This window comes from Rhodoferax sp. AJA081-3, assembly GCF_017798165.1.
Classification (GTDB): Bacteria; Pseudomonadota; Gammaproteobacteria; order Burkholderiales; family Burkholderiaceae_C; genus Allorhodoferax.
The window spans coordinates 1,377,460-1,608,145 of the sequence record NZ_CP059068.1; the positions used below are offsets into that span (position 1 = coordinate 1,377,460).

203 protein-coding genes (2 of these 203 running past the window's edge) are annotated in these 230,686 nt (G+C 60.0%); 114 read left to right on the forward strand and 89 right to left on the reverse strand.

The genetic code is table 11. The features are described 5' to 3' along the window. From HZ993_RS06415 to HZ993_RS06440, 6 genes are all read left to right on the forward strand, one after another. Positions 1-191, forward strand: the 3' end of a protein-coding gene (locus tag HZ993_RS06415) for an efflux transporter outer membrane subunit (RefSeq protein WP_245213848.1). It extends 1,234 nt beyond the left edge of the window; the window shows 191 of its 1,425 coding nt (coding positions 1,235-1,425); its start codon lies off the left edge, out of view; it ends in the stop codon at positions 189-191. Between the two features lie 55 nt (positions 192-246). Beyond that, positions 247-1,467, forward strand: coding sequence for an efflux RND transporter periplasmic adaptor subunit (locus HZ993_RS06420; RefSeq protein WP_209396419.1), 1,221 nt, complete (start codon positions 247-249; stop codon positions 1,465-1,467). 12 nt (positions 1,468-1,479) lie between these two features. Beyond that, entirely contained in the window at positions 1,480-4,587 is a 3,108-nt protein-coding gene (locus tag HZ993_RS06425) for an efflux RND transporter permease subunit (protein WP_209396420.1), read from the forward strand. Positions 4,588-4,782: 195 nt separating this feature from the next. After that, positions 4,783-5,355 carry a hypothetical protein gene (locus HZ993_RS06430; protein ID WP_209396421.1) on the forward strand — a complete coding sequence of 191 codons (573 nt, stop codon included), beginning with the start codon at positions 4,783-4,785 and terminating at the stop codon, positions 5,353-5,355. 207 nt (positions 5,356-5,562) lie between these two features. Continuing rightward, entirely contained in the window at positions 5,563-6,018 is a 456-nt protein-coding gene (locus HZ993_RS06435) for a fasciclin domain-containing protein (RefSeq protein WP_209396422.1), read from the forward strand. A gap of 27 nt (positions 6,019-6,045) precedes the next feature. Beyond that, positions 6,046-6,666 (forward strand): chalcone isomerase family protein, encoded by a 621-nt coding sequence (locus HZ993_RS06440; protein ID WP_209396423.1) that lies wholly within the window; start codon positions 6,046-6,048, stop codon positions 6,664-6,666. Here the strand turns inward: HZ993_RS06440 and HZ993_RS06445 are convergent. Then, a complete protein-coding gene (locus tag HZ993_RS06445; RefSeq protein ID WP_209396424.1) occupies positions 6,663-7,055 on the reverse strand; it encodes a carboxymuconolactone decarboxylase family protein in 393 nt (130 codons plus the stop codon). The genes HZ993_RS06440 and HZ993_RS06445 overlap by 4 nt on opposite strands. 123 nt (positions 7,056-7,178) lie before the next feature. Between HZ993_RS06445 and HZ993_RS06450 the strand changes: the two genes are divergently transcribed. The 4 genes from HZ993_RS06450 to HZ993_RS06465 all read left to right on the forward strand — a co-directional run bounded on the left by HZ993_RS06450 (position 7,179) and on the right by HZ993_RS06465 (position 14,219). Next, positions 7,179-11,012 carry a PAS domain S-box protein gene (locus HZ993_RS06450; RefSeq protein ID WP_209396425.1) on the forward strand — a complete coding sequence of 1,278 codons (3,834 nt, stop codon included), beginning with the start codon at positions 7,179-7,181 and terminating at the stop codon, positions 11,010-11,012. Between the two features lie 49 nt (positions 11,013-11,061). After that, positions 11,062-13,128: a S9 family peptidase gene (locus HZ993_RS06455; protein ID WP_209396426.1), complete on the forward strand. Its 2,067-nt coding sequence runs from the start codon at positions 11,062-11,064 to the stop codon at positions 13,126-13,128. A 249-nt stretch (positions 13,129-13,377) separates the two neighbouring features. After that, the gene (locus tag HZ993_RS06460; RefSeq protein WP_209396427.1) at positions 13,378-13,650 is read left to right on the forward strand and encodes a hypothetical protein; all 273 of its coding nucleotides are present in this window, start codon (positions 13,378-13,380) and stop codon (positions 13,648-13,650) included. 101 nt (positions 13,651-13,751) lie between these two features. After that, on the forward strand, positions 13,752-14,219 hold the full coding sequence (locus HZ993_RS06465; RefSeq protein ID WP_209396428.1) for a GNAT family N-acetyltransferase: 468 nt from the start codon (positions 13,752-13,754) through the stop codon (positions 14,217-14,219). A 24-nt stretch (positions 14,220-14,243) separates the two neighbouring features. Here the strand turns inward: HZ993_RS06465 and HZ993_RS06470 are convergent, their stop codons facing one another. The 4 genes from HZ993_RS06470 to katG form a co-directional block, all read right to left on the reverse strand. Then, positions 14,244-15,059, reverse strand: a complete 816-nt coding sequence (locus HZ993_RS06470; RefSeq protein ID WP_209396429.1) for an EAL domain-containing protein — start codon at positions 15,057-15,059, stop codon at positions 14,244-14,246. An 84-nt stretch (positions 15,060-15,143) separates the two neighbouring features. After that, entirely contained in the window at positions 15,144-17,177 is a 2,034-nt protein-coding gene (locus HZ993_RS06475) for an ATP-binding protein (RefSeq protein ID WP_209396430.1), read from the reverse strand. A 9-nt stretch (positions 17,178-17,186) separates the two neighbouring features. Continuing rightward, positions 17,187-18,011 carry an ABC transporter substrate-binding protein gene (locus tag HZ993_RS06480; protein ID WP_209396431.1) on the reverse strand — a complete coding sequence of 275 codons (825 nt, stop codon included), beginning with the start codon at positions 18,009-18,011 and terminating at the stop codon, positions 17,187-17,189. Positions 18,012-18,147: 136 nt separating this feature from the next. Then, positions 18,148-20,328 carry a catalase/peroxidase HPI gene (gene katG / locus HZ993_RS06485; protein WP_209396432.1) on the reverse strand — a complete coding sequence of 727 codons (2,181 nt, stop codon included), beginning with the start codon at positions 20,326-20,328 and terminating at the stop codon, positions 18,148-18,150. 104 nt (positions 20,329-20,432) lie between these two features. Between katG and HZ993_RS06490 the strand changes: the two genes are divergently transcribed. The 4 genes from HZ993_RS06490 (at position 20,433) to HZ993_RS06505 (ending at position 26,621) form a co-directional block, all read left to right on the forward strand. Continuing rightward, the gene (locus tag HZ993_RS06490; protein ID WP_209396433.1) at positions 20,433-21,011 is read left to right on the forward strand and encodes a peroxidase-related enzyme; all 579 of its coding nucleotides are present in this window, start codon (positions 20,433-20,435) and stop codon (positions 21,009-21,011) included. Positions 21,012-21,170: 159 nt separating this feature from the next. Further along, the gene (gene dnaG, locus HZ993_RS06495; RefSeq protein ID WP_209396434.1) at positions 21,171-23,186 is read left to right on the forward strand and encodes a DNA primase; all 2,016 of its coding nucleotides are present in this window, start codon (positions 21,171-21,173) and stop codon (positions 23,184-23,186) included. Positions 23,187-23,479: 293 nt separating this feature from the next. Further along, complete coding sequence (gene rpoD, locus HZ993_RS06500) at positions 23,480-25,783, forward strand: RNA polymerase sigma factor RpoD (RefSeq protein WP_209396435.1); 2,304 nt, start codon at positions 23,480-23,482, stop codon at positions 25,781-25,783. A gap of 4 nt (positions 25,784-25,787) precedes the next feature. Beyond that, positions 25,788-26,621 carry a shikimate dehydrogenase gene (locus tag HZ993_RS06505; RefSeq protein ID WP_245213849.1) on the forward strand — a complete coding sequence of 278 codons (834 nt, stop codon included), beginning with the start codon at positions 25,788-25,790 and terminating at the stop codon, positions 26,619-26,621. Here the strand turns inward: HZ993_RS06505 and HZ993_RS06510 are convergent. Next, complete coding sequence (locus HZ993_RS06510) at positions 26,618-26,899, reverse strand: late competence development ComFB family protein (protein WP_209396436.1); 282 nt, start codon at positions 26,897-26,899, stop codon at positions 26,618-26,620. The genes HZ993_RS06505 and HZ993_RS06510 overlap by 4 nt on opposite strands. Before the next feature lie 228 nt (positions 26,900-27,127). On the opposite strand from HZ993_RS06510, the gene HZ993_RS06515 reads away from it, so the two are divergent. From HZ993_RS06515 to HZ993_RS06540, 6 genes are all read left to right on the forward strand, one after another. Then, positions 27,128-27,439 carry a helix-turn-helix domain-containing protein gene (locus tag HZ993_RS06515; protein WP_209396437.1) on the forward strand — a complete coding sequence of 104 codons (312 nt, stop codon included), beginning with the start codon at positions 27,128-27,130 and terminating at the stop codon, positions 27,437-27,439. Between the two features lie 166 nt (positions 27,440-27,605). Continuing rightward, positions 27,606-27,959, forward strand: a complete 354-nt coding sequence (locus HZ993_RS06520) for an FKBP-type peptidyl-prolyl cis-trans isomerase (protein ID WP_209396438.1) — start codon at positions 27,606-27,608, stop codon at positions 27,957-27,959. A 122-nt stretch (positions 27,960-28,081) separates the two neighbouring features. After that, a complete protein-coding gene (gene grpE, locus HZ993_RS06525) occupies positions 28,082-28,645 on the forward strand; it encodes a nucleotide exchange factor GrpE (RefSeq protein WP_209396439.1) in 564 nt (187 codons plus the stop codon). Between the two features lie 128 nt (positions 28,646-28,773). After that, positions 28,774-30,741 (forward strand): molecular chaperone DnaK, encoded by a 1,968-nt coding sequence (gene dnaK / locus HZ993_RS06530; protein ID WP_209396440.1) that lies wholly within the window; start codon positions 28,774-28,776, stop codon positions 30,739-30,741. A 125-nt stretch (positions 30,742-30,866) separates the two neighbouring features. Beyond that, positions 30,867-32,006, forward strand: a complete 1,140-nt coding sequence (gene dnaJ / locus HZ993_RS06535) for a molecular chaperone DnaJ (protein ID WP_209396441.1) — start codon at positions 30,867-30,869, stop codon at positions 32,004-32,006. A gap of 116 nt (positions 32,007-32,122) precedes the next feature. Further along, positions 32,123-33,487, forward strand: a complete 1,365-nt coding sequence (locus HZ993_RS06540) for an MBL fold metallo-hydrolase RNA specificity domain-containing protein (protein WP_209396442.1) — start codon at positions 32,123-32,125, stop codon at positions 33,485-33,487. 6 nt (positions 33,488-33,493) lie between these two features. On the opposite strand, the gene HZ993_RS06545 is transcribed toward HZ993_RS06540, so the two are convergent. Then, on the reverse strand, positions 33,494-34,657 hold the full coding sequence (locus tag HZ993_RS06545; RefSeq protein WP_209396443.1) for a branched-chain amino acid ABC transporter substrate-binding protein: 1,164 nt from the start codon (positions 34,655-34,657) through the stop codon (positions 33,494-33,496). Between the two features lie 234 nt (positions 34,658-34,891). Here HZ993_RS06545 and HZ993_RS06550 point away from each other — a divergent pair, with 234 nt between their 5' ends. The 3 genes from HZ993_RS06550 (at position 34,892) to leuA (ending at position 38,536) form a co-directional block, all read left to right on the forward strand. Next, positions 34,892-35,863: a rhodanese-related sulfurtransferase gene (locus HZ993_RS06550; protein WP_209396444.1), complete on the forward strand. Its 972-nt coding sequence runs from the start codon at positions 34,892-34,894 to the stop codon at positions 35,861-35,863. Next, positions 35,863-36,537 (forward strand): glutathione S-transferase, encoded by a 675-nt coding sequence (locus tag HZ993_RS06555; protein ID WP_209396445.1) that lies wholly within the window; start codon positions 35,863-35,865, stop codon positions 36,535-36,537. The genes HZ993_RS06550 and HZ993_RS06555 overlap by 1 nt, the downstream gene beginning before the upstream one ends. 307 nt (positions 36,538-36,844) lie before the next feature. Then, entirely contained in the window at positions 36,845-38,536 is a 1,692-nt protein-coding gene (leuA, locus tag HZ993_RS06560; RefSeq protein WP_209396446.1) for a 2-isopropylmalate synthase, read from the forward strand. 47 nt (positions 38,537-38,583) lie between these two features. Here leuA and HZ993_RS06565 read toward each other — a convergent pair whose 3' ends face one another. Further along, a complete protein-coding gene (locus HZ993_RS06565) occupies positions 38,584-39,789 on the reverse strand; it encodes an EAL and HDOD domain-containing protein (protein WP_209396447.1) in 1,206 nt (401 codons plus the stop codon). Positions 39,790-39,792: 3 nt separating this feature from the next. After that, on the reverse strand, positions 39,793-39,933 hold the full coding sequence (locus tag HZ993_RS06570) for a hypothetical protein (protein WP_209396448.1): 141 nt from the start codon (positions 39,931-39,933) through the stop codon (positions 39,793-39,795). 83 nt (positions 39,934-40,016) lie between these two features. Between HZ993_RS06570 and HZ993_RS06575 the strand changes: the two genes are divergently transcribed. The 3 genes from HZ993_RS06575 to HZ993_RS06585 all read left to right on the forward strand — a co-directional run bounded on the left by HZ993_RS06575 (position 40,017) and on the right by HZ993_RS06585 (position 44,329). Continuing rightward, the gene (locus HZ993_RS06575; protein ID WP_209396449.1) at positions 40,017-40,607 is read left to right on the forward strand and encodes an SIS domain-containing protein; all 591 of its coding nucleotides are present in this window, start codon (positions 40,017-40,019) and stop codon (positions 40,605-40,607) included. Between the two features lie 7 nt (positions 40,608-40,614). Then, positions 40,615-41,496 (forward strand): hypothetical protein, encoded by an 882-nt coding sequence (locus HZ993_RS06580; RefSeq protein ID WP_209396450.1) that lies wholly within the window; start codon positions 40,615-40,617, stop codon positions 41,494-41,496. Between the two features lie 61 nt (positions 41,497-41,557). Next, positions 41,558-44,329, forward strand: a complete 2,772-nt coding sequence (locus HZ993_RS06585) for a zinc-dependent metalloprotease (protein WP_209396451.1) — start codon at positions 41,558-41,560, stop codon at positions 44,327-44,329. Positions 44,330-44,337: 8 nt separating this feature from the next. Here the strand turns inward: HZ993_RS06585 and HZ993_RS06590 are convergent, their stop codons facing one another. The 7 genes from HZ993_RS06590 to HZ993_RS06620 all read right to left on the reverse strand — a co-directional run bounded on the left by HZ993_RS06590 (position 44,338) and on the right by HZ993_RS06620 (position 52,115). Then, positions 44,338-44,943, reverse strand: a complete 606-nt coding sequence (locus HZ993_RS06590; RefSeq protein WP_209396452.1) for a DedA family protein — start codon at positions 44,941-44,943, stop codon at positions 44,338-44,340. A gap of 121 nt (positions 44,944-45,064) precedes the next feature. Beyond that, positions 45,065-46,018, reverse strand: a complete 954-nt coding sequence (locus tag HZ993_RS06595) for a nitronate monooxygenase family protein (protein ID WP_209396453.1) — start codon at positions 46,016-46,018, stop codon at positions 45,065-45,067. Between the two features lie 100 nt (positions 46,019-46,118). Next, positions 46,119-47,909, reverse strand: coding sequence for an acyl-CoA dehydrogenase (locus HZ993_RS06600; RefSeq protein WP_209396454.1), 1,791 nt, complete (start codon positions 47,907-47,909; stop codon positions 46,119-46,121). A 79-nt stretch (positions 47,910-47,988) separates the two neighbouring features. Beyond that, entirely contained in the window at positions 47,989-48,921 is a 933-nt protein-coding gene (locus HZ993_RS06605; RefSeq protein ID WP_209396455.1) for an electron transfer flavoprotein subunit alpha/FixB family protein, read from the reverse strand. 11 nt (positions 48,922-48,932) lie between these two features. Continuing rightward, positions 48,933-49,682: an electron transfer flavoprotein subunit beta/FixA family protein gene (locus tag HZ993_RS06610; protein ID WP_209396456.1), complete on the reverse strand. Its 750-nt coding sequence runs from the start codon at positions 49,680-49,682 to the stop codon at positions 48,933-48,935. Between the two features lie 199 nt (positions 49,683-49,881). Next, positions 49,882-51,153, reverse strand: coding sequence for a mechanosensitive ion channel family protein (locus HZ993_RS06615; protein ID WP_209396457.1), 1,272 nt, complete (start codon positions 51,151-51,153; stop codon positions 49,882-49,884). A gap of 8 nt (positions 51,154-51,161) precedes the next feature. Next, on the reverse strand, positions 51,162-52,115 hold the full coding sequence (locus HZ993_RS06620) for a histone deacetylase family protein (RefSeq protein ID WP_209398310.1): 954 nt from the start codon (positions 52,113-52,115) through the stop codon (positions 51,162-51,164). 41 nt (positions 52,116-52,156) lie between these two features. On the opposite strand from HZ993_RS06620, the gene HZ993_RS06625 reads away from it, so the two are divergent. From HZ993_RS06625 to HZ993_RS06645, 5 genes are read left to right on the forward strand one after another with little or no spacing between them, the layout of a single operon-like run. Further along, on the forward strand, positions 52,157-53,077 hold the full coding sequence (locus tag HZ993_RS06625) for a MoxR family ATPase (RefSeq protein WP_209396458.1): 921 nt from the start codon (positions 52,157-52,159) through the stop codon (positions 53,075-53,077). Continuing rightward, positions 53,077-54,099 (forward strand): DUF58 domain-containing protein, encoded by a 1,023-nt coding sequence (locus HZ993_RS06630; RefSeq protein WP_209396459.1) that lies wholly within the window; start codon positions 53,077-53,079, stop codon positions 54,097-54,099. The genes HZ993_RS06625 and HZ993_RS06630 overlap by 1 nt, the downstream gene beginning before the upstream one ends. Beyond that, a complete protein-coding gene (locus HZ993_RS06635) occupies positions 54,099-56,132 on the forward strand; it encodes a DUF3488 and transglutaminase-like domain-containing protein (RefSeq protein WP_209396460.1) in 2,034 nt (677 codons plus the stop codon). Before HZ993_RS06630 ends, HZ993_RS06635 begins: the two co-directional genes overlap by 1 nt. Continuing rightward, positions 56,129-57,310, forward strand: coding sequence for a lytic murein transglycosylase B (gene mltB / locus HZ993_RS06640; RefSeq protein ID WP_371816970.1), 1,182 nt, complete (start codon positions 56,129-56,131; stop codon positions 57,308-57,310). The genes HZ993_RS06635 and mltB overlap by 4 nt, the downstream gene beginning before the upstream one ends. 3 nt (positions 57,311-57,313) lie before the next feature. Beyond that, positions 57,314-58,726, forward strand: coding sequence for an SPOR domain-containing protein (locus HZ993_RS06645; protein WP_209396461.1), 1,413 nt, complete (start codon positions 57,314-57,316; stop codon positions 58,724-58,726). A gap of 35 nt (positions 58,727-58,761) precedes the next feature. Here HZ993_RS06645 and HZ993_RS06650 read toward each other — a convergent pair whose 3' ends face one another. The 5 genes from HZ993_RS06650 to HZ993_RS06670 form a co-directional block, all read right to left on the reverse strand. After that, the gene (locus tag HZ993_RS06650) at positions 58,762-59,640 is read right to left on the reverse strand and encodes a YihY/virulence factor BrkB family protein (protein ID WP_209396462.1); all 879 of its coding nucleotides are present in this window, start codon (positions 59,638-59,640) and stop codon (positions 58,762-58,764) included. Positions 59,641-59,715: 75 nt separating this feature from the next. Continuing rightward, positions 59,716-60,624, reverse strand: a complete 909-nt coding sequence (locus HZ993_RS06655) for an HDOD domain-containing protein (protein ID WP_209396463.1) — start codon at positions 60,622-60,624, stop codon at positions 59,716-59,718. An 84-nt stretch (positions 60,625-60,708) separates the two neighbouring features. Then, the gene (locus HZ993_RS06660) at positions 60,709-61,668 is read right to left on the reverse strand and encodes an alpha-E domain-containing protein (RefSeq protein ID WP_209396464.1); all 960 of its coding nucleotides are present in this window, start codon (positions 61,666-61,668) and stop codon (positions 60,709-60,711) included. A gap of 18 nt (positions 61,669-61,686) precedes the next feature. After that, entirely contained in the window at positions 61,687-63,189 is a 1,503-nt protein-coding gene (locus HZ993_RS06665) for a circularly permuted type 2 ATP-grasp protein (protein WP_209396465.1), read from the reverse strand. Positions 63,190-63,285: 96 nt separating this feature from the next. Beyond that, on the reverse strand, positions 63,286-65,814 hold the full coding sequence (locus HZ993_RS06670) for a DNA internalization-related competence protein ComEC/Rec2 (protein WP_245213850.1): 2,529 nt from the start codon (positions 65,812-65,814) through the stop codon (positions 63,286-63,288). Between the two features lie 98 nt (positions 65,815-65,912). Between HZ993_RS06670 and HZ993_RS06675 the strand changes: the two genes are divergently transcribed. The 4 genes from HZ993_RS06675 (at position 65,913) to HZ993_RS24950 (ending at position 71,388) form a co-directional block, all read left to right on the forward strand. Then, positions 65,913-69,530: a DUF2126 domain-containing protein gene (locus HZ993_RS06675; protein WP_209396466.1), complete on the forward strand. Its 3,618-nt coding sequence runs from the start codon at positions 65,913-65,915 to the stop codon at positions 69,528-69,530. A 523-nt stretch (positions 69,531-70,053) separates the two neighbouring features. Continuing rightward, entirely contained in the window at positions 70,054-70,584 is a 531-nt protein-coding gene (locus HZ993_RS06680; RefSeq protein ID WP_209396467.1) for a hypothetical protein, read from the forward strand. Between the two features lie 35 nt (positions 70,585-70,619). Beyond that, positions 70,620-70,901 carry a hypothetical protein gene (locus HZ993_RS06685; RefSeq protein ID WP_209396468.1) on the forward strand — a complete coding sequence of 94 codons (282 nt, stop codon included), beginning with the start codon at positions 70,620-70,622 and terminating at the stop codon, positions 70,899-70,901. 112 nt (positions 70,902-71,013) lie between these two features. Then, positions 71,014-71,388: a DUF4440 domain-containing protein gene (locus tag HZ993_RS24950; RefSeq protein ID WP_209396469.1), complete on the forward strand. Its 375-nt coding sequence runs from the start codon at positions 71,014-71,016 to the stop codon at positions 71,386-71,388. A gap of 7 nt (positions 71,389-71,395) precedes the next feature. Here the strand turns inward: HZ993_RS24950 and HZ993_RS06695 are convergent, their stop codons facing one another. After that, positions 71,396-71,749, reverse strand: coding sequence for a hypothetical protein (locus HZ993_RS06695; protein WP_209396470.1), 354 nt, complete (start codon positions 71,747-71,749; stop codon positions 71,396-71,398). 10 nt (positions 71,750-71,759) lie between these two features. Continuing rightward, positions 71,760-72,245, reverse strand: a complete 486-nt coding sequence (bamE, locus tag HZ993_RS06700) for an outer membrane protein assembly factor BamE (protein ID WP_209398313.1) — start codon at positions 72,243-72,245, stop codon at positions 71,760-71,762. Between the two features lie 152 nt (positions 72,246-72,397). Here bamE and HZ993_RS06705 point away from each other — a divergent pair, with 152 nt between their 5' ends. Then, positions 72,398-73,132 (forward strand): mobilization protein, encoded by a 735-nt coding sequence (locus tag HZ993_RS06705; RefSeq protein WP_209396471.1) that lies wholly within the window; start codon positions 72,398-72,400, stop codon positions 73,130-73,132. A gap of 9 nt (positions 73,133-73,141) precedes the next feature. Here the strand turns inward: HZ993_RS06705 and HZ993_RS06710 are convergent, their stop codons facing one another. Next, positions 73,142-74,026, reverse strand: a complete 885-nt coding sequence (locus HZ993_RS06710) for a transglutaminase family protein (protein WP_209396472.1) — start codon at positions 74,024-74,026, stop codon at positions 73,142-73,144. A gap of 105 nt (positions 74,027-74,131) precedes the next feature. On the opposite strand from HZ993_RS06710, the gene HZ993_RS06715 reads away from it, so the two are divergent. The 5 genes from HZ993_RS06715 to HZ993_RS06735 all read left to right on the forward strand — a co-directional run bounded on the left by HZ993_RS06715 (position 74,132) and on the right by HZ993_RS06735 (position 80,628). Beyond that, positions 74,132-74,350 carry a hypothetical protein gene (locus HZ993_RS06715; protein WP_209396473.1) on the forward strand — a complete coding sequence of 73 codons (219 nt, stop codon included), beginning with the start codon at positions 74,132-74,134 and terminating at the stop codon, positions 74,348-74,350. Between the two features lie 79 nt (positions 74,351-74,429). Continuing rightward, positions 74,430-77,102: a circularly permuted type 2 ATP-grasp protein gene (locus HZ993_RS06720; RefSeq protein WP_209396474.1), complete on the forward strand. Its 2,673-nt coding sequence runs from the start codon at positions 74,430-74,432 to the stop codon at positions 77,100-77,102. A 17-nt stretch (positions 77,103-77,119) separates the two neighbouring features. Next, positions 77,120-78,097 (forward strand): transglutaminase family protein, encoded by a 978-nt coding sequence (locus tag HZ993_RS06725; RefSeq protein ID WP_209396475.1) that lies wholly within the window; start codon positions 77,120-77,122, stop codon positions 78,095-78,097. Between the two features lie 95 nt (positions 78,098-78,192). Next, the gene (locus HZ993_RS06730) at positions 78,193-78,648 is read left to right on the forward strand and encodes a RidA family protein (protein ID WP_209396476.1); all 456 of its coding nucleotides are present in this window, start codon (positions 78,193-78,195) and stop codon (positions 78,646-78,648) included. 93 nt (positions 78,649-78,741) lie between these two features. Next, the gene (locus HZ993_RS06735) at positions 78,742-80,628 is read left to right on the forward strand and encodes a diguanylate cyclase (RefSeq protein ID WP_209396477.1); all 1,887 of its coding nucleotides are present in this window, start codon (positions 78,742-78,744) and stop codon (positions 80,626-80,628) included. Positions 80,629-80,648: 20 nt separating this feature from the next. Here the strand turns inward: HZ993_RS06735 and HZ993_RS24845 are convergent, their stop codons facing one another. From HZ993_RS24845 to HZ993_RS06765, 6 genes are all read right to left on the reverse strand, one after another. After that, on the reverse strand, positions 80,649-82,223 hold the full coding sequence (locus tag HZ993_RS24845) for a methyl-accepting chemotaxis protein (RefSeq protein WP_209396478.1): 1,575 nt from the start codon (positions 82,221-82,223) through the stop codon (positions 80,649-80,651). Positions 82,224-82,330: 107 nt separating this feature from the next. Beyond that, complete coding sequence (folK, locus tag HZ993_RS06745; protein WP_209396479.1) at positions 82,331-82,798, reverse strand: 2-amino-4-hydroxy-6-hydroxymethyldihydropteridine diphosphokinase; 468 nt, start codon at positions 82,796-82,798, stop codon at positions 82,331-82,333. A gap of 11 nt (positions 82,799-82,809) precedes the next feature. Further along, positions 82,810-84,426, reverse strand: a complete 1,617-nt coding sequence (pcnB, locus tag HZ993_RS06750; RefSeq protein ID WP_209396480.1) for a polynucleotide adenylyltransferase PcnB — start codon at positions 84,424-84,426, stop codon at positions 82,810-82,812. A 67-nt stretch (positions 84,427-84,493) separates the two neighbouring features. Then, positions 84,494-85,171, reverse strand: a complete 678-nt coding sequence (locus HZ993_RS06755) for an HAD family phosphatase (protein WP_209396481.1) — start codon at positions 85,169-85,171, stop codon at positions 84,494-84,496. Then, positions 85,171-85,863 (reverse strand): DnaA regulatory inactivator Hda, encoded by a 693-nt coding sequence (gene hda / locus HZ993_RS06760; RefSeq protein WP_209398314.1) that lies wholly within the window; start codon positions 85,861-85,863, stop codon positions 85,171-85,173. The genes HZ993_RS06755 and hda overlap by 1 nt, the downstream gene beginning before the upstream one ends. A 15-nt stretch (positions 85,864-85,878) precedes the next feature. Then, positions 85,879-86,961, reverse strand: a complete 1,083-nt coding sequence (locus HZ993_RS06765; protein ID WP_209396482.1) for an AI-2E family transporter — start codon at positions 86,959-86,961, stop codon at positions 85,879-85,881. 132 nt (positions 86,962-87,093) lie between these two features. Between HZ993_RS06765 and purM the strand changes: the two genes are divergently transcribed. The 6 genes from purM to HZ993_RS06795 all read left to right on the forward strand — a co-directional run bounded on the left by purM (position 87,094) and on the right by HZ993_RS06795 (position 91,838). After that, complete coding sequence (gene purM, locus HZ993_RS06770) at positions 87,094-88,137, forward strand: phosphoribosylformylglycinamidine cyclo-ligase (RefSeq protein ID WP_209396483.1); 1,044 nt, start codon at positions 87,094-87,096, stop codon at positions 88,135-88,137. 141 nt (positions 88,138-88,278) lie between these two features. Further along, positions 88,279-89,055, forward strand: a complete 777-nt coding sequence (locus tag HZ993_RS06775) for a ParA family protein (protein WP_209396484.1) — start codon at positions 88,279-88,281, stop codon at positions 89,053-89,055. A 125-nt stretch (positions 89,056-89,180) separates the two neighbouring features. Beyond that, complete coding sequence (locus HZ993_RS06780; protein ID WP_209396485.1) at positions 89,181-89,738, forward strand: isochorismatase family protein; 558 nt, start codon at positions 89,181-89,183, stop codon at positions 89,736-89,738. 7 nt (positions 89,739-89,745) lie between these two features. Further along, complete coding sequence (locus HZ993_RS06785; protein ID WP_209396486.1) at positions 89,746-90,735, forward strand: GlxA family transcriptional regulator; 990 nt, start codon at positions 89,746-89,748, stop codon at positions 90,733-90,735. Positions 90,736-90,873: 138 nt separating this feature from the next. Beyond that, the gene (locus tag HZ993_RS06790) at positions 90,874-91,044 is read left to right on the forward strand and encodes a hypothetical protein (protein ID WP_209396487.1); all 171 of its coding nucleotides are present in this window, start codon (positions 90,874-90,876) and stop codon (positions 91,042-91,044) included. 20 nt (positions 91,045-91,064) lie between these two features. Then, entirely contained in the window at positions 91,065-91,838 is a 774-nt protein-coding gene (locus tag HZ993_RS06795) for a head GIN domain-containing protein (protein ID WP_209396488.1), read from the forward strand. Positions 91,839-91,859: 21 nt separating this feature from the next. Here the strand turns inward: HZ993_RS06795 and HZ993_RS06800 are convergent, their stop codons facing one another. The 4 genes from HZ993_RS06800 to murJ form a co-directional block, all read right to left on the reverse strand. Continuing rightward, positions 91,860-93,164 (reverse strand): alpha/beta fold hydrolase, encoded by a 1,305-nt coding sequence (locus HZ993_RS06800; protein ID WP_209396489.1) that lies wholly within the window; start codon positions 93,162-93,164, stop codon positions 91,860-91,862. A 1-nt stretch (position 93,165) separates the two neighbouring features. After that, positions 93,166-95,154: a M3 family metallopeptidase gene (locus tag HZ993_RS06805; RefSeq protein WP_209396490.1), complete on the reverse strand. Its 1,989-nt coding sequence runs from the start codon at positions 95,152-95,154 to the stop codon at positions 93,166-93,168. Between the two features lie 128 nt (positions 95,155-95,282). Continuing rightward, a complete protein-coding gene (locus HZ993_RS06810; RefSeq protein ID WP_209396491.1) occupies positions 95,283-96,128 on the reverse strand; it encodes a SirB1 family protein in 846 nt (281 codons plus the stop codon). 20 nt (positions 96,129-96,148) lie between these two features. Continuing rightward, positions 96,149-97,708, reverse strand: a complete 1,560-nt coding sequence (murJ, locus tag HZ993_RS06815) for a murein biosynthesis integral membrane protein MurJ (protein WP_209396492.1) — start codon at positions 97,706-97,708, stop codon at positions 96,149-96,151. A gap of 140 nt (positions 97,709-97,848) precedes the next feature. Here murJ and rpsT point away from each other — a divergent pair, with 140 nt between their 5' ends. The 3 genes from rpsT to HZ993_RS06830 all read left to right on the forward strand — a co-directional run bounded on the left by rpsT (position 97,849) and on the right by HZ993_RS06830 (position 99,980). Continuing rightward, entirely contained in the window at positions 97,849-98,151 is a 303-nt protein-coding gene (gene rpsT, locus HZ993_RS06820) for a 30S ribosomal protein S20 (RefSeq protein WP_209396493.1), read from the forward strand. 195 nt (positions 98,152-98,346) lie between these two features. Further along, positions 98,347-98,925, forward strand: coding sequence for a thermonuclease family protein (locus tag HZ993_RS06825; RefSeq protein ID WP_209396494.1), 579 nt, complete (start codon positions 98,347-98,349; stop codon positions 98,923-98,925). Then, positions 98,922-99,980 carry a TrkA family potassium uptake protein gene (locus HZ993_RS06830; protein ID WP_209396495.1) on the forward strand — a complete coding sequence of 353 codons (1,059 nt, stop codon included), beginning with the start codon at positions 98,922-98,924 and terminating at the stop codon, positions 99,978-99,980. The genes HZ993_RS06825 and HZ993_RS06830 overlap by 4 nt, the downstream gene beginning before the upstream one ends. 30 nt (positions 99,981-100,010) lie before the next feature. Here HZ993_RS06830 and HZ993_RS06835 read toward each other — a convergent pair whose 3' ends face one another. Then, positions 100,011-100,316 (reverse strand): DUF3579 domain-containing protein, encoded by a 306-nt coding sequence (locus HZ993_RS06835; RefSeq protein ID WP_209396496.1) that lies wholly within the window; start codon positions 100,314-100,316, stop codon positions 100,011-100,013. Between the two features lie 259 nt (positions 100,317-100,575). Between HZ993_RS06835 and HZ993_RS06840 the strand changes: the two genes are divergently transcribed. Further along, positions 100,576-101,787 carry an aspartate aminotransferase family protein gene (locus tag HZ993_RS06840; RefSeq protein WP_209396497.1) on the forward strand — a complete coding sequence of 404 codons (1,212 nt, stop codon included), beginning with the start codon at positions 100,576-100,578 and terminating at the stop codon, positions 101,785-101,787. Between the two features lie 5 nt (positions 101,788-101,792). Continuing rightward, positions 101,793-102,764 (forward strand): ornithine carbamoyltransferase, encoded by a 972-nt coding sequence (gene argF / locus HZ993_RS06845; RefSeq protein WP_209396498.1) that lies wholly within the window; start codon positions 101,793-101,795, stop codon positions 102,762-102,764. 4 nt (positions 102,765-102,768) lie between these two features. Here the strand turns inward: argF and HZ993_RS06850 are convergent, their stop codons facing one another. After that, on the reverse strand, positions 102,769-103,743 hold the full coding sequence (locus HZ993_RS06850) for a tripartite tricarboxylate transporter substrate binding protein (RefSeq protein WP_209396499.1): 975 nt from the start codon (positions 103,741-103,743) through the stop codon (positions 102,769-102,771). 17 nt (positions 103,744-103,760) lie between these two features. Beyond that, on the reverse strand, positions 103,761-104,948 hold the full coding sequence (locus tag HZ993_RS06855) for an FAD-dependent monooxygenase (protein WP_209396500.1): 1,188 nt from the start codon (positions 104,946-104,948) through the stop codon (positions 103,761-103,763). 484 nt (positions 104,949-105,432) lie between these two features. Here HZ993_RS06855 and HZ993_RS06860 point away from each other — a divergent pair, with 484 nt between their 5' ends. The 4 genes from HZ993_RS06860 to HZ993_RS06875 all read left to right on the forward strand — a co-directional run bounded on the left by HZ993_RS06860 (position 105,433) and on the right by HZ993_RS06875 (position 108,317). Then, entirely contained in the window at positions 105,433-106,233 is an 801-nt protein-coding gene (locus HZ993_RS06860; RefSeq protein WP_209396501.1) for a DUF2007 domain-containing protein, read from the forward strand. A gap of 151 nt (positions 106,234-106,384) precedes the next feature. Next, positions 106,385-106,849 carry a pyridoxamine 5'-phosphate oxidase family protein gene (locus tag HZ993_RS06865; RefSeq protein ID WP_209396502.1) on the forward strand — a complete coding sequence of 155 codons (465 nt, stop codon included), beginning with the start codon at positions 106,385-106,387 and terminating at the stop codon, positions 106,847-106,849. Beyond that, positions 106,846-107,499: a hypothetical protein gene (locus tag HZ993_RS06870; RefSeq protein WP_209396503.1), complete on the forward strand. Its 654-nt coding sequence runs from the start codon at positions 106,846-106,848 to the stop codon at positions 107,497-107,499. Before HZ993_RS06865 ends, HZ993_RS06870 begins: the two co-directional genes overlap by 4 nt. Before the next feature lie 134 nt (positions 107,500-107,633). Next, entirely contained in the window at positions 107,634-108,317 is a 684-nt protein-coding gene (locus HZ993_RS06875; protein WP_209396504.1) for a hypothetical protein, read from the forward strand. Positions 108,318-108,322: 5 nt separating this feature from the next. Here HZ993_RS06875 and HZ993_RS06880 read toward each other — a convergent pair whose 3' ends face one another. Then, a complete protein-coding gene (locus HZ993_RS06880) occupies positions 108,323-109,027 on the reverse strand; it encodes a Crp/Fnr family transcriptional regulator (protein ID WP_209396505.1) in 705 nt (234 codons plus the stop codon). Between the two features lie 129 nt (positions 109,028-109,156). On the opposite strand from HZ993_RS06880, the gene HZ993_RS06885 reads away from it, so the two are divergent. From HZ993_RS06885 to HZ993_RS06900, 4 genes are all read left to right on the forward strand, one after another. Beyond that, positions 109,157-109,690, forward strand: a complete 534-nt coding sequence (locus tag HZ993_RS06885; RefSeq protein WP_209396506.1) for a DUF962 domain-containing protein — start codon at positions 109,157-109,159, stop codon at positions 109,688-109,690. Next, positions 109,687-110,550, forward strand: a complete 864-nt coding sequence (locus HZ993_RS06890; RefSeq protein ID WP_245213851.1) for a bile acid:sodium symporter family protein — start codon at positions 109,687-109,689, stop codon at positions 110,548-110,550. The genes HZ993_RS06885 and HZ993_RS06890 overlap by 4 nt, the downstream gene beginning before the upstream one ends. 79 nt (positions 110,551-110,629) lie before the next feature. Continuing rightward, the gene (locus HZ993_RS06895) at positions 110,630-112,870 is read left to right on the forward strand and encodes a molybdopterin-dependent oxidoreductase (protein ID WP_209396507.1); all 2,241 of its coding nucleotides are present in this window, start codon (positions 110,630-110,632) and stop codon (positions 112,868-112,870) included. Positions 112,871-113,563: 693 nt separating this feature from the next. Further along, the gene (locus HZ993_RS06900; protein ID WP_209396508.1) at positions 113,564-114,733 is read left to right on the forward strand and encodes a glycine-rich domain-containing protein; all 1,170 of its coding nucleotides are present in this window, start codon (positions 113,564-113,566) and stop codon (positions 114,731-114,733) included. Positions 114,734-114,894: 161 nt separating this feature from the next. Here HZ993_RS06900 and HZ993_RS06905 read toward each other — a convergent pair whose 3' ends face one another. Next, positions 114,895-115,302: a type II toxin-antitoxin system HigA family antitoxin gene (locus HZ993_RS06905; protein ID WP_209396509.1), complete on the reverse strand. Its 408-nt coding sequence runs from the start codon at positions 115,300-115,302 to the stop codon at positions 114,895-114,897. A gap of 276 nt (positions 115,303-115,578) precedes the next feature. Between HZ993_RS06905 and HZ993_RS06910 the strand changes: the two genes are divergently transcribed. Both HZ993_RS06910 and HZ993_RS06915 read left to right on the forward strand, forming a co-directional pair. Further along, positions 115,579-115,785: a type II toxin-antitoxin system VapB family antitoxin gene (locus tag HZ993_RS06910; RefSeq protein ID WP_209396510.1), complete on the forward strand. Its 207-nt coding sequence runs from the start codon at positions 115,579-115,581 to the stop codon at positions 115,783-115,785. Continuing rightward, on the forward strand, positions 115,782-116,165 hold the full coding sequence (locus tag HZ993_RS06915) for a type II toxin-antitoxin system VapC family toxin (protein WP_209396511.1): 384 nt from the start codon (positions 115,782-115,784) through the stop codon (positions 116,163-116,165). The genes HZ993_RS06910 and HZ993_RS06915 overlap by 4 nt, the downstream gene beginning before the upstream one ends. Here the strand turns inward: HZ993_RS06915 and HZ993_RS06920 are convergent. After that, a complete protein-coding gene (locus HZ993_RS06920; RefSeq protein ID WP_209396512.1) occupies positions 116,146-116,787 on the reverse strand; it encodes a TetR family transcriptional regulator in 642 nt (213 codons plus the stop codon). The two genes, HZ993_RS06915 and HZ993_RS06920, sit on opposite strands and share 20 nt — an antisense overlap. 172 nt (positions 116,788-116,959) lie before the next feature. Here HZ993_RS06920 and HZ993_RS06925 point away from each other — a divergent pair, with 172 nt between their 5' ends. The 7 genes from HZ993_RS06925 to HZ993_RS06955 all read left to right on the forward strand — a co-directional run bounded on the left by HZ993_RS06925 (position 116,960) and on the right by HZ993_RS06955 (position 127,537). Beyond that, positions 116,960-118,237, forward strand: a complete 1,278-nt coding sequence (locus HZ993_RS06925; protein ID WP_209396513.1) for an efflux RND transporter periplasmic adaptor subunit — start codon at positions 116,960-116,962, stop codon at positions 118,235-118,237. A 12-nt stretch (positions 118,238-118,249) separates the two neighbouring features. Further along, entirely contained in the window at positions 118,250-121,405 is a 3,156-nt protein-coding gene (locus HZ993_RS06930) for an efflux RND transporter permease subunit (protein ID WP_209396514.1), read from the forward strand. Beyond that, complete coding sequence (locus HZ993_RS06935) at positions 121,398-122,780, forward strand: efflux transporter outer membrane subunit (RefSeq protein WP_209396515.1); 1,383 nt, start codon at positions 121,398-121,400, stop codon at positions 122,778-122,780. The genes HZ993_RS06930 and HZ993_RS06935 overlap by 8 nt, the downstream gene beginning before the upstream one ends. A 107-nt stretch (positions 122,781-122,887) precedes the next feature. Further along, a complete protein-coding gene (locus tag HZ993_RS06940; RefSeq protein ID WP_209396516.1) occupies positions 122,888-123,109 on the forward strand; it encodes a hypothetical protein in 222 nt (73 codons plus the stop codon). A gap of 413 nt (positions 123,110-123,522) precedes the next feature. Next, positions 123,523-124,902, forward strand: a complete 1,380-nt coding sequence (locus HZ993_RS06945; protein ID WP_209396517.1) for a GGDEF domain-containing protein — start codon at positions 123,523-123,525, stop codon at positions 124,900-124,902. A gap of 26 nt (positions 124,903-124,928) precedes the next feature. Further along, positions 124,929-126,710, forward strand: coding sequence for a GGDEF domain-containing protein (locus HZ993_RS06950; RefSeq protein ID WP_209396518.1), 1,782 nt, complete (start codon positions 124,929-124,931; stop codon positions 126,708-126,710). Next, entirely contained in the window at positions 126,707-127,537 is an 831-nt protein-coding gene (locus tag HZ993_RS06955) for an SAM-dependent methyltransferase (RefSeq protein ID WP_209396519.1), read from the forward strand. Before HZ993_RS06950 ends, HZ993_RS06955 begins: the two co-directional genes overlap by 4 nt. 33 nt (positions 127,538-127,570) lie before the next feature. Here the strand turns inward: HZ993_RS06955 and HZ993_RS06960 are convergent, their stop codons facing one another. Beyond that, the gene (locus HZ993_RS06960) at positions 127,571-128,059 is read right to left on the reverse strand and encodes a hypothetical protein (RefSeq protein WP_209396520.1); all 489 of its coding nucleotides are present in this window, start codon (positions 128,057-128,059) and stop codon (positions 127,571-127,573) included. Between the two features lie 180 nt (positions 128,060-128,239). Here HZ993_RS06960 and HZ993_RS06965 point away from each other — a divergent pair, with 180 nt between their 5' ends. From HZ993_RS06965 to HZ993_RS06975, 3 genes are all read left to right on the forward strand, one after another. Then, entirely contained in the window at positions 128,240-128,461 is a 222-nt protein-coding gene (locus HZ993_RS06965) for a hypothetical protein (protein ID WP_209396521.1), read from the forward strand. 389 nt (positions 128,462-128,850) lie between these two features. Further along, positions 128,851-130,227 (forward strand): GGDEF domain-containing protein, encoded by a 1,377-nt coding sequence (locus HZ993_RS06970; RefSeq protein ID WP_209396522.1) that lies wholly within the window; start codon positions 128,851-128,853, stop codon positions 130,225-130,227. 2 nt (positions 130,228-130,229) lie between these two features. Then, the gene (locus HZ993_RS06975; protein WP_209396523.1) at positions 130,230-131,051 is read left to right on the forward strand and encodes an SAM-dependent methyltransferase; all 822 of its coding nucleotides are present in this window, start codon (positions 130,230-130,232) and stop codon (positions 131,049-131,051) included. Between the two features lie 49 nt (positions 131,052-131,100). On the opposite strand, the gene HZ993_RS06980 is transcribed toward HZ993_RS06975, so the two are convergent. After that, positions 131,101-131,754, reverse strand: coding sequence for a methyltransferase (locus tag HZ993_RS06980; protein WP_209396524.1), 654 nt, complete (start codon positions 131,752-131,754; stop codon positions 131,101-131,103). Between the two features lie 190 nt (positions 131,755-131,944). On the opposite strand from HZ993_RS06980, the gene HZ993_RS06985 reads away from it, so the two are divergent. The 5 genes from HZ993_RS06985 (at position 131,945) to HZ993_RS07005 (ending at position 137,490) form a co-directional block, all read left to right on the forward strand. Then, a complete protein-coding gene (locus tag HZ993_RS06985; protein ID WP_209396525.1) occupies positions 131,945-132,655 on the forward strand; it encodes an HAD family hydrolase in 711 nt (236 codons plus the stop codon). 76 nt (positions 132,656-132,731) lie between these two features. Further along, a complete protein-coding gene (locus tag HZ993_RS06990) occupies positions 132,732-133,388 on the forward strand; it encodes a response regulator (protein ID WP_209396526.1) in 657 nt (218 codons plus the stop codon). After that, positions 133,385-134,758, forward strand: a complete 1,374-nt coding sequence (locus HZ993_RS06995) for a HAMP domain-containing sensor histidine kinase (RefSeq protein WP_209396527.1) — start codon at positions 133,385-133,387, stop codon at positions 134,756-134,758. The genes HZ993_RS06990 and HZ993_RS06995 overlap by 4 nt, the downstream gene beginning before the upstream one ends. A 119-nt stretch (positions 134,759-134,877) precedes the next feature. Beyond that, positions 134,878-136,455, forward strand: coding sequence for a hypothetical protein (locus HZ993_RS07000; RefSeq protein WP_209396528.1), 1,578 nt, complete (start codon positions 134,878-134,880; stop codon positions 136,453-136,455). 33 nt (positions 136,456-136,488) lie between these two features. Further along, positions 136,489-137,490 (forward strand): hypothetical protein, encoded by a 1,002-nt coding sequence (locus HZ993_RS07005; RefSeq protein ID WP_209396529.1) that lies wholly within the window; start codon positions 136,489-136,491, stop codon positions 137,488-137,490. Between the two features lie 91 nt (positions 137,491-137,581). On the opposite strand, the gene parC is transcribed toward HZ993_RS07005, so the two are convergent. From parC to HZ993_RS07020, 3 genes are read right to left on the reverse strand one after another with little or no spacing between them, the layout of a single operon-like run. Then, positions 137,582-139,969: a DNA topoisomerase IV subunit A gene (gene parC, locus HZ993_RS07010; RefSeq protein ID WP_209396530.1), complete on the reverse strand. Its 2,388-nt coding sequence runs from the start codon at positions 139,967-139,969 to the stop codon at positions 137,582-137,584. Positions 139,970-139,978: 9 nt separating this feature from the next. After that, entirely contained in the window at positions 139,979-140,878 is a 900-nt protein-coding gene (locus HZ993_RS07015) for a lytic transglycosylase domain-containing protein (RefSeq protein ID WP_209396531.1), read from the reverse strand. Then, positions 140,878-142,848: a DNA topoisomerase IV subunit B gene (locus HZ993_RS07020; protein WP_209396532.1), complete on the reverse strand. Its 1,971-nt coding sequence runs from the start codon at positions 142,846-142,848 to the stop codon at positions 140,878-140,880. Before HZ993_RS07020 ends, HZ993_RS07015 begins: the two co-directional genes overlap by 1 nt. Positions 142,849-142,964: 116 nt before the next feature. Here HZ993_RS07020 and HZ993_RS07025 point away from each other — a divergent pair, with 116 nt between their 5' ends. From HZ993_RS07025 to bamC, 5 genes are read left to right on the forward strand one after another with little or no spacing between them, the layout of a single operon-like run. Beyond that, complete coding sequence (locus tag HZ993_RS07025) at positions 142,965-144,191, forward strand: MFS transporter (RefSeq protein ID WP_209396533.1); 1,227 nt, start codon at positions 142,965-142,967, stop codon at positions 144,189-144,191. Beyond that, positions 144,188-144,313, forward strand: a complete 126-nt coding sequence (locus HZ993_RS24745; RefSeq protein ID WP_256440972.1) for a hypothetical protein — start codon at positions 144,188-144,190, stop codon at positions 144,311-144,313. Before HZ993_RS07025 ends, HZ993_RS24745 begins: the two co-directional genes overlap by 4 nt. After that, positions 144,310-144,861, forward strand: coding sequence for a bifunctional 2-polyprenyl-6-hydroxyphenol methylase/3-demethylubiquinol 3-O-methyltransferase UbiG (locus HZ993_RS07030; protein ID WP_245213852.1), 552 nt, complete (start codon positions 144,310-144,312; stop codon positions 144,859-144,861). Before HZ993_RS24745 ends, HZ993_RS07030 begins: the two co-directional genes overlap by 4 nt. A gap of 33 nt (positions 144,862-144,894) precedes the next feature. After that, positions 144,895-145,791 carry a 4-hydroxy-tetrahydrodipicolinate synthase gene (dapA, locus tag HZ993_RS07035; RefSeq protein ID WP_209396534.1) on the forward strand — a complete coding sequence of 299 codons (897 nt, stop codon included), beginning with the start codon at positions 144,895-144,897 and terminating at the stop codon, positions 145,789-145,791. 26 nt (positions 145,792-145,817) lie between these two features. After that, positions 145,818-146,930 carry an outer membrane protein assembly factor BamC gene (bamC, locus tag HZ993_RS07040; protein WP_245213853.1) on the forward strand — a complete coding sequence of 371 codons (1,113 nt, stop codon included), beginning with the start codon at positions 145,818-145,820 and terminating at the stop codon, positions 146,928-146,930. 466 nt (positions 146,931-147,396) lie between these two features. Here the strand turns inward: bamC and HZ993_RS07045 are convergent, their stop codons facing one another. Together HZ993_RS07045 and HZ993_RS07050 are read right to left on the reverse strand one after the other, a co-directional pair. Then, positions 147,397-147,912, reverse strand: coding sequence for a hypothetical protein (locus tag HZ993_RS07045; protein WP_209396536.1), 516 nt, complete (start codon positions 147,910-147,912; stop codon positions 147,397-147,399). Further along, on the reverse strand, positions 147,899-149,032 hold the full coding sequence (locus tag HZ993_RS07050; RefSeq protein ID WP_209396537.1) for a cupin domain-containing protein: 1,134 nt from the start codon (positions 149,030-149,032) through the stop codon (positions 147,899-147,901). Before HZ993_RS07050 ends, HZ993_RS07045 begins: the two co-directional genes overlap by 14 nt. Before the next feature lie 16 nt (positions 149,033-149,048). On the opposite strand from HZ993_RS07050, the gene HZ993_RS07055 reads away from it, so the two are divergent. Continuing rightward, a complete protein-coding gene (locus HZ993_RS07055) occupies positions 149,049-149,588 on the forward strand; it encodes a peptidylprolyl isomerase (RefSeq protein WP_209396538.1) in 540 nt (179 codons plus the stop codon). Positions 149,589-149,670: 82 nt separating this feature from the next. On the opposite strand, the gene dut is transcribed toward HZ993_RS07055, so the two are convergent. Further along, positions 149,671-150,117: a dUTP diphosphatase gene (dut, locus tag HZ993_RS07060; RefSeq protein WP_209396539.1), complete on the reverse strand. Its 447-nt coding sequence runs from the start codon at positions 150,115-150,117 to the stop codon at positions 149,671-149,673. 3 nt (positions 150,118-150,120) lie between these two features. Continuing rightward, complete coding sequence (gene coaBC / locus HZ993_RS07065) at positions 150,121-151,347, reverse strand: bifunctional phosphopantothenoylcysteine decarboxylase/phosphopantothenate--cysteine ligase CoaBC (RefSeq protein ID WP_209396540.1); 1,227 nt, start codon at positions 151,345-151,347, stop codon at positions 150,121-150,123. Positions 151,348-151,524: 177 nt separating this feature from the next. Here coaBC and HZ993_RS07070 point away from each other — a divergent pair, with 177 nt between their 5' ends. The 5 genes from HZ993_RS07070 to HZ993_RS07090 all read left to right on the forward strand — a co-directional run bounded on the left by HZ993_RS07070 (position 151,525) and on the right by HZ993_RS07090 (position 156,192). Next, positions 151,525-153,192: a CTP synthase gene (locus HZ993_RS07070; protein ID WP_209396541.1), complete on the forward strand. Its 1,668-nt coding sequence runs from the start codon at positions 151,525-151,527 to the stop codon at positions 153,190-153,192. Position 153,193: 1 nt separating this feature from the next. Continuing rightward, positions 153,194-154,051: a 3-deoxy-8-phosphooctulonate synthase gene (gene kdsA / locus HZ993_RS07075; RefSeq protein ID WP_209396542.1), complete on the forward strand. Its 858-nt coding sequence runs from the start codon at positions 153,194-153,196 to the stop codon at positions 154,049-154,051. Positions 154,052-154,156: 105 nt separating this feature from the next. Next, the gene (gene eno / locus HZ993_RS07080; RefSeq protein WP_209396543.1) at positions 154,157-155,440 is read left to right on the forward strand and encodes a phosphopyruvate hydratase; all 1,284 of its coding nucleotides are present in this window, start codon (positions 154,157-154,159) and stop codon (positions 155,438-155,440) included. A gap of 24 nt (positions 155,441-155,464) precedes the next feature. Further along, complete coding sequence (locus tag HZ993_RS07085; RefSeq protein WP_209396544.1) at positions 155,465-155,740, forward strand: septum formation initiator family protein; 276 nt, start codon at positions 155,465-155,467, stop codon at positions 155,738-155,740. Continuing rightward, positions 155,737-156,192: a hypothetical protein gene (locus tag HZ993_RS07090; protein ID WP_209396545.1), complete on the forward strand. Its 456-nt coding sequence runs from the start codon at positions 155,737-155,739 to the stop codon at positions 156,190-156,192. Before HZ993_RS07085 ends, HZ993_RS07090 begins: the two co-directional genes overlap by 4 nt. Here HZ993_RS07090 and HZ993_RS07095 read toward each other — a convergent pair. Together HZ993_RS07095 and HZ993_RS07100 are read right to left on the reverse strand one after the other, a co-directional pair. Further along, positions 156,178-157,170 carry an Hsp33 family molecular chaperone HslO gene (locus HZ993_RS07095; RefSeq protein ID WP_209396546.1) on the reverse strand — a complete coding sequence of 331 codons (993 nt, stop codon included), beginning with the start codon at positions 157,168-157,170 and terminating at the stop codon, positions 156,178-156,180. The two genes, HZ993_RS07090 and HZ993_RS07095, sit on opposite strands and share 15 nt — an antisense overlap. Positions 157,171-157,187: 17 nt before the next feature. Continuing rightward, positions 157,188-157,712 carry a gamma carbonic anhydrase family protein gene (locus HZ993_RS07100; RefSeq protein WP_209396547.1) on the reverse strand — a complete coding sequence of 175 codons (525 nt, stop codon included), beginning with the start codon at positions 157,710-157,712 and terminating at the stop codon, positions 157,188-157,190. A 49-nt stretch (positions 157,713-157,761) separates the two neighbouring features. Between HZ993_RS07100 and HZ993_RS07105 the strand changes: the two genes are divergently transcribed. From HZ993_RS07105 to HZ993_RS07120, 4 genes are all read left to right on the forward strand, one after another. Then, complete coding sequence (locus HZ993_RS07105; protein WP_209396548.1) at positions 157,762-158,568, forward strand: ferritin-like domain-containing protein; 807 nt, start codon at positions 157,762-157,764, stop codon at positions 158,566-158,568. 187 nt (positions 158,569-158,755) lie between these two features. Continuing rightward, a complete protein-coding gene (locus tag HZ993_RS07110) occupies positions 158,756-161,350 on the forward strand; it encodes an EAL domain-containing protein (protein ID WP_209396549.1) in 2,595 nt (864 codons plus the stop codon). A 21-nt stretch (positions 161,351-161,371) separates the two neighbouring features. Next, positions 161,372-162,625: an EAL and HDOD domain-containing protein gene (locus HZ993_RS07115; RefSeq protein WP_209396550.1), complete on the forward strand. Its 1,254-nt coding sequence runs from the start codon at positions 161,372-161,374 to the stop codon at positions 162,623-162,625. A gap of 247 nt (positions 162,626-162,872) precedes the next feature. Further along, complete coding sequence (locus tag HZ993_RS07120; RefSeq protein ID WP_209396551.1) at positions 162,873-163,235, forward strand: ribonuclease E inhibitor RraB; 363 nt, start codon at positions 162,873-162,875, stop codon at positions 163,233-163,235. Positions 163,236-163,773: 538 nt separating this feature from the next. Here HZ993_RS07120 and HZ993_RS07125 read toward each other — a convergent pair. Beyond that, positions 163,774-165,051 carry an IS256 family transposase gene (locus HZ993_RS07125; protein ID WP_209395225.1) on the reverse strand — a complete coding sequence of 426 codons (1,278 nt, stop codon included), beginning with the start codon at positions 165,049-165,051 and terminating at the stop codon, positions 163,774-163,776. A 167-nt stretch (positions 165,052-165,218) separates the two neighbouring features. On the opposite strand from HZ993_RS07125, the gene HZ993_RS07130 reads away from it, so the two are divergent. Together HZ993_RS07130 and HZ993_RS07135 are read left to right on the forward strand one after the other, a co-directional pair. Beyond that, positions 165,219-165,650, forward strand: coding sequence for an ankyrin repeat domain-containing protein (locus HZ993_RS07130; protein WP_209396552.1), 432 nt, complete (start codon positions 165,219-165,221; stop codon positions 165,648-165,650). Positions 165,651-165,697: 47 nt separating this feature from the next. Beyond that, positions 165,698-166,156 carry a hypothetical protein gene (locus tag HZ993_RS07135; RefSeq protein ID WP_209396553.1) on the forward strand — a complete coding sequence of 153 codons (459 nt, stop codon included), beginning with the start codon at positions 165,698-165,700 and terminating at the stop codon, positions 166,154-166,156. 323 nt (positions 166,157-166,479) lie between these two features. On the opposite strand, the gene xerD is transcribed toward HZ993_RS07135, so the two are convergent. Both xerD and HZ993_RS07145 read right to left on the reverse strand, forming a co-directional pair. After that, entirely contained in the window at positions 166,480-167,403 is a 924-nt protein-coding gene (xerD, locus tag HZ993_RS07140; protein WP_209396554.1) for a site-specific tyrosine recombinase XerD, read from the reverse strand. Next, positions 167,400-168,377: a tripartite tricarboxylate transporter substrate binding protein BugE gene (locus HZ993_RS07145; protein WP_209396555.1), complete on the reverse strand. Its 978-nt coding sequence runs from the start codon at positions 168,375-168,377 to the stop codon at positions 167,400-167,402. Before HZ993_RS07145 ends, xerD begins: the two co-directional genes overlap by 4 nt. Before the next feature lie 104 nt (positions 168,378-168,481). Here HZ993_RS07145 and HZ993_RS07150 point away from each other — a divergent pair, with 104 nt between their 5' ends. Beyond that, the gene (locus HZ993_RS07150) at positions 168,482-169,387 is read left to right on the forward strand and encodes an AEC family transporter (RefSeq protein WP_209396556.1); all 906 of its coding nucleotides are present in this window, start codon (positions 168,482-168,484) and stop codon (positions 169,385-169,387) included. 79 nt (positions 169,388-169,466) lie between these two features. Here HZ993_RS07150 and HZ993_RS07155 read toward each other — a convergent pair whose 3' ends face one another. Beyond that, positions 169,467-171,218, reverse strand: coding sequence for an MFS transporter (locus HZ993_RS07155; protein ID WP_209396557.1), 1,752 nt, complete (start codon positions 171,216-171,218; stop codon positions 169,467-169,469). A gap of 98 nt (positions 171,219-171,316) precedes the next feature. Beyond that, entirely contained in the window at positions 171,317-172,351 is a 1,035-nt protein-coding gene (queG, locus tag HZ993_RS07160) for a tRNA epoxyqueuosine(34) reductase QueG (protein WP_209398317.1), read from the reverse strand. Positions 172,352-172,378: 27 nt separating this feature from the next. Here queG and tsaE point away from each other — a divergent pair, with 27 nt between their 5' ends. Both tsaE and HZ993_RS07170 read left to right on the forward strand, forming a co-directional pair. Beyond that, a complete protein-coding gene (gene tsaE / locus HZ993_RS07165; RefSeq protein ID WP_209396558.1) occupies positions 172,379-172,885 on the forward strand; it encodes a tRNA (adenosine(37)-N6)-threonylcarbamoyltransferase complex ATPase subunit type 1 TsaE in 507 nt (168 codons plus the stop codon). Positions 172,886-172,887: 2 nt separating this feature from the next. After that, on the forward strand, positions 172,888-174,321 hold the full coding sequence (locus HZ993_RS07170) for an N-acetylmuramoyl-L-alanine amidase (RefSeq protein ID WP_209398319.1): 1,434 nt from the start codon (positions 172,888-172,890) through the stop codon (positions 174,319-174,321). Here HZ993_RS07170 and HZ993_RS07175 read toward each other — a convergent pair. The 6 genes from HZ993_RS07175 to HZ993_RS07195 form a co-directional block, all read right to left on the reverse strand. Next, positions 174,318-174,962, reverse strand: a complete 645-nt coding sequence (locus tag HZ993_RS07175; RefSeq protein ID WP_209396559.1) for a DedA family protein — start codon at positions 174,960-174,962, stop codon at positions 174,318-174,320. The two genes, HZ993_RS07170 and HZ993_RS07175, sit on opposite strands and share 4 nt — an antisense overlap. Positions 174,963-175,037: 75 nt before the next feature. Continuing rightward, positions 175,038-175,967 carry a cyanophycinase gene (locus HZ993_RS07180; RefSeq protein WP_209396560.1) on the reverse strand — a complete coding sequence of 310 codons (930 nt, stop codon included), beginning with the start codon at positions 175,965-175,967 and terminating at the stop codon, positions 175,038-175,040. 27 nt (positions 175,968-175,994) lie between these two features. Continuing rightward, the gene (locus HZ993_RS24955; RefSeq protein ID WP_371816971.1) at positions 175,995-176,234 is read right to left on the reverse strand and encodes a PepSY domain-containing protein; all 240 of its coding nucleotides are present in this window, start codon (positions 176,232-176,234) and stop codon (positions 175,995-175,997) included. A gap of 483 nt (positions 176,235-176,717) precedes the next feature. Then, positions 176,718-177,068, reverse strand: a complete 351-nt coding sequence (locus tag HZ993_RS07185) for a hypothetical protein (protein WP_209396561.1) — start codon at positions 177,066-177,068, stop codon at positions 176,718-176,720. A gap of 300 nt (positions 177,069-177,368) precedes the next feature. Beyond that, positions 177,369-178,235 (reverse strand): DUF5677 domain-containing protein, encoded by an 867-nt coding sequence (locus tag HZ993_RS07190; RefSeq protein ID WP_209396562.1) that lies wholly within the window; start codon positions 178,233-178,235, stop codon positions 177,369-177,371. Between the two features lie 401 nt (positions 178,236-178,636). Further along, the gene (locus HZ993_RS07195; protein ID WP_209396563.1) at positions 178,637-179,881 is read right to left on the reverse strand and encodes an integrase arm-type DNA-binding domain-containing protein; all 1,245 of its coding nucleotides are present in this window, start codon (positions 179,879-179,881) and stop codon (positions 178,637-178,639) included. A gap of 599 nt (positions 179,882-180,480) precedes the next feature. On the opposite strand from HZ993_RS07195, the gene HZ993_RS07200 reads away from it, so the two are divergent. From HZ993_RS07200 to HZ993_RS07235, 8 genes are all read left to right on the forward strand, one after another. Further along, the gene (locus tag HZ993_RS07200; RefSeq protein WP_209396564.1) at positions 180,481-181,548 is read left to right on the forward strand and encodes an XRE family transcriptional regulator; all 1,068 of its coding nucleotides are present in this window, start codon (positions 180,481-180,483) and stop codon (positions 181,546-181,548) included. After that, positions 181,529-182,041: a PIN domain-containing protein gene (locus tag HZ993_RS07205; protein WP_209396565.1), complete on the forward strand. Its 513-nt coding sequence runs from the start codon at positions 181,529-181,531 to the stop codon at positions 182,039-182,041. The genes HZ993_RS07200 and HZ993_RS07205 overlap by 20 nt, the downstream gene beginning before the upstream one ends. A gap of 421 nt (positions 182,042-182,462) precedes the next feature. After that, positions 182,463-182,666, forward strand: a complete 204-nt coding sequence (locus HZ993_RS07210; RefSeq protein ID WP_209396566.1) for a hypothetical protein — start codon at positions 182,463-182,465, stop codon at positions 182,664-182,666. Between the two features lie 231 nt (positions 182,667-182,897). After that, positions 182,898-183,359, forward strand: coding sequence for a hypothetical protein (locus HZ993_RS07215; protein ID WP_209396567.1), 462 nt, complete (start codon positions 182,898-182,900; stop codon positions 183,357-183,359). 61 nt (positions 183,360-183,420) lie between these two features. Continuing rightward, complete coding sequence (locus HZ993_RS07220) at positions 183,421-184,986, forward strand: recombinase family protein (RefSeq protein ID WP_245213854.1); 1,566 nt, start codon at positions 183,421-183,423, stop codon at positions 184,984-184,986. Further along, on the forward strand, positions 184,983-185,879 hold the full coding sequence (locus tag HZ993_RS07225) for a ParB/RepB/Spo0J family partition protein (protein ID WP_209396568.1): 897 nt from the start codon (positions 184,983-184,985) through the stop codon (positions 185,877-185,879). Before HZ993_RS07220 ends, HZ993_RS07225 begins: the two co-directional genes overlap by 4 nt. 1 nt (position 185,880) lies before the next feature. Continuing rightward, on the forward strand, positions 185,881-186,762 hold the full coding sequence (locus HZ993_RS07230; protein WP_209396569.1) for a plasmid partitioning protein RepB C-terminal domain-containing protein: 882 nt from the start codon (positions 185,881-185,883) through the stop codon (positions 186,760-186,762). A 4-nt stretch (positions 186,763-186,766) separates the two neighbouring features. Further along, on the forward strand, positions 186,767-188,167 hold the full coding sequence (locus tag HZ993_RS07235) for a DUF3987 domain-containing protein (protein ID WP_209396570.1): 1,401 nt from the start codon (positions 186,767-186,769) through the stop codon (positions 188,165-188,167). A 169-nt stretch (positions 188,168-188,336) separates the two neighbouring features. Here the strand turns inward: HZ993_RS07235 and HZ993_RS07240 are convergent, their stop codons facing one another. Genes HZ993_RS07240 through HZ993_RS07255 form a run of 4 tightly spaced genes read right to left on the reverse strand, consistent with a single transcriptional unit; the run spans position 188,337 to position 194,746 of the window. Next, positions 188,337-189,143: a hypothetical protein gene (locus tag HZ993_RS07240; protein WP_209396571.1), complete on the reverse strand. Its 807-nt coding sequence runs from the start codon at positions 189,141-189,143 to the stop codon at positions 188,337-188,339. Then, positions 189,140-190,384, reverse strand: a complete 1,245-nt coding sequence (locus HZ993_RS07245; RefSeq protein WP_209396572.1) for a hypothetical protein — start codon at positions 190,382-190,384, stop codon at positions 189,140-189,142. The genes HZ993_RS07240 and HZ993_RS07245 overlap by 4 nt, the downstream gene beginning before the upstream one ends. Beyond that, complete coding sequence (locus tag HZ993_RS07250) at positions 190,381-191,049, reverse strand: hypothetical protein (protein WP_209396573.1); 669 nt, start codon at positions 191,047-191,049, stop codon at positions 190,381-190,383. The genes HZ993_RS07245 and HZ993_RS07250 overlap by 4 nt, the downstream gene beginning before the upstream one ends. Further along, positions 191,036-194,746: an ATP-binding protein gene (locus HZ993_RS07255; RefSeq protein WP_209396574.1), complete on the reverse strand. Its 3,711-nt coding sequence runs from the start codon at positions 194,744-194,746 to the stop codon at positions 191,036-191,038. The genes HZ993_RS07250 and HZ993_RS07255 overlap by 14 nt, the downstream gene beginning before the upstream one ends. Positions 194,747-194,964: 218 nt before the next feature. On the opposite strand from HZ993_RS07255, the gene HZ993_RS07260 reads away from it, so the two are divergent. The 8 genes from HZ993_RS07260 to HZ993_RS07295 are packed head-to-tail and all read left to right on the forward strand — an operon-like array spanning position 194,965 to position 208,318. Next, positions 194,965-195,876, forward strand: coding sequence for a YafY family protein (locus HZ993_RS07260; protein ID WP_209398323.1), 912 nt, complete (start codon positions 194,965-194,967; stop codon positions 195,874-195,876). A gap of 46 nt (positions 195,877-195,922) precedes the next feature. Next, positions 195,923-198,664: a class I SAM-dependent DNA methyltransferase gene (locus tag HZ993_RS07265; RefSeq protein WP_245213855.1), complete on the forward strand. Its 2,742-nt coding sequence runs from the start codon at positions 195,923-195,925 to the stop codon at positions 198,662-198,664. After that, entirely contained in the window at positions 198,657-199,967 is a 1,311-nt protein-coding gene (locus tag HZ993_RS07270) for a restriction endonuclease subunit S (RefSeq protein WP_209396575.1), read from the forward strand. The genes HZ993_RS07265 and HZ993_RS07270 overlap by 8 nt, the downstream gene beginning before the upstream one ends. Further along, the gene (locus HZ993_RS07275; protein WP_245213856.1) at positions 199,918-203,319 is read left to right on the forward strand and encodes a type I restriction endonuclease subunit R; all 3,402 of its coding nucleotides are present in this window, start codon (positions 199,918-199,920) and stop codon (positions 203,317-203,319) included. Before HZ993_RS07270 ends, HZ993_RS07275 begins: the two co-directional genes overlap by 50 nt. After that, positions 203,316-204,011 carry a M48 family metallopeptidase gene (locus HZ993_RS07280; RefSeq protein ID WP_209396576.1) on the forward strand — a complete coding sequence of 232 codons (696 nt, stop codon included), beginning with the start codon at positions 203,316-203,318 and terminating at the stop codon, positions 204,009-204,011. Before HZ993_RS07275 ends, HZ993_RS07280 begins: the two co-directional genes overlap by 4 nt. A 4-nt stretch (positions 204,012-204,015) precedes the next feature. Next, entirely contained in the window at positions 204,016-206,010 is a 1,995-nt protein-coding gene (locus tag HZ993_RS07285; protein ID WP_209396577.1) for an McrB family protein, read from the forward strand. Beyond that, positions 206,007-207,344 (forward strand): McrC family protein, encoded by a 1,338-nt coding sequence (locus HZ993_RS07290; RefSeq protein ID WP_209396578.1) that lies wholly within the window; start codon positions 206,007-206,009, stop codon positions 207,342-207,344. The genes HZ993_RS07285 and HZ993_RS07290 overlap by 4 nt, the downstream gene beginning before the upstream one ends. A 26-nt stretch (positions 207,345-207,370) precedes the next feature. Beyond that, entirely contained in the window at positions 207,371-208,318 is a 948-nt protein-coding gene (locus HZ993_RS07295; protein WP_209396579.1) for a COG2958 family protein, read from the forward strand. 6 nt (positions 208,319-208,324) lie between these two features. Here HZ993_RS07295 and HZ993_RS07300 read toward each other — a convergent pair whose 3' ends face one another. From HZ993_RS07300 to HZ993_RS07385, 18 genes are all read right to left on the reverse strand, one after another. Beyond that, positions 208,325-208,615: a hypothetical protein gene (locus HZ993_RS07300; protein WP_209396580.1), complete on the reverse strand. Its 291-nt coding sequence runs from the start codon at positions 208,613-208,615 to the stop codon at positions 208,325-208,327. Positions 208,616-208,694: 79 nt separating this feature from the next. Next, on the reverse strand, positions 208,695-209,162 hold the full coding sequence (locus HZ993_RS07305; RefSeq protein WP_209396581.1) for a lysozyme: 468 nt from the start codon (positions 209,160-209,162) through the stop codon (positions 208,695-208,697). Then, positions 209,159-209,635, reverse strand: a complete 477-nt coding sequence (locus HZ993_RS07310; RefSeq protein WP_209396582.1) for a hypothetical protein — start codon at positions 209,633-209,635, stop codon at positions 209,159-209,161. Before HZ993_RS07310 ends, HZ993_RS07305 begins: the two co-directional genes overlap by 4 nt. Next, complete coding sequence (locus HZ993_RS07315; protein WP_209396583.1) at positions 209,632-209,925, reverse strand: DUF6127 family protein; 294 nt, start codon at positions 209,923-209,925, stop codon at positions 209,632-209,634. The genes HZ993_RS07310 and HZ993_RS07315 overlap by 4 nt, the downstream gene beginning before the upstream one ends. An 86-nt stretch (positions 209,926-210,011) precedes the next feature. Continuing rightward, positions 210,012-210,233 carry a hypothetical protein gene (locus HZ993_RS07320; protein WP_209396584.1) on the reverse strand — a complete coding sequence of 74 codons (222 nt, stop codon included), beginning with the start codon at positions 210,231-210,233 and terminating at the stop codon, positions 210,012-210,014. Beyond that, positions 210,226-212,118 (reverse strand): hypothetical protein, encoded by a 1,893-nt coding sequence (locus HZ993_RS07325; protein WP_209396585.1) that lies wholly within the window; start codon positions 212,116-212,118, stop codon positions 210,226-210,228. The genes HZ993_RS07320 and HZ993_RS07325 overlap by 8 nt, the downstream gene beginning before the upstream one ends. Positions 212,119-212,135: 17 nt before the next feature. Then, complete coding sequence (locus tag HZ993_RS07330) at positions 212,136-212,531, reverse strand: hypothetical protein (RefSeq protein WP_209396586.1); 396 nt, start codon at positions 212,529-212,531, stop codon at positions 212,136-212,138. Continuing rightward, on the reverse strand, positions 212,528-213,595 hold the full coding sequence (locus HZ993_RS07335; RefSeq protein ID WP_209396587.1) for a hypothetical protein: 1,068 nt from the start codon (positions 213,593-213,595) through the stop codon (positions 212,528-212,530). The genes HZ993_RS07330 and HZ993_RS07335 overlap by 4 nt, the downstream gene beginning before the upstream one ends. Before the next feature lie 3 nt (positions 213,596-213,598). After that, a complete protein-coding gene (locus HZ993_RS07340) occupies positions 213,599-214,867 on the reverse strand; it encodes a hypothetical protein (RefSeq protein WP_209396588.1) in 1,269 nt (422 codons plus the stop codon). 37 nt (positions 214,868-214,904) lie between these two features. Further along, entirely contained in the window at positions 214,905-218,468 is a 3,564-nt protein-coding gene (locus HZ993_RS07345; RefSeq protein ID WP_209396589.1) for a hypothetical protein, read from the reverse strand. 19 nt (positions 218,469-218,487) lie between these two features. Continuing rightward, on the reverse strand, positions 218,488-218,931 hold the full coding sequence (locus HZ993_RS07350) for a hypothetical protein (protein ID WP_245213857.1): 444 nt from the start codon (positions 218,929-218,931) through the stop codon (positions 218,488-218,490). A gap of 24 nt (positions 218,932-218,955) precedes the next feature. Beyond that, entirely contained in the window at positions 218,956-222,972 is a 4,017-nt protein-coding gene (locus HZ993_RS07355) for a tape measure protein (protein WP_209396590.1), read from the reverse strand. A gap of 35 nt (positions 222,973-223,007) precedes the next feature. Further along, positions 223,008-223,652, reverse strand: coding sequence for a DUF6441 family protein (locus HZ993_RS07360; protein WP_209396591.1), 645 nt, complete (start codon positions 223,650-223,652; stop codon positions 223,008-223,010). A gap of 5 nt (positions 223,653-223,657) precedes the next feature. Further along, positions 223,658-223,813 carry a hypothetical protein gene (locus HZ993_RS07365; RefSeq protein ID WP_245213858.1) on the reverse strand — a complete coding sequence of 52 codons (156 nt, stop codon included), beginning with the start codon at positions 223,811-223,813 and terminating at the stop codon, positions 223,658-223,660. A 41-nt stretch (positions 223,814-223,854) separates the two neighbouring features. Continuing rightward, the gene (locus tag HZ993_RS07370; RefSeq protein ID WP_209396592.1) at positions 223,855-224,271 is read right to left on the reverse strand and encodes a hypothetical protein; all 417 of its coding nucleotides are present in this window, start codon (positions 224,269-224,271) and stop codon (positions 223,855-223,857) included. A gap of 20 nt (positions 224,272-224,291) precedes the next feature. After that, positions 224,292-225,044 (reverse strand): hypothetical protein, encoded by a 753-nt coding sequence (locus HZ993_RS07375; RefSeq protein ID WP_209396593.1) that lies wholly within the window; start codon positions 225,042-225,044, stop codon positions 224,292-224,294. Further along, positions 225,041-225,256, reverse strand: coding sequence for a hypothetical protein (locus tag HZ993_RS07380; RefSeq protein ID WP_209396594.1), 216 nt, complete (start codon positions 225,254-225,256; stop codon positions 225,041-225,043). The genes HZ993_RS07375 and HZ993_RS07380 overlap by 4 nt, the downstream gene beginning before the upstream one ends. 3 nt (positions 225,257-225,259) lie before the next feature. Beyond that, the gene (locus HZ993_RS07385; protein WP_245213859.1) at positions 225,260-225,703 is read right to left on the reverse strand and encodes a hypothetical protein; all 444 of its coding nucleotides are present in this window, start codon (positions 225,701-225,703) and stop codon (positions 225,260-225,262) included. A gap of 59 nt (positions 225,704-225,762) precedes the next feature. Here HZ993_RS07385 and HZ993_RS07390 point away from each other — a divergent pair, with 59 nt between their 5' ends. Continuing rightward, positions 225,763-226,398: a plasmid pRiA4b ORF-3 family protein gene (locus HZ993_RS07390; RefSeq protein WP_209396595.1), complete on the forward strand. Its 636-nt coding sequence runs from the start codon at positions 225,763-225,765 to the stop codon at positions 226,396-226,398. A 21-nt stretch (positions 226,399-226,419) separates the two neighbouring features. On the opposite strand, the gene HZ993_RS07395 is transcribed toward HZ993_RS07390, so the two are convergent. The 5 genes from HZ993_RS07395 to HZ993_RS07415 all read right to left on the reverse strand — a co-directional run. Then, positions 226,420-226,623 carry a hypothetical protein gene (locus HZ993_RS07395; protein WP_245213860.1) on the reverse strand — a complete coding sequence of 68 codons (204 nt, stop codon included), beginning with the start codon at positions 226,621-226,623 and terminating at the stop codon, positions 226,420-226,422. A gap of 92 nt (positions 226,624-226,715) precedes the next feature. After that, positions 226,716-227,720 (reverse strand): major capsid protein, encoded by a 1,005-nt coding sequence (locus tag HZ993_RS07400; RefSeq protein ID WP_209396597.1) that lies wholly within the window; start codon positions 227,718-227,720, stop codon positions 226,716-226,718. Positions 227,721-227,756: 36 nt separating this feature from the next. Beyond that, entirely contained in the window at positions 227,757-228,137 is a 381-nt protein-coding gene (locus HZ993_RS07405; RefSeq protein WP_209396598.1) for a head decoration protein, read from the reverse strand. A gap of 18 nt (positions 228,138-228,155) precedes the next feature. Next, positions 228,156-229,553 carry a S49 family peptidase gene (locus HZ993_RS24330; protein ID WP_245213861.1) on the reverse strand — a complete coding sequence of 466 codons (1,398 nt, stop codon included), beginning with the start codon at positions 229,551-229,553 and terminating at the stop codon, positions 228,156-228,158. A 2-nt stretch (positions 229,554-229,555) separates the two neighbouring features. Beyond that, positions 229,556-230,686, reverse strand: partial view of a phage portal protein gene (locus tag HZ993_RS07415; protein ID WP_209396599.1) — the 3' portion only. 378 nt of this gene lie beyond the right edge of the window; 1,131 of the gene's 1,509 nt are visible here — the last part of the coding sequence; its start codon lies off the right edge, out of view; its stop codon occupies positions 229,556-229,558.

Here is a 230,686-nt window from a genome sequence, read left to right on the forward strand (position 1 = left end):
CCACCCAGTCCCGCTTTGGCCAGGGCCTGGCCAGTCTGGTGGAGCTAGAAGACGCACGCCGCAATGCGCTGGCCTCTGAGTCGGCCCAGCTGGCCCTGGCCCTGGAGCGCAACCGCGCCTGGGTGGCGCTGTACCGCGCACTGGGCGGCGGCTTTGAGCCCGATATGGCCAGCAAGAGCGCAGCCAAGTAAACCAGGCCCCACCCAAACCCCTTTTCTTCATTTATTGATGCGACGCGACCACACCATGAACCTCCAAGCAACAACCTCCACCCTGGCCCAACAACTGGGCGTCAAACCCCTGACCCTGGGCCTGATCGCCGCCAGCGTGATCACCCTCGCCGCCCTGGGCCTGTTTGCCTCCGGCAGCCATGCCGCAGACGCCACCAAACCCGGCGCGGCCAAACCCGCGCTGACCGTGTCGCTCACCCAGCCCAAGAGCAGCATGCTGACCATCAAGCTGGCGGCCAACGGCAGTGTGGCCGCCTGGCAGGAAGCCAGCGTGGGCGCCGAGGCCAATGGCCTGCGTGTGGCCGAGTTACACGCCAACATCGGTGACAAGGTCAAACGCGGCCAGCTGCTGGCCAGTTTTGCCGCCGAGAGTGTGCAGGCCGACGTAGCCCTGGCCCGCGCCGCCGTGGCCGAGGCCCAGGCCAACGCCGCCGAGGCCGCAGCCAACGCCGACCGTGCCCGTGCCGTACAAGGCAGCGGCGCCATCAGCGCACAGCAGGTCAACCAGTACCTCACACAAGAACAAACCGGCAAGGCCCGTGTGGCATCGGCCCAGGCCCAACTGGATGCGCAACTGCTGCGCCTAAAGAACACGCAACTATTGGCGCCCGATAGCGGCATCATTTCCGCCCGCAATGCGTCGGTCGGCTCTGTGGTCGGCGCGGGCACCGAAATGTTCAAGCTGATCCGCCAAGGCCGCCTGGAATGGCGGGGTGAAGTCACCTCCAACGAGATTGGCCGCATCTCCCCTGGCACCGTGGTACTGGTGACCGCACCTGGTGGTGCACAGGTCAAAGGCAAGGTGCGCACCTTGGCGCCCACCGTGGACGCCGCCACCCGCAACGGCCTGGTCTATGTGGACCTGCAAGCCGCCGAGAAAGGTGTGGCCAACAGCTTCAAACCTGGCATGTATGCCCGCGGTGAATTTGAACTGGGCAGCTCCGGCGCGCTGACCGTGCCACAAACCGCCGTGGTGGTGCGGGACGGCTTCAGTTATGTGTCCCGCGTGGGTGCCGACAACCGCGTCAGCCAGCTCAAGGTGCAAACCGGCCGTGTGGTGGGTGACCAGGTGGAGATCCAGAGCGGCGTCAAGGCCGAAGACAAGCTGGTCGCCAGCGGCGGCGGCTTCTTGAGCGAGGGTGACCTGGTACGGGTGGTAGATGCCGCCAAGCCAGGTGCTTCTACATCAAATACGGCTCCAGCCCCCGTGTTACCTGCCTCTGCAGCTAGCAAATAAGGAGCAACTGTTATGAATGTATCTGCTTGGTCCATTAAAAACCCCATACCGGCGGTCATGCTGTTTGTGCTGCTGACGCTGGCGGGCCTCATGTCCTTCAGCGCCATGAAGGTGCAACAGTTCCCGGATCTGGAGCTGCCCACCGTCACCGTTTCGGCCAGCCTGCCGGGTGCTGCACCCGCACAGCTGGAAACCGAAGTGGCGCGCAAGATCGAGAACGCGATTGCGCCCCTGTCGGGCCTGAAAAACATCTACACCAATGTGTCGGATGGCAGCGTCAGTGTGACGGCCGAGTTCCGCCTGGAGAAGCCCACACAAGAAGCGGTGGACGATGTGCGCAGTGCCGTGCAGCAGGTGCGCAGCGATCTGCCCGGCGACTTGCGTGACCCCATCGTCAGCAAGATGAACCTGTCGGGCGCGCCCATTCTTGCCTTCACCATCCGCTCCAGCAACATGGACGATGAGGCTTTGAGCTGGTTTGTGGACAACACCATCTCGCGCGCGCTCTTGGGTGTGCGGGGCGTGGGCTCTGTGGCCCGTGTGGGGGGTGTAACCCGTGAGGTGCAAGTGGCGCTGGACCCGCTCAAGCTGCAAAGCCTGGGTGCCACCGCGGCCGATATCTCGCGCCAGCTCAAAATGGTGCAGACCGAAAGCGCCGGTGGCCGTGCCGACCTGGGTGGCTCCGAGCAACCCATGCGCACCCTGGCCACCGTGGCCACGGTAGAAGAGTTGTCCCGCCTGGAGCTGAGCCTGTCCAGCGGCAAACGGGTGCGCCTGGATGAGATCGCCACCGTCAAAGACACAGTGGCCGAGCAACGCAGTTTTGCCACGCTCAATGGCAAATCGGTGGTGGGTTTTGAGATCACCCGCAGCAAGGGCGCCAGCGAAGTGGAAGTGGGCGCCGCCGTGCAAAAAGCACTGGCCGACCTGAAAGCCGCCCACCCCGATCTGGAGTTGACCCAGGCCTTTGACTTTGTGACACCGGTGCAAGAGGAATTCGACGCCTCCATGACCATGCTGTACGAAGGCGCCGTGCTGGCGGTGATTGTGGTGTGGTTCTTCCTGCGCAGCTGGCGCGCCACACTGGTGTCAGCCGTGGCGCTGCCGCTGTCGGCCATTCCCGCCTTCATTGGTATGCACTACATGGGCTTTACCACCAATGTGGTGACCCTGCTGGCGCTGTCGCTGGTCATCGGTATTCTGGTGGACGATGCGATTGTGGAAGTGGAAAACATCGAGCGCCACCTGCGCATGGGCAAGACGCCCTACCAGGCCGCCATGGAAGCGGCAGACGAAATCGGCCTGGCCGTGATCGCCACCACGTTTGCGCTGATTGCCGTGTTTTTGCCCACCGCCTTCATGAGCGGTGTGGTGGGCAAGTTCTTCAAACAGTTTGGCTGGACCGCCGTGTTTGCCGTATTTGCGTCACTGGTGGTAGCCCGGGTGCTGACGCCCATGATGGCGGCCTACATCATGAAGCCGTCCACCCATGTGCACGAAGAACCCACCTGGATGCCGCTGTACCTGAAGATCACGCGTTGGACACTGCACCACCGCTGGACCACCATGTTTGCGGCCATCGCCTTTTTCATCGGCTCGCTGATGCTGGTGCCGCTGATACCCAGTGGTTTTATTCCGCCGGACGACAACTCGCAAACCCAGGTCTACCTGGAGCTGCCCCCGGGCACCACACTGGCGCAAACCCGGGTGGCCTCTGAGCGCGCCCGTGAACTGATCGGCAAGGTCAAACACGTGCAAAGCGTCTACACCACCGCCGGTGGCGGTGCCGTGGGCTCGGACCCTTTCCAGGGTGGCGCCAGCACCGATGTACGCAAGGCCACCTTGACCGTGCTGCTGGACGAACGCGGCAAACGCCCGCGCAAACAGGTGATTGAGGGCGAAATGCGCACCGCGCTGGCCGAATTGCCGGGTGTCCGCTTCAAAGTGGGCCTGGGTGGCTCGGGCGAGAAGTACCAGCTGGCCCTCAAGGGTGAAGACCCGGTAGCCCTGGCACAGGCCGCGGCCGCGGTCGAAAAAGACCTGCGCAAGATCCCTGGCCTGGGCAATATTGCATCCAGTGCCAGCCTGACACGGGCCGAGATTGCCATCCGCCCCGACTTTGCCAAAGCCGCCGACATGGGCGTCACCAGCGCCGCCATTGCCGAAACACTGCGCATTGCCACCGTGGGTGATTACGAGTCGGCGTTACCCAAGCTCAACCTGAGCCAGCGCCAGGTGCCCATCGTCGTGAAACTCGCGACCGATGCACGCCAAGACCTGGACCTGCTGGGCCGTCTGATGGTGCCCGGTGTCAAGGGCCCGGTCATGCTGAGCCAGGTAGCCACCTTTGAAATGTCGGGCGGACCTGCCGTGGTCAGCCGCCTGAACCGCGTACGCAATGTCAACTTCGAGGTGGAGTTGTCGGGTGTGCCGTTGGGCGAGGTAACCGAAGCCGTGGCCAAGTTGCCGTCCATCGTCAACCTGCCCGCGGGCGTGCAGCAGCTGGAAATTGGTGATGCCGAAGTACAGGGCGAAATGGTCGCCGGCTTTGGCGTGGCCATGCTGACCGGCGTGTTGTGCATCTACATCGTGCTGGTGCTGCTGTTCAAGGACTTCCTGCACCCCATCTCCATCCTGCCGTCGGTCATTTTGTCCTTCGGCGGTGCCTTCCTGGGCCTGCTGATCAGCGGCAAAATGTTGTCCATGCCGTCTTTCATCGGCCTGGTGATGTTGATTGGTGTGTCGACCAAGAACTCGATCCTGCTGGTGGAATACGCCATCACTGCACGCCGTGAGCATGGCCTGAACCGCTTCGACGCGCTGATGGATGCCTGCCACAAACGTGCACGCCCCATCATCATGACAACCATTGCCATGGTGGCCGGCATGCTGCCGCTGGTGATTGGTATTGGTGATGCCGACAACAGCTTCCGCGCACCGATGGCGGCGGCAGTGATTGGGGGCCTGATCACCTCCACCATCCTGAGTCTGCTGGTCACGCCGAGCTTCTTCTCCATCGTGGACGACATCGAACACTTTGTAGGCCGCGCCAAACGCAAGCTGCTGCGGCAAAAGGAAAGCGCGGTGGCAGTGCACACGCCTGCGCCGGAAATCCCGTAAGCCTGCGCACCGCGCGCCCCCCGTCAAGACGCCCCAGGGAAGCCATCCTGGGGCGTCTTGTAGTTTGTGCGGTGGGTGAGTACACTGAATTTGCATCTAGCCCCCACGCTCCGCCGCTACGCGGGTCGCTGCCCCCCGAGGGGGCCGTGTTTTCCCCTTGGGGCGGCCCGGCGGGGAAACTAACCGGAGTACCCGATGTTTGAATTTCTTGGTCTCGGCAAGAACAAGGCCGACAAATCGGCCGATGACCACGGCCCCGACACCCACCCCCAAACAGTTCAACTCAGCGCCACGCAGATCGAGATGGTGCGCATGACATTGCACGGCGTGCTCAAGCTGCACGGCATTCCCGGCACCTGGATCACCGGCGAGGTGGTTCCAGTGCGTATACCGGGCCAGGGTGAGGCCCTGTTGCTGCAACTGGAGGTGCAGCACTGGCACGACGCACTGGTGCTGCACGCCCCCGCCTTTCAGCAGGCCCTGATGGACGGCTTGCGCCGCTTTGACCCGCAGGCCGACCAGACGCGTTACCTGTTTTCGTGGAAGTTTTCACCCCAGTGCGGTTGCCCGCATGTCCACCTGCCAGAACCCGATTTCTGGACCACCAGTGAGCGTGTGGTGCTGGCCCCCATAGCGCCCCCTTCGGCCCATACCCTGGCGGCGCGCGCCCGTGGCACGGCACACATCAGCCTGCCGCAGGACGACCACGACAGCCGGGGTGACGATGACCACGGCTTTGCCCCTACGCAGATCCACGACGTTCGCTGAGCCGAAAAACTGCACCGTTCCAGCGCTGGGCTGGCGCGCATATTCCGCAATGCGCTATGCGCAATCCCCGCTACACGCCCCATTCAATCCATACCATTGAGATCAAATAAATACCTCACAGTTCTCAATGTTACTATTCAGTTCATAAAATTCCATCGCGCCACATTTTTGGCGAACGCAAAACACTTAACCGTGATGGAGATTTGTATGAAAAAGCTACTGATTGCATCCGTTCTGACCGTGGGCTTGACACTGTCTGCCCATGCCAAAGACATCGTCGACACCGCCGTAGCAGCTGGCAGCTTCAAAACGCTGGCGACCGCTTTGGGCGCAGCTGGTTTGGTCGACACGCTCAAGGGCAAAGGACCGTTCACCGTGTTCGCCCCCACTGACGAGGCATTCGCCAAAATCCCGAAAGCTGATCTTGACGCCCTGCTCAAGGACAAGGCAAAACTCACAGCCGTGCTGACTTACCACGTGGTGCCAGGCAAGGTCATGGCGGCGGATGTACGCGCGGGGAAGGTCAAGACCGTGCAGGGATCTGAGCTGACGGTGGCGACAGCCGGCGCTGTGACAGTGGATAACGCCAAAGTCATCAAGACCGACATCGTGGCGGACAACGGTGTCATCCATGTCATCGACAGTGTGATCATGCCCAAATAATTGGACTGCCACTTGAAGGAGACCGCCGTGCACATTCCACTCGCGTTTAACCGGCAAACCCGGGCACTGGCTGCAACGGCGGTCTTCTTCATGGTCCTCGCGCCGGCTTCTGCCCAGGCGCAATCTACTGCGCCTGGCGTGGTTGAGGCCGCTGCGACCCCGCCAGCCATGCTGATGGCATATGGCAACAGTTGGCAGGCGAAGGGATCGGGGACGCTCCGATTCTTCGGGTTCAAGGCATACGACGCAACACTTTGGTTGCCCAATGCCGATGCGGGGCTGAGTTTTGCACGTCCATTTGCCCTGGAGATCCGCTATGCCACGTCCGTCAAGGCGCGTGACATTACGAACACTTCACTCATCGAATTGCAGCGCATTGGGCAATCGTCGCCGGAACAAATCGTGGCATGGTCTGGCCTGATGGAATCCATCTTTGTGGATGTGGTGAGCGGAGACAGGCTTATCGGTGTGCATTTGCCACGCGAAGGCGTGCGCTTCTTCCACAATGGCAAGCTGCTGGGCGAGTCTTCGGATGTAGCCTTCAGCGAAGCCTTCTTCAAGATCTGGCTGGATCCCAGAACCAAGCGACCTGAATTGCGCACCGCGCTTCTTGGGCAATCCGTGCGGACCGTGATGAGTCCGAATTAAACCTTGTTGCCTGCACTGACCACTTCATTGGCAGTACGAAACGCCTCCACTGCGGCCGGCACGCCGCAGTAGACGGTGGCGTGGAGCAACACCTCCTGTATCTCCTCGACCGTGGCGCCGTTGTTCAGCGCGCCACGCACGTGGCCCTTGAGCTCGTTCTGTTTGCCCAGCGCGGTCAGCATGGCCACGGTTACGAGGCTGCGTGTTTTCAAATCCAGCCCCGGGCGCTGCCACACATCGCCCCAGGCCGCGCGGGTGATGTGCTCTTGTATGGGCTGGGTAAATGGCGTGGCGTTGGCAAAGGCCGCTGCTACAAAATCTTCACCCATGACCTGTTTGCGGGTGGCCAAACCCAAGTCGTAGGCAGTGGCGGGTGGTGGTGTTGGCATAACAGCGGTGCTCCCAAGCAAAAAACACCATGGTAGCCAAACCCACGGGGGTAACCGTGCGGTCACCTGCAGCTTTGGCGACAAGTCGTTTAGACTGTATTTACAAAAAAATTGGGAGCCTGCATGCCAGCGAATGCGCCGGAGTTTGGAGCCCCGCCACCCGCCACATTCGAAAGTAGGTCCGCCTCCGCATCGGAGGCTCGGCAACTGTTGTGGCTGGCGGCGGCAGTGGTTGTGGTGACGGCTTGCCTGGTCGCCCTGGCATTGGCCTACCTGCGGGCCGAGGCTATTGATACCAGCGAACGCCTGACGGAATCCTTTGCCCAGGTCATAGAAGAACAAACCACCCGCACCCTGCAGTCGGTAGACCAGAACCTGCAGATCACCGCTACCCGCCTGGCGCAGATGGAACAGCTGGGCACTCTGAATGAGGAAACTGCACGGCAGTTGCTGCGCCAGCAGTTGCAATCCATGCCCTTTGCCCGGGTGTTGTGGGTGACCGACGCGCAAGGCCGTCTGCTGCACGAAACCGGCGAGGGCCACAACGGCACCGATCTATCGGACACCGCCTATTTCAAGGCCCTGCAGGCCGCGCCCCAGACGCCGTTTCTGGTGGCGGCACCGGTCAAGAGCAAGTTGGACGGGTTTTGGCTGATTCCTGCGGCACGCCCCCTCCTGGCTGCGGACGGCAGCTTTGCCGGCACCATCGTCGCCTCGATCAACCCCCTGTTTTTTGACAAGCTCTGGCAGTCCATAGACCTGGGTGTTGGCGGCTCGGTATCGCTCTTGCGTAAAGACGGCGTGATGATGATGCGCAGCCCCTTCCATGAACCCAGCATGGGCAAAAACTTTGGCAGCGGTCTGGTGTTTACCGACTACCTGCCCAAAACCCCGTCGGGCCATCTGCAGAACGTCAGCACCATCGATGGTGTGAGCCGCCTGTTCGCCTACCGCACGCTGTCAGCACAGCCTGACTTCGTGGTGGTGGTCGGGCAGTCTTTTGACCGCGTATTGCAGGCCTGGAAACGCCTGGCCGTCTTGGTCGGCGGTATCTGGCTGGCCGCGGCCGTGGGTGGCCTGGTGTTGTGCCGGTTTCTGGGCCGGGCCTGGCGGCAAAGGGCCCAGGTGCAGGCGCAGGCGGTGCAAGCGGCTGAACGGCTGCGCCTGGCCACCGACGCGGTTGGCGTCGGCATTTGGGATTGGGATGTGAGCCGCGCCGACCAGTGGTATGCCAGCCCCACCTACTTCACGATGCTGGGTTACGACCCGCAAGAGGGCCTGGCCGACCGTGCCCAATGGCTGGCACGCCTGCACCCGGATGACCGTGCGCCGGTGAACACCCGCATACAGGCCGTGCTGGCCGGGGATGACGTGCCCTACCACTATGAGGCCCGCATGCTGCATGCCGATGGCAGCTACCGCTGGATCAGTGTGGCCGGGCGTGTGCTGGCGCGTGATGCCAACGGCAAGGCCACCCGCCTGATCGGTGTGCGCCAGGACATCACCGACCGCAAACAGGCCGAAGCCGCACTGCGCCTGAGTGAAGAAAACCTGTCCATCACCCTGCAATCCATTGGTGATGCGGTGATCGCCACCGACGCCACCGGCAACATCACCCGCATGAACGCAACCGCCGAGCGGTTGACGGCATGCCCCCTGCCAGAGGCCCTGGGCCGCCCGCTAACCGAGGTGTTTCGTATCGTGAACGCCCAAACGCGGGCCCCGGCAATCGACCCCGTCCACCTGGTCATGGAAAAAGGCGAGGTGGTGGGCCTGGCCAACCACACGGCACTGCTGGCCCGCGACGGCCAGGAGTACCAGATCTTCGACAGCGCCGCCCCCATACGCGACCGCACGGGCGACATTGTGGGTGTGGTGCTGGTCTTCAGCGATGTGACCGAGCAATACCGGGTGCGCGAAGCGCTGGCCCACAGCGAGACCCGTTACCGCGCCCTGTTTGAATACGCCCCGGACGGCATACTGATTGCCGATGCCAACAGCACCTACCTGGACGCCAATGCCAGCGCCTGCCGCATGCTGGGCTACACCCGAAGTGAGCTGATCGGCCTGCACGCATCCGACATCGTCATCCCTGCCGAGGTGCCCCACATCGATGCGGCACTGGACAGCATCCACATGCAAGACGACTACCACCGGGAGTGGCAGTTCCGGCGCAAAAATGGCAGCGTGTTCTCGGCCGAAGTCATGGCCACCCAAATGCCCGATGGCAACCTGATGGGCATGCTGCGCGATGTGTCGGAGCGCAAGCGCGCAGAGGCCGCGCTACGCGAGGCCGTGGTGCACACCCAGACCATTCTGGACAACATTGTGGATGGCGTGGTCACCTTCGACGACCGGGGCGTGGTGGAGTCCTTCAACCTGGCAGCCAGCGCCATATTTGGCTACGCGCCACAGCACATCATCGGGCGCAACGCGGCGCTGCTGATACACGACCCTGATTCACACTTTGAAGAAGACTACCTGCGCCACCGCTTCAGCTCCGAGCGGCCCAGGCCCGCCAACATCTCACGCGAAGTACAGGGCCGGCGCAAGGACGGCGAACTGTTCCCCGTACACCTGTCGGTGTCGCGCATTTTCAGGAACGGCCAGGCCCATCTGATCGCCATCGTGCGGGACATCACCCAACAACGGCACGACGAAGAAGAGATCCGCCGCCTGGCGTTCTTCGACCCCCTCACCGGCCTGCCCAACCGCCGGTTGCTGATGGACCGGCTCAAGCAGGCCATGGTGACATCGGCCCGCACCGGCAAACACGGCGCGCTGATGTTTTTGGACCTGGACCACTTCAAACTGCTCAACGACACGCAGGGCCACGACGTGGGCGACCTGCTGCTGCAACAAACCGCCACCCGCCTGACGGACTGTGTGCGCGATGGTGACAGCGTAGCCCGGTTGGGAGGTGACGAATTTGTGGTGTTGCTCGAAGCCCTGAGCGCGAACAGCCGCGAGGCCGCCACCCAGGCCGAGTCGGTGGCCACCAAGTTGCTGGAGGCTTTTAAAACGCCCTACAGCCTGAACAAGTACAGCCACGAGGGGACCACCAGCATTGGCATTGTGGTGTTCATGGGTGAATATGACTCCATGGACGATTTGCTCAAAAAGGCCGATCTGGCCATGTACCAGGGCAAGTCTGCCGGGCGCAACACCGCGCGGTTTTTTGACCCCACCATGCAAGCCGCCGTGGCCGAACACGATGCCCGGGAGAAAGACCTGCGCCGCGGCATCGCCATGCGGGAGTTTGTGCTGCACTACCAGATACAGGTCAACGACAAGGGACAGACCATAGGTGCCGAAGCGCTGGTGCGCTGGAACCACGGCCGCAAAGGCATGGTGGCGCCCGGTCAATTCATCGCGCTGGCCGAGCAAACCGGGCTGATACTGGCTCTGGGCCAGGAGGTACTGGAGACCGCCTGCGCACAACTGGTGGCCTGGGCCAAACAACCCGACAAGGCGCATTGGACCCTGGCCGTGAACGTGAGCGCTTCGCAGTTTGCACAGAACAGTTTTGTGGACAACGTGTCACGCGCGCTGGCACAGGCCGGCGCCAACCCCAAGCTGCTGAAGCTGGAGCTGACCGAGAGCATTCTGGTGCACGACATAGAAGACGTCATCGTCAAAATGACCGCCCTGCAGGCCCTGGGCGTGGGCTTCTCGCTGGACGATTTCGGCACGGGGTATTCGTCGCTGTCGTACCTGAAGCGGCTACCGCTGGACCAGTTGAAGATCGACCAGTCTTTTGTGCGCGATGTGTTGACCGACCCCAGCGATGCCGTCATCGCCCGCACCATCCTGGCGCTGGGGCATAGCCTGGGCTTGTCCGTGATTGCCGAGGGTGTGGAGACCGAGGGGCAACACGCGTTTCTGATGGAAGCGGGGTGTGATGCGTTCCAGGGATATTACTTTGGACGGCCTGGGCCGGCGGAGGCTTTGGGGTAAACCGCGCTTAGGATACCGGTCTACCGCAGTCCTCTTTTTCTGGAGACCCATGCCCGCTTCCAAACACCCCATCACCATAGCCGACCTCTGGTCCCTCAAACGCCTGGGCACCGGTAGCCTGTCGCCAGACGGCCAGTGGACCTGCGCCACCGTCACCAGTTACGACATGAAAAAAAACGAGAGCAGCACACAGCTGTGGCTGCTCTCTACCGATGGCAAGACGCAGCGCCAACTCACACGCGGCAAGCGCGATGGCGATCCACAGTGGTCGCCCGATGGCAAATGGATTGCCTTCGTCTCCAAACGCGGCGAGGGCAAAGACGCCGATGCCGCCGGGCAGATCTACCTGATTGCGCCCGATGGTGGCGAGGCCCGCCGCGTGGCGCAACTGGCCACGGGCGTGAGCGCCCTGCGCTGGTTCCCCGACAGCAAACGCCTGGCCTTTGTGTCCTGGGTCTGGCCCGAGCTGACCACACAGGCTGCGCAAGAGAAAAAATTCAAGGAGGACAAAGACGATAAGGTTCAGGCCACGGTGGTGGAGCACAATCACTACCGCTACTGGGACCACTGGTTTGCCCGCGGCCGCAAGCCGCATATCCATGTGGTGGACATCCCCAGCAAAGGCGGCAACGGCAAAATCCGCGACCTGTTTGCCGGTACTGCGTTCCACCTGCCGCAGCAGGAGCCCGATGCCGCGCTGTTTGACATCAGCCCCGATGGCAAGGAGTTGGCGTTCACCTTTGACGCCAACCCCGACCCGCGCGATTTTTCATTCACCGACATCGTGGCCATGGATGTGAAGACGGGCAAGACCACCACGCTGACCACACGCGACAAGGCATTGGCCCAGTTTGCGTTTGAAGGCCCACGTTATTCACCCGACGGCAAGTACCTTGCCTTTGTGGGCTGCGACTTCACCCATCAACACAACGAACAGAACCGCGCCTGGCTGTTGGAACGCAAAACCAAAAAACCAATCCCCTGGAGCACCACCTGGGACCGCGGCGTCAACGGCCCGCTGCATTGGGCAGCCGCCAGCGATGCGGTGTACTTCACCGCCGAGCATGGCGTGGCACAACCCATCTGGCGCCTGGCCGTGGATGCGAAGGTGCCCACCGAAGTGTTGCGCGGCCCCGGTGAAGGCGGCACAGCAGGCGACCTGCGCATCAGCGCCAATGGCAAGACACTGGTGTACGCGCGCTCCAGCATGCTGCACCCACCCACGCTGCTGGCCTGCAATGCCGATGGCTCCGGTGAACGCGCCATTGAGAAGTTCAACTCCAAGCTGATGGCTGGACTGCAGATGGGCGACGCTCGGTCGGTAGAGGTTGCAGGCTTTGATGGCGACACAGTCCAAATGTGGATCGTCTCGCCGCCGGGCTACACCGCCAACACTAAGAAGAAGTGGCCGCTGATGCAAGTCATCCACGGCGGGCCGCACACCTGCTGGAGCGACACCTGGCACTGGCGCTGGAACATGCAGATGTTTGCCGCCAGCGGGTATGTCACCTGCGCGGTGAACTACCACGGCTCCAGCGGCTTTGGGCAAAAGTTTCTGTCCAGCATCAACGGCGACTGGGGCCGCCGCGAGATGGCCGATGTGGAAGCCGGCACCGACTACATGTTGGCCACCAGCACCATCGACGCCAAGCGCATGGTCGCCACCGGCGGCAGTTATGGCGGCTACATGGTGGCCTACATGAATGGCAACCTGCCCGCCAAGCGTTACCAGGCGTATGTGTGCCACGCAGGCTGTTACGACTGGGTGTCGATGATGGGATCAGACGGTTATTTCTGGTTTGGCCACGAACTCGGCGCTTTCCACTGGGACGACGAAGCCCGCGTGATGAAACAGTCGCCCCACCACTACGCGCAGAACTTCAACACCCCCACGCTGGTGATGCACGGCGAGCTGGACTACCGCGTGCCCTACTACCAGGGCCTGGCCTACTACAACACCCTGCGCGCGCGCGGCATACCGTCGCGCCTGGTGTTTTTCCCGGATGAGAACCACTGGATTTTGAAGCCACAGAACTCCAAGCTTTGGTATGCGGAGTTCACCGGGTGGTGTGACCGGTATACGAAGGGTAAGGGGTCATCTAAGTTGGTGAAATAGCTTGCTATAGACTTGATAGCTATACAACTATATTTTTCGGGGGCTAGAGGCATATTTCGTCACTAGCGCTCTGGCTCTGGGGCTGCAGAGTTTGGAGCCGGGGTCCGCGCCTCATGGTGTAAAACGCCCACAAATCGGCGCGGACCCCGGCTCCAAACTCTGCGCGGGGCGGTGCGGGATTGCGGCGCGTGTTGGGGGTCAGGGTTTCGATCTGAATTGCTTTGGACATTGAGTTGTTAGGATTCACAAATGCACTTTTCGCGTCGTGAGAGAGCTTTCCTGACGGGGGTTTTGGTTGTTTCCTGCCTCTTGGGCGGACTCGCAGGCTATGCTGCCTTGACCGATGAACTGCACCTGCAGTCTTGCGGGGGTGTTTTAGATGAGGACGTGCAGACTGTGATGTGGCACAACACTTGGACCACTGGCATTACATTTTTGGGGTTTGCTCTCATCGCCTTTTTCACCGTGGGAATAGTGCCGGTGATCCTGCGACGACTTCTCTCCAAAATGGGCGGGGCGTGATGCCTGTCAGTTGGCTCCACAACGGCGGCGTTCGTTCCTGCATTTCTTTACAGTTGGGTACGCGGTTGTGGGCCACCCACGCTGGCCGACACTTGCCTTAAATGAGTTTGTTTCTACGCGCCGCCACACTTGCCGATGCGCCAGCCGTCGCCGATGTCTACCTATCGTCTAGGGCCACGTTTCTTGCCTACGCACCTCTTGCGCACAGCGAAGCGGATATTCGCCTGTGGATCGAGTCAAAACTAATCCCTGACGCATCCGTCACCGTTGCCCAGGTTGGTGGTGAGGTCGTTGGGTTTGTGGCAACGGCCATCGATGGTCCGCTGTTGTGGCTTGATCAACTATATGTTCGACCGGACTCGGTCGGCTTGGGTTTGGGTAGCAAACTGCTGGAGCATGCACTGGCAGGTGTCACGCAGCCAGTTCGCCTCTACACGTTCCAGGCCAACGCCGGTGCCAGGCGCTTCTACGAGCGGTATGGCTTCAAACCAGTGGAGTTCTCGGACGGGCAGTCCAATGAAGAAAAATGCCCCGATGTTCTGTATGAACGCGCAGAGCATCCAGCCTGAGCAACTACCCTCCGCAACCAGACATCAATCGGCGTAAACCGCAGCGTCAACCGTCGCCACAGCTCTGAACGCAGGCTTGGCAAACAGATAACCCTGCATCAGACGAATACCCGCGTCACGCAAAAAGTCTCGCTCTCCCAGGGTCTCAATGCCTTCTGCGACCACCTGAATGTTCAGCTCTTCACAGAGACGCACCAAGCTGCGCACGATGACCTGGCGTGGATGATTGGTGTCGATATGGCGTATCAGGTCCATATCGATCTTGATGATGTCGGGCTGAAAATCCGACAGCAGCTTCATACCCGCATAACCCGCGCCAAAGTCGTCAATGGCGGTCTTGAATCCGCAGCGTTTGTATTCGCGCAGAATCTGTGCAAACCAGGGGCCGTCTTCGATGCGCTCGCCCTCCGTCACTTCAAAGATGATGCGGTCCAATGGAAAGTTATGCACCTGCGCCGCTGCCAGCGTGGTGCGTATGCAGACTTCGGGTTTGTAGATGGCGTTGGGCAGAAAATTGATGGACACATACTCTTGTATGCCCAACTGGCTGGCCCCACGGATGGCCTTGACGCGGCAGGCCTGGTCGAACCGGTAGCGGTTCTGCTCATTCACCTGCGACAACACAGAGTAAGCGCCTTCGCCATTGGGCCCGCGCACCAGAGCCTCGTGCGCGAACACGGTCTTGCGCTCTACATCGACTATGGGTTGAAACGCGTAGTCAAACTCAAAACCCACACGTTCTGCCTTGCCGCAATCCACACAGTCTTGCGGTGTGCCGGCCAGCGGCTTAAAGTCTATCGGGAAGGTGGGATTGACTCCGGGCGGGGGGACAAGCTTCATCGGTAGAACTCCAAAACGGCGTAATTTCAAGGACCATCATGCGCTGAGCAAGCTTAATAAAAATCTATCCCTGTGCCAACCATGTTATCGACCCAACGTGCTGCCCAACAAAGTGGGCAAGGGTACTTCTGGCGCGGCTGCCGGGGCGACCAGGGGCAGCCTGATGGTGAAACAAGCCCCCTGTCCGGGAGGGCTGTCCACCTTCAGTTCGCCACCCATCATGCCAGTTACCAAGTTGTACACGATATTGAGTCCTAAGCCACTGCCGCCCTGGCCAAATTTGGTGGTGAAAAATGGGTCAAAAACACGGGCCAGGTTGGCATCTGGAATCCCGCTACCGTTGTCACAAACCGTCAGCTCAACCTGCGCGTCGTTCAGTCGTCGAACGTTTAAGGTAACCACTCCATTTTCGCGGCCATCAAAGGCATGCAACAGCGCGTTGCCGATGAGGTTGGTGAGTATTTGTGCCAAGGGTCCAGGGTAACTGTCCATCGTGATGCCTGCCGGTACGACACTATGCACCGCGTGTTGCGACTTGCGAATACTCGGGCCCAAGGTCAGCAAAATCTCCGCAACGGCGGCATCCAGTTGGAACACGCGCCGGTTGACACTGGCCTGGTCAACGGCGACCTGCTTGAAGCTGGCAACCAGTTCTGCCGCGCGGTGCAGGCTGTGCATCAGAATATCGGAGCCCTCGCCAACCGTTGTCAAAAAAGCATTCAGGCGACTGCGGGTAATTCCTTTTTCGACATCGCTGGTGAAGGCTTTGACATGCTCTTGCAAGGTGCTGGCCACGGTCAAACTGTTGCCAACCGGTGTATTGAGCTCATGTGCAACCCCTGCGACCAGCGAGCCCAATGCCGACATCTTTTCCTTGCGCACCAACTCGGACTGCGCAGTGGTCAGTTGCGCCAGCGCTTCCGATAGTTCCTGTGTGCGCTCGCCGACACGTCGTTCCAGCGTTGCGTTGAGCCCGAGAATATTCAGCGCCTGCTGGTGGTTGTCGGTGACGTCTTCGTAGGCCAGTATCAGCATGGGCTGTTCCGCCATGGCAAGCACTTGTCCGGATATTTCACACAGGATGCTGGGCCGGCCATCTCCGGGCTGCATCCAAGCCTGGTGGCGGGAGATCACACCCTTTTGCTCAAGCGTCCGCAACACCTCTTGGCGCACTTCTTGGCTGACCCACATGCCATTGTGCGCGCCACTGGTTCCCAGTATGGCCTCTCGGCTGCGGCCAAACAGCCGCTCCCAGGCGCCGTTCACATCCAAAATGGTGAACGCCCCGCCCATTTGCGAGACCGAGATAGCTACGGGTGATCCGTCGAAAATGGCGAGAAACTTGGCCTGGCTGACACTCAAGGCAGCCTCCGTGCGCCGCCGCACCAGCAGTTCCTGGGTCAAGGCGTCGTTCTTTTGGTCGCGCTCGGCGATCAGGCTCGATAACTCGGTGCGCATATGGTCCAGGCCCTGGGCCAAGGTCCCCAGTTCGTCAGCGTGGCGCCATTGCAGAGGCTGGGTGAGTTCGCCACGTGCCAGTCGCGACGCATCGGCCTGCAACGCCCGCAGCGGCCGCATCATGCGCCAGTCAAACAGCAACCAGATCAAGGCAAACGAAATGGCCAGCTGGGCTACCAGCGCCAAGGCCTGTTTGGCAATATCCCGAAAAATGTCCGCTTGAATCCGTGCAGTCGTGAGTTCAAGTTCCAGGTACCCGATCACCAGGCCCTCGTGCACGATGGATCGCCTTTCAATCAGAGGCGTGCTCTGGAGAGCCAGCCCACTTTTTTTGTGAACAAGGACTTTCTGAAACTCGTCTCTGACGGTGACACTGACGACATCCGGGTTGCGCATGACTGCGTCAGTGAGCCCGGTTGTCACGTCTTTATCGACCGTCCAGATGGCGATTGCCAGACCGCGTGACAGTACGTCTGAGTACAACTGCATCGGCACCCGAACCCGCTGGTTGACCTCGGTTTCTAGCCTGCTGGTGGTCTGAAAATAGGTCAACAACAAGGCGGGCAGAAAAATCCCCAGCCCCGCACCCAGCATCAGGGTTTGCCGCATGGACAACTTGGTCCAGCGCTGGAATAGAGTAGTCCCCAGGGAAGTATTCACTACGGCGCGTCAGGACTTTGATTGCTTTCGCCAAAGCTGAATATTGGGTTCAATCAGTTTTTCCATGGCCTTCTCTTTGTTCAACTTGAGTACGGCTTTGGTGATGAGCGCACGCATCTCTGGTGTGTTGCAGGGGGATTTGTGGGAGAAGGTCAAAAACAGAGCTTCACTGCTGACCTCGGTAGCAGCAATTTTTAAGCCAGAAATATTCAATTTGGCCATGTAGGCCAGACCGGGAGCCTCTTCATAAATCATGTAGTCGGCACGCGCCAGCGCCAGCATCTGAATCGCCTGCTCCAACGTCGGTACGGTGGTTATCTTGAGGTTGGCCTTGGCATACTGATCAAATGCCTCACCAAAGCTGTTGTTGATCACGGTAAGGCCGTGCAGGCCGCGCAGATCGTCCCAGGCCTTGAAGGGCACCGGTTTGGCAGCAGCGCTCCAAACCACGCTGCGGGTGCCTTGAAACGGTGGATGGAAATAGTCCATGTAGTCCAGTCGGGCCTGCGTAAAAAAGGCCCCCGCAATCAAATCGATTCGACCGATTTTTGCTTCTTCCTGCACGCGGGCCCAGGTCCCTACATAACGGACTTCAATGGGGATGCCCAAGGCTTGGGCCAGCAGTTGCATGAGGTCGGCATTGGCGCCGATCAACTTGCCGGGTTCCTGCGTGTCACGCCAAAGGTAGGGCGCGTACTCTGGGTTTCCAGTGGCGACCAGCTTCTTGCAGGTATCCGCCCTGGCGGAGTGTCCCAAACCCAAAATACCGACCATGGTGCAGGCAACCAAGACCCGTACGATATTCCCCACCCGGTATCCAACATCAGCGGCCATGGAATTTCACCTCGTTTGAGTTAGCTCCCCGTATGCAGTCTAGCGTGTATCCGTGGACGTGCCAACGCGCCATTTGCGAGGCAACACCCCTGCCAGTCCTGCGCAATTGCAGATCTGGCAGGCATGGCTAAACAGCTCAAGCCAGGTCGAAGCGGTCCAGGTTCATGACCTTGGTCCAAGCGGCCACAAAGTCCTTGACCAGCTTTTCCTTGCCGTCGGCGCTGGCATACACCTCGGCATACGCGCGCAGCACCGAGTTGGAGCCAAAGACCAGGTCGGCCCGGGTGCCGGTGTATTTCACCGTGCCGGTCTTGCGGTCTTTGCCTTCAAACACTTCGCCCTCGCCGTCCGCTGCCTTCCACACCGTGCCCATGTCCAGCAGGTTGACAAAGAAATCGTTGCTGAGCACACCCACCGTGTCGGTGAACACGCCATGTGGGCTGCCGTCGGCATTGGCGCCTAACACGCGCAGGCCGCCGACCAGGGCGGTCAGCTCGGGCGCGGTCAGTGTCAACAACTGGGCCTTGCCGATCAACAGGGCCTCGGTCGCGGCGCCGATCTTGCCCTTTTTGTAGTTGCGAAAGCCATCCACCTGCGGCTCCAGTACGGCGAAGGATTCCACATCGGTTTGCGCCTGGGTGGCATCTACGCGCCCTGGGGTAAACGGCACCTCCACCGCCACACCGGCCGCCTTGGCCGCCAGTTCGACACCCACGCTGCCGGCCAACACGATCACGTCTGCCAGCGATGCCTTGCCAGATGCCTTTTGGATATCTTGCAGCTTGGCCAAGGCCTTGATGGCAATCGCGTTGATGGCCCAATCCTTTTGCGGCGCCAGGGCCAGGCGTGCGCCGTTGGCGCCACCGCGCTTGTCGCCTCCGCGGAAGGTGGAGGCCGAGGCCCAGGCCACCGACACCATTTCGGAGACGGACAGGCCAGAGGCTGCGATTTTTACCTTAAGGTCGGCAAGGTCCGCGGCCGTGGGATTCAGCGTTGCGGCGGGCAACGGATCTTGCCAGATCAGGTCTTCCTTGGGAACCTCAGGCCCCAGGTAACGCGCCTTGGGCCCCATGTCACGGTGGGTCAGCTTGAACCAGGCGCGGGCAAAGGCTTCGGCAAAGGATTGTGGGTCGTCATGGAAGCGCTTGGAAATCTTGCCGAACTCAGGGTCGAAACGCAGCGTCAGGTCGGTAGTCAGCATGGTGGGCTTGTGTTTCTTGCCCGGCACATGGGCGTCGGGAATGATCTCCGGCGCATCCTTGGCCACCCACTGCTTGGCGCCCGCGGGGGAGTGGGTCAGCTCCCATTCGAACTTGAACAGGTTCTCGAAGAAGTTGTTGCCCCACTGGGCGGGGGTCGTGGTCCAGGTCACTTCCAGGCCGCTGGAAACCGTGTCTTTGCCATGGCCGGTGCCGAAGCTGCTGTTCCAGCCCAGGCCCTGGGCTTCGATGCCCGCGCCTTCGGGCTCCGGGCCCTTGTGTGATTCGGGTGCGGCACCGTGGGCCTTGCCAAATGTGTGGCCGCCCGCGATCAGCGCAACGATTTCTTCGTCGTCCATGGCCATGCGGTAGAAGGTGGCACGGATGTCTTTGGCCGCGGCCAGGTAGTCACCGCTGGCGTTGGGGCCTTCGGGGTTCACATAGATCAGGCCCATGTGGGTGGCGGCCAGGTTTTTGTCTAGCTCGCCCTCGCCCTTGTTGCGGTCAAATGCAGCGCCGTTGGGGCCACTGAAACGTTTGTCGGCGGCCAGCCATTGGGTCTCGGCGCCAAAGTTCACGTCCATGTCGGGTTCCCACACGTCTTCGCGGCCACCGGCAAAACCAAAGGTGCGAAAGCCCATGCTCTCCAGTGCCACGTTGCCCGCCAGAATGAACAGGTCGGCCCAGGAAATCTTCTGGCCGTATTTCTGCTTGATAGGCCACAACAGCCGACGCGACTTGTCGATGTTGACGTTGTCGGGCCAGGAGTTCAGCGGGGCAAAACGCTGTTGCCCGCGTCCGCCGCCGCCACGGCCATCCAGCGTGCGGTAGGTGCCGGCGCTGTGCCAGGCCATGCGCACCATCTGCGGGCCATAGTGACCAAAGTCGGCGGGCCACCAGTCCTGGCTGTCGGTCATCAGTTTGACCAAGTCGGCCTTCAGGGCCTTGTAGTCCAGCTTCTTGAATTCTTCGGCGTAGTTGAAGGATTCACCCAAGGGGTTGGACTTGTTGCCATGCTGGTTCAACAACTCCACGCGTAACTGGTTCGGCCACCAGTCCTTGTTGGTGGTGCCGCCGCTGGCAGCGTGGTGGAAGGGGCATTTGGCTTCGCTTGACATGGGTCTCTCCTTGGATGGTTTGCACTAGACTGACTGGGTCAGTGTAGATTTCGAACATCTATCAATCAAGTTAGTTTTATTAATTTAAGCTATAGCGCAATCCAATGTCCACACCCCGTTATCCCCTGCCCGACCTCAACACCTTGCCCGAAGACATCCGCACCAAGATCCTGGAGGTGCAAGAAAAGTCCGGCTTTGTGCCTAATGTGTTCCTGGCCTTTGCCCGCCGCCCGGCCGAGTGGCGCGCGTTCTTCGCCTACCACGACGCGCTGATGCTGCGCGAGGGCAGCAGCCTGACCAAGGGCGAGCGCGAGATGATCATCACCACCACCAGCGCGGCCAACCACTGCCTGTACTGCGTGGTGGCCCACGGTGCGATCCTGCGCATTTATGAGAAAAAGCCGCTGGTGGCCGACCAGGTGGCGGTGAACTACCGCAAGGCCGACATCACGCCACGCCAGCGCGCCATGCTGGACTTTGCGATGAAGGTCTGCCTGCACTCCGACACAGTGGAAGATGCCGACTTCACCAAACTGCACGCCCACGGTTTTGACGAGGAGGACATCTGGGACATTGCCGGCATCACGGCCTTTTTTGGCCTGTCCAACCGCATGGCCAATGTAACCAGCATGATGCCCAACCCCGAGTTTTATCTGCTGGGGCGGGTGCCCAAGCAAAAATAAGCCGGAATGGGCAGATGGGGAGGGAGGGCCTGCCGGCAATCGTTGTTGGCGAAATATGCCTCTAGCCCCCGTAAATACTAGCTTATTAGCTACTTATTTTATAGCAAACGACGGGTGCTTGAGCAAACCCCGGCCAACCGCACTGCCTACAATCCCGCCATGGCCATCCCGCAAACCTTTATCCAGGAACTCATCGCCCGCGCCGATGTGGTGGAGATTGTTGGCCGCTACGTGCAGCTCAAGAAGGGCGGCGCCAACTTCATGGGCCTGTGCCCCTTCCATGGGGAAAAGTCGCCGTCGTTCTCGGTCAGCCCGGCCAAACAGTTCTACCACTGCTTTGGCTGCGGCAAAAACGGCAATGCCATCAGCTTCTTGATGGACCATGCCGGCATGACCTTCATCGAAGCGGTGAAGGACCTGGCCCAGCAGTACGGCATGCAGATCCCCGAGGACGAAGCCTCACCCGAAGACCGTGCCCGCGCCCAAGAGCAAAAGCAGAAGCAGAACACGCTGACCGATGTGCTGGAGAAAGCCGGAGACGCCTACCGCCGCGCGCTGAAGGACTCACCCCGCGCCATCGCCTACTTCAAGGGCCGCGGCCTGTCCGGTGAGATCGCCAAGCAGTTTGGGCTGGGTTATGCACCCGAAGGCTGGCGCAGTCTGGCCAGTGTCTTTCCGCACTATGACGACCCGCTGCTGGTGGAAAGCGGCCTGGTCATCTCCAACACCGAAGAAGGCGGCAACGAAGAGAAACGCTACGACCGCTTCCGCGACCGGGTGATGTTCCCCATCCGCAATATCAAGGGTGAATGCATAGGCTTTGGCGGCCGTGTGCTGGGCGACGACAAACCCAAGTATCTGAACTCACCCGAAACGCCGGTCTTCAGCAAGGGCCGCGAGTTGTACGGCCTGTTTGAGGCCCGCAATGCGCTGCGCGAACATGGTTATGTGCTGGTCACCGAGGGGTATATGGACGTGGTGGCGCTGGCGCAGCTGGGTTTCCCCAATGCGGTGGCCACTTTGGGCACGGCCTGCACGGCTGACCATGTGCACAAGTTATTCCGTTTTACCGATGCAGTCGTGTTCAGTTTTGACGGCGACTCGGCCGGCAAACGCGCGGCGCGCAAGGCGCTAGACGCCGCGTTGCCCTACGCCACCGATGTACGCAGCATCAAGTTTTTGTTTTTGCCCGATGAACACGACCCCGACAGCTTTATCCGCGCCCACGGCCAGGATGAATTTGCTCGGTATGTGTCCGAAGCCACACCGCTCTCCCGCTTCCTGGTGGAGGCGGCGCGCGAGGGCTGTGACCTGAACACGGCCGAGGGCCGCGCCCACATGGCGGCCAATGCCAAACCGCTGTGGGGTTTGTTGCCCGATGGCGCCCTGAAGCTGCAATTGCTCAGTGAACTGGCTGCACAGGTGCAACTGCCCAGTGCCGAACTGGGTGCGCTGTGGGCGGGGGCCAGCCAAACGCCGCAGAGCCACAGAGCCCCACCCGCCGTGCGCCACAGCGGCGACTGGCAGCCCGACGACTATGACGAGAACAGCGTGGGCGCTACCTCTTGGGGGCACCCGCTGGATGGTGAAGGCGCCACGTCCACTTGGAAAAGCAAGAGCAAGTGGGAGGGCAAGAGCGAGTGGAAGGGCAAAGGCAAGTGGGAAGGCAAAAACAAATGGGACCGTGATCGCCCTGTGCGCCCACCACTACGCGGCCCGCTGGCCAGCCGCGCCGACCACGCCACGCGCATTTTGCTGGGTCACAGCGAATTGTGGGAGGCATTAACCAACGAGGACCACGCCCTGTTGTGCGAACTGCCCGCGCCCCACGGCCCGCTGATCGCCTGGCTGGAGGCCCAGTTGCACGAACACGGCCCGCTGGCCTGGGGCGCCCTGCGCGACGAGCTGAAGGGGCAAACTGCAGAAGAATTGGCGCTGCGGCTGATGTCTGATCCCACCATGTCCAATGGGGTTGCAGGCGAAGGTGCGGGTGACACCGGTTTGGAACTGCGCGATCTGCTCAACCGCATGCTGATAGACCGCATCAAGGAGCAGGAAACCCTGGCTATTGCTGCCATCAGTACGGACCCGACGGCCCAAGCCCATTACCGCGAGTTACATGCCCGCCGCTTGCAACTGGAGTTGGCCAGCCGCCCGCCTGCAGCCGCCACCTGAGGCGACTCTGCGCCTTGAATTTCCGCAATCCGCCAATATCATCCAATAACACGCCGCATTCCGGCTATACTACTTGGTTGTTTCGGCAAGAGCGACAGCAGCACCTCCGGGCCAGGCCAAGCGTTGGTAGATCACAACCGGCCACCTTACCGCAAGGACTGCATTCCAAATGTTCGCCCTCCCATCTTGCCACTAGGAAGTTTTTCCTGCCCTGCCAACTGCGCCTGCCTCTGTAGCGGTGTAGACGGCGCCCGATCTGTTCGCCCGTTTTTTTGATGTCCTGAGGTTATCGCATGCCTGCTCAAAAATCTGTCAAAGCTGTCCAGTCCCCGACCAAGTCCGATAAGAAAGCCAAACCCGTGCCCGCATCCAAGCCACCTGTTGTTCCCAAGTCGAAGGCCCAGCTCTTGAAAGACGCGGCAGACGCCCTGCTCAATGCTGGCGCAGCAGCCAAGAAGAAACCCGGTCGCCCACCCAAGGCCGCAGCGGCGGAGTCCGACGCGCCGCCCAAGACAGGTGCCAAACGTGGCCGCAAGCCCAAGGCAGGCGCAGCTGCAGAATCCTCGGGCGATGACATGGACATGTCGGACATTGAGGCCGATCTGGTCGGTGAACCCGAAGCGGTTGCCGCCACGGGCGAGAAGGTCAAGCCCCTGCGCATGAAGATCAGCAAGGCGAAGGAACGCGCCTTGATGAAGGAATTCGGCCTGGACGAAACGGTCCTGTCTGAAGAGGACATTGCCAAGCGCCGCCAGCGCCTCAAGGCCCTGATCACCCTGGGCAAGACCCGCGGTTACCTGACCCACGGCGAAATCTCCGACCACTTGCCCGACAAGCTGGTCGACGCGGAAACGCTGGAAGTGGTGATCTCCATGTTGAACGACATGGGTGTAGCGGTGTACGAACAAACGCCGGATGCCGAGACCCTGCTGCTGAACAACAATGTGTCCACCGCCGCCACCCAGGAAGAGGCCGAGGAAGAAGCCGAGGCTGCACTGTCCACGGTAGACAGCGAATTCGGCCGCACTACCGACCCCGTGCGCATGTACATGCGTGAAATGGGCACGGTGGAGCTGCTGACCCGCGAAGGCGAAATCGAAATTGCCAAACGCATTGAAGGCGGCCTGATGGCCATGATGGAGGCGATCAGTGCATCGCCCGCAACTATTGCCGAAATCCTGCGTTTGGGCGAAGACATTCGCGAAGGCAAGGTTGTTATCACCACCATCGTGGACGGCTTCTCCAACCCCAACGAGGCCGACGACTACGTGGCCGAAGAAGATTTTGATGAGTTCGACGCCGATGACGACGACGACGGCAAGGGCGGCTCCAAGGCACTGACCAAGAAGCTCGAAGAGCTGAAAAAAGAAGCGATGTCCCGCTTCGACCGCCTGCGCGAACTCTTTGAGAAAGTGCACAAGGTTTACGACAAGGAAGGCTACGGCACACCACACTACATCACCGCCCAGAAGGCGCTGAGCGAAGAGCTGATGTCCATACGTTTCACCGCCAAAGCGATCGAGAAGCTGTGCGACATGGTGCGTGGCCAGGTGGACGACATCCGCAAGAAAGAGCGCGAACTGCGCCGCATCATTGTGGACAAGTGCGGCTACCCACAAGAGAACTTCATCGCCGACTTCAGCGGCCGTGACAAGAATGGCAACAAGATTCCATCGCAATTGCTGAACCTGAAGTGGATCGAAAAGCAGGCAGCTGCCGGCAAGTCGTGGAGCGCGGTGATGGGCCGCAATATCCCGCCCGTGCAAGACCTGCAGCAAAAGTTGACCGACCTGCAAGCCAAGGTCGTGGTGCCACTGGACCAGTTGAAAGACATCAACAAGCGCATGAACGCGGGCGAATACGCATCGCGCGCCGCCAAGAAGGAAATGATCGAGGCCAACTTGCGCCTGGTCATCTCCATCGCCAAGAAATACACCAACCGTGGCCTGCAGTTCCTGGATCTGATCCAGGAAGGCAACATCGGTTTGATGAAGGCCGTGGACAAGTTTGAATACCGCCGCGGCTACAAGTTCTCGACCTACGCCACCTGGTGGATTCGCCAGGCCATCACCCGCAGCATTGCGGACCAGGCGCGCACCATCCGTATCCCGGTGCACATGATCGAAACCATCAACAAGATGAACCGCATCAGCCGCCAGCATTTGCAGGAGTTTGGTTTCGAACCCGATGCATCCGTGCTGGCCGAGCGCATGGAGATTCCGGAAGACAAGATCCGCAAGATCATGAAGATCGCCAAAGAGCCGATCTCCATGGAAACACCCATCGGCGACGATGACGACAGCCACCTGGGCGATTTCATCGAAGACGGTGCCAACACCGCGCCGATGGAAGCCGCGATGCAGGCAGGCCTGCGCGACGTGGTCAAGGATATTCTGGACAGCCTGACGCCCCGCGAAGCCAAGGTGCTGCGCATGCGTTTCGGTATCGAAATGACCTCCGACCACACGCTGGAAGAAGTGGGCAAGCAGTTTGACGTGACCCGTGAACGCATCCGCCAGATCGAAGCCAAGGCGCTGCGCAAGCTCAAACACCCCAGCCGCAGCGACAAGCTGCGCAGCTTTACCGACAACTTATAAGTCTGTGGCCCCGTACAAGCTGGCAGGGGTCATGGGTTGGCCGGTGGCGCATTCGCGCTCACCGGTCATCCACAACCACTGGATTGCGGAGCACGGCCTTAGCGGCGCTTACGTGTTGCTGCCGGTCCAACCAGAACGCATAGAAACCGCGCTGCGCGCCCTGCCGGTGTTGGGTTTTGCCGGTTGCAACCTGACGATTCCGCACAAGGTCGCCGCGCTTGCCGTGGTGGACCGGGTTGAGTCGCTGGCACAGCGCATCGGGGCTGTCAACACCATCGTGGTTGAGGCAGACGGTTCACTGACCGGGCGCAACACCGACGGATTTGGTTATATCCAGAGCCTGTTGGACGCCCAGCCCGGCTGGAAGGCCGACGCGGGGCCTGCAGTTGTTTTGGGCGCTGGGGGTGCGGCGCGCGCCGTAATCGTCGGCCTGATGGACAGCGGCGCCACCGAGATTCGCCTGACCAACCGTAGCTGGGCCAAGGCCCACGACATGGCACAGGAGTTTGGCGGGCCGGTGCGCGCCATTCCCTGGGAAGACCGGCACGATGCGCTGGCCGGTGCTGCCCTGCTGGTCAACACCACCAACCAGGGCATGCATGGTGAAGCAGCGCTGGACCTGCGCCTGGACCAGCTCCCCGTTCAGGCGCTGGTATCGGACATCATTTATGTGCCACTGGAAACACCCCTATTGGAGGCAGCAAGGCTGCGGGGGCACGTAACAGTGAATGGGCTGGGCATGCTGCTCAACCAGGCCAGACCGGCATTTGCGGCGTGGTTTGGCGTGCAGCCCGGCGTCACGCCTGCGCTGCTTGCCAAAGTGCTGGCGACGTTTTAGGCCGCGGCTTTGGTAGAGCGTTCGAGCACAAAACCAAACGCGAACTGCAGCACTTCTTCCAGCGACAGTTCAATGGCGTGGCGCTCCTGCTCGGTCAGGTAAAACATCAGATCCACGTCGTGGCGTACGTAGCGCGCCGGCAGGCGGTTCAGGGCCACGCAGGCGACGTCACCCAGCATATCGGGTGAAAAGTCCTGGTATTGCTCTGAGCGGCGAGCCACTTCTTCAAAAACAAGACGCTCGTAGTAGTTGTGTACCTGCTCAAAATTAAACACCATGGGAATCTCCAAAAGGCGGCCCAAAAACTTGCTTTGGGCACAACCTTAGCACCTCTGCCATCCTCTGACAAGCGACCGGAGGCCGTGCCACCAGCTATGAAACTTGTAGCATGCCGAAAACTGCGATATAGTTTCACCTGATTAAATAGGCCGGGCAAAATTGCAGTGTCGGCCGTCGTGGCCAAGCAGTTGGTCGGCCGAGAACCCGCGTCAAGGAGAGGTAAGTTAATGAGTGCTAAAGAATCGGTCGCCATCGGCCAGTTGCTGAGTCTGCTGGAGTCTCGCTACGCCATGCGCGTGTTGTGGGCCCTGCGCGACGGCCACGCACAAACATTCCGTTTGTTACAGGACAGCGTGGGTGGCATCACCCCCAATACGCTGAACACCCGTATCAAGGAACTGCGTGAAGCCGGGTTGATGACCCATGGCAGCGACGGTTATTCCGTGACCAATCTGGGCGCCGATTTGCTCAAACGTTTGGGTGACCTGCAGGCATTTGCCGGCAAATGGTCCACCAGCCAGGCCAAAAAGGCAACTTAAGCCCCAGTTTCGCAACTCGGCATCCCCAAAGACAGGTTTTAACCTGTCTTTTTTTTGCCTGCGGCATAATCCAAGGCTTTGCCGAACGGGATGAAGTGCCATGCCTGTCTGCCAGGCAGCCTCCGTTCGCGCGACGATCCGTCCAATTTTCACCAAAGGATTTCCCATGACCACCACCGCTACCGGCCTGCAATACGAAGACACCAAAGAAGGCACCGGCGCTACGGCTACCAAGGGCCAGAGCGTGACAGTGCACTACACCGGATGGCTGTACAACAATGGCACCCAAGGCGCCAAGTTTGACTCCAGCAAGGACCGCAATGACCCGTTTGTTTTCCAGTTGGGCGCTGGTATGGTGATCCGCGGATGGGACGAAGGCGTCGCAGGCATGAAAGTGGGCGGCGCACGCACACTGATCATCCCGGCAGACCTGGGATATGGCGCACGTGGCGCTGGCGGCGTTATTCCTCCCAACGCAACCCTGAAATTTGACGTGGAACTGCTGGGCACCTCGACCTGATTGGCGCCCGGACTGCCGGGTACCACGCCAAAAAAGGGCCCTATGGCCCCTTGAATTGCGCTGCTGAAGCCCCATAACTAGGCTCAGCAAAACAACCCATAGTCAAACCTACACCTACTTGCATGTCTGACCAGCCATCTACCCCCCAACAAGAGCCTTCTGACGCCAGTTTTCAAAGCACCGAAGGCATGTTTGCGTCGCAAAACACTGCAGAGCCGGACATTCTGGCCCAGGTGCAAGCCGAGTTGGCAACTTTGCAAGCCAAGACCGGTGACCTGGCAGACCAGTATCTGCGTGCCAAGGCCGATGCCGAAAACGCGCGCCGCCGTGCCGAAGAAGAAATTTCCAAGGCGCGCAAATTCGCGGTGGAAAGTTTTGCTGAGAGCCTGCTACCGGTCGCCGATAGCCTGGAAGCGGGCCTGACCATCAAGGACGGCACTGTGGACCAGATTCGCGAAGGTGCCCAAGCCACACTGCGCCAGCTGACGGCAGCACTGGAGCGCAACAAGGTTATGGCCATTGCCCCAACCCCCGGCACCAAATTTGATCCGCACCAGCACCAGGCCATCAGTGTGGTGCCGTCCGAGCAGGAAGCCAACACGGTTGTCGGCCTGTTGCAAAAAGGCTATCTGATTGCGGACCGCGTGTTGCGCCCCGCCCTGGTGACCGTTTCGGCCCCCAAATAAGCCAGATCCACGCAATTACCACTTGAAATCCGTACATCTGGCTTCAAGTCATCCTCATCTGTAAATTCATCGAATAACCTTGCGGGACGGGCCACTGGTTCTGTCCCCAAAACGACTAGGAGTAAATCATGGGAAGAATCATCGGCATTGACTTGGGTACCACCAACAGCTGCGTCGCCATCATGGAAGGCAACACCGCCAAAGTGATTGAAAACGCAGAAGGTGCACGCACAACGCCATCCATCATTGCGTACCAGGAAGACGGCGAAGTGCTGGTGGGTGCATCTGCCAAGCGCCAGTCGGTGACCAACCCCAAGAACACGCTGTACGCCGTCAAACGCCTGATCGGCCGCAAATTCTCCGAAAAGGAAGTGCAAAAGGACATCGACCTGATGCCCTACAAGATTGCAGCTGCCGACAACGGCGACGCCTGGGTCGAAGTGCGCGGCAACCGCATGGCGCCCCAGCAAGTCAGTGCTGACATCTTGCGCAAGATGAAGAAGACCGCCGAAGACTACCTCGGCGAAGAAGTGACCGACGCCGTGATCACGGTGCCCGCCTACTTCAACGACGCACAACGCCAAGCCACCAAAGACGCCGGCCGTATCGCTGGCCTGGACGTCAAGCGCATCATCAACGAACCCACAGCAGCTGCGCTGGCATTCGGCCTGGACAAGAACGAAAAGGGCGACCGCAAGATCGCCGTATATGACTTGGGTGGCGGCACGTTTGACGTGTCCATCATCGAAATCGCCGATGTCGATGGCGAGAAGCAGTTCGAAGTGTTGTCCACCAATGGCGACACCTTCCTGGGCGGCGAAGACTTTGACCAGCGCATCATCGACTTCATCATTGCCGAGTTCAAGAAAGAACAGGGCGTGGACCTGGGCAAGGACGTGCTGGCCCTGCAACGCCTGAAGGAAGCAGCCGAAAAGGCCAAGATCGAACTGTCCAGCAGCGCGCAGACCGACATCAACCTGCCCTATGTGACGGCCGATGCCTCCGGCCCCAAGCACCTGAACATCAAGCTGACCCGCGCCAAGCTGGAAAGCCTGGTCGAAGAGCTGATCGAACGCACCATTGCGCCTTGCCGCACCGCCATCAAGGACGCTGGCGTCAAAGTCTCTGACATCCATGACGTGATCCTGGTCGGCGGTATGACCCGCATGCCCAAGGTGCAAGAGAAGGTCAAGGAACTGTTCGGCAAGGAACCCCGCAAGGACGTGAACCCCGATGAAGCCGTGGCCGTGGGCGCCGCCATCCAGGGCCAGGTGCTGGCCGGTGACCGCAAGGACGTGCTGCTGCTGGACGTGACACCACTCTCCCTGGGTATCGAGACCATGGGCGGTGTGATGACCAAGATGATCACCAAGAACACGACCATCCCGACCAAGTTTGCACAGACTTTCTCGACCGCCGAAGACAACCAGCCCGCTGTGACCATCAAGGTGTTCCAGGGCGAGCGCGAAATCGCGGTCGGCAACAAGATGCTGGGCGAGTTCAACCTGGAAGGCATTCCACCCGCAGCCCGTGGTACACCCCAGATCGAGGTGTCGTTTGACATCGACGCCAACGGTATCTTGCACGTGGGCGCCAAGGACAAGGGCACCGGCAAGGAAAGCAAGATCACGATCAAGGCCAACTCCGGCCTGTCGGAATCCGAAATCCAGCAGATGGTCAAGGACGCCGAGTTGAATGCTGCCGACGACAAGAAAAAAGTCGAACTGGTGCAAACCAAAAACCAGGCCGATTCCAGCATCCACAGCGTGAAGAAGAGCCTGACCGAGTACGGTGACAAGCTCGACGCTGCCGAGAAGGAAAAAATCGAAGCCGCCATCAAGGACCTGGAAGAAGCCATCAAGGGCGACGACAAGACCTCCATTGACGAAAAGAACACCGCACTGATGGCAGCCAGCCAGAAGCTGGGCGAGAAGATGTACGCCGACATGCAGGCCAAGCAGGCCGCAGAAGGTGGACAGCCAGAAGGCGGCGAACAGCCATCACAACAAGCCGCCGGTGGCGGTGGCGCATCGTCGGCACATGCCCACGATGACAACGTGGTGGACGCCGAAGTCAAGGAAGTCAAAAAGGGCTAAACCACACGCGTAAAGCGTGCTGATTTGGCGCGCCGCGCCCGAAAGATTCGTCAGGAATCATCGGCGCGGCGTTTTGCATCAAGTTTGCGCAACGATTCAAAGACCAACAACACTGTCTGGCAACCATGGCTACTAAAAGAGACTTTTACGAAATCCTGGGTGTTCCCAAAAACGCCTCTGAAGAAGACATCAAGAAGTCTTATCGCAAGCTTGCGATGAAACACCACCCGGACCGCAACCAGGGCGACTCCGGCAAGGTGGCGGAAGAGAAATTCAAGGAAGCCAAAGAAGCCTACGAAATGCTGTCGGACCCGCAGAAACGCGCGGCCTACGACCAGCATGGCCACGCCGGTGTGGACCCCAATATGCGCGGCCCGGGCGGTGAGGGTTACGGCGGTTTTGCCGAAGCCTTTGGTGATATTTTTGGCGATATGTTTGGCCAACAGCGTGGAGGCCGCCCCGGCGCGGGTGGACGCCAGGTCTACCGCGGTAGCGACCTCAGCTACGCCATGGAAGTCACGCTGGAAGAAGCGGCCCGCGGCAAGGATGCCCAGATCCGCATTCCCAGCTGGGATTCTTGCGAAGTGTGCAAGGGCAGCGGCGCCAAACCCGGCACCCAGGTCAAGACCTGCGGCACCTGCACCGGCACCGGTTCGGTGCAGATGCGCCAGGGCTTTTTCAGCGTGCAGCAAACCTGTCCTACCTGCCGTGGCACGGGCAAGGTTATCCCTGAACCTTGCATGGCCTGCCAGGGGCAGGGCAAAGTTAAAAAGCAAAAGACGCTGGAAGTCAAAATCCCTGCAGGTATCGACGGCGGCATGCGCATCCGCAGCACCGGTAATGGCGAACCCGGAACCAATGGCGGGCCGCCCGGCGACCTGTACATCGAGATCCGTCTCAAGAAACACGACATCTTTGAGCGCGACGGTGATGACCTGCATTGCTCGGTGCCCATCAGCATGGCAACAGCCGCGCTGGGCGGTGAAATAGATGTGCCCACGCTGGCCGGAAAGGCCGCCATTGATATTCCCGAAGGTACCCAGACCGGCAAGCAGTTCCGCCTGCGCGGCAAGGGCATCAAGGGTGTGCGCGCAAGTTACCCCGGTGATTTGTACTGCCACATCGCGGTCGAAACTCCGGTCAAACTCAGCGAACACCAGCGCCGTTTGCTGCGCGAACTGGATGAGTCCCTGAAGAAGGGCGGTAACAAACACTCACCATCCGGTGACAGCTGGACCGACCGCTTGAAGAGTTTCTTCAGTTGATGCACATCAAGCTTTGCGCTTAGGCACTGGCCAAAACCATGCCGCCCAGTCTATAAATGACTCGGCGGCATTTTTATTGCCGAAACAGCAGTCTGCGCAAACTTGGGGGTCTGGGAATGGGTGTCAACATCACGTTTTTGGGTGGAGCCAACACGGTCACCGGTTCTAAGTACTTGGTGCAACACGGTGGGCACAGTCTGCTGATCGATTGTGGTCTCTTCCAGGGCTACAAACAGCTGCGCCTGCGCAACCGCACGCCACTGCCCATTGCGCCCGATGGCATTGATGCGGTGGTGTTGACCCATGCCCACCTGGACCACAGCGGCTACCTGCCGCTCTTGGTGAAGGAAGGTTTTGGAGGCAAGGTCTACGCCACGAAAGGCACGCAGGCTTTGTGCAAAATTTTGCTGCCCGACAGCGGCCACATCCAGGAAGAAGACGCCGCCTTTGCCAACCGCCACGGATTTTCCAAACACAGCCCTGCCCTGCCGCTGTACACACGCCAGGACGCCTTGGACTGCCTGCCCCTGATCAAGGCGGTAGACATGGGGAAAACCTTCCAGCCCATACCTGGCTGGCGCATCACGTTCAGCCCCGCAGGACATATTCTGGGCGCAGCCAGTGTGTTGCTGGAGGTCGCTGGCAAACGCATTCTGTTCTCCGGCGACCTGGGTCGACCCGATGACTCCATCATGTACCCGCCTGCCGCTGCGCCAGCAGCCGACACGGTGTTGATCGAATCCACCTACGGCGACCGCAGCCACCCCGTGGAAAACCTGACGGCCGAACTGGGTGAAGCCCTTCACACGCTCGCGTCGCGTGGTGGTGTGGCGGTTATTCCGGTGTTTGCGGTGGGGCGTGCGCAGGCGGTGCTGCATGCTATCGCACAGCTCAAAATCAGAGGAAAAGTGCCCAAGGCCCTGCCGGTGTTTCTGGACAGCCCCATGGCAGTGCACACCACCCACCTGTTCGAAAACCACATTGGTGAACACCGACTCAGCCCCCACGATGCCCACGCCCTTACCCGCGGTGCAACCATGGTCAACAGCACGGACGAGTCCCGGGCGCTGGCGTCACGCCACGGCCCCATGGTCATACTGTCGGCCAGCGGCATGGCAACGGGTGGCCGTGTGCTGCACCACCTGGAACACCATTTGGGCAACCACCGCAACATGGTCATTCTCACCGGCTACCAGGCACCCGGCACGCGGGGCGCAACGCTGGCCAGCGGGGCCAAAAGTGTACGCATACACGGCCGAGATATCGATGTGCATGCGGAAGTTGTGCAACTGCAGTCGGCCTCGGCCCATGCCGACGCCGGTCAACTACTGCAGTGGTTGCGCAGCATGCCCAACCGACCGGACCAGGTTTATGTGGTGCATGGGGACCTGTCCGCGTCCGATGCTTTGCGCGCGCGCATTGAACACGAACTGGGGTGGCGGGCCCTGGTGCCCGAACACGGCGCGTGCTGGCCGTGTTGAGTTATCTCACCAGTTGTCGGAGCGAACCTGGGCTTCCCACTGCGCCGCACGGGCAGCAGAGACCCCAATAACGCCGTAACGCTGCTCACCCGTCTCGTCCCAACGCATGGAGCCCGTCACTGGCGCATAACCGTCGATTTTGCGCAAGGCCTGGACGATGTCCGCGGGCTTGGCCGATTCGGTACGGCGGATCGCCGCTGCCAGAACGTGCATTGCGTCATAGGTGTAGTGGCCCGCATAGGCGGGCGCAACCTTGTAGGCCGCGAGATACTTTTCCAGGAAGGCCTTGCCGGTGGGGAACTCGCGCGCCTCCAGAATCGGTGAGGTTGCGTAGAGGCCGTTGACAATACCGGCGCCCTTGAGCATGTCAGTCGTCTTGATGGTGTCACCACCCAGCATATTGACATTGGTGTAGCTGATCTTCTTCAGTGCTTCCAGCAGAGCCAGATTTTGAAAGTCGCTCAGCGTGGTGACGATCACCTCCACACCGGCAGCTTTGATCTTGCCTGCAAGCTCATCAAATTCCCGTGTCTTGTCGTCAAAGGATTGCTTCAGCGTGATGTCTTTCTTGGCAGCAACCAGTTCCTTGATGGCACCCGCCGCCAGGTCTTTGCCATACGGCGTGCTGTCGTCCACTACCGCGTATTTGGTAGCCTGGAACTTTGACCCCGAGAAGCTACCTATCGCTTTGGCCTGCAGGGTGTCGTTGGCCACCAAACGGAAGGTTGTTGGCAAGCCCAACTGGGTGAACTTGGGGTTGGTCGAAATCGCCATTTGGGCGATATTCTTCTCGGCATAAATCGGTGCGGCGGCAATGCTCACGCCCGAATTGAGGTGTCCAATAACGGCCACTACCCCGGAATCCACCAATTGGCGGGCCACCTCTTTGCCGGTATCCGCACTGGCACGGTCGTCCATGGCGACCACTTCCAGCGTCACCAGCTTGCCTTTGACGCGGAACCCTTCTTTGTTGAGCTCTGCCACCGCCAGATTCACGCCGTTGAGCAAATCCTGGCCCAGGGCCGCCAAATTGCCGCTCAATGGCTGGGCAACACCGATCTTGATGGTCGATGGGGGGCTATCGCAGCCCTGCAGCATAAGGCTGGAGCCAACAACAGCCAGCGCAATGGCGCGCAGCGCGTGGCGACGGGGAGAGTGTGGTGTTCGCATGGTGTGCTCAGTAAATTAAGAAAACGGCCGTGGGAAAATGGGTTCGGTCACTGTATGCAGCTACGCATCAAATGACGCGAGGGTTTTACCTTGGTCAGCGCAAGATTGCAGAGGTATTAGTGCGCCTTATAGGCTAGCACATGGAAATACATACAAAACAAGAATGTAACCCCCTAACGATAACTGCTTCCAACAGTGCAAAGCAAAAAAGACGCCAGCTTTTACAATACACCCATGCAGAACCCAAGATTTCTCACCGCCGCCTTCTACAAATTTGTTGAATTGGCCGATTTTGAAGACCGCAAAGAGCCTCTGCTGGCATTTTGCGAACAGCACCATGTCAAAGGCACCATTCTCCTGGCCCGCGAAGGCATCAACAGTACCATAGCCGGCGCACCGGACGATGTGCGTGCCGTTCTGGCGTATCTGCGCAGTGATCCGCTGCTGGCCGACCTGCAACACAAGGAGTCGTATGCCGAGACAGCACCCTTCTACCGCATGAAGGTGCGCCTGAAACGCGAGATCGTCACCATGGGCGTGCCCGGCACGGACCCCCGGCACATCGTGGGCACCTATGTCAAACCCGAAGACTGGAACGCACTGATTGCCGACCCCGATGTGGTGGTGGTGGACACGCGCAACGACTACGAGGTGGCCATCGGCACCTTCAAGGGCGCGATTGACCCAAACATCCGCACCTTCTCCGAGCTACCGGCCTGGGCTGAGAACGCCGAGGCATTGCGTCCCAACGCCGATGGCAAGAAGCCCAAGGTGGCGATGTTCTGCACCGGCGGCATACGCTGCGAAAAGTCCACCGCGTACATGAAGGCCCAGGGTTATGACGAGGTTTACCACCTAGAGGGCGGCATCCTCAAATACCTGGAGACCGTCCCCCCCGAAGAAAGCATGTGGGATGGCACCTGCTTTGTGTTTGACGAACGGGTGTCGGTGGACCACGGCCTGACGCCGGGCACCCACAAGCTGTGCCGAGGCTGCCGCATGCCGCTGGAAGACGGTGCGATGGAGTCGCCCCTGTTTGAACTGGGGGTCAGCTGCCCCCGCTGCCATGCCAGCACCAGCGAGGTACAAAGAAACCGCGCCCGTGAACGGCAACGCCAGTGGGAGTTGTCCAAGGCCAGGGGCCAAGTCCATATTGGTAACACCATGCCGGTCAAGACGGGTACCGAGTCGCACGCCGAGCCGTAATGGCCCAGTCCGCACCAGCCAACGCGCCCTATCCTGTTCTGTATTCGTTCAGGCGCTGCCCCTACGCCATGCGTGCGCGGCTGGCGCTGGTTGCCAGCGGCACGGTCTGTGTATTGCGCGAAGTGGTCCTGGCCGCCAAACCGGCCGCCTTGTTGCAAGCCTCGCCCAAGGGGACGGTACCCGTGTTGGTGCTGCCGGATGGCACGGTGCTGGAGCAAAGCCTAGGCATCATGCTGTGGGCCCTGCGCCGCAAGGACGTGCAACATTGGCTGCCCACCCATCCGCAGGAAATGGACGCTGTGCTCCAGCTCATCGCCGCATGCGACGGTGATTTCAAACACAACCTGGACCGCTACAAGTACCCCAACCGGTATGCCCTGCCCGATGGTGCGGGTCACCGTGATGTGGGGGCGCAGTTTCTGCTGATGCTCAACGGACGACTAAGCATCCAACGCCACCTGATGGGCGAACACTTTGGGTTGGCCGATGCCGCGATTGCCCCCTTTGTACGCCAGTTTGCCCATACCGATCCGGCATGGTTTGCCAACCAGCCCTGGCAAGCCCTGCAGCAATGGCTGCAGAACTTTGAAGCGTCCCCCCACTTTGCCACAGTGATGGAAAAGTACACCGCGTGGACCGAAGACCAGGCCGTGGTGCTGTTTCCACCTCTTTGATACTATAGTTTTGATAGCTATACAGTCATATTTTACGGGGGCTAGAGGCACATTTTGCTTTGATCCATGTGGTGAAACGGTGTTTTTTTAGCACCCCACAACCAACCCAGCCCCCCTTCGCCAAGGCCCTGCGTTGGATCGGTTACTATTCAGCCATGAACACATTTGCACTAGTGCTACTACTAATCCCCTCCGGGCGGAGACGGTAGCGCACGCGTATAGCGCAAGTCACACGGCCCGTAGCTACCAGCAACGGGCCGTTTTTCATTGGGTTGCTGGTTCTTGTTTTTACTCAGGAGACCCCAGCATGTTGCAAGATCCCAGCCGCAAGTACCCCGCCTTCCAGCCTATTGGCTTGACCGACCGCACCTGGCCCAACGCCGTGCTGGCGCAAGCCCCCATCTGGCTCAGCACCGACCTGCGCGATGGCAACCAGGCACTGATCGAGCCCATGGACATGTCGCGCAAGCTGCGCATGTTTGCCCACTTGCTGGAGATTGGGTTCAAGGAAATTGAGGTCGGCTTCCCTGCCGCCTCACAAATCGAATTCGATTTTGTGCGCCACCTGATCACACACAACCTGATTCCTGACGACGTGACCATCCAGGTCATGACCCCCGCCAAGGACGCTTTGATCCGCCGCACCATGGAAGCCGTGGTGGGCGCCCGGCGCGCCATCGTCCACGTGTACAACGCCACATCACCCGTGATGCGCAAGGTTGTGCTGGGCATGGACGAGGACCAGATTGTGGAGCTGGCGACCAGCCATGCCAAACTGATCCAGGACCTGGCACGCGAGCAACCCGGCACCCACTGGACGTTCCAGTATTCGCCCGAGCATTTCTCGGGCACCGAACTGGCATTCTCCAAACGTGTCATCGACGCCGTCACCGCCATCTGGCAGCCTACGCCCGACCACCCCTGCATCATCAACCTGCCAACCACAGTCGAGCATTCTTCGCCCAATGTGTTTGCCGACATGATCGAGTGGATGCACCGCAATCTCGCACGACGCGACAGCGTGGTGCTGTCGGTGCACCCGCACAACGACCGCGGCACCGGTGTGGCTGCGGCCGAACTGGCGATGATGGCCGGCGCCCAACGTGTGGAAGGCTGTTTGTTTGGCAATGGTGAACGCACAGGCAATGTGGACATCGTGACCATCGCACTCAACCTCTACACCCAGGGCGTGTCCCCCCAACTGGACTTCTCGCAGATCGACGAAGTTCGCCGCATGGTGGAGCACTGCAACCAGTTGCCGGTGCACCCACGCCACCCCTATGTGGGCGAGCTGGTCTACACCTCGTTCTCGGGCACCCACCAGGACGCGATCAAAAAGGCGTTTGCCTTGCGCGCCGGTGCGGCGCCGGACGATGCCTGGGCCATTCCCTACCTGCCGGTGGACCCGATGGACTTGGGACGCAGCTACGAGGCCGTGATCCGTGTGAACAGCCAGTCGGGCAAGGGCGGCATTTCGTACTTGTTGGAAACCGAATACGGACTGGAATTGCCACGCCGCCTGCAGATCGAATTCAGCCAGGTGGTGCAAGCCGTCATGGATACCGAGGGCAAGGAATTGAGCGCGCAGGATTTGTGGGAGCTGTTCCAGCGCGAATACGGCACGACACATATCACCAATCCGGTGGTCGAACAAACCGCGTCCGGCGATGGCGTGGCGCTGACGGCGCTGTTGGGTGGACAGCCGATACACGGAATGGGTGCGGGACCTATCGAGGCTTTTGTCAACGCGGTCAATGCGGACTCCGGCACCAAGGTCCGCGTGCTGGACTACCACGAACACGCTCTGGGGGCCGGCGCCAACGCACGGGCTGTTGCCTACCTGGAGCTGCGCATCAATGAACAACACACCGTGTTTGGCGTGGGTATGGACGCCAATATCGTGTCCGCGTCGCTGAAAGCGATTGTGAGTGGCCTGCAGCGGGGTCAAACGCGTGGAATGGCCGGTGCTGCGCAGGCGGATCTGGCTGCAGCCAGTTGACGCTTCTGCGCGTGCTGCACCTGCACTGAAAGAGAAAACCGGTCGGCTCAGTTCACACTATCGGCCCAGGCCAGTGCTTCCAGGTGGGCCATGTTGACCTGGTGAACGGAGTAGCCCAGGTGCGCAAAGGCCTGGGCAAAAGCCTGTTCGTCGTCGGACTCGCAGGCCACCACCAGATTCAACATGTCGCCAAACTTGCCGCTGCGGTGCAGCAGCGCATCGCTCACCGCGGGGTCTAGCGCCAGTCGTTCCAGCACGGTGGCCATGGGTGTGCCCAGCATGCGGTCCAATTGAGACAACAGGCCCACCAGAAATGCCGAGCCGGCCTCGTCTGCCGTCATATTGTGTTGGGCCAACAACTCCATCATGCGCCCGCGCACCACGGCAGACGCGCCCAGCAGGCTGGTGGTGCTCTGGCTTGCCGATGTCATCAACATGGCAGACCAGCGCGCCAGTTTTTGGTAACCCATCAGCTGCACCACCTGGCGCAATGACGTCACCGTTTGTTTGAGCCCCATGGCCGCCGAATTGATGATGCGCAGCAGGCTCAGGCCCAAAGCCGCATCCTTCTTCAGGACCAGCTCAACCGCATCGAGCGGCGCTTCCTTGCGTACCAGGTTAAAAAGCTCCAGCGCCGTCAGTTCACCTGGGGTCAACACCCGGGGTTGCAGCACCTCGGGCACCGAAAACCAGAAGCCCTGGAAACGGTCCACCCCTTGGGCTTTGAAGGCTTCAAATTGCGCGGCAGTTTCGATCTTTTCTGCCACCACAATGGCACCGGTGCGAGCCCTGATAGCAGCAATCAGTGCCGGCAAATTGGGCTCAGTTGCCGGAGACAACTCGATCTTCACAAAATCAGCCAGTTCCTGCCAGGGCTTGTAGACGGGCGCCACCACACTGTGGCGAAACGACAAACGGAAACCCCGTGCCCGCAAGCCCTCCAGCACAATGGCCGACTCTGCAATCTGCTCCGGCACATGCCCTGGAATCATGGGCACTTCGATGACCGTTTTGGCAGGGTCTATGAAATCCCAGTGAGAGCCACCCAACGCCTGGTGCACCGTGTTGATGAACAGATCGCAGTGGGAGATGGAAAAAGGCGCCCCACTCTCTACCAGGGCATGCAGGGCAAAGGACACATCGCTGGACAAGGAGTGCGACGTGGTTGACTGGGATCGGTTGAACAACTCATACGCCACCACCGTGCGATGCGCATCGACTATGGGTTGGCGGGCAATGGACAACTGGTCCATGGATCAACCCAGGATGCGCACCAACCCATAGATGGCCAGCGCTCCCGATACCACCATACATCCGTTTTTAGCCGTGCGGCCCCCCACCAAAAGGCCGATGAGATTGCTGGCGAGGATGGCGCCCAGGATGTAGCTAGTTTTCATACCCCGATGGTAAAGCAAGCCTGCACCGGACCCGCGGCCCGGAATGGTTGAAAATAGGCAACCATTACCGACCGGACACCCCCTTGAAGCACCACATCGAAACCAGCCTGCGCGAAGCCCAGACATCACTGGACGCCCTTCTGGCCAACCCCAACGCCCTGGCCACCATCGAACAGGCCGCGGCCACCTTGATTGCAGTCTTCACCGCCAAGGGCCGCGTCTACGCCTGTGGCAACGGCGGCTCCATGTGTGACGCCATGCACTTTGCCGAAGAGCTGACTGGCCGTTACCGCAAGGACCGCGCAGCGCTGCCCGCCACCGCCATCAGCGACGCCGGGCACCTGACCTGTGTGGGCAACGACCTGGGTTACGACCAGGTTTTCTCGCGCTACATCGAAGCCCATGGCCGACCCGGCGATTGCCTGGTGGCCCTGAGCACCAGCGGCACCAGCAAAAACATTGTGCGGGCTGCGCAGGCGGCGCAAGCACAAGGCATGCAGGTCATTGTGCTCAGTGGCCGCGCCAGTGCAGCGCTGGAGGCCTTGAGCACGGTCTATGTGTGTACACCCGGTGGCAGTTTTGCCGACCGCGTGCAAGAGCTGCACATCAAGGTCTTGCACATTCTGATCGAGTTGGTAGAGCGCCACTTTTACCCCGAGAACTACCAGGAGTAAGCCTGTGATGGACCTTGAGACACTTCTGAAAGCCGCCTGGAACGACCACGCCGACGACCCGCAAGCGGTGGCCGATCGGCTGGTCGCCAACGGCCACCAGGTTGCAACGTCCGCACAGGTCGCACCCTTTGTGCGTCTCTTGGTCCATGTGTATGGCGAACACCTGGGGCAATGGCAACGGGGTGCAGATGCCATCAACACGCTGCGCCAGCAACTGGCGTTTGCACCCGATGAGACCGCCACTGCCGCGCTGCAAAAAGCGGTTGCAACCCTGCGTTATGCCGGTGGTGACGCGGCGGCCCTGGATGGCCTTGACGGACCGCAACGTGTGTCGGCACTGGCCACCGCGGCATCGGCCTTGTTGGGCCGCCAAGCGTCGACCCTTGCCATTGTTGCGTTTACCGAGGCACTGCGGATTGCAGAACGGGGTTTGCCAGCGGGTTCCCCCACCCTGCGCGATCTGGCAGTGACCAGCAACAACCTGGCGGCGACATGGGGGGAAAAACCCCACCGCCAGCCCAACGAAACCACCGCCATGCTGCTGGCGGCCCATGCCGCATTGAAATACTGGAAGCTGGCCGGCACGTGGCTGGAAGAAGAACGCGCCGAGTACCGGCTGGCGCGCAGCCTGCTGCAGGCCGGGCAGGCCGATGCCGCAATGGACCCTGCACAGCGTTGTGTGGACGTGTGTATGCGCAATGGTGCACCGGCATTCGAGCTGTTTTTTGCGTATGCCGTGTTGGGCATGGCACAGCGCGCCGCGGGCCAGACGGACGCCTTTCACCGCAGCCATGCGGCGGCACTGGCGCAATGGCAACAGGTACCCGAGGAAGACCGTGCCTGGTGTCAGGACGACCTGGCCGCACTCGGCAGCCCCACGGCCATCTAGGCCTACCACCCACAAGCACGCTTCAGAACTTTATTTTTTTTACCCTTTGGAAAGACAGTCCATGCCGCACAGCGCCAAGTTCCCGCACGGGGTTATTCCCCGCGTTATCGCCACTGTATTGGCCGCCAGCGCAGCCGCCACGTGGGCGCAGTCGCCCCCTGCGGTACCCGCCCCACCGGCTTCTGCCGCTTCTGGCCGCTTCGCGGCCACTCCACCATCGGCGGCGGCGAGTGCACCACGCCCCGACGCCGCAGCGCCCAAACCGTTTGCAGAGGTCATCAAAGGCGCCAAGATCACACCCGGCTACTTCACGCTGTACCAGAAGGATGAAAAGGTGTGGATCGAAGTCAAGCCCGAGCAATTTGGCAGCGCGATGTACTTCCAGATCAACTCCACCCGGGGCCTGGGCCAAAGCAGGATTCATTCCAATTCGATGCTGCGTGGCCACCTGGTGGAGTTCCACAAGCTGGGCAATACCGTGCAGCTGATCGCCAAAAACCACAGCTTTACCGCCAAGGCCGGCACCCCGATTGCCACCGCCGTGCGGGAGAGTTTTACCGACAGCATCCTGGCCGTCACCACCGCAGCCAGCGCCCCGCACCCGGAGCGCAAGTCCATACTGATCGACGCCAATGCACTGCTGCTGGCAGACCTGCCGGGTATGTCCACCCAACTGGAAGCGACCTTTCGCATACCCTACGCTTACGACGCCCGCAACTCGGGCTTTGTCACAGTGCAGTCCACCGAAGACATGAGCACCTTCAACGTGACGGCCCACTATGCAGTGCCCAAGCTGCCGGTGCCACCGCTGGTGCCTTCTCCTGCCCCTACACCACCGCCCCCGTCCAACTTGCCGGACAACCGCAGCATGCTATTGGGGTTCTATTACTCCCTGTCCAAGCTGCCAGACACACCCATGGCCAGCCGCGCCGCAGACAGCCGCGTAGGCCACTTTGTGACCCGCCAATGGGATTTCACCGACGACATGAGGGCCTTCCCGCGCAAGTACCTGGTGAACCGCTGGCGCATGGAGAAAAAGGACCCGGCCGCGCCCCTGTCCGAACCGGTACAACCCATCGTCTACTGGCTGGACAAAAACATCCCGCTGAAGTACCGCGCCAAGGTGGCCGAGGGTGTGCTGGAATGGAACAAGGCCTTCGAGAAAATTGGTTTTACCCATGCCATCCAGGTCCGGCAGCAGGCCGATGACGCCACGTTTGACAACAACGATACACGCCACGCCTCTGTGCGCTGGTATGTGGACACCAGCGACGGCGCACTGGCCAGCGGCCCCAGCCGAACCGATCCGCGCACCGGCGAAATTCTGGACGCCGACATCTCCTTCTCCGATGGCTGGACCCGCCTGCCACGCCGCCGCGCGGTGGAGCAGCTGCAAAGCGTGGCGCAAGGCAACAACCACAGCCACAGCCATGCGGGACAGCACTCGGCTGACGAGATTCTGCGTGGCCTGTCGCGCGGTGAGTTGCCCCAGCTGTGCGAGTATGAACACAACGCCATGCAGGAAGCCGGTTTTGCACTGGACCTGTTGGCCGCGCGTGGAGACATAGACCCCGACAGCCCGGAGGCAGAAGCCATTGTTCTGGAGCAGCTCAAGGACGTAGTGACACACGAGGTAGGCCACACGCTGGGCCTGACACACAATTTCCGCGCCTCCACCATCTACACGCTGGAGCAGTTGGAAAACAAGTCTTTCACAGCGGTGAATGGCCTCTCGGGCTCCGTGATGGAGTACAACGCCCTGAACATTGCGCCCCAAGGCAAAAAGCAGGGCCAATACGCCCAGAGCACCTTGGGCCCCTATGACTATTGGGCAATTGAATACGCCTACAAACCCCTGGATGCCGCCACCGAGTCCAAGGTACTGCAGGCCATTGCGGGCCGCTCCAATGAACCCTTGCTGGCTTTTGCCAACGACCTGGATGCCGGCTTGGGCAATGTCGAAGGCATGGACCCCGAGGTCACCCGCCGCGACCTGGGTGCTGACCCGCTGGCCTTTGCACAGCGCCGCATGCAGCTGTCGCAAGAACTGTGGACACGACTGCAGACCCGCAGGCTCAAGCCCGGCGAACAATACGATGTGCTGCTGCGCAACTTTGTCAGCGCCAACGCGCAGCTGGACCTGGCCGCCACCGTGGCCTCCAAATATGTGGGTGGTGTTGTGCATTTGCGCGACCATGCGGATACCGGACGCGTGCCGCTGAACCCCGTGCCAGCAGCCACACAGCGCAAGGCCCTGGGGCTGATCACCGATGGTCTGTTCCGCTCCAATAGTTTTGCCTTCAAGCCCGAGTTTGTGGCCCGCCTGGTCCCCAACCAGTTTGACCGTTGGTTTGCCGGCTTGGGTGGAAGCAGCCTGGCCGCTACGGTAAACCCCGACGCCAGTATCAGCGGCGCGGTGTTGGCCTTGCAGCGTGCCTCACTGGACCGCCTGTTGGCCGACAGCGTGGCGGCGCGTATTCTGGATGCACCCAGCAAAATGGCCCAGCCCCAAAAGGCACTGCAGTTGTCCGAGTTGTATGACACCTTGCAAAACGCCATCTGGAGCGAATTGCAAAGCGGCTCTGACATAGACGCCATGCGCCGCAATCTGCAGCGCGAGCACCTGCGCCGAGTGGTCAATGCCCTGATACGCCCCGCGGCCACCACACCGGCGGACGCCAAGAGCCTCATGCGTGCCAATGCGCAGCAGTTGCAGCAGCACATCCGAGCTGCACTGGGCAAACCCGCGACCAAGGTGACCCGTGCACATTTGTTGGAGAGCCTGGACCTGTTAACCGAAGCCCTGAAAGCACCGCTGCAACGCGCGGTGTAAGTGTTGTCCTAAGCGGACTGGCGGCTTTTCCAATAGCGCCAGCCCAACCAGGCGCCGCCTATCAGTAGCAGCCCGAAGATGCCATGCTGGAACTGGCGCAGGATGCCGAACATCCAGTCCCAGTTCTGGGCACCAAAGTAGCCCAGGTACACCCAGATCGGCACGCTGATGAGGGCGGCACAACCGTCCATCAGCAACCAGGTCGCAAAGCTCACCCGGTGGCTCATGCCTGCCGTAAAAAAGACGGGTGTTCGCAGGCCCGGCAAAAAGCGGGCAACAAACATGACCCATTTGCCATATTTGTGAAAAGCGTCCTGCGCCTTGGCAAACCGTTCCGGAGTAAGTACCCGCCGAAACCCCGGCAGCTTGACGATGCGTGGCCCATACAGGCGGCCCAGTCCGAACATGATGCCATCGCCAACCAGCACCCCGGCCATGCCTACGGCAAACATGGTGTGTACATCGGCGTGGCCCAGGCCGGCGATGACACCACCGGCCACCAGCGTTACGTCTTCGGGAATCGGGACTCCAAATCCGCAGATCAGAAGCATCACGAAGACGGCGATGTAGCCATACTCCGTAAAAATCGGCATCAAAGTTTGAAAAACGTCCATGGATCGCAATACCGGCAGGGCCTGTAGACGCATCCAATAGCATCCCCGCAGGACCCAGCGCGGCCCAGTGTAACGCCAGTGGTCTGCACCGTATGAGATGCGGCCGCAGGGCCGCGCGGATTTACAGCGCCAGACGTGCCCTGGCCTGCGCGTATTCCCGCTTCAGCTGGGCCACGAACTCCGCCGCACCCTGCACCTTGTTGATCACACTGATGCCCTGGCCACAGCCCCAGATTTCTTTCCAGGCCTTGGCGGAGTTGCCGCCAAAATTCATCTTGCTGGGGTCGCTGACCGGCAGGTTCTCGGGGTCCAGCCCTGCGGCGCGGATGCTGGGCGCCAGATAGTTGCCGTGCACACCGGTGAACAGGTTGCTGTAGACGATGTCGTCGGAGCCCCCATCCACAATGGCCTGTTTGTAGGCTTCGGTAGCACGCGCCTCTTCGGTGGCAATAAAAGCCGAGCCGATGTAGGCAAAGTCCGCGCCCATGGCCTGCGCCGCCAGCACCGCATCACCGGTGGAGATGGAACCCGACAAGGCCACCGGCCCATCAAACCACTGGCGTATTTCCTGGATCAGCGCAAACGGGCTCTTCACCCCCGCGTGGCCGCCTGCACCTGCGGCAACGGCGATCAGGCCATCGGCGCCCTTTTCAATCGCCTTGCGTGCATGTTTGTTGTTGATGACGTCGTGCAGCACCACACCGCCATAGCTATGGGCCGCGGCATTGATGTCTTCGCGCGCACCCAGCGAGGTGATGATGATGGGCACCTTGTACTTGACGCACAGCGCCATGTCATGCTCCAGCCGCTCGTTGCTCTTGTGCACGATCTGGTTGATCGCAAAAGGTGCGGCAGGTTTGTCGGGATGGGCGGCATTGTGGGCGGCCAGCGCCTCGGTGATTTCTATCAACCACTCTTCCAACTGCTCGGCCGGGCGCGCATTGAGCGCGGGCATGGAACCCACTACGCCGGCAATACATTGGGCAATCACCAGCTTGGGGTTGCTGATGATGAACAGCGGCGACCCGATGACGGGAAACGGCAGGCGGTCAAGGGGCGCAGGGAGCTTGGACATGGCAATTCCTGTTGTGAACCAATAGTTTTATGGAAAAAACACCTCTAGCCCCCGTCAATACTCGACAGGTAGCTATTGATTTAATAGCAACCAATGGATCTCAGAATGCATCCAGTGGCAGGGCCGTGACACAATCCGCGCCTTCCACAATGCTGTCGCGCAGGCCACCGGCCTTGACCAGCAGGTGGTCGGCATAAAAACGCGCCGTGGTGATCTTGGCCTGCATAAAGGCCACGTCGCTGCCTGCTGCGATCTGCTCTTGAGCAACCAACAGCGAACGCGCCAGCTGCCAACCGGCCATCACATTGCCGGCCAGCATCAGGTAGGGCACGCTGCCCGCAAACACGGCATTGGGGCTGGCCTTGGTGTTGCCTGCGACAAAGTTAACCACGTCCACAAAGGCTTCACGGGCAGACTTCAGGCGCTTGGCAACCGCCAGCGCATCCGCTGTACCACTCTTCAACAACTCGGCTTCGGTGGTTTCAATCTGCGCCGCCAGCGCCTTGCCGGTCTGGCCGCCATCACGTGCGGTCTTGCGCCCCACCAGGTCATTGGCCTGGATGGCGGTGGTACCTTCGTAGATGGTCAGAATCTTGGCGTCGCGGTAGAACTGCGCCACGCCGGTCTCTTCGATAAAACCCATACCACCATGCACCTGCACCGCCAGGGACGTCACTTCCAGGCTCATCTCGGTGCTGTAACCCTTGACCAGGGGCACCATGAATTCGTAGAACGTCTGGTTGTCCTTGCGCACTGCGGCGTCCGGGTGGTGGTGGGCGGCGTCGTAGGCGGATGCGGCCACGCTGGCCATGGCGCGGCAGCCTTCCACGTAGGCACGCATCGTCATCAACATGCGGCGCACATCGGGGTGGTGGATGATGGGCGCACCGGCCTTGATGGAGCCATCGACCGGGCGGCTTTGCACCCGCTCGCGCGAGAAACGCACCGCCGTCTGGTAAGCCAGTTCGGCAATCGCAATGCCCTGCACGCCCACGCCGTAGCGCGCGGCGTTCATCATGATGAACATGTATTCCAGGCCACGGTTTTCTTCGCCGACCAGGTAACCAATACCACCACCGTTGTCACCAAATTGCAGCACGGCCGTGGGGCTGGCCTTGATGCCCAGCTTGTGTTCGATGCTGACGCAGTGCACGTCATTGCGCGCACCCAGCGAGCCATCTTTGTTAACCATGAACTTGGGCACGACAAACAGGCTGATGCCCTTGACACCTTCGGGCGCGCCGGTGACACGGGCCAGCACCAGATGGACGATGTTCTCGGCCATGTCGTGTTCACCCCAGGTGATAAAAATCTTGGTGCCAAAAATCTTGTAGCTGCCATCGGGCTGGGGCTCGGCACGGGTGCGCACAGCGGCCAAATCACTGCCGGCCTGGGGCTCGGTCAGGTTCATGGTGCCGGTCCATTTGCCACTCACCAGGTTTTCCAGGTAGGTGGCTTTCAGGTCGTCCGAACCTGCAGTCAGCAGGGCTTCAATCGCACCGTCGCTGAGCAGCGGGCACAGCGCAAAACTCATGTTGGCGCTGTTGACCATTTCGCCACACACCGAACCAATGGTCTTGGGCAGGCCCTGGCCGCCGAAATCGGTGGGGTGTTGCAGGCCTTGCCAGCCGCCTTCGGTGAACTGTTGGAAGGCCTCCTTGAAGCCCGGGGTTGCGGTGACAACACCGTCCTTCCAGCTCGACGGGTTCAGGTCACCGGCGCGGTTCAGCGGCGCCAGCACACCCTCGGTGAACTTGGCAGCTTCTTCCAGCACAGCCTGCGCAGTGTCAAAGCCGGCATCTTCAAAGCCAGGGATTTGTGCGATCTGGTCGATCTTGGCCAAATGCTGGATGTTGAACAACATGTCTTTGACGGGCGCAACGTAACTCATGGGGAACTCCGGGGATAACAAATAGAGAGAAGAAAGCAAAAAAAGGGCATCCCGTGGGATGCCCTGTTCGGGTCGCGCTTTACAGCGCTGCGGTTAACTCTGGCACGGCGACAAAGAGGTCTGCCTCCAGACCATAGTCGGCCACACTGAAGATGGGCGCTTCGGGGTCTTTGTTGATCGCAACGATGACCTTGCTGTCCTTCATACCGGCCAAGTGCTGGATGGCGCCGCTGATGCCGGCTGCGATGTACAGCTGGGGCGCAACGATCTTGCCGGTCTGGCCCACTTGCCAGTCGTTGGGCGCATAACCGGCGTCCACCGCTGCGCGGGATGCACCCAGTGCCGCGCCCAGCTTGTCGGCCAGCGGGGTCATGACGTCCATGAACTTCTCGCTGGAACCCAAAGCGCGGCCACCGGAGACGATGATCTTGGCGGCTGTCAGTTCAGGGCGGTCGTTCTTGGCGATTTCAGAGCCCACAAAGGTGGCTTGTGCGCTCGCACCGACGGCTGTCAGCACTTCCACTGCGGCGCTACCACCAGTGGCAGCAGCGGGGTCAAAACCAGTGGTGCGCACGGTCAGTACCTTGGTGGCTTCCGCGCTTTGCACGGTGGCGATGGCGTTGCCCGCGTAGATGGGGCGCTCAAAGGTGTCGGGGCTGTCGACCTTGGTGATGTCGGAGATCTGGCCCACGTCCAGCTTGGCAGCCACGCGCGGGGCAATGTTCTTGCCCGATGCGGTGGCGGCAAACAGGATGTGGCTGTAGTTGGAAGCCACGGCCAGCACCTGGGCTGCTACGTTTTCGGCCAAGCCGTGGGTGAAACCATCACCTTCGGCGTGCAAGACTTTGGATACGCCGGCGATTTGCGCAGCGGCCGCGGCAGCGGCGCCGGCATTGTTGCCAGCCACCAGCACGTGCACGTCGCCACCACACTTCAGTGCAGCGGTCACGGTGTTCAGGGTTGCACCCTTGATGGAACTATTGTCGTGTTCAGCGATAACGAGGGAAGTCATGGTCGTGTTCCTTAGATAACTTTGGCGTCGTTCTTGAGCTTGGAGATCAAAGTGGCCACGTCGGGCACCTTGATACCGGCGCTGCGCTTGGGTGGCTCGACCACTTTCAGGGTCTTGATACGCGGCGTCACGTCCACACCCAGGGCTTCGGGCGTCAGCACATCCAGTTGTTTCTTCTTGGCCTTCATGATGTTGGGCAAGGTCACATAACGGGGCTCGTTCAGGCGCAGGTCGGTGGTGACAACGGCGGGCGTGGTCAGCGACACAGTCTCGGAGCCGCCGTCCACTTCGCGCGTCACATTAACCTTTCCATCGACCACTTCGACCTTGCTGGCGAAGGTGCCCTGGGGCAGATCGGCCAGCGCAGCCAGCATCTGGCCGGTCTGGTTGCAGTCGTCATCAATGGCTTGTTTGCCCAGGATGATCAAACCGGGTTGTTCTTTTTCGACCAGGGCCTTGAGCAGCTTGGCCACCGCCAGCGGCTGCAACTCAACCGCGGTTTCGACCAGGATGCCGCGGTCCGCACCGATGGCCATGGCGGTGCGCAGGGTTTCCTGGCACTGGGTCACGCCGCAGGAGACGGCGATGATCTCGGTAACGATGCCCTTTTCCTTCAGACGCACAGCCTCTTCGATGGCGATCTCATCAAAGGGGTTCATGCTCATTTTGACGTTGGCGATGTCCACGCCGGTGCCATCGGACTTGACCCGCACCTTGACGTTGTAGTCCACCACGCGCTTGACGGCGACCAAAGCTTTCATAGCTCTCACTCCAGTAGTTAGAAAAAGGGGTTTACCTTTACGTAAACGTCAACTCACTCGATTCTATGCCGCACTGCGTTCAGGAGAAACGCCTGTCGTCCAGCCGACATGAATATATCCAAAAAAAAGAACGATCGTGCTTTTTTGAATTATACCCTGACATTTTCGCCCCGCCAGCCCGCTGCAGGGGGCCCAGCTGTCACCTTTGGTGCACCACCCGCTGCGGGTAGGGAATCTCGATGTTGTTGGCCCGCAGCGCCGCCAGGATGGCGCGGTTGATGTCGGAGCGCAGGTTCATCTGGCCGTTTTGCACGTCGCGCACCCAGTAACCGACGGTGAATTCCAAGCCGTCCGCACCAAAAGCCGACAGGTAAATAGCGGGCATGGGGTCGCGCAGCACCCGCACCTGTGCCAGGGCCGCCTCTTGCAGCAGTGCAGTAACCTGGTTCACGTCACTTTCGTAGGCGACCGACACCACAGTCGTCTGGTACACATGGGGATCGGCCAGCGACAGGTTTTCCACCCGACTGGTGATCAGCATCTCGTTGGGCACGATGGACTCACGCCCACCCGGGGAGCGCACCACGGTGTAACGGGCGTTGATCTGCGTGATAGCGCCTTCAAAGTTGTCGACCCGCACGGTGTCACCAATACGCATGCTGCGTTCGGCCAGGATCACAAAACCACTGATGTAGTTGGCCGCCAGCTTTTGCAGGCCAAAACCAATACCCACACCGACCGCACCGCCCAGCACCGACAGCGCTGTGAGGTCGATGCCCACCACCGACAGCGCCACCATCAGACCGACAAACATCAACAACGCCCGGGTCGCGTTGCTCACCGCCTTGCGCAACGACAGCTCGCCCCCCGTAGCCGACCGCAGCAGGCGGGTCTCTATGGCCGACGATATCCACAGCGTGAGTATCAGCACAGCGCCGGCCGTCAACAGGCCTTCAATCATGCTGCGCACGGACAGCGTGGCGCCACCCACCTTCCACTTGATCAAATCCAGTTCGTTCAGCACCACGGGCAACAGGCCGCTGACCCACAGCACCATGGCCAGCCAGGCCACCCAGGAGATGGTGTGCTCCAGCGAACGGGCCCAGCGCGCCTCTTCAAACGCTACGCGCAAGACCTTGACCCCCATGCGGATGACCACCAGGGACACCAGCACCGGTATGGCCACCTTGAACACCGCAATCCGCACAAAATTGCCCAGCACCGCCATGGCCACAGAACCCAGGCACAACAGTACCAGCGGGAACAACACGCCGTCCACCGCCCGTTCACCAAACAGGATGGACTTGCCGTCGTACGTGCCCAGCGTGCGGCGCATCAGCGCGACCAGACCCCAGGACATGCCCACACACAGTGCCAGCGCCGCCAGCTCAACCAATACTGTTGTTTGTGTGAAGGCTGCCAGCCAGCCGTCCAGGTCGTCTATGGGTTGGGGTGCGGAAGTTTTTGCCATGTTTGCCATTACAGATCTGCCAATACGCGAATGTGGGCTTCCACGCTTTGCGCCAATGCGTCCAGGTTGTAGCCACCTTCCAGGCAGGACACGATACGCCCCTTGGCATGGCGCTGCGCCACCGCCTTGACGCGCTGGGTGATCCAGGCGTAGTCCGCCTCCACCAGGCCCATCTGGCCCATGTCGTCCAGGCGGTGGGCATCAAAACCGGCGCTGATAAAAATCATCTCGGGTTTGTAGGCTTCCAGCCGGGGCAACCAGTGCGACTCGACCAGTTCCCGCACCTGCGGGCCTTTGGTATAGGCCGGCACCGGCACATTGACCAGGTTGCTGGCATGGGAGCGGGAGCCACCCTCGGGGTAAAAAGGGTGCTGGAAAAAACTGACCATCAGGATGCGCTGATCGCCCTTCACGATGTCTTCTGTGCCGTTGCCGTGGTGCACGTCAAAGTCGACGATGGCCACACGCTTGAGGCCATGGCGCTCCAGCGCGTAACGCGCCGCAATGGCCACGTTGTTCAAAAAGCAAAACCCCATGGCCTGGTCGCGGCAGGCATGGTGGCCGGGCGGGCGAATGGAGCAAAAGGCGTTTTCCAGCTCACCGGCCATCACCGCATCCGTGGCCGCCAGCGCCGCACCGGCAGCACGCAGGGCGGAATCCCAGGTGTGAACGTTCAGGGAGGTGTCGGGATCTATCTGTGCATGCTGTGGGCCACCGGCGGCAATTTCCTCGCGCAGGCCATCGGTCAAACCCCGCAACGCCGCCACATGCATGCGCCCGTGGGCCAGCTCCAGGTCGGCGATGGCAGCAATAGGCGCCTCGCGCCGGTCCAGCGCGTCACCCACACCACTGATCAATAGTCGGTCTTCAATGGCAGACAAACGCTCGGGGCATTCGGGGTGCCCCGCGCCCATTTCGTGTTTCCAGCAATCGGGGTGGGTAAAGTAACCGGTCTTGTTCACCAATGCACTCACAAATCAAAATTTTCGGGTAACGTCCTGCCATGGACGCTCAACACAAACTCAAATCCCTGCTCGACCAGCTTAACACGGTGATTGTGGGCAAACCCACACAGATCCAGGATTGCGTGGCTTGCCTGCTGGCCGGTGGTCACCTGCTGATCGACGACGTGCCGGGGGTTGGCAAAACCACGCTGGCCCATGCCCTGGCCCGCACCTTTGGCCTGCAGTTCTCGCGGGTGCAGTTCACCTCGGACCTGATGCCCAGCGACCTGTCCGGCGTCTCGATTTACGAGCGTGGCAAAGAAGCCTTTGTGTTCCACCCCGGCCCCATCTTTGCCCAGGTCTTGCTGGCCGACGAAATCAACCGCGCCAGCCCCAAGACCCAAAGTGCGCTCTTGGAGGCCATGGAAGAAAAACAGGTCACGATCGAAGGCGAGACCCGTCCCCTGCCCCAGCCCTTCTTTGTCATCGCCACCCAGAACCCGCTGGACCAGTTGGGCACCTATGCCCTGCCTGAGTCGCAGATGGATCGTTTCCTGATGCGCATCTCCATCGGTTACCCAGACCGCCTGGCCGAACGTGAACTGTTGGCCGGCCACGACCGGCGCGAGATTGTGGAGCGCCTGCCCAGCCTGCTCTCGCAGTCCGAACTGCAGCACCTGCAGGAACAGGTGCTGGCCGTGCATGCTGCTGGCCCGCTGCTGGACTATGTGCAAGACCTGATCGCCTCCACGCGCTCGGGCAAGTGGTTCCTGCAGGGCCTCTCGCCGCGTGCCGGCATTGCCGTGGTGCGGGCGGCCAAGGCGCAGGCGTTGCTGAGCGGACGGGACTATGTGGCCCCGGATGACGTGCAGGCCATGCTGCCGCAGACCATTGCGCACCGGCTGATCCCAGTGGGTGACTCGGGGCGTGGCGCAGTAGAGCAAGTGCGCGCCATGCTGGCTGCAGTGCCGCTTCCGTAATGGCTTCTGCAAACGCCCCCCGGTGGTGGAACCCCGTTGCACTGGTGCGGGGGCGCTTCCAGCGTTGGTGGCAAGCCCGGTTGCCGCTGCGCGACAGCACCACGCTGACCCAGCGCAACGTCTACATCCTGCCCACCGGGCCGGGCTTCATGCTAGGGGCCACGCTGCTGGTGCTGCTGATTGCCTCCATCAACTACCAGCTGAATCTGGGTTATGTATTGACCTTTCTGCTGACAGGTAGCGCCGTGGTGGGCATGCATGTCTGCCACAGCACCCTGCGCGGAATAACTATGACTTTGATAGCACCAGAAGACCATTTCGCGGGGGCTAGTGTCACAATTGGCGTAAACCTTCTGAGCGACAAGCGCTCCGTACGGTATGGCATAGGTCTGGCAGTGTTGGGCACCGACCACTGGAGCTGGACCGATGTACCGGCCCAGGGCCGGGCCAAGGTGCAGGTGGCATTTCAGGCACCACACCGCGGCTTGCACCGCGTGCCGGCACTCACGGCAGAGACACGTTTCCCACTGGGCACTTTTCGCGTCTGGACCGTGTGGCGCCCGGCCGCCCAGGTGCTGGTCTACCCCGCACCCGAGCTGCACCCGCCGCCACTGCCCCCCGGCGAGGCGAGGGCCGGTGGCCAGGCCACAGTGCAGCGCCAAAACACCGGTGAGTTTGATGGCGTGCGCGCTTACCGCCGTGGCGACCCCCTCAAACTCGTGGTGTGGAAAAAAGCCGCCAAGACGGACGAACTGGTCAGCCGCGACGCCCAGCAAGTGCAACGTTTCGAGCTGTGGCTGGACCTGGCCCACACCGGCATCGCCGGTGCTACTGCGGGTGGCGCGGCGATGGAACAAGCCCTGTCGCGCCTGTGTGCCTGGGTCTTGCTGGCGGACAAACAAGGCCTGCACTATGGCCTGCGCCTGGGCGGCCAGGAAATCGCCACCGGCAGCGGCGAAGCCCACCGGCGCAACTGCCTGCAAGCCCTGGCGCTGACCCACACTGGCGCGGCGGAGGTCTGATGCTGCAAGCCCTTAAAAACCTGCCCCGTGAAGCACGCGACACGCTGTTTCTGCTGGCCGTTATCGCCTGGGTGATCGCACCCCAGGTCAGCAACCTGCCGCTGTGGTGCAGCACCATGGCGGGGGCCTTGCTGCTGTGGCGCGGATACCTGGCAGCGCGCAGCCTGGCGCTGCCATCGCGCTGGTGGTTGTTCGGTCTGCTGGTAGTCGCTACCGCAGCAACTTACTACACCCACCGCACGCTGGCCGGGCACGAGGCCGGCGTGACCTACATCGTCGTATTGTTGAGCCTGAAGACGCTGGAGATGCGCACCCAGCGTGACGCTTTTGTGATCTTTTTCCTGGGTTTCTTCACACTGTTGAGCAACTTCTTTGTCTCGCAGAGTCTGTTGACCGCCATGGCCATGCTGGTGGGGCTGCTGGGCCTGCTCACGGCCCTGGTCAATAGCCATATGCCGGTAGGCAGGCCGCCGCTGCTGCAGGCCGCCAAAACAGCCGGCTGGATGGCCTTGCTGGGTGCGCCCATCATGGCCATCCTGTTTGTGTTGTTCCCACGCCTGGCGCCGCTGTGGGGGGTGCCAGGTGAAGCACCGGGTGCCCGCAGCGGGCTGTCTGCCAGCATGCAGGTGGGCACCATTGCCAGCCTGGCGCTGGACGAAAGCATCGCCATGCGGGTGCGTTTTCGGGGGACGCCACCCGGCCAGGGCAGCATGTATTTCCGCGGGCCTGTGTTGTCGACGTTTGACGGCCGCGAGTGGCGCACCTTGCGACCCGGTGCACGCACCGCGCCACCCACCGGCGCCGAGCTGCAAGTGCTGGGCAACCCCGTGGACTACGAGGTCACGCTGGAGCCCAACAACCGCCCCTGGGTCATGGTGCTGGATGCCACGGAGAACCGGCCCGATCTGAAAGGCTACCGGGTCACGATGGCGCCCGATCTGCAGTGGTTTTCCGACCGTCCCATCACCGAACTCGTGCGGTACTCGGTGCGCAGCCACACCGCCTTCCGCTACGGGCCGTCGGAACGGGTTCCCGCTCTGCAGGACTACCTGGGCCTGCCCCTCAATTCCAATCCCCGCACCCAGCAGTTGGCAGGCGAGATGCGCCGTGATCCGCGGTACGCCGGTGCAGGTACCCCTGCCATGGTGGCGGCAGTGATGGAACGCCTGCGCACCGGCGGCTACACCTACACCCTGGAGCCCGGCGTGTTTGGCACCCACACGGCGGACGAATTCTGGTTTGACCGCAAGCAGGGGTTTTGCGAACACATCGCATCGAGTTTTGTGGTGCTGATGCGTGCCATGAACATACCGGCGCGTATCGTCACCGGATACCAGGGCGGCTCGCTCAATACCGTGGATGGCTTCTGGACCGTGCGCCAAAGTGATGCCCACGCCTGGGCCGAAGTGTGGGTGGCAGGCCAGGGTTGGATACGGGTAGACCCCACGTCGGCCGTGGCACCCTCGCGTATTGCCAGCCTGACCCGGCTGGTGGCGCCCAGCAACGTGTTGTCCCAAGCCCTGAGCCGAGTGAACCCCGCCTTCACCGCCCAATTGCGTGCCATGTGGGAGGCTGCCAACAACAGCTGGAACCAGTGGGTGTTGAACTACTCACAAAACAAGCAGCTGGAGCTGCTGCGCAACATCGGGTTCGAGTCCCCCAGCTGGGAAGACCTGACCTATGTGCTGATCGCCCTGGTGGTGTCAGCCAGCGCCATCGGTGCCGCATGGACGCTTTGGGAGCGCCACCGCCAGGACCCCTGGCTGCGCCTGCTGCACGGTGCGGCGCTGCGGCTGCGCAAAGCCGGGCTGCAAGTGCCAGACACAGCGCCGCCGCGCCACATCGCCGCCCTGCTGCACCCGCCCACAGCGGCCAACCAGCACGCCAACCCCGACCTGGCCACCATCGCCCAGTGGTTGCTGCGCATGGAGGCCTGGCGCTATGGCCCGCATGCCCGCCCTGCGCGCGCGCAACAACTGGCTACACTGCAACGCGAGTTCCGCTCTCTGCCCTGGCCCCAACGCATACCGTGAATCCCATCCCCACCGTGATACGTTATCTTTCACTATTTACTACAGTTTTTATAGCTATACAGGCAATATCGGCGGGGGCTAGCGACCTAAAACCCTTAAACCCTCCGGCCAAATCCCGTTACGAGGCAACACCGGCACCAGCCAGCCATGGGCATGCAGGCCCCAGCAAACGGGCCAAGCGCAGCAAACCCGCAGCACCCCGCAAGGCCGAGACCACCGGCCCGCTGTACGCCACCCGCACCGACGCCATGTTGGCCGCCGACGGCATTGCCCAGCGCCTGGGCCTGGAACCACAGTGGGTGCGTCAGGCCATTGGCCAGTCGAACTACATGCCCGGCATTGCCCGTGCAATTTCGCCCCCACCCGTGGGCACCCAAAAGAACTGGACCGTCTACCGCAGCCGCTTCATAGACCCCATACGCATCAACGCCGGTGTGAAGTTCTGGCGCGACAACCGCGAAACCCTGGAGCGTGCCGAGCAGCAGACCGGGGTGCCGGCCGCCATCATCGTGGGCATCATTGGCGTGGAGACCATCTACGGGCAGCAGGTCGGCACCTACCGCGTCATGGATGCACTGACCACACTGGCCTTTGATTTCCCCAGCCAGCACCCCCGCGCCGAAGCACGCACCGCGTTTTTCCTGTCCGAGCTGGAAGCCTTTCTGGCCCTCACCCACCGCACCGGCACCGACCCGCTGGCCCTACGCGGCAGCTATGCCGGCGCCATGGGCCTACCGCAGTTCATGCCGTCGAGCTGGGCCAAATACGCGGTGGATTTTGATGGTGACGGCCGCGTGGATCTGTTCCACAGCGCGGCGGACGTCATTGGCTCGGTGGCCAACTATTTCAAGGCCTTCCAGTGGCGCCCCGGCATGCCCACGCACTACGCGGTACGCATGAACGCACAGGGCGAAGACAAGGCGGCCCTGCTGGCGCCCGACATCCTGCCCACCTTTACGCCCGCCACCATGGTAGCCAAGGGTGCCGAGCTGGACATCTCGGCCATGCAGCACAGCGGCCCGCTGGCCCTGGTAGAGCTGCAGGACGGCGACCGCCCGCCCCTGTACCTGGCGGGCACCGAAAACTTTTACGCGATTACCCGCTACAACTGGAGCAGCTACTACGCGCTGGCCGTGATTGAACTGGGCCAGGAAGTGACCAACGCCATGTCAAAATAAACCATGATAGAACCCGCACTGTCCACCAGCACACCGCCACCGGAAGAAGACGTCACCACCACGCTCTACCGCGCGGCCATAGGCCCGGTCAGCAACGGTTACTACCTTCCTATCTTCACCCGCTTTGAGGCAGCAGACCATGCTGGCATCAGCTGGAACTCGGCGGCCAGCCTATTGACGCTGAACTGGCTGGTGTTTCGCAAACTGTGGGTGGCCGCGCTGGCCTATGTGGGCATCCTGGTGGCGGTGGCGCTGCTGGTGTTTGGCATTGCACGCCTGGTGTTCCAGTTTTCCGACACGTTGATGATGGCGCTAGGCATCGGCTTTGGCCTGGCGGCCTTTGTGCTGCCTGGTCTGTTTGGCAATGCCCTGTTCCACACCGAGTGCCGCAAGGCCATGGCCAAGGCACTGACGGGCCACGCCAATGTGGCCGACGCGCGGGATGCCCTGCTGCGCCAGGCCAGCACCCGCAACCGCCTGTTGGCACTGGCAGCGGCCAACGTTGCCGTTATGTTGCTGGCGGCACTGGCCTACCAGCAGTTTTCTGCACTGAGCCAGGTGACCGTTTTGCCACACGGTGCGCTGGAGGCGGGCAACGTGGCCGTCGGGCGAACCACGGACGCGACAAGCCCTGTTCGTGTGGTGCCGGCGCCCGTAGCCAGCGCCGCGGCATCGGCGGCTGCAGTCGCGGTCTCTGCTTCCGCGTCTGCGCCCGCGTCTGCTGCATCGGCTTCAGCCACTGCCGCCTTGGAACCTGCATCCGCGCCGGCGCCTGCAACATCTGCCGCCGCACCTGGCTTGGCACTGGCAGCCAACCAAGCAACAGCCGCCGCATCCCTGCCGACGACGGCAACCGCCAGTGCGGCAACGGCGGCCGCTACCGTGGCGGCCTCTGCCGCTGCCTCTGTCACTTCCGCTACGGCAACGCCTGCGCCAAGCACAAAAGCATCAGCCCCGCCCGCCGCCCCCGCCCCTGCAAAACCCGCGAGCGCAAGCGCCAGCAAGACCAAGACAAAACCGCAGCCTGTTAGCGCCAAAACCAGCACACCAGCGCCCGCACCTGCCGTTCAGGTGCGCGCCGCCAAAGAGACCGAGAAAACCAAGGCGACCAAGAAATCAAAAGCCGCTGTAGCCAGCGAACCGGCGCAAAAGGCGGCGAGTGCAGCGTCCAGCATCGCCGCTGCGCCCACCAAGTCTTTCTTCATCAACGTGGGGCTGTTTGGCGTGCCCGAGAACGCCGCCAAGGCGCATGCCAAACTGCTGGAGGCCGGGCTGCCATCGGTGATGAAAGAGCTCAAGTCCAAGACCCGCCAGATCCGTGTGCGAGTAGGACCCTATGGAACCCAGGCACAAGCCGACGCTGCTGCCGAGAAAATCAAGGCGCTACAACTGGACGCCTCCATAGTCCAACTGTAGCCCCCACGCTCGTCGCTTCGCGTACTGCGCCGCCCTCAGGCCTGCTCCAGCCGCTCGTATTCGGCGATAACCTGCGCGCCGATCAGCAGCAGGGCGGCCACAATTTCCATGCAAAACAGGGCCACTACCGCGGTGGTCAGGGAGCCATAAACCACACTGGTCTTGGACAGGGTGGTGAAGTACCACACCAGCAGGTGGCGGATGATTTCCCAGACCAGGCTGGCGGCCAACCCGCCAATCAGCGCATGGCGCACCGGCATGCGCCCAACCGGCAGCGTCAGGTAGATGGAAGCCACAATCAGCGTCTCGGCCGCAAAACCCATCAGGTAGAAAAACACGCCTGACACGCCCACCAGCGACCATTCGCGGCCCAAGAGCCAGATGCTTTCTTCCGCCAGTGTCTGCAGGCCAATGGTGGCCACGGTCAGCACCAGCAGTGCCAGACCTAGGGCCAATACAAAGGCGTAAGGGATCACTGCCGAGACCAGCCGGTGGCGCTTGAACCGCAGCCCGCGGTGCGCAAAAATTTGCCCCATGGCCTTCTCCAGAATGCCAAAGGCCAGGGAACTGAAAAACAGCATGGTCACCAGCAACAAGGCCCCGATGGTGACCCGGTTGTCCAGAAACACATTTACATCCCCCAGCACGGCCTTGGACTGGCTTGGCACCAGCCACTCCAGGTAACGGCCCAGGGCCATCAGGAGCTCGGACTGGTCTACCCAGTGCGACAGCGCTATGACCGACAGAATCAGCAGCGGCACCATGGACAGCAGTGCGTAATAGGCTATGGCACCGGCCAGCATCAGGCCCTGGTTGGCACTAAAGGCGCGCAGCACCTGTAGGGCAAATGCCAGCGGGTGGGCAACGATATACCGCGTGGCTTTGCCAGCCGGAACAAAAGGCAGGTTCATCATCCGCCGACTGTAAGCCCTGCGAAGCAAGCCAACCGGGCCTGCCACGGCCGAGCCACCACTACCGCCAGACCCGATTCAACCCAACGCCACCGCATCAAACTGCGGGTGCAGGGCATCCAGCCAGTCTTCCACCTCGGTACCGTCTACGGCCAGGCAGGCCAGGCAGGCGGGCCCATACAGGGCCCATTCGCGGTGTTCTTCCACCCCCTCATGCTGGGCTACCAGATGCTCGGCCACCAGGCCCATGGCCACCAGGCCCATGGCCACCAGCATGCGCACCTCGGCTAACACAGCTTTGTCTTGCAGCACGGTGAAGTCGTGGTGCACGCGCACGGCCTGGTAGATGGGGGTGGGCAGGCGCCAGGTGCGGGCCACCAGGGCGCCGACCACGGCATGGTCGGTCTTGTGGGCCGCGTTTTCGGTCTCGGTAAAACTGCGGTCCTGGCGGGCCAGGGCCTCGGTCAGCGTGCCGGCATAACCGCGCACACCCTGCATCAGAATGGGTATGCCCACATGGCAAAACAGACCACAGGTATAGGCCAGATCGGGTTCCACACCGTAGAGCTGTCGCGCAATATGGGCCATGGCCAGCGCGCGGCGGGTGGACGTATCCCAAAAGTGCTCCAGCAGCGGTGAGCTAACGCGGATGGAATTGCGGGTCAGGAAGGCAGTGAGCAGTTTCTCGGTCATGCGCAGGCCCAGCAGGCTCAGCGCTTCGTTGACCGAGGTCACCGGGCGGCTGCGTGCGTAGTAGGGGCTGTTGGCGGTGCGGATCAGCGAGGCGGCCATGGCCACGTCGCGGCCTGCAATATCGGCGATGGCTTGCGGATCGGGGTCTTCCTTGTCCATTTCACGGCGCAAGGCGATCAACAGCTCGGGACAGGGCGGGATGACAATATCGCGCAACGGGCCCGAGGCCAGCGCGCGGTCCAACTCACGGTCGGTGTCGGTTGGGGTGCTGCCCTGCGCTGCCTTGCTTTGCATACCAGATCCACTCAATAGAAATGACAGGACCATTATTGCCGGGTTTGCGCCAAAACCGACCGGCGCATCGCCAACCCGGTGCAATCAGGCGCTGACCGGCACCAAAAATTCCCGGCTGATGTGTGCACCCAGGTCGTTCACACGATCCAGAAACTGCGTCAGGTAGGCGTGCAGGCCAGTGGCCAGAATTTCATCGATGCGGCCGTACTGCAACTCGGCCCGCAGCTTGCCGGCACGGCGCAGGGTTTCGCTGGACGGGTCACTGGCCACCAGGGCCAGATTGGTCACCACCCCGTTGAGGCAGGCATGCATAGAGCGCGGCATGTCGGGCCGCAAAATCAGCAACTCACCCACACGCTCGGGTTTGATGACGTCACGGTAGACCTTGCGGTAGACCTCAAAACCGGAGACGCTGCGCAGAATGGCGCTCCAGTGGTAGAAGTCGTACTCTTGGTCCTTCTCCTCCGCCGTGCCGAAGAAGTCGCTTTGCAGAGCGTGGAACTTCACATCCACCAGACGCGCCGTGTTGTCGGCCCGCTCCAGGAAGGTACCCAGGCGCATGAAGTGCAGCGCCTCGTCGATCAGCATGGTGCCCACGGTGACACCGCGCGACAGGTGGGAGCGGAACTTGACCCACTCAAAAAACTGCGCCGGGTCGGCTTCAAACTCACCCGCCTTGAGCATGCGTTTCACTTCCAGCCAGGTGGTGTTTTGGGTCTCCCACACCTCGGTGGTCAACGCACCCCGCACGGCGCGGGCATTCTCGCGGGCGGCGCCCAGGCAAGAGATGATGCTGGACGGGTTGCTCTCGTCCTTGACCATGAAGTCCATCACGTCTCGCGCCTCGATGGCGCCATATTTCTCGGTGTAGGTGGGCAACAACTCGCTGATGCTGAGCAACCCCTGCCAGCCCAGCTGCGCCACGGCGTCGGTCTGGGGCAAGAGCGAGGTCTGGTAGTTCACATCCAGCATGCGAGCGGTGTTCTCGGCCCGCTCGGTGTAGCGGGACATCCAGAAAAGATGGTCGGCGGTGCGTGACAGCATGAGAGTTCTCCCCGGGTATCAGGATTGCGATTGGGTTTGGGATTGCGTGGCCGCAGCGCTGGCGTCGTCTTCCAGAATCCAGGTGTCTTTTGTACCGCCGCCTTGTGACGAATTCACGACCAGAGAGCCGTCTTTCAACGCCACGCGGGTCAGGCCGCCGGGCACCATCTGCACCGTTTTTCCACTGAGCACATAGGGCCGCAGGTCGATGTGGCGCGGTGCAATGCCGCTCTCCACAAAGGTGGGGCAGCTCGACAGACTCAGTGTGGGCTGGGCGATGTAACCGCTGGGGTTGGCCAGGATGGCCTTGCGGAAGTCTTCGATCTCGGCCGTGGTGGACGCGGGCCCCACCAGCATGCCGTAACCACCGGCACCGTGCACTTCTTTGACCACCAGGTCTTTGAGGTTGGCCAGCGTGTAGGCCAGCTCGTCCTTGTTGCGGCACATGTAGGTGGGCACGTTGTTCAGGATGGGTTTTTCGCCCAGGTAGAACTCGATCATCTTGGGCACATAGGGGTAGATGGACTTGTCATCCGCCACACCCGTACCCACTGCGTTGCAAATGGTCACGTGGCCTGCCTTGTAGGCGCCCAACAAACCGGCACAGCCCAGTGTGGACGTGGGCCTAAACACCGTGGGGTCCAGAAAATCATCGTCCACCCGGCGGTAGATCACGTCCACCCGGCGGGGGCCGCGTGTGGTGCGCATGTACACAAAGTTGTCTTTGACAAACAGGTCCTGCCCCTCGACCAGCTCCACACCCATCTGCTGGGCCAAAAAGGCGTGTTCGAAGTAGGCGCTGTTGTACATGCCGGGCGTAAGCACGACCACCGTGGGCTCGGCCGTGGTGGCCGGGCTGCTGGCGCGCAGGGTCTCCAACAACAGGTCGGGGTAGTGGGCGATGGGCGCGACGCGGTGGGCGTTGAACAGCTCGGGGAAGAGCCGCATCATCATCTTGCGGTCTTCCAGCATGTAACTCACGCCGCTGGGCACGCGCAGGTTGTCTTCCAGCACGTAGTACTCGCCATTGCCGTTGGCATCGGGCGCGCGCACGATGTCGATGCCGGAGATGTGGGAGTAGATCTGGTGCGGCACATCCACGCCCACCATCTCGGGGCGGAACTGGGCGTTGTTCTCGATCTGGTCCCGCGGCACCACACCGGCCTTGATGATCTCCTGGTCGTGGTACACGTCGTGGATAAAACGGTTCAGGGCGGTGACGCGCTGCACCAGGCCTTTTTCCATGCTGGCCCATTCGTGGGCAGGGATAATGCGGGGGATCAGGTCAAAGGGGATGAGCCGCTCGGTGCCCGCGCCGGATTCATCTTTCTCGCCGTAGACGGCAAAAGTGATGCCGACCCGGCGGAAGATCATCTCGGCCTCCTCGCGCCGCTTGGCCATCATGTCGCCAGGTTGGCGCGCCAGCCAGGCGTCATAGATCTTGTAGTGATCCCGCACCTGCTCGCCCTTGGAAAAGAACTGGTAAGGCAAGCTGGTGTACATCTCGTCGAACTTCTGCATAAACCCATCTCCTGATACCGTTTGCGACCTGTTCAAAGGTCTTGTAGCTTGGCCTTGACCAAGGATTAGCAAGGATAGTGCCACCGCCAAGCACCACTATGGCACATTGTGGTGCCAGTAACGCCGACCCTGCAAGCGCAGGCATGCACTATTTTGGGCTTGCCACGATTGCCAGGTAAACGCCCCGCAGTGGGGTGAGTCCACCACCAGGACCTGGCGCTCCCGCAAACGCTCCACCACGGGCGCCGCCGGATGGCCAAAGCGATTGCGGTAGCCGGATTGCACAATGGCCAGCTTAGGCGAAACGGCATCCAGAAACTCACCGCTGCTGGAGGTCTTGCTGCCGTGGTGGGGCACCAGCAGTACGTCTGCCGATAAGTCAACACCCTGCGCCACCAGCCGTGCTTCCTGCGGCTGCTCAATATCGCCCACCAGCAAGGCCGTCTGCGCACCGTTGGAGATGCGCAGCACGCAGGACATGGCATTGGACTTGGCGGCCGTGTCGTAATCCGCCGCCTGCGGGTGCAACACGTCAAAATACACACCGTCCCACTCCCAGTGTTGCCCCGCCTCACACCGCTTGGCGGGGCGCAGGGCCTGCAAGGGATGGGTGGGCTCGATGGAGCTGAGCAATTGCGCCTGCGGCTGCATGGCCAGCACGGCGTGCGCGCCGCCCACGTGGTCCATGTCGCGGTGGCTCAGCACCAGGGTGTCCAACTGCGTGTTCAGGGACTGCAGCAGCGGCACCAGCACGCGGTGGCCGGCGTCGCTCTCCAGGCTGTAGCGGGGGCCTGCGTCGTACAGCAGGGCGTGATTGGCCGTGCGCACCAGCACCGCATTGCCCTGGCCCACATCGGCGGCCAGCAGTTCAAACTGGCCCACCGCAGGCAGCGGCGCGCGCCAGAGCAGAACCGGTAGCAGCAGCGGCAAGCCCAGCAACCGCATGCGCCAGCCCCAAGGCAGCACCAGCAACACGCCACCCAGCACACCCGCCGCGCCAGCCCACAGCGGCGGCACCGCCACCGTGATGGACGCCCACGGCCAGAGAGCCAACCACTGCAAATACACATACAACCAGCCAATGGCACCGGCCGCCACATCCCACAACACCGGCACCACCACACCCAGTAGAGCCAGGGGTGTGACCACCAGAGTGATCCATGGAATGGCCAGCGCATTGGCCACCAGGCCCACCAACGACACCTGGCCAAACAACAACAGCGTGAGCGGTGTCAGCGCCACGGTGATCACCCACTGCTGATGGAATGTGGCCCCCACGCTCTTTGCTGCGCGTAATACGCTGCCCCCCAAGGGGGCTAATCTTCCCTTGCGGGGCTGACCGCCAAGCGGTTCAGAGCCTTGGGGCGGCCCGGCGGAAGATTCCAGACGATATTGGCCTCTAGCCCCCGTACTATCTATCTCATACGCTCCTATATTCGTAGCAAACAGAATCCCCACCGCCACAAAGCTCAGCCAAAAACCCGCTTGCAACAAGGCCCAGGGGTCACTCACCACCACCACGGCGCAGGCCAGCATCCACACATCGGGCCAGGGCCAGCGCGCGCCGGACAGGCGTAAGAGCGCCACGGTTGCCAGCATCAGGCAAGTGCGCTGGGCTGGCACGCCCCAGCCCGAGAACACGGCATAGGCGGTGGCCAGCAGCACACCGCCCACCAGCGCCGCACTGGGTGCGGGCAGCGCGATGCACAAACGGCCGGAGCGCCGCCACAACCAGCCCACCAGCAAAGCAGCACCCCAGGCGAACATGGTCACGTGGACGCCTGAAATTGCGACCAAATGTGCCACGCCTGTCGCGCGGAACACATCCCAGTCCAGCCGGTCGATGGCGGTCTGGTCACCCACCACCAGCGCGGCCAGCATGCCGGCCACCGCACGCTCCGGCACCTGCTGGTAGATGCGCTCGCGCACCACCTGGCGGGCCAGCACCACGGGGTATTGCCAGGTCTGCTCCAGGCGTTGCGGCAGCACATCTTTGGCACTGGTGCGCACGTAGGCAGTGGCCTGCACACCCTGCTCCCACAGGTACAACTCGTAGTCAAAGCCGTGGGGGTTGCGGGCGCCGTGGGGTGCTTTCAGCCGCAGCGTCATCTGCCAGCGCTCACCGGCCCGCAGGTCGGGCGGCGGCAAACGACCCGTCGTATCGCCCGTCTGCGCAGCGGTGTCGCCATACCAGCCCACATCCACCCGCGGCGGCACCTGCACCGGCTGGCCATCCAGTTGCGCGGACTCCACCTGCAGCCGGAACCGCAATCCCGATTCATTGCGCTGCGGCAGCCGGGCCACCACACCGGTGACGCGCACATCGCGCCCTTCCAGTGCCGGGTCCAGGGCCTGGTGCAGGTACACCGTGGCCCTCAGGCCGGTGGCGCCAAAACCCAGCAGCCCCAGCGCCAGGGCTGTAACCACACAGCGCCATGCAATTGCTGCATTTTTTATAGCGTTACATGCATAGATGACGGGGGCTAGGACCACAATTGCCGCATAGCCTTGCCACGCAAACAGCGGCCCCTGCTGCAACTGCAGGGCGGTGCCCAGCACCAGCCCCAGCAGTGAGGCAAACAGCACCCGCGCATGGGCCTGGAAGTGGAATAAAAACGTACGCACCGGGCCATGCTACCCGGCAAAAAAGCCGTGGCGCAGGAATTGCTTAGTCTTAGCAATAGCTTGCTACCATGCAAGCAACGCTTCAACCGAGACCCGCCATGTCCATCCACGCAGCACTGAACCACGTCACCCACTACAGCTACGACCGCCTGGTAGCACTGGGCCCCCAGGTTGTGCGCCTGCGCCCCGCGCCGCATTGCCGCAGCAAGATCATTTCGTATTCTCTAAAGGTAGAGCCGGCCGAGGGCCACTTCCTGAACTGGCAGCAAGACCCGTTCGCCAACTACCAGGCCCGCCTGGTCTTCCCCAACAAGACCCGCGAGTTCAAGGTCACCGTGGATGTGGTGGTGGAGATGGCGGTCTACAACCCGTTTGACTTCTTCCTGGAGCCCGAGGCCGAAGAGTTCCCCTTCAAATACGCACCCCTGCTGCAAGAGGAGCTGCTGCCCTACCTGATGGCGGGTGAACGCACACCGCTGGTCAATGACTACCTGGCCAAGATCGATTACACCAAGCGCCGCACCATCGATTTTCTGGTGGACATCAACCAGATGATCCACAAGGACGTGAGCTACACCATCCGTATGGAGCCCGGCGTGCAAACGCCGGACGAGACCCTGACCAAAGGCTCCGGCTCCTGCCGCGACTCGGGCTGGCTGCTGGTGCAACTGCTGCGCCACTGCGGGCTGGCGGCGCGGTTTGTATCGGGCTACCTGATTCAGTTGAAGTCTGACGTGAAAGCGCTGGACGGCCCCAGCGGCACCGAGGTCGACTTCACCGACCTGCACGCTTGGTGCGAGGTCTATTTACCCGGCGCCGGCTGGATCGGCCTGGACGCCACCTCGGGCCTGCTTGCCGGAGAGGGCCACATCCCGCTGGCCTGCACACCCCAGCCCTCGGGTGCAGCGCCGATTGAAGGCGGTGTGGACGAGAGCGAGGTGGAATTCAGCCACCACATGCAGGTGACCCGCATTTATGAATCGCCCCGCGTCACCAAGCCCTACACCGAAGAGCAGTGGGCCGATGTGATGTCCCTGGGCGCCGCGGTGGACAAAGAACTGGTAGCCGGCGATGTGCGCCTGACCATGGGCGGTGAGCCCACCTTTGTGGCCGTGAACGACCGCGACGCCGCCGAGTGGAACACCGACGCCCTGGGCCCCACCAAACGCGGCTTTGCCACCGCACTGGTGCACAAGCTGCGCAACGAATACGGCCAGGGTGGCTTCCTGCACTTTGGCCAGGGCAAGTGGTACCCCGGTGAGCAGTTGCCACGCTGGGCGCTGAATATCTACTGGCGTGCCGACAAACAACCGGTTTGGGCCGACCCCAGCCTGTTTACCGACGAGCGCGACCCCACCCACTACACCAGTGCCGATGCCCATCGCTTTACCCAGACGCTGTGCAAACGCCTGGGCGTGACCGACCAGTACATCCTGCCGGCCTATGAAGACAGCTGGTACTACCTGTGGCGCGAACGCCGCCTGCCGGTGAATGTGGACCCGTTCAACTCCAAGCTCGACGACGAGATGGAACGCGCCCGCCTGCGCCGCGTGTTCGAACAAAAGTTGGACACGGCGGTAGGTTATGTGCTGCCAGTCAAGGCGAGTGAAGGTCCGAATTTAGCCGGACCCAAGTGGATGACCGGCCCCTGGTTCTTGCGCGACGAACGCATGTATTTGATGCCCGGCGACTCACCGATGGGCCTGCGCCTGCCGCTGGATTCATTACCCTGGGTCAGCAAGGCTGATTTCCCTTACTTGGTGGAGACCGACCCCAGCGCACCGCGTGGACCCCTGCCCACCCACACAGCATTGGCTGCACGTTATGCCGATGGTCTCCCCGCTGTCACCACCGGCACGGCCACAAGCGCTGCACCAGCAGCCCGCAGCAGCGGCAACACGGTCCCCATCCTCACAGTACGAGCAGATGTGCCCTATCTCAGCGGTGCGACTACACCACAGGAAGCCGCGCGCAAATTCCAGAACGCGCTGAACGGCAAGACCGACACCGCATCCGCCGCCGTGCCGCCCTATGTGGGCACCAGCACCACACTGGCCGACATGGCCGCACGCCGTGCGTCCCAAGCCGAACCAGCCGACTACGCCCGCGTACCGGCACGCGGAGAGTCCGCCCACTGGGTCAGCCGCACGGCACTGTGTGTGGAAGTGCGCGACCCCCGCCGCGCCAGCGGTCCCAAGGCCGAAGCCGTGGGCACCAAGTCTGGCGTGTTGTACGTCTTTATGCCACCGCTGGAGAAGCTGGAAGACTATCTGGACCTGCTGGCCGCGATTGAGGCCACCGCCAAAGAACTCAGCATGAAGCTGGTGCTGGAAGGCTACCCGCCCCCGCGCGACCCCCGCCTCAAACTCTTGCAGGTCACGCCCGACCCCGGCGTCATCGAGGTCAATGTCCACCCCGTCAACAACTGGAAAGAGCTGGTCGCCAACACCGAGTTTTTGTACAACGCGGCGTTCGAGTCGCGCTTGAGTGCCGAGAAGTTCATGACCGACGGCCGCCACACCGGCACCGGCGGTGGCAACCATTTCGTGATGGGCGGCGCCACACCGGCCGACAGCCCTTTCCTGCGCAAACCCGAGCTGCTGGCAAGCCTGCTGCTGTACTGGCACAACCACCCATCGTTGAGCTATTTGTTCAGCGGCATGTTTGTCGGCCCCACCAGCCAGGCCCCGCGTGTGGACGAGGCGCGCAACGACCAGTTGTACGAGCTGGAAATTGCGATTGAACAAATCTACGCCAACCGCGAGTTGTATGGCCAAAGCATGCCGCCGTGGATCGTGGACCGCACGCTGCGCAACATCCTGATCGACGCCACGGGCAACACCCACCGCAGCGAGTTTTCCATCGACAAGATGTACTCGCCCGACTCGGCCACCGGTCGTTTAGGCCTGCTGGAGCTGCGCGCATTTGAGATGCCACCCCACCCGCGCATGAGCATCGTGCAGCAGCTGCTGCTGCGCGCATTCGTGGCCCGCTTCTGGAAGGCGCCCTACAAGGCGCCCGTCACCCGCTGGGGTACCGAGCTGCACGACCGCTTCATGCTGCCCACCTTCATCAAGATGGACTTTGACGATGTGGTGGAAGACATGCGCGCCGCCGGTTATCCGTTTGACCCGAGCTGGTTTGCACCACACGTGGAGTTCCGCTTCCCGCTGGTCGGCTCCATCCAATCGGCCGGCATCGAACTGACGCTGCGCTGCGCGCTGGAACCCTGGCATGTAATGGGCGAAGAAAGCTCGGCCGGCGGTACCGCCCGGTATGTGGACTCTTCACTGGAGCGCATGGAAGTGCATGTGAAGGGCCTGAACGAAAGCCGTTACGTCATCACCTGCAACGGCCAGGCATTGCCCATGCAAAGCACCGGCACGGTCGGTGAGTTTGTGGCCGGCGTGCGCTTTAAAGCCTGGAACCCACCCAGCAGCCTGCACCCCACGATTGGCGTGCACGCCCCGCTGACCTTTGACATTGTGGACACCTGGATGAAGCGCTCGCTGGGCGGCTGCCAGTACCACGTGGCGCATCCGGGCGGATTGAGCTACGAAAACTTCCCGGTCAACTCGTTTGAAGCCGAAAGCCGTCGTTTGACACGCTTCACTGCGACCGGGCATACGCCAGGTGTGATGCATGTGCCGCCGGCGACGATCAATGTGGCGGCTAGTAAAGAGTTTCCGTTTACGCGGGATTTGCGGCGCGGGTAGGTCGCAGTGCGGAAAGGGTCAATGGGGTCAGATCACCGTTCGCACAGCGAACGTGTGCTCTGACCCCATTTGTCCGCTGTAGCCGAACAGTCTCAAGCGAAATATGCCTCTAGCCCCCGTCAAATCTCATTGCGTTGCTACATATTTTGCAGTGATTAGGTTCTTGAACCACAGTTCGTTTGCGCGCTTGCATGGTGTGTGCGCGGCGTAAGTCAGTTGTGCAGAGGGGGCCGATATTCAAGTAGATCGCCCACCTGGCTATAGTCGGGCGTAATGAAACGCCGAGCAAATCAATTCGGCGCTAACCAAATTTCGCCAGGATAGGCGACAAGGTTTAAGGGTACGGAAATGACTTCACTTTCTTTGGGAATTGGCTGCGAAACAAGCCTTTGTGCGTCTAACAGCCTCATGGGCGATGAGCATTCGCAAGTGAAATTTGGGTATATCCCGTCGGATATCCCGGGAGCCCAGAATATTCGCCCATCCACATCACGTTGGGCATCACCCACACACTAGCTTCCGCATGCAATCCGTCTACGAAACAGATGCAACGTCAGCTGCGGTTGCTGGCTTCGATCATTTTTCTGCCGTTTTTACCTGGTTCGGTGTCGCAGGCGGACTATTGCCATGGCTCGTAGTCCCTGCGTTCTTTGCGATGCCTTGGCTTACAGCGTTGTCATGGACCGCAGCGACATTGCTGGTGCTCTCCATCCTCGTTCTTCCGTTTCGGTTCCGAATTTCTATAACTCCAACAGAGATAGTCTTTGAGCGCTCGTGGGCGGCTGTTTGGTACAAGCGAGTTGAAATCCCAAACAACTCAGAAACTCGATTTGTCGTTAATGGCACAGGGGACTGGAACGATGAGGGAATGTGGCCAGGAAAACACTACTGTGAGGTAGTGTCGCCAGGAACGAGTGAGCTGATGTTTGGAACACCCGGCAAGGCCGAACAACTGGCCGCATGGCTTGCGTCAAATGCCCAGCGGGTAGCGCGCAGTGATGCCCAACCCTTCATTGCAGCTGACCCTGGCCGGCTGCGCCGTCCGGTCGGCTGAATTCAAACGTTAGAAGGCACGGAGGCGCTGTTTGTATGAGTCAAGCACAGTTCATTAACCGGGGCGAGCAGTTCTTCGTTATTGAGGGGACGACGCGCTATGAAGGTGATTGCGTATGGTCGCGGGTAAATGAATCCGAGGTGATTTCAAAGCCTGCTTATCCCGTGAGAATCTTCGTCAAATCCATCCGACGCTGCGGATTGATTGGTCTCGTCCCGCTGTCTCAAGCCAAACGCCTACGAATCGCGCGGCTGGCGAAGCAAGTTCTGGAGTCCAAAGAGGGCGACGGTTCTATCGAACTTCTGGAGGGCTACTAATCGCATGAGCACATTGCTTCTGATTTTGCACGTGCCTCCTAACCGTTTGCTGCATCGGACGGCTTCGCCGCCCGCTGAGCGCCAACGCTAGACCGCACAAAGCACACTACACGTGAAATCCCTCCTTCAAGACCTCCAAGCCCTCGAAGTCGAACTACACCACCCCGGCGTTCGGTGCAGTCGCGAGCGGCTGAACCGGCTGCTGCACCCTCTGTTTCATGAGGTCGGCCGCTCCGGTCGGGCATACACAAGAGACACCGTCATCAACTTCCTGGCCAAGCAAGAAACTCAACCCGCGGTGGTGTCTGACGAATTTGCAGTCGCGGAACTGGGTCCTGGGGTTGCCCTTCTCACCTTTCGCTCAGCGCACCTGGGAAACGACAACATCTTGGTAAACCATACCCTGCGGTCATCCATATGGGTCAAGACGGACGCAGGTTGGCAACTTCGCTACCACCAAGGCACCGCCGCCGCAGAAACTTGGTGAAGTCTCGTCAGTGCGCGCGAAGGCGTCCAACGGCAATGCGGCCTACCGTGCCGCCTGCGATAACAAAGTGGTCCATATTCACCCACAGTGAATCACGCGGAATGAGCCCATAAGCCATCCAGCGCAACCACTTGCAGACCCAACTTGCGCCTGATGCGATCCGAGCAAACAAGGGCTTCAGATGGCAAGCGACCATGGGCCAATAGTGGTGAAGGTAACCGCCCAGTAGCAGCAGCACCAAATCGGCTCCCAGAAAATCGAGAATGAGCAGGAAGGCCCGCAACTCCGGATTGGCCGCCACGACCAGCAGCACCGCGATGGTGACCGCCAGCGACCTGGTTTTCCAGTTGAATTTGCGCATAGTGAATATTTCAGTTGGGCGAAAGCGCCGGGTCCGCAACAGAGCCGGTAGACAACACCTTGAGGTCACTGTTAAACACCACGGTAAAGATCTTGGCGTCCGACCCGTTGGGTCCGTCCATGTAGCGCCAATCGTAGTGCCATACATTCTTCAACTCATACGGCGTCATCTTCATGGGCTTGCCCAGCATTCTGCGCACTGTTTCCATGGGCATGCCGGGCTCTATCTTGGCAAAGACATGGGGCGCCAGCACCTGGCGCAGCGCGGTCATCTTGCCATCCGGCCCAATGGTGATCATGTAGTTTTTGGCGCCGGCTGGTTGGCGGTTGTACTCAAAAATGCGGGCACCGTTTTCGCCGTCCCAAACCTTTTCAGGCTCGCCAAATTTCATGCGTACGTCACCTTCGGTGGCTACGCCTTCTTCCAGCTCACGGATGCGTTGGTCATCGCAGGCGGTCATTAGCAGAGTGGAGCCCAGTACCGCCAAGCCGAACATCCATCCAGCAGCCAAAGAACCGAAAGTGTGGGAGCGTGGTTTCAAAATTTAAGCCTCGTTATGCAAATCTGTTGGTCACGCCAGCATAGTAAGCTCTGTGGCACCCATATTGCTTGATGTCCCCACAGCCCAACCAACGGAATCCACAAAAAATGACCTCCCTAAACGCCCCAGGCGGCACGCCCCCCGCAACGTCCAAAATCCACATGATCGGTGGCGAAAAAGGTGGTGTCGGCAAGTCCATGGTGTCGCGCCTGCTGGCCCAGTACTTCATCGACAAGGACATTCCTTTTGTTGGCTTTGACACCGACCGCTCGCACGGCGCGCTGCTGCGCTTTTACAGCGACTACGCGTCGCCCGTGTTGATTGACCGCTTTGAAGCGCTCGACCACATCGTGGAGGCCGCGGTAGAGCTGCCCGGTGTGCGCGTGCTGGTCGATCTGGCCGCGCAAACCCATGAGCCGCTGGTGAAGTGGATCGATGATTCGGGCGTGTTGAACATGGCCGATGACACCGGTTTTACGCTGCACTACTGGCATGTCATGGACTCTGGGCGTGACTCGGTGGACCTGCTGGCGCGCCTGCTGGACCGGTATGGCAAGAACCTGAACTATGTACTGGTGCTCAACCAGCTGCGCGGTGACGACTTTGGCCAGTTGGAGCGCTCGGGCCAGTTGGAGCGTGCGCTGGGTCTGGGTGCCAAGGTCGTCTCCATCAAACACCTGAGTGACGCCGTGGTGCAAAAAATAGACGCCAACAACAGCAGCTTCTGGGCGGCCAAGACGGATACATCGGGTGGCGATGCCAGCCTGCGCCTGATGGAGCGCCAGCGCCTGACCATGTGGCTGCAGCACGCCTACGAAGAACTGGCCAAGGCCGAAGCCTAGTCAAGAAACTTAAACTACCAAGCGCACGGGGTTGCCGTCGGTAGACAGCGCCTGCTGCGTGTGCTGGGGCATCACAGCGCCAATCACGGGGTTCACCACCGCCGTGGCCAGCAATACCGGCGCATGGGCCTGCACATTGCCAAAGATGGTGGCAAAGGCCACATCTGCCGCGTCGCGCCCGGTGCCAAAACGGATCAGACCCATGGGAATGGCGGTGCCCGAGGGGTCAAAGATGTACCAGCGGTCACCCACAAACACCTCCACATAAGCATGGAAGTCTGGCGGGCCCAATACGGGGTCTGCGCCATAGTCGGTACCGGTGGTGAAGCGGGCCGGCATGTTGAGCGCGCGGCACAGGGCCACCATCAAATGCGCAAAGTCCCGGCAGATGCCCACCTGGCCGATCAGCGTGTCAATGGCAGATGTGTTGCTGGTGGAGCTGTTGGACGTGAAGGCCACGTGGCGCTGCACCCAGTCGCGCACCGCAAGCACCCGGCCATAACCCTGGGGCAGATGGCCAAAGTTGTTGCTGGCCAGTTTGAGCAGCCGGTCAGACTGGCAGTAGCGGCTGGGGTAAATGTAGCCCAGCACCTCGGGTGGCAGCGCCTGCACCGGCACCTCGGCAATATGGTTGGGGTCGGCCATGTGGTGGATCAGGTCCACCGTGGCCACGTACTTCACATTCAGTTCACCCTGCTGGGCGTGCAGGCGCATATAACGGTTGCCGCTGTAGGCGTCGGTGTGGACCTGGGTCTGCACGGGTTGGCTGACCCACAGGTTCTCAAAGGTGACCTGCTGGCAGGCGGTTTGCGCGGCGTGGATGTTGAACACAAAATCGGCGCCTTGGGCGTCGACCTGGTAGTTGAGGGCAAGTTGGAGTTCGATACGGATCATGTTGGATCCCAGTATCCGGGTAAATACGAATCTGCTCTGTGGGCTTGCGCACATACGGGCGGGCCAGGGCTTTGCACAATGGGTTCTATTTAAGGACTCTCCACCATGAACGCCATCAAACTGGTCGCTATTTTTCTGATTGCTGCCGGTGCACTGGGCTTGCTGTACGGCGGCTTCAGCTACACCAAAGAGACCAGCAGCGCCAACATCGGCCCGCTGACCCTGCAGGTCAAGGAGACCGAACGCGTCAACATCCCGCTGTGGGTGGGTGTGGGCGCCATTGTGGGCGGCATTGTTTTGCTGGTCACTGCGCGCAAGTCATAAGCCGGTATAAGCCGATAAGCGCCGCCAGAAGGCGGTGAACCAAGGGGTGCGTAAACGGTTTACGGCATACTTGCGGGCAGTGAGCCATCTTTCCGACTTTCCTGCCCTTGTGCCTGCCGTGGCCGACCCCGCCCAGACCGCGCTAGACCACGCCCTGGCGTCTGAAAACGCCGCACTGGGCCACTTCGACGAGCTGCGCGCGCGCGCGTCCGACGCAACACCCCCTCCCGACGATGCTACACAATCGATAGCAGAACAGTCAGCTATCTCGGGGGCTTGGCGCCAATTCTTTGAACACACCCAGTCCGACGGCCTGGGTGACATGCACCTGCGCACGGAGACACTGGCGCGCCAGATACGCGACAACGGCGTCACCTACAACGTGTATGCCGACACCGACGGTCCCCAGCGCCCCTGGTCGCTGGGCCTGTTCCCACTGATCATTTCGCCCGACAACTGGCAACACCTTGAGGTGGGCATCACGCAGCGCATGCGCCTGCTCGACCGGGTGATGGCCGATGTGTACGGCCCACAAGACCTGCTGGCCCAGGGCCTGATACCGCCGGCGCTGGTGCAGGGCCACCCCGGTTATCTGCGCGCCATGCATGGCGTCAAGCCGGTGGGCGGCTCGCACCTGCATGTGGCCGCGTTCGATTTGGCCCGCGGGCCGGACGGCAACTGGTGGGTGGTGTCACAGCGCACCCAAGCCCCCTCGGGCCTGGGTTACCTGATGGAAAACCGGCTGGCCATCTCGCGCCTGTTCCCACAAGCCTTTGAGCACCTGCAGGTGCAGCGCCTGGCCGGTACCTACCGCGCGCTGATCGACAGCATGAAGGCCATGAGCCCGGCCGGGCAGGACGCCCACATCGCGCTGCTGACACCCGGGCCCTACAACGAGACCTATTTTGAACACGCCTACCTGGCCCGTTACCTGGGGCTGACGCTGGTCGAGGGCAATGACCTGATCGTGCGGGACCAGCGCCTGTTCCTCAAGACCCTGCGCGGTCTGGTGCCGGTGCATGGCCTGCTCAAGCGGCTGGACGACCAGTTCATGGACCCGCTGGAATTACGCTCCGACTCCACGCTGGGTGTGCCGGGTCTGCTGCAGGTGATTCGTGCTGGCAATGTGCTGGTGGCCAATGCGCCGGGCTCTGCCTTTCTGGAGTCGCCCGCGCTGCTGGGTTTTATGCCCGCCCTGTCCAAACACCTGCTGGGTGAAGAGCTGCTGCTGCCCGCCCTGCCCACCTGGTGGTGCGGCGAACGCTCGGCCATGGAGGCCGTGTTGCCGCGCCTGCATGCCTGCGCCATCAAACCCACCTACCCCGGCTCGGCCGTGCATGGCAATTTTGATGCGGTGCTGGGGCGCAAACTGAGTGAGCGCGAGTTGGCCGAATGGGCGGGCCGCATTGCCCTGCAGCCCGACGACCACACGGTGCAAGACTACATGCCGCTGTCGCAAATGCCCACCTGGCACAAACGTGCTGCAGGGGATGCCGCGGGAGAGACGGCAGGTGGTGGCATAGTGCCCCGCTCGGTCATGCTGCGGGTGTTTGCCGTGTCGCAAGGCGCCCAATCCTGGTGTGTGTTACCCGGCGGCTTGGCCCGCGTGTCTGGCGATACCAGTGTGGACGTGGCCTCCATGCAGCATGGGGGCAGCAGTGCCGATGTCTGGGTCATGACCCACGGCGCCGTGGACAAGACCACGCTGCTGCACCCGCCGCTGACCCCCGCCGTGTTGACCCAGCGCACCCGCCAGGTCACCAGCCGCGCGGCCGAAAACCTATTCTGGCTGGGCCGCTACACCGAGCGCGCCGAAAACTCCGTGCGCCTGGCACGCCTCACGCTGGAGAGCCTGGCCGGTGAAGACCAGTCATCCCCCACCCTCTTGAGCTGGTTGGGCCAAATGGCGTTGAACAACAACCTGGTGCTGGCCGGTGTGCCCGCCCTGACACCGGCGCCCCATGTGCGCCGTGTGTTTGAACGCTCGCTGATCGCCAGCCTGGGCAGCAGCAAACAGGCCACCAGTGTGGGCTACAACCTGCGCGCCGTGCGCCTGGCCGGTGCCGCGGTGCGCGAGCGCCTGTCGCAAGAGCACTGGAGCCTGATGCAGCGCACCGAAGACGCCTTCTTCCAGAGCTGTGCCCACACCCCCACCGGGGCCGATTACTCTGCCCTGCATGCACTGACCGCGCTCAAACGCGCCAGCGACCACCTGGCCGCCATCACCGGCCTGCAGACCGACCGCATGACCCGCGACGACGGCTGGCGCCTGCTCAGCATTGGCCGCCATGTGGAGCGGCTGGGCTTTTTGTCGCACGCGCTGGCCACCGGTTTTGCGCATGGCGCCGTGCACCACGATGGCGGTTTTGAGGCCATGGTGGCGCTGTTTGACAGCACCATCACCTTCCACGGCCAGTACCAGCAAAGCCACGACATTGCGCCACTGGTAGACCTGCTGGTGCTGGACCGCGACAACCCCCGCGCACTGGCCTGGGTGGCGCACACGCTGCGCGGGCGCCTGGCCAAGCTAGCCGGCAGCGCGCCGGACCAGTTGGGCCTGCTGTCGCACAGCGTGCCCGACCCACGCCAGTGGCAGCTGGAAACACTGTGCGAAGCAGGCGCCGATAACGCATACACCAGCCTGACCGACCTGCTGCTGGGCTGTGGCGAGGCGGCCTACCAGGTGTCCGAAGAAATCAGTGCCACCTATTTCACCCACTCCGGCGAAGCCGGGCAAAGCCTGGGTGCTTAGCGCAAGAGGGTTTGGCCATGCAATTGCACATCACCCACGAGACCTGTTACGACTACACGCCGGCGGTGAACATTGCGCAGCACATGGCCTACCTGCGGCCGCTGAACACGGCCAACCAACAGGTGCTGAGCCACACCCTATCCATCACGCCCGAGCCCACCCAACAGACCGCGACGCTGGATGTGTATGGCAACACCCGGGCATTTTTCTCGCTGCAGACCGCCCACACCCAGCTCCACGTAGTGGCCCGCAGCCTGGTGGCCACCCAGGCACCCGACCTGTGGGACAACACGGTGCGGTGGGAGCAGGTGCGTGAACGTTTTCGCTACTGCGCCAAGAACCCGTTTGATGCCGCGGCCGATTTTGTGTTTGCGTCGCCCTATGTGCCACGCCATGCGGATTTTGCAGACTATGCCCGCCCCAGCTTCAGCGCGCAGCCCACGCTGCTGCTGGCCGCGCGCGACCTGATGCAACGCATCTACCACGACTTCACCTACGAGAGCCACAGCACCGAGATCAACACCCCGGCACGCGAGGCCCTGGCCCAGCGCACCGGTGTGTGCCAGGACTTTGCCCACATCATGATTGCCTGCCTGCGCGCCTACGGTGTGCCGGCGCGGTATGTCAGCGGTTACCTGCTGACCCACCCCGCGCCCGGCCAACCCCGCCTGGTGGGCAGTGATGCATCCCACGCCTGGGTCTCGGTCTACCTGCCCGATGCAGAAGACGGCGCCGTGGGCGGCCGCTGGTGCGACTTTGACCCCACCAACAACCGCGACGGCTGGGGCAACCCAGGTGAAGACTACGTGACGCTGGCCCTGGGCCGCGACTATGCCGACGTGTCCCCGCTGCGCGGTGTCATCCACGGCGGCGCCAACCACCGGCTGCGGGTGGCCGTGACGGTGGAACCCGTGGAGCGCGAGGCATGGACGGGCCAAAGCCAGAACCAAAGCCAGGGGCAGAATCAGTCACAATCTCAGTCCCAGACCCTGTAGGATGGATTTTTGCTACTATTTACATAGCACTACAACCATATTACACGGGGGCTAAAGGCACTTTTTACCAACAACCACCCCGCCAAGAGGCCACCATGAACATTTACGACACCCTCACCAGCCTGAACATCACCCTGCCCCCTGTGGCGATTCCCGCTGCGGCCTATGTGCCCTTTATGCAAACCGGCAACCTGGTCTTCTTGAGCGGCCACATTGCCAAGAAAGATGGCAAACCCTGGGTCGGCCAGCTGGGCAAAAACATGGAAACCGAAGAAGGCAAGGCCGCGGCCCGCGCCGTTGCCATCGACCTGATGGGCACCCTGCACGCCGCCGTGGGCGACCTGAACAAGGTCAAACGCATCGTCAAGCTGATGTCCCTGGTCAACTCCACCGGCGACTTCACCGAGCAGCACCTGGTCACCAACGGCGCCAGCGAGCTGTTGGGCCAGGTCTTTGGCGACAAGGGCGCCCATGCACGCAGCGCCTTTGGTGTGGCCCAGATCCCCCTGGGTGCCTGTGTGGAAATCGAATTGATCGCCGAACTGGCCTGATTGGGGCGCCGGCTGCCGCCTGCGCGACGGCCGGTGCCACAGGACCGCCACACGGTCATTTCTTTCTGTAGCTGAAACTGGCACACTGCAGCCATGCTTGTGAAATGTCTCGCTTTGCTGCTCTGTGCGCTGGCGCTGGCATTTGCACCGCCCGCGGGCGCGGCCACCAGCCCCAGCTTCCCGGTTTTTGAACTGGATGCAGACGGCCCCCAGCGCCTGGAGATCGGCACCCGCATGGGTGTGCTGGTCGACAGCAGCCGCGCGCTGACACTCCAGCAGGCCCGCACCCAGGCTAATGGCTGGCAGACCATCACACGCCAATCCCCCAATTTCGGATTTACGCAAGACGGCTACTGGTTCCGCTTCCAGTTGCACAACCGCAGTGCCAAGGTGCTGCCGCGGTTCCTGGAGCTGCCCATACCGTTTCTGGACGATGTACGCCTCTACCATTTAGTGGGCGACGCAGTGCAGACCCAGTACAGCCTAGGCGACGAACAACCCTTCGCCCAGCGGGCGGTGCGCCACCGCAACTTTGTCATGCCGCTGCAACTGGCGCCCGGCAACAACGAGATTTACCTGCGCCTGGTTTCCAGCGGCACCATAGAGGCGCCGCTGCGGGTTTGGGACCCGGTGTTTTTCCACGCCGCCAGCAACGACGAGAACCTGGCGCAGGGTGCGGTGATCGGCATTCTGCTGATCATGGTGGTCTACAACCTGTTTGTTTTTGCCTCCACCCGCGACATCAACTACCTGTTTTATGTCTGCTTTGTGGCCAGCTACATGCTGTTCCACCTGACGCTGACGGGCCACACCTTTGCCCACCTGTGGCCCAACGCGGTGCGTTGGAACAGTTTTGCCATTTCCACCTTTGCGGCCGGTGCGGCCATGTTCACCTGCCTGTTTACCAACAGCTTTCTGAAGCTGCGCAGCTTCTCCCGGCCAGCGAGTTACCTGGTGTGCAGCATGATGGTGTGCAGTGCCGCGCTGCTGGTGCTGAGTTTTGTCGTGCCCTACAGCCTGAGCATACGCATCGTGGCCGCCATCACCCTGCCCATCACCATCACCGCCCTGATACTGGGCTACTGGCGCTGGTGGCGGGGAGCCCGTTTTGCGCGTTTCTACTGCCTGGCCTGGACGGCCATATTGATTGGCATCACGGTGCTCAATGCCAGCAAGTTCGGCTGGATTCCTACCAATATCTGGACTGAAAACGCGTCGCAGATCGGCATCGTGCTGCTGGTGGTACTGCTGTCATTCACGCTGGCCGACCGCATCAACAACGACCGCACACTGCGACTGAACGCACAGGCTGTGGCGTTGGACCTGGAACGCAAGGCACGGGCCAGCCAGGCGGCCCTGATTCGCGCCAAGGAACAGGCCAACCTAGACTTGGAGCAACGGGTGTTGTCCCGCACCAATGACCTGAACGCCGCCATGGAACAGCTCAGCCAGGCCAATGCGCGGCTGCAATTGCTCTCCACCACCGACGGCCTGACCCAGATCGGCAACCGCGCCTATTTCGATGCTGCTGCCATCACCGAAATGCGGCGAGCCGAGCGGCAAAAGGGCCACCTGAGCATCATCCTGTTGGATATCGACCACTTCAAGGCCATCAACGACACCTTTGGCCACCCGGCGGGTGATGCCTGCCTGCGCGCGCTGGCCGACATGCTGCGCCCCCGCATCGACCGTGCGGGCGACATCCTGGCGCGTTACGGTGGTGAGGAATTTGTCATTGCACTGACGGGGGTGGATCTGGCAGGCACTGTCACCCTGGCGGAGGAACTGCGCAAAGCGACCGACCGACTGCGGGTGGAGTTTGACGGAAAACCCCTGCGTTTTACGGCCAGCTTTGGGGTGGTGTCGGTCGTTCCACAAGCCGCACTCAGCCTGGAAGACCTGGTGGCTGCGGCCGACCGCGCCTTGTACGCAGCCAAACACGACGGGCGCAACTGCGTGCGCCACGCCAGCGTCACCTGAAACGCATTACTGCATCGGCTTTACCGCAGCGCCAAAGCACTGTGGTGCTCGGCGGAGACCCGGAACACCGCCACAGACTCTTTCATGCGGTCGGCCTGTTCCCGCAGACTCTCTGCCGCGGCGGCGCTTTCTTCCACCAATGCGGCATTCTGCTGTGTCATCTGGTCCAGGTTGCCAATAGCAGTGTTGACCTCTGCAATGCCACTGCTTTGCGAGTGGGCGGCTTCGGTGATCTCGCTGATCACATCGGCCACACGGCGCACGGATTGCACAATCTCTTCCATGGTGGCGCCGGCATCTGTCACCAAGCGCGTGCCCGACTCCACCTTTTCCACCGAGGTATTGATCAGTCCTTTGATCTCCTTGGCCGCCTCGGCACTGCGCTGGGCCAGGCTGCGCACTTCGCTCGCCACCACGGCAAAACCGCGGCCCTGTTCACCGGCGCGGGCGGCTTCCACAGCAGCATTGAGGGCCAGGATATTGGTCTGAAAGGCAATGCCGTCAATGACGCCAATGATGTCCGCAATTTTTTTGCTGCTGGCATCGATCTCCTGCATGGTGGACACCACCTGGGTCACAACCGCACCACCGCGCTGCGCCACGGTGGACGCACTGGCTGCCAATGCGCTGGCCTGGCGCGAGTTGTCGCTGCTGTGCTGCACGGTGGCTGTGAGCGCATCCATGCTGCTGGCCGTGGACTGCAGGTTGCTGGAGGTCTGCTCGGTGCGTTGGGCCAGGTCGTTGTTGCCACTGGCGATTTCGGCACTGGCCGTAGCGATGTTGTCGGTACTCAGACGCACCTGCGCCACCATACGGCCCAGGGAGTCGTTCATCGTGGCCAGGGAGCGCAACAGCGTGCCAAATTCATCCTCACGGTGTGTGCTGATGCGTGAACTCAAATCACCCTGCGCAATACGGGCCGCAATGTCATTGGCCTGGTCCAGAGGGTCCCGTATGGAACGCACCAGCCAAACCGTTCCGGTAGCGATCAGCACCACCACCACTACCAAACCCGCCACTATGCCCATGCTATTGGCCTGGCGGCGGCTTTCGGTGGCGGCCTGTACATCCACCACGCGCTGCTCCTGCATCTTGACCAGTTCTTTCTGCGCCGCGATGTAGCTGGCCATGGCCGGCAGGTACTGGGCGTTGAGGATTTGCATGGCCTCGTCGGCTTTGCCTTCACTACGGGCACCGCGAGCCTTTTCACGCAGACTGATCACCAGCTTTCGCAAGTCGGCAATTTTTTGCAGTTGAGTCTTGTCCGCATCGGTCAGGGGCAGGCTTTCCAACTGCTTTTGCATGAGCGATATTTCATCGCTGGTGGCGTTGACCGGGCCTTTGAAGGCCTCGGCAACCGCAGGCTCGGTGCTGATAATGATGGCGTGGTTGCGGGCGGCATTGGTCTCTGTCAAACCATTCCAGCGGGTGGCCACCTGCACCATCTGCAAAGCCACCAGTTGCTGGGCGCGCCCTTCGCCCAAAATGGCCGAACTGCGTGCCAGCCCTATGCCCGCTATACCCACCAAAAGACCCAATACCAGGATGATGAAGACCCACAACTTGGTGGCAATCTTGAGACGGTTGAGGCCCATGGTGAATGTGCTCCTGTTGTAGTTACCGACCACGCGTGTACAGCCTGTTACAGAATAGCACCATAGTCGTGCAAGGTCCAATGCCGCCCCGGCAGGCGTATCCCACTTCAGGGCATGCGTGTAATGTCTTGCGCCATAGTGGTGCGCAGTTGGGCGGCGGAAACATGGTGTGGAGCGATCTCGGCCAATGGCAACAATACAAAGGCCCGCTGCCACATGCGGGGGTGGGGAATGTCCAGCGCCGCGCTCGATACCTGCGCGTCGCCATACAACAGGATGTCCAGGTCCAGCGTACGCGGCGCGTTGCGGTAGGGCCGCTCCCGGCCTGCTGCCGCCTCAATGCCCTGCAGACAAAGCAACAGGGCAGGTGCGGTCAGCGTGGTGTCGACGGCAACAACAGCATTGGTGTAGTCGGGCCCACTGGAATCGATAGGCGCCGTGCGGTAGTACGAAGACCGGGCCGTGACGGTGATGCCGGGGTGTGCGTCGAGTAGCTGCACTGCTTGCTCTAGGGCAGTCGCCGGGTCACCCAAATTGGCACCTAAGCCTAGATAGGCGGTGACGGGTTCACGCATGGGCGACCCGTTTAGTTGCCGGAGTCGCCCCCGCCTCCAGCATCCGCATTGCCACCTGCCCCCTTGGCCGCACCGGTGCGACGGCGGCGGCGGCGTTTGCGCGGGGCACCGGCGTCACCTTCGCCAGGGGCTGCGGTAAATTCTGCGGGGCCTCGCGCGGCGGGCGGCACGGCACCTGCCTGGCCCGGCGCGCCCTCGCCCATTGGTGCGTCCGCCCGCGGCACACGCGCCACACGGGGCGCACGCTGGCGCTTTTGTTGTTCTTCACGCACCTGGTCCACCAGGTCCTGGCGCAGGTTGTCGTCGGCCATGCTGAACTCTTGCCACCAGTCGGCCAATACTTCTTCCACCTCGCCAATGTCGGAGCGCAGGCGCATAAAGTCGAACGCGGCACGGAAACGCGGCTGGTCCACCATACCAAAGGGCGTGCTGCCCACACGCTTCTCAAAGCGCGGCTGCATGACCCAGATCTCACGCATGTCACCGGCCAGCTTGCCTCCGCCGGATACATCACCAATACGGGAATGGAAGACTTCATCAATCGCGTCCATCAGCGCCGGATGTGAATGTTGGCGTTGCTCCAGACGACGGTTCCAGCCATCACGCACATCGGCCCACAACACGCAGGCCAGCAGGAAGCTGGGTGCTACCGGTTTGCCTTCGCCCACGCGGCGGTCGGTGTCTTTCAGCGCGGCGTTGACAAAGGGCTGCTCGGCACGCTCCACCACCACATCCAGCAGCGGATAGATGCCGCGGGCCATGCCCAGCTTCTTCAACTGCTCGATGGATGCCAGCGAATGCCCGGTCTGCAGCAATTTGAGCATTTCGTCAAACAGGCGGCTCTGCGGCACATCGGCCAGCAGTTCCTGCGACTTGACCAGCGGTGCCGCTGTTTTGCTCTCCAACGCAAAACCCAGCGGGCTCAGCTTGGCGGCAAACCGCACGGCGCGGATGATGCGCACCGGGTCTTCGCGGTAACGGGTGGCCGGGTCACCGATCATGCGGATGACGCGGTTCTTCACATCCTTGAAACCATTGTGGTAGTCCACCACGATCTGCGTCTGCGGGTCGTAGTACATGGCGTTGATGGTGAAGTCGCGGCGCACGGCGTCTTCTTCCTGCGGGCCCCAGACGTTGTCGCGCAACACACGGCCGGTGGAATCCACAGCGTGTTTCATGCCGGCCAGTTCGCTGCGGCTGGTTTTTTCATTGCCGGCCACCTGTTCGGCGGCGGCGTTGTCCAGGTAGGCGCGGAAGGTGGAGACTTCAATCACCTCGTGCTCACGCCCGCGGCCATACACCACGTGGACGATGCGAAAACGCCGGCCAATGATGAAGGCGCGGCGGAACAGGCCCTTGACCTGCTCGGGCGTGGCGTTGGTGGCCACGTCAAAGTCCTTGGGCCGCAGGCCGACCAACAAATCGCGCACCGCGCCGCCGACCACATAGGCTTCAAAACCCGCATCCTGCAGGGTGCGCACCACGTTGATGGCCCGTTCGTCGACCAGGTTGGGGTCAATGCCATGGGTTGCTACCGGCACATCCACCCGTTTGCCAAATTTGGCCTTCTTGCTGGCCGCGCCGCTGGAGGTTTTGCCCAGCAATTTATCGATAAATTTTTTGATCATTCTTTTCTCATGCAGAACGGTTTGCCGTTCTTTCCATGGCGGGCTGGCGCCCGCCCTTCTCTCTCAGTCAAAACAGGTCAAGTATGCGCCATCCGCGCGCCAGAGCCAACGCACGCAGGCGCTCGTCGGGGTTGGTGGCGACCGGTACGATGGCTTTTTCCAACAGTGGCAGGTCGTTCATGGAATCCGAATAAAACGTGGTGTGCACGGTGTCCCAGCTCAAACCCCGCTCCTTCAGCCAGGCCTCGACCCGCACCACCTTGCCCTCGCGGAACGACGGCACGCCGCGTATCGCCCCGGTGAACCAGCCTGTACCGTCGGCCGAGGGCTCACGCTCCAGCTCCACGGCGATCAGTTCGTCCACACCAAAGGCCTGGGCGATCGGGCGGGTCACAAATTCGTTGGTGGCGGTGACGATGGCCACCACATCCCCCGCACGCTGGTGCTGGTGTACCAGCTCCAACGCCTGGGGCATTATGACATTTTGTACCTTAGCCCCCATGAAATCTCGATGTGCCGCTATTGAATTAATAGCACCCTGGCGACGAATGGCCTCCGTGGCAAATCGGGCATAGGCCTGTATGTCCAGGGTTCCGGCCTTGTAGTGGGCGTAGAAGTCGTCGTTCTGGCGCTTGAACTCGACGGGATCGACCCAGCCCCGCTCGATGGTGAACTCGCCCCAAGCGTAGTCCGAGTCAATCGGTATGAGGGTGTGGTCCAGGTCAAATAAGGCAATGCGGGTCATCAATGGTTGTCCATCATGGATTTGATCAGCGGTATGGTGATGGCGCGCTGGGTTTGCAGGGCGTAGCCATCCAGCAGTTCCAGCAGCTCCATCAGGCTGCCCAGGTCGCGGCTGAAGCGGGTCAACATGAAATCCATGACCTCGTCACTCAAGAAAACGCCGCGCGCATCGGCCGCCTGGCGCAACACGGCACGGCGCTCGGGTTCGCTCAGGGGCTGCAGGCTGAAGACGTGGCCCCAGCCCAGGCGGGTGCGCAGGTCATCCCGCAGTTGCAGCTCCACCGGCGCAAATTCGCCAGCGGCCAGCACGGGGCGCTGGTGGGTCTGGGCATTCACAAACCAGTTGAAAGCGGCGTGCTGCTGCGCCGCGGTGTACAGGTGCACATCGTCCAGCAGCACGGCAGCCCAGGATTCATTGAACTCCGGCGCCTCCAGCACCGATGCATCCAGCCAGCCCACACGAGCGCCCTGCTCGCGCAGGGCCTCGCGCGCCGCCTTGAGCAAATGGCTCTTGCCACTGCCCGACGGACCCCACAGGTAGGTGGGTACCGGCGAGCGGTTGGCGGCACCAGCCTGGGACTTGGCGCCCACCCACAGCTCCAGGTGGCGCAGGGCCGCCAGGTTGGGGCCGGCACAGAAGTTGGCCAGGGTGGGTCCGGTAGACAGCCCAATATCCAGTGCCAGTTGTTTCATCATGGTGGAACGCTGTCAGCCCTGGTACAGCCCGCTGGCCAGGTAACCGGTGCGTACGCGGCGTATCGCCACCAGCAACACGGCACTGACGGGCAACGCAATCAGTACACCGACAAAACCAAACAGCTGGCCAAAGGCCAAGAGCGCAAAAATGACGGCTAGGGGATGCAGGCCAATCCGTTCACCCACCAGGCGGGGTGTCAAAAACAGGCTCTCCACCACCTGACCTGCACCGTAGACCACCGCCACCATGATGACGGTGTAGCCCAGACCGGACGCGGCAGAAAACTCCAGCAACCCGGCCAACGCCGCCAGCACCAGACCAATGCCAAAGCCCAGGTAGGGCACAAAAATCGCCAGCCCGGTAAAGATACCAATGGGCAGGGCCAGGTCCAGCCCAAACAGCGCCAGGCCCACGCTGTAGAACACTGCCAGTATCAACATCACCAGCAACTGGCCACGCAGGTACTGCCCCAGCACCGAATCCGCCTCGGCCATGAAACTGTCGGTGGAGCCACGCAGACGGGGCGGGATCAGGTCCCGTACCTGGCCGACCAGGCGGTCCCAGTCCATCAACAAATAGAACAGCGCCACCGGAATCAGGATGGCATTGCCGATCAGGGAGAACGCCACGCTGCCCCCCAGCTTGAGCGACGCCAGCAAAGAACCCACCACATCCTCCACGTTGCCGTTCAGATGCGTCAGCACAAACGACTTGATGCTGGCCACATCCAGCGCAACGTGTATGCCAAACTGCGCCAGCCAGGGTTTGAGTGTGGTGCTCACACTGTCCATCAGCACCGGCAGTTGCTCACGCAACAGGGGCAACTCCTTGGCCACGATGGGCACCATCAGCAGCAGCACGGCCAACACCGCCACGATGAACACCAGCTCCACCACAATCACCGCCAACATCCGGGGAATGCGGCCACGGCCCAAGTCATCGAGCCAGTCCACCATGGGCGTCAGCGCGTAGGCCAACACGGCCGCCACCACAAAGGGTGTCAGCACCGGCGCCAGCAGCCACAGCACACAGGCGAGCAGCGCGGCGATCAAACTCCAGGCCGCAAAAGTTTTTTGGGGAGGGGTGAATTGCATACTTTGTTAGATGTCCCGTAAAACGCAGTTTCAGCGAAGACTGACAATTGCCCGGAGGGCTTGTCCAGTCGAAGCTAAAATGTAGGCAAATTCTATCGGGCTCGCCCAGGCGATCACGGCCCACCCCTTCAAATGACCGATTCAAGCACTCCCACTCCCCTGTCCTACAAAGCTGCCGGTGTTGATATTGACGCTGGTGACGCCCTGGTTGAACGCATCAAACCCCTGGCCAAAAAAACCATGCGCGAAGGTGTGATGGCCGGCATCGGCGGTTTTGGCGCCCTGTTTGAAGTGCCCAAGCGCTACAAGGAACCCGTGCTGGTGAGTGGCACCGATGGCGTGGGCACCAAGCTCAAGCTGGCATTCGAGTGGAATATGCACGACACCGTGGGCATCGACCTGGTGGCCATGAGCGTCAACGACGTGCTGGTGCAAGGCGCCGAACCCCTGTTCTTCCTGGACTACTTTGCCTGCGGCAAGCTGGATGTGGACACCGCGGCAGCCGTTATCGGCGGCATCGCCAAGGGTTGTGAATTGTCGGGCTGCGCGCTGATCGGCGGCGAAACCGCCGAAATGCCCGGCATGTACCCCGCCGGTGAATACGACCTGGCCGGTTTTGCGGTCGGCGCGGTCGAAAAATCCAAGATTCTGACCGGCGCCAGCGTGAAGCCTGGCGACGTGGTGCTGGGCCTGGCCAGCCATGGTGTGCACTCCAACGGTTTCAGCCTGGTGCGCAAATGTATTGAGCGCGCGGGAACATCCGCACCCGCCACACTGGACGGCAAACCCTTCAAACAGGCGCTGATGGAGCCCACCCGCCTGTACGTGAAAAACGTACTGGCCGCGCTGGCCGCCCACCCCATTAAAGCTTTAGCCCACATCACCGGTGGCGGTTTGCTGGAAAACATTCCCCGTGTGTTGCCCGAAGGCACGGCTGCCCACCTGAAAAAAGGCAGCTGGCCACAGACCGAGCTGTTCGCCTGGTTGCAAAAAACTGCCGGTATCGACGACATCGAAATGAACCGCACCTTCAACAACGGTATTGGCATGGTGGTGGTGATTGACGCCGCCAACGCTGAGGCCTGTGCCCAGACCCTGCGTGCCGCGGGCGAGACGGTTTACAGCATTGGCGTGATTGCTGAACGTGGTGACTCGGCTGCCGTAGTGGTCGCCTAAAAGTCCGGTCGCCGAACCTGCGGCTGGGGTTGCGCCCCAGCCACTGCTAGGATATTTATAGCTACCAACCCGCATAGTTACTGGACTTATCGCGATTTTTGATCCAGAATCCGGCCATCCAATGGTGGTGAAACGGATGTTATGCCGGTAATCGCAGTGATCAATCGCAAGGGTGGCAGTGGCAAAAGCACGATGGCCACCCACCTGGCAGCCTGGCTGGCACGCCAGGGCGCGGCCGTCATGCTGGGCGATGTCGACCGCCAACAATCCACCCGCACCTGGCTCAAACGCCGCAGCCCCACGCTGCCAGCCATCGCCCCCTGGACCATAGACCAAAAAAATGTGCTGAAAGTACCGGTGGGCGTGACCCATGTGGTGCTGGACACACCCGGCGGCATCCACGGCTTTGAGCTGGCCAAGGTGGTGATGTCGGCGCACGCCATCCTGATTCCGGTATGCCACTCGGTGTTTGACCGCGAATCCGCCGCCGCCTGTATTGCCGAGCTGATGGCCCTGCCCCGGCTGGCCAGCGGCCGTTGCAAGCTGGGCGTGGTTGGCATGCGCATAGATGCCCGCACCCGAGCGGCCGAAACCCTGCAGGAGTGGGCCGATGGCCTGAACATCCCGTTTCTGGGGGTTTTGCGCGAAACCCAGATCTATGTGCGCAGCCTGGACAGCGGCCAGACCATCTTTGACCAGCGCAGCACGCTGGTGCAGGCGGACTTGGACCAGTGGGAGCCCATCCTGCAGTGGCTGCAACCCGTCACCCAACTGCAGCCACCCGCACCACAGCCGGTGGCTGCCCCCGCACCAACGCCGGTGCATACCCCCCGCGCACCCAGCCTGATGCCTGCCCAGGAGTCCCTGGTGCACGGCAGCCGCCTGTCGGTCTTTGCCCCGGCCCCGTTACGGCAATAGCGTGGACGGGCGGGCATCACAATGATGTCCTAAAATGATCGAATGTCGTCCAGATCGGAATGGCTTGCATCTGGCATAGAAGCAAAAATACGGGCTTCTACCACTGCTTTCAAGGAAACCAAGCCATGAACACCTGTCTGATTGTGATCGACGTCCAGGAATCTTTTCGCAACCGCCCCTACTCCACCGAACGCGACATGCCCGAATACCTGGCTGCGCAAAATGCGCTGATTGCGGGCTGTGTGGCCCAGGGCGTACCCATTGTGCGTATCTTGCACACCGACGGCCCGGCCACCCCCGACAACGCCTTTGCCCGCGAGTCCGGCCATGTCGTACCGCTCAAGGGACTGCTGGATTTCGAAGCCGCAGCCACGTTCTACAAGAACCGCCACAGCGCATTGGTCGGCACCGGGCTGGACGTGTGGCTCACCAGCCACGGCATGCAGCGCCTCATCATCAGCGGCATTCGCACCGAGCAATGCTGTGAAACGACGACCCGCCACGCCTCGGACCTGGGCTGGAGTGTGGACTACTGTGTGGACGCCACCCTGACCTTTGACATGGTGCAGCCCGATGGACGCCCGTTGAGCGCCGCCGACATCAAAGCCCGCACCGCCACCGTGCTGACAGACCGGTTTGCCACGCTGTGCACGGTGGACGAGGCGCTGAGCCGCGCCCGATAAGCCTGGCATGGTCAACGTCTACTTTGTCCTGCTGCCCAATAGTCTGATACTGGACTGGGCCGGCCCGGCCGAGGCGCTGCGCATGGCCAACCAGGCCCTTGTCGCGCAGGGCCAGAACCCGCGGTTTTCACTGCACTTTGTCAGCCCGCTGCCCAGTGCGCCCAGCTCGGTCGGCGTGGTGCTGGGTGGTCTGCAGGGTTTGCCCGTGCTGGATTCCCCAGACGCCAACGCACCCACCACTTGGGTGGTGCTGGTGGGCCAGGCGGGTGATGGTGCCCTGCGGCTGGACTCCGACGCATCACGCACCGTATTGCACTGGCTGCGGGGACTGAAGGTGGCCGCTGGGCGGCTGGAGCTGATGACCATTTGCGCCGGTGCCGTGCTGGCCGCCCACGCCGGCCTGCTGGCCGGGCGCCGCGCCACCACGCACCACCAGCACCTGGACGAGTTGCGCCGGGTGGAGCCGCAATGCGACGTGGTGGCCAACCGCGTGTTTGTGGAAGACGGCGCGGTCTACAGCAGCGCCGGGGTAACCACCGGCCTGGATCTGGTCTTGCACCGCATCAGCGCGGAATGCGGCCCGGCGCTGGCCGCACAGGTCGCGCAAACCATGGTGGTCGCACTGCGCCGCGGTCCCAACGACCCGGAGTTGTCGCCCTTTCTGGCCTACCGCGCCCATATGCACCCGGCCCTGCACCGCGTGCAAGACGCTGTCAGCCAGGCCCCCGAAACCGGTTGGACGGTACCCGGCATGGCCGCTGTAGCCCACACCTCGCCGCGCCATCTCACCCGCTTATTTCTGGACCATGCGGGTATCGCACCCCTGCAGTACCTGCGCCGCATCCGCCTGGCTGTCGCACAAACGGCGTTGCAGTCCGGCCGCAACGTGACACAGGCGGCCGAGATGGCCGGTTTCAGTTCCGACACCCAATTGCGCCGCGCCTGGCACCAGTTTGAACTGGCCGGAACACCATCCGATCCACGGCTGGGTGCTTAGCGGTCGGGCCGGTTTGTCCGCCAAAAACAGCAGTCTTTCGCGCGGAATTGCCATTCGTCACATTCAGGATGAAATTTGGGCGACCCATGCCTACATTTCACCCATCGGACCGCTGTGGCCCGCCAACCGGAGAAGACCATGTCGCACAACTACCATTCCCAGATCAAGCTTGTTGCTTTCGCGTTTGCCGCGGTCATGACACTGGCCGTCAATGGGTCCATGTTGTTGCACTTTGACGATTTGGCACAGGCTTCCCCTGCGAACACCGTCACCCTGCCCACTGTGACCGTCTACGGTCGCCAAGCCTGATGTGCACCCGGGAACACACCATGCAAACCAGCCCACGGCTTCTCTCTGCGGTTGCGTCGCTGGCTCTGGCGGGCGTACTGACTATGGCCGTCACGCCGGTGCAGGCCGGCAATTGGTTCGGAAATAAAACGGTGGCAGGCTCCGGCACTGCCAGCAGTGTCAAACGCGAACTGGCACCCTTCCATGCGATTGCCGTCGACATGCATGGCAAGATCGAGTTGATCCAGGGTAATGCCGAAGGCGTGGTGGTGGAAGCCGACGACAACCTGCTGCCCTTGATTGAGACCGTGGTTACCAACGGGCAGTTGCGCATCCGCACCGCGAAGGGCGTGAACCTGCCGGGCAGCACCAAGGTCAAGGTCACGGTCCATGTGCGCAACATCGACAAGCTGTCGCTGGCAGGCTCTGCGGACCTGTCTGCGGCGCGCCTGTCGGCCCCCAAGCTGGCCAGCAATATCGCCGGTTCTGGCACGATCACGATCACGGACCTGCAGAGTGATGACCTGAAGGTTTCGATCGCCGGTAGCGGAAGCTTTGAAGCACAAGGCGTGGCCAATGCCCTGGTGGTGAACATCGCGGGGTCCGGCGATGTCAGTGCCTCCAAATTGTCCGCACAAGAGGTGAAAGTCAGTATTGCCGGTTCGGGCGATGCAAGCCTGTGGGTGCGCAAAGCCTTGAGTGTCAGCATCGCCGGTTCCGGTGATGTGCGCTACTACGGCGAAGGCAGCTTGCGCGACGCGTCCACCATGGGTTCGGGCAGCATCAAACAACTGGGTGCAGCGCCCCCCGTGTAACAAGCAGGCCCGCGCAGGCCCTCAGACCTCGCCGCGCACCATTCTCAACAAACGCCCCAACACTGCGCCGCCATCGGCGCGCAGTCCGTTGTGCTCGTATTCATTGGTCATCCACAGCTTGATGTTGGGCACCAGCGCAGCGGTTTCTTCTGAAAACTCGCGGTGTACATACATGTCGTCGTAGTAGACGGCCGCGGCCACGGGCACCGTGTTCTGCTTCAGGCGCTGCACATCGTAGAGTTGCGGCCAGTCTGCCCGAGCGGCCAGAATGTTCGCAGCGTCCTTGAGTGGGCGCAACTGGGTGTAAGCATCCAGCATCCACGGGTACACCATCTCGCCCGTGAACAGCACGGGCTCTACACCATCCAACGCGAACTCGGGGCATTCGGCCAGCAGGCGCTGCGCCGACCACTGGCTGGCAGTGCCCTGGGTGTAGCAGGCTTCATGCAGCAGCGTGTAGATGGGGTTGGTGTCGAAGTTTTGCATCTGCTCCAGATGGAACAGAAAATTCCAGTTCAGCAAGGCCTGACCATCCGCACCGGTCACAAAGGCTTCTTCCAGCAGGTAATGCAGGGCCTCAAAGCCACCACTCATGCCCAGGTGTAGGCCCAGCTGCAAAAAGCGCTGCGGAGTCAAATCACCGCCACCGGGCAACTGCACCGCGTGGGTACGCAGGTGGTCCACGATTCTGCGGACCAGTGCTGCGTCATCGGGGTAACGCTGGTAGTAAAGACGGTTCTTGTCCGCCACGCGGCGGTAGGTGGCGCGGTACACATCGTCGGCAGGCCGTGTGAGGGACGGAATGCCGCCCGTGATCAAGACATGCTTCAGGCCCTGTGGCGAGGCACTGAGGTAACGCATGGCGCAAAAGCCGCCATAACTCTGGCCCAAGATGCTCCATGGCTGGTCGCCCAGGAGCTGCTGGCGAATGGCCTCCGCATCACGCACGATGTTGTCGGCACGGAAGTGCATCAGGTAATCGGCCTGCGTCTGGGCATCGCCCAACCCCGCCAGTGTTTGCGCAGTGACTGGCGTGGAACGCCCGGTGCCACGCTGGTCCAGCAGCAGCACCCGGTAGTCTTGCAGTGCTCGCCCTATCCAGCCGCCAGCATCGGCCGGCCGCGGAGCGCCGGAGCCTGGGCCGCCCTGGAAGTAAACCAGGTAGGGAAGATTTGCATCTTCTTTGCCTGGCGCAACCACTTCGCGCGCATACACGTTGATGGTGCGGCCCGGCTTGGCGTAATCCAGTGGCAATATAAACGTATGGTCGCGCAACACCAGACCGGGAATGCGATGGGTAACCTGCGTCACGGTACGGGCACTCATGTTACTTGCCGGAGATTTCGCGGAAAAATGCCTCAGAAGACGGCTTGCGCTGCAGGAAGGCCTCCACCAATTCGGACGGCGCCCGCTGGCCACCGCTCTCCAGAATCAGCTTGCGGTAGCGTGTGCCCAGCCGGGTGTCCATCACATTGTTCCCAAAGGCCGAGCGCATATCCAGCGCCAACACTTCGGACCACATATAGCCGTAGTAGCCGGCCTGGTAGCCTCCCATCACATGGCCGAAACCGGCAGGCACCATGGTCCCGGCTTCATAGCCCAACGGGGTTTTGCCCTCCAGCTCGGCCCAGGTTTGCATGGCGTCTACCACCTTGGGGGTATGCAGGGACATATCCCAGGCTGCGTACAGGCGCTGGCGGGCGTACTGGATGCCCTTGCCAAAGGCGCGTGATGCATTCATGCGCTCCATCAGCTTGGGGTCGATCGGTTTGCAGGTAGGGCAGACCTGGGCAAACATGACCAGCGTTTCAGGGCGGCGCGACCACTCCTCAAACATCTGCGACGGCGCTTCCACAAAATCACGTTTGACGCCGGTACCGGCATTCAGCACGTAACGCGTTTTGGACAACACGCCGTGCATGATGTGACCAAACTCGTGGAACAAGGTCTCCAACTCGTTCTGGTCAAAACCCTCACGGTTGAAGTTGGTCACCAAGACCGAGATGGGGGTGCGCCCACCCACCGCGGAGACGCCCCGCACCGGGAAAGCTGCCGCGTGTTTGTATTTGCCATCGCGCGGAAACAGGTCCAGATAGAAGCTGGACAGGTATTGGCCGCTGGCCGTATCAAACACGTCATAACCACGCACATCCGCCTGCCACACGGGCAGGCTCTTGTTGGCTTTGAAATGCACACCATAGAGCTTGCTGGTGACCTGCATCATCCAGTCAATCGTCGGGTCGGTGGGAAACTGGGCGCGCACTGCGCTCTGGTCCACGCTGTAGCGCAACTTCTTCAGGCGCTGCTGGTAAAACGACACATCCCAGCGTTTGAGCACTGCGTCCTTGTCACCCGTGTTTGCCACCTTTTCGGCGCGCAACTCGTCCAGCTCCTTGCGCTCCAGGGCCTCCACCTTGCCCTGAACGTCGTCCAGGAAGCGGGTCACGTTAGCCGCTGTGCCCGCCATGCGGCGCTTGATGGTCCAGTCGGCAAAATTGGTTTCGCCCATCAGCTGCGCCAGCTCCAGCCGCAACGTGACAGCCTCTTGCAGCAAACCCAGGTTTTCTGTGCCACCGCGTTGCTGGAATGCGGTCCAGAACGCCTTGCGGGTGGCTTCTACCTGCACGTTGTTCATGATGGCATCAAACTCGGGGTAGTCCAGACCAAACAGGTAGTTGCCCTGCTCGTCCTTGGCACGGCCAGTCAGTGCGGCGGGCAAAACACCCTGCAATTGCGCTTCGGAAAACGCCAGTTTGGTCTTGGTGTCGCGCACATTGCGCGAGAAGTCTTGGGCCAGTTTGTCCAGCCGCTCGAAGATGGCCTTGGCCCGGTCGCGTTTGGCGGTGGGCAGGTTGACGCCACGTTCTTCAAAGTCATCCAGAATGCTCTGGCGGGCCATGGCGTCCACCGGGTCGGTAGTCTTCAGCGCCTTGACGCGCTGGAACAAAGCCTCGCTTTGCAGGTATTCATTGGGCAGTGCCGACAGCAGCAAGTCGCAGGCTTCAGCGGCCTTTCGCACCTCGGGGTCGGGACTGGTCTCAGACAACAGGCCGATAGGGCCGCCGATGTCCTGCAAGCCCATGTCCAGCGCGTTCCACGCGTGCAACACGGTTTTGGCATTCACGCGGTCCAAAGGTACTGCCTTGATCTGCTCAATACGAGTGCGGGCTTGGGCGATGCCTTGCTCACACAGCTTGGGAATGGCGGCCGCCGTGGGCAACGCAATCACACCGCGCAAAGCGGGCGTAGTGGCTGCCAAGGCATGGGGTACAAAACAAGCGGCAAGGGCCGCAAGCACCGTGGTTTGAAGCTTCATGGCAATCCTGGAATCGGGGTTGAGAAAGGGATTGACCGGCAGGTGCCGGCGGGCCCGTGGCCGCCTTCTGGGCGGTTGGGCTGCGGGATTATAGGCAGCGGAAATGGGGCCTCAGGACCGGCTTTACCCTAGGAGCGCCGCAGTGCATCCACCCAGTCGGCAATGGCATCCAGGTTGACCTGGTCTTCGGCATGCACCAGGTAACACTCCAGGTCTGACAGGGCCTGTTCGATGTGGCCCAGTTCGGCGTGGGCCAGTCCGCGGTCGCGGTATTCGGGCCAGGACTGGGGCAGCAAAATCACCAGGCGCTCCTGTACCGCCAGCAGGCGCTGCCAGTCGTTTTGCGACTTGTGGATTTCCTTCAGGTTGCGCAGCATGCGGGCAATGATGTCGCGTGAGGGTGCGGTCTGCAGGTACAAGCCCAGGGGGGTTTCCAACTCGTCGAGCAGGCCGCTGCGCTTGCGGTAGGGCTCCAGCCGCTCGGACAGTTCCTCGCGGCTCATCGACTTGCCGGTTAATGGGTCGATCACCACCTGGCCCATGGGCAAGTTGACCTTAACCAGAAAGTGCCCCGGAAACCCCACGCCCCGCACCGCCAGCCCCAAGCCTTGGGCCAGCTCCATCCACAAGACTGCCAGTGTGATGGGGATGCCGCGGCGTGTGTGCAGCAAGCGGTGGATGAAGCTGTTGTCGGGGTCGTAAAAATCGTTGGCATTGCCACCAAAGCCCAGATCCTGGTAGAAGAACTGGTTGAGCACCCGCAGCTTTTGCACGGGGCCCGTGTCCGCCGCCAGGCGCCTGCGCAGGCGGGCCAGCAGCTGGTCTACCTCGCCCAGCACGGACTGCACATCCATCTCGGGGTATTCGTCCTGGGCCAGGCTGACGGCTGCCTCAAACAGCGTGAATTCACCGTCACTCTCCACGAGGGAGGCGAAGTATTCCAGCGGCGTGGGTTGGTCAAAGGACAGGTTCATGGTGGCAAACCTTTCAAGTGCTAGCGCCGCAACAATTGTCGCAAGTTCAGGCCGGCAGCCCAGATTGCTACAAAATAGATAGCGATAGCGCTAGATACGTAGAGGGCTAGCCACCCAACACGCTGAAGCTTCTCGGCTTTCAGGGCCAGCCAGGGCACCGAGCCATTGGCCCACATCAAAAATACCGCCAGCAGCGCACTGGCTGCCAACACTTGCAGGGCGAAACGCCCCCAGCCAGGTTGCGGAATATAGGTGCGGTTGCGCAAAAGCCCGATCAGCAGCCACAGAGCGTTGACCATGGCGCCTACGCCAATGGCCAAGGCCAAGCCAGCATGGGCCAGCAGCGGCACAAAGACAAAGTTCAATGCTTGGGTGATGACCAGCACCGCTAGGCCAATCAGCGCCGGGCCTTTGATGTTCTGGCTGGCGAAATAACCCGGCGTCAGCACCTTGATGGCGACCAGGCCCAGCAAACCGGCGCCGTAACCCATCAAGGCAACCGAGGTCTGCATGACGTCGTTGTCGGTATAGGCGCCGTTATGAAAAATCACCGAGGCCAGCGGCTGCGCAAAGGTAACCAGGGCAATCGCACTGGGCACCGCCATCAATACCACCAGGCGCAGACCCCAATCGATCATGCTGGAGAACTTGGCAGCGTCGTTGGCAGCCTTGGCAGCGGCAAGCTGCGGCATCAGCACCACCCCCAAGGCCACACCCAGCATAGCGGTGGGGAACTCCATCAACAATCCGGCATTGTTCAGCCAAGTCACCGAGCCAACCCCCAAATGTGACGCGATTTGTGTATTGATGATCAAGGAAATCTGGGACACGCTGACACCCAGCAACGCAGGGCCCATCAGATGCACTATTCTTTTGGTAGCAGGCTGCGCCCACGCGGCGCGGGCTGCAGCAATATTGAGCCTGATCTTTGGCGCCAATCCCATGCGCCGCATGGCCAGCAGGATGGCCCCCAGCTGCAATACACCGCCCAGCATCACACCTGCGGCCATGGCGTAAATCGGCTCTATGCCCAACTGCTGGAACCACGGCGCGCCCAACCAGGCCGCCAGAATCATGGCTACGTTCAACAATACCGGTGTGGCTGCGGGAATGGCAAAGTTCTTCCAGGTGTTGAGCACGCCAGCCCCCAGCGCCACCAGCGACATGCAGGCGATGTAGGGGAACATCCAGCGCGTCATGACAACGGCGGCTTCAAAACCTTCGGGCTCCATTCCGCTGGCCAACAGATAGACAAGAATGGGCGCGCCCGCAATGCCCACCACACAGGTCAGCAGCAGGGCCATGGTCAGCAGGGTGGCAACGGAATTGACCAGGGCGTGGGTAGCTTCCTCGCCCTCTTTTTCTTTGCTGGCGGCCAGCACGGGCACAAAAGCCTGGCTAAAAGCCCCTTCGGCAAACATGCGGCGCAGCAAATTGGGGATACGAAATGCCACCCAAAACGCATCCGTCATGGCGCTCACGCCAAAAATGGAAGCCATCAGCAGGTCACGCACCAAACCGGTGATACGGGACGCCAGGGTCAGCACGGAAACGATGGAGGCGGATTTGATAAGGCTCACCGTGCCAGTGTAGCCCCCGTGGATGGCGCCTCCCCGAGCCCCGCTGCTCGGCCAAGCGGCCCTGGATTGCCTGCCCAGACCCAAAATGCTACAATCGCGGGCTTTGCTGGCATCATCCTCAGACACAAGGAATACTTAATATGGCATCTACCAAACCCAAGAAAAAGAACCCACGCCTGGCGTCGGGCCGTAAGCGCGTCCGCCAGGACGTCAAAATCAATGCAGCAAACACTTCCCTGCGTTCCAAATACCGCACCGCGGTGAAGAACGTTGAGAAGGCAGTTCTGGCCGGTGACAAGACCAAGGCCACCGAACTGTTTGCGAAGATGCAAGCCGTGGTTGACACCGTGGCTGACAAGGGCATCTTCCACAAGAACAAGGCAGCACGCGACAAGAGCCGCTTGTCTACCAAGGTGAAAGCCTTGGCCCTCGCAGCAGCGTAAAACCTGCACGCCTGATCACTCAGGCACACATCGCACGGGCCTCTCGGGGCCTGCCGTTTGCACCGGGTGCGCTGCCAGCAAAGCAAACAAGCCGTTCATTGAACGGCTTTTTTGTTGTCTGGACAAAACCACGCCCGCCGCTATAGTGGCGCGATGTCTTCACCCACCCCACTTTCCGTTCCGTAAACGCACCCCATGGACCGCATCACCCTTGCCTTCTGGTCCCTGGTGCTGGGCTTGTGTGCTGCCACGGTCTTTTTTGTGACCGGCATCTATGGCCAACAGGCCAACCAGCAGCAACGCGAAGCCAAGCTCGACAGCGGTGACCTGGTCCAACTGGTGAAGGTTATAGATGGCGACACCGTTGTCGTCAGCAAAGAAGGCCAGGGCAACGCCACCGTGCGCCTGCTGGGCATCAAAACCCTGGAATCCAAACACGGCAAGGACGAAGTAGCGGTCTACGGCCGGGCGGCCGAAGAGGCCCTGAAACGCATCGTCGGCGACAAACCCCTGCGTGTGCTGCTCAACACCCCACCCCGTGACCGCCATGGCCGCACCATTGCCACGCTGTATGCCGGTGACCAGGACATTGGACTGGGCCTGGTTGGTGAAGGACATGCACTGGTCTACTCGGTGTACCCGTTTGCGTCCATGCCGGTGTACCTGCAAGCGCAGAACCTGGCACGCTCCAAAAGCCTGGGCCTGTGGGGCAACCCGGAAGTCGGCTCCAGGGCCGAAGCCATGATCAACGAATGGGCGAGGCAAGGATCATGATGCAAGTGCTGTTGCGCCTGTTCCAGCGCAATCTGGTCGTGAATCCTTCTGTGCAGTTGCGCGCGGTGGTGCTGCTGACGGCCATATTGGCCTATGGCACCAGCGGATTTTTGTATTTCGAACTGCCCGCCAACCCAGACCTGACGTGGACCGACGCCCTGTGGTATTCGCTGGTGACCCTGACCACGGTGGGTTATGGCGACTTCTTTCCTAAAACCCCGGGCGGGCGTTTTCTGGTGGGCGTGCCGCTGATGGTGATTGGCATAGGCCTGCTGGGTTTTATCCTGTCCGTGGTGGCCACTGCATTGATCACGTCCAAGACCAAGGAGCTAAAAGGTATGAGCAGCGTCACATTTTCCGGGCACCTGGTGCTGATCAACTTCCCTGGCCTGCCCAAGCTGTTGCGCCTGCTGGACGAGCTGGCCAATGACCCACGCATAGGCCGCAACACCGCCATCGTGCTGGTGGACAAGGACCTGGAAGAACTACCCACCGAACTGGGCGCGCGCCATGTGCGCTACGTGCGCGGCGACCCCACACGGGACGAGACCCTGCAACGCGCCGGTATCCATAGCGCGCAACACGCCATTGTGCTGACCCGCAATGCCAACGACAGCGCGTCCGACGCCATCAATGTCAGCATTGCGCTGGCCATTGAATCGCGCGCACGCCAGGTCAACACGGTGGTGGAGTGTATAGACCCCGGCACGCGCGAACTGCTGGCCAAGGCCGGCTGTGACCGCGTGGTCTGCAGTGCGCACTTTGACGCGCTGTATGTGAGCCAGGAGTTGCTCAACCCCGGCACACAAGACATCGTTGCCGACCTGCTGAGCAACGGCCAGGGCCAGCAGTTTTACCTGACCCCGCTACAAGGGGCCACCGCTGGCAAATGTTTTCGGGATGTGGCGACCCAGGCGGCCGCCGCGGGCCATGTGGCCATAGGCCTGCGCCGCAACAACACCAACCAGCTCAATGTGGGTGCCGACTACCCCGTGCAGGCAGACGATATGGCCATCAGCATTGGTGAGCACCGCGTGGGCAGCTTCGCACTGTGAGCGCCTGAAGACCGGGTCTACGAAGCGGACCTAAAACTCGGGCCGTGTTTCGCTCACCTGCAGCTCGTTGTCCTTGGCAAAGTTCAGGCAAAAGTCCCAGGCCATGACGTCGTAATCGCGCAGATCGCGGTGCACGATCACACACTTCACATTGCCAAACGAGGTGGGCACACACCACGGTGAGTACCCCAGGTGACTGCCCGGCTGCGGACCACCCGGGCGAAACTGGCTCATGACGCCGGCCAAGCGCTCTGCCCAGTCGCTGGGGCGGAACGTTTTGCCGCTGCGGGTCATTCCCAGGATGTAGAGTTCTTTAGACGGAGGCGTGAGGGACATGGTGTTGACGGAGACGGGTTTGCAACACCCAAAAATGCGTTGCGACGCGCGGCGATTTTATCTGACACAGGGCTACACATTGCTGACACACCCAGCAAATTACGTGCCCGAGTAGGCCCATCGCGCCCAGCAGAGCGCGCGCCCGGTGCGCGCCGCCCAACATCACAGTGATGCCAATTTGTCAAATAAGTGCTGCAGTGCAGCGCCTAGAATCCCTTTCCACCGACCTGTTTCACGACGACAACCCTGGAGTTTCCACATGACCGCTGCTGTTCCCACCACGCCCTCTTCACCCCACGTGATGAACACCTACGGCCGCCTGCCCATTGCCTTGAGCCATGGCCAGGGCTGCCGCGTGTGGGATGTGAACGGCCGCGAGTACCTGGATGGCCTGGGTGGCATTGCCGTCAACACGCTGGGCCACAACCACCCCAAGCTGGTGGCCGCGCTGCAGGACCAGGTGACCAAACTGATCCACACCTCCAACTACTACCACGTGCCGCTGCAGGAAGAGCTGGCCAGCCTGCTGGTGGAGCGCTCGGGCATGACCAATGTGTTCTTCTGCTCCACCGGCCTGGAAGCCAACGAAGCGGCGCTGAAGCTGGCGCGCAAGTTTGGCCACGACAAGGGTATTGATCGCCCCGAGATCGTGGTGTACGAGAAGGCCTTCCACGGCCGCTCGATTGCCACACTCAGCGCCACCGGCAACCCCAAGGTGCAGGCCGGATTTGGCCCACTGGTGGAAGGATTTATCCGCGTGCCGGCCAACAACATCGAACAACTGATAGCCGCCACGGCCAACAACCCCAATGTGGTGGCCGTGTTTTTTGAAGCCATCCAGGGTGAAGGCGGCGTCAACCCCATGCACATGGACTACCTGCGTGATGTGCGCGCCCTGTGCGATGAGCGCGACTGGCTGTTGATGATCGACGAGGTGCAATGCGGAATGGGCCGCACCGGCAAGTGGTTTGCCCACCAGTGGGCGGGTATCAAGCCTGATGTGATGCCGCTGGCCAAGGGCCTGGGGTCGGGTGTGCCGGTGGGCGCGGTGGTAGTGGGCCCCAAGGCGGCCACCATATTTGCGCCCGGCAACCACGGCAGCACCTTTGGCGGCAACCCACTGGCCATGCGCGCCGGTGTCACCACCATCCGCACCATGGAAGAAGAGAACCTGCTGGCCAATGCCGCTACCGTGGGGGAACACCTGAAAGCCGCTCTGGAGAAAGGCCTGGCGGCCGAGCTGGCCAGTGGTACGGTGAAGGAAATTCGCGGCCAGGGCCTGATGCTGGGTATTGACCTGATCAAGCCGTGCGGCGCCTTGACCCAGCGCGCAGTGGATGCCGGCCTGCTGATCAGCGTAACCGCCGATACCGTGGTGCGCCTGGTGCCTTCGCTGATACTGACCACGGCCGAGGCCGATCAGATCGCGGCTATCCTGTGCCCCCTGATCTCTGCATTGTTGAAAGAATAAACGCCATGAACCCGCTCAAAGGCATACCCAGCACGCTGCCCCAAGGTGCGCCGCCCGTGCGGCACTACTTGCAGTTCACCGACTTCACCACCGAAGAGTACGTGTACCTGCTGGAGCGCGCGGCCTTTATCAAACACAAGTTCAAGACCTTTGTGCGCCACCACTCGCTGGTAGACCGCACGCTGGCCATGATTTTTGAGAAGGCCTCCACCCGCACCCGTGTGAGCTTTGAGGCCGGCATGTACCAGCTGGGCGGCAGCGTGGTGCACCTGACCACGGGCGACAGCCAGCTGGGCCGCGCCGAGCCGATTGAAGACAGCGCCAAGGTCATCAGCCGCATGACCGACATCGTGATGATTCGCACCTTTGAGCAGACCAAGCTGGAGCGTTTTGCCGCCCACTCGCGCGTGCCGGTCATCAACGGCCTGACCAATGAATTCCACCCCTGCCAGATCCTGGCCGACATCTTCACCTACATCGAGCACCGCGGCCCGATTGCAGGAAAGACCGTGGTCTGGGTGGGTGACGGCAACAACATGGCCAACACCTGGCTGCAGGCCGCCGCCATCCTGGGCTTCCACCTGCGGGTGAGCACACCCAGCGGTTATGAGTTAGATGAAAAAGTGGCCGTCACCCCCCGTGGAATGGGCTCTGGTAGCTACAGAGTTTATAGCAATCCGCTGGAAGCCTGCAAAGATGCCGACCTGGTCACCACCGATGTGTGGACCAGCATGGGCTTTGAGGCCGAGAACGAAACCCGCCGCAAGGCCTTTGCCGCCTGGTGTGTGAATGCCGAGATGATGGCCGCCGCCAAACCCGACGCGTTATTCATGCACTGCCTGCCCGCCCACCGCGGCGAAGAGGTGGATGCGGATGTGATTGATGGCCCGCAATCCGTGGTGTGGGACGAAGCCGAAAACCGCATGCACGTGCAAAAAGCGCTGATGGAATACCTGCTGCTGGGCCGCCAGGCCTGAAATCCTATTCGTTGCGGATGCCCTGGCGGGTAATCACGCCCGCCAGCAGCGACGCATCCTGGCGCATGCGGTTGGCCAAGCCCTCAGGCGACGAACCCACCACCTGCCAGCCTTGGGCAAACAGGCGCTGGCGCATCTCGGGGCTGCGCACGATTGCACTGACCAGCACCGCCAGTTTGTTGACCACAGCGGCTGGCGTTGCGGCCGGCACTGCCAAGGCATTCCACACTTCCAGGTCCACACCTTGTATGCCCAGCTCGGCCAGGCTGGGCAACTCTGGCACCAGGGTGCTGCGCCCGGCCGATGTGACCGCGATGGCCTTCAGGCGACCGGCTTGCACCTGCGGCATGGCCAGCCCCGGTGGCAAGAGCGCCAGTTGGATCTGGCCGCCCAGCATGGCATTGACCACCTGCGGGTTACCAGGGTATGGCACATGCACCGGGCTTATGCCTGTCTTGGCCTTCAGCAACTCCATGCCCAGATGCGCCACCGTGCCTTGACCGGGTGTGCCGTAGCTCCAGGTATTGCCGGCCTGCAAACCTGTGCGAACAAACTCTTGGGGCGTACCTGCATAACTGGCCGGCACCGCCAGCACCAGCGGTGCCGTGGCCACCAGCGACACGGGCTGCAAATCCTTGAACGGGTCGTAGGGCGTCTTGGGGTTGAGCAGCTTGGCAATGGTGAGGTTGCCGTTGATCATCAGACCCAGCGTGTGGCCATCGGTCGCCTTGGCAACCAGGTCGGCCGCAATATTGCCGCTGGCGCCGGGCCGGTTGTCCACCACCACCGGCTGGCCCAGCGCCTTGGACAGGGGCTCGGCCAAGGCCCGCGCGGTCAGGTCCGGGCTGGAGCCACCAGGGAAACCCACCACCAGGCGGATAGGTTTGCTGGGCCAGGGCGGCGGCGTGGCCACTGCGCCCGAAGCCTGCGCCGCGGCCAGACCGCCCAGCGCCAGGAATGTACGTCGCACTATCGTCATATCGGTCTGTTTCCTCGTTATCCGCGGTAGAGCCAGGGCACATCCAGCAGGCGTTCGCCCAGCAGGCGCATGGACACATCGCGCCCCCAGCGCACCAGGCCCGTGGCATGAAAAATCCGCCCGTTGCGGATAGAGCGGGCCTGCACGCGCGCATTGCGTTGCCAACGCTGCTGTGCGTAATGTTGAAGCCGTTGTGCCATGGGCAAGCCGCTCTCGGCCAACACACGCTGCAGGCAAGCCGCATCCTCCAGGGCCATGCCCGCGCCCTGCGCCATATAGGGCCGCATGGGGTGGGCTGCATCACCCAACAGTGCCACGCGGCCTTGCGCCTGCTCATGTGCACCGGCCATAGGAGTGCGATCACACAAGGCCCACAAACGCCAGGTCTGGATCGCGGCCACCAAGTCCTGTAACGGGCGGCAGGTGTTGCCCAATGCGGTTTGCAAATCGCGGGTGTGGGTGGCGTGGTCCCAGTCCTGCACGTCGCCACCGTCGGCCACCGCACCTTCCACAATGGCCACCACATTGAGCCATTCACCACCGCGCACGGGGTACTGCACCACATGCAGCTTGGGACCCAACCAGACGGTGACCTCCTGGCCGCGCAGGGCCGCCGGCAGATCGCTCTGCGGAACCATCGCGCGGTAGGCCAGGTGCCCCGTCACGCGCGGTGGTGCATCATGCAGCAGTTGCTGGCGCACGCTGCTCCACAAGCCGTCGGCACCCACCAGCGCCTGACCCTGCAGTTGCAATCCGTCTGCGGTCTGCGCCTGCACCCCGCTGCCTGTATCGACAAAGGACTCCAGACGCTGGCCCACATGCAAGGCCGTGCTGCCCTGCTGCACCACTGCACTGAGCAATACACGGTGCAGGTCGGCGCGGTGGATGGTGGCATAGGGCGCACCGTACAGTGCGCGTGTGCGTTCGCCCAAGCGCAGGCTTCCAAGCTCGTCAGCGTTAGCCGCCGAGCGCACACGCAACACATCCGGAAAAGCCGCTACCTGCTTCAACGCCTGCTCCAGCCCCCAGCCCTGCAACACCCGCACCACGTTGGGCCCCATCTGTATGCCCGCCCCCACCTCGCCAAACGCTGGCGCGCGCTCCACCAGTTGCACGGCCCAACCGGCACGCGAGCAGGCCAGCGCAGCGGCCAGGCCACCAATACCGCCACCGGCGATCAGAATCTGTTGGTCGTCTTCTTGCATGGCTGTATTGTCATCGCTGCGCACGGCAAATGCGGGTTCGAGCCGACGAGCTGGGCTATAGTGCGGCGCTCAAGAGTGGTTCCCGCTACGTACCCGTATACCAACACACAGCAGCACGCCGTCGAACCAATCCGAAGGGCGCACCAATGAAACATAAACTGTCCGAACAGATAACCCGCCAATACAGGACTTATGGGCTAATGGGCGGCGTTGCGATAGGTCTCTTGACTGGAATTTTGGTTAGCGGGCCTCATTTTCAGGAGTGGCCCGTTAGCCGTTCCCTAATCTTTATTCTTTGCTCTGCTGCAGGAGGGGCCGTGATAGGTTGGACATTCCTGGCAATCATTATTGGATTCATGGGTGGCGGATTTTCTACCAACTCAGAGCTTTTGCGGGACGAAGATCAGTTGGACGATGAGAGGCAGGCGCGGTCAGCTACAAGCGACAACGATGTCTGATGACCACCACATCCACGAATACATTCATGAAAACACTGTACGAAGCATCGAGTGCTGTTGAAGGCCATATGCTGCAGGACCTCCTCCGGCAGGAGGGAGTATCCGCAAGGCTTGACGGCGCATTCCTGCAAGGCGCAATGGGCGGGTTGCCCGCATCCGGGCTTGTTCGCCTAGTCGTTGACGAAGCCGACTACGAAAATGGCCGAGCGATTATTAAACGCTGGGAAGCCGCAGAGCCTGTGGCCCAGCCAACCCCACTTGCCGCGCGGAAATCATCTGGCCGATTAGTCGCTGCTTTGATGGGAGTGCTCATCGGCGCTGCGGGGACCTATGCCTTTCTGCGATCACCGGTGTCCGTCAATGGCATTGACCACGACCGGGATGGCATCCTCGACGAGCAGTGGACGTTTTCACCAAGTGGTGCACCCGTCGGGTCCCAGATGGACCGAAACCTGGATGGCAAAATCGACTATCTCCTTCACTACGATCAGCGCGGGCACATCGAGTCAGCGGAGGGCGACGATGACTTTAATGGCAAGTTCGAATCCAGGTATCGCTTCCGCTTCGGCAATGTGGAAACCAGTGAAATCGATACGGATGCCGATGGATTTCCAGACATGCATTCCTATTTCAAAAGCGGGGTGCTTGTTACGACAAAGTACCTCAACCCAAAGACCGGTCTGCCACTGCGCGTGGAGCACTTCCACATTGGACGGGTTGCCTTCTCCGAAGTTGATTCCAACCGGGATGGCAAGTTAGACAAACGCCTGACCTACTCAGTCAGTGGGGAAGTTACCCAAACCGAAGACATGGCCCCATCCAAATAGTGTTGCATGGCTTTGTTGTGCCAGCTATCACTTTGCTTGGATTCGTCCTCTTGGCCATCATCGTCGCAGCAGCGTGGTTTACGCTTCCCACTTGATACGTTTCGTAGGCGCACCGCTCTTTAACAACAACCGGAAAAAACAAGACCAAAACATGCTTACACCCGAAGTTCACGCCGCCATGGAACGCAGCATGCTCTGCTGGTTCGCCACGGTCAGCGAAGCGGGGCAACCCAATGTCTCCCCGAAAGAGGTCTTTGCACCCTTCGATGCCGAGCACCTGGTCATCGCCAACATCGCCTCACCCAACAGTGTGCGCAACGTGTTGTCCAACCCCAGTGTGTGTGTCAGCTTCGTTGATATCTTTGTGCAAAAGGGTTTCAAGATCGTTGGCACGGCCCACAACATTGGGCGCCACGCCAGCGACTACGCGCATTGGGTAGGCCCGCTGCAGGCCAAGGCCGGAACACGTTTTACGATACACAGTGTGCTGGTGGTCAAGGTCCTGTCGATCGAACCCATTCTCGCCCCCAGTTATCGGCTGTATCCCGAGGAAACGACCGAAGAGTCCCAGATCGCGTCTGCCATGCATGCGTACGGGGTTCGACCCGCACCATGAACGTACGACGGCGTTCAAGCCAGGCCAGCGTGGGCCTGGTGGTATTGGGTTTGCATCTGGCTGGTTTTTTGGCATGGTGGACTGTGGGGCAGCACAACATGCGCCTGGTACGGACCAGCGCACGGCTTCCGTCCATTTCCGTCTGGTTGCCCGAGCCTGCAAAGCCTGCTACAGAGCAGCCGCGCCGACCACCCATCCAACAAGACCCGACGGACGCCACGCGCCCACGCGACGCCAACAAACCGGCAGACCCCACCCACGCAACAGACCTTGCAACCGCGCCTGCGTCCAACGGCGCCACCCTGCCAGTGGAAGCCAGTGGGCCCGTCGAGGCACCTGCAACGTCACACCCCGCACTCAACCTGAACCTGTCGCGCAAAGACATACTCTCCAACGCACCCCGCAGCTTTGCAGAGCAGTCTCCGTTCCGGGGGCGCTTGCCCAAAACCGTGGAGCGGCAAATTGCCAGCGCAGCAGCCGAGACCGGGCCGTGGACGGAAGAGCGTGTTGACAACGATCGCATCCGCTTTCGCCGTGGCAACACCTGCGTGATGATGCAGCGCCCGCGGGCAGCGAGTATTGACCCATTTAGCGAAGCAGCAGGTCGTATCCCTTGGCGGAGTTCGGAGCCGGAAGAATGCACCGACTAGGCTCTCATTTACTCCTATTTTTGTAGCGACAGCTATATAGCCGACGGGGGCTACAGGCCAATTCTTCATATAAGACTAACCCTAGACGGGCTTTTTGACGGTTTGAAGCTGCAGGCACGGCGCAGAATCCGTCCATGCCACGCATCCCCTCTATTGCCCACGCTCTCACGCTCTGCGCCCTGGCGCTGCTGTGTCTGCCACCCATGGCCACTGCGGCCGAGAAGCTCAAGACTGTCGTCGTGCGCCAGGCGCTGCTGGACCTGACCGTAGAACTGCGCCAGGTCAAAGAAGGCGAAGAAGACCAAGACAACCCTGAGGCCAGCGGCGGCGCCTACACCGTGGGCACCGCCAACCGCGCGGTGGACTTTGCGCCGCAGCAGGTGCGGGTGCGCAATGGCGAAAAGGCCAGCCTGCAGATCAACCAGTCCATGCCCATGCAGTGGGTGCAAAAGATCGAATCACAAAGCGCCACGCTCAGCGCAGCGGGCACCTCGGCCAGCAGCAATTCCGGTGGGGTGACGCAGGCGGTAACGTGGATGGAATCGGGCCAAAGCCTCACAGTCAAGCCCCAGTGGCCGGGTGGCAAGCTACCAGTCAAGATTGAGATTGAGGTGCAGTCCTCCGCCGTGGATGAGCGCACCAGCGCAGACCTGCCCGCCACCCAGCGCCAGCGCTACACCAGCACGGTCAGCGCCCCGCTGAACCGGTGGGTCACCATTGCCAGCAGCGGCAAACCGGCTCGGGCGGGCAGCTACAGCAGCGCCGGCAGCAGTGACGGGCGGCGGCTGATGCAGATCCGCGTGTCACGCGAGCCATAACAGCTTTACAAACAGAGCTCGCGCAGCGCGGCCAGGTCCACAATCTCCAGCGCACCGCGGTGCACGCGGATCAGGTCACGGGCTTTGAGGTCATTGAGTATCTGGTTGGTCGTCTGGCGCGACACTCCAATCATCAGCGCCAACTGCTCCTGGGTGATGGCCAGCGCCCGGCGCGAGCTGCCTTCGTCCGCGCCCTGACCATAACCCTGGGCCATCTGCACCAGGCGGCGCATCACACGCACCGCCGCAGGCAGCACCGCCTGCTCTTCCATATTGATAAAGGCCATGCGCAGCTTGTCGGCCATCAGTAAGGCCAGGTCGCGCCAGTACTCCGGGTGGGCCTGCAGCCAGGCCTGCAAGGCCTCATGTGGCACCTGCAGCAGCGTGCTGGGCTCGGCGGCGTGGGCGTCGTGGGTGCGGGTGGATCCGTCAAACACCGAAATCTCGGCAAACCAGGTGGGGGGCGTCAACAGTATCAACAATGCCTCGCGTGTATCGTGGCGCGCATCGACCAGACCCGATATGCGGATGGACCCACGCACCAGCGCATACAGGCCACAGGGCGGGCCACCGCGCAAAAACAGCGCATCACCCGTCTGCAACTGGCGCAGTTTGGCCATATCCAGCAGCGCGGTAGAAAAGGCCACGGGCAACTGGGCAAACCAGCGGCCCGCGCGCAGGGTCGGCAAGTAGGCGGCGAGATCAGGCATCAGGCATCAGGCAATGGGCATCAGGGTTAGCCCCAATCTGGCAAAACGGGTTGTGTCGGGTACTTGACAGACACCCAGTATGCATCGGCCAGATGATCACGGCATCGCCATTTACCCGAGGCCACTGCCATGAAAACCCTGACCGACCACCTGAGCCAGTACGCTGCCTACCACCAGGACAGCCGCAATGTCGCCACCCACTTTGTGGGCATTCCGATGATTGTGGTGGCGGTGGCCACGCTGCTATCGCGGCCCCTGTTGCTGGTGGGCGATGTGCCCTTGACGCTGGGTGCCATTGTGAGCCTGCTGAGCTGCCTGTTTTACCTGCGCCTGGACATACGTTTTGGCATCACCATGACACTGCTGATGGTCTTGTCTGTTGCGGCCGGTTACTGGTTTGCCGCGCAAGGCACCGCGGTCTGGCTCAGCGCCGGGGTGGGGCTGTTTGTCATCGGCTGGGCGTTCCAGTTTCTGGGCCACTACTACGAGGGCAAAAAACCGGCCTTTGTGGACGACCTGTCGGGCCTGATCGTCGGCCCCCTGTTCCTGGTGGCCGAGGCAGCTTTCCACTTCCAAATGCGTTTGGAAGTCAAGGCCGCCATCGATGCACGCCTGGGCAAACAAGCCCAGCACCGCGGCAATCAAACGGTAGCCGCAGCGTGACCAACCTCACCGCGATGCTGCCAACGCTGCTGTTGCTGGCGTTGGCGCTGGTGATGTTTGGCCTGGGCCTGTCCTTATCACTGGACGATTTCAAACGCCTGCGCGAGCACCCGCGCTCGGTGCTGCTGGCGCTGGGCTTGCAAACCCTGGTGCTACCGGCTGCAGCCTACGGGCTGATCCTGCTGTTTGGCATGGAGCCCGTGTTTGCGGTGGGCCTGATGCTGCTGGCCGCGTCGCCCGGCGGTGTGTCGGCCAATCTGTTCAGCCACTTGTTTGGCGGCAATGTGGCGATGAATATTTCGCTCACCGCCGTCAATACCGTGTTGTCCATCGCCAGCCTGCCGCTGATCGCCAACTGGGCTATTGCCACCTTTATGCAATCCGGCCAGGTGGTACCGCTGCAGTTTGGCAAGGTGCTGGAGGTGGTGGGCGTGATCCTGCTGCCCGTCATCATTGGCATGGTGGTGCGGGTCAAGGCACCGGGTTTCAGCGAACGCATGGGCTCCCCCATGAAGCTGTTCAGCGCGCTGGTGCTGGCGGCGTTTGCGCTATTGGCCATTGTTAAGGAATGGGCGGCATTGACGGCCTCGTTTGCGTCGCTGGGGCCGCTGGTGCTGGCGTTTAACCTGATCAGCCTGTTGGTGGGGTACTACCTGTCGCGTGCGGCGGGACTGAACAAATCCATGTCCACCGCCATCAGTTTTGAGATTGGCATCCACAACTCCACACTGGCGATTTATGTGGCGCTGTCGGTGCTGGGCAATCTGCAGCTGGCTTTGCCAGCGGCGCTGTATTCGGTCAGCATGTATTTGACGGCCACGCTGTTTGGTCTGCTGGTGCTGCGGCGCAAGGGCGGTTGAGAGTCACCTGCGTTATAGACACGGGCTTGGGGCCCATGCGTAAATGGCTTTTTCGCCACTTTGCGCCATGAGGACCCCCATGCAAGACACGACGACTGACACGACCACCACCCACCACCGCATCTGCCCCCTGTGCGAGGCCTGTTGCGGCCTGGAGATCAAGGTCCAGAACAGCAAGGTCATCAGCATCCGCGGGCACGATGCCGACGTGTTCAGCGCCGGTTATATCTGCCCCAAGGGCGTGGCACTGAAAGACCTGCATGAAGACCCCGACCGCCTGCGTACGCCGCTGATCAAGCGCAACGGCGTGCATGTGCCCGCCACCTGGGACGAAGCCTTTGCCGAGATTGAGCGCCGCCTGCCCCCCATCCTGGCCGCGCATGGCCGCAATGCGGCGGGTGTGGTGGTCGGCAACCCGTCCGCCCACAAGATCGGCCTGCTGACCTACTTTGGCAAACTGGCCCGCGCGCTGGGCACCAAGAATGTGTTCTCGGCCTCCACGCTGGACCAGATGCCCAAGCAGCTGTCCAGCGGACTGATGTTTGGCCACTGGTTGTCCATCGCCCTGCCCGACATCACCCGCACCGACTACCTGTTGGTGCTGGGCGCCAACCCTCTGGTCAGCAACGGCAGCATGTGGACCGTGCCCGATTTCCGCGGCAAGGCCAAGGCGCTCCAAGCGCGCGGCGGCAAGCTGGTGGTGGTGGACCCGCGCAAAACCGAAACCGCGTCCGTGGCCGATGCCCACCACTTCATCCGCCCCAATTCCGACGTGTTTTTGCTGGCCGCCATGGTGAACACCTTGTTTACCGAGGGCTTGGTCAGGCTGGGCACGGTCGCTGAATGGGTCAACGGTGTGGATGCCGTCAAGCAGGCCATAGCGCCCTTCACTCCCGAGGCCGCAGCCGACCGTTGCGGCATCAGCGCCGACACCATCCGCACACTGACCCGCGAGCTGGCCGCCGCCCCACGCGCCGCCGTGTACGCCCGCATCGGCACCTGCACACAAGAGTACGGCACGTTGGCCAGCTGGCTGGTGGATGTGCTCAACACCTTGACCGGCAACCTGGACAAGGAAGGTGGTGTGTTGTTTGCCAAGTCCGCCGCCTTCGCATCCAACACGGCTGGCAAGCCCGGCATCGGAAAGGGCGTCAGCACCGGCCGCCACCACGCCCGTGTCAGCGGCGCTCCCGAGGTGTATGGCGAGCTGCCCATGACTTGTATGGCCGAAGAAATCGAGACCCCGGGCGAAGGCCAGATGCGTGTGTTGTTCACCGTGGCCACCAACCCCGTATTGTCCAGCCCCAATGGCCCGCGTTTAGCCAAGGCACTGGACACACTGGACTTCATGGTCAGCATGGACATCTACCTGAACGAAACCACCCGCCATGCGGACGTGATCCTGCCCGGCCAATCACCGCTGGAAGACTTCCACTACGACGTGGCCTTCCCCCAACTCTCCTGGCGCAACCATGCGCGCTACAGCCCGCCCGTGCTGCAAGCCGCGCCCGGCCAACCCGAGGAATGGCAGACCCTGCTCAAGTTGGCAGCCATCGTGCAAGGCAAGGGCGCGAACGCGGATGCCAATACGCTGGACGACGCCCAGTTTGCCGAAGACGCACAACGCATGTTTGGTGAACACGCCAATGCCGTCATCGAAGCCACCAAAGGGATTAAAGGCCCGCAACGCACGCTGGAAGTGGCGTTGCGTAGCGGCCCCTACGGCGACCAGTGGGGCCGCAAACCCGACGGCCTGACGCTGGCCAAGGTGCAGGCATCCAACACCAACGGCGGCATTGACCTGGGCGCGCTGCAGCCCCGCATCCCCGAAATGCTGCGCACCCCCAGCGGCAAGGTGGAGCTGGCACCGCCCACGTTGCTACAAGATTTGCAGCGCGCAGCCCAGGATGTGCGGGGGCCAGCGCCCGATCTGGTCATCATCGGCCGGCGCGACGTGCGCACCAACAACAGCTGGATGCACAACCTGCCCATCCTGGCCAAAGGCCCGTTCCGCTGCACTGCGCTGGTCCACCCCACCGATGCCCAACGCCTGGGCCTGCAGGACGGCGCCCTGGCCGACATCCGCAGTGCCGGTGGCCACGTTCAGGCTCAGGTGCAAATCACCGCCGACATGATGCCCGGCGTCGTCAGCCTGCCCCACGGCTGGGGCCACAACGCGCCGGGTGCGCAAATGCGGGTGGCGGCTGAACGGCCGGGGGCGAACCTGAATGCGCTGCTGGATGACCAGCTGCGGGACCCGCTGTCGGGGAATGCGGTGTTGGGTGGGGTGGCGATTACGATGCAGGCGGCTGTAGTCTGATTTCGGGAAGAGGCTATTGGTCAAATCGGCCTGTATCCCCCGGATTTATTACCTTATACGCTATCATAACAGTAGCGCATTGACGTCTGCGTGGTAGCAGAGTTTGGGGCCGGAGCCCGCGCCTCATGGTGTCAAACGCCCACAAATCGGCGCGGACCCCGACCCCAAACTCTGCGGGTAGCGGTGGTGGGTTGCGATGCGGGTTGTGGGTGCAATTGACTACCGGTTGTGGGCGCTATCGGGTGTTGACCAGTGTGCCCTTTCTTTCTGACACCCAATTGCAATTGCTTGCCAAGCAATTGGGTCACAGCGACTCGTCAATCCCACAGACAGTTAGACAGGAAAGGCTGATTGCTCTGAAGTCAGACGTCTTGCTAGCGGTCTTACACTCCAAAGCTCCAATGCCAAACACAACAGTGAATCAGAGTAGCCGTCAAATTGGTGCAATCAAGGGGGACACAAAAGATGCCAATAACACATCGCTTACCCTCCACTCGGACAGTCAAGGAGCTTTACGCGAACGCGTTTCGATGCGCAGCTCCAAGCTGCCAGCGCCCGCTTTATAAGTTAGATCCAGAGACCGGTGCCCGAACTCTCAACTCAAACGTATCTCACATCTGTGCGCGCAGTGAAGGTGGCCCTCGCTGGAATGCGAATCAAACGGAGGATGCAAATCGATCTGTTGACAATCTTTTGCTGCTTTGCCTTGAGCATGCGTGGGAAGTTGACCAGCCAAATAGAGTTACTGATTTTCCTCCAAAGCTATTGAAGGAGTGGAAGCAAAGCCAGTTGGATGATTTCGACGGACTGGGGCATCAGGGCTGGGCCTTGACCCCCGATATGGTTGATGAAGCGTTGAGATCGTCATCTACAACCATGAATTTCAACAACTCGACCGTCAGTCTGGGTGGTGCTGGAGGTAATGCACCTGGAGCGGGTGGAGGTGGAGGCGGTGCGATTGGCCAAAACGCTCGCGGTGGAATTGGTGGTCCCGGTGGGGGAGTCCGTTATGAGGGTATCCCTTTCCCTGAGAAAAGGGACCCTGAAACTTCAGAATCCAATAGTCGCCAATGTGTTCACGATCTAGTGAAATCTGCTTTCCCCGCTGACTATCGGCTACCTTCTGACTTGGCTCCCGGTGCGGGTGGTGGCGGTGGCGGAGCGGTCGGACCAGACGCAGTTGGAGGCAATGGCGGCGGCGGCGGTGAGCAAGTCCTCGCAATGATCGACCTAAGCGAGTTTCACTCCGACGGGCCTGTATACATGGAAGTCCCTGTCGGAAAGGGAGGTGTTAGCAACACTTTTCCCTGGGAACATGGCAGGGATGGTGAAAACTCCAGCATCAAAGTTATTGCCGCAGACGGTCGCATATTGCGCACCATAACGGCCGCCGGCGGAACCGGTGCACGGGCCAACTTTGAGTTCCCAGAAGGTTCGCGCGAGGTGAGTGTTGATGACATAAAGAATGGACTCACAGTACCAGTCCTAATAACCGCTGAGTTTGTTCAGGAAAAGAACGGCCTTCTGTATGTTCTCGGAGGTAACTGGAGTATCTGGGCTGCGCCTCAGTTGCCGGTCGCTGTGCAATCTGCGCTGACTTGTGTGGTGTCCTTTGGACAGGCAATACCCAACTGCATACTGATGTTCTTCATTGTTGTAGAGGACCCGTCTGGTCAAGAAGTTATACGGATGCCATTTGCTGCCACAAACGAATACATGCGCCCCGTCGCCAATGTCATGCGGGGATTCGAGTTGCAATTCCATGCAGATGTAGCAGGGGTCTGGAACGTAAGAGTGCTTTCTGGACGCTTTGAATTGGCCAGATTACCGCTGGAGGTTCGGATGCTGGAAGCAAAGGCTTGAGTTTTTGATCTTTGGCGTCAAAACGGAGTTTTGGGTGATAGGCGACGAAGTGTCGCTACGGCGTTAAACCGCTGACCACCGAAACGCTACGCCGAGGGCTACTGGGTATTCCGAGCGACCGTGACCGCCGGAATACGCAACGGTTTAGTTCAATATCCAGCTCAAGCCAAAGCATCCATCGGAACGCCAAACCGCTTTGCCAACGCTTGGACTTGGCGCAAGTTCAAGTCCCTTTTACCGGACAGCACCGCAGACACCAAGCTTTGCGCGCCCACCTCAGGCAGATCGCTCTGGCGCAGGCCGTGTTGCTCCATCAAAAAGGCCAGCCGGGTCGCGGGGGTGCTGGTGTCGGGCCATGGGTGCACACGGTCCTCGTACTCGCGGATACGGTCTGCCACCAGGTCCACCAACCCACCCATTGGGCCACTCTCCAGCGTGTACGCGTCGCCCATCAGGGCTTCGACCACGCCCATAAGCTCGTCATAGTGCGCCTCGTCACGCACAGGCCCACCCAAGCCCAGTGACTCGTGCAGGGCAACCCAGTGGGCAGTGATGTCTGAGAGGTTCATTTCCATGCTCCTTTGTCGTAATCGCATGTAGAACAACGGGTGCGGTGGGTCAATCTCTGCTCCCGCACCGCGGCGGTAGAAGCTGGGATTTGTTCCAGCTCGGGCTAATGCCAAGAGACTCTCGATCCCATGGCCCTCACCACTGGCAAATGTCCTTGTAAAAACTGCATCATGACGCAGTTTTTGCAATATTAAAGTTGCCACGCGTGGTCATTTGAAACCGATATGATGCAAACAATGATGCGAAATTGCATCAATATTTAAATCGGAGCATGCATGAGAACCACCGTCACCATTGAAGACGCCCTGTACGAAAAGGCTTTGGAAGTCGCCGACCCCACGATGGAGAAGTCGGAAATCTTTCGTGAGGCCATGAAGACTTTCGTGCGGGTGCAGGCCGCTAAACGCCTGGCCGCTCTTGGCGGAACCTTGCCGAACATGCAGGACATTCCCCGCCGTGGCTCGGATATCACCACCCCATGAGTGTGTTGATCGACACCTCGGTGTGGTGTGACCATTTCCGCCGTCGCAATGGCGTGCTGGCGGAATTGATTCAACTCGATCAGGCCCTCACCCACCCCCTGGTTGTCGGTGAACTGGCCTGCGGCACCCCGCCAGAGCCTCGCGTAAGGACCTTGGGCGACATCGAATTGTTGCAAGCCGCCAACCAGGCCAGCGTTGACGAAGTCAGAGCGTTTATTGAGCGTGAAAAGTTGTACGGACTGGGATGCGGCTGGGTGGACTTTTCGTTGCTGGCCTCAACCCTGATTACACCCGGCGCACGGCTGTGGACGCTGGACAAACGCCTTGCTGAGCTTGCTGTGCGGTTTGGGCGCAGCTTCATCACGCCATCGGTCCACTGAACGTACCGGCCCCACCCAGCCCGGCCAGATACGCATCCAGCGCCTGCGCACCCACCACCTCCAGGTCAAAGGCCTCGGGCTGCAACAGCCAGTTGGTCATCAGGCCGTCCAGCAGGGCGAACAGGCCCACGGCGGCGCTATGGGTTTCCAGCTGCGGGCGCACCTGGCCCTTGGCCTGGGCCAGGGCCAGCACGCGGGCCAGGTCCACCACGCGCTCCGCACGGTGGGCAATGTGCCGTTCGCGCACGGCCTGCAGGTCGTCGCCGTACTCCACGCGATGTGAGGCTATCTCAAACACCCGGCGCACCTGCAGGTTGTGCACGGTTTCGTTAAAAGCCGCGGCCACGTTCTGGCGCAGGTGCGCCAAGGGGTTGTCGGATTCGGCCTGGGGCTGGCTGTTGAGCCGGGTCAACATGGGCAGCTTCACGCGCTGCAGCATCGCGTCAAACACATCGGCCTTGTTCTGGAAGTGCCAGTAGATGGCGCCGCGGGTGAGCTGCGCCTCTTCGGCAATCTCTTGCAGCGCAGTGCGCGCCACGCCGCGGCGCAGGAACACCCGCTCGGCCGCGTCCAGTATCAGGTCGCGGGTGATCAGGGCGTCTTCTTTGGTTCTGCGGGCCATAGGTTTCGGGTTATGCGTATCGGACTATGTTGACAACAGGGTTATTGCTTTCTGCACGCAATTTACATTCATTCATGTATGTATACTAATCCAGATTTTCGAAATTGCCAGCCTCTTATGCTGCGCCCGCCTCCCGCCAGGTCCCCGTTTTGCCCTCCCAAAAGGATTTTTTATGTCCTCGTACCGCACCGTTGCTGACTCCGCGCGTTATCCCGCTCCCCCCTTTTCCCTGACCCGCCCTTTCCTGCTGGTGTTGCTGCCACTGGTCGCCGCCCTGGCCGCCTGTGGTGCCAAAGATGCCGCACCCGGCGGCGGAGCCGGTGCTGGTGGCCCACCCCCCGCCACCGTGGGGGTGGTGACGGTGGCCAACGAGGCCGTGGCAATGCAAACCGAGTTGCCGGGCCGCGTCAGCGCAGTGCGGGTGGCGCAGGTGCGGGCACGGGTGAATGGCGTGGTGCTCAAACGCCTGTTCCGCGAGGGCAGTGAGGTGAAAGCCGGCCAGGCCCTGTACCAGATTGACGCCGGCCCCTACCGCGCCGCGCTAGAGAGCGCCCAGGCCAGCCTTGCCAAGGGCCAGGCCAATCTGGCCCAGGCAACTGCCCAGGTCGAACGCTACAAACCGCTGGTAGAGGCCAACGCCATCAGCAAGCAGGAATACACCACCCTGCTGACCACCCAGAAGCAGGCCGAGGCCGATGTGGCCACTGCCAAGGCGGCTGCACAAACGGCACAGATCAACCTGGACTACGCCAGCGTCAACGCACCCATCTCCGGCCGCATCGGCCAGTCGCTGGTGACCGAAGGTGCCCTGGTCAGCGCAGCAGAGGCCACACAACTGGCCGTGATCCAGCAGACCGACACGGTGTATGTCAACTTCACCCAGTCCACCACCGACGTGTTACGCCTGCGCAAAGCCATAGCGGCCAAACAGGTGCGCAGCGCAGGTGATGGCTCGGTGCCGGTGCGCGTGGTGCTGGAAGACGGCAGCGAATTGGCACGCCCCGGCAAACTGCTGTTCACCGATTTGACGGTGGACGCGACCAGCGGCCAGATCACGCTGCGTGCCGAAGTGCCCAACCCCGATGGCATGTTGTTGCCCGGCCAGTATGTGCGGGTGCGCCTGTCGCAAGCCGAGATTCCTGCCGGCATTTTGCTGCCACAACAGGCGGTCACCCGCACCAACCAGGGCGACACCGTGCTGGTGGTGGGGGCAGACAGCAAACCCACACCGCGCCCTATCAAGATTGGCAATGCCCAGGGCAACCAATGGGTGGTACTGGACGGGCTCAAGCCCGGTGAGCAGGTCATTGTGGATGGCTTCCAGAAGATGATGGTGCCCGGGGCGCCGGTCAAGCCTGTGCCATGGAAGGCTGGTGCTGCGGCCTCTGCGCCTGCATCCGCGCCAACATCAGCGCCAGCGGTTGCCCCATCCGCCGCGGCCAGCAAATAAGAGGCACAACACATGGCCCAGTTTTTTATCGACCGCCCCATCTTTGCATGGGTGATATCGCTCTTCATCATGGTCATGGGCGGCGTGGCGATCACGCAATTGCCCATTGCCCAGTACCCACCGGTGGCGCCGCCCACCATCGTCATTTCTGCGGGTTACCCCGGTGCATCGGCCAAGATACTGGAAGACAGTGTGCTGTCCGTTATCGAGCGCGAAATGAATGGCTCGCCCGGCATGATCTACATGGAGTCGGTGGCCCAGGCCAACGGCACAGGTTCCATCTCCATCAGTTTTGAGCCCGGCACCAATGCCGACCTGGCGCAGGTGGATGTGCAAAACCGCCTCTCACGCGCCACACCGCGCCTGCCTGCGGCTGTTACCCAGGCCGGTGTGCGGGTGGACAAGGCGCGCTCCAACTTTTTGCTGTTCACCATGTTGTCCAGCGACAACCCGGACATCGACATCGTGGCCCTGGGTGACTACGCCTCGCGCAATGTACTGCCCGAAATCCAGCGCCTGCCCGGCATTGGCCAGGCCCAGTTGTTTGGCACCGAGCGCGCCATGCGCATCTGGGTGGACCCGGCCAAGCTGAGTGGCTACAACCTGTCTGCGGCCGAGGTCAACGCCGCCATACGCTCGCAAAATGCGCAGGTGTCGTCCGGCACCATTGGTGAGCTGCCCAATATTGCCGGCCAGACCATTGCTGCCACCGTGGTGGTGGATGGCCAGCTCAGCACCGTGGAGCAATTTGGCAACATCGTGCTGCGGGCCAACACGGACGGCTCCACCGTGCGCCTCAAAGACGTGGCCCGTATCGAACTGGGCGCCCAGACCTATGCCACCTCGGCCCGCCTGAATGGCAAGCCCGCCGCCGGTATTGGTGTACAGCTGGCACCCAGCGGCAATGCACTGGCCGCAGCCAAGGCCGTGCGTGAGCGCATGGCGCAGTTGGAACCGTATTTCCCCAAGGGTGTGAAGTGGACCATTCCTTACGATGCTTCGCGCTTCGTGAAGATCTCCATATCGCAAGTGGCCGAGACGCTGATTGAGGCCGTCATCCTGGTGTTTTTGGTGATGTTCCTGTTCCTGCAGAACTGGCGCTACACCATCATTCCCACCATCGTGGTGCCGGTGGCTCTCTTGGGCACCTTTGCCACGCTGCTGGCACTGGGCTTCTCCATCAACGTGTTGACCATGTTCGGCATGGTGCTGGTGATCGGCATTGTGGTGGACGACGCGATTGTGGTGGTCGAGAACGTCGAGCGCATCATGAGTGAAGAAGGCCTGCCACCGCTGGAGGCCACCCGCAAGGCGATGGGCCAGATCTCTGGCGCCATCGTCGGTGTGACTGTGGTGCTGATTGCGGTGTTTGTACCGCTGGCATTCTTCCAGGGCTCGGTGGGCAATATCTACCGCCAGTTCTCGGCGGTGATGGTGGCATCCATCGGCTTCTCTGCCTTCATGGCGCTTTCGCTCACACCCGCGCTGTGTGCCACCCTGCTCAAGCCGGTAGAGGCTGGGCACCACCATGCCAAGACCGGCTTCTTTGGCTGGTTCAACCGCGGCTTCACTCGCACGGCCAAAACGTACGAAGGCTGGGTGGCTCGCATACTGTCGCGCGCTGGCCGCTACCTGATCATCTACGCCGCCATCATTGCCGTGGTGGGTGTGATGTATGTGCGCCTGCCCACCGCCTTCTTGCCCAATGAAGACCAAGGCACCATGCTGGTCAGCATCCAGCTACCACCGGGCGCTACGCGTGAGCGCACACAAAACGTCATGCAGCAGGTAGAGGTCTTCATGCTCAAGCAGCCCGAAGTGCAAAGCATGGTGGGCGTGCTGGGCTTCAGCTTCTCGGGCCAGGGGCAAAACGCCGCCTTCGGGTTTATCACGCTCAAAGACTGGTCTGAGCGCAAGGGCGAGGCGCATTCTGCGCAGGCCATTGCCGGGCGCGCTTTTGGTGGCCTGATGGGCATACGCGATGCGTTTATCTTCCCCTTGAGCCCACCGGCCATTCCCGAGCTGGGCCAGGCGTCTGGCTTTACCTTCCGCCTGCAAGACCGCGCTGGCAAGGGGCATGAGGCCCTGGTGGCCGCACGCAACCAGTTGATGGGTATGGCATCCAAGAGCAAGGTGCTCACCCAGGTGCGCCCGGATGGTCTGGAAGACGCGCCGCAATTGCAAATCGACATTGACCGCGACAAGGCCAGTGCGCTGTCGGTCAGTTTTGATTCCATCAACAGCACCATCTCCACCGCGCTGGGCTCGGCCTACATCAACGACTTCCCCAACCAGGGCCGCCTGCAGCGCGTGGTGGTGCAAGCCGACGCCACGGCGCGTATGCAGCCGGACGATATTTTGAAGCTGACCACGCCCAACGCCCGCGGCGTGCCGGTGCCACTGTCTGCGTTTGCCAGCACCCGCTGGGTCAAGGGTGCGATGCAAACCATCCGTTACAACGGCTACCCCGCCATGCGTATTGGTGGCTCTGCAGCGCCGGGCTACAGCACCGGTGACGCCATGGACGAGATGGAAAAACTGGCCGCGCAATTGCCCGAAGGTTTTGCCTTTGAGTGGACCGGCTTGTCGCGCGAGGAAAAAATCGCCGGCTCACAAGCCTTAGTCTTGTATGGCTTTGCCATCCTGGCCGTGTTCTTGTGCCTGGCCGCGTTGTACGAGAGTTGGTCCATCCCGCTGTCCGTCATTCTGGTTGTGCCCGTGGGCGTGCTGGGCGTGCTGCTGGCCACGGTGATGCGGGGTTATGCGAACGACGTGTATTTCCAGGTCGGGCTGATCACCATCATCGGCCTGTCTGCCAAAAACGCGATTCTGATCATCGAGTTTGCAAAGGACTTGCAGGCCCAGGGCAAGACGGCTGTGCAAGCCGCACTGGCTGCGGCGCATATGCGCTTCCGCCCCATCTTGATGACGTCGATGGCTTTTATGCTGGGCGTGTTGCCGCTGGCTATCAGCAGCGGTGCAGGCTCTGCCAGCCAACGCGCTATCGGCACCGGGGTGATTGGTGGCAGCCTGGTGGGCACCATCCTCGCCGTCTTCTTTGTGCCCATCTTTTTTGTGGTGGTACGCAGCATCTTCAAGGGCAGCGAACGCCAGCGCCAGTTTGATGCGGCACACGGACACCAGTCAGGAGTGCAAAGCCATGAGTAAGTTACGTTTGGCGCCACTGTGTGCGGCCATGGCCCTGTCAGCCTGCAGCTTCATACCTACGTATGAGCGCCCCGCTGCCCCGGTGGCCAGCAGCTTCCCCGCAGACGGTGCAACCGCCACCGGTGCCGCGCCCACGGCTGCAGCCGATATCGCCTGGCAAGACTTCTTCAAAGATGCCCGCCTTAAAAAGCTGATCGAGCTGTCTCTGCACAACAACCGCGACCTGCGCATCGCCGTGCTGGCCATCGAGCAGACCCGCTCCCAGTACAACGTGCGCCGTGCCGACGAACTGCCCACGCTGAATGCCGGCATCACCGGCAGTCGCGGCCCTGTTGCTTCGGGGGCTATTAACAGCACCTACACCGCAGGCTTTAGCGTCACCGCCTACGAGCTGGATTTTTTTGGCCGCGTGCGCGCGCTCAGCCAGGCCGCACAGGCCCAGGTGCTGGGGTCTGAAGAGGCACGCAAGACCGTGCAGATCAGCCTGATTGCGGCCGTGGCCAACACCTACCTGAGCCTGCTGGCCAATGACGAACTGCTGCGCGTCACCCGCGAGTCCCTGGCCACACGGCAAGAGTCTCTGCGCCTGACGCAATTGAAGTTTGACAACGAAGCCGCATCCAAGCTAGAGCTGAGCCAAGCCCAGAGTCTGCTGGAGGGCGCCAAGGCCGCCTTCGCCCAGACCACCCGCCTGCGTGCGCAGGACGAAAACGCGTTGACCCTCTTGGTAGGCCAGCCCCTGCCCGCCGACCTGCCGGCCGGGCTGCCCATCACCGCCCAAGGCATGCTGCCGGATCTGCCGGCCGGTGTGCCGTCTGAGCTGCTGACCCGCCGCCCGGACATCCGCCAGGCCGAACAACAGCTGCTGGCCAACAACGCCAACATTGGTGCGGCGCGGGCTGCCTTCTTCCCCCGCATCACGCTGACCGGCAGCGCGGGTGTGGTCAGCAACGATCTGGACACCTTGTTCAGCAACGGCACGTCCGCCTGGACCTTTGTGCCCCAGTTGCTGCTGCCTATCTTTGACTATGGCCGCAACCAGGCCAATCTGGAATCTGCCAAGGTGGCCCGCGAGATTGCGGTAGCCCAGTATGAAAAGGCCATCCAGACCGGATTCCGCGAAGTGGCCGACGCTCTGGCCGGCCGCGCCACGCTGGGTGAGCAACTGCGCGCCCAGAATGCCCAACTGGCCGCCGAGAAGACCCGCATGGACCTGACCGACCTGCGCTTCAAACACGGCGCGTCCAATGCTTTTGACGTGCTGGACGCCCAGCGCTCGCTGTTTGCGGCGCAACAGGCGGCGGTGCAGGTGCAGGCGCAGCAGGTGCAGAATTTGGTGACGCTGTACAAGGTATTGGGAGGCGGCTGGAAATAGCAGGGTATGTGTCAATTACATATCGTTACACGGGCTATAGAATCTGACAAAGGTTGCTGAGCCCAGGCAACCTTGTCCTACTTTCGTTCACTACCAAGGCCCCGTCAATGTCTAAACTACTCGACTACCTGAACCACCTGGATTCCAATGCGACAGCCATTGCGGCTCACAACGCTGATCCGGCGGCCTATATGACGCAGTTTGGTTTGAATGCGAATGAGCAGCAAACGTTTATGTCTGGGGACAAGGCGGCAATTGCTGTTTTGGCCGGAATTGATCCGGGAGATTTGCCAAAAATTCAAGTGATGAACGTTGATGAGACCTTTTAACCTGAGCTAGATTCCACTTTGCGAAGTCGATGGTACGTCACAACATCATCAGGGCACTTGTTTGCCTTGCATTGGGATGGACTTATTCGTACGGTGTTATTGCTGAGGGGCAAGCGACTTTCGAAACCATCTTTGCTGAAGCGACAAAGGAATTAAGTACCTCACCGAACGAAGTCAGTTCAAGACTCGAACAGCTCAAGGCGTTGCAACCAACGTTCACACCTGAGCAGAATGAAAGATATCACTTGCTTTATGCATTTTCCCTTGGCGCAAAAGGGATGCATGAAGAGCGGGTCGCGTTAGTAGAGTCTTTTATTGGTCAGGTAACCTCACCTGCGCGGCGAGCGCGTTTCCAATACGAATTGATTGATGCCAACACCGCGTTGGGTAAGTATGAGCGGGCACTGCAAACAATGAATGAATCCATTGTGTTGCTACCTGCGATGGAAAAAACGTCGCAAAAGATCGTCGTCTTGCAAGGCGCTTTGAATTTATTGAACTCACTGCGGGCCTATGACGAGGCGCTGGAGTTCGCGGAGCGCATTTATGCATTGCGCGGTGACACTGCAGGCTCCTACGCAGCTTGCGTGGGCTTAGCCAACAAAGTTGAGACGAACTACATGCGCGGAAGCAATGCCACAGCCCGCGGATTGGTGCCAGATGCCATCCTGGCCTGCGATGCCAATAAAAATCAATTCTTTTCCCTGATCGTCAAAGTCTATGCGGCTATTGATGTGATTGACTCTGGTGAGCACACAAAAGGTATCGCCACAAGCCTACCGCTGCTGAAAGACTTCTCGACACTGAGCAAAGACTCGGATTACCTCACGCAGTTGGAAGAGGCCCTTGCCCGCGCATACCTCAAGACCGGCAACACGGAACGTGCCGAACACTACGGGCTGAAGGCCTACCAACGGGCTCAGTCCAGCCGTGTCCTTGCATTGCAAGAAAAAACCAGCGAAACCATGGCCGCCATCAAACGCGCCCAAGGCCAGTTGGCCGCCGCCATAGGTTATTACGACATCAACCTGGACCTGAAGAAAAAAGTATTGGACGACCAGTTGCACAAAAACCTGGCCTACCAGCGCGTCAAGTTCGACACCCAAGACAAGGCCAACCAGATGGCCTTGCTGGAGCAAAAGAACAAAAACCTGAACACCGAAAAAGCCCTGCAGCAAAACGAGTACCAGAACCTGATTCTGTTGTTGACGCTGGGCGCTGTGGTGCTGGCCATACTTGGCGCGTGGCTGTACAACACACTGCGCCTTAAAAACATCTTCCGTGTGTCGGCCCAGGTGGACGGGCTTACGCAGGTGAGCAACCGCAGCCACTTCACGGCGTCGTCGCACCTGGCTTTCAGCGACCCCATGCGAAACGTGAGCCTGGTTTTGTTTGACATGGACTATTTCAAAAAAATCAACGACACCTATGGCCACGCTGCGGGTGATTGGGTGCTAAAAACGGTGTGCGCCACCGTGAAGTCCGAGTTGCCCAAAACTACCTTACTGGGGCGCCTGGGTGGTGAAGAGTTTGCCCTGTGCCTGCCCAATGTGCAGCACGAGGACGAAGCCCGCGCCCTGGCAGAACGCTGCCGCGCAGCCATAGCGGCTATCAACACAGCTCCCAGCGGTTTTGACTTTGCCATCACCGCCAGTTTTGGTGTGGCCACGCGCAACGCCCACCTGACCGACAGTTTTGAAGAGACATTGGTGCAGGCCGACAAGGCGCTGTACCTCTCCAAAAACGAAGGACGCAACCGCGTCACCGTATACCAGCCTTCGGGAAAAGCCTAGCTCTCCGATGACCAAGTCAGCAGCAGATGCCCATTGCGACTGACCTTGGGTTTTGTATCCGTGCGGTGCTGCTTGTGGTCTGGACCATGGCCTCTCCGCTGCTGGCCTTTGCTACCGAGCCGGACACTGTGGATGCGCTCCTCTCTGAGACTTCCAAACACCTGTACTCGGCGCCAGAGAAGGCCTTGGCTCCGCTTGAAAAGCTCAGCGCGCTGCAGCCTGCTTTTACACCTTCACAGAAGGAACGTTACCACCTGTCGCTTGCCAACTCACTGGGCTTTCGTGGGCAACATGCGCAACGCGTGGCCCTGGTGCAGTCCTTCATCGGCGAGGTGACTACACCTGGGCGCCGTGCCAGTTTTCTCTACGAATTGATCGACGGTTACACCTCATTGGGCCAGTACGAGCAAGCCTTGCAGGCCCTGAACGAATCCATCGCCCTGTTGCCCGTGCTTGTAAAAACCGGTGACAAAATTGCCGTGTTGCAAGCTGCCCTTGCCGCCACCATCGCCTTTGAGGACTATGAGGTGGCGCTGGACTTTGCCGAGCGCATCTATGCCCTGCGTGGGCCCGACAAGCCCGGCACCTACGCTGCGTGTGTGGGCCTTACTGACAAGGTAGAACTGCACTTCATGCGTGGTGCCAGCGCGCAGGCGCGTGCCCTGTTGCAAGACGCCATAGACGTCTGCAAGACCAACAACAACCCGTTCTTTGTGTTGATCAACCAATCCAATGCGGCGGTAGACCAGATCAACGCCGGTGACTATGCGGCGGGCCTGGCCAGTGGCTTGCCACTGTTCGCAGAACATGCTGCGATAAACCAGGGCTCGGACTATGTCACCCAGCTGGAAGAGGCGGTTGCCCGTGCCTACCTGCAAATGGGCAATACCGAACGCGCCGAACACTATGGGCTGCAGGCCTACCAGCGTGCGCAGGTCAGCAAGATATTGGCCATGCAGGTCAAGACCAGCAAGACCATGGCTGCCATCCACCGCGCGAAGGGCGCGCCGGACCGTGCACTGTTTTACTACGACGCGCACCTGGCACTGCGTAAACAATTGCTGGACGACCGCTTGCAACGAAACCTGGCCTACCAGCGGGTGCGCTTCGACACCCAGGACAGGGCCAACCAACAGGCCCTGCTGGAGCAGATAAACAAGAGTCTGGGCATTGAGAAGGCGTTGCAACAGGGCCGCTACCAAAACCTGGTGCTGCTGATGACACTGGGCCTGGTGGTGCTGGCCATAGTGGGCGCTTGGCTGCTGCGCACGCTGCAGCTCAAGAACCGGTTGCGCAAGTCGGCTCAGGTGGATGGGCTCACCCAGGTTTGCAGCCGGGCCCACTTCATCGCATGCGCACAGCAGGTATTTCGCGACACCGACCAGGACACCAGCCTGATGTTGTTTGACATGGACTTTTTCAAAACCATCAACGACACCTACGGCCATGCCACGGGTGACTGGGTATTGCAAGCGGTGTGCCACACCGTTCAGCAGCAACTGCCCAAAACCGCCCTGCTGGGGCGCCTGGGTGGGGAAGAGTTCGCCATCTGCCTGCCGCAGTTCAGCGCACAAGAGGCTCGCGCGCTGGCCGAACAATGCCGCGCAGCCATTGCAAACATTGGTGCACACCCCAGCGGATTAAACTTGGAGATACGGGCCAGCTTTGGTATTGCCACACGCAGCGTCCAAGGCCCCGCCAGCTTTGAAGAGACACTGGCCGCGGCCGACAAGGCCCTCTACGTCTCCAAAAACGAAGGACGCAACCGCGTCACCGCTTATCAACACTCAGGTGCCCATTCCACATGATCCCAATCACCAAGCAAGGCAAACTCATCTGCGTAGGCACCGGCATGCGCATGGCAGGGCAAGTAACACCGCTGGCGCAGAGTTATCTAGAGACAGCAGACGTGGTGGTGTCCGCCGTGCCCAACATCTTTACACGCAAGTGGATTCAGGGCCTTGCCAAGGAGTTCATATGTGTGCTGGGCTATTACGAAGACTGCGATGTAGACGGCAAAGACCGCCGCGACACCTACCGCCGCATGGCCGACACCATTCTGGACCAGGTGCGCGCGGGCAAGACGGTGTGTGCGGCCTTTTACGGCCACCCCGGCATTTTTGCCTGCATCTCCCACATGGCGATCAAGGATGCACGGGCCGAAGGCTACAGTGCCGAGATGTTGCCGGGCATCTCGGCCGAAGACTGCCTGGTGGCCGACCTGGGCATTGACCCCGGCCGCACCGGCATGCAGTCCATGGAGACCACACAGTTCATGATTTATGAACGCAACATCGACCCCACGGCCCTGTTGATCCTGTGGCAGCCCTCACTGGCGGGAGAGCTGAGCCTGAAGCGTTTCGAGACCACGGCGGCACGCATACAGGTGCTGGTGGACAAACTGGCGCGGCACTACCCGCTGGACCACACTGTGATCCTGTACGAGGCAGCCACCAGCCCGCTGGAAACAACACGTATCGACAAAATCGCGCTGCGCGACCTGCCCACGGCCCACCTGGTCAGCTCCACCACCCTGGTCATCCCCGCTGCATTTGCATTGAAGCGGGACGAGGCCATCATCGCCCAACTCAACGCGCTGCCCGAGGCGCCGCGGCTGGAAACAGAAGCGGCTTAAGCCACCCGGGTGATCGGCGGCGATCGGTGGCGCTCAGCGAGCCATCGCCTCCAGGAAAGCAAAGGCGTTCGGGAAGCTATTGGGTTCTGGTGACCGCGGCCAGATGTGGCTGGGTGGGGGGGCACCAAAATACTTCAGGTAATCCGCCTCCAGCAGGCGCAGCTTTTCACGCATGTTCTCGGCCGATGCGATCTGCTCCTCAATACCACCACCGCCTGTCTCCGGAGAGTGGTGGATGAATGTGCCTGCTATCTCCTGGCAGAAGCGCGCGTAGTCTTTTGTAAACAGGATGAAGGTGTGCCACATGGCATCCACCTGCCCGCCCGTTGCGTACGTCTTCTCAGGGTGCAAAGCGCATAAGGTGAACCACCGCTTGAGTTCCAGCAAGGTTTCAGCGGCCGACTCCAAAGGCACATTGCCATCTTTGGCATACCGGGCAGTGACCTTTGCGAAGTCAAACATGGAAATTTTGTCGAACAAGCGTCTGGCCTGTTCGGTGTCTGGGCTTGTCGCAAAGGTCATGGTGCTGGTTTGCGGGTAGGCTTGTATCGGTGGTCGTGTATCTTAAGCTGCCTCCAGGATGGGCTGGGGCCGTGGCGACGGTGGCTGCGGGTCGCCGGATACAACTTGTTACCTGGGCTATAGAATCCGTGGCGGATTGAAAGTCTGCACTGCCTCATCCACCAAAAAATAGGATTCTCCATGTCGAAACTGTTGGGCTACCTCAATCTCCTGGACACAGACGCTGCAGCACGCGCAACCCACGCGGCGGACCCTGCCACTGCGATGACGCAGTTTGGCTTGAATGATGCCGAACAGGGCGCAGTGTTGTCTGGGGACAAAGCGGCGATTGGGCAGCTGGCAGGCGTTGATTTGAAGGATGGGCTGACTACACAGAGCGGCTGTACAGGCGACGCGAGATAAGGATCGAACGAATGCGATGGTTCATAAGAGCCGTTGCGTTGCTTGTATGCGTACTGGGCTGCGTGGGCCTAGCGCATGCAAACGCTCAGAATCCAGTAAATCTTTTACTGGATGAATCGCTGGCGTTGATTCTTTCAACACCGGAGAAGGCGTCTGTCCCGCTCACCAAATTGCAAGCACTGCGGGACACCTTCACACCAGATCAGAATCAGCGCTACCACGCTCAGTATGCAAATTACCTGGGTTTCCAAGGCAGACATGAAGAGCGCGTCGCCTTGGTACGGTCCATCATTGACCAAGTTTCAACACCGTTGAGACGGGCCTCCCTGCTTTACAACCTGGTGGATGGTAACCGCGCCTTAGGCAACTACGAAAGTGCTCTACAGGCAATGAATGAGTCCATTCTCCTATTGCCGTCACTCGACAAGATCAACGCCAAACTTTTGGTGCTGAACGGTGCCATATCCCTGTTGACTACCCTGCGTGCGTATGACGAGGCCCTCGATTTGGCAGAGCGTCTGATCGCCTTGGATCCAGGCGCAACTGGAACCCGCACGCAGTGCCACGGTCTGGCTGCCAAAGCGGAGCTGAACTTCAAGCTTGGCAACAGCCAACTGGCCGAGTCCTTGGTGCCACAAGCCGTGCTGGCCTGCGACGCCAGCAAAGAACACATGGCGTCCCTGATCGTCAAGAGTTTTGTAGCCATTGACTTGGTCGATGCAGGGCAATACGCAAAAGGCATCACCACCAGCCTGACCCTGGTACAACAGTTTCAAACCGTAGGCACGGGTTCGAACTGGTTGGCTGCAGTTGAAGAGGCGCTGGCCCGCGCCTACCTCAAAACCGGCAATATGGAGCGCGCCGAGCATTTCGGCACGCTGGCCTACGACCGTGCACAGTTAGCCAAAGATCTGGAATGGCAAGAAAAAACCAGCGAAACCATGGCTGCGATCAAGCAGGCCCAGGGTCAGTTGGCAGCGGCCATTGCTTACTACCAGACCAATCTGGCCTTCAAGAAGAAGGTACTGAACGACCAACAGCAAAAGAACCTGGCCTACCAACGCGTCAAGTTCGAGACCCAGGACAAGGCCAACCAAATGGCTTTGCTGGAGCAGAAGAACAAAACCCTGAGCACCGAGAAGGCCCTGCAACAAAACGAATACCAGAACCTGATTTTGCTGCTGACCCTGGGTGCGGTTGTGCTGGCCATACTCGGTGCCTGGCTGTTCAATACCCTGCGGCTGAAAAACATGTTCCGTGTTTCTGCGCAGGTGGACGGGCTCACGCAGGTCAGCAACCGCGCGCACTTCACGGCGTGTGCGCAGGCGGCATTCAACGACGCGGCAAGCAGCGTGAGCCTGGTGTTATTTGACATGGATTTCTTCAAAAAAATCAACGACACCTACGGCCACCCGGCGGGGGACTGGGTGCTCAAGACCGTGTGCACCACCGTAAAAGACCAGTTGCAAACCGCTGATTGCTTAGGGCGCCTGGGTGGTGAAGAGTTTGCCCTGTGCCTGCCCAATTCCTCCGACGAAAAAGCGGCGGCTCTTGCAGAGCGTTGCCGCGCGGCAATTGCTGCAGTCGACACCCATCCCAGCGGCTTTGATTTTTCCATCACTGCCAGTTTTGGCATTGCCACGCGCAAGGCACACGAAGCTTCCAGTTTTGAGGAAACGCTGGTAGCGGCGGACAAGGCGCTGTACTTCTCCAAAAACGAAGGGCGCAACCGCGTCACGGTCTACCAACACTCCGGTGCCTATTAACGATGACACCAACACAACACGGCAAACTGGTCTGCGTCGGCACCGGCATGCGCATGGCCGGGCAACTGACACCACTGGCGCGCAGCTATATCGAGACGGCGGACGTGGTGGTTGCGGCGGTGCCCAACCGTTTTGCACGCAAGTGGCTGCAAGATATTGCCAAGCAATACATTTGCCTGCTGGACTACTACGCAGACTGCGATATCGAGGGCAAAGACCGCCTCGACACCTACCAACGCATGTCAGCAACCATCCTTGATGAGGTGCGCGCAGGTAAAACAGTTTGCGCCGCCTTTTATGGTCACCCGGGAATATTTGCCTGCATCTCACACATGGCCATTGAGGCTGCGCGGGCCGAGGGTTTTAGTGCAGAAATGCTGCCCGGCATATCTGCGGAAGACTGCCTGGTGGCCGACTTAGGCGTAGACCCGGGCCGTACGGGCATGCAGTCCATGGAGGCGACGCAGTTCATGATTTTCGAGCGCCGCATCGACCCGACGGCGCTATTGATTCTGTGGCAACCCTATATTGCCGGTGACCTGAGCCGCAAGCGTTTTGACACCACGGCCGCCCGGTTGCAGGTACTGGTGGACAAGCTGGCGCGGGACTACCCGCTGGACCACCCAGTCATCCTGTACGAAGCCGCCACGAACCCGCTGGAAGAGCCGCGCATGGAGACTATCCTGCTGCGCGATTTGCCTAGCGCCGTGTTGAATGGCATCACCACGCTAGTCATTCCAGCCGCATACCCATTGAAGCTGGACGAGGCCATCATCGCCCAGCTCCAAGCGCTGCCCGAGGCACCGCTGCTGGAGGCGGTTTAAGCAAAATAAGCCTCTAGCCCTCGTGAAATATAGTGGTATAGCTATCAATTCATGAGCGACTGAAGTTCAGAAAGTGGCCTTTATAGGCCTCACCCGTGCTCTGCGTGCTGCCCGCGCGCTGCAGATCCAGCGTGTAACCTAGCGCTTCCATCTTGCGGCAAAAGCCCTTGCGGTTGCCGCGGTCCGGGTCCAGCACGATGATGCTGACGGGGTCGGCCGAGTGCAGGTGGATGAACTGCGACAGTGTCTCGGGTTGGTCCCGCTCATACAACACGTCGCTGGCAATGATCAGGTCGAACTGGCCTAGCCCCAGGTTCTCGCGGCCCCAGTGGCCGGTCTGGTACTTGAGCGCCGGCAGGTCGTTGCGCAACACGTTGTCGGCCAGAAAAGCCGCAGTCAGCGGGTGGCAGTCACTGGCGGTGATGTCGCCCAGGCGGCGGTGGATGACCAGGCTGGCCAGCGCCAGGCCACAACCAATCTCCAGAATGCGCTTGCCCGCAATGTCGTAGGTCTGCATGGCGTTGGCCAGCATACGCGCCGACGGCCACACCATGCCAAACAGCGGCCAGCTGGCCGACGAGATGCCCGCAGCCAGCGCCGCGCCATCCGGGTCGGCATACTGCTGGCGGTCCAGCAGCGAGCGAATTTCAAAATGGGATGTACCCAGCAAGTGGGTCTCGAACTTGACCTGGTAGCCTGGCATGTCGCCGCTCCTGAAAGCCAATGCTGTGTGGCAGGTGAGAAAAAATGCTTTTGCTCATCAGACACAACACGGGCAAGCGTGCGATGTGGGTGGACCGGGCACCGAGTGCGGGCTTTGTGGCCCGCTGCCCGAGTGTAACGGGCCACCCTAGAATGGGCTTTGCGAGGGCTGCCATGCCCCGCAAGCCAGCATGCCCACACCCTCTCCAGCCACGGCCCACCAAACTGATCCGCCCCACGCGGTCCGCGCACTGCTGCTCGACCTGGATGACACACTGATAGACGACCGCAAGGCCATGGCGGCTGCGGTCTTGCTATTGCGTGCACAACTGGGGTTAGCGCCCAGCGAAGACAACGACGGCGTCGCGGCCCGTTGGGATTCGATAGGCAGGGCTTTATGGGGCCGGTGTGCGGCGGGCGAGATCAGCTTTGCGGAGCAGCGCCGCGTGCGCCTGCGCGAGACCTTTGGCATCGCGCTGGCCGACCGCGAGGCAGACGCCCTGTTTGACGAATACCTGCGCTTCTACGCGCTGCACTGGGAACTGTTCCCCGGTGCCACAGAATTCCTTGCTGCCACCGCACACCTGCCGCGAGTGCTCGTGACCAACGGCCACCGTGCCCAGGTAAACAAAAAACTGCAGACGCTGGGGCTGGCAGGCCATTTCCAGTTTGTGGTTACGCCGGACGACTGTGGAGCCAAGAAGCCTGACCCGCGCATCTTTTTGCGTGCGCTAGAGCTTCTGGGTGTGGCACCGCAACACGCCATGATGCTGGGCGACAACGCCGTGTCGGACATTGCGCCCGCAGCTGCACTGGGTATGCAAGTGTTCCATGTAGACCACCGTGTGCAAGGCCAGTCTATTGCGGATGGCATTCGCCACGCCGTGGCAAGTCACTACTAACTTAATTGCTAGCGGGCCAGTCTCCTCCATCCAACCCTTAGCCAAGCGAAAGGTTGGCGGCCAGATAATGGTCGCCATGCATCTACTACTTATTGAAGACGACCTGGATTTGGGGCGCGCACTGCAGCAGGCGCTCAAGGCCGAAGGCTTGAGCAGTGAATGGTTTCGCCGCTCGGGCGACGCCCTGCAGGCCTTTGCAAGCGGCACTTTTGACTGCGTGCTGCTCGATCTGACACTGCCAGATGGCGATGGCATGGAGCTATTGGCGCGCTGGCGGCGTAGTGGCATGACCCTGCCGGTCGTGGTGATCACCGCACGTGCTGAGCTTGACGACCGCCTCGCAGGGCTGGACGGTGGGGCGGACGACTTTGTCGTGAAGCCTTTTGCAACCGCAGAGCTGGTGTCGCGTATACGGGCGGTGTGCCGCCGTTCGGTGCAGCAGGCCAGTGAACAGTGGACGTTTGGTGACCTGGATATTGAGCCAGGGCGGCACCGGGTCACGCTCAAGGGCCAGGTAGTGGATCTATCTCCCCGAGAGTTTCAGCTGATGCTGGAGCTGGCGCGGCAGGCTGGAAAAGTGGTGTCCAAGAGCGTACTCTCCCGGCGCCTGGAGCCCTTGGGTGACCCCCTGGAATTCAGCGCGATTGAGGTGCACTTGTCCAATTTGCGGCGCAAGATTGGCGCCCACCATGTGCGCACGGTGCGCGGCGTGGGCTACATGTTGCAAGCATGAACGTAAAGCAATTTTTCCGCCCAACGCTGGTGCGGCGTGTGATGGTTGCGCTGATGATTGCGTTTGCGCTGATGTGGCTGTTCTTGTTGGTGGTGCAGTTTCTTTCAGCCAGCAGACCTGATCGGCAAGACCGCGAATTGCGTGGCTTTAGTGACGATCTGATCACGACACTGGAAGCGTTTGACGACCAAGCCGAGGCAACGGTTGTGGCTGCTGCGTCCGAGGCGCAGGTGAACCAGATGCACAGCCGCGCCAAAACCCCGCGGTTGGTATTGGTACAACTGCATGATCTCAACGGCAACTTGCTGTACGCGCCGCAAGCGGCGCACAAAGCGGTGCTGACTGGGGAACTGGGTGGCATCACCCAGGCCGAATTTGCGGGGCAGACGCTACGGGTCTACCACACCCAAGGCAAACGCTGGCGCGTGTTGGTAGCGAGCACACAATTGCCCAGACTCTGGATACTGGGCCGGTTGGCGGCAGAGTTGTCGTTTTACATGCTCATCGCCTTTCCCTTTGTACTGGTGCCACTTTTAGCGGTGTCGCAGGGCCTTCGGCCACTGCGCGAGATTTCTGAAGAAATTGATGCCCGCAGCGCAGACGATTTGTCGCCCACCGGCCTGACGCCGCGATACCTCGAGCTCAAGCCGTTAATCCGGTCGCTGGATTCATTGCTCAGCCAGTTGCGCAGCAAGGTCAAACGCGAGAGCGCCTTTGTGCATGAAGCGGCCCATGAGTTGCGCACCCCCATGGCCGTGGTCTCGGCCCAAGCCCATGCATTGGTGCACGCGCCGACCCCGGTCGAGCGACGCGAGGCAGAAGCACGTTTGGACCATGCCATTGCACGGGCATCCCACCTGGTGGAGCAGTTGCTGCAATTGGCCAAGGTAGACAGTGATTGGTCACAACCGGCGCAATCGGTAGACCTCACCCAGGAACTACAGCAAGCGCTGGCCATGCTGGCACCGGCTGCCATGGAGAAGAATTTGGAGCTCAGCCTGGACGCTCCCGACTCGGTGGTGCATGTGCTGGAACTCAACGCTTTTCGGTCCATTCTGCATAACCTGGTGGGCAATGCCATTTTGTATGTGCCGGCGGGTGGGCAGGTAGAGGTCACACTGGCAGTGGACAGCAACCGATTGGTCATGGCCGTAGCGGACGATGGGCCCGGCATCCCGGAAGAACATTGGCCATTGGTGTTTGAACGGTTCTTCCGAGGCACAGGGCACGACCAACCCGGCTCGGGCTTGGGGCTTGCCATTGTGAAACAGGCCAGCGCCAAGCTGGGCGGCTTGGCATGGGTCGAACGGGGCCTGAAGGGACGGGGTTGCAAATTTGTGGTGTCACTGCCGCGCAGTGCGGTGCGCTGATCTTTAGCCGACCTAAAGGTTGGCAACGCAACAATACGCCTGACACCGGCCCTGCGCATGGCATGGGCCCAGGATTTACTTCACCATCGGGTTCGAAAGCGCCCGCAGAGAACACAACAATGCATTGGATTACCTGGACTCAGTATGGCTTGCGGCTGATGGCATTCGCCATGATTTTCACAGGCGTTCATGCGGCGGACTTTGAGAAGCCCCCTTCTGCCAACCATGGATTTGTGTTCGTCACTTTGCCTGGCAGTGAACCCATCGATGCGCTGGTGTTGCGCTCAGTGGCCGACATGACGGACTATCGGCTCGCCAAGATTCCCAACCGCGAGGGCAAAACATTTGGACTGTGGTTGCCTGCGGGCGAGTACAAGATACAGAAGTGGCGCGACTCCTATTTAAAAGAGTACCCCAACCTTTCAGTGGCCCCAGGTCAACTGACCGACATGGGCAGCCTGGTACCGGTGCCGGTGGGTGATGGCCAGTTGGTGCTGCTGCCCCTGCGCAACGACGAAACACGGTCCAAAGCGCAGGCCACTGTGGCAGAACTTCAAGAAGCCCTGCCGTCAAAAGACATGCGCCCATGGGTTGTGGACCGCGTGCCCCCAGCCATTGCCGATTTCGTCGACGCCGACCCTGCCAATCGCTTTGGCCTGATTGGCGCGCTGCTCATGTACTACGAAGGCCGTGCCAATGCATCGCCCATCAGCAAGCAACTGCGTGCTACTACGGGTGTTGATGCGTTTCTGGCCTTGGCCAAAACTGCTACGCCACCGCTCACCCAAAAGCTGGTCGTCGATGCAAAAAGGCGCAGCTACTTTGGCGCCGCCTTGTGGCAGATCAGGGTGCGCGATACAGGCGGCGTTTGGGGCGCTCTGGACACCGGCTCCTTGCACAACGTGACAGCCGTGGCAGCATGGGAAGACACACTGCTGGCCGGTTTCGAAAACGGCGTGGTTCGCATGAGTACGGACGGCGGTTTGAGCTGGAAGCTGGTTGCAACTTTGGACCGCGGTGTTGCTATCACGGACATCTCGCGCATCGGCGACCAGTGGCTGGTGACTGCGGCCCGGGGTGTGGTGGTGCGCAACTTGTTTCGCAGTGTTGACCAGTTGAGCATTTACGTGGCCCGTGCTGCAGACTTGTCAGACATCGCCAAACAGCGCGAGTTGGCGGTTGAGGTCGAGCCCCTGTTGCGTCCGAGCGCCGTGGCCTACAAGAACTTCTATTTCGTCAACGCCTATCCCAAGCTGTGGCGACTGGACACTTCGACCATGCAGTGGAGTGCGGTGGGCCCCGACACCGATGTGCATGGCTTTCAAGTCACCCCCGGCAACGGCACTTTGGCCGCGTACCGCATCAAGGGCGGTTTCTCCAAGCTTTTTGTTTCAACGGATCTCGGGCAGAGCTGGACCAAATACGACAACCCGCCCTACGTCATCATGGACATTCGATTCACCAACGCCCAGGATGGACAGGCCGTCCGCTGGAATGCGGGCGCTTTCTCAGGGGTGATCGAGCTTCTGCAGTATGACCGGGCCAAAGACGCCTGGAGCAAATTTACCGACGCGCCTGCGGGCTGCAAAACCATGCTGCCCGATGTGTCGAACATCGCAAAGCTCTGCGTGACCCGTGGCGGCAATATTTTGAACTTTGCCGACGGCAAGTGGCTAGCCGAATTTGCGGTGGATTGATCCACGCAACACACAACAAAATAGGAAATTGACGTGATTATTTGGGGAAAGAAAATTGTCAGGAGTCACCTTGGCTATGCCGCGGACTTCTGTCCCGTTTGTGCATGCGCAAGGCCATTTGCGCTGAACCGCGTGGGGTCGGCGGGGCATCTCTATTTCATAGCTGTGGGCGATGGTGACCTGGTGGGTTATGAGCGTGCTTGCATGGTGTGTACGGTTGTGCTCAAAGCAAACCCCACCCAGTATGCTGAAGTGGCGACCCGCCCCAGCGCGATTCTGGACCTGGTGAAACAAACCTTTCCGAATTTGATACAGGTGTACCAAGAGCGTTTGACCCTGGAGCGTGCTATCCGGCTTGATCCCACGATGGTGAGCGACGCCAACAGACAAACGCTCCTCATGGAGCCTTTTCTTCTGCTATCGGTCAAAGTGTCAGAGCGCTTCGAGAATTCGGCGTTCAGCGCCAACACGGGCTTCCTGAAGAATGAAGTGCTGCCGATACTGGCTCGCGCCCTGCGCCGCTTGCGCCCCACAGAAGCGGAGTTGAAAACTGCGTTGACGCGTATGGTGCAAATGAAGGAACCCATAGGTTCCAAGATCAAACTGGCGGATCTGATGGCCGCACTTCAACAGCCGGCCTCGAACGATGCGGCGTTGGCACCTGCAAAAGCAGGAGGGCAAGCGCCGGTGCAGGTTGGGCACGCGGCCAAGCACCGCACTAATGCGGGAAAGCTGATGCGATGGTTGTCGTATTTCATCGCAGTGGGCGTGCTGGGTCTGGGCCTGTTGACACTTGTGCCCAGCGAAACCAAACAGGCACCTTCCGCGCTGTGGGTTATCTTGGCATTGGCAGGAATGGTCGGCTTTGCCGTCTACCGCGCGAGTGCAGCAGTCATGCAGGGATTGACCTGGGGGCGCACCGTGGGCAGCGCCTTTGGTGTGTTGCTGCTCTTTGGATTCCCGTTCGGCACAGCCTTGGGCGCGTACCTTCTGTGGTGCTTGGGGCTGAAGTGGACCAGCGCTGATTTGGCTTAAAGTTGTCAACCCAATAGCTATAGTATTTATAGCAATACAAGCATAATTCACGGGGGCTAGAGCCTCATTTGACTCAAACCTCTTTAGCAAATCACTCCACCCGCGTTACCGCGTTGGGCTTGAAGCCCAGGTCTGCCGCCTTGCCCTTGCGCCCACGTGCGGCGCGGGCGTTGTTGAGGCTGCGGATTTCCAGCGTCTCGTCGCGCTCTTTGCCACCGCGGCCAATGCCGTCGATGCGGATGCTGCGGGTATAGGCTGCCGCGCCGGCCAGGGTGTCTTTGGCTTCCAGATCAATCAGCATAAGACCACGGCCACCATTGGCCATGGACTTGAGTTCGCTGATCTCAAAGGTCAGGATGCGGCCACCGGTGGATGCACAGGCCACATGGGTGGCAACGGGCACCATGGCGGCTGGCGTGCCCGCCACCGTGACCTTGCCCTGTGCGCCCGATACCAGGGAGGGGCAGCACAGCGTCTCGCCATCGTTGACGGACACAAAGGCCTTGCCCGCCTTCTGGCGCGAAACCATGTTCTCCACTGTGGCCATAAAGCCGTAACCGGCTGTGCTGCTGAGCAGCAGCGTGGCGGCGGCCGGACCGGCAAAGTAGTACAGCAGTTGCGTGCCGCTTTCCAGCTCAATCAGCGTGGTGACGGGCTGGCCATCGCCCCGGCCACCCGGCAGCAGCGACACAGCCACCGAGTAGACGCGGCCGTTGGAGCCAAACACCAGCAGCGTATCGACACTGCGGCACTCAAAGGTGCCGTACAGGCCGTCGCCGGCCTTGAAGGCGAACGAGGTGGCCTCGTGGCCATGGCCGGTGCGGGTGCGCACCCAGCCTTTTGCGCTGACGACCACGGTGACGGGTTCGTCCACCACTTTGATTTCCAGCACAGCTTTTTTCTCGGCCTGGATCAGTGTGCGGCGCTCGTCGGCAAAGGTCTTGGCATCGGCCTCGATCTCTTTGACCATCAAGCGGCGCAGCGCTGCAGGGTTGCCCAGAATCTCTTCGAGCTTGCCCTGCTCGGTGCGCAGCTCCAGCAGCTCTTGTTCGATCTTGATGGCTTCCAGCCGGGCCAGTTGGCGCAGACGGATCTCCAAAATGTCTTCGGCCTGGCGGTCGCTCAGGTTGAAACGTGCGATCAATGCCGCCTTGGGCTCCTCGGCCTGGCGGATGATGGCAATGACCTCGTCGATATTCAGCAGGACGAGTTGGCGGCCTTCCAGAATGTGGATGCGGTCCAGCACCTTGGACAGGCGGTGTTGCGAGCGGCGCTCAATCGTTGTCTGGCGGAATGCAATCCACTCCAGCAGCATCTGGCGGAAGGATTTTTGGGTGGGCCGGCCATCCAGACCAATCATGGTCAGGTTGATGGGGGCAGATGTCTCCAGGCTGGTGTGGGCCAGCAAGGCGGTAATCAGCTCCTGCTGGGAGATACGCGAGGTCTTGGGCTCGAACACCAGACGCACGGTGGCGTCTTTGTTGGATTCGTCGCGCACCACGTCCAGCACCGACAGCACACTGGCCTTGAGCTGGGTCTGGTCTTGCGACAAGGCCTTTTTACCGGCCTTGACCTTGGGGTTGGTCAGCTCTTCAATCTCTTCCAGCACACGCTGGCTGCTGACACCGGGCGGCAGTTCGGTCACCACCAGTTGCCACTGCCCGCGGGCCAGGTCTTCGATCTTCCAGCGGGCGCGCACCTTGAGCGAACCACGGCCGGTGCGGTAGGCATCGGCAATGTCGCTGGCGCTGCTGATGATCTGGCCGCCACCGGGGTAATCCGGGCCGGGCACCAGGGCTGCAAGCGCATCGTCGGCCAGGGCTGGCGTCTTGATCAGGGCCACGCAGGCGTCGGCGATCTCGCGCAGGTTGTGGCTGGGGATTTCGGTGGCCAGGCCGACGGCGATGCCGCTGGCGCCATTGAGCAGGCTGAACGGCAGGCGGGCCGGCAACTGGCGCGGTTCTTCGGTAGATCCGTCGTAGTTGGGCTGAAAGTCCACCGTGCCCATGTCGATTTCATCGAGCAGCAGGCTGGTGATCTTGGCCAGGCGGGCCTCGGTGTATCGCATGGCAGCGGCGCCGTCGCCATCACGGCTACCAAAGTTGCCCTGGCCGTCGATCAGCGGATAGCGCTGCGAAAAGTCTTGCGCCATGCGCACCAGCGCGTCGTACGCTGCCTGGTCACCGTGGGGGTGGAAGCGGCCCAACACATCACCGACCACGCGGGCGCTTTTGACGGGGCGGGCACCGGTGTTGCCATTGGCCCCACCAAAGCCCAGGCCCATGCGCGACATGGAATACAAAATGCGGCGCTGCACGGGCTTTTGGCCGTCGCAGACATCGGGCAAGGCGCGGCCCTTGACCACACTCAGGGCGTATTCCAGGTAGGCACGTTGGGCGTAGGTGGCTAGATTCAGTTCGTCATCACCGCCATCACGGGGCGGCTCGGCGGTCAGGTCAAGAGTGGCTTGGTCGGTCATGGAAACTTGTTAATTCGACAATTCTGTAAGGGACTGTGCCGCCTTGGCGGTCTGGCCCGAGCCGATCACCAGATCGTGGGCGTGCAAGGGGTCGCGCCATGTCTTTTTGGCCTGGGCGTCTCCCTCTTGCGGGCTGCTCACGCCGTCCCATCGCAAATTGACATTGGCGCTGTGAAACTGGCCCTGCACACGGGCGCCTGTCGATGCCGCAGGGACAACCCCACGGGCCTGGGGATTGAGGCGCTGGTACAACTGCATGACGGAGCGCACGTAGTTCTGCGTTTCCTTGTAGTTGGGTATCTTGTTGCCCGCCCTTTGCACCGCGCCCTCGCCCGCGTTGTAGGCGGCAACGGCCAGCTCCAGCTGGCCGGGGAACATCTTGATCAAGTCGCGCAGGTAGCGCGCGCCAGTCTGGATATTGGTCTTGGGGTCGGTCAGCTTGGCGGATACCGTGCCGCGCTGGTCATTGGCCAAACCGTAGCGCTCTGCGGTTGCCGGCATGACCTGCATTAGACCGACCGCACCCTTGGGCGACACCGCTGTGGGGTTGAAGCGGGACTCGGTATGGATGACGGCTTGTAGCAGCGCCATATCCAACTGGTGGGCATCGGCCGCGGTGCGCAGATGGTCCTTGACGGCCATGAAACCGGGAGACACTTCAATGGCCGCCACGCTCTTGGCCGAGAACTCGGTTGTGCGGGCTTCCATTTGCCCGCTGCCAACAACCTCTGCGGTGTCCGCGCTGGACGCGGGCAGGCCGCGGAACATCAGCTGGTAACGTTTGTCGAGCTGGCTGGACGCAAAGTGTTTCACGCCCTTGGGATCGGTGTAGATCCACATATCGGCATAGGCCGCCTGACCTGCCAGCAGCACCAGACCGACCAACAGGTTTTGGAGTTTTGCAGCCATCACACGTCCACCTCGACCGAGTCGCCGTGCAACTCCATCAGTTCGCGCCGGGCGGCGGCCTCGCCTTTGCCCATGAGTTTGGTGATCAGCGCCTCGGTATCGCCAAAATTGATGGCGCCCAGTGTGACCGGCAGGAGGCGGCGGGTGTCGGGGTTCAGGGTGGTGTCCCACAACTGCTCGGCATTCATTTCACCCAGACCCTTGAAGCGGCTGATGCTCCACGCGCCCTCGCGCACGCCTTCTTTGCGCAATTTGTCGAGAATGGCGACTAATTCACCCTCATCCAGCGCGTACGCCTTGGAAGCGGGTTTTTTACCGCGCGCGGGGGCATCCACCCGGAACAAGGGTGGACGGGCCACAAACACGTGGCCGGTTTCGATCAGTTTAGGGAAGTGGCGGAAGAACAGGGTCAACAGCAGCACCTGGATGTGGGAGCCGTCCACGTCCGCATCACTCAGTATGCAAACCTTGCCGTAGCGCAGGCCGGACATATCCGGCGAGTCGTTGGGGCCGTGGGGGTCGACCCCGATGGCGACCGAGATGTCGTGGATTTCGGTGTTGCCAAACAGGCGGTCGCGGTCCACTTCCCAGGTATTTAAGACCTTGCCGCGCAGGGGCAAAATCGCCTGGTTTTCCTTGTCGCGGCCCATCTTGGCGCTGCCGCCCGCAGAATCACCCTCGACCAGGAACACTTCGTTGTAGGCAATGTCCTTGCTTTCGCAGTCGGTTAGTTTGCCGGGTAACACGGCCACACCAGAGCTTTTGCGCTTCTCCACCTTTTGGCCGGCTTTTTGTCGGCTTTGCGCGGCTTTGATCGCCAACTCCGCCAATTTCTTGCCGTAGTCCACGTGCTGATTGAGCCACAGTTCCAGCGCGGGGCGCACAAAACTGGAGACCAGACGCACGGCGTCACGGGAATTGAGTCGTTCTTTGATCTGGCCCTGGAACTGCGGGTCCAGCACCTTGGTGGACAACACATAACTAGCGCGGGCAAACACGTCTTCGGGCATCAGCTTGACACCTTTGGGCAACAGCGAATGCAGGTCGATGAAGCTTTTGACAGCGGTGAACAGGCCATCGCGCAGGCCGCTTTCGTGGGTACCACCGGCGCTGGTGGGGATCAGGTTGACGTAACTTTCGCGCACGGGTTGGCCGTCTTCGGTAAAGGCGACACACCAGGAAGCGCCCTCGCCTTCGGCAAAGTTGTCACTTTGGTTGTCTGCAAAACCTTCGCCTTCAAACAAAGGGATGACGGGGTCGCCAGTAAGCGTTTGTGTCAGGTAGTCGCGCAGGCCGCCTTTGTAGAGCCAAGTTTGGGTTTCTTTGGTTTTCTCGATCAGCAGCGACACGCTGACACCGGGCATCAACACCGCTTTGCTGCGCAGCAGGTGGGTCAGCTCGGCCATCGGCAGCGCGGCGGACTCAAAGTATTTGGCATCGGGCCAGACACGTACCGTGGTGCCGGATTTACGGTCACCCTCGCCCGTTTTGCGCGCTTCCAGCGCCTGGGTGACGTCACCGTTTTCAAAGACGATGGTGGCCACCTGGCCCTCGCGATATGAAGTAGCCTCCAGGCGCTTGGCCAGGGCATTGGTCACGCTGACACCCACGCCGTGCAGACCACCGGAGAAGCTGTAGGCGCCGCCCTTGCCCTTGTCGAACTTGCCACCGGCGTGCAGGCGGGTGAACACCAGCTCGATGACCGGCGCCTTTTCTTCGGGGTGCATGCCAAACGGGATGCCGCGGCCATCGTCTTCTACGGCGATGGAGCCATCCACATGGACGGTGACTTTGATCTTTTTACCGTAACCGCCCAGGGCCTCATCGGCCGCGTTGTCCAGCACTTCCTGGATGACGTGCAGCGGGTTGTCGGTGCGGGTGTACATGCCCGGACGTTGTTTGACGGGCTCCAGGCCTTTGAGGACCCGGATGGAACCTTCGGAGTATTCGGGGGTAGCTTTGACGGACATAGGGCGGTGATTGTAATCGCCACACCCTAACACAGCTGTATGCAAATACAGCCAGCAGGGAAAACGGCTTTGTGTTAACCCCAGCACCGCACCTTCGGATTGGCGACAATCTGCCAATGCACCACGCCCCCAAACCGCTTTCCACCGCCCAGGTATTGGCCTGCGGCGCCATCATCGTCACGCTGTCCATGGGTATACGCCACGGTTTTGGCCTGTGGCTGCAGCCCATCACCACCGCCCAGGGCTGGACGCGGGAGACCTTTGCCTTTGCGATCGCCATCCAGAATCTGGCCTGGGGCATTTCCGGCATTTTTGCCGGCATGGCGGCGGACCGTTTTGGGGCATTCCGGGTCATCATTGTGGGATCGCTGCTGTATGCACTCGGGCTGGTGGGCATGGCCTATGCCAGCACGCCCTTGCTGTTTTCCCTGAGTACGGGCGTGTTGATTGGCATGGCGCAGGCCGGTACCACCTATGCGGTGATCTACGGCGTGATCGGCCGCAATGTGAGTGCCGACAAACGTTCCTGGGCCATGGGGGTGGCTGCGGCAGCGGGCTCGTTCGGGCAATTTTTGATGGTACCAACCGAAGGCTTTTTGATCAGCCACTTTGGCTGGCAAGAGGCGCTGGTGATGCTGGGCGTGGCGTCGCTGCTGATGATTCCGCTGGCCTGGGGGCTTCGCGAACCGGCGTTTGGGGGTGCTTCTGCTGCACCCCGCGAGCAGACCATCACCCAGGCGCTGCGCGAGGCCTTCAAATACCCCAGCTTCCAGTTGCTGATGGCGGGTTATTTCGTCTGCGGCTTCCAGGTGGTATTTATCGGTGTGCACATGCCCAGCTATCTAAAAGATAAGGGCCTGTCGCCCCAGGTGGCCAGTTACGCACTGGCGTTGATCGGCCTGTTTAATGTGTTTGGCACCTACGCCGCCGGCGTGCTGGGCCAGAAGATGCAGAAGAAAAACATACTGGCCTTTATTTACTTCGCCCGCGCGGTGGCCATCAGCCTGTTTCTTCTGGCGCCGCTGACGCCCGCCAGTGTGTATGTGTTTTCCAGTGTGATGGGGCTGCTGTGGTTGTCCACAATTCCGCCGACAAATGCCACCGTGGCGCAGATTTTTGGTGTGGCGCATTTGTCCATGCTGGGTGGTTTTGTGTTCTTCAGCCACCAGATCGGCTCCTTCCTGGGCGTCTGGCTGGGTGGTTATCTGTATGACAGGACCGGCAGCTACGACATCGTCTGGTACATCGCCATTGCACTGGGTGTAGCGGCCGCACTGGTCAACCTGCCGGTGAAAGAGGCGGCCATCGTCCGGCCCCTGCCACGGGATACGGTCACGCCATGACGCTGCGCAAGCGCTTGGCTGTTGCAGCACTGGCCCTGGCCGTGTTGGCCGGGGTGTTTGTGCTGTACACCCGGCCAGACTTCATGGTGCAGATGGCCAACCAGGTGTGGGCCTGCTTTTGAACAGCCCCTCCCCTTGGGTTGAGCGCTGGTCGCATTTGCTGGCGCCTGGCACCACCGTGCTGGACGTGGCCTGTGGACCGGGCCGACACCTTGCCTGGTTTGCCGGGCGGGGCCACGCGGTCACGGGGGTTGACCAGGACATTGAACGGGCCCGCCAGCAGGTACCCAGCGCGGAGCTGGTGTGTGCCGACATAGAAGCCGGGGCCTGGCCGCTTCAGCGGGACGGGCAGATGCGCACATTTGGCGCGGTAGTGGTCACCAACTACCTGTGGCGTCCGCTGCTCGACAACATTGTGGGCAGCGTGGCGCCCGGGGGCATACTGTTGTATGAAACCTTCGCCGCGGGCAACGAGGCGTTTGGGCGCCCCAGCCGGCCCGATTTCCTGCTGCAACCCGGCGAACTGCTGCGCGCCTGCACCGCGATGGACGTGGTGGCGTACGAGCACGGTTACCTGCCCGATCCACCGCGGATGGTGCAACGCATAGCAGCGCTGAAGCCCGCTGCTGATGGGGCCAGGCCACCAGAATCGAAGCGCATTGCACTCTAGGTAAAATAGTTGATTACTGACCAAATGACCGACATGAACCAACCCCAAGGCCCCCTTACCGGCAGCATCGTCGCCCTGATCACACCCATGCAGGAAGACGGCTCCGTAGACTACCCGGCGCTGCGCAAACTGATCGACTGGCACATCGCCGAAGGCACGGATTGCATAGGCGTGGTGGGCACCACCGGTGAATCCCCCACGGTCAACGTCGAAGAACACTGCGAAATCATCCGTGTTTCCGTCGAACAAGCCGCCAAACGTGTGCCCATCATGGCCGGCTGCGGCGCCAACTCCACCGCAGAGGCTATAGAGCTGGCGCGTTTTGCCAAGAAGGTCGGCGCCGATTCGCAGTTGCAGGTGGTGCCCTACTACAACAAGCCGACACAAGAAGGCCAGTACCTGCACTTCAAGGCCATTGCTGAAGCCACCGGCGACCTGCCCGTCATCCTGTATAACGTGCCCGGCCGCTCGGTAGCCGATATGGCCCACGACACGGTCATGCGCCTGGCCCAGGTGCCTGGCATCGTCGGTATCAAGGAAGCCACCGGCAATATCGAACGTGCGCAGTGGCTGATCAAGGAAGCGCCCAAGGGTTTTGCCATTTATTCAGGGGATGACCCTACGGCAGTGGCCCTGATGTTGTGCGGTGGACATGGCAATGTCAGCGTCACCGCCAACGTGGCGCCACGACTGATGCACGAGTTGTGTGTTGCGGCCTTGGCTGGCAATGTGAAGCGCGCCATGGAGATCCAATTCCAGTTGCTGCCCTTGCACAAATCGCTTTTCGTAGAATCCAACCCGATTCCCGTCAAATGGGCTGCTGCCCGCATGGGTCTGTGCACAGACGCCCTGCGCCTGCCATTGACCCCGTTGACACAAGCCAATCAGCCGGCACTGGAGCGTGTGATGCGCGCCACCGGTCTGATCTAAGTTCCTGTTCCATTTCAAGGATTTCCGTGAACCCTTTCTTTAAATTGACGCTTGTCAGTGCAGCGATCGCGCTGTCAGCCTGTACCGTTCTAGAGTCTGACAAGGTGGACTATCGCAGTGCAGGTGGCGGCGTAAAGGCGCCCGCACTGGATGTACCGCCCGACCTGACCCAGCTGTCCAAAGACACGCACTATGCGGTGGTAGGCGGCACGGTTTCGGCGTCTGGTTTTAAGGCAGGTCAACCCGCCGCTGTGGCAACTGGCGCTCCTTCCGTTGCGGCCGTCACCATGGGCGATGTGCGCATAGAGCGTTCTGGCAACCAGCGCTGGCTGGTGGTCAACCGCCCCGCGGACAAGCTGTGGGACCCGGTAAGAGAGTTCTGGCAGGACAACGGCTTCCTCTTGGCCATGGACCAGAACACCCTGGGCATCATGGAGACCGACTGGGCCGAAAACCGTGCCAAGATCCCGCAGGACTTCATCCGCTCCTCGCTGGGCAAGCTGTTTGACTCGCTGTATTCGACCGCAGAGCGCGACAAGTTCCGCACCCGCCTGGAGCGCAACGCCAACGGCGAGACCGAAATTTTCATCAGCCACCGCGGCATGATTGAAACCGTCACCACCACATCTGCCAAAGAATCCGGCGGCACACTGTGGCAACCCCGCGCTGCAGACCCCGAACTGGAAGCCGAATTTTTGCGCCGCCTGATGGTCAAGTTGGGTGTTGCCGAGGCACAGGCCAAGACATTGGTAGCAGCCCCCACGATCACCAAAAAGAGTATTGCGTCGGTTTCCACCGAAAACGGACAACCCGCCGTGCGTATTGAAGAGGGCTTTGATGGCGCGTGGCGCCGTGTGGGTCTGGCACTGGATCGCACAGGCTTTACGGTAGAAGACCGCGACCGCAAGCAAGGTATCTACTTTGTGCGCTACGTGCCCCCGAACGCCGAAAACACCGAGCCCGGTTTTTTCAGCAAGTTGTTCAGCAGCAGCAAGGCTACCGACGCGGCCAAATTCCAGATCGCTGTACGCAGCGTGGCCAATGTGACGACGGTGTCCGTGCTCGACGCCAAGGGTGCACCAGAGACTTCGGTCAGTGCCCAGCGTATTGTCAAAGTCATCGCGGACGACATCAAATAAGCAAAACGAGCCGCATCCTGGCGGGCTTGAACAGCCCTTTCAGGGTGTGACAGGCGAAAAAAAAGCCACCGAACGGTGGCTTTTTTGCTGGGCGCTCGATTTAGCTCTTTGCTGGCTCGGAAGCAGTAGCAGATGCTGGAGCGGCAGGAGCCGATGCGTCAGCAGCAGGAGCGGAAGCAGCAGGTGCAGCAGGAGCTGGAGCGGCGACAGGAGCGGGAGCAACTACTGGAGCAGGAGCTTCTTCTTTCTTACCGCAAGCAGCCAAGGCAGCGGCAGCGATAACGGCTGCCAAGACGAGTGATTTGTTCATTTTTAAAAACTAGAGTGAGTTAACGAAACAATTTTCGGAAATTGTCAAAGCAGCGCGCCGCCCAGACTCAGACAAAAAGCATTCGATCTCTTTTTGCCTAACCGGCGAGTATACAGGATAGTCCCTCTATACACGGGAAAACCCTCTATACCGTGGCTATAAACCCAAAGTTGTTGCCGAAAATCCAGGTGAACTTTGGCGCCGGCATTCGTCAAGCTCTTCCTTGAGCAGCACCCGCCGTGCCGGTTCCAGGTCCGCCACACCGGTGCTACGCACCAAATCGAGGCGCCGCATGGCCCATTGTGGGCTCCACAGAGCACTGGGCATTTCACTGGCGTCAATATTCTTGCAAACCCGGCACTCAATGATGTGGTCCCACGTCTTGCGCCAGGTGACAAAGCGGGGTTGGTAACGGATGACAGAGTCGTAACTGCGTGCTAGGAGCACCAATTGACGGCCGCTTCCGGCCCAGGCCTGCAAGGATTCGGAAACGGCACGCTCTCCGAGCGGCCATTCTTCAAAATTCGCATCGCTCCAAACCATGGACGGCCAGTTTTCTTGCGCTGCGCGCGCCAAAGCGGCCCGAATGGTCTGCGCAAACGCCTTGGGCCCGCTGAATGGGCCCTTCAGCACCTCACCACCACTGTCTTCACCGGTTTCAGTTGTCGCCATGGATCCACCCCGCTTCCAACCAGTCTTGCACCAATTCACGGGCCGGTGCACTCAGCCGTTTGACGCTAGTTGCGCCTAAAACCCGTTCATCGGCAAGCAAACGCATCAATTGTGCGTCCCGCCCAGAGGCCAGGAAACTCTCGCCGTTGATAAACACATGTTTGGCGTCATAGGCCATGCGGGTGCGCCGGTCCAGAACCAAACCGGCGTCCGCCTCGCCCGTGGCTTCCGCGTCGAACAGGACATGCCCCTTGGGCTCGGTCAGATACTCGCCCAATATCCGTTGGAGGGCAAGCGGGTCGCGCAGTGCATCTTCCAGAGCCTTGCGGGCGAACGCGACGAGTGTGTCGGGAATCTGCCCGGCCTGGGCCACTGCCGCCTGTTTGGGATCGGCATACAAGCCCTCACCCACGGCATCTCCCGCATCTTCGGCCAGACGCTGCAAAAGCTCGCCAGCCAATTCTGATCGACTGGGCGCCCTGAAACCTATGGAATAGGTCATGCACTCGCCCTCTGCAATACCGTCGTGTGCGTAACGGGGCGGAAGATACAGCATATCCCCCGGATTGAGCACGAACTCCATTTCAGGCTCAAAGTGGGCCAGTATCTTCAGCGGCATGCCAGGCTGCAGGCTCAGGTCTTTTTGTTTGCCAATACGCCAGCGCCGCTGGCCATGGGCCTGCAACAAAAACACGTCGTAACTGTCGAAATGCGGTCCCACACCGCCGCCGTCGGTGGCGTAGCTGACCATCACATCGTCCAGACGCGCATCGGGCACAAAACGAAACTGGTTCATCAGCGCGTGCACGCGTTCATCGAGCAGGTCCACACCCTGCACCAGCAGCGTCCAGCCAGTCTGTTTGAACGGGGGCAGGGCCTTGCGGCCAAACGGCCCGTGTTTGAAACGCCAAGGCTGTTTGCCACCCTCGCTGGCCTGCACCACCAGGCGCGACTGCACCTCTTCTTGCGCCGCCAGGTCGAGCAAATCGCTGCGGTCCAACGGGGGGACAAAGCCAGGAATCGCCTGGCGGATGACCAAGGGCTTTTTTTGCCAATGGCGTTGCATAAAGGTCTTGGGTGCAAGCCCGCCCAGGAGCTGCAGAGGTGTATCAATGTTCATGGGACAATTCTGCCCTATGGAAATCACTGAACAATGCGTCGTTGCCCTCACCTGGACGCTGAAAGACACTTTGGGCGAGGAACTGGACGTTTTGGACGAGCCAGTGGAGTTTTTGGTCGGCGGCCACGACCTGCTGCCCGTGATCGAAACGGCGCTGCAAGGCCACGGTGTGGGTGCCAGCTTGCAACTGCAGATCGAGCCCGAACAGGCTTTTGGTGACTTCAACGACCAGTTGTTGTTTCTGGAGCCCCGCCACCTGTTTCCGGCGGATCTGCAGGAAGGCTTGACCATGGAAGGCAGCGCCCTGCCCGAAGGTTGCCATGCCGATGCCCCGAAAGACGCGCTGTACACCATCACCGACATCTACCCCGACCACGTGGTGCTCGACGGCAACCACCCACTGGCCGGCATTGCCATCCGCATCAGCCTGAAGGTGGAGGCCGTGCGCGACGCGACAGAAGAAGAAATCGGGCGCGGCAGCTGCGGCACTGGCTTCTTCAAGCTGCAGGTTGGGCACACAGAAGACGATGTGCACGCAGACCGAACGCTGCACTAGAATCTCTTAGGCAAAACCCACCTCTAGCCCCCGTCGGTATTCAGTGTATTGCTATTGTTATGATAGCAATGTGCAGATAGCCTCAGTGCTTGCCGGTCGAGCCATAACCGCCCGCACCGCGCTCCGAGGCCACAAAGTCCGCCACGATGTTGAACTGCGCCTGCACCACCGGCACGATGACCAGTTGCGCAATACGCTCCATGGGCTCTATCGTGAAGGCCACATCACTGCGGTTCCAGGCGCTGACCATCAGCTGGCCCTGGTAGTCGCTGTCGATCAGCCCGACCAGATTGCCCAGCACGATGCCGTGTTTGTGGCCCAAGCCCGAGCGCGGCAATATCAGCGCGGCATACGCCGGGTCTTGCAGGTAGATGGCCATGCCGGTGGGCACCAGTTGCCACGCATTGGGCGCCAGCGTTAATGGCTCGCTCAGGCAGGCCCGCAGGTCCAGCCCGGCGCTGCCCGGCGTGGCATAGGTCGGCATCTGCTCGTTCAGGCGGGTATCAAGAATTTTGACGTCAATCTTCATTTTTCAGTGTTGGGTTACAGGGGGAATACGGCCGGCAATCTCGGTTATGAGTTGCCGGGCCAGCGCGAGTTTGTTGTTGTGGGGCAGTTCGCGGGTGCCGTTGGCGTCCACCAGCAACATGGCATTGTCGTCCTTGCCAAAAGTGGCCGGACCAATATTGCCGACCAGCAGTGGCACGCCCTTGCGGATGCGCTTGGCCGTGGCGTGTGCCAGCAGGTCATGGCTTTCCGCAGCAAAGCCCACGCAGAACAATGCGCCACTTTGCGCGCGTGCAGACTGAGCAATCGTGGCCAGGATGTCGGTGTTCTCCACAAATGACAGGGTGGGCGTCTGGCCGGAACCGTCCTTCTTGATCTTCTGGTTGGACGCCTGCGCAGGCCGCCAGTCCGCCACCGCCGCAGTTGCTACGAATACGCTAGCGGCTTGTGCACTCGCCACGCAGGCTGCGAGCATATCGGCCGCAGACTGCACGTCGATACGCTGCACACCACGCGGGGTGGGTAGCGACACTGGCCCCGCCACCAGCGTGACCTGCGCACCGGCCTCCTGCGCCGCACGCGCAATGGCGAAACCCATCTTGCCGCTGGACCGGTTGGTGATGCCGCGCACCGGATCAATGGCTTCAAAGGTAGGCCCGGCCGTCACCAAAACGTGTTGGCCCGACAGGGGCTTGGGCTGAAAGAATGCAATAACGTCTTGCAGCAATTCCTGCGGTTCCAGCATACGGCCATCACCGGTTTCACCGCAGGCCTGGAAGCCACTGCCAACACCTAGAATCGAGGCGCCGTCCGCCGCCAGTTGAGCCAGGTTGCGCTGGGTCGCGGGGTGGGCCCACATCTCGCGATTCATGGCGGGTGCGACCAGCAGCGGCACGGTGTCGATGGGCCGGGCCAGGCACATCAGGCTCAACAAATCGTCGGCTCTGCCATGCAGCAACTTGGCCATGAAATCGGCACTGCAGGGGGCGATCAAAATAGCGTCAGCCTCGCGGCTGAGGTTGATATGCGCCATGTTGTTATCGGGGCGGGCGTCCCATTGTGAATCGAAAACCGGGCGGTTGCTCAGTGCTTGCATGGTCACGGGTGTGATGAACTGGGCGGCGGCCTCGGTCATCACGACCTGCACGGTAGCGCCCTCTTTGATCAGGGCCCGGCACAACTCGGCCGCCTTGTAACAGGCGATGCCGCCAGTAAGGCCCAGGACGATGTGTTTTCCAGCGAGGTCGTTCATGGGGGGCAATGTAGCAGAGCGCGTCTGGTTTGCGAGACCGGATGAGATGCTAGGCGCGGGCCACCGCAAAGGCTGGTGCCTTTGCAAGGTTCGCAACGCCGCAGATCGCCGGTATCGCAAACCTGACACGTATAATCTCGCTTTACCACCTCCCTGAGCCTACAAGCTCCCCCTGACATGACCAAATTTGTCTTCGTCACCGGCGGTGTGGTGTCTTCCCTTGGCAAGGGAATCGCCTCAGCCTCCCTCGCTGCGATACTGGAATCGCGGGGCCTAACAGTCACCCTGATCAAGCTGGACCCCTACCTCAACGTCGATCCGGGCACCATGTCACCCCTGCAGCACGGTGAAGTTTTTGTCACCGACGACGGCGCAGAAACGGATCTGGATTTGGGCCACTACGAGCGTTTCATCGAAACGCGCATGCGCAAGGCCAACAACTTCACCACCGGCCAGATCTACAAAAGTGTGCTCGACAAAGAGCGCCGCGGCGACTACCTGGGCAAGACCGTGCAGGTCATCCCCCATGTCACCAATGAAATCCAGGAATTCGTCAAACGCGGTGCGCGTTTTGGCGAGCCTGATGCGGTGGATGTAGCCATTGTCGAAATCGGCGGCACCGTGGGTGACATCGAGTCCCTGCCCTTTCTGGAAGCCGTGCGCCAGATGAGCCTGAAACTCGGCCCCAACAACAGTGCTTTTGTGCACCTGAGTTATGTGCCGTGGATTGCGGCTGCGGGTGAACTGAAGACCAAACCCACACAACACACGGCCAAGCAGTTGCGCGAGATTGGCATCCAGGCCGATGCCTTGTTGTGCCGCGCCGACCGCCCGATTCCGCACGAAGAACGTTCCAAGATCTCACTGTTCTCCAACGTACCCGAATGGGGCGTTATATCGATGTGGGATGTGGACACCATCTACAAGGTGCCACGCATGTTGCACGAGCAGGGCTTGGACGGCCTGATCTGCGACAAGCTGCGTCTGAACACACCACCCGCGAACCTCAAACGCTGGGACGATCTGGTCTATGAGACCGAGCACCCGCAAGGTGAAGTCAGCATCGCCATGGTCGGCAAGTATGTGGACCTCTCCGACAGCTACAAATCGTTGAACGAGGCGCTGCGCCATGCTGGCATGAAAAACCATGTCAAGGTCAGCATCGACTACATCGACTCTGAAACCATCACCCCCGACAGCGTTTCGCGTCTAGCCAAGTTTGATGCGGTGCTGGTGCCCGGTGGTTTTGGCAAACGCGGCATTGAAGGCAAGATTTGCGCGGCCCGTTTTGCCCGTGAAAACAAGGTGCCTTACCTGGGCATCTGCCTAGGGATGCAAGTGGCCACTATCGAGTTCGCCCGCCATGTGGCTGGCCTTAAAGATGCCAACAGCACCGAGTTTGAGCCCGACTGCGCCAACCCCGTCATCGCGCTGATCACCGAGTGGAAAGACGCCGACGGCACGATCAAGACGCGCAACAAAAACTCCGACCTGGGCGGCACCATGCGCCTGGGCGCACAAAGCTCCGATGTGGCCAAGGACACGCTGGCGCACGAGATTTATGGCGACGTGGTCACCGAACGCCACCGCCACCGTTACGAGGCCAATGTCCATTACCTGGATGGGCTGCGCAAGGCCGGTCTGGTGATTTCTGCGCTGACCCAGCGCGAGCAGCTGACCGAAATGGTGGAGTTGCCCAAGGCCACGCACCCCTGGTACATCGGCGTGCAGTTTCACCCCGAGTTCAAGTCCACGCCCTGGAACGGCCACCCACTGTTCAACGCCTTCATCAAGGCCGCGCTGGACCACCAGACTGCGGGCAAAAACTTAAAGGCGGTTGCTTAACATGAAGCTTTGCGGATTCGATATCGGACTGGAACACCGCTTCTTTTTGATCGCAGGACCCTGCGTTGTCGAATCCGAGCAATTGCAGATGGATGCCGCCGGGACGCTGAAGGAAATCACCTCCAGCTTGGGCATTCCTTTCATTTTCAAAAGCAGTTTTGACAAGGCCAACCGAACCAGCGAAACGGCCTACCGCGGCTTGGGGATGGAAAAGGGCCTCGAAATTCTTGCCAAGGTCCGGCGCGAGATAGGCGTCCCCGTTCTCACCGATATCCACCGCGAAGACCAGATCGCCCAGGTCGCACCGGTGGTGGACGTGTTGCAGACGCCAGCCCTTCTGTGCCGGCAGACCGATTTCATCCACGCCGTGGCGTTGTCCGGCAAGCCCGTGAACATCAAGAAGGGGCAATTCATGGCCCCCGGCGACATGAAGAACGTCATCGTCAAAGCGCGCGCCGCTGCGAAAGCCGCTGGCCTCTCCGAAGACAACTTCATGGCCTGCGAACGGGGTGCCAGCTTTGGCTACAACAACCTGGTCAGCGACATGCGCTCGCTGGCCATCATGCGTGACACCGGCGCCCCCATCGTGTTTGATGCCACGCATTCGGTGCAGTTGCCAGGCGGACAAGGCACCAGCAGTGGTGGAGTTCGCGAAATGGTGCCCGTGTTGGCGCGCGCCGCCGTTGCGGTGGGCGTCGCAGGCCTGTTCATGGAAACCCATCCTGACCCGGCCAACGCGCTGTGTGACGGCCCCAATGCCGTCCCCCTCAAACACATGAAGGCGCTGCTGGAAACCCTGGTCGCGCTGGACCATGTGACCAAAAAGAATGGCTTTCTGGAGAACCATTTTTCTGCCTGACCTGCGTGGTTACCAGCTGAGAACAATCGGCACGGCCGACGGCTCCAGCGCAGCAAGCCATGCAAAAATCGCCCGCAACCGTTTTTTTAACTTAGGAAATAAAGCATGAGTGCCATTGTTGATATCGTAGGCCGCGAGATTCTGGATTCGCGCGGTAACCCAACCGTTGAATGTGATGTGTTGCTGGAATCCGGCACCATGGGCCGCGCCGCAGTGCCATCCGGCGCATCGACCGGTAGCCGCGAAGCCATTGAGCTGCGCGACGGCGACAAGAAGCGTTACCTGGGCAAGGGCGTGCTCAAGGCCGTGGAACATATCAACACCGAGATCTCCGAGGCCGTGCTGGGCCTGGATGCTTCTGAGCAAGCCTTCCTGGACAAGACCCTGATCGACCTGGACGGCACCGACAACAAGAGCCGCCTGGGTGCCAACGCGATGCTGGCTGTGTCCATGGCCGTGGCCCGTGCCGCCGCCGAAGAGTCCGGCCTGCCCCTGTACCGCTACTTTGGCGGCATGGGCCGCATGTCCATGCCCGTGCCCATGATGAACGTCATCAACGGTGGTGAACACGCCAACAACAACCTCGACCTGCAAGAGTTGATGATCATCCCCGTGGGCGCACCGAGCTTCCGCGAAGCCCTGCGTTACGGCGCCGAAGTGTTCCACGCGCTGAAGAAAATCCTGCACGACAAGGGCATCAGCACCGCCGTGGGCGACGAAGGTGGTTTTGCCCCCAACGTGGCCAACCACGAAGCGGCCATCCAGATGATTCTGGAAGCGATTGACAAAGCCGGTTTTGTGGCTGGTGAACAAATCGCCCTGGGCCTGGACTGCGCAGCATCCGAGTTCTACAAGGACGGCAAGTACCACCTGGAAGGCGAAGGCCTGACCCTGAACGCCGAAGAGTGGACCAACATTCTGGCCACCTGGGTCGACAAGTACCCCATCATCAGCATCGAAGACGGCATGGCCGAAGGCGACTGGGATGGATGGAAACTGCTGACCGATCGCCTGGGCAAGAAGGTGCAGATTGTGGGCGACGACCTGTTCGTCACCAACACCAAGATCCTGAAGGAAGGCATTGACAAGGGCATCGCCAACTCCATCCTGATCAAGATCAACCAGATCGGCACGCTAACCGAAACCTTTGAAGCCATCGAGATGGCCAAGCGCGCGGGCTACACCGCCGTCATCAGCCACCGCTCGGGCGAAACCGAAGACTCCACGATCGCCGACATCGCTGTGGGCATGAATGCGGGTCAGATCAAGACCGGTTCGCTGAGCCGCTCGGACCGCATGGCCAAGTACAACCAGTTGCTGCGCATAGAAGAAGACTTGGGTGATGTGGCCAGCTACCCTGGCCGCGCCGCGTTTTATAACCTCAAGTAAAACACGGCGAAACCTTCCGTTTAGATGGGCAAGCGCATTGTTCCTGCAGCCTTGATCGCCTTGCTGGTGATCTTGCACGGCCAGTTATGGTTTGGCAGGGGCAGTGTGCCCAACGTCTCGCTCTTGGTGCGCAAACTCGACGAGCAACAGCTAAGCAATGCCCAGGCGGCCCGCGCGAACGAGCGTGTGGCCGCTGAAATCCACGACTTGCGCGAGGGTCTGGAAATCGTCGAAGAAAAGGCCCGCTCGGAGTTGGGCATGGTCAAGGCCAACGAAATCTACGTGCAGATCGCCAAGTGAAGATTGCAGTGGTGGGCGCCCCCGGCACCGGCAAGACGACCCTGGTGCAGGCATTGCGCCAGGCACTACAAGCGGATGCAGACACCCTGGCCTTCACGGTCTCCGAAGAAGGTGCGCCGCAACAGCCCCACCCCTACGATCTGACCTTGCTGATGGGCCTGGACCTGCAGCACCACCGTGCCAACACCGATCCCGATTTGCTGCATGCCGACACCCGCTTGCGGCACACACTGGGCAGCCAATCAATAAGCTACGCCGTGGTCTACGGCAGCGAACACGCCCGCACCGATTGCGCTTTGCAGGCTATTGACTACCACCGCAAGCACTCGGCCAGGCGGCCTTCAACGGCCGCGTCCGGCTGGCACTGGAACTGCGAAACCTGCTCCGACGCCGATTGTGAACACCGCCTGTTCAGCGCCCTGGTAGGCGCGAGCCGCTCAGTGCGGCAATGAACCACCAGGGTCCTGCAACACTTCTGGCGGGGTAAACAGTTGGGCCGCATCCACCGCATCAAAGCGGTACTGCACACCACAGAATTCACACCCCACTTCGATATCGGCGCGCTCCGTCAGAATACTTTCGGCCTCGTCACGCCCCAAGCTCACAATCATGCGGCCCACCCGTTCGCGACTGCAGGAGCAGGCAAAACGCGGTGCCGTGTCGCCCTCCAGCGGTTCAAACCGGGTCAGCGATTCTTCCCAGAACAACCTGCGCAGAATGGTGTCCACATCCAGCGTCAGCAACTCTTCCCGCTTGAGGCTGCTGGCCAAGATGGCGATGCGGTTGTAGTGCTCGTTCAGGCCAATCTCATCTTCGTTTTCCTTGCTGACCATGCTGCCCGACAGATTGTCCGTGCCCTGCATGGGCAGACGCTGGATCAACAGGCCGGCGGCCACTTTGTCGTCTGCAGCCAGCACCAGTGTGGTGTCGAGCTGTTCACTCTGCAGCATGTAGTGCTCCAGCACCGCGCTCATTTTTTCGATCTTGTGGCGGCGGTCGTCAAACAGCGGCACCACGCCCTGGTAGGGCTGCTGGCCCGGGAATTTGGTTGTAGGGTCCAGCGTGATGGCGCAGCGACCCTCGTTGCCCACATTGACCATCTGGCTCAGCGTGGCGTCATCCGCCACCTCGCCCACCACGGTGGCCGTAGCGCGCAGCGCCAGATCGGGCTGCACCTCCACCACCGCCAGCTTGACCGGGCCATCACCAAATATCTGCAGCACCAAGGCGCCATCAAACTTGATATTGGCCTGCATCAGGCTGGCCGCGGCCACCATCTCGCCCAGCATGTCGCGCACCGGCTCGGGATAAGCACCGTGTGTAGTGTTGGATGCGCGCCGGCGCAGGATTTCGATCCAGGTGTCGGTCAGGCGCACCACCATGCCACGCACGGGCAGGCCATCGAATAAAAACTTGTGCAATTCAGACACGTTGCGCTCCCCTGCCGTCAGGCAATTTTTTTCAGGCCGCGCTGGAAGCGCTTGGCGTTTTCTATGTAGTGGATGGCGCTCATCTTGAGCGCATCCTGCTGGGTTTGGGAGAGCTCGCGCACCGCCTTGGCGGGGCTGCCCAGGATCATGGAGCCGTCGGGGAACTCCTTGCCCTCAGTCACCAGAGAGCCCGCGCCCACGATGCAGCCCTTGCCAATTTTGGCACCGTTGAGCACCACGGCACCGATGCCGATCAGCGACCCATCACCAATGGTGCAGCCATGCAGCATGACCTGGTGGCCCACGGTCACGTTTTCGCCGATGGTCAGTGGCTGGCCAATGTCGGCATGCAACACGCTGCAATCCTGGATGTTGGAGCCGCGGCCGATGCGGATGGTTTCGGTATCACCCCGCACCACAGCGCCAAACCAGATGCTGGTGTCTTCGGCCAGCTCCACATTTCCCATCACCTGGGCGCTGTCGGCCACCCAGGCAGTGTCTGCCAGGCGAGGGGCAATGGTGTCGAGTTCGTAAATGGCCATGGATTTCCTATGCAGTGGGGGACGTAGCTTCTTACCTAGAATTGTAAGTATGGAACTCCGTCAGCGTGCCCTAGCGGCCTTTTGCCTCACCGACCCCCAACAGAAGGCTGCCGCCACGGCGGCTATCCAATACGACCCCACCGCGCCAGAGGCGCTGGACCGCGACATACACCTACCTTACGCGGGCCCACCCGGGCGCCCTGCCCTGCCAGCGCTGGTGCACCCCCAGCAGGTGCCGCGGCGCTCGCCCTTTACGCTGGAAGGCCATTGCGCGCTGGTGCATTCCATCGCCCACATCGAGTTCAATGCCATCAACCTGGCGCTGGACGCCATCTGGCGCTTTGCCGGCATGCCCGCCAGCTACTACCAGGATTGGCTGCAGGTGGCCCAGGAAGAGGCCAAACACTTCACGATGCTGCGGGGCCACTTGCTGGAGCAGGGCCACGACTACGGTGATTTTGTCGCCCACGATGGCCTGTGGACCATGTGTGAGAACACCCGCCACGATGTAACCACCCGCATGGCCCTGGTGCCCCGCACCCTGGAGGCGCGGGGGCTGGACGCCACTCCCATCATCCAGGCCAAGCTGCGCAAGGTCGGCACACCGCAGGCGCTGGCCGCCGTGGGGATTCTGGACGTCATCCTGGCCGAAGAAGTGGGCCACGTGGCCATCGGCAACCGCTGGTACCACTGGCTATGCCAGCGCGAGGGCCTGGACCCCACGGCGTTTTACGCCGACGTGGCGGCGCGCCATGGGGCGCCCCGCCTCAAGCCCCCATTCAACCTGGTGGCGCGCAAACTGGCGGGTTTTACAGACCGAGAACTGGCAGATCTGCCTACCGGGGAAACTACGTAGATGCTATGAATAGCGTAGCAACTTTACTATATTTCACGGGGGCTATGGCCATATTTTGCATATACTGATTTGGTGAAAGCGGGGTGTGGCGGCATTATTTGTGCATAAGCAGGGGTACAACAGGCACAATCCACAAACCTCGCCCTCGGCACACCAAACGCAAGCCACCCGCTGCCAACCACAAACGATGAGTACACCGCAAGCCAGCGCCCAACCGCATGACGGTAGCCCCAAGGTGGTCGCGCTGATTGTGTTTGTGCTGGCGGCCCTGGCCAGCGGTACCTATGTATGGACGCTGGAGCAGCGCAACACGGCATCTGAGCGCATGCGCATGGAGGCCATGGCCAGTGACCACGCGCACGACATCCAGACCACCATGGAGCGCGCCCTGTCGGCCACCTACTCGATTGCGGCCATGGTGCGCCAGGGCAAGGGCCATGTGCCCGACTTTGAAGGCGTGGCCGCCGAAATGCTGCCCTGGTACCCCGGTGTGGCCATTCTGGGCCTGAGCCCCGGTGGTGTCATACGCCGCGTGGCGCCGCTGGAGGGCAATGAAAAGTCCATCGGCTTCAACCAGTTGACCGACCCCAAACAGGGCCGCGAGGCACGCATGGCCCGCGACACCGGCAAGCTCACCCTGGCCGGGCCCTTGAAGCTGGTGCAGGGTGGCCTGGGCGCCGTGGGCCGGCTACCCATTTTTCTGGATGACGCCGATGGCAAACCCGTGTTCTGGGGGCTGACCTATGCCGTCATCCGTTTCCCCCAGGCACTGACCAATGTGCGGCTGCACCAAATGGCGGAAAACGGCATTGCCTATTCGCTGTGGCGCATCAACCCGGACACCGGCGTGCGCGAGACCATCGCAGGCTCCGAAACCGTGCCGCCGTCGCCGGTAGAGCGCAGCCTGACCGTGCCCAACGGCCAATGGACGCTCAGTGTGGCGCCCGTGCGGGGCTGGGGCGACACCTCGGGCCTGATCCTCAAATCGGCCATTGCGCTGGTATTCAGCCTGATGCTGGCCTATGCCAGCAAACTGCTGGTCAAACTCAAGGCCCATGAACGCGGGCAAGAGAGCCTGATCGCCCAGCGCACACTGGAAATAGCAGCGTCGCAAAACAAGCTCAAGGCCACGCTGGAAGCCATACCCGACGTCATGCTGGAAATGGGGTTGGACGGCACCTACCACGACTACCACGCGCCCCGGTCCAACACCTCGTTCCCGCCGGCCGAGTTTTTTCTGGGCAAAAAGGTAACCGACGTACTACCGCCCGATGCTGCCCGCGCCGTGATGGCTGCCCTGCAAGAGGCCAACGAACAGGGGCACTCCGAAGGCCGCGAGTTTGCGCTGGAGACCTCCAAAGGCAACTACTGGTTTGAGATTTCACTGACTCGCAAACAGGGCACCACCAACGGTGAAACCCGCTTCATTGTGTTGTCCCGCAACGTGACACAGCGCAAATCGTCTGAAGAAGAGATCAACAAACTGGCGTTTTACGACCCGCTGACCAACCTGCCCAACCGCCGGCTGATGGTGGACCGCCTGCGACAGGCACTGGCCATCAGCAGCCGCAGTGGTTTTATAGGTGCCCTGCAGTTTATTGACTTGGACAACTTCAAGACGCTGAACGACACCCAGGGTCACGACATGGGCGACCTGCTACTGCAACAGGTGGCCAAACGCCTGACCGCCTGCATGCGCCAGGGCGACACCGTGGCCCGCCTGGGGGGCGACGAGTTTGTGGTCATGATCGAAGAACTCAGCGAAAACCGCGAAGAAGCCGCCGCACAGGCCGAAATGATTGGCGAGAAGATACTGGCCGCCATCAGCGTGCCCTACAAGCTGGCCGGGCTGGATTACCAGATCACACCCAGCATAGGCATCACGCTGTACTCCGACCACCAGCAGTCCACCGACGAACTGCTCAAACAGGCCGATCTGGCCATGTACCAGTCCAAGTCGGCAGGGCGCAATACCCTGCGCTTTTTTGACCCTGCCATGCAGGCGGTGATCACCACCCGCGTGAAGATGGAAAACGATATCCGCCAAGGCATCTTAAAAGGCGAGTTCGTGCTGTATTACCAGCCCCAAATCAACCGCGAAGGCCGCACCGTGGGTGCCGAGGTGCTGCTGCGCTGGCCCCACCCCATCCGGGGTATGGTGTCACCGGCCGAATTTATTCCACTGGCCGAAGACACCGGACTCATCTTGCCCCTGGGCAACTGGGTACTGGAAACCGCCTGTACCCAACTGGCCCTGTGGGCCAAAAACACCCACATGCAACACCTGACGTTGGCTGTGAACGTGAGCGCCCGCCAGTTCAGGCAGCCCGACTTTGTGGAGTACGTGCTGGACCTGATCAGCTACACCGGTGTGGACCCCAAACGGCTCAAGCTGGAGCTGACCGAGAGCCTGCTGGTCAACGACATCGAAGAAACCACGCTCAAGATGACGGCACTCAAAGCCCGCGGCGTGGGCTTCTCTTTGGACGACTTTGGCACCGGCTATTCGTCGCTGTCTTACCTCAAACGCCTGCCGCTGGACCAGCTCAAGATTGACCAGTCCTTTGTGCGCGACCTGATGACCGACCCCAATGACGCGGCCATAGCGCTGGCGGTCATCACCCTGGGCCATGCGCTGGGGTTGACCGTCATCGCCGAGGGGGTGGAAACACAGGCCCAACGTGACCACCTGCACAGCCAGGGCTGTGACGCCTACCAGGGCTACCTGCTGGGCAGGCCCATGCCCTTGCAAGATTTTGAAAGCAGGCTGCTTGCACTGTGATCACACGCCACCACTGCCAACATGACTGAGACCCAGACGCTTCCTCTACCGCCCGCCCTGACCCTGTCGCCATTTGCCTTTGCGCACCAGGCCATTCTGGACCAGCAACACGCTGTTTTCGGATATGAGTTGTTTGACCGCTCTGCATTGGCACACGGCCACACTGCATCGAGTGATGCGCAGTTGTTGTTCAACGTATTGAGCGCAGTGGGTGGCGAGTCACCGCTAGGCAGCAAGACCATATTTATCAACTGCACCCATGACAGCCTGGCCGGTGGCCATCTGGATCTGGTGCCACCCCAGCGGGTGGTGCTGGAGGTGCCTCCGTTGGCCGTGTCCGACGTAGACCAGATCACCACCCGCCTGCCCCATTTGCAGGACCTGCAGCGCCAGGGTTTCCGGCTGGCGTTTGACTATTCGGTGCTGACACAGCCGTATGCCGCGTGGCTGGCCTTGGCGTCGTTCATCAAGTTTGATTTGTCGGTGATACGCCCCCAATCGGTAGGCTCGTTTGTCAAGCTGGCGCAGGCCAAGTCGGGCGCACGCCTGATCGCCGAAAAAGTGGAAACCCCGGCCCAACACACCATGGTCAGTGATCTGGGTGTGGGCTTGTTCCAGGGTTTTTGGTTTGCCAAGCCCGTGCTGGTGCAAGGGCAGTCAGTACGCCCGGCGCAGGCCGTGATCCTGCAGCTTATCAACCTGGTGCGCAAACAGGCCAGTACGGCCGAGATAGAAGAGGTGCTCAAGCGCGACCCCACGCTCTCGTTCAACCTGCTGCGCTTCATCAACTCGGCCGGCTTTGGTATGCGCTCGGAGGTCACGTCTTTCAAACACGCGGTCATGCTGCTGGGCCTGAACCGTTTGTTCAAGTGGGCGGCGTTGTTGCTGACCACATCACAGGGTGGCGACTTGCCCCCAGCCGTGGGCACCACGGCCGTGGCGCGTGGCAGGCTAATGGAGTTGCTGGCCGCAGAGCTGCTGCCGCCCGAGGAATGTGACAACGCCTTTGTGGTGGGTGTGTTCTCGCTGCTGGACACCATGCTGGGTATGTCAATGGAATCCGCCCTGGCCACCGTGGCCCTACCCGAATCCGTGACACACGCACTGCTGACACGCACCGGCCCGCTGGCACCTTTTTTGGAGTTGACGCTGGCCTGTGAGACCGGTGACGACGAAGCCTTTGCCCGCAGCGCCACACAGTTGGGCTTGAGTGATGGACAGGTCAACTGGGCGCATGTGCAGTCGCTGGCTTGGGCGGAATCTATGGGGGTTTAGGGTCTGCCTTGTTTGTCGTCAGGCTCTGACAGTGGCGGTTGAGTTTGGGGCCGGGGCCCGCGCCTCATGGTGTCAAATGCCCACAAATCGGCGCGGACCCCGACCCCAAACTCAGCGGCGGTGGGTGGTTTGAACAATGACGCAAAAAATCAAGAGTGGGGCGGATGCGGACGTCCAACTGCTCTGCCCCCTTTTGGACTAGAAATCAAAGCAAAACCGGCGACATAGACACCCTACTTTCTGACTAATGATGATCACACTTGAAACGCTTCAGCAAATGTTTAACAACATTCGGGAGAATACGAAATGGTCGATTGATGGCCCCATGTTGTGGGGCTACTTCTTTACAGACGCATCAGCCAATAAATTGAAAGATCTAGTACCAATTCTTGAAGCCCAAGGCTACCGGTACGTGGATATGTTCATACCCAAGCTTGACGATGGCGAAGATGAATATTTCTTCCTTCATCTTGAAAAGGAAGAGGTGCATACGGTGGAATCACTCAACGACAGAAACCAACAACTCTATGCATTGGCGGAAGCATACGAGCTTGCAAGCTATGACGGTATGGACGTTGGACCAATATCAACGGAAGTTACTCTTCAATAGGCAGTGTGGCCTCCGCATCGGGGCGGAGACGTTCATCCGTGTGGACAGGTTTAGCGGGCTATAGTTGCGACTGATGACATCCAATGTTCGTTAAGCCTCATACCTTCCATGGACGAAGACCTCACAAATCGCAATCACCTCGTTGGCGAGTTGGTCACGTCGCTCGCTGACGGCAAATTCTCTGAGGCAGTAGCTAGCTCACGAGGCTCTCTAGTTACGGCACAGCAGTTGCGCGATGCAGTAAGTGACTACGGTCGTCAACTCGTGCCGCTCCCTCCAGAGGGTTACGAGCTCATCGACTACATTGCAGTGTTGGGCTCCCGGCCTCTTGAGTGGTCGGTAGTAGTGCCTCTCTTCACAAAGGAGGAAGGTCGTTCGGATCTATCGCTGGAGTTGTCGGTCATGGGAGTGTCAGAATTTCTGTGTGTGAGGCGGTTTCAGAAATCAGCTGATGGGTAAATTTTATTCAAACTAAGGCCCCTGCCAGGCCGCCGGAGGCCCCCCCCGGTAGAACCCTGAGTGGCAGGGTTCAGCTCCTTCATTTTGCACCCCCGTGAGTGGGCTGCGTGAACCTGTCGCCGTAGAGGATGGCAAACTGGTTCATGGCTGATTTCCAGTGGTTAGCCGCACGTCCCCAATCCTCGGTAATGTTGCGCAGTGCCAGCCAGATCAGCTTGGTGGCCGCATCGTCACTGGGGAAGTGTCCTCTGGACTTGATGATCTTGCGCAGTCTGGCATTTACGCTCTCAATGGCATTGGTCGTGTAGATCACACGGCGTACCTCGGGCGGGAACGCAAAGAAGGGAATCACTCTGTCCCAAGCCCTGCGCCAGGCTCCCACCACGGTGGGGAACTTCTGGCCCCAGGGACCTGCCTCAAATGCATCGAGTTCAGCCTGTGCTGCCTCTGCGCTCACCGCCGTGTAGATGGGTTTGATGGCCGCAGCCAGCGCCTTGCGATCCTTCCAACTGGCAAAGTCCAGGCTGTTGCGTATCAGGTGCACGATGCACGTTTGCAGTGTCGTGGCCGGGAACACCGCGCCCAGGGCCTCTGGCATGCCTTTGAGCCCGTCGGTGACGGCAATCAGGATATCCTGCACACCTCGGGTCTTCAAATCGTTGAACACTTTCATCCAGAATTTGGCCCCTTCGGTGTTCTCGACCCAGATCCCCAGGATGTCGCGGCTGCCATCGGCCAGCACGCCCAGGGCCAAGTACACGGCCTTGGAGCGCACCACCCCGTCCTCACGAATCTTGACGCGCAGCGCATCGAAGAACACCACCGGGTACATGGATTCCAATGGGCGGCTCTGCCAGGCTGTCACCTCGCTCATGACTTCGTCAGTCACGCGGCTGATGAGGTCGGGCGATACATCGACCGAGTACATCTCGCTCAAAAACGCCTGTATCTCGCGCACGGTCATGCCACGCGCGTACATGGCGATGATCTTGTCGTCAAAGCCGGTGAAACGGCGCTCGTGTTTGCCGATGAGTTGGGGTTCGAACGTGCCTTCCCGGTCGCGCGGGACGTCAATGCGCAGGGCTCCTGCATCGGTCAGTACCGTCTTAGCGCTTTTGCCGTTGCGGTGGTTTGCAGGCGCTCCCTCGGGTTTGGCCTTGCCCGGCGCGTAGCCCAGGTGATGGCTCATTTCTCCAGCCAGTGCCCGCTCCAGCACGGCCTTTTTGAACTGGTCAAACAGTCCCTGGACTTGACCGGCTGTCATGGGGCCGGTCACCAGTTGGTCCAGCAACTCGGCTGGGATTTGAAGTTGTGTTGCGTTGTCCGCCACCGTGGCGCTCTTTGTCTTGCTTGGCATTCATGCTCCTTGTTGACATGTTATGCCTCGCACACAAAATTTCTGACAGGCTCTCGGTCATCGAGTGTCCGCGCGGTGGCCACACGTTCCAAATCAATGGCCTCCACGCTCTCTAGCCACCAGACGCAGAGTGGAAGTCAGCTATGTGTCTTTAAGGAACTGCTTTCGTGACTGGCAAACAAACAAACCGAAAATTACGTCCCGACGTAGATCGGTACGGTCGAACTCAGCTTCACTATGCGGCAGCCGGTGCATTGTGCGATGAAGTTGAGTCTTTGCTGGCAGCTGGCGCAAACGTCAATCTGCAAGATGACAATGGGTGGTCCCCGCTTCACTTTGCTGCACAAGCGGTCTCACCGGAGTGCACCCTCTCGCTTATTCAAGCGGGAGCAAACCTCTCGCTTCGGGATTCGTTCGGGAACACTGCCCTGTTTCGAGCTGTCTTCGCTTCGGCCGGTAACGGCGCGGTCATTCAGTCGCTGCTCAATGCGGGCGCGGACCCAAATTCAAAGAATCACCACGGTACCTCGCCATATGACTTGGCTCGCACTATTGCAAACTACGACGTCGCACAATTTTTTCGAGATACAGAAAAGTGAGTGTATGAAATCAATGGTTTCAACATCGGGACATTACGACCAGCATCATGAACGTCAAATCACAACGTCGCACAGTCGGGATAGTTCTTAAGGTTCCTTTGTCACCGGAGCAAGCTTGCTTTGCTGTAACTCTGCCAGAGGCTGACTTTGCATTCTTCGGACCAAATGCAACGGAACATGCAGGGTCTGCGCGCCTCTTTGAGCATCCGATACTCTTTCGAGTAGCTGTTCACAAGTCGGCTTGGTCGACTGGTCGCTGGAGCAAGCGTAGCAAGGTCGATGTGCCCTCCGAAGTCCTCGCACCAGTGCCTAAGTTCATTCAAGACGCGCTCGATCCAAAGAAGTTTGAACTTTACATTGACGGACAGATAAGGGCCGCTACGAGGCCGGAATGCGAGGGCTATGAGCGCGCAGCGGTATGGGAACCTGATCAGGTAGAGCAGCGGTTGCGTGATCATCTCGCGGGTGTTCAGAATGGCTGGGTTGAGCAGCGTCGCATCAAATGATGCCCTCCTATTAATTGAGCTGACGACAAACCATTTGTGTCCGTTGGGTACCACTCATGTTAGAGAGCAATGACTGCGTCGGAGCGCTAGCGGAGTCGGCTATGTGTCTTAACCCGCCGCCCTGTTCCGCCCGGCAACCCGCCACCCGAAGGCGGATGGTGGGGCTTGCGGGCGCAGGCCGCAGTCGCGGTTGCCACACAACACGCATACCCACCAACGGCTTCACGAAATAGCACCAGCGGACCAACCCAGTCGCCCGCGAGGCGAGCCGGAGAACGTAAGCACGCCATCCGCCTTCGGGTGGCAGCGCGACACACAGGCGTTTACCCCCGCGGATGGTGCTGCGCATGCAGCGTCGCCAGCCGCTCCCGCGCGATATGCGTGTAAATCGTCGTAGTAGAAATATCCGCATGCCCCAGCAACATCTGCACCGCCCGCAAATCCGCACCGTGGTTCAGCAGGTGCGTCGCGAACGCATGGCGCAGCGTGTGGGGTGACAGTGGCACGGTGATGCCCGCAGCGGCCGCGTGTTTCTTCACCACCATCCAGAACATCACGCGTGACATGGCGGTGCCGGGGTTGGTGCCGCGCACGGTGATAAACAAGTCGTCGGTCTGTTTGCCGGCCAGCAGCTCGGCGCGGGCGCCTCCATTGAGGTACTGGCGCAGCCAGGTGCTGGCCACCTCGCCAAAGGGCACCAGGCGCTCCTTGCTGCCCTTGCCGAACACCCGCAACACGTTGTCATTCAGGCTGACGTTAAAGGTCTTCAGCGTGACCAGCTCGCTGACGCGCAGGCCGCTGGCATACATCAGCTCCAGCATGGTGCGATCACGCAGGCCCAGGGCCAGCGAGGTGTCGGGCGCGGCCAGCAAGGCCTCTACCTGGGCTTCGGTGAGCGTCTTGGGTACACGCAGTGCCTGTTTGGCGGATTGCAACTTCAGCGTGGGGTCTACCTGCGCCAGGCCTTCGCGCAGGGCCCAGCGGAAGTAGCGTTTGAACACCGTGAGCCGCCGGTTGGCCGTGGTGGCCTTGGTGGCGGCGTGTTTTTCAGAGAAGTAGGCCTGGAGATCGGGCTCGGTGGTCTGCAACAAGCTGTGGGTGTTGCGACCCGCCAGCCAGGCGGCGTACAGCGTCAAATCTTGTCGGTACGCCGCCAGGGTGTTTTTGGACAGGCCCTCTTCCAGCCAGATGGCGTCGATGAAAGCATCGATCTCGGCCTGACCAAAAGACTTCGGGCCTGCCGTCATTCCAAACGCAACTTGGCGGTGTCCACCACTTTTTTGTAGACCTCGTATTCGGCCTTCATCTGGGCGCCAAACTGTTCGGGCGTGTTGCCCACCACGAAGGAGCCGGTTTCTTCAATGCGTTTTTTCACGGCCGGGTCTTCCAGCACCTTGCGCACGGCGGCATTGATCTTGTCCACAATCTCCTTGGGCATGCCCTTGGGGCCGTAGATGCCGTAGAAGGCCATGCGGTTCACCGGCTCCAGGCCCACTTCTTTAAACGTGGGCACATTGGGCAACTGGGCCAGGCGCTGGGGCGCGGCCACCACGATGGGGATCAGCCGGTTGGACTGGATGAAGGGCAAGGCCGACGGCATATTGTCAAAAATCAGCGGCACCTGACCACCCACCGTGTCGTTCAGGGCCGGGCCGGCGCCGCGGTAGGGAATGTGGGTGATGAAGGCACCGGTCAGGCTCTTGAAAAGTTCGGTCTGCATGTGGCCAATGCCGCCCGTGCCGGACGATGCGTAGGAATACTTGCCAGGGTTGGCCTTGATCTCGGCCATGAAACTCTTGTAGTCCTTGGCGGGGAAGCTGGGGTGCACCGCAATCACATTGGGCGTGGCCGCCACATTGATGACGGGGGTGAAGTCGGTCAGCGGGTTGTAGGGGTTCTTGGGGTTGATGGCCGGGTTGGCCGCCACGGTGGACACGGTGGCCATGCCCAGCGAATACCCATCGGGTGCGGCCTTGGCCGTCTCGTTGGCACCGACCACGCCGCCGCCGCCAGCCTTGTTTTCCACAATCACGCTTTGGCCCAGGATCTTGCCCAGGGGGTCGGCAATGACGCGGGCCACGATGTCGGTGGTGCCGCCCGGTGCAAAGGGCACCTGCAGTTTGATCACTTTGTTGGGGTAGGCCTGTGCCATGGCGGCACCGGCTGCAAATGTCAGGGCAAGGGCGGTCAGGCCCGAGGCCAGTCGTGGGTGGTTTCGCATGCGGGTTGGTCTCCAGTAGTTGTAGTCTCAGTCACGCAGTGCAAATAGTAACCGCTGACACGCGGCACACAAAACCACACATAGCAGGCTGGTATTCTTGGCTGGTGAATTACGCCCAACTGCTTTTCCCCGATTTTTCCCTCATCCTGTGTGGCTACCTGGTGTGCCGCTACACCGCCCTCAACCGCCCGGTCTGGGCCCAGGTGGATGCGCTGGTGTACTTCTTTTTGTTCCCGGTGCTTTTGTTCCAGTCCATCGTCAAAAGCCCGCTGGATGTAACCGCGGCGTCGCGCCTGATGGGTGCCGGCTGGGCGCTGGGGCTCAGTGGCATAGCGTTGGCCTATGCCCTGCCCCACATCCCACTACTGAAACGCTGGATCGACAAACGCGACCATGCCAGCAGTGCGCAGGTGGCGTTCCGCTTCAACTCCTTCATTGGCCTGGCCATTGCTGACCGCCTGGCGGGCGCACAGGGCCTGCAGCTGTTTGCGGTGCTGATTGGGGTCTGTGTGCCGCTGTTCAATGTGGGCGCCGTGTGGCCCATGGCCCGCCATGCCCAAACGGGCTTGGTGCGTGAACTGGTGCGCAACCCGCTGATCATTGCCACCGCCTCCGGCCTGGCGGCCAATTTGATGGGCTTCACCATTCCGCACTGGCTGGAGCCCACCACCACCCGCATCGGCGCGGCATCCCTGGCGCTGGGCCTGATGGCCGCGGGCGCCGGCATGCAACTGGGTGCGCTGGCCCGCGCCAAAACGCTGGCGGTATCCGTGCTGGCCATACGCCACCTGCTGCTGCCGCTGGTGGCCGCGGGCATTTGCTGGTTGTTTGGCTTGAGTGCGGCAGAGGCCACGGTGCTGATGATTTTCTCGGCCCTGCCCACGGCCTCCAGCTGTTATGTGCTGGCGGCGCGCATGGGTTACGACGGCGCCTATGTGGCGGGCCTGGTCACGCTGTCCACGCTCTTGGGGATGCTGAGCCTGCCCTTTGCGCTGGGGGTGTTGCGTTAGCCGGGTGCATTTAAGCAAAATTGGCCTCTAGCCCCCGTATTATCTATCTACTGCGCTATTTAAATAGTAGCAACCCGCTTCAAGCCGGCACCGGCTGCGCTACCACTTGCATCTTCTGCCAGGGCTGCCCACGCAGCAACACCAGCACCATACCCGCCAACACGGCCACGACCAGGATGGCGTTTTGCATGCCCGCCACAAAGGCCGCAGCGTCTACACCCGCTGGCAACCATTTGGAGATCGGCTCCAGGTAGTAACGCACATAAAGCAACAGCAGCAGCGGCGCCATCCACACGCCCACGCGGGCCGGCCAGCCACCGGCTTCGGCTAATACCGCCCGGCTGGCCAGCAGGAAGAGTGCAGACGCAATAAACACCACGGTGAACAACGTGCCCATGATGGGTTTGGCGGCACCGAAGGATGCACTCCAGTAGCTGTAGGGCGCCCAAGCCATACACGCCAGACCCAGGCCCAATGCCAGACCGCGGGCACGTTTGGGGCCCAGTGCATCGGCGTAACGGCTTTCACCGGCAGCGGCGGGCTTGAGCCATGGGATCACCAGAATGCAGAACAGTCCCAAAATGCCGTCCACCATCATCGTGGTGGGGTAGCCCCAGGCTTCAATGGCAATGCCCTGCCAAGTGGCGGAATAAGAAATCGCCAGGTTCATCAACGCCATGTAGGCGGTGAACTGGGTCGCGGCCACGGCGGGGTTGGTCACGTCCATCATGATGGCCGAGCGGGTGCCATACATCAGGCCCTGCGCCACGGAATAGAACAGCGTGGCAATCCACAGCGCAGTCACCAGCGCCACCGGCACCTGGGGGCGGTTCTCGGCGCCCTGGGGCACGGGCATGACCCAGCCGTATTTGGACAACTCGTTCATCAAATAAAACACCGGCAGACTCATCAGCGCCAGGTACACGGCCAGCGTGCGCCGGCGGCCCAGCCGGTCCGACACATAACCACCCAGCACACAAAAACTGGCGTTCAGCATGGACGACCAAAAGCCCAGCGCGGCCACCTGGTCATTGCTCATGCCCAGTTCTACTGCCAGGTTGGATTGCAGGGTCAGGCCCAGGCACATGGCGCCGGCCGGCAACAGCGCAAACAGCAGGCCGCCATAGGCGCCGGGGCTGCCCAGGAAGGAGCGGAACGCGTCGACGGCAAACGTGCGCATCTCGCGCCCGGCCTGGGCTAGCTTGGAGCCCACCACCGCGGCCCGCGCAGGGCCTGGCACTTCCTTCATCGGCAACACCACAAAGGCCGTCACCGCCAGAATGGCGCCCGACACAAAAAAGAAAGTGGGCTGGAAGCCGGTCATGCCGCTCAAGAACAACACACCGCTGCCCCCCAGCATGCTGCCAATCATGGCGCCGCCAAACATCATGCCGTTGGCCAGGCCGCGTTCTTCTTCCTGCAGCGTGCTGCAGGCCAGCGCGTCGATGGCCACGTCCTGCATGGCGCCAAAGGTGTTGTGCACAAAGAGGATGATGGTGAAGAGCCATAGCTGCTGCGGCAGGTCCAGCATCACCGTGGACAGCAGCGTCAGCGCCATCAGCACCTGGGTCACCAGAATCCAGGCGCGGCGGCGGCCAAAACGGTCGGACGAGAACACGTCCACCAGCGGGCCAAAGGCCCATTTAAAGGCCCAGGGCAGGTAGAAGGAGCCAACAAAGGCGCCGATCTCGGCCGGGCCTACATCCAGACGGCGCAGCATGGTGGCCACCGCGGTGGCGGCAAAGCCCAGGGGGATACCTTCGGTGAGGTAGAGCAAAAAGAAAGCCGTCAGACGGCCATTTTTGGTGGCCAGCAGATTGGGTAGTCGCATAAGGTTGTGCCTTTTAGTGAGGGCGGGATCATCGCACAGGGGCGACGGTGTCTTCCCCCATGTTTTCCCTCGCCACAAGGGGACGGCAGATGGCCTGTTTAGCCGGTTTGCGCCAACGCCCACACAATGTGCTCCCGCACCAGCGGGCTGGAATGCTCCGTATGGCTCCGCAGGAACGGGGCTACATCGGCGCCCTGCCGCAGCGCATTGCCCAAGGCCACAGCAATATTGCGCTGCCAGCGCTCGTGCCCTATGCGGCGTATCGGGCTGCCCTCGGTGCGCTGCAGGAACTCGGCCTCGGTCCAGCTGAACAGTTGTTCTAGCTGCTGCCCGCTCAAGCCCTCGCGCGGGTCAAAGTCCTCCAACGGGCTGCGCTGCGCAAACTTGTTCCAGGGGCAGACCAGTTGGCAATCGTCACAGCCATAAATGCGGTTGCCCATGGGGGCACGGAATTCCTCGGGTATGGGGCCCGCATGTTCAATCGTCAGGTACGAAATGCAGCGCCGCGCATCCAGCTTGTGTGGCGCGACGATGGCCTGTGTGGGGCAGGCGGTGATGCAGGCGCTGCAGGTGCCGCAGTGGCCTTGCACGGGGCTGCTTGCGGGCAGCGGCACATCCACATAAATCTCGCCCAGGAAAAACATGGACCCCGCCTCGCGGTTCAGCAAGAGTGTGTGTTTGCCGCGCCAGCCCTGGCCGCTGCGGGCGGCCAGCTCGGCCTCCAGCACGGGGGCGGAGTCGGTGAAGGCGCGGTGGCCAAAGGCGCCGATCTCCTGCGCAATACGTTCGCTCAACTTTTGCAGGCGGCTGCGCAAGACCTTGTGGTAGTCCCGCCCCCGGGCGTAGACGGAGACGATGCCCTCGCCCGGGCGATTCAATCGGTCCAGCTCCACCGTGGTCCAGTCCTCGGGCGTGTCCTTCGGCAGGTAGTCCATGCGCGCGGTGATGACGCTCAGCGTGCCAGGCACCAGCTCGGCAGGCCGAGCGCGCTTCAAGCCGTGGCTGGCCATATAGGCCATGTCGCCGTGGAACCCATGCTCCAGCCAACGCAGCAATCCGGCCTCGGCCGACGATAAATCCACAGAGGCCACGCCAATTTGGGAGAATCCCAATTCCCGGGCCCAGGCCTGCATTTGCGAAACCAGCTGGTTGCCATCGAATTGAGTGCTATTGATCGTCACGCCCCTATTGTAAAAACCCTGCACTGGCCGGACGAAGCGGCCACGCAGCAGTTTGCCAAGTCACTGGCGGCCTTGCCTGATGTGGGCCATGCCTTCATCGCCCTGCATGGCGACCTGGGTGCGGGCAAGACCACATTTGTGCGCCACCTGCTGCACGCGCTGGGTGTGACCGGGCGCATCAAAAGCCCGACCTATGCGGTGGTGGAGCCTTATGAGTTGTCGAATCTGAACATCTGGCATTTCGACTTCTACCGCTTTGCCGATCCACGCGAATGGGAGGATGCGGGCTTTCGCGACATCTTTGCCAGCCCCGGCCTGAAGCTGGCTGAGTGGCCCGAGAAGGCCGGCACCATGCTACCCTGCGCAGACATGGACATCACCATCGTCACCACACCCGACGCCGCGCGCCAAGTGACCCTGCGTGCCAACACGCTTGTGGGTGTGGCCCTGCTGCTGGCTGCCCCAGCCGAGGGACCGCAGCCTTGACGATGCAACGCCGCACCCTGCTCAAATCCGGCGGCAGCATTGTGCTGAGCCTGGGGTTGGCGGAATTGGCCCATGGCGCCACCATCATCACCGTGCGGGTTTGGCCTGCGCCCGAGTATTCGCGGGTGACGATTGAATCCGACAGCGCGCTGACCACCAAGCAGACCTTTGTACCCAGCCCGCCCCGCCTGGCGGTGGACATCGAAGGCATCACGCTGAACCCGGCACTCAAGGAGCTGGTGGCCAAGGTCCGCGCCGATGACCCGAATATTGCGGGCATCCGCGTCGGCCAGTTCGCGCCCAATGTCGTGCGCCTGGTGGTGGACCTGAAGTTGCCGATACGCCCGCAGGTCTTTGCGCTGACGCCGGTGGCAGCCTACCAACACCGCCTGGTGCTGGACCTGTACCCGGCGCAGGAAGCAGACCCGCTGGAAGCCCTGATTGCGCAGCGCTTGCAAGAAGGTGGTCAGCCCCCCGCTACCTCTGCCAAGCCAGCAAGCACTGCCACCCCCAACCCCAGCGACCCGCTGGGTGATCTGATCACCCAGCAAACACGCAAGCCAGACCCCGCTGCGGGCACAGCCACCGCACCTGTCAACGCCCAAATAGCTACACAATCGATAGCAACACCATCAGCAAATACGGGGGCTAGTGGCCAAAATAGCCCCAAGGTATCTGGCAAAACCTCTACCACCGAACCCACGGCGACCGACCGCCTCATCATCATTGCACTGGACCCCGGCCATGGCGGCGAAGACCCGGGCGCTGTAGGACCCGGTGGCACGCGCGAGAAAGACGTGGTGCTGCGTCTGGCCCATTTGCTGCGGGCACGTATCAATGCCACCACGGTCAACGGCAACGCCATGCGTGCCTACCTGACACGCGACGCAGATTTTTTTGTACCGTTGCAGGTGCGGGTGCAAAAAGCCCGCCGGGTGCAGGCCGATTTGTTTGTCAGCCTGCATGCCGATGCTTTTTTTACACCCAATCCGCAGGGTGCCAGCGTGTTTGCGCTCAGTCAGGGCGGCGCCTCCAGCAGTGCGGCGCGCTGGATGGCGGCCAAAGAAAACAAGGCGGATTTGATTGGCGGCCTGAACGTGCAAAGCAAAGATGCCACAGTGCAGCGCGCACTGCTGGACATGAGCACTACTGCCCAGATCAACGACAGCCTCAAACTGGGCAGCAGCCTGCTGGGGGAGATTGGCCGCGTCGGCAAACTGCACAAGCCCAAAGTGGAACAGGCTGGTTTTGCCGTGCTGAAGGCACCTGATATTCCCAGTGTGTTGGTAGAGGCCGCATTTATCAGCAACCCCACCGAAGAGGCCAAGCTCAACAGTGACGAGTTTTTAAACCAGTTGGCAGACGCACTGATGCGTGGCATCGAACGCTATTTCTCCAAGAACCCGCCGCTGGCACGCAACCGGGTCAGGGGTTAAACCGCTGCCTTGCTCCGCGTGCGCCAAGCGCCAAACAAAACAATCAGGCCGGGAACAAAAATCATCGCCCAGATGATCTTGTCCAGATTCGCCTTGACCCAGGGGAAGCTGCCCAAGAAGTAACCTGCCGTGCAGATGCCCAGCACCCAGATCAGGGCGCCCACCACGTTAAACAGTGTGAATTTGGCACGATTCATCTGCGCCACGCCACCCACAAACGGTACAAAGGTGCGCAGGAAAGGCATGAAGCGCGCGGCGATGATGGTGAAGCCACCATAGGTTTCGTAAAAGGTGTGCGCCTTGTCAAACGCCGCCTTGTTGAAAAACCGGGACTGCTCCCACTGGAACACCTTGGGCCCGAAGTAGCGGCCAATCGAGTAGTTGCACTGGTCACCGAGGATGGCCGCCACGAGCAACACGCTGACCGCAACCGGATAACTCATCAGACCGGCACCACACATGGCGCCCACTACAAAAAGCAGCGAATCACCCGGCAAAAACGGCATGACCACTACGCCGGTTTCTACAAAGATGATGACAAACAACAAGGCGTAAACCCAGGTGCCGTAGTTCTGGACAAAGGTCTCCAAGTGTTTGTCCACGTGCAGGATGAAGTCAATCAAGAAAGCGGCAAATTCCATGGGGGGGGTCTAGTTGCGTGTTGAAGGTCGGGGAGTTTACAGAGTCCCCGGGATGTGCCAGGCAGACTGCATTTCTTATCCCCGAATCGGACCAGGTTCAACCAGCAGGCTGATCGCCTGCGCCAAACTGGCGGGGAACCGTTTGCTATTGCGGCCTCTCGGCGTAAGCCGATAGCTGTTTCCCGACGGCAGCACATGCAAACCCACCCCAAGCAGTTCCAAACGCTCCTGTGCGTCGATGCTTTCATAGTTAGACAACATATTGCGTCCGTCAACAATGGTTACTGCGCCTCGCCCGATAATTTCAATTCCAACACCCCGCTCAACAATCAGCGCAGTGTCTTCATCTACACCGACCCCCAAAAGCGATGGGCGTTCAGCAAGTACGGATAACAATCGCCCTAAACGGCCACGCTCCGAGAAATGCTGATCGATGATGGCATTTGAGATAAGCCCCAAACCAATATCGAGTTGAGCGGCGTCTTTTTCCGGGAGCTTTGTGGCGCCGCCGTATGCAAGCATATTGCGTGATAAAACGGCGGCCCCTGCACTTGTTCCAGCCATGCAACAACCTCGGACGTGGAACGCCACATGCAGCGCGCGAAACACTTCGGTTTCCCAGATCAAGTCCATGAGCCGACGCTGGTCGCCACCGGATAGAAATATTCCGTCCGCCTCCAAGATCAAGTCAACCACCGAAACCGCGTTGGCGGCCTCTCGGTCTGGAATTGGGATAGGCTGGCAATCGTCTACACCCAGTTCGGCAAATACGCTTTGGTAGCCCAACCATGCAAGATTTGGGTCTGAGCTTGCAGCACTCAGAACCCTGATGCGACTCGCCGGTCCACCGCAAAGATCCACGAAGCGCCGAAGGATGACACGGTCCTGGAGTCTGTCTTCCGCCCCCCCAATAATGACCAGTCGTCCAAGACGCCTTGCTTGGGCATTTATTGGCAATGGCAAAAGCGCGGGCGCCATAGACAGTAGAGAGCGTCGGTTCAACATTTGTTGGAATAGCCTCGCTGACGAGAATCAATGGTTTGGGACAACCTTTGCCGTTGCGGGATCAACGAGAAGCAACACACGTCGCCCCCGTGGATGCAAACCGTACATTTCATAACATCCCATCTCGATGCGAATAGACTTTTCAATAGAAAAGGCCGCTAAGTGGTTATTCCTAGCGGCCTTGTCGGTTGGTATGGTGGAGCTGGCGTCAATTGAAAGAAGGCTGGAAACCCGCATCAACACTAGCTTTTCTATTTCCGCAAGCATTTTTGTTCCCCCGCTTGTTCCCCCGAGTTGCTTCCGCTACCCGGCAAACTGGAGCACGTCGGCAATGTATCACAAGGCCCATCGCATACCCAACAACACGGCACCGTTCACCGTTCACCGTTCACCGTTCACCGTTCACCGTTCACCGCTTACTGTTCACCGCTTACTGTTCACCTTTTTCCAAACCTGTTCACTAGCGGAATGTTGCGCCTCTACGCACCCTTGCGGGGTATGTCTCAGGAGTACCTTTCCAAGGTCAATCAGCACAACACAACCCCCTTACGAGCATCACGAAACAGTCCGAATCCGCGACTCTACGCACCCGTATCAGCTTTGCCCCAGGAGTACCTTTTGAGTGTTGATCCAGCCAAGAATGCATGCAGCCAGTGAACGGAATCCGATGTGATTGATTCAGTTCAACTTCGGCTAGCCTCACGCCTCGGCCCTTTAACAAAACAGATAGGCGTCTACGTTCCGCCATCGTCAGGCCCTCGTTGTCGGGGTACCAGCTTGGAAATGCAAGCGGGTAGAACTGGACGCGAATCCAACCCGCTGCAAGACCCTGCCAGAGCCCTTTGGCGCAAGCAGGCCCGCCACACCGGGCTCTGTCGTAAGGTACTGCGCGCCAGCGTTCATGTCCGCAACAGCGGTGTTGGACCCTTTAAAGTAGACCACCGCTGGCGTCCCGGCCAGTGCGGCTTCCAATACATAGCCCATGGCCTCGTAACCACTCGCTGTGGCATCGGCAAGCCGCACACGAAAGAAGCCGCCATCGTCAAAAATATTGACCAGAGCACCGGCAAAAATGTCCTGTGAGGCTTGTATCAGCGCCATGTCGGCCGTGACCCAACACCAAGGCGAAGCAAGCCTTTTAGGATCTGTAGTTCAGGGACGCGGGGGCGAGCTATTCGGGTTTTGATTTGCATCACCGCTGATGCTGCATAAATGACAGTGCAAAATCTTAAAAAACGTGCACTATTTCACTGTTTGCGGTGGTTGTAACGCTTCGCTTTTTCGCCTAACCACCATCACCGACGCCATGGGCATGTGCGGGCAAATTTTCCCGGACGATGCCCCGAACAGTAAGTTGCGCTCTCACGCTCCCTGGCAACTTTCTGCGCTGCTGGCTGTAGCCTAGGAGAGTGGGGATACGGTCAGAGAGTCGGACTCCAGTGCAATCTGCTCTTGCAAGCTGACTTGCTCAGCCGCCATCGCTGTAAATTTCTCTCGCCTAATGGGGTCAATGTCTTCACCCGCAGCGATCTGCAATATGCCAAGCAAGATTGATGACGCGCTCACCAAAAACTGAGGCCCAGACTCTCGACCAACGTCCCCACGCACCCCAATAATTTCCGCTTTCGCATTAACAGGAAGGTATGCGTCCAGTGCAACAAGCGAAGCATGGGAAAACGCATTCAATCGCCTGTACATTGTGTTGTAGGTCTCCATGTTCCCGCTCTTATCAGCCCAGTAATGCGCGTTGAACCCCGATTGTTCCATGGTCAACTCTGATAGCACTTTCTCGATGCTGTCATCTGTCAACCACTCCGGGCGAGAGTCCAAGGAAACAGTCTTCAGTCCCTTTAAGGCTTTGCGGTTTTCCCCAAGGCTTTGTTTGGCCAACACGTCAAGCTGCTCGGGCGAATCATTAACCACGTGCAAAACAAGTACCAATTCAAGCAACACCCGTAGGACTGCCCCGGCGGGTTCATACAAATTCGATTCAACTAGGCTGACCACAGCTCGAAAGTAGGTGAGCGCCCTTCGACCTGTGGCCATAGCAAAAATGCGGACCTTTTCAGTTTGTAGCGCTTGCATGGTGCCAAGCTCTGACACAGCAAGGCGGTCCATTTCGCGACTATGGGCAACTGCGGTTGAAAGTGTTTGAGCATTCATGCTGAAGAGGCTACGACAGAAATCTCGTTTTTGCCAGTTTTCACGGGGTGATCTGGTCCAGGGGAAGGCATATTCGCGGTCATTTCCAGTCAGGTGCGCAGGCATCCGGGGCGGTGGTCTGCGTTGAAAGAATGGCAAAACGTGGCAATGGAACAAGTACTGATAGAGAGTTTGCTCCCTATTTGCTCCCTATTTGCTCCCTACATTGCTCCCTACTGCAATCGGGCTGCAGCCCGCATCGTTGCTGCGTTCCTTCATTTGTCCCCGCTGCTCCCTACAAAAACACATGTCCAGCCGAAACTAACCTCCATCGAGCGAAAAAAGCCGCCCGACGGCGGTACGAGGCTGTTTGGAACGGCGGCTGACTGGATTTGCACTGGCCTAACATTTCAGGTCAGTGAACGTTGAGGAAAAACTTCCGCCACGCTACTCAACACAGTTCTGTGTTCAGCCCTGCTCGGTCTACCCCACTTTTGGGGCCGTAATTTTGCGAATCCAATGAAGTTCTATGCCGCCCGCTGGGGCATGGGAACAACGTCCGCGCCCTTGCGCAGCTTGTCCAGGTAGTCGGCCCAATGCTGGATCTGTTCGAAGCGCTGCGCCAGGTACTGGGTGCGGTTGTAGCTGCGGCCGTTGGAGTCTTTGACGGCGTGGGCTAGGTTGGCTTCGATGGCCAGCGGATCAAGGTTCAACTGATCGACCATCATCGTTCGGGCGCTGGCCCGGAAGCCGTGCCAGGTCTGTGCCTTGCCAAAGCCAAGCGCATACAGGGCGCTGCGCACCGAGTTGTCACTGATGGGGCGGTCGTGACTGCGTTCACCGGGGAAGACATAGCGACCATGACCGGTGATGGGGTGCAGCTCTCGCAGTAACGCGACCGCTTGCGTGGGCAAGGGCACCACATGCGGGTCGCCTTGCTCCTTTGCCGCCTTGGTGCGCTTCATTTTCGCGCTGGGGATCGTCCATAAGGCCGCGTCCAGGTCGAGCTCTATCCACTCCATTTCCCGCAGGTTGCCCGGGCGCTGATACACCAGCGGTGCGAGCTGCAGGGCCGTGCGCACAATCGTGCCGCCCTTGTATGCCGACATTGCCCGCAGTAGCACACCAAACTGTGCAGGCTCCACGATGGCCGCAAAGGTCTTGCCCCGGTACGGCGTCAGGCGTTTTTTCAAGCCCTCGGTGATGTTGCGTTGAGCGACCTTCGCCGTGGGTAGCCAGTAGTCCCAGATTTGACGGCACAACATCAACACGCGGTCAGCCGTTTCGACTGCGCCCCGCTCCTCCACCTTCTGAAGCACCGCAAGCAGCTCCAGGGCGTGAATTTCTGCAATGGGGCGCTCACCAACCCATGGGTACAGATCGCGCTCCAACTGGCGCAAAGACCGGTCGGCATGGCTTGGGCTCCACTGGGGCACTTGCTTGGCATACCACTCCGTCGCCACCGCTTTGAATGTCGCCCCATCCGGTATCGAGGCTTTCAGCTTTTCGACCTTGCGGGCCGCCACGGGGTCCCGGCCCTCGGACTTTTGCGCCTTGGCCGCGTCACGTGCCTTGCGGGCATCCTTGGGGCCAACGTCTGGATAGCTCCCCAAAGCCATACGCCCCTCTTTGCCGTCTTTGCGGTACTTCCAAAACCACCGCTTGGAACCATTGGGGGCGACCTCCAGGTAAAGGCCACCGGAGCAAGCCATGCGCACCCGCGTTTTATCTGCGGGGCAGCTTGCATTTTTACATTCAACATCGGTCAGCATGGGGAACAGCTCCAGAGTGAAAACGGGGGAACAAACTCAATTTCCGGAGTCTACCCGCACTTTGTTCCCCCGTCTGTTCCCCCACTTTGCACCGGATGTACACGGACTATGGCGGACGAATATGGAAGCACAACGACCGTAAGTCATTGATTAGACAAAGAAAAAGGCCGTTTGCTGGATGTTAGCAAACGGCCTTGGACGTATGTATGGTGGTGGGGCCGCACCCCCTCTCAAACCCAGCAAACTGGGCTCGTTTTAGCTGCCAATGGCTGCTGCGAAAAAATGCGGAATCCACAAGCCTCGCTAGCGAGTCTATCAGAGGGAGATCATCCGACCTTTCGCAGGCACCAGGTTCAATTTCAAATCCGCAATCCACACTTGAACCGCCGTCCGCATTTTTTACCCGATAACCTGGCTTTGGTACGAAAACACACCTTCATGGAGCGCCGCCAACTCTTGCGAAGGAGACCCGTGGACACCAAATATCTGGGGCTAAGACAACAGGCAGGGTGATCAAGACTGCGTTCTTGCACTTTCCGGATTGTTGGTTTACAATTTCAGTACGAAACTACATTTTTGTAAACCACTCAAGGCACATCATGTTCAACACTCGACTCCACCGAGCTCGTAAGGCTGCAGGGCTTTCCCTGCGGGATCTTGGTGAGCGTGTGGGGGTGTCTCATGCCTCTATAAAAAAGTACGAAGACGGTGATGCAATGCCGTCGTCAGACATCCTGCTTCATTTAGCACGGGCCCTGCAGGTGCGCACGGAATACTTTTTCCGCCCAGCCCCCGTCGTGTTGGAGGGCATTGAATACCGCAAGCGCAGCTCCCTCCCCAAAAAGCGGTTGGATGCGATTACCCATGAAGTCCTTGATCAAATTGAACGCCGTATCGAACTAGAGAACCTGTTTCCACAGTCTCCAGTAAAGTCATTTGCACCTGTTGAAGAGGTCAATGACCAAATCACGTCGATGGATCAGATCGAGGATGTTGCCGATCGGGTCCGCAGCGCATGGAACCTCGGTTTTGATCCTATCCCGGATTTGATCGACGTTCTCGAGACAAACGGTATCCGTGTCTTCATGATTGAGGCCGACACCGAAAATAAATTCGACGGCCTTGCGGCTCGTGTAAGTGGCATGCCGATTGTGGTCGTGGGTCGACACTGGCCCGGCGATCGTCAACGCTTTACCTTGGCCCATGAACTTGGACACCTGATGCTGGAAGGACGTCTTTCTCAGGATCTAGATGAGGAAAAAGCATGCAACCGTTTCGCAGGTGCTTTCCTGTTCCCACGCGAATCGGTGCGCCAAGAGCTTGGTGATCACCGCAATGCGATTGAACTCAAGGAACTTGGACTGATTAAAGAAGAGTTTGGTTTGTCCATGACTGGAATTCTTCATCGCGCCCACGATCTCGACATCATTTCCCCTGCCTATCGGGAAGGTCAGGTTAAGTTGTTTCGCTTCAAAGGTTGGTACTGGAAGGAACCGGGTCAGCCCTATCCCGCAGAAAAGGCACACATATTCGAGCAACTGGTGTTCCACGCCTTGGCTGAAGATTACATCGGCGAATCAAAAGCTGCAGAGCTGATGAATATGCCATTGCAACAGTTCCGGCGCGTCCGCTCCATGGAGGGCGGCGATGCTGCTCCTAATAAGTGATGCCAACATATTGATGGACGTTGAAGTCGGTGACCTTGTGGCGCCGATGTTCAGCTTGGGCTACGAATTTGCCGTGCCCAACGTCCTCTACTATGAAGAACTGGAGGATCAGCATGCACATCTGCTGGACATGGGACTGCAGGTCCGCACTTTGACAGCCAAGGGGGTCGGACGCGTCCAGTCACTGAGTCAGACCTACGCTAGACCCGGTCGCAATGACTTATTCGCTCTGGCATTGGCCGAAGCGGAACAATGCCCCCTTTTAACCGGCGATGCGGCTCTTAGATCCGCGGCCGAATCAGAAAATGTCGTGGTCATGGGAACGGTCTGGCTAGTTTCAGAAATGGTGCGTCAGCAGCGCATCACGGTTGCCGTCGCAAGGGCTGCGCTTCACAGGATGCGTGTCAACGGTCGCAGACTTCCGTGGGATGTTGCTGAGAAGGCACTGAATGAACTTGAAACTCCACAACCGAAAACCGGGGGGGCTGATTGACTAGTTGAGTTTGAAAAGAAAAAGGCCCTGAAGTGCTAACTACACATCAGGACCTTCGGTGAGGTGAATAAGGGTCTACCAAACCACCACATACCAGTCTTGGGGAAGACGAGTGAGTTTACAGCTCCTTGGTGTGCGGCGCAACAAAAACCCTTCAACTTTATGAGGAGGAACTTCATGTTCTATCTCCGATTGAAGAGTGTCGCTGTCCGCGCATACACCCGCTTTCGCCTTGGGCGAGTGGAGTCTGTGTGCAAGCATTGGCGCTCCCATCCCGGACAGCTACAGCTGTTCACATGACGCGGTTCAAAACCGGGACGTAGCGCCCGGCCGTGAGGCCGGTGTCCAACACCGATGGTAGTTGGAATTGAAGCCCGGGCAATAGCCCGGGGATTCCTCAAACTTTCACATGGAGCCAATCATGGCCAAAACTCCTGCCAATCATGGCAAAAGCTGGACACCCAGCCAAAATCAGCAACTGAAACAGCTTGCTCAGGGAAATACACCAACCCGCGTTATGGGCTTGAAACTCGGACGCACGCCCGAAGCAGTTCAAAGTCATGCACAAGAACTCGGTGTTTCACTGAAGCCGACAAATCAGTCGCCTTACGGAACTTCAAAGTAGGAATCTGCCTATGTCCACATAGGCATAAACCTCCTCCGCTTTTACTACTTGAGCGGAGCCCCGCAAGGGTTCAGCCCGGCCTAAATCCGCTGGGCTTTTTATTGCATTCAATACTTGCTGGCATCCGATTCAATTGGCCTCTCAAGCGAGAGTCGACTCAATCACGATGCGACAGACCGCTGCGCCTTTCACAGCCCAGTTCACATACGTATTTTTGTATGGAGAACTCGAATGGAACCCAAAATCTGCCCCTGCTGCGGCGAAGTCTTTCAACCCCGCCCACAGGTCCAAAACCAAACCTATTGCTCATCCCCAGCCTGCCAACGGGAACGACGCCAAGCCTGGCAACGCAAAAAGCTGCAGGACGACCGCTTCTACCGCGAAAACCGGCAGGACGCGCAGCGCGCCTGGCGAGAACGCAACCCGGACTACTCAAGCAACTACAGAGCCAAGAACCAGCAATACGCGGATCGAAACCGCGATCAGCAACGCGCCAAGCCCAATGGCGTCCAGAGATTTGAACTCTCGAAGACGGACATGTCAATTTTGATGAGCGGCATTCCCGCTGGGATCTACCGAATCCGGCCTGTTCCACTGAGCCAATCTGCAAAGATGGACGCGTGGATTGTGGAGATTTCTCCAGTGTGCGGCGACTGCCCCTGCAAAACAGACGCTTGCAAAGATAGGACGTGATAGCCAAATGACCGACCAGCCATTAACGTCCTCACCAAATGAACTCCACACGATCAGCGCCATGTCCACAGAAGAATCAAAAGACGAAGGGTTGGACTCGCCCGCCCAATTCCGGGCGGCAGAGTACGTTCGGATGTCGACCGAACATCAGCAGTACTCCACCGAGAACCAAGCCGACAAGATCCGCGAATATGCCGCGCACCGTGGCATAAAAATCGTTAAAACCTACGCCGACTCAGGCAAGAGTGGCCTGAACATCGGGGGGCGACTCGCGCTGCAGCAATTGATCAAGGATGTTGAATCAGGAGCAGCAGACTTTCAGATCATCCTGGTCTATGACGTCAGCCGCTGGGGGCGCTTCCAGGATGCCGACGAATCAGCCTATTACGAGTACATCTGCAAGCGCAAGAACATCCAGGTTGCCTACGTTGCTGAGCAGTTCGAAAACGACGGCTCGCCGGTGGCCACCATCGTAAAGGGCGTCAAACGCGCAATGGCCGGTGAATACAGCCGGGAACTGTCGGCCAAGGTGTTCGCTGGTCAATGTCGACTGATCGAATTGGGCTATCGCCAAGGTGGCCCGGCCGGATACGGACTGCGTCGCACGCTCCTAGACCAGACAGGATCCGTCAAATCGGAACTTGCTCGCGGTGAGCACAAAAGCCTGCAGACAGACCGGGTGATCTTGATGCCCGGGCCGGATGACGAAGTGGAAGTTGTGCTCCAGATCTACCGATGGTTCACGGATGGCGCTTTGACTGAGTCAGAAATCGCGTTTCGTCTCAATCAGCAAGGCGTCCACACAGACCTAGGTCGTTGCTGGACCCGTGCCACTGTCCGTGAGGTACTGAGCAACGAAAAGTACATTGGCAACAACATCTACAACCGTCGGTCGTTCAAGCTGAAAAAGCTCCGGGTGGAAAACACCCCGGACATGTGGATCAAAAAAGAAGGTGCGTTTAAGGCCATAGTGCCGCCGGAAATGTTCTATGTGGCCCAAGGCATCATTCGGGCACGGTCGTACCGATTCTCCAACGTCGAACTGATTGAGCGACTGCGTTCGCTGTACCACGACCGTGGCTTTTTGTCCGGGCTGATCATCGATGAGACCGAAGGGATGCCTTCTACATCGGCGTACATCCACAGATTTGGCAGCCTGATTCGAGCCTATCAGGAAGTCGGGTTCACGCCCGACCGGGACTACCGGTATCTGGAAGCCAACCAGTTTCTGCGGCGACTCCACCCACAAATCGTTGCACAGACAGAGAAATCAATCGGTGATCTGGGCGGCACTATTCAGCGCGACCCGGCAACCGATCTGCTCTTGGTCAATCGGGAATTCACAGTGTCACTGGTACTGGCGCGCTGCCAAACCCATGACAGCGGGCGCAATCGATGGAAAGTTCGGTTCGACACCAGTTTGGCCCCAGACATCACTGTGGCGGTGCGCCTTAACCATACCAATGACGCTCCGCTGGATTACTACCTCCTGCCGCGTTTGGATTTTGGGCTCCCCCGCATCAGTCTTGCTGATCGCAACGCTATCGAAATTGAGAGCTACCGCTTTGACACCCTGGACTATTTCTACGGCATGGCTCAGCGTACCCGCATACGGAGAGCGTCATGACCAGAAAGCAGCCACTGGGCGATTTGCGCATGATCCCAATCGATCGAATCGAGGTGCTCAACCCTCGTGACCGGAACAAGGCGGTTTTCGATCAGATTGTTGAAAACATCAAATCGGTGGGGCTCAAGAAGCCGATCACCGTGACACCTCGCCCGACTGACGACGGCGGAGAAAAGTATCTGCTCGTCTGTGGCGAGGGACGGCTCAAGGCCTTCATGGCTTTGGGCGAAACCACTATCGCTGCCCTGGTGGTCGATGTCAGCGAGGAAGATGCATTCATCATGAGCATGGTGGAGAACATCGCCCGCCGCAAATCCAGCCCACTAGAACTACTGGCAGGCATCCAGCAACTGGTGGCCAAGGGTTATGACAAGAAGACCATTGCCAAGAAGACTGGCCTGAGCGTCGAGTACGTTCAAGGAATCATGTTACTCATAAAAAATGGCGAGGAACGTCTGATGGTGGCCGTTGAAAGTGGCCGCATACCGTTAAATGCCGCGCTGGCAATTGTTGGCGCTGGAAACAGCAATGAGGCGGTGCAAGCGGCACTTCAGGAAGCGTACGAATCTGGCCAGCTGCGCGGAAAACAACTGCTTCAGGCCCGCCGTGTGATCGAGAAGCGTCAGACCTTTGGTAGGACTCTGGGCCGGGGTACGCCACGTGTGGCGGTCGACATCACCGCCTCAAGCCTGGTCCGGACTTATCAGAAAGAAGTCGAGAGGCAAAAGCTGATGGTGAAAAAGGCAGGCGCAGCACAGCAACGCCTTCTTTTTGTGATCGGCGCACTGGGGCAACTCCTGGTCAATGAAAACTTTACCAACCTGCTCCGGGCGGAAGGCCTGGACACGTTGCCAACCTACCTGGCCGAGCGTGTTTGGCCTAAAGGAGCCTGACATGGCCCAGCTATCGCTCGCGTTTTTGCCCAATCCACTTTCCATTCCCTTGGACTTGATTCTTCCGTCACGCAAGGCGCAGGCCGTCATATTGACCACCAGAAAGTTCCTGCAAATTCAAGCCTCCATAAAAGCAGTCGGTTTGATCGAACCGCTGACGGTCGGGCCTGCGGATAAAAAAACAGGTCACCGAGTACTGATCGATGGTCATCTACGCCTCCTTGCGCTCAGAACGCTGGAGCGCGCTGAAGCACCATGCCTGGAATCCACGGATGACGAAAGCTACACCTACAACACGCGCATCAACCGTCTGTCATCCATTCAAGAACACGTGATGCTATGCAGGGCTGTGGAAAAAGGGGTTACAGCACAACGTCTGGCCGATGCGCTGGACCTTGACGTTTCCACCATCACCCGGAAACTCAATTTGCTGGACGGTATCTGCCCCGAAGCAGCCGCACTACTGAAAGATCAGCAATTTGCATCGGACCTGGGCACAATTTTGAAAAAAATGAAGCCGATGCGTCAGGTCGAGTGCGTCGAGTTGATGGTGGACGCCAACTGTGTCACCCTGGCCTATGCCAATGCGCTGTTTACTGCAACGCCAGCCTCGCAGTTGGTCGACCCAGGCAAACCTAAAAAGGTCGCTGGCGTGAGTCCCGCGCAAATGGCCAACATGGAACGTGAGATGGGAAGCCTGCAGGAGCAGTACAAACTCGTGGAGCAAAACTTTAGCCAGGACGTACTCAACTTGTTTCTCGCCAGCAAATACCTGTCCAAATTGCTGGAAAACGTTGAGGTCAACCGCTACCTGCAAATGCACCACCCGGAGATTCTGACGGAACTTAAGGCCATCGTGGAATCCGAGACACTTGATGCGTAGATGAATGCCAAGCCGCCAATATTTGCATCCACCGGCCAATCGGGGGCTGAATAGCGACGCAATCGCCCAGCCAGTGGACGAGCAGTCCGAAGACGACTCGCCAGACACCCATCGCAACGCACCTCAGCCCGATCCAGTCTGCCTGTACGGTCTGGTTGGTGATGTGGCCCGGGCCGGAAGTGAAGGCACTGAAGCCAATCCCTATGCAATAGCGGCCAATTTCATGGCGTACTTGTCTTGCGCCATTGGCCGTGGTCCCTACCTGCCAATTGGCAACACGTGGCATCACGCTCGTCTTTATATCCTGCACATTGGCAGGTCTGGTCGGGGCCGGAAAGGCGATGCCGTCTCACTTGTCAACCGCCTGGACACAGCGCTGCGTCAACTGCGGGAAACGGCAGCCCCCCCCATTCACCGAGGTGGTTTGTCAAGCCGTGAAGGTCTGGTATCACTATTTCATGATGGCTACAAAAATGGCAAGCTGGAAGTTCCGGCGATTCAAGATAAACGGTTGTGGGTTGTCGAATCGGAGTTTGCCAATGTTTTGCATCAGGGACGACGTGAGGGCAACACCCTGTCGGCAGCCCTGCGCGACTGCTGGGACGGCGTCAGCCTGAAACCCGCAACGAAATCGAACCGCCTTTATGCGAGTCATCCTCACCTGTGTTTGAGCGGAGCCATATCGCCTAGCGAACTTTTGTCATTGATGCGCGCGCGTGAATTGACGAACGGCTTCGCCAACAGATTCCTGATGATTTGGGCGGAGCGGGAAAGGATTGTGCCGTTTCCACAAGCAACTCCGCAGGACGCGGTAGACGCGCTGGCCGCCAGAATTCTCAGCGTTTTGGAATTTGTCCAGGCCGAGCGAGTCAATGAACGGGATCACTTGCCAGTAACCCTGACAGCACAGGCACAAAGCATTTACTCCCAGCTCTATCGCGGTGAACTAATTGACGATAGCGCTGGCGAACATGTCACCGCAGTATTGGAGCGTCGTGCGCCGATGTTGCTGCGACTGGCGATGATTTTTGCTCTCTGCGACTTACAAACACGGATTGACGTCCAACACATCCAGGCCGCCATGGGCTGGATTCGCCATGGTGTCGAGTCAGCAAAATTCGTGTTCCTCAAAGCCACTGACGCGGCGGACACGATTCGAACCAACGCAGCGGTCAAGAAGATAGTCGAATTTTTGCGCCTCAAGGGGCAATCTACCCGATGGCAAATCACCAGCGAGTGTTTTCAAGGGCATGCCTCGAAAGCCATCATTGACGCAGCTATCGAGAGGCTGCTGTTGGCCTCGCCACCTCAAATCACTGTCCAGACCCAACCACGCGCCCGAGGTGCGCGTGGTCCCCAAACCAACATCTACACCTTGTCCGCTACACGGCAACTTTCGGCATGAGAAATTTATTGCAACCGCGTGTTCACTGCTGAAACGCTTCGCGCACTTCGTATTTGGTGCGAAGAGTTATTCGGCTGCAAGCTGTTGAATTGCAAAGACAAAAAACTCTTCGCACACTTCGCATGAAAATGCGAATAGACGCAAATTTCTGGCGCTAATGAATCCCAAATCAACCATCGACGCCTGAACGCGGAAAAGCCTCTTGGTTCAGTCCTTTGGTCAGCAATTTAAGCCGTTGCCAAGCCAATACGATTGCAGGATCCTGCTCTTTGTCGAGTTGTGCACGACTGCCATGGAATGAGTTGGTGAACAGGTGGTCGCGTCGCGCATCACGAATTGCAGGCTCAAGTAGCTCCCAGGGTGGAAGGCAAAGTGCCTCACGCCGTGGCAATGAGGCAGCCATAGACAAACCGCGCGGATCAAAATCAAAAAAGGCCAATGTCGGCCGGTGATCGTTCTCGATAAGCCGAGCCGCACCATCGGTTCCAAAGGTGTGGACCATACCTCGGAACAAGCCTAAAGTCGGCCTGCCCTTAATCAGATCCGTCAGCCACAGATAGTCCTTGATCTGCAAAAACGTTTCAAGGTTTTCGCACACCAGCAGAACTTGATATTGCATCGAAATGGCACTCTGCCACGGCATGGCCAAAAACCCATCTTTCGGGGAGGACACTTCCATTCCAATGGGAAACACCGCCACCAGGTCTTGCGCTACGGCCCTAGCACCACTTTTCTCCGAGCCTCCACGCGGAGCCTCGCTTCGGGTAAACCCTCGCGGTGGCGACTCCAGACCGAAACCACGCGTAATGATCAAACTGGCTGCACGCTCAAAATCCTGGGCACGATAGGTCACCTTGGAACCCAGCACTACCCCGAGCCCCTCTTCCCGAGAGAACTGGATTGCCAAATCACTGCGCCGCTCGACGGGTCGATCGGCAACAAGTCGGCGCAAGAATTCAACTTCCTTGGTCTTCAAACGGCAGCTCCTTGCCGGTGCGCGACATTAGGAATCATCTTTCTCTTGGGAAATGCACGTGCATCCCGGAATGTGTGTGCAAATCGCTCACCATCACGCGGCAAATTGTGGACCAAATGAACCTCATATTGACCTGCACGTAATGCCGCCAATGCCAACACCAGCCAAATAGATGGAGGCATGGTCTGTGCATCGACATTGCCGTCACGCCATTCAATGAGGGACAAGCCACTTTCCGCTGTACTGACGTCACGCAGTAATCTTCCCAAGGCCTTCATCGCGGGGGTAATCGGCCTTGGTGCAGGTGGGTCAACGATTCGTGTGTATCGTTTCGGCTCTTCAGCAGGTATTGGAGGGGCTGCTCTGGAGGGCAACGCACGTGCCAACGTGGCCATCTCATCAACCATCCCACTGTCGCTCTCCATCGGTTCGCTATGTGCGACCAGAGGCGAAAGGCACGTGGCCAACAGGAAATCTGGAATTTCGCCAGAAAAATCCACTTCGAATCCGCGCCATCCGGGTTGCTGACGCAGCAGCATGTCAGTTCGGGCCAGCAACTTTAGATCTTGCTCCACTACTCTTAAACGGTAGATCTCATTGCGTAGGAACGTCTGCATGTCCGACAGTCCATGCTGCCAGGACATCATGTTGGTCAGCAACTGACGGCGAATGAAACGTGCCAGGTCATCTCGACCCCGGATGCTGGCCTCGCGCTCGACCCGTTCAGCCTCACGCGACAGACGCTGCACGTCGCCACTGAGGGCACTGGTCTGTTTTTGGTAGAAACGGTTTTGACTCTTCTTCGCGTCCAGGGAACGCACATTGCCGTAGCGCGTGCTCATGAGAATTTGCAGCTGCAGCATATTGCGATTCATCGTGTCGCCTATGTCGAGCACCGTGGTCTGCAATTCATCAATCATGCCGACAACCGACTCACGATCGCCACGCAGAAGCTCAACCTCATCCCAGAGCGATTTCAAAAGCGTAATCTTGGCTCCAATGTCTGCCAGGCTTTGAAATGCCGGAAATAGTTGAAGGTGATCCTGCAAGTATTCACGCAACCTGGGATGCAAACGGTAACCGTCGTCGCCTACCGGTCGCAAGGCCCCGACTTGGCGCAAGGCAAGAATCTCGGCGTGTGATACATCGTCGCCAACCACAACCACACCGGCCAAGGCCTGTGCCACTAAGTCGGCATGGCGACTCAATGTCTGCAGGACGTCCTTGATCGGCGTGCTCATGGGGATTGCAGCCCACTGCGGTCACCGTCTGGAACATCCAGTCTGAGCTGGGTATCAATCGAATCAACCACCCCATCATCTGACAACAGCGGCGTATTCTCATTGATGAAATTGAGTAACTGGTAAAGGTACTGAACCTTCCCCGTCACCTGATAGCCCTTGCTGGCAGCGTTGGTCTCCGCGATATAACCAGCTTTAACCAGCTGCTCCAGTACTCGCCTCACTCTGTCGATGGAAGAGTCAGTTGTTCGAGAACCACTGATCTCCCGCATTTCGTTCAGGGTTCTCTCCAGCCGAGAGTTGGCGCGCACTGCTTCGCTGATTTCCGACTCCCAGATCATGTCCCCAGGGTGAATGTGTGGGTCACGCCCTTGAGTCTCGCGCAGTACTTCAAGAAAATGAACAATCGGATCCAGCTTGGTACGGACCGCGCGCATTTCTTCTCGCAAACCGGATCGCATCTCGTTCGTCACGATGGAATGCGCCATAAAAAATGCACCATCCTCGCCAAGACGGGCAAGTCGATATCCGATTAGCCCCAACCATTCCTCGGCCTGACGCTTCCCACCCGCTTCCTGGAGAGTTTCAAATTCATCGGGGTAGTGATATGCGCAAACAAAGCAGCCCTCAGCAAGGCGCTTGAGAGCGGATTCAATTCTCGACATAGAAATCCTCCTCCGCATTGATACGTGTGGTTGCAATAGCCCCCGTGTTCTCGAAATAGCTTAGCCGACTGAATTGCCTAGCAAGTGCTGGATCCACGCTTGGCGAAGCACTGATTACGTCGATCTGATGGTCATTGAGCGTCTGCATAAATGACGCAAGATTGCCAGCATCAAACCGCCCGACCTCGTCAGTCACCCAAGTCAGTCGTACGCCGGAGTCAGTACCCCGTATCATTTGGACGAAGCCCATCAGGAACATTGCAGTGATTAGCGCCGTATTGCCATTGGACGAAACAGCTTGGAACTCCTCTTGGTTGGTGATGCGACGAGCCTGACCGTTTTCCACCAGCGAGCACTCCAGCCGAACATGTTCGCTGAGATTAACCTGCACCCGACCATCGGCTGGCAAGATGTCCTTGAACTGACGAACCAACATCACGTCATCAACGGTCGGCAGCTCGCGCTCCTGAATGGAATGTGTGCGCCAGCTGGAATGTCGACTCAAAGACACATCGCGCATCTTGCGCAGCACATTGAGATATTCAATTTGATTCACACCAGACTTTACAGTGACCGACAAATCGCGAAAGCGTTCAAATTTGGCGGTGTCGGACAGGGCCTTCTGAAGCTGGGTGTTGAAAGTCTGAATGCGCCGGTCAAAAAGGTCCAAATCACCGACAAAGGTGCTGGCCAGATCCATAAATCCGACCATTTCCTTATTGAGCTGATCAATGTACGGGCCACATTCCATGGGTTCGAACCAGTCAATCAGTACACGAGCCTTTTCACAAAACCATTCGTGCTCGTGCAACGTTTGCTCATCAGGTAACTCCTTCTCACGCAACTCAACCCACTGCTGGACGCCGCCAGCCTTACTGAGCATCAAGTTGCGCAAGGCACGTGATTTCGCTTGGAGGTCCAGCGCATCAACCCTGAGGCTCTCTCGCAGTCCTTCAATCTTTTCCTTGAGCGTTTCAACACTCCAATCAACATGCAACTTGGAAGGAACATATGCGTCGAACATTGCCAAGGGCCCGTCGCGCAGCGATTTCAAGGACGTGAGTTCCTGCTCCCTCTTCTGTATGCCAGTATCCATTCGCTGAAACTCCAGGCGTGCGTCGGTCTGCAAATTTGTGAGGGACCGCCCATGCTCAAGGCGCACGCTCTTTTCTTTATCCAAACGTTCTTTCGCCTCTTGTGCCTCGCGCCGCCAGGTTGGCAACAATGGCTCTATCTCTACACGAAACTTGCGCCATAAAGTTACCTCATGGCGATTGGAGGCAATTGAATTTAAGAGCCCGCCCAGGTGGCTTATTTCACTTTCCAAAGAAGCTACACGTTGCGGGTCGATGCCAAGCCCCGCGAGTTCACGTGCAATGTCAGCTTCCAGGGCCATCTGCTGGTCTTTTCTGCGCTGCTCCGCCCCCAGTTGTTCCCCATCGAGTCGCTGCGTTGCCTCGTTGTACTCGTCCCGCAAGCGGTCTCTGCGTGCCGTGTAATCGGCCTTTAGACTGGTCAAACGACTTGCTGCTTCTTCGTTCAACTTTCGACCTTCTTCTGCCAAGTCATGCAGTTGTCGACGAACGCTGGCCAGTTTCCTCTCTGCGCCAGTCTTACAGGCCAACTCCTCCTGAAGGACTACATTTTCGGCTCGTGTAACGTTGGTCTCAGTGTTTCCCATCGCAGCATCGGCCAACGCCAAAGTCGCCTCGGCCTGTTCTCGCAGACTTTTGGCAGCAACAAGAGCCTTCGCTGCTTTCTTGGCATTGTCTTGTGCTTCGGTCTGCAAGCGCGTTGCCTCAACACGCCCGGCTTGTGCCTTTGCTATTTGCTCTCGCAAATCCTTCATATCAACCCAGGACGGCACATCCAGTTCGGACACCCGCAAGGAAATGCCACCAACGTCGGCATGTTCTGCTTGCCGCGCATCGCCAGAGTCATTTACGACAATATGCGGAGCAAGATCTTGCCGACTGAGCAATGCGGGATCAATGACTTTGGCTGTATCTGACCAAAGCTGAGGATCAACGCCTCGGAAAAATGCCAGCAAGGATCCAGGGGCAGGATCCAGTTTCGCGTTTAAATTTTCTATTTCAGCGTCAATGATCTGAATTTGCTGACCATACGACGTAAGCCGATCAGTGGCCTGCTTAGATTCAAACTGACAAGTACGCTCGGCGGCTTGAGCAGCGAGAAGTCCTTTACCGGCGACCCCATGCTCTGATCGGATTCTGCCTACCTCGGATCGTGCAGCGCATAAATCAGCCAACGATTGGCTACTGGCCGCAGGGCGCTTAATGGTTACACCCAGCTCTCCGACCTGAACATTTAGGCCATCAATTTCAACGGGGATTTGAATGAGGCGCGCTGGCTTCTGCAGTGACTCTTCGTCTTTATTCTGCTGAGTCTCCAGGCTTTTTGACATGGTCGACAGCTGCTCGACCTCAGACTGGCGCGCCGTACTGATTCGCCCGTGCTCCTTGGTGTATTCAGTCTCAATTTCCTGGTTCCGTGCGACCTTGCGCGTCGCCACGTCTCCACCAGCTTTGTTCAACTCAGCTAGCTCCGCTTCTTTCGAAACTTTGGTTGATTTGTGACTCGCCTCTGACGCTTCCTGATCGGCAAGGCTCTCCACATTGATTTTGGCGAAATACTCGATGCGAGATACAGCTGTAGCGACCCTGGAACTTGCAACTGAAGCAGCATCTTCAAGAGGCGGAATCGAGAGGTCTAGCTGAGCGATAGCCTCCTCTATGCCTTCCGCTTGAGCGGTAACTTCCTCAGTGCGCTGCTCTTTGCGCTTGACCAATTCGTGATGCTCTTTCTCGACCTGGCTGATCGCCGCCTTTACTGCCAATTTCAGCGCACTGAGTTCTAGGTGAAGTCCTTTGACTCGGTCGGCTTTCGCCTTGAGCTTTTGCGCTTCCGGTACTGCCTTGGATACAGCGACCATATGGTCATGTGCTTCCAGCCACTGAGAGACATCATTGCGACTTTTCTTGAGTTCACGCCGACTTTGCGCCGGGTTTGCCACGTCGCCCTGCAAATCGGATACGCGCTCAATCACGATATTCTGCAAATCCCGAAAATTGATTTTTTCGTTAGCCATGGCGGCGGCGATTTGTTCCAAGTTTGTCAGGGGCTTGGGCCCCAATGAATGTACCGCCGCAAGACGCCGCAAGTCTGCTCCTTCCTTGGTGGAAAGACGCTCATTGAGAATCACACTTCGATACTGATTGAGCATCAGTTTGCGCGTGACCTCGTACCCCATTTCCTCAACACGCCGAGGATATTCATCCCGCAATACAAACTGGTTGTTTTCGTCGTAGAAGAAGTCCTCACGGAATCCTGCATGGATGATCCGAAATTCCGGAGCGTCGGCATTGCTTTGACAATGCATCACAACGCAACGCAGATCATTCGCAGTCTCACGTTCGTATTCATAGACCACGCAGCTGCTCGGATCCGGCAGCAGGTAGGCAATTAGTGAATCACGTCCACTTCCGCGCAGAATTTGAGAGGTGGTCGCTCCATAGAAAACGGGTAAGAGGCGCAAAAACGTTGTCTTACCAACACCGTTTTCGCCGATAGCCAGCACTCCACCACGAGGATCAAGCTCTGCGACACGACCAGTAGGTAGTCGTGTGATGGAATTTTTAATATTGATGGCGACGATGCGCCGCAATTGGTATGGCACGGTACCCCCTAGTAGTTTTATTCGCTATCAACCTGTCGGCCGCCACTCCGTACCGTGGCAAAGTCACCCAAGGAAATCACATTGACTCAAACGCATTCGAAAGCAGGATTGCACTCAATATATCATCAAATTGATGATATTAACGTTAAATATTTAGCCTATACAATGACTGTTTTAAATCTCCATAGTAGTCAACTTAAGATTAGGCCATGGTACATATGCATCCCCAAAGGGCTGAGAGTTTGAGTCACGGCCAGCGAGAACGACTGGCCTACATCGACTTTCGCCTTTACTTTCTGGGCGAAATTGGCCGCCCTGATCTGGCGAACCGTTTTGGCGTCGCCCCTGCGGGAGCTACACGGGATCTGGCGCTCTATAGAGAGATCGCTCCACAAAACATCGAGTTCGACGGCAGCGGAAAGATCTATCGCATTGGCAAGGGCTTCGCGCCGATCTTTGTCCATACCTCTCAGCGAGTCCTGTCGGCACTTGCATTTGGTTTTGGCGATGGCGTTAGTGGAGATTCACAACCTCTGCTACCTTGTGAATCGCCTGCGGTCTTGAGCAGCCCAAAGATGGAAGTTCTGGCTCCGATTTGCCGAGCCATTCACGCCAAACGCCCTGTGGCAATCCGCTACCACTCAATGAGCAGCGGCGGGTCGGAGCGTGTAATCGTGCCCTTTGCTTTGGTCGACACCGGCTTGCGCTGGCATGTTCGGGCGTTTGATCGCAAGAGTAGCGAGTTCCGCGACTTCGTCGTCACCCGCATTGAAGTTCCGACCTTGCTCGATGAAGAACCCAAGGCGAGCGAGCGGCCGGACAACGACATTCAGTGGACGCGGATCGTGGAGTTGGACTTTGTACCCCACCCACGCCTGAGTCATCCTGAAATCATCAAGATGGATTACGGGATGAAGGATGGTTCGATACGGATGCGCGTTCGCGCGGCGGTAGCTGGCTACATGCTGCTGCGATGGAGCGTGGATGCGTCTCCAGACCACAGCTTGACAGAAGAACAATACCGCCTCTGGCTGCGTGACCCGCTGGCCCTTTATGGCGTCGAGAACGCAAAGCTGGCACCGGGATATCGATCGCCAGGCACACAAAAAGTCTTAGGCAAGGCTGACTGATGAGCCGCGCCGACACAGAACAACCAAATTTGACTGGATTTCCTACATGCCCTTAACCCTGCCACAGCTAGAACGCCACCTCTTTAAAGCCGCCGACATCCTGCGCGGCAAGATGGATGCCTCTGAGTTCAAGGAGTACATCTTCGGGATGCTGTTCCTCAAGCGCTGCTCCGACGTATTCGACCAGCACTACGAAAAGATAATGCAGGAGGAAATGGCGGCAGGTTTGACCGAAGCCGAAGCCATCGAAAGCGCCAACCAGAAAGACTGGTACATGGAAGAAGGCTCGTTTTGGGTGCCGCCGCAGTCACGCTACGAATACCTACTGAACGATGCGCACCAAAACGTCGGTGACTTCCTGAACAAGGCACTGGCTGGGCTGGAAACCGGCAACACCAGCCTCTACGACGTGCTGGAGCACATCAACTTCACCCGCAAGGTGGGCCAAAGCAAGATTCCCGACATCAAGCTGCGCTCGCTGATCACGCATTTCAGCCTGCATCGCTTGCGCAATGAAGATTTCGAGTTCCCCGACTTGCTGGGTGCTGCCTACGAATTCCTGATTGGTGACTTTGCCGACTCCGCTGGTAAGAAAGGCGGCGAGTTCTATACGCCGCGCACGGTCGTGAGCATGATGGTGCGCCTTATTAAGCCCGAATTGCAGCACCACATCTACGACCCCTGCTGCGGCTCCGGTGGCATGCTGATCTCTGCCAAGGAATATATCGACGAGCAAGGCCAGGAGGGGCGCAAGGCAAACCTGTACGGCCAAGAAGCCAACGGCACGGTGTGGTCCATCGCCAAGATGAACATGCTGCTGCACGGCATCAGCACCGCCGACCTGCACAACGAAGACACTCTGGCCAAGCCTCAGCACGTCAAGGGCGGAGAGCTGCGCCGCTTCGATCGTATCCTCACCAATCCACCGTTCTCCATTCCATGGGGCACGACCGACAAAGACCAGAGCGGTCAGTCCGCCTGGGCACCCGAGTTTCGCTCAGAGCGCTTTAGCTATGGTGAGGTGCCACTCGGGGCCAAGAAGGCCGACATGATGTTCCTGCAGCACATGGTCGCTGTGCTGGCCGATGGCGGGCAGATTGCCACAGTCATGCCTCACGGGGTGCTGTTCCGGGGTGGCGAGGAAAAATCCATACGTACAGGCATGATCGAGGACGATCTACTAGAAGCGGTCATCGGCGTAGCCCCAAACCTGTTCTACGGTACGAACATCCCGGCGTGCATCCTGGTGCTTCGCCAGCGCGTGCAAAACGGTGCGGAGAGGGTTAGCGGCAAGCCGAAGCCTCGCCAAGGCAAAGTGCTGTTCATCAACGCCGACCGAGAATACTTCGAGGGCCGAGCGCAGAGCTTTCTGATGCCTGAGCACATCGAGAAGATCGTCACTACCTTTGAGGCCTTCAAAGAAGAGCCGGGCTTTTCGGCCATTGTGGACACCGCCACGCTCAAGGCCAATGGCTACAACCTCAACATCCGTCGCTATGCCGACAATGCCCCACCGCCCGAGCCTCATGACGTGCGAGCCCATTTGCTGGGTGGCGTCCCGAAGGCCGAAGTGGCGCACCCCGCAAAGAAGGCCCTATTCGAAGCCCACGGGCTGAACCCCGTTGACATTTTTATCGAGCGTGACGGTACTTACTACGACTTCAAGCCCGGCTTCACTGCGAAGACCGAGCTCAAACCTGCCATTGAGTCCAACGCAGGGTTGCGAGCCAAGGAAGCCGCCATCCGCGCCGCTTTCGAGGCGTGGTGGACGGCCCATAGCCAGCGCATCACCGATCTGGCAGGCGCCCAAAGCTTTGTCGCTCTGCGTAACGAACTACTGGCCAGCTTCAGCGGCTCACTTGAACAAGTTGGTCTGCTCGACCCCTTCCAGGTGCGTGGCATCGTGGCCGGTTTCTGGAACCAAACCAAGTACGACTTCCTCACCCTGATGGCACGTGGCTCGCATGGTGTGGTTGATGCCTGGCGCACCAGCATCGTCACTGCGCTGGAAGACAAAGCCAAGAAAGAAAGCCCGCTGGAACACAAGCTAGTCAAGTTCCTAATGGGCAGCTTCGTCGATGAGATCGAGGAGCTGGAAGCCAAGAAGGTCGAGCTGGAATCGCAGATCAAGGCCAATGACGCGAGCGAAGAGGAAGGAGGCGAAGGCGAAGAAGCGCCCGAATTTGAAGATGACGACGCGGTGGATGAGGCCCAGCTCAAGGCCCAGAAGAAAGACCTTGAGGTCAAGATCAAAGAGATCGCCCGGGTGGTGAAGGCAATCGAAAAAGATAAAAAGACCAATGCCAGCGCTCTCAAAAAACTCGACAAGCCAAAGGCCCAGCAAGCCAACGCAGCCGAAATCGCCGTTCTACAAGCCGAGATTGCTGGGCAGGATGCCGAGCTGCTTGTTCATGCGAAGAAGCAGCAAGCCATCGAAACGACGCTGCAGCCCATCCTGGATCAAATTGCCGTGTTCGACGAACTGCGCATTGCCCTCAAAGACGTGAAGAAAGAGCTGGCGGACCGCAAGAAGCTCTTTGCCGATCACCTGAACGTTGCCGTTGATGGGCTGCCCCCCAAAGAAGCCGCTACGCTGCTGCTCACCATCTTGCACGACGACATGAAGCGCATCGTCGAGCGCTACATCACCAACCAGCGTCAGAAAATTGTGGCGGCATATGAAAACTGGTGGGACAAGTACAAGGTCACGCTCACTGAGATCGAGCGCGACCGCGATCAGGCTGCGACGCGACTGCAGGAGTTTTTGAATGGGCTCGGCTATGTCTAAATCAGTAATTGATATCCCAAATGAAGCCGGATGGCCGGAACGAACTCTAGAACGTATGTGCTCGACCCTTTCGAGGGGAACAGCACCTGTTTATGTCGAGCATAGCGATGTGCTAGCAATTGGCCAACGGTGTGTTACCGCACTTGGATTTGATCCGTCCTTTGCGAGGCCGCATTCAGCTCGTGCGATGCGAAATGTTCTGAAACCAGAAGTTGGCGATGTTCTTCTCAACTCCACAGGTACTGGAACGATTGGCCGCTCCTGCGTCTTTGACAGTTCGAAGGTCTTCATTGTTGACGGCCACGTTACGTTGTTGCGCTCGGTACCTGATCAATTTCGAGGCGAATGGCTTGATGCAGTCCTGAGATCGTCTTGGTCCCAAAATCACCTCGAGCGGTTTTGCTACGCTGGTTCAACCAATCAAGTGGAGTTAAGTCGAACGGAACTCGCTGCGACTTCGCTTCCTGTTCCAAGTATTAATGAACAAAATGACTTCGTAAGAATATTCAATACCCTTGACGGTGCAATCCGAAAAACGGAAGCCATCGTCGGAAAGCTGAAGCAGGTGAAGCAAGGCTTGCTGCATGACCTGTTAACGCGTGGAGTGGATGCGAACGGGGAAATGCGCCCTACCAAGGATCAGGCGCCACATCTCTACCAAGAATCCAGATTGGGCTGGATACCAAAGGACTGGACTCTGCGATCCGTTGCCTCACTTGGTGAAATTAGGTCTGGAAGTACGCCCTCTCGCGGGAAGGCCCATCGCTACTTTCATCCCGAAGGAACGCCTTGGGTGAAAACTCTTGATCTGAATGAAGATGTCATCCGAAAGACGGATGAATGCATCACAGTCGCGGCACTACGGGAGAGTTCCTGCTCAGTACTGCCAGTAGATTCGGTATTGATTGCAATGTACGGCGGCTGGGAACAAATTGGACGAACTGCAATTCTGGGCGTTCCTGCCGCGACAAATCAGGCTCTCAGTGCTTTGACGATCAGCGACCCTGACGCCGTGCCGGAGTACGTGCTAAGGGCACTTCAGCATGGAAGACCCAGATGGAAGCGGGTTGCAGCCAGCACACGGAAAGATCCAAATATCACAAAGGCAGACGTCGAGACGTTTGAACTGGCGATGCCGTCTACCAAAGATGAGCAGGACGCGATCGTGACGCGATTCCGCGCCTTGTTGACCAGGTTTGCGATTGAAGAAGTGGAGCTTCACAAGCGACACGAAGAAAAAACCGGTGTCATTGATGACCTCCTCACCGGCCGCGTCCGAGTCACCCCGCTGCTGGCGCAATAAGAAGAAGGACTTGACCATGGGATGGGAACTCAAAGACGTCGAAAAGCCGTTCGTCGAGCAACTGGAAGGCCTGGGGTGGACACACATCTCGGGGAGCATCGATGAGCCGGCTGTCACCGGCCGCGCGAACTTCACCGAAGTTATCCAGGAGGGCGTGCTGCGCGCCAAGCTGGCTGAAATTAATTTGCGCGAGGTGGATGGGGCATTCTTGCCCTGGCTGGATGATGAACGTCTTTCTGAGGCGGTTGCGGCGATCACGCGTATTGCGCGGCCCAAGCTCATCGAAGCCAACCAGGCGGCTACCGAATTGCTGTTGCTTGGTATTACCGTCGATGGCTTGCCCGGCTGGGACGGCGGGCGCGGACAGACCATCCGCTTCATCGACTGGGACACACCTGAGAACAACAGCTTCACGGTCGTCAACCAGTACCGCGTAGATTGCCCGCCCGGCTACAACAGCGGCAAGGCCTTCATCGTGCCGGACCTGGTGCTGCTGGTAAACGGCATTCCGCTGGTGGTGGTGGAGTGCAAGAGTCCATCCATCCCGGAGCCGTTGAGTGAGGCCATCGACCAGTTGCGCCGCTACAGCAACCAGCGGCACGCCAACTACGAGGTGGAAGACAACGAGGGCAACGAGCCGCTTTTCTTCACCAACCAGTTGATGATTGCATCCAGCTTCGACGAAGCGCGGGTGGGCACCATTGGCGGCCTGTTTGAGCACTTTGCCACTTGGAAGACCGTGACCCCGGCGCGCGAAGAAGACGTTGCCGCCAGCATGGGGGTTGCCGCACTGTCCGAGCAGCAACGGCTGGTGGCGGGCATGCTCACCAAGACGAACCTGCTGGACATCGTGCGCCACTTCACCCTTTTCATGCAGGCCGGTGGGCAGACCATCAAGGTGGCGTGTCGCTATCAGCAGTTCCGCGCGGTCAACAAGGCGATCGGGCGCCTGCAAAGCGGTAAGACCCGCCTGCAGGACGGTGAATACGACCGGCGCGGCGGCGTGATCTGGCATACCCAGGGTTCTGGCAAGTCGTTGACCATGGTGTTCCTGGTGCGCAAGCTGCGTACCAACGCAGCCCTGCGCCGCTTCAAAGTGGTGGTGGTGACCGACCGCAAGGACCTGCAGGACCAGCTTAGCGCCACTGCAGCGCTGACCGGCGAAGTGGTTGAGGTGGCCACATCGACGGTAGCCGTGCAGAAACTGGTGCGCCGCAAGGGCCCCGGACTGCTGTTTGCCACGATTCAGAAGTACCGCGACCCGGATGCTGCCGGTGAGCCAGGCCTGACCGAGGATGACATTCCCGAGGGCTGGCACGACGGACAGATGGGCGTGAAGGAGCCTGCGGCGGCCTATGTAGCCAAGCCAGCCGCCAAGACTTTCGAGGTCTTGAACGAGGACGAGACCATCCTCGTACTTATCGATGAGGCGCACCGCACCCAGGCGGGTGACTTGCACGCCAATCTGCTGGCGGGGCTACCCAACTGCGCGCGCATTGGCTTCACCGGTACGCCGATCATCATGGGTGACAAGAAGCGAACCCATGAGATTTTCGGCGAGTTTATCGACCGCTACACGATCAAAGAGGCTGAGGAAGACGGCGCGACCGTGCCCGTTCTGTATGAGGGCCGCACCGCACAAGGTGCGGTCAAGGACGGGGCCAGCCTGGACGAATTGTTCGAGGACTTGTTCCGCGAGCGTAGCGCCGAGGAGCTTGAGGCGATCAAGCAGAAGTACGCCACAAAAGGGCAAATCTTCGACGCCCCGCTACTGATCGCGGACAAGGCGCGCGATATGCTGCGCCACTATGTGACCAACATCCTTCCCAACGGCTACAAGGCGCAGGTGGTGGCCTACAGCCGCTTGGCAGCGGTACGTTACGCGGCCGCGTTTGAAACAGCCAGGTCTGAATTGCTGGCCGAAGCAGATGCGTTGTCACCCGAAGACAAGGCGCTCGACGACGAGACGCTGTGTCAGCGTCCGCCCAAAGTGCAGGCCATCGTGCAAGCCTGGCGCTACCGCAACACACTGAAAAAGATCGAGTTCGCAGCAGTGATCTCCGGTGGCAACAACGACGATCCGGCTTGGAAGCAGTGGACAGACGCTGCGGCTAACGAGACACGGATCAAGCGCTTCAAGAAACCGCTGTTCCACGCTAAGCCGGAGAAGACCGACCCGTTGGCTTTCCTGGTCGTGAAGTCGATGCTGTTGACTGGCTTCGATGCGCCGATTGAAGGCGTGATGTACCTCGACCGCCCGATCCGCGAGGCGGAGTTGCTGCAAGCCATTGCCCGCGTGAACCGCACCGGGTTTGGCAAGCGCTGCGGCATCGTGGTGGACTATTACGGCGTCGCCCAGCACCTGAAGGAAGCCTTAGCGGCCTACGCCGACGAGGACATCCAGGGTGCATTGCAGAGCCTGAAAGACGAAGTACCTGCGCTACGCGATCGACACATGCGCGTGGTGGACCTCTTCCGCAGCCGCGATATTGAGTCCCTGGACGATGTAGAGACCTGCGTTGAAGTCCTGGCGGACGAACGGCTGCGCGCGGAATTCACCGTCAAACTGAAGCAGTTCCTGGGGTCACTGGACATGGTATTGCCCCGTCCAGAGGGCTTGCCCTTCTCCAAGGACGCCAAGACCCTCTCATACATCTACGCCCGAGCCCGCAACCGCTACAAGGACACCCCGGTTCTGGGCAAGGACGTAGGCGCCAAGGTCCGAAAGTTGATCGACGACCATGTGATCTCGCTGGGTGTCGATCCCAAGATTCCGCCGATTGCACTGACCGACGCGCAGTTCGACACGCATCTGTCGCGCCAGGCGAATGACCGCGCCAAGGCGTCCGAGATGGAGCACGCTATCCGCTCCCACATCCGCAAGCATCTGGATGAGGACCCTGTGCTGTTTCGCAAGCTCAGCGAGCGACTGAACGAGATCCTGAAGACACTGGCGGATCAGTGGGATGACCTGATCGACGCGCTGCAAAAAATCATCAGCGACATGCGCGCGGGCGCCTCCAGCGATGACGCAGGCCTGCCCGACATGCCTGAACACTACGTGCCGTTCCTACGCATGCTGCTGGAGGCCGTGGTGGGCACCGAGAGTCCGAGTGATGAGCAGTTGCTGAAGATCCGCGATCTGACCGTAGAGCTGGTCGAGATGATTACCGGCGAACTGACCGACACCTTCTGGGAGCCGCACAAGCGGCCGGCACAAGACGCTTTGGGGACGCAACTATTCAAGCTGATCGTCTCTTCGAAAGTGGTGGCAAGGTCGGATGTACCAGCATTGCGTGATCGATTGATGGATCTTGCGCGGGCCAATTCAGACAAGTTGCGAAAGGCATGAGCGTGCTGACCGTAGATGACCTCTCCTTTGAGCTTAAGCAGAGCAGTCGGCGCAGAACGCTGCAGATTACCGTGGATCGCAGCGGTGATTTGGTGCTGTCTGCACCGCCCGATGTCGAAGAAGAGCGTCTGCGGAAGTTCGTCCTGGAAAAGCGCTTCTGGATCTACACGAAGCTGGCAGAGAAGGATCGCCTGCAAAAGGCGGTACCGACCAAGAGCTATGTCGATGGCGAGGGCTTTCTGTACCTGGGCCGAAGCTACCGGCTGCGATTGGTTGACGACCAGGATGCGGCTTTGAAGCTGCTGAATGGGCGCTTCATGTTGCGCCGAGACTTGGTCGAGAACGCCCGAGCCCATTTGGTTCAGTGGTACAGCGCCCGGGCCAAGCTTTGGCTGTGGGACAAGTTACAGGACTATGTGGCACGCATGGAGGTCCGGCCCGTTGGTGTGAAAGTGCAGGATCTGGGCTTCCGCTGGGGCTCATGCGGCAAAGGTGACTGGCTGTACTTCCACTGGAAGACCATCCTGTTGCCGCCGCGCATCGCAGAATATGTATTGGTGCATGAACTGGCGCACCTGCATCAACCGCATCACACGCCGGAGTTCTGGCAGCGGGTCGAGCGCGCTTTACCGGATTTCGAGCGCCGCAAGATTTGGCTGGCGGAACACGGCATGGACGTAGAAGGAATTTAAAACGATGGCACAGAACTATTTCAACAACGACCATTTCAAGTTGCTGAACAAATGGAAAGGGACGGTCTACGACAAGACTAACCCGGAACAGCAGCGCGTCTATGAGGAGCTGGGGAAAGCCTACGACGTCACCAAGAATTGGGCCGAGGCGCTGCAACAGCAACTGTTCAAGGGCGGGTGGACCAAGACTGTTCGCAAGCCGACTGATCAGTGGCAGAAGAAGTTCATCCCATACAACTGGGCGCGGATTTACCCTTCGAACAATGCACCCGAGGGGCTGGCCTACACCGTTGGCATCGAAGCTGACCTCGGTTTTGTCGTCAAGATTGACCTCGTGGATATCAAGGTTGACGACGCCGTCTTGCGAAAGAAGTATGAGCAGATTCGAGGGCCATACACATCCTCGCCCATCGTGGCTATCAAGTCGGCTGACGAGGGGCTCGCACTGGACTTCACCGCACTGGTCGATTGGAGCGTCGAATCGATTAAGAACTTCAAACTGACCTACGACGACGTTGCCGATCAACTGGGTCTTTCTGCAGGGCAAGACCAGGAGACTTTGCTGCTCCACTTCCAGGGGCACGAGGACTTTGTTGATCGGCAGCCGCTGTGGACCGCAACGACGACAGAGTTGTTCGGCCGACTTGCCCGCGCAGTGAACGACATGGGGCTGGACTGGTGGTTCACCCGGGCCACCAACAGCCAACTGCGCTTCGGACGCAAGGAAAAGGGGGCTATCAAAGGTGGGCCTGTCGGATGGCTGTTCTTGCGCAAGGATGGCATTCGAGTGAGTTGGTCTGCCTTTGCCGGACTGGATGATCTGAACTCTACCGATCTCACTAGCGAGCTTGTCCAGCTCTTCGAGGCAGCCGACAAGGACGAAGGCAGTTGGCCATCCAAACTTGGTGCACGCTCTGGACGCAACGGCTACTGGCCCGACGACTACGACATTGAAGACGAACCCAAAAGTGACAAGCCCCCAAAGAATGTCATCTACTACGGCCCGCCCGGTACCGGTAAGACATTCGACCTACAAGCCCTGCTCGTGTCTGAATACACCGATGGAGAGTACGGCGAGCGCTACGAGTTCGTCACATTTCATCAGTCCTACGGGTACGAGGAGTTTGTCGAGGGCCTGCGCCCCGTGATCATCAAGCGCGGCAAGAAGCGCGCGGTGGAGAGTGAGACAGCCGCTGCGTCGGATGGTGAGGTGCGTTACGAAATCAAACCAGGCGCCTTTTTGAGGCTGTGTGACCGGGCACGCAGGAACCCATCGCGGCAGTACGCGATGGTGATTGACGAGATCAATCGCGGAAACATCAGCAAGATTTTCGGCGAGCTCATCACACTCGTAGAAGTAGACAAGCGCGAGGGTGCGAAGTATCCCGTCGCCGTAACGCTGCCGTATTCCGCAGAGAGTTTCAGCGTGCCTTCGAACGTTGATGTGATCGGGACGATGAACACGGCAGACCGATCGTTGGCGCTGGTTGACACCGCGCTTCGCCGTCGCTTCGAGTTCATTGAGTCAATGCCCAAGCCCTCGGTTCTGGCAGGCTCCATCGTTACCCACAACGGCGTGGACATCAACATCGAGCAGTTGCTGACAATGCTGAACAAGCGGATTGAGGCACTGTACGACCGAGACCACACGGTGGGGCATGCCTACTTCACGCGCATCAAAGACCTGAAAGATGAAGCTCGTTTCAGCGAGCTGAAGACCGTTTTCAGGAACAAGATCATTCCGCTCCTGGAGGAATACTTTTTCGAGGACTGGCAGAAGATTCGACTGGTCCTTGGCGATAACCAGAAACCGAAGCAGGAGCATCAGTTCGTGCATGAAATCGGCCGCGAGGAGGATCTGCTGGCGCTCTTCGGCCGTGAGCACGAGCTGGATCAATATGCTATTCGTTCTCGCTACCAGTTGAACGCCGCTGCTCTTGATGAGCCAGACGCGTATGTCGGCATTTATGCCGCCAAACCTGCCGTGACCGCCGGATGAATTCCCTGACGATCTTTGAGTTCGACAAGGTGGTCGAAGCAAAGGCCGGAGCGGTCGGGCTTGCTGTGCCCAAGCGTGTATTCGCATGGTTGGACACGCAGTCCCTGAGAAATGATGAAGATGCCCCTGGCTGGCTTAAGCCGACTCGACTGAACGGTCAAAGGGCAATTCAGGTCACTAGCTATGTTGGTGTAATTCGCGCCCCTTGCGGTTTTCAGATCGAGGTACTGCCAAAAACCGGAAGGAATACATCGCCTGAGGAGGCGCGCGCACTCCTCATCTCGATGTTGAAGTGCCTGGCCGGTTTTCGGCATATCAAGACAGCCAACGCAGATTTGGTCGCTGAACGCATGCCTCTATTGGAGGTTTTCATCCAGGAGTTCCTGTTTGCCGTCGGTTCGCTGGTTAAGCGCGGACTTCGCAGTGACTATGTCGCGCGACAGGACAACCTCTTCGCACTTCGTGGCCGGTTGTTGGTGGCAAGGCAGATTTCCCAGAATTTGGTCAGGCGAGACCGGTTTTTCACCGAGCATGACGAGTTTTCGCAGGACCGCGCAGAGAACCGACTGATTCACACGGCGCTTCGCCAAGTGCTCACTCTGTGTCGATCTCAGGAGAGCCAGCGTGTCGCACGCGAACTTGGTTTTGTCTTCGCGGATGTTCCTCTGTCAGTAGATGTCGCCCTAGACATTCAGCGGATCAGGCTAGATCGCGGCATGGGCTACTACGAGTCCGCACTGGACTGGGCGAAGCTAATCCTGCAGGGTCTCAGCCCAATCTCCGGTATGGGAAAGCACCATGCCCCGTCACTGCTTTTTCCTATGGAGGCGTTGTTCGAGGCTTATGTCGAGAAGCACTTGGTGAAGCAGTTACGCGAAGACTTCGTCCTGAAGGCACAGGCAAGTAGCCAGCACCTCGTTGCGCACGACGATCAGCGATGGTTCCGCTTGAAGCCCGATCTGTTGGTAAAGCAGAAGCAAACCACGCGCTTGGTCCTGGATACGAAGTGGAAGCTGTTGGATACGGCGAAGAAGAACGGACGCGAGAAGTATCAGCTCAGCCAGGCCGACTTTTACCAGCTTTACGCCTATGGTCACCACTACCTGGACGGCACTGGGGACATCGTATTGATCTACCCAAAGACGGACACATTCACCGAGCCGCTGCCTGTCTTCGAATTTACGAAGGCGAATGGGATGCGGCTTTGGGTGCTGCCGTTTTGTCTCACGAAGCGCCAGCTCATGCTTCCAGATTCGCCAGCATTCGACACCACTTTCATTCATGACAATTCAAACAAAGCCCGAGCCGACAGCTTGAACGCTGTTCCGGCTTGAGAGCAATGAATATGAGGAATACATAGATGGCACTTAACCTCGGCAAAGTGGTGGTGGATTACCTGGCCACGCATCCAGAACACAAGTTCTCTGCTCGACAGATCGCCGAGTGGATTTTTGAAACCTATCCTGCAGAATGCCAAGAAAAAAGATCCAATAGCCGAGGCGATTACATCAAAACTGATGCCGACTTGGTGCAACAACTGGTTGCGGAGATCAGCTCTCAGCGACCTCGCTTGCAGAAACGGAACCCAGAGCTGAAAACAACCGAGGGGCGGCCGCGCAAGTACTACTACTCGACAATGTCTGACGTCGCGGAAGTGGCTGCCGTTGAGAGCGTGATTGCCGTGCCTGCGGCAGACGCAAATGGTAAATCGCAGGGAGAGCACGCGATGTACCCGCTGCTCTCGCTGTATCTGTGGGAAGAGTTTGGCGTCTACTCGAAACGCATCGATGAGAAGCGCTCATCGAACAAGCGCGGGCCGAACGGCAACCGGTGGCTGTACCCGGACGTGGTCGGGATGGAGGACTTGGGCGCGGAGTGGCACCAGGAGGTGCGGGACTGCGTGAATCAGTATTCCGACAAGCGCACCAAGTTGTGGTCGTTCGAGGCCAAGTTGCTGATCAACCGGTCAAATGTGCGCGAGTGTTTTTTCCAGGCGGTTTCCAACTCGTCGTGGGCTAACTTCGGCTATCTGGTCGCTGCAGAGATTGAGGGCCAGGACACGCTGAAGGAATTGCGAATGCTGTTCGCTGCGCACGGCATCGGCCTGATTAAATTGGATGCCGACAACCCGGCAGAAAGTCAGGTCTTGATTCCGGCCCGCGAGCGAGACGAGATCGATTGGGACATGGCCAATCGACTGGCCACGGAAAACAGGGATTATCTGGAATACGTAAAGCTGGTGAAGCAGTTCTATCAAACCGGCGAAGCAAGACTGGCCGATTGGGATGTGCCAGAAACTACGGACTGAAGATCTTCACTCAAGATGGCCAACGACATCGAGGTGCTGTTCGCCGCGTTGAAACACCCCAATCCACCCGGTACGTGAGTCGGTGCGAACCCGGCTCACGTGTAGTACAAAACCATCGCAGTCCCGCATTTGGGCTGTGGCGAAATCCGACGTGTCGAATTTGGCCTCGCGCACCAGCGTGGTGGCTACCGACTTCATGGCCGACTCGAATAGATCTAGCAGGTAGTCTTGCTGGCTGGTGTCGATGTTGCGCGCGGTCACGTCGTCAATGACGGCGCGCTTGAATCGGTTACTCATTGTTAATGCTCCTTGTTGGCGTGGATGACATGAACGCGCTTTTCGGGGATGAAGCCAAGCTCTTCCGGACGTTTCTGGTTCAGGTGTTGCGAAGCAGCCAAGTGGCCTCTGCCTCCCGCCGAGTGACAAGTCCCGATAGCACTCTTCCGCCGCCATAGACCCACCGTCGCAGTTCCTGACTAGCTGCGGTCCAATCCCGCTGGTTAACCCTTCGACGCAGCGTTGATGTCTGCAGCCGCCCCGCGCCGAGGTTGAAAGTGAAGTCGACGATGGCCGCGAGCCGCCCCTCCGACTCGGTGGCCAGTACTGGGCAGTAGCGCAGCGTCGCCGCCAATGCCGTCTGCAGATCACGCGCCAGATGGACCTCGGCTTCTGCCTCCGTAATCGGTGGATGCTTCGGGTCGCAGAGGTGGCCGTACCCAATCGTCCAGAAGCCCGCAGGGCAGATGTAGGGAATTGCGGAGATATCAATCCCACGCTTCACCCGGCGCTCGAACCCCTCGAAGCGCTTAGCCAGTTCGATGGCCATTTTTGGCACTTTGATCACGACCGCGCCCGATCGAACACGCGACCGAGGAACCAGAAGTTCAGCACGCCAGCCCACAGCGCCTGGTCCGCTTCTGTCCAAGCATGCAGGATCGCTGTACCCCAGCCTGCACCAGCGGTGACAGCCGCCATGAACGCGGCAGTCTTGGCGGCGCAGTACAGTGCCATGAACCAGTACGTGATTACCGGGCGGACGCTTGCAGACAAGGCATCGGCCCATTGCACTCCCGTTTTCTCGCCCTGAGTACGCACAGCATCGCGCAATGCGTCGATGGCACCGGTGTTCCAGGCTGCATCCGCGCCGGCCCCAATCTCTGACATGCGCTGGGCACCACGAATCTTTTCGAACTCCAGTGCTTTGTCCTGCATCGCCAGTTCGTGGCCGCGCTCGCCATTACGGTCCATCCATTTGAGAATTTCGGGTGCCAATCGGAACACGCCACCTAGCAATCCGCCCAGAAGCGTCTCGATCATTGGCCACCCCCGAAAACTTTGAATTTGATTACTGCACCCGCCACCAAGGCCAGCAGCAGGCCAGTAGTGACTGCTTTCACGACCGTTCGCCATGCGGTCATGCGCGCTTCACGCCAAGCATCGAGCAGATTGCGCAGCGCACGAATGTCGCGTGCTGCGTCCTCACCATCAAGCCCAACCTCGTGCAAGGCATTCAGCGCGCCGCGCTCTGCAGCGCGTTCCAGCACAGCCTCAAACTCTTCCTGTGGAAGCGTAACCATGCGACGTCTCTCAATCTGTGTCGTTTCCATTTTTCATGCTCCAGAAATGCGAAACCCGCGCAATGCAAGGTTGCATTGGCGGGTCTCAGGGTTAACTACGAAATACCAGTTGCGTTTTAGATGTCAATGATTTCCAGAGTCAGGTTCGGTGCGATGGCTTCCACTACCGCATCGCGCACAAAGACCTTCTGACCCACAAACGCGTCGCCACGCGCTTTCAGGAGCCCACCACCGGGCATCTGCAGGGTGACAACTCCCCCGCTTACCGCGATGACAGTGCCTACCTGCAATGGCGGGTCTGGCAGCAACGCACGAAACTGCTGATACAGGTTATGCATAGGTCTGCACTCCCAGGGTTTGCCAAACCTCCGGCAATCCGGCTTCAACTTGTGTGGATCGAACGAGGCCACGCCGGGAAACACTGCCATCCTGGTAATCCACGAAGGCACCCGGAACAATGATTCCTGTCTCAGCCAACACCGGCAGGCGCAAACTCACTTCGATTTGGCGTCCCGTATCCGCCAAAAGAGCAATGCCACGCTGGCGTGCCGCCGTGGCGTTGGTGACCAGGGCATCCACCACCATCGGAGCCAGGATTTCTCCAGCGGTGCCAGTTCGGGTCACCTGTCCGAGCACTCCCACTTCCTGCCCGGAGACAAACACCCGGTTGTAGGCTGGCTTTTCGATCCAACGAAAGGACTCCCGCGAGGTGACGTCGGCAGGCAGCTGAAAGTCGGGAGTCACCGTGTCCCACTCCCACGGTACGGTGGGATAGCGCGGAAGGACCTTGACGATCTGGCTTGATGCATGCGGTTGCACGTAGCCACCGGCCGAGGCTGCGATTTTGTTGAGCGCTCCGATGTACGAACCCTGGTGATTGAATACGCCTGCAGGGATTGACCAATCAACCAGTCCCCACTGCACCTCCCAGCCCAGTGGCACGCCGTTGAAGGTCAACACATCTCCCATGAGCTGCTGCGCAGTTCGACCCTGACTGTTTGTGAAACTGAGCGTCGGCGCATAGGGAGCATCCAGCAACGCCGTCTTGCCGCGCCCCGAAACTCGCAAATTGTTGCTACCAAACTCGCGGGTTCTCTCAATGCTCTCCACCAAGGAGCGAAACGTCGTGCCATTGATGACCGCCTCAACCTCAACTGGCGAGCCATTGCCAGCAGGCTCCAGATCGGCCAAGGCACGACCGGGCAAAGCCGCGCTGAAGCTCCAGGTCCAGGAGTCCACATCCAGACCGACGGTCATGCTAAAAGTAGGCAGCAGAATATTACCGTCCACGCGGTGCAGACTGGCATTGTTAACAACCATGTAAATCCTCCGTATGGGCACCACCACCGTCTCGCCGGTTGGCAGAGGTGTTGCGTTTCGTTCGCAGATAAAAATCAAACCGGTGTCCATCGCCCATGTAGCGTCGAACAGCAAATGGGTGTCAGGCAAGTAGCAAGGGTCCCGCACCGGCGGCGTTGTGGGTACGGTTGCCACCCAGCGGCCCGCCCTGGGCCGCCATCCATCCTGGTGTCCCAGTTGCCAACCTCTATTGCCTCTCAATGCCCGTCCGGCACCGCTCAGTGCGCCGAATCGATACCCGGCGGCTGCGTTCCACCGACCCTGCAACACGGATGGGGTTTTGACACCCGCATTGAAGAAGTCCCGCACCCGCGATGCGCCCAACCTGGCTGCGACCTGAAAGGCGCTCTTGATGCGCAGACGCACTGCTGGATCACCGCCCTGAAATGGCAGGCAACTCGGCTCGGGACCTTTGTGCAAGGCGACTTCAAAGGCTGCCAAGGTTCGCGTGTCATGCCCGAGCGCCGAATACTGGGCAGCGGACACACCTAACAAAGACCGATCTGCAGAGGTCCAGTTATCCTGCGTCCCCAATGGCTGACGATTTGCCACCGTGTGCTGCCCCGTAGCTCCAAACTCCTTCGCGGTCGCACTCTTTGACCACGGCACCCCCACCTTGGCTACGGTGGGTCGTTGCGTTTTGCTCTGATACAAGGCACTGGACGCAAAGGTCATCTCCGGAAAGACAATCACCAAGTTGCACGGAATGATGGAACTGGCGCGACCAGCAAAGCTCAGTTCTGCAAACTGGCCAGCAAACTCCAGTGTTCTGGCCGGAGCCTCACCCAGCAGATCACCAAACAACAGCGTCCAAGGCGGACCCGCAGCAGGCGTGCGCTCAAAGAACAGGTCAACGGATGCCATGCTTCTCCCTCCAGGATTTACCCTCCAAGGGTGCCGCTGACCATGCGAGTTTCGCCCCCTTCGAACAGCACCGTGTTCTGAATCTTGATTTCGCCGGTCCCGGTGGTGTCCGAGACATCGCAGTCAAAGGCAGTCTCGCCATTGCCATTGACCACTCGAGCCCATGCCGCCACGCCACTATTGGCGTTCAGCACTGGATCACCGGGTACCAGGGTCAGCAAGCCGTCGAGTACCGAGCCACTGGGTTTCTGCAGGGGCAACTCCGCCAGAAAGCCCCCATTGGGAGCAGCACCTACCAAGACTCGCACACCCGGGTAAATTCGCACCCGGGCTACACCGGCACCTGTGTCAAGAAAGGCGACAACGGCGCTGAGCCTGGCGTTCTTCAGATCAAAGGACACGGACAGGGTCATGGCGCAAACTCCGCGCTGATGTTGTCTGCCACGACCGCCCGGTAGTTGTTGTCGTAATCAAAGGTCACGACCGTGTATTTGTGGTCCATGCTGACGTACAGAAACTCGTAGGCCCCGGTCACCGGATCGCTGAAAACTTCACGCACCAGCATCCCGGTTTTTTCATTAAAGAGACGCACGCGGCGCTGCACTGGTGTATTGGGTGAACCCTTGATGGCCACGCTGCCGACGATTCGGCCGTTCCCACCCAGGTACATATTGCGACGCCACAACTCTTGCCCCCGGTAGTAACCCACCGCGCCGCCCTTGATCCTTGCCAGCGGAACGCTGCTGTCAAGTCTGCCAATTCCACCGGTCATCCGGGATGAAGTGATCCCTGAAGGTGTTGCTTCTGGCACCGTATAGACCCCTCTGCCTTGGGTGGGTTGGAGCCCTTGAAAGCCCAAAACGCCCAAAGGGGTCAACGGCGCATCCCACACCTTGATGCTGTGCAGGCGCACCGTTGACTGGTAAATGAAGACGCCTGGCCGCAAAGAGGGAAAGGTGGACGCAGTGACCAAACGCAAAACACCATCAATACGTGCCTCGACCGAAAGCCTGGACATACCTGCACCGGCCCTCATGTCCCAGCGCAGATTGAGTAGTCGGCGATCACCCAAGACATTGAAGGTGTCCGCTGCACCCTGCTGCACGATGGTCTCGCCAGTATTTCCAGCCCACCAGGTTCCATCCCAGCGGCCCAATCGCCAGTCCGCTTGGTAGTGCCCAAACCGAAAGCCATTGCTTCCAACGGCTTGTCCAGCGACCGCCCAAGCTCCGGCGTGGCGGTAGTTGTTGGGGCCCGAAAGGTCTGCCACCCACTCCAGATCAAGCTCCATCTCTCCCGCAACAGTCAACGGCGTCGAGGTGATGTCCCAAATGCACTGACCAGCCGCACTGTTGCTCAAATCCACCGCTTGGGCGGTTGGGTTGTAGGTGGCTGTCAGTGTTCCCGCCTGCGCCCAGGGTGTTGCGAAATTGGCAGGAATCGCCGTGGCAAAGGTCTCATCTAAAACCAGTGCCATGTTTCACCACCAAGGGCCAGTGATGTCAAACGCGTAGCGCGCCACTTGACCTGCCGTGCTGTAGCTGTTGCAGACGATCAGGAACTTGCGACCGGGGTAGCCGACTACGCCGCTGACCACATTGAGGTCGGCCATCGGACTGTCGTTATGCACCCAGAAGATGCCTGGCATCTTGCCGCGCAGGTGGCCAGGTGACTCATGGCGCAGGTACACCGGATGCAGAATCAAACCGTAGTCGGGGCCGTTGGGCCAAGGGACACCATTGCTGTACCCGGTAATCTGCTGGGCGTTGTTGGTGTTGAGCGCCAAGAATCCCGCCCGGATGTAGCCCCCCACTTGCATGTGGTCGCGCATAAGCACCTTGCCCGTGAAGTCCAAGGACCGGTTGCAGTAGCTCTGGTAGTCAACGCCGTTGTAGCCCATGTTGGAGCTTGCAGCGATATATGAGTCTGTGGCCGTGAGCAGCGTGTTGTACGCATCACCCTGACGGAAGCTGGCGAAGTCGGTAAAGAAGTAGCCTGCACGGCCATAAACACTCACCTGCCATTCGTTGAACAAGTAGAAGCCCCGGTCGTCACCAATGAGTACCCAATTCTTGTTGCCACCGGTACCCCCCGCACTTTCCGAACTGTTCTGGTCAAGCCGGGAGTGGTACCACTTGTACCAACCGTCGACGGCACCACCGCCAGTGCCAGTACCAACTGTGTTTTGAAGGGGCCGATTGGGATCAAACGGTGCCTGCGCACCCACCACTGTGTCGATATCCGACATGTTCTCAGCCATCAAGACCTTGGCCTTCTTGGCGTAAGTCGTGGTGTAGGACGGATCCAACGAGTTATCCACGCGCAGGAACGGGCGATTGCTCAGTATGTTCTTGCTGCGATAAACCCGCTTGTTGGCGGCACTGAACGCCTTCTCAAAATTCAGCGGTGCCACCTTGACGCTGAGTGAGCCGGTGGCCGGTGTGACTGGCGTGCCGACCACGGCAAAAGTGAACTCCAGCGAAGTCGTGCTCAGAACCCGCACCTCGCCGTTGTACTCGGTCTGATTTGCGCCCTCAATCAACACCACCTGATCGACCAGGTACAAATGCCCGGCGTTGACTCGGGCGGTAGCGATTCCGTCGGCGAAGGTCAAGGTGTCGATGGTGCGCAGGTTGAAGCCGTCCACCAGGACCGCGTCCAGGAGCGCAGTCATGTCACCCCATGCGTTTGCCAGTTGAGGGGCACCCTGCATGCCAAAGTTGTAGTGCTTTACTGCAATCGTTGTCATTCTGATTCCTCGAAATTGAAACTATGAAAGGCTTAAATCAGGGGCGGTCCACGTCACCACGGACGAGGATGGTGAATTTGTCATTGATGACGCTTTCAGGGCCTTGCTGAATCGTGCGGACAATCCAGACCGGAAACAGCGCACCTACGGTGTTAAAGCGCAGCACATTGCCCACCGCCCAACCGCTGCCCCAGCCAATGCCCTTGATCGTGAAATACGGGCTGCCTGTTGCGGGGTTGATCGGAGATGTGTCGGTAGTGATGTTCCCGTTGGAGATCGTGCCGACGTGCTCACCAATCACTTCAAAGGTGGTGGTGTTGGTAAAGCGCAGAGCCCATTTCTCGGTCACCGCCCCGTTGTTGGTCACGATCAGGGGTGCCAAGACATCGTTGTAGGTGCCCGGCGCAACCGATCCAGTCACCGCATCGGCATAGGTCACCGAGTCCCAGGTGGCTTGGTCAAAGAACACGGACACCCGGGCCTTCAAGTCTTGCGCCACCAGCGCGCTGGAGATAAAGCTGCCAGGAAACGGATAGGCGTGGGTCACCTGGCGGGTGAACGCCAGTTGGCCATTGATCTGGACATCGGAGACCTGGACCATGTCCTCAATCCGGTGCTCCACCACCACGGGCTGCACGTAGCCGCTGACCGACGTGAACGTCACCGTGCCAGCCTCCAGGTCTGCGGTGTAGCCAGTATTGATGACATTGCCATCCGCACCAATCACTCGGACCCGGCTCAGGCGCACCCGAGCACAGTTGATCACCTGGCCATTGGAGACCGTTGCAGTGATGCTGGCGGTGTGACCCAAAACGGCAAAACCACCGGGTCGAAAGATCGACACTTTCCCGTCCTGTGGCAGGCGGACCGGGTCGAGTCCGAGGATGTCCGCATCCAATGGCAGGTAAGTGAACCCTACTGCGTTGAAGCGAATGGTGTCGGCAAACACGGGAGCGGGTTTGAAGATCTTGCCATCCGTTCCAACCCCAGCGGCCGAGTACCAAACTTGTGTCTCATTACCAGCGGCCACCACATACGCGCCAAAGCGCAGCCGAACCACGCCCGTCTCATAGTCCACATGGCCAGAGACATCGACCCCGACGAAATCGCCAGACGTATTGGCCGAAACATTGACCAATCCACCGGCCAAGCGCGTGGCCAGCACTTGAACAGACCCGGTGCGCAGCGGAGCCACGGGCGCGCGAAACGTCACCTCATCCACTGGATGACCATCCATGGAGGTCAACATCGATTTGACTGACACTGCCGAACTGGCTCCGGTGGTCCAAGCATCCAGGGTCACTTCGCCCGACTGGTAGTTGAGCGTTCCCGCCTTGGTGGCATTGCCCGTGGCAACGTCCAGGTTGTAGTAAAGATTGCCAGCGCGGTCAAAGTAGGTCTTGCCGCCCATAGTGAAGTTGACACTGCCCGGAACGATGTTCTCGGAATATTGGTTTGTCAGGTCAAATTTGAGTGCTCCCGTGGCAATTGGGGCACTGATTGAGGAATCTGCATCCATGGTGCGGTACTTCACGCTCACATGCGCTGACTCGTCGTTAGGCATATTGGCACCGACCGGGTAGTACTCCCATCCCTGAAAAAGCCACCGTCGCATGGCAAAGCCCTGCGGCGAATTCCCAAGAGAAACCCATGCGTACTGAGCCCGGGGCATCCCTACCGTGGTTTCAGTCTTCAAACTGAGAATCCCAGTGGTGTAGTTCACGGTGCCGTGGTCCGCACCGAGGGTGTCCCGCAGCCGCCCCAGACCATCGTCGCGTACCGTCTTGTAGGGGTCGCGCGGTGGAAACGCCGTCATGGTGACCGGGTCATACGGGTTGTACAGAAGGTTCCAGGTGACCTCCACGGTGTTGGGCCGCAAATTTGCCTTGCTCAGCGTCAACGGCACCTCACCATTGATATCACGCAGCGGCGCAGGATACTCCTGCACATCGGGTGGCCCGAAGGCGTAGTCCACGGTGTAGATCTGGCCTCCCGCTGGCAACAGCGTTGGCTGCAGCTGGATCAATCCCGTTTGATACCGAATGGTGCCGGTGGCGCTACCGGAGATGTTTCCCTTGCCATCGTCTGAAGCCGTGCGGGCGGTCCCGTCATTCCAGGTGATCACCACCGTGCCCGGCGTGATTCCTGTTTGCGCCAGTTGGAGTGGAATCTTGAGTGGAGGCAGACTGGCAGCAGCGCGGTTGATGTAATTCACCCGGGAGCCCCAGTTCAGGATGATTTCACCACCGACATCGGGGAGTGCACCCAAGGTGACCGCCACGGTGCCGGTGACGTAACTTACGGTTCCTGCACCGAACGCCACGTCGGCCCCCACCAGTTTGCCTCCACCGTTGTCGCGCAAGTCGTACCACTTCCCGTTGGATCGGTAGCTCACCCGGGTTGTGGCGGGCGCAGGGGGCGGACTGATGGTCTGGATGTAGTTGTAGGCGCGTGTTTCTTGTGAAACAAAGATGCCTGCCGAGTCCGCCAACTGCAGTGGCGCGCCAGCGGCCTTGTAGGTAATTGTCTTGGTGCCGCCAATGGACGGAGAGGATGGGGCCAAGGTTGCGGTTCCGCGCGCATAGTCCACCGTACCAATCACGGTCGTGCCCTGTAGCAGGTCGCCCGAAGCATCGGTCAGAGCACCACCTGAATAGGCAATGTTGAGGGTGCCGGGAAACACCGGGTTGCCAAAGTACAGCGCGACGTTCGGACTGAAACCAATGGAGGTAGTGATGCTCACAAAGCCATTGGAGGCATCCACCACCGTGTCGTATTCACCGGCGGCGTTGGCATCGATGACGGGAATTTCCGTCTGCGCACTGGGCACCAGCTGCGTGAAGATGGACTTTGCCTTGGCACTCAGACTTCCCATGGTCACTGCATCGGTCAGTGGAACGACGCCAAAGTACTGTGCAGCATCGGCCACCGTGGTGTCGCGCACCAGTGCGGACGCAGGCGTTTTGCGGAAGAATTCGCTGGGTGGTGAGCCAATGAAGTCGTAGCGCAGCGCATCGCTCAGATCGGCAGTGACGATCAAGGCCTTGTATTCCTGCCCGTTGTCCTTGATGAAGGTACGCAGCACGGAGGCGGTACGCGTTACCCGCACGTACTGGAGTTTTTCGGTACTCAAGCCCTCGTTTTGCACAATCAGCAGCGTGTGGCCGACTTCCGGAGCCGTGCTGTTAGGCATTTGAAAAAGCTGGATGGAGCGCTGGCCGATGATGTGGTTCTCGAACAGGAAGCCGCCCCAGGCTGGGCCAGGGGCCAGATAGGCCTCTACGCGTTTCTTGGCCGAGTCGCGCCGATCAAAAATCTCCTTGGTGCTGAACAACGTGACACTCACGTTCGGATCACTGGGCGGATCGGCCACGATGACGTTGCAGCCTAGGTAGGTGTCGGTGTCTGGGGTCTGCACACTCACATGCACTTTGCGCAGATTGACCCGGCCACCCGAGCGATCCAACTCGGAGATGTCCGGAAAGATCGCGTTACTGGTCGCGTCCAGGATGACCTTGGAAGTAGGCGCGCCGCCACCCTCGGGAACATCGAGCATCACTTGGGAGGCGACCAACTTGATGTCGCCCGTCAAAATTGCCATTTTGTTTGCTCCAGATTTTTCAGAGTTGCATCAGCCGCACGGTGATGCGATAGAAGTCAGAGTCCAGCCGTGCGGGAAAGCCCGTCACAGGTTCGGACTCGATCGCCGTCTCACCATGGCGAAAGGCAACCGGGAAAGCTCGCCCATCGGCCAGCGTCAAAGTAAAGCGACCGGCATTCGCGGACAGAGGAACTCCTGCCCATGCATGCAACTGGCCCAGCACGGCGCGCGTGATCCAGGCCATGTCTACGGCACCAACCAAGGTGATCGGACGCCCAGCCTGGCGCAAGGCGGACTGCACCAGCAGTGCACCATTTAGCAGGTAGGACACGGAGGACACAGCGGGACTCCAGCTGTGCTCGTCACTCCACAGGAGATCGTCAGGCAGGAACAGGGATACCCCGTCCGAGAGGTTGGTCAGTAGCATGATGAAAAAACGGTTGAGTGAAATGGAAGCGTTCAAGCAGCGCGCTTCATGCCGCTCGCCTCATGCCGCCCGCATTTGGGCGCTTTGCAGCAACTGCAACAAGCGACCTTCGTCACGCTCGTCGATCTGGGCGTTCACCTTGCGCCCATTGGCGGCAAGCTCCACCCGCACCGTGCGCGTGGGGCCGGTTGCTGCGTCGAGCACTGGCCGATCAATGCCGCCTCTGGCCATAGCGCCGCTGACCAAACCACCTGTAGCGAATCCCTGAACCCCCTTGGCCAGTGTCTGTGCAGGCATGGAGAGGTTGTTCAGTGACTCAAAGAAGCCAGCGCCAAATTTGGATACCGCTGTTCGATTGACAACATACTCGCCGGGGGTCAGCATCGCAGGAACACTGTCGGACTTGGCTATCCCACCGCCCCGAAAAAACTCACCCTGGTGTTGCTCCATGTAGTCCATCAGGTCGCGCTCCAGATCCTTGCCGTACACCAGCGGCTGCGCCATCGCGTTGCGCCAGGTCTGTTTGATCGCGTCCAGTTTTTGCTTTTCATTCGCAGTGAGCTGCGCCCGTTTGGGCAGCGATTCGAGCGTCTGGCGGTCGGTTGCAGCCTGCTGGCCGTAATACTTCATGGTTTGCCACTCCATGTCGATACTCAGCGACGCCCCATAGTGGCCTCTGAGCCACGAGGTGTACTCGCGCATGCCTTGCAAGCCCAGCTCAATCATCTTTTGCGCCTCGAACGCATCACGGTTGTGCTTGATGGGGGCGGGCCCCGTGGGTGTCACCGAACCGCCCGTGGCAAACCGTGCAACACCATTGGCAAGTTTTGACAGGATATTGCTGCCGTATTTACGCACTGCCGCCTTGCGCAACACAAAAGCGCCTGCCTCCAGCGTGCGTGGCACCGTGTCTTGGTCTCCCGAGCCGGGCACCGATCCACCACTCATGCGGGTAAACGCTGCGCCAAGTGGTGAAGAAACGGAACCACCATCGGCAAAGCGGCCGATTCCCGCACCCGCCAGTCCGCCCGTAGCATTGGTTTCAACCTTGGTCACATAGATCGTGTGGGTGCTGGACGTATTCATGCCGTTGAGGCTCTGAATCTGTCCTTTTGCAGCGTCTGCATTGGTGCTCACGCTGTGTTGGGACTCCGTGCGAATACGGTCCAGCGCTTTGATCATTCCCTCCACGTTGGTGATGGATGCCTGGGCATTTTCAGTAGTGACCCGCAACTCCAGCAACGAGTTTTCTTTAGCATAAGCAGTCAGCTTGTCCAAGGCCTGTTTGGCCTGGGTCACGTCCGCTCCCACTGGCAGGGTTTTGCCTTCCTTGAGTAACTGCTCGAAATCCTGCAACTGCTTTTGCGCCTGCTCCAGATCGGCTTTGATAGGAAGGAGTCGCTCCTTCTCGGCCAGAGCCTTGTCCAAGTCAGCGATCGCCTTATCGAAACGGCTGGTATCGGCGTCCAGCGTGATCTTCAGACCCTCTTTGAGCTTGTTGGTGATCTGGTCAATCTGCGCTTCGGTATCGCTCAAAGTCTGCTTGACCTGCTCACGAGCGGACACCGCTGCCTGGGCTGCCTTTTGATGGGCCTGGGCTTGTGCATCCAGAGTTTTGTTTAGGATTTCCTCGGACTCACGGATGTCTTGGATGGACCGGTTAACACCTTCTTTGCCCTGGGTGATGGCAGCATCTGACTCTTTGGTCTTTTGCGCCAGTTCAGCGCGCAACTGCTCGGCCTGGCGCATGAGGTTTTCAGCGGTGGCGTACTCCTGCTTGCGGGAGGCCTCGCGCGCCTGCGCTTCCAAGGCTACAACTTGGGAGTGGGCACTTTCGGACTGTTTCTTGGCTTCTTCCGCCTTCTTGGCCTCCGAGGTCTGGGTACTGGCCACCTGGGCAGCCAAGTCCATGGCTTTTTGCGCGAATTGGCGTGCCTGCTCAAACTCACCGTTGGCCAGCGCCTCACGCGCCTTGGTTTGCAACTCAACGACCTGACGTTTGCGGTCTTCGGTAGCCTCAAACTCGGTCATACCCTGGCGACGGATATCGCGAATGCGCTCCTCCGTCGTCATGGTGAGTTGGCGTTTGGCCTCTTCGATGCGCTGGATTTCCGCCAAGTGCCGGTTGGCCTCGGCGTTCAAAGCGTTGATGTGCGCCGTGTACTCGGCGGCCGCCTGCGTCATGGTCTGGCGCTTGGTGGCCAGAATCTCGTTTTCTACCCGGGTGACGTTGGCGCTGCGCTCCGCCTCGGTCAAACCCTGACGGGCCGCCGCCGCAATGCGGGCCGCAGACTCCTCATCAATGAGTTTGAGTGTGTCCGTGGTGGCCTGGCGGCGCAGCGTGGTCTGCTGGGTCAGTGCATCGGTCAACAACTGGGTTGATTTGGCGATCTGGGTCGCCTCAGATGCCTTGGACAAATCCAGTGCGGTTTGCTCTTGCTGGTATCTTGCCTTGATGGCATCCACCTGCTTTTGGAGGTTAGCCTCCACCACGCCGGTGAGTCCCTTGTAGGCCTCGGCCATTTTGGCGGTCGCATCTGTAACGACCCCGTTGGCTTTGGATACCGCCTGCTCGACTTCACCCAAACGCGATTTGAGTTTTTCGACCGCTGCATGGACCGCTTCAACACCACGTCCGACGGCTTCCTGAGTACCTTGGCGGACAGCTTCAAGTCGCCGAGCAATTTCCTCTGCCGTGTTGGCCACCGTGGTCATCGCTCCCTTGGCGGCGTCAGAGCCCTTGATGGCATCGGCATACATCGCAGCAAAGATCTGATTCATCTCTGCCAAACGCGCCTCGTGGCGCTTGGTGGCAGCATCGATCGTGTCGTTGGTGAAGATGGCTGCAAACGCCTCCCAGCGGTACTGCAATTGCTCAATGGCCTTGACCAGGATCTCGACCATGAAGATGCCTGCCTTGCGGACGATCTCAAATTTCTCGGACAACCAGGTGCCAATCTCCCAGCCCACCACAAAGGCTCCAAGCACAGCGAAGGCAGTTTTGAGTAAACCCAAACTTTGCACGGCGGCTGTGACCGACAGATTCGCTGTGGCCCAGGCTGCCGAGGTGGCGGTGGCTGCCGTCACGGCTGCTGCGCCTGCGGTTTGCCACGCGGTGATGAGCGCCGGAATCAATCGGTAAATCAGGACCGACAAGCCCACTTCAGCGATGGTTTTCAGCCACTGCATCACTGTTTGCAAATTGGTGGCAAGCCACGTCATCGCGTCTGCCAGCTTCTTGGTGATGCCGGTTGACGCATCGACTTGGGCAACCCACTGGCCGAAGGCGTTTTGCAGACGCTGAAAGGCTTGGCTTACCGTTTGGGGCAATTGGGTGTACTCAGCTGCCAGCTTGTCCTTTTGCGACAGGAGTGCATTTACCACCACGTCAGCGGTCAGTCGCCCCTCTTCGGCGAGTTTGCGCAGGCGACCAATGGGCACATTCAAACCGTCGGCCAGGGCCTGCGCCAAGCGAGGGCTGTTTTCGACAACGGAGTTGAATTCTTCGCCGCGCAGCACGCCAGAGGCCAGGGCCTGACCAAACTGCAGGAGCGAGGACTGGGCTTCTGTGGCCGACGCACCGGAGAGCCGCAGGGCCTGCGAGATGCTCTCGGTAATGGTTAGCGCATCCTTTTGCTCACCACCCAACATGCGCACCGCTTGCTGCAACTTGCCGTACAGGGTGGTGGTCTCCTGAATGGGCACACCTATGCGCTGGGCAATGTCGAACAGTGCCTTTTGTGCCGTGGCGAATTCATTGTGACCAATCGTTGCCAGCTTCAACCTGGCCGACATCATGTTCCACGCATCGGCGATCTGGACGATCTCTTGCACCTTGCCTGCCGCCCAGTTGATGGACAGAAAGGCCAGCAGTTGAGTCTTGGCTGAATTGACTTGGTCGCCGAACGCGGACATCCCGGCTTTGACCTCAGCCAGACCGGCTGCGGCCTTCTGTCCGGCGGTCTTGGCATTTGTGGCCAGATCACCCAGGCTCTGCTGGGCTGAATTCAAGGCGCGTTTGAGCCCGTCATCAGCGCCTTCGAGGGCAACAAGAACGGAAATGCGGTTGGTGGCCATGAGTCAGAAGAATTGAAGACAGTGAAGGCAAAGCATCAATCCATCGTTTGGATTTGCTTGCCAATTTGAGCCGCCAAGCGGGGAATACGCCTTGCGACCAATCGTTCGATGTCGAGCCGCTTCTTGAGCACTACGCGGGGCACAAGGACGGCTATGGGAATGTCCGCACCACGTCTGAGACGTTTGACACCGTCGGCTTTACGGTAACGGCGCTTAAATCCGGCCAATGGACGATCGTGCTCTTTGATGTTCTCGGCCATCAGCACAATGTTTCCCTTGGCATTTTTAATGAAATACGCATTTCCACCGCGCATGAGCTCAGCAATTTGCGCCCTGAACTTCTTGCGCCCAACCCGCCCATGCAAGGGAATCAGCATCTTGGCCGAGATGGATCCGCCACGCTCGTGCATGCCAGACCAGGGAATCCTCGAGCCCACATACAACGCAGGCAAGCGATTCGGGTCCTGGTCCAGCACCTTGGCGTTGAAGCCTTTGAGGAAGGATTTCTTGACCACCGACATTTGGGAGGCCACTTGGGCGCGAACCGCCTCCTTGATCTCGGTGGCTTCGCTACGCATGGCGCGTGCCACCGCCTTTTTGACCTTGTCGCGGTATTCCCCACCCCAGCGGCGCAGTTGCGCCTGCGCCAGGGCGCTATCGATACGGACGGAGATTTTCATGTGCCTTACGCTTGGTTTGCGTGTTCGATGAGTCGGTCCAGGGTCTGGTCGAGGTTTTTGGCGTCACCCCGGGTTCCGACCGCGATCAGGGACAGCAAACGCGCCTCAAATGCAGCCTCCTGCCGGTTGATCGCATCGAGAAAACCGCGCGTTTGCGCCAAGGTGTAGTCAAGAATGTCGGGCAGACGGTGGCCGTGGGCGATCAGGCGCTGGATGGCATCGAACCAGATGCCGGGCCTGTCGGCGTGGCTGGCACTGGTGCGAGGTTTTTGGCCTGCGTGAACAGACCGTCCAGTTTGGGCATCACCGTCCGGGTAAAAAAATCGGCATTCACCTCAATCACCTTGGCTGCCAACAAAATGGCCTCGTCGGCGGCCAGCTCATCGACCCACTGGCGCGGTTTACCCACCGCAATGGCGATTGCGGACAGCAGATCGTCGCCACGCTCGCCAAATAGGGTGAGCCAGTCGATCTCGGTGCGGCTTAAGTGCTGCATTACCGGCGAAATCGTTCGCAAAAAGGCCGGCATCTGGCCAACCTTGAGCGGTTTGATGGCCAGAGTCTCGCCATTCACAGTCAACTCAAGCGCCTGCGGGATGAGTTTTTCCAGATCGGTCATGGTGATTTCCCCTTTTCTGGCTACAACTGAATGATTCGGCCAAATTGGCCCAGCGCCGCGTCGAAGGGCTTGGTGGCATCGGCCAACAAAGAGCCTTCCATCTCGAACTTGTTGTAGTCATCCGAAATAAACGAGATTTCCTTCAAAGGATCGAAGGCCACGCGATACAACTCGACCAGCACCTTGGCGTTGCCCTGCGCGGTGTTGAGTCCTTCCAGTCGCAAGTAGCGTTCTGGCAGCGGTTGCGTAAAAATTCCAATTTCGGTGGTCACACCAAAGCCGTAGCTGGCCTTGAACGGGGCCGTAAAGCCGGTGACCTCCAAAAACTGGATGGCACCGAAGTCAGTTTCGGCGGTGTAGTTCGTACCCAGCACCAGGGTTGCCGGTGTGGCGGCCGAATCCGTAACAACCAAGGTCGAGACCTTGGGATGTGCCAGAAAATAGCGGTCCCCAATGACGGGGGCCACCCCGCCAAGCGGCTCGCCGGTCACGGTACCGGCAGCACCCGTCACAAAGTTGCCGTACAGCGCCAGGGCGAGGTTTTCTTTGGTGAATTCCTCAATGGTCAGTTTGACCGTGGCAGACTTTTGCTTGACCATGCGGTGGTCCAGCGTACGCTGGCCAGTCTGGCTCTCGTAGTGCTCCAACACATCGGTTTTGAGGGAGAGTTTGAGTTCGGCCACGTTGCCCGGCGAGCGGACTTCGATGGGTTCACCATTGGCGTCGCGTTTGCCGAGGTAGACACGGCCTTGGAAGGATGCATAGGTGCTCATGGCTTGGGTTCCTTGATGGGTTTGGAAGGGTGGGACAGATTGACTGCGGCTGTCTCTGTGCTGGAGACAGACTTTTGGGGCGGGACATCTGGTCGGGTGATGCCCTGTGACAGCAGCCACTCAAACGTTGGTGCATCGACCTCAAGTCGTTCACCGACCTGGAAAGTTTTGCCTGCGTGGGTGTGCGGTTTCAAGAGAACAAGTTGTGGCATGGGTCATCCAATCAGTGAAAGGTCATGGGCCATGGTTCGATAGCTGAACTGGTAGCGCGCGGGAAGTGCGGCGATCAGCGCGTCGGCATCCTCCACATCCCACTCACAGTCCAGTTCTCGCAGACCCACGCAGAGCCCGCTCAAATTGGCATTGGCAAACAGAGCCGCGTGGGCTGCAACCAGCAGACCGTCGGCGATGGTCTCGGGTGCTTTGCCCACGGCTTCACGCGAAAGCGCCACGATACGAAGCACCAGTTGGCGCTCGACGCGGTCGTTGACACGCGGGGACACGGTGTCCGATTCCGGAAAGATCAGCAGTGCGGGGGACTGCTCACGGGTGAGCCCGTTGGGCGGCGAGCGAATCAAGGTGACACCATTGGCCAATGCAATGGGTGCCAGCAAGGCCATCACCGCCTGAATGATGCGTTCGCGAAGAGATTCGTTCATGAGAAATTGCCTCGATTCGTAAAATGAAAAATTGAAAAAAAGCGCAACGAAGAAGAACCATGGCCACCACAGCACCCAAGAAGCCTCACCGCAGCAGTCAGTCGTCACCGACCCGCTACACGCTCCTGGTCGAACTGGAAGAAACCAGTCCCACCATCTGGCGGCGCATCCACATTGATGGCCGTGCACGACTGGATGCGTTTCACCACGTTTTGCAGGCAGCAATGGGCTGGTCCAACTCGCATTTGCACGAGTTCGAGATCCGGGAGCGCAAGTACGGCACCCCTGACCCGGAATTCCTGGATGAGGACCATCCCGTCTTGATCGAGAAAAAGTTCCGACTCAACCAAGTCCTCGGCGAAGGTGACACCTGCACCTACCTGTATGACTTTGGGGACAGCTGGGCTCACCGCATCACGGTCGAATCCATCGAAGACCTGGACGAGAAGAGAGCCCAATCCCGCACTGTCTGGATTGAAGCCGGAGCCAGGGCCTGTCCACCCGAAGACGCCGGTGGCGTGGGGCAATACCAAGACTTCCTGGAGTCTCTGGAAAACGACCCCTACGGTGAAGAAACCAAAGCGACCCGGGAATGGGCCGGACTGGACTTTGATCCTGAACGCTTTGATCGCCAAGCTGCCAACAACGCCATCGGCCGGCTGCTTTGGAACGGCTGGATCAAAATCGGCGCATGAAATTCGACGGTCAATCTTGACCTACAGCTTGCTCAGTGACGCACGACGCTCCGAGCCATCGCCTATTGCCGTGATTTCACGCACGCGATAGGTCTGGCCAGAGATCTCCAGTGTGTTACCCGCAGCCAAAGACGGGAGCCAGGTCAGGGGATACCGGATGGCATAGTCCCGACTGACGCCCATGCCGCTAAGTACATCCTCATCGGGTGCACGGAAGTCAACCATGACCTCCGTGCTTTCCAAGAAGGCCTTCTGAAGCATTCCCGCGTTGGCCGCCGCGCTGTAGAGAAACTCAACGCTGAGCATCAGACAGAGCGTTACGCCACGGTCAGCTTGACCAACACGCCCGGACGGTGGCACATGGGCAGCGGATTGGCCTGCGTGTGCAGATCCGTACCACGCTCGAACTTGCGCGGCTGCTGCTTGGCATACAGAACCTGCCCCAGCGTGTTGGCGGTCTCGTTAAAGTCCGCCGGTGCAAAGTAGGTGCTGAAGGTGTCAATCGTGCCCAAGGGGAATGCGTGCGCCTCACCAGCGGCAATGAAGCGCCGCGATACACCGCTGAAGTCGGTTGCCTGACCACGGTATTCCTCGAAGGTGATACCCCCAAAGGTGAAGCCTGCGCGCATGTCGTTGATGAGCACAGCGCCTTGCTGCCAATAGGTGTAAGCCTTCTCGACCTTGGCGTGCCCTGTGAGCGCGTCAAAAAACTCAGGCGAGCACAGCACGTGAATTCCAGTCATGAATTCACCTTTGAGGTTGTCCTCCAGATGGCGTAGCACCTCGGCGCACTTGGTCTTGACGTTGGTATTGGCGTTACCCAGATCAAAAGGCACGGTCGCAGGCGAGATGCCAAACTCGTCGTACAGGTCGTAGATCACCGAGCCGTCAGCGTCCAGGATCACACCCTTGAGGGCGCCCATGCGCAGATGTTCGAGGGTGATGGCGTGCTTGTTGCGCATGGTCTCCAGGTGGCGGGCCATAACGCCTGCGACGCTCTCCATCTCGGTCTCAGAGCCGAAGGCCCGGATGCCCTGGACTTCTTCCGGCAAGACCACATCGTCATGGGGAATATGGGGAATCACAAAGGAGCGCACCTTGCGCTTGCCACGTGTTCCCACGGTTCCGGGCGAGCCCGGAGGCATGGTGGGCAGCAGGTTCAGGACACCGTTTTGCTCTTCCACGATGACCTGGCGGGTGCGTACTGGCTTGACTGGAAAAAGGTTCAAGGCCTCCATGCGACCGTAACGGTTGGGGATGATGTTGATGGCAGCAGTGAGTGCGGCCATCGAAAACGCGGGGGTGTTGAATGGATTGTTCATGGTGAGGTGTCCGATCAAGGTTAAAAATCAAGCCAATCAAGCGGATTGGCGAATCAAGATGCCAAGCGACGCCAGCTGCGCGGTGATGGCTGCCTGCTGATCGGTGGAAATCTCCACCGGCCAAACGACAGCTTTGGATGCGACCACGCCGTGACGGGCGAGGATCAAAGCGTCTTCACGGTCGATGAGCGTGGCATCCACCGCACCCAGCAGGATTCCCACTGGAAAGTGGGATCCATCCTCTGCTCCAGGGTCGAGTTGCTTGACCTTGGCGGTGGCTGTCACACGGCCCACGATGCAACCCAGTGGTAGGTTCTGGCCTGCCTCCACCGTCACAACATCGCGCGAGTAGTTGAGGCTGTCTTGCTCGTACTTGACGAGGTCGCCCAGGTTGAGGGCTTCATTGATGACGTTCATGGCTTGGATCCTTCCGAGTTAAATCTTTTGAGTGAGTTTCTTGACCGCTGCCATCAAGGCACCGGTGTCGCCTGAAGCGCCCGCGCTCTTAGGTGCTGCGTCGGGGGCGATGAGTGAGGTGATCTCTTCGCTCTGTGCACGGCTGGCCAGCAGGGTCTGGCGCACCTGAGCTGCCGAAAGACCTTGGGTGAGAAACGTGGCGATGCGATTGCTTTGCCCGGCAAGTTGGCATAGCTCGGCAATTGAAATAGCCTGGGCAACGGCCTCAGCCTTGGCTGAATGGACGGCTGCGGAAATGGCGACGTCATTTACCGTGGGTGTCAATGGCGCTAACGGAGCCAACGGTGCCACTGATGGTGTTGGCGAGGGAGACTTCACGGTCGTGTCGGACGGTGCAGCTTCTTTGCGCCGCACCTGATCAGCTTCAGCGGTTGGGTCGTCAGGGTCGGCGATCGCCGGGTCATTTGCTGTTTCTGGATTCATACGAATCTCCTTGGAGTTGGTTTGGAGGACAAGGGAGGCGCTGGACTGAACGTCCAGGGCTTTGGCACTGATCACGCGGGAGGCCACACCTCTCACGTTTCTTGCGCCAAGGTAGGTGGTGAACTCGGATACGACCTGCTCGGTACTGGCCAGCGAATCCGCAAAGCCAGAGCGAACCGCGTCAGGTCCGAAGAACAAACCGGCCTGCGTATCGCGTATGGCCTTTGCTTGCATCCCGCGCATAGATGCCACGTGGTCTACAAACAAGCCATAGAGCCGATCCACTTCGGTTTGCAGTCGGCCAAGTGCTGCTTTGTCGATAGGCTCATGCGGGGACAGATCGTTCTTGAAGTCACCAGCAGACACCGCCGTGAAGCGGTACCCCTCTTGGGCATCGCGCACCGACTGGTCCACATGCATGGCAATGACACCAATGGAGCCAACACCAGCTGTCTGCGTGACAAACACCCGGGATGCTGCGCAGGCAATGGCGTAGGCTGCAGAAAACGCCGAGTCACACGCCAGCGCCCAGACCGGCTTGATGGCATCAACGGCGCGAATACGCTGTGCCAGCTCAAACACGCCACCTGCCTCGCCACCTGGAGAATCGATGTCCAGCAAGATGCCAGACACCGTCGGGTCGGCCGCAGCCGCATCAAGCATCGCAGCAATGTCGCCGTAGGACGTCAACCCGGAAGCAGCATCAAGCGCAATAGCCCGGCGCACCAGCGAGCCGTGCACAGGGACAACCGCAATGCCAGTGGCAGCCATATGTTGACCTGAAGGGGATGCACGGGGCGGCGGCAAGGCCAGTTCTGACTGAATGGGCCAGTCAATACGAGAACCCAGAACCGAGAGAATGATGTCGAGTTTGGTACGCGCAAGCAGAAGCGGCGTCCCGTACAAACGAGACGCCAGGTGTGGCAACAACATGGTCAGCGTCCTTGTGAAGGCGATTCGGGATGCGGCATCTGCACCTCTTCGGGGGCAGCTGAGGGGGACTTGGTCAATTCGTGCCGGGGGTCGGAATCAAAGACCAGCCCAAGGTCATCGGCGCGAGCGTTGTCGGCAGCAATTTCCCGGTCCACGTCTTCTGCGTCGTAGCCGTTGGCGGATATGGCCTCCGAGCGGCTCATGAGTCCGGAACGAATGGCGGCCTTCATGGCATCGGCCTCTTTGAGCGGATCCACCCATTGCCAGCCCTGTGGAATCCACTTGCAAGCCTGGTACTCGCGGCGTTTTGGTTGTGCAGAACCGTATCCCGGCAGCGTCAGCGCGCCTTCGATAACCGCTTGGTCCATCCATGCCGCCCAAATCGGTCGGCACAGTTGATGCACGATGACGCCGTGCTGCAAGGATTCCACGCGGCGTCGAAACTCCAGGAGCCCGGCCCGAATGGATGAGTAGTTGACCTGCGTCAGGTCGCCCGTGAGTTGTTCATAGGTGACACCCATGGCAGCGGCCACCGCGCGAAACTGCATACGCAAGAATTCGGAATACGAACCACCCACGTCCGCAGGCTGAGAAAATTTGATGTCTTCGCCTGGCTCCAGGATTTGCATAGTGCCGGGCTCCAAACCTGCCAGCGCGACTCCATTGGAATCGGCATTGCCTTCGCCCATCAGGCTGTCCTCGGGCGACAGACGGGTCACAAAGCCCGCGAACATGGCGGCAGTTTTCTTGCGCACCAGTTCAGCGTCGTCGTACTGGTCCAGTTCGTTCAGTTTGACCAGCGCACGCGCCAGCCAGGGTTCTCCCCGGATCTGACCCGGCCGAAGCGGCCGGAACAGGTGAATGATTTCTGCGGCATCCACCCGCACGGTGCTCAAACCACCATCGCCCGACATGGGCGCAAGCAATCCGTCCTCCGGGTGAGAGCGATACAGGTGGTACGCCACCCGCCGCCCCAGCCGATCAAACTCAATGCCTGCGCGAATCAGGTTGCCGTTTTCTGCGGTGATGTTCATCTGAACGGGTAGATGCTCAGGTTCCAGAACCTGGATCTGCAGTGCAACACTCAGGACATCGTCAGGCCTGCGGTAGCGAAGGCGAATCAGTGCCTCGCC

Excerpts from the sequence above, each read along its gene's own strand:
- HZ993_RS06420 (WP_209396419.1), top strand. The coding sequence starts at position 247 with ATGAACCTCCAAGCAACAACCTCCACCCTGGCCCAACAACTGGGCGTC.
- HZ993_RS06425 (WP_209396420.1), top strand. The coding sequence starts at position 1,480 with ATGAATGTATCTGCTTGGTCCATTAAAAACCCCATACCGGCGGTCATG.
- HZ993_RS06430 (WP_209396421.1), top strand. The coding sequence starts at position 4,783 with ATGTTTGAATTTCTTGGTCTCGGCAAGAACAAGGCCGACAAATCGGCC.
- HZ993_RS06435 (WP_209396422.1), top strand. The coding sequence starts at position 5,563 with ATGAAAAAGCTACTGATTGCATCCGTTCTGACCGTGGGCTTGACACTG.
- HZ993_RS06445 (WP_209396424.1), bottom strand. The coding sequence starts at position 7,055 with ATGCCAACACCACCACCCGCCACTGCCTACGACTTGGGTTTGGCCACC.
- HZ993_RS06450 (WP_209396425.1), top strand. The coding sequence starts at position 7,179 with ATGCCAGCGAATGCGCCGGAGTTTGGAGCCCCGCCACCCGCCACATTC.
- HZ993_RS06455 (WP_209396426.1), top strand. The coding sequence starts at position 11,062 with ATGCCCGCTTCCAAACACCCCATCACCATAGCCGACCTCTGGTCCCTC.
- HZ993_RS06460 (WP_209396427.1), top strand. The coding sequence starts at position 13,378 with ATGCACTTTTCGCGTCGTGAGAGAGCTTTCCTGACGGGGGTTTTGGTT.
- HZ993_RS06465 (WP_209396428.1), top strand. The coding sequence starts at position 13,752 with ATGAGTTTGTTTCTACGCGCCGCCACACTTGCCGATGCGCCAGCCGTC.
- HZ993_RS06470 (WP_209396429.1), bottom strand. The coding sequence starts at position 15,059 with ATGAAGCTTGTCCCCCCGCCCGGAGTCAATCCCACCTTCCCGATAGAC.
- HZ993_RS06480 (WP_209396431.1), bottom strand. The coding sequence starts at position 18,011 with ATGGCCGCTGATGTTGGATACCGGGTGGGGAATATCGTACGGGTCTTG.
- katG (WP_209396432.1), bottom strand. The coding sequence starts at position 20,328 with ATGTCAAGCGAAGCCAAATGCCCCTTCCACCACGCTGCCAGCGGCGGC.
- HZ993_RS06490 (WP_209396433.1), top strand. The coding sequence starts at position 20,433 with ATGTCCACACCCCGTTATCCCCTGCCCGACCTCAACACCTTGCCCGAA.
- dnaG (WP_209396434.1), top strand. The coding sequence starts at position 21,171 with ATGGCCATCCCGCAAACCTTTATCCAGGAACTCATCGCCCGCGCCGAT.
- rpoD (WP_209396435.1), top strand. The coding sequence starts at position 23,480 with ATGCCTGCTCAAAAATCTGTCAAAGCTGTCCAGTCCCCGACCAAGTCC.
- HZ993_RS06510 (WP_209396436.1), bottom strand. The coding sequence starts at position 26,899 with ATGGTGTTTAATTTTGAGCAGGTACACAACTACTACGAGCGTCTTGTT.
- HZ993_RS06515 (WP_209396437.1), top strand. The coding sequence starts at position 27,128 with ATGAGTGCTAAAGAATCGGTCGCCATCGGCCAGTTGCTGAGTCTGCTG.
- HZ993_RS06520 (WP_209396438.1), top strand. The coding sequence starts at position 27,606 with ATGACCACCACCGCTACCGGCCTGCAATACGAAGACACCAAAGAAGGC.
- grpE (WP_209396439.1), top strand. The coding sequence starts at position 28,082 with ATGTCTGACCAGCCATCTACCCCCCAACAAGAGCCTTCTGACGCCAGT.
- dnaK (WP_209396440.1), top strand. The coding sequence starts at position 28,774 with ATGGGAAGAATCATCGGCATTGACTTGGGTACCACCAACAGCTGCGTC.
- dnaJ (WP_209396441.1), top strand. The coding sequence starts at position 30,867 with ATGGCTACTAAAAGAGACTTTTACGAAATCCTGGGTGTTCCCAAAAAC.
- HZ993_RS06540 (WP_209396442.1), top strand. The coding sequence starts at position 32,123 with ATGGGTGTCAACATCACGTTTTTGGGTGGAGCCAACACGGTCACCGGT.
- HZ993_RS06545 (WP_209396443.1), bottom strand. The coding sequence starts at position 34,657 with ATGCGAACACCACACTCTCCCCGTCGCCACGCGCTGCGCGCCATTGCG.
- HZ993_RS06550 (WP_209396444.1), top strand. The coding sequence starts at position 34,892 with ATGCAGAACCCAAGATTTCTCACCGCCGCCTTCTACAAATTTGTTGAA.
- HZ993_RS06555 (WP_209396445.1), top strand. The coding sequence starts at position 35,863 with ATGGCCCAGTCCGCACCAGCCAACGCGCCCTATCCTGTTCTGTATTCG.
- leuA (WP_209396446.1), top strand. The coding sequence starts at position 36,845 with ATGTTGCAAGATCCCAGCCGCAAGTACCCCGCCTTCCAGCCTATTGGC.
- HZ993_RS06565 (WP_209396447.1), bottom strand. The coding sequence starts at position 39,789 with ATGGACCAGTTGTCCATTGCCCGCCAACCCATAGTCGATGCGCATCGC.
- HZ993_RS06570 (WP_209396448.1), bottom strand. The coding sequence starts at position 39,933 with ATGAAAACTAGCTACATCCTGGGCGCCATCCTCGCCAGCAATCTCATC.
- HZ993_RS06580 (WP_209396450.1), top strand. The coding sequence starts at position 40,615 with ATGGACCTTGAGACACTTCTGAAAGCCGCCTGGAACGACCACGCCGAC.
- HZ993_RS06585 (WP_209396451.1), top strand. The coding sequence starts at position 41,558 with ATGCCGCACAGCGCCAAGTTCCCGCACGGGGTTATTCCCCGCGTTATC.
- HZ993_RS06590 (WP_209396452.1), bottom strand. The coding sequence starts at position 44,943 with ATGGACGTTTTTCAAACTTTGATGCCGATTTTTACGGAGTATGGCTAC.
- HZ993_RS06595 (WP_209396453.1), bottom strand. The coding sequence starts at position 46,018 with ATGTCCAAGCTCCCTGCGCCCCTTGACCGCCTGCCGTTTCCCGTCATC.
- HZ993_RS06600 (WP_209396454.1), bottom strand. The coding sequence starts at position 47,909 with ATGAGTTACGTTGCGCCCGTCAAAGACATGTTGTTCAACATCCAGCAT.
- HZ993_RS06605 (WP_209396455.1), bottom strand. The coding sequence starts at position 48,921 with ATGACTTCCCTCGTTATCGCTGAACACGACAATAGTTCCATCAAGGGT.
- HZ993_RS06610 (WP_209396456.1), bottom strand. The coding sequence starts at position 49,682 with ATGAAAGCTTTGGTCGCCGTCAAGCGCGTGGTGGACTACAACGTCAAG.
- HZ993_RS06615 (WP_209396457.1), bottom strand. The coding sequence starts at position 51,153 with ATGGCAAAAACTTCCGCACCCCAACCCATAGACGACCTGGACGGCTGG.
- HZ993_RS06625 (WP_209396458.1), top strand. The coding sequence starts at position 52,157 with ATGGACGCTCAACACAAACTCAAATCCCTGCTCGACCAGCTTAACACG.
- HZ993_RS06630 (WP_209396459.1), top strand. The coding sequence starts at position 53,077 with ATGGCTTCTGCAAACGCCCCCCGGTGGTGGAACCCCGTTGCACTGGTG.
- HZ993_RS06635 (WP_209396460.1), top strand. The coding sequence starts at position 54,099 with ATGCTGCAAGCCCTTAAAAACCTGCCCCGTGAAGCACGCGACACGCTG.
- HZ993_RS06645 (WP_209396461.1), top strand. The coding sequence starts at position 57,314 with ATGATAGAACCCGCACTGTCCACCAGCACACCGCCACCGGAAGAAGAC.
- HZ993_RS06650 (WP_209396462.1), bottom strand. The coding sequence starts at position 59,640 with ATGATGAACCTGCCTTTTGTTCCGGCTGGCAAAGCCACGCGGTATATC.
- HZ993_RS06655 (WP_209396463.1), bottom strand. The coding sequence starts at position 60,624 with ATGCAAAGCAAGGCAGCGCAGGGCAGCACCCCAACCGACACCGACCGT.
- HZ993_RS06660 (WP_209396464.1), bottom strand. The coding sequence starts at position 61,668 with ATGCTGTCACGCACCGCCGACCATCTTTTCTGGATGTCCCGCTACACC.
- HZ993_RS06665 (WP_209396465.1), bottom strand. The coding sequence starts at position 63,189 with ATGCAGAAGTTCGACGAGATGTACACCAGCTTGCCTTACCAGTTCTTT.
- HZ993_RS06675 (WP_209396466.1), top strand. The coding sequence starts at position 65,913 with ATGTCCATCCACGCAGCACTGAACCACGTCACCCACTACAGCTACGAC.
- HZ993_RS06680 (WP_209396467.1), top strand. The coding sequence starts at position 70,054 with ATGCAATCCGTCTACGAAACAGATGCAACGTCAGCTGCGGTTGCTGGC.
- HZ993_RS06685 (WP_209396468.1), top strand. The coding sequence starts at position 70,620 with ATGAGTCAAGCACAGTTCATTAACCGGGGCGAGCAGTTCTTCGTTATT.
- HZ993_RS06695 (WP_209396470.1), bottom strand. The coding sequence starts at position 71,749 with ATGCGCAAATTCAACTGGAAAACCAGGTCGCTGGCGGTCACCATCGCG.
- bamE (WP_209398313.1), bottom strand. The coding sequence starts at position 72,245 with ATGTTCGGCTTGGCGGTACTGGGCTCCACTCTGCTAATGACCGCCTGC.
- HZ993_RS06705 (WP_209396471.1), top strand. The coding sequence starts at position 72,398 with ATGACCTCCCTAAACGCCCCAGGCGGCACGCCCCCCGCAACGTCCAAA.
- HZ993_RS06710 (WP_209396472.1), bottom strand. The coding sequence starts at position 74,026 with ATGATCCGTATCGAACTCCAACTTGCCCTCAACTACCAGGTCGACGCC.
- HZ993_RS06715 (WP_209396473.1), top strand. The coding sequence starts at position 74,132 with ATGAACGCCATCAAACTGGTCGCTATTTTTCTGATTGCTGCCGGTGCA.
- HZ993_RS06725 (WP_209396475.1), top strand. The coding sequence starts at position 77,120 with ATGCAATTGCACATCACCCACGAGACCTGTTACGACTACACGCCGGCG.
- HZ993_RS06730 (WP_209396476.1), top strand. The coding sequence starts at position 78,193 with ATGAACATTTACGACACCCTCACCAGCCTGAACATCACCCTGCCCCCT.
- HZ993_RS06735 (WP_209396477.1), top strand. The coding sequence starts at position 78,742 with ATGCTTGTGAAATGTCTCGCTTTGCTGCTCTGTGCGCTGGCGCTGGCA.
- HZ993_RS24845 (WP_209396478.1), bottom strand. The coding sequence starts at position 82,223 with ATGGGCCTCAACCGTCTCAAGATTGCCACCAAGTTGTGGGTCTTCATC.
- folK (WP_209396479.1), bottom strand. The coding sequence starts at position 82,798 with ATGCGTGAACCCGTCACCGCCTATCTAGGCTTAGGTGCCAATTTGGGT.
- pcnB (WP_209396480.1), bottom strand. The coding sequence starts at position 84,426 with ATGATCAAAAAATTTATCGATAAATTGCTGGGCAAAACCTCCAGCGGC.
- HZ993_RS06755 (WP_209396481.1), bottom strand. The coding sequence starts at position 85,171 with ATGACCCGCATTGCCTTATTTGACCTGGACCACACCCTCATACCGATT.
- hda (WP_209398314.1), bottom strand. The coding sequence starts at position 85,863 with ATGAAACAACTGGCACTGGATATTGGGCTGTCTACCGGACCCACCCTG.
- HZ993_RS06765 (WP_209396482.1), bottom strand. The coding sequence starts at position 86,961 with ATGCAATTCACCCCTCCCCAAAAAACTTTTGCGGCCTGGAGTTTGATC.
- purM (WP_209396483.1), top strand. The coding sequence starts at position 87,094 with ATGACCGATTCAAGCACTCCCACTCCCCTGTCCTACAAAGCTGCCGGT.
- HZ993_RS06775 (WP_209396484.1), top strand. The coding sequence starts at position 88,279 with ATGCCGGTAATCGCAGTGATCAATCGCAAGGGTGGCAGTGGCAAAAGC.
- HZ993_RS06780 (WP_209396485.1), top strand. The coding sequence starts at position 89,181 with ATGAACACCTGTCTGATTGTGATCGACGTCCAGGAATCTTTTCGCAAC.
- HZ993_RS06785 (WP_209396486.1), top strand. The coding sequence starts at position 89,746 with ATGGTCAACGTCTACTTTGTCCTGCTGCCCAATAGTCTGATACTGGAC.
- HZ993_RS06790 (WP_209396487.1), top strand. The coding sequence starts at position 90,874 with ATGTCGCACAACTACCATTCCCAGATCAAGCTTGTTGCTTTCGCGTTT.
- HZ993_RS06795 (WP_209396488.1), top strand. The coding sequence starts at position 91,065 with ATGCAAACCAGCCCACGGCTTCTCTCTGCGGTTGCGTCGCTGGCTCTG.
- HZ993_RS06800 (WP_209396489.1), bottom strand. The coding sequence starts at position 93,164 with ATGAGTGCCCGTACCGTGACGCAGGTTACCCATCGCATTCCCGGTCTG.
- HZ993_RS06805 (WP_209396490.1), bottom strand. The coding sequence starts at position 95,154 with ATGAAGCTTCAAACCACGGTGCTTGCGGCCCTTGCCGCTTGTTTTGTA.
- HZ993_RS06810 (WP_209396491.1), bottom strand. The coding sequence starts at position 96,128 with ATGAACCTGTCCTTTGACCAACCCACGCCGCTGGAATACTTCGCCTCC.
- rpsT (WP_209396493.1), top strand. The coding sequence starts at position 97,849 with ATGGCATCTACCAAACCCAAGAAAAAGAACCCACGCCTGGCGTCGGGC.
- HZ993_RS06825 (WP_209396494.1), top strand. The coding sequence starts at position 98,347 with ATGGACCGCATCACCCTTGCCTTCTGGTCCCTGGTGCTGGGCTTGTGT.
- HZ993_RS06830 (WP_209396495.1), top strand. The coding sequence starts at position 98,922 with ATGATGCAAGTGCTGTTGCGCCTGTTCCAGCGCAATCTGGTCGTGAAT.
- HZ993_RS06835 (WP_209396496.1), bottom strand. The coding sequence starts at position 100,316 with ATGTCCCTCACGCCTCCGTCTAAAGAACTCTACATCCTGGGAATGACC.
- HZ993_RS06840 (WP_209396497.1), top strand. The coding sequence starts at position 100,576 with ATGACCGCTGCTGTTCCCACCACGCCCTCTTCACCCCACGTGATGAAC.
- argF (WP_209396498.1), top strand. The coding sequence starts at position 101,793 with ATGAACCCGCTCAAAGGCATACCCAGCACGCTGCCCCAAGGTGCGCCG.
- HZ993_RS06850 (WP_209396499.1), bottom strand. The coding sequence starts at position 103,743 with ATGACGATAGTGCGACGTACATTCCTGGCGCTGGGCGGTCTGGCCGCG.
- HZ993_RS06855 (WP_209396500.1), bottom strand. The coding sequence starts at position 104,948 with ATGCAAGAAGACGACCAACAGATTCTGATCGCCGGTGGCGGTATTGGT.
- HZ993_RS06860 (WP_209396501.1), top strand. The coding sequence starts at position 105,433 with ATGAAAACACTGTACGAAGCATCGAGTGCTGTTGAAGGCCATATGCTG.
- HZ993_RS06865 (WP_209396502.1), top strand. The coding sequence starts at position 106,385 with ATGCTTACACCCGAAGTTCACGCCGCCATGGAACGCAGCATGCTCTGC.
- HZ993_RS06870 (WP_209396503.1), top strand. The coding sequence starts at position 106,846 with ATGAACGTACGACGGCGTTCAAGCCAGGCCAGCGTGGGCCTGGTGGTA.
- HZ993_RS06875 (WP_209396504.1), top strand. The coding sequence starts at position 107,634 with ATGCCACGCATCCCCTCTATTGCCCACGCTCTCACGCTCTGCGCCCTG.
- HZ993_RS06880 (WP_209396505.1), bottom strand. The coding sequence starts at position 109,027 with ATGCCTGATCTCGCCGCCTACTTGCCGACCCTGCGCGCGGGCCGCTGG.
- HZ993_RS06885 (WP_209396506.1), top strand. The coding sequence starts at position 109,157 with ATGAAAACCCTGACCGACCACCTGAGCCAGTACGCTGCCTACCACCAG.
- HZ993_RS06895 (WP_209396507.1), top strand. The coding sequence starts at position 110,630 with ATGCAAGACACGACGACTGACACGACCACCACCCACCACCGCATCTGC.
- HZ993_RS06905 (WP_209396509.1), bottom strand. The coding sequence starts at position 115,302 with ATGAACCTCTCAGACATCACTGCCCACTGGGTTGCCCTGCACGAGTCA.
- HZ993_RS06910 (WP_209396510.1), top strand. The coding sequence starts at position 115,579 with ATGAGAACCACCGTCACCATTGAAGACGCCCTGTACGAAAAGGCTTTG.
- HZ993_RS06915 (WP_209396511.1), top strand. The coding sequence starts at position 115,782 with ATGAGTGTGTTGATCGACACCTCGGTGTGGTGTGACCATTTCCGCCGT.
- HZ993_RS06920 (WP_209396512.1), bottom strand. The coding sequence starts at position 116,787 with ATGGCCCGCAGAACCAAAGAAGACGCCCTGATCACCCGCGACCTGATA.
- HZ993_RS06925 (WP_209396513.1), top strand. The coding sequence starts at position 116,960 with ATGTCCTCGTACCGCACCGTTGCTGACTCCGCGCGTTATCCCGCTCCC.
- HZ993_RS06930 (WP_209396514.1), top strand. The coding sequence starts at position 118,250 with ATGGCCCAGTTTTTTATCGACCGCCCCATCTTTGCATGGGTGATATCG.
- HZ993_RS06935 (WP_209396515.1), top strand. The coding sequence starts at position 121,398 with ATGAGTAAGTTACGTTTGGCGCCACTGTGTGCGGCCATGGCCCTGTCA.
- HZ993_RS06940 (WP_209396516.1), top strand. The coding sequence starts at position 122,888 with ATGTCTAAACTACTCGACTACCTGAACCACCTGGATTCCAATGCGACA.
- HZ993_RS06945 (WP_209396517.1), top strand. The coding sequence starts at position 123,523 with ATGAATGAATCCATTGTGTTGCTACCTGCGATGGAAAAAACGTCGCAA.
- HZ993_RS06950 (WP_209396518.1), top strand. The coding sequence starts at position 124,929 with ATGCCCATTGCGACTGACCTTGGGTTTTGTATCCGTGCGGTGCTGCTT.
- HZ993_RS06955 (WP_209396519.1), top strand. The coding sequence starts at position 126,707 with ATGATCCCAATCACCAAGCAAGGCAAACTCATCTGCGTAGGCACCGGC.
- HZ993_RS06960 (WP_209396520.1), bottom strand. The coding sequence starts at position 128,059 with ATGACCTTTGCGACAAGCCCAGACACCGAACAGGCCAGACGCTTGTTC.
- HZ993_RS06965 (WP_209396521.1), top strand. The coding sequence starts at position 128,240 with ATGTCGAAACTGTTGGGCTACCTCAATCTCCTGGACACAGACGCTGCA.
- HZ993_RS06970 (WP_209396522.1), top strand. The coding sequence starts at position 128,851 with ATGAATGAGTCCATTCTCCTATTGCCGTCACTCGACAAGATCAACGCC.
- HZ993_RS06975 (WP_209396523.1), top strand. The coding sequence starts at position 130,230 with ATGACACCAACACAACACGGCAAACTGGTCTGCGTCGGCACCGGCATG.
- HZ993_RS06980 (WP_209396524.1), bottom strand. The coding sequence starts at position 131,754 with ATGCCAGGCTACCAGGTCAAGTTCGAGACCCACTTGCTGGGTACATCC.
- HZ993_RS06985 (WP_209396525.1), top strand. The coding sequence starts at position 131,945 with ATGCCCACACCCTCTCCAGCCACGGCCCACCAAACTGATCCGCCCCAC.
- HZ993_RS06990 (WP_209396526.1), top strand. The coding sequence starts at position 132,732 with ATGCATCTACTACTTATTGAAGACGACCTGGATTTGGGGCGCGCACTG.
- HZ993_RS06995 (WP_209396527.1), top strand. The coding sequence starts at position 133,385 with ATGAACGTAAAGCAATTTTTCCGCCCAACGCTGGTGCGGCGTGTGATG.
- HZ993_RS07000 (WP_209396528.1), top strand. The coding sequence starts at position 134,878 with ATGCATTGGATTACCTGGACTCAGTATGGCTTGCGGCTGATGGCATTC.
- parC (WP_209396530.1), bottom strand. The coding sequence starts at position 139,969 with ATGACCGACCAAGCCACTCTTGACCTGACCGCCGAGCCGCCCCGTGAT.
- HZ993_RS07015 (WP_209396531.1), bottom strand. The coding sequence starts at position 140,878 with ATGGCTGCAAAACTCCAAAACCTGTTGGTCGGTCTGGTGCTGCTGGCA.
- HZ993_RS07020 (WP_209396532.1), bottom strand. The coding sequence starts at position 142,848 with ATGTCCGTCAAAGCTACCCCCGAATACTCCGAAGGTTCCATCCGGGTC.
- HZ993_RS07025 (WP_209396533.1), top strand. The coding sequence starts at position 142,965 with ATGCACCACGCCCCCAAACCGCTTTCCACCGCCCAGGTATTGGCCTGC.
- HZ993_RS24745 (WP_256440972.1), top strand. The coding sequence starts at position 144,188 with ATGACGCTGCGCAAGCGCTTGGCTGTTGCAGCACTGGCCCTGGCCGTG.
- dapA (WP_209396534.1), top strand. The coding sequence starts at position 144,895 with ATGAACCAACCCCAAGGCCCCCTTACCGGCAGCATCGTCGCCCTGATC.
- HZ993_RS07045 (WP_209396536.1), bottom strand. The coding sequence starts at position 147,912 with ATGGCGACAACTGAAACCGGTGAAGACAGTGGTGGTGAGGTGCTGAAG.
- HZ993_RS07050 (WP_209396537.1), bottom strand. The coding sequence starts at position 149,032 with ATGAACATTGATACACCTCTGCAGCTCCTGGGCGGGCTTGCACCCAAG.
- HZ993_RS07055 (WP_209396538.1), top strand. The coding sequence starts at position 149,049 with ATGGAAATCACTGAACAATGCGTCGTTGCCCTCACCTGGACGCTGAAA.
- dut (WP_209396539.1), bottom strand. The coding sequence starts at position 150,117 with ATGAAGATTGACGTCAAAATTCTTGATACCCGCCTGAACGAGCAGATG.
- coaBC (WP_209396540.1), bottom strand. The coding sequence starts at position 151,347 with ATGAACGACCTCGCTGGAAAACACATCGTCCTGGGCCTTACTGGCGGC.
- HZ993_RS07070 (WP_209396541.1), top strand. The coding sequence starts at position 151,525 with ATGACCAAATTTGTCTTCGTCACCGGCGGTGTGGTGTCTTCCCTTGGC.
- kdsA (WP_209396542.1), top strand. The coding sequence starts at position 153,194 with ATGAAGCTTTGCGGATTCGATATCGGACTGGAACACCGCTTCTTTTTG.
- eno (WP_209396543.1), top strand. The coding sequence starts at position 154,157 with ATGAGTGCCATTGTTGATATCGTAGGCCGCGAGATTCTGGATTCGCGC.
- HZ993_RS07085 (WP_209396544.1), top strand. The coding sequence starts at position 155,465 with ATGGGCAAGCGCATTGTTCCTGCAGCCTTGATCGCCTTGCTGGTGATC.
- HZ993_RS07100 (WP_209396547.1), bottom strand. The coding sequence starts at position 157,712 with ATGGCCATTTACGAACTCGACACCATTGCCCCTCGCCTGGCAGACACT.
- HZ993_RS07105 (WP_209396548.1), top strand. The coding sequence starts at position 157,762 with ATGGAACTCCGTCAGCGTGCCCTAGCGGCCTTTTGCCTCACCGACCCC.
- HZ993_RS07110 (WP_209396549.1), top strand. The coding sequence starts at position 158,756 with ATGAGTACACCGCAAGCCAGCGCCCAACCGCATGACGGTAGCCCCAAG.
- HZ993_RS07115 (WP_209396550.1), top strand. The coding sequence starts at position 161,372 with ATGACTGAGACCCAGACGCTTCCTCTACCGCCCGCCCTGACCCTGTCG.
- HZ993_RS07120 (WP_209396551.1), top strand. The coding sequence starts at position 162,873 with ATGATGATCACACTTGAAACGCTTCAGCAAATGTTTAACAACATTCGG.
- HZ993_RS07125 (WP_209395225.1), bottom strand. The coding sequence starts at position 165,051 with ATGCCAAGCAAGACAAAGAGCGCCACGGTGGCGGACAACGCAACACAA.
- HZ993_RS07135 (WP_209396553.1), top strand. The coding sequence starts at position 165,698 with ATGAACGTCAAATCACAACGTCGCACAGTCGGGATAGTTCTTAAGGTT.
- xerD (WP_209396554.1), bottom strand. The coding sequence starts at position 167,403 with ATGACGGCAGGCCCGAAGTCTTTTGGTCAGGCCGAGATCGATGCTTTC.
- HZ993_RS07145 (WP_209396555.1), bottom strand. The coding sequence starts at position 168,377 with ATGCGAAACCACCCACGACTGGCCTCGGGCCTGACCGCCCTTGCCCTG.
- HZ993_RS07155 (WP_209396557.1), bottom strand. The coding sequence starts at position 171,218 with ATGCGACTACCCAATCTGCTGGCCACCAAAAATGGCCGTCTGACGGCT.
- queG (WP_209398317.1), bottom strand. The coding sequence starts at position 172,351 with ATGCAGGCCTGGGCCCGGGAATTGGGATTCTCCCAAATTGGCGTGGCC.
- HZ993_RS07170 (WP_209398319.1), top strand. The coding sequence starts at position 172,888 with ATGCAACGCCGCACCCTGCTCAAATCCGGCGGCAGCATTGTGCTGAGC.
- HZ993_RS07175 (WP_209396559.1), bottom strand. The coding sequence starts at position 174,962 with ATGGAATTTGCCGCTTTCTTGATTGACTTCATCCTGCACGTGGACAAA.
- HZ993_RS07180 (WP_209396560.1), bottom strand. The coding sequence starts at position 175,967 with ATGTTGAACCGACGCTCTCTACTGTCTATGGCGCCCGCGCTTTTGCCA.
- HZ993_RS24955 (WP_371816971.1), bottom strand. The coding sequence starts at position 176,234 with ATGCTTGCGGAAATAGAAAAGCTAGTGTTGATGCGGGTTTCCAGCCTT.
- HZ993_RS07185 (WP_209396561.1), bottom strand. The coding sequence starts at position 177,068 with ATGGCGCTGATACAAGCCTCACAGGACATTTTTGCCGGTGCTCTGGTC.
- HZ993_RS07190 (WP_209396562.1), bottom strand. The coding sequence starts at position 178,235 with ATGCCTGCGCACCTGACTGGAAATGACCGCGAATATGCCTTCCCCTGG.
- HZ993_RS07195 (WP_209396563.1), bottom strand. The coding sequence starts at position 179,881 with ATGCTGACCGATGTTGAATGTAAAAATGCAAGCTGCCCCGCAGATAAA.
- HZ993_RS07200 (WP_209396564.1), top strand. The coding sequence starts at position 180,481 with ATGTTCAACACTCGACTCCACCGAGCTCGTAAGGCTGCAGGGCTTTCC.
- HZ993_RS07205 (WP_209396565.1), top strand. The coding sequence starts at position 181,529 with ATGCTGCTCCTAATAAGTGATGCCAACATATTGATGGACGTTGAAGTC.
- HZ993_RS07210 (WP_209396566.1), top strand. The coding sequence starts at position 182,463 with ATGGCCAAAACTCCTGCCAATCATGGCAAAAGCTGGACACCCAGCCAA.
- HZ993_RS07215 (WP_209396567.1), top strand. The coding sequence starts at position 182,898 with ATGGAACCCAAAATCTGCCCCTGCTGCGGCGAAGTCTTTCAACCCCGC.
- HZ993_RS07220 (WP_245213854.1), top strand. The coding sequence starts at position 183,421 with ATGTCCACAGAAGAATCAAAAGACGAAGGGTTGGACTCGCCCGCCCAA.
- HZ993_RS07225 (WP_209396568.1), top strand. The coding sequence starts at position 184,983 with ATGACCAGAAAGCAGCCACTGGGCGATTTGCGCATGATCCCAATCGAT.
- HZ993_RS07230 (WP_209396569.1), top strand. The coding sequence starts at position 185,881 with ATGGCCCAGCTATCGCTCGCGTTTTTGCCCAATCCACTTTCCATTCCC.
- HZ993_RS07235 (WP_209396570.1), top strand. The coding sequence starts at position 186,767 with ATGCCAAGCCGCCAATATTTGCATCCACCGGCCAATCGGGGGCTGAAT.
- HZ993_RS07245 (WP_209396572.1), bottom strand. The coding sequence starts at position 190,384 with ATGAGCACGCCGATCAAGGACGTCCTGCAGACATTGAGTCGCCATGCC.
- HZ993_RS07250 (WP_209396573.1), bottom strand. The coding sequence starts at position 191,049 with ATGTCGAGAATTGAATCCGCTCTCAAGCGCCTTGCTGAGGGCTGCTTT.
- HZ993_RS07260 (WP_209398323.1), top strand. The coding sequence starts at position 194,965 with ATGCATCCCCAAAGGGCTGAGAGTTTGAGTCACGGCCAGCGAGAACGA.
- HZ993_RS07265 (WP_245213855.1), top strand. The coding sequence starts at position 195,923 with ATGCCCTTAACCCTGCCACAGCTAGAACGCCACCTCTTTAAAGCCGCC.
- HZ993_RS07270 (WP_209396575.1), top strand. The coding sequence starts at position 198,657 with ATGTCTAAATCAGTAATTGATATCCCAAATGAAGCCGGATGGCCGGAA.
- HZ993_RS07275 (WP_245213856.1), top strand. The coding sequence starts at position 199,918 with ATGACCTCCTCACCGGCCGCGTCCGAGTCACCCCGCTGCTGGCGCAAT.
- HZ993_RS07280 (WP_209396576.1), top strand. The coding sequence starts at position 203,316 with ATGAGCGTGCTGACCGTAGATGACCTCTCCTTTGAGCTTAAGCAGAGC.
- HZ993_RS07285 (WP_209396577.1), top strand. The coding sequence starts at position 204,016 with ATGGCACAGAACTATTTCAACAACGACCATTTCAAGTTGCTGAACAAA.
- HZ993_RS07290 (WP_209396578.1), top strand. The coding sequence starts at position 206,007 with ATGAATTCCCTGACGATCTTTGAGTTCGACAAGGTGGTCGAAGCAAAG.
- HZ993_RS07295 (WP_209396579.1), top strand. The coding sequence starts at position 207,371 with ATGGCACTTAACCTCGGCAAAGTGGTGGTGGATTACCTGGCCACGCAT.
- HZ993_RS07300 (WP_209396580.1), bottom strand. The coding sequence starts at position 208,615 with ATGAGTAACCGATTCAAGCGCGCCGTCATTGACGACGTGACCGCGCGC.
- HZ993_RS07310 (WP_209396582.1), bottom strand. The coding sequence starts at position 209,635 with ATGATCGAGACGCTTCTGGGCGGATTGCTAGGTGGCGTGTTCCGATTG.
- HZ993_RS07315 (WP_209396583.1), bottom strand. The coding sequence starts at position 209,925 with ATGGAAACGACACAGATTGAGAGACGTCGCATGGTTACGCTTCCACAG.
- HZ993_RS07320 (WP_209396584.1), bottom strand. The coding sequence starts at position 210,233 with ATGCATAACCTGTATCAGCAGTTTCGTGCGTTGCTGCCAGACCCGCCA.
- HZ993_RS07325 (WP_209396585.1), bottom strand. The coding sequence starts at position 212,118 with ATGGCATCCGTTGACCTGTTCTTTGAGCGCACGCCTGCTGCGGGTCCG.
- HZ993_RS07330 (WP_209396586.1), bottom strand. The coding sequence starts at position 212,531 with ATGACCCTGTCCGTGTCCTTTGATCTGAAGAACGCCAGGCTCAGCGCC.
- HZ993_RS07335 (WP_209396587.1), bottom strand. The coding sequence starts at position 213,595 with ATGGCACTGGTTTTAGATGAGACCTTTGCCACGGCGATTCCTGCCAAT.
- HZ993_RS07340 (WP_209396588.1), bottom strand. The coding sequence starts at position 214,867 with ATGACAACGATTGCAGTAAAGCACTACAACTTTGGCATGCAGGGTGCC.
- HZ993_RS07345 (WP_209396589.1), bottom strand. The coding sequence starts at position 218,468 with ATGGCAATTTTGACGGGCGACATCAAGTTGGTCGCCTCCCAAGTGATG.
- HZ993_RS07355 (WP_209396590.1), bottom strand. The coding sequence starts at position 222,972 with ATGGCCACCAACCGCATTTCCGTTCTTGTTGCCCTCGAAGGCGCTGAT.
- HZ993_RS07360 (WP_209396591.1), bottom strand. The coding sequence starts at position 223,652 with ATGAAAATCTCCGTCCGTATCGATAGCGCCCTGGCGCAGGCGCAACTG.
- HZ993_RS07370 (WP_209396592.1), bottom strand. The coding sequence starts at position 224,271 with ATGACCGATCTGGAAAAACTCATCCCGCAGGCGCTTGAGTTGACTGTG.
- HZ993_RS07375 (WP_209396593.1), bottom strand. The coding sequence starts at position 225,044 with ATGAGCACCTATGCATCCTTCCAAGGCCGTGTCTACCTCGGCAAACGC.
- HZ993_RS07380 (WP_209396594.1), bottom strand. The coding sequence starts at position 225,256 with ATGCCACAACTTGTTCTCTTGAAACCGCACACCCACGCAGGCAAAACT.
- HZ993_RS07385 (WP_245213859.1), bottom strand. The coding sequence starts at position 225,703 with ATGAACGAATCTCTTCGCGAACGCATCATTCAGGCGGTGATGGCCTTG.
- HZ993_RS07390 (WP_209396595.1), top strand. The coding sequence starts at position 225,763 with ATGGCCACCACAGCACCCAAGAAGCCTCACCGCAGCAGTCAGTCGTCA.
- HZ993_RS07395 (WP_245213860.1), bottom strand. The coding sequence starts at position 226,623 with ATGGTTGACTTCCGTGCACCCGATGAGGATGTACTTAGCGGCATGGGC.
- HZ993_RS07400 (WP_209396597.1), bottom strand. The coding sequence starts at position 227,720 with ATGAACAATCCATTCAACACCCCCGCGTTTTCGATGGCCGCACTCACT.
- HZ993_RS07405 (WP_209396598.1), bottom strand. The coding sequence starts at position 228,137 with ATGAACGTCATCAATGAAGCCCTCAACCTGGGCGACCTCGTCAAGTAC.
- HZ993_RS24330 (WP_245213861.1), bottom strand. The coding sequence starts at position 229,553 with ATGTTGTTGCCACACCTGGCGTCTCGTTTGTACGGGACGCCGCTTCTG.